This window comes from Brevundimonas sp. NPDC055311 (genome assembly GCF_053645695.1).
Genome location: NZ_JBSHMV010000001.1, coordinates 225,623 through 446,432, shown reverse-complemented (window position 1 = coordinate 446,432; position 220,810 = coordinate 225,623). Strand labels below are relative to the sequence as shown.

The following is a 220,810-nucleotide window of genomic DNA, read 5'->3' as shown; positions in this document are numbered from 1 at the left end:
GGGCCGCGACGTGGTCCAGCACGGCCTGATCCTGAGGTTCGATCCGCATGGCCGCGACCCTAGACGGGGCGAGGAAAAAGGTGAAGGCGGGGCGGTTTCTCTCTCACGCCCTTGGGATTTCGGCGTCCGGCGGGATAGTTTCGCCGCCTCAGTCAGGGAGTCGCGCATGAACCGTCGGATCGCACCGCCTCAACCCTTCGCTCCGGTCGATTCGGCCGAAACGGCGATGGCGCTGGCGCGGGGCAGCGCCTGGGCGTTCTGGATCTGGGCGGCCGTGGGCCTGCTGCAGGCGGGACTGGTCTGGTTTCAGGGCGATGCGGCGCATCAGGATGTGCGCGGCGCCACCACGGGCTTCATGATCTTCTTCGCAGGCTTCGCCGCCGTGTTGGGATGGATGCAGCACCGCAAGCCCAACCGCGTCCTGCCGGTGTTCGGCCTGGCCTGGGCTCTTTATGAGTTGAGCGCCCTGTCCGTCGGCCTGCTGGTCGGCGCGCCGCTGGCGGCGCCGGGGCTGCCGGGATGGAGCATCGCCCTGGGGGCGGCGGTCATGGTGCTGTGCCTGCTGCTGCACATCGGCGGCCTGCGCGGAGCGGCCGCCATGGGGCGGCTCGCCTCGGCCCCATCCGGCGACCAGGCCTGAACGATATCCGGGGGAAATAGATGAAACATGAACTCAAGCTGTGGTTGCGCGCGGCCAATCCCTTTGCGCCGCCGCGCGGCATGGCGGAGGCGCAGCGGTCCGCTCGTGCGGGAGCTGTCGCCCTGGCCGTGTCCGCCGTTCAGAGTGCGGCGAGCCTGCCGATGATGTCGGACAAGCTGGCGCAGTCCATGACCGAGGTCACGCAAGCCCAGGGCGGGTCGGCGGCGGATCAGGCGATGATGGAGGGCGTTATGACCGTCCTGGCGCCGACGATGATCGCGATGATGGCCGCCTTTTCCATTCTGTATCTGGTTCTGGCCGTGGTGCAGTGGCGCAAGGCGACGTGGGTGATCCCCGCCATCATGCTGGCCCTGCTAGGCTATAGCCTTTTGAGTCTGGTGGGCGGGTTCCTGACGATGGGATCGGTGATGAGCGAACTGCAATCACCCTTCTCCGTCGTCCTGTGGCTCGTCCAGCTGGCCATGGGCGTCGTCTATGTGGCGGCGTTTCGCGGCGGCCGTATGCTGGATCAGTTGAAACGGAGCGTCTGACCATGACCGTCACCCTTTATCACAACCCGAAATGCTCGACCTCGCGCAAGGCGCTGGAGCTGCTGCGCGAGCGGGGACTCGAGCCGACGGTGGTCGAGTATCTGAAGACCGGCTGGGACGCCGAGACGCTGAACCGTCTGGCGCGCGCGACGGGCGGCGGGCTGAAGGGCCTGCTGCGCAAGAAGGAGGCTAAGGCCGCCGAACTTCTGGCTGCTGACGCCGACGATGCGACGATCCTGGCCGCCATGATCGAGAGTCCGGTCATCGTCGAGCGCCCTATCGTGGAGACAGCAAAGGGCGCGGCGATCGGGCGGCCGGTCGAGGCGGTGCTGGGGGTTCTTTAGGGACGCGCTGTCGCGGTGGAGGCTTTGATGTTCGCTAAGGGTGGAAAGCGGATGTTGGCCTGCGCAATCGCCTGCGTCGCGTCTGCGCCAGGAGCGGTCATTGCCTGGCCTACCGAAAGCTGATGCCAGACCGGTCGGCGACTTTAGGGCCGCTTTCGCGCCCCTTAGCGGACGCCTAACAAAGTCAAATATCAGGTGCGAGAGGGGCTTCGCCGAAGGACTTTATGACCTCCATTGGGATTTCGGTTTTTACGTTCTGGACCCCGCGAATCTTGGACAGCTTCCCGCCTTGGAATTGTCTGTACGCCAGCAGGTCGGGAGCAACGACTTTGAGCAAGAAGTCGCAATCTCCGGCCATGATGTAGCACTCGACGACCTGCTTGAGCTTTTTCACCTCAGAGATGAAGTGATCCACCTGATCCTTGTCCTGCCCGGTAAGCGTGACCCTGGAGTAGGCCGTAAACCCCATGCCAATCTGAGCTGTATCCAGCTTTGCCGTATAGCCCATGATCACGCCGCGCTCTTCAAGGAGCCGTACTCGCCGTAAGCATGGCGACGGCGAGAGCCCGACCTCAGCGGCCAACTCATTGTTGGGAATACGCCCCTGCGCCTGGAGCACCCGCAAGATGCGGGTATCGATAGCGTCAAGCTTCATGGCAATCCTGTGCCTGTCGTGGCGTCATAATCGAATATGGATGCCAACATTTCCGCGATTTATAGCGCAGTACGCAACCAAAAACATCAGGCCTAGCGCTAGCTAATTGGGTCTAGCATCCAAGCGAGGCCAACAGTGTCGACCAATCAGGCGGGCGAGCGCCCCCTAAGCAATTCCAAAATTGCACAAATCGAAAGCAGCTTTGCACGACAGGGGCTGCTGCAAAATTTCAAAGCCCGCATTCAGGCGTTAGCGTCCGGGCGCTGCACGATCGCGCTTCCCTATTCTCAGGGAGTCACCCAACAGCAGGGCTTTTTTCATGGCGGCGTCATCGGCGCCTTGGGCGATTCAGCCGGTGGGTATGCGGCTATGACCTTGACGCCTGACGGCGCTGAAGTCCTGACCATGGAATACAAGATCAACTTCCTGCGCCCAGCCGTTGGCGACCGACTGGTGGCGGAGGGCGAGGTGTTGCGTGCAGGCCGATCCGTTTCCGTGACGCGAGTAGACGTTTATGCAGAGCGGGACGGGAAGCGAGTTCTCTGCGCCGCCCTTCAGCAGAGCATCGCACCCGTTCAGGCGGAGACGTCTCCGTCATGATGTTCAGCAGCATCCTGGCCTATTGGGCGTTCTCATTCCTGTTCGTCCTTACGCCGGGCGTGGATTGGGCGTACGTCATCAGCGTGAGTGATCGCCGTCGAGCAATTGCGCCCGCTGTGACGGGCTTGCTCTTAGGCCACCTGACCGCAGTCGTCCTGGTCGCAGCGGGGGTCGGCGCTATCGTCACCAAGGCGCCCTTGGCGCTAACCGTACTCACGGTCTTAGGGGCAGCCTACCTTGTGTGGTTGGGAATAAGCCTGATCCGCAATCCTCCAGTTCCACATTCGGCTGGTCAGTTAAGCGGAGTTTCTTGGCGCCAATACCTAATCAAAGGCTACGGTCTGAGCGGCTTAAACCCAAAGGTTCCGTTGCTCTATCTCGCTCTCATGCCCCAATTCACTGACGCTACCAGTACGTGGCCTTTGTCCGCCCAGATAATCGCTCTCGGGATCACTACGATCATCAGTTGCGCCATCATCTACACGTTGGTTGGACTGGCATCGCACTCGATTCTCCGTGCAAATCCTGGCGTCTCAAAGACTGTGGGACGGATTTCAGGCGGGGTCATGATCATCGTGGCGATCGTTCTGCTCGTCGAGCAGTTCTGGCGCTGACGAAACGCGGACTGAGAGGAGATTGCACTCTCAGTCCGCTAAGAGCCCGCGTCGGACCATCAGGCCGAGCCGCCGAAATGTCCGCTAAGGGTCGAAAGCCGACCTGTTCACGCGCTCCAAATTGACCCCTCCGCGCTTCGATGCCAGACCCCGGCTGTTCGTCACGCTTGGAGTTCGCCCATGACCCGCACCCTGTATGGCATCAAGGCCTGCGACACGATGAAGAAGGCGCGCGTCTGGCTGGATCAGAACGGCGTGGCCTATGACTTTCATGACTACAAGGCCGCAGGCGCGAACCGCGCCGAGGTGGAGCGCTGGGTCGCCGAACATGGCTGGGAGAAGGTGCTGAACCGGGCGGGCACCACCTTCCGCAAGCTGTCGGACGCCGACAAGGCCGACATCGACGCCGCCAAGGCGGTGGACCTGATGCTGGACCAGCCGTCGATGATCAAGCGGCCGGTGCTGGATCTGGGCGACGGGCGGACGCTGCTGGGCTTCAAGCCGGAGGTCTACGCCGAGGCCCTGAAGGGCTGAGGCTCAGTCCTCGACGGCGGTGGTGGGGCGGTCGTGGCCGTCGGCGCGTTCTGTGACCCACTGGCCCGAAGCGTCTTCATACTCGATCCAGGAGGTGCGGTCCGGCACGCGTTGTTCGCGCGCCGCCGCCGAGGCCGCCGCCAGCGCCGCTGCGTGGCTGGGGAAGGTCTCGGAATAGCTGTCGCCCAGCTGGTAGGCCCAGCCGCCGTCGTGCTGGACGATGCGATAGGTGATGTTCATACGCGCCTCCGAGGGATCGGCGGCCACCGTCGAACGGCGACAGAAGCCTGTCGAGTCACGCTGTGGTGACGCATTACGAAGAGTTCATGCGCCGAACTGCATCCATCGGCCATCATCGCCGCCTCTTGTGATCAGAAGGCCGCCGCATCAGGCTGAGCCGGAACACGTTTCACACTAGGGGCGACAACCCATGAACGGCTTTGAAATCCTCATCCCCCTGGCGCCCTTCCTCATGGTGGTCGCCATCGTCGCCATCCCCGCCTGGCTGAAGAGCCGGGACAGGCGCGAGATGCAGGCCACCCTGCGGGCGGCCATCGAAAAGGGCCAGCCCCTGCCGCCTGAAGTGATCGAGAGCATCAGCAAGGAAAACGCCAAGCCGCCGGCGACGGCCGCGCGCGACCTGCGCACCGGGGTCATCCTGCTGGCGGTGGCCGTCGGCATCGGCATCTTCGGCTATGCGGTCAGCTTCGCCGAGATGGACGCCTACTATCCCATCGTCGGGATCGCCGCGATCCCCGGCATGATCGGCCTGGCCTTCATCATCCTGAGCTTCTTCAACAAGAACAAAGGGTAAGCGGCCGAACAGGGAAGACCGTCATGGCCCAACCCTTACGCGATATGCACGACGTCGAACTGGCCGGGCTTGCGGCCGGCGGCGGCCGCCGGGAGTTCGGCGAGCTGGTCCGTCGGCACGGCTCGGCGGTGCGGGGCCTGTTGCGCCGCATGGGCGCCCAGCCCGCCCTGGCCGACGACGTGGCGCAGGACGCCTTTCTTCTGGCGTTCGAGAAGTGCGCCGAGTTCCGGGGCGAGGGCACCTTCGCCGCCTGGATCAAGCGCATCGCCGCGCGTCTTTATCTGAAGCGCATCTCCAAGGAGGCGCGCTATGTGGCGGAAACCGAAACGGAAGACGCCGCGCCCGCCGTCGACAGCATCGGCCGCGTCGATCTGGACGAGGCCCTGCGGGGCCTCAGCGAGGCCGAACGCCTGTGCGTCTCCCTGTGTCATGGCGCGGGGCTGTCGCACCCGGAAATCGCCGCGGCCATGAATTTGCCGCTTGGAACGGTGAAATCTCATGTCAAGCGTGGTCTGGATAAACTTCGGGCCCGGCTCCAGCCGGGGCCGGTTGCAATCGGGAGCGCATCCCATGTCGGCTGACGAATTCGATCCGGCGATCGAGCGCCTGTTCGCCCAGACGCCGCACTTCGCTGATTCGGCCTTCTTTGAAGCGGACGTGGCCGCGCGCCTGAACAAGGCCTCGCGCGTGCGGTCCATCGCCCTGTCGGCGGCGGGGCTGGCCGGGGGGCTGATCGCCGTGCGCGAACTGCTGGGCGTCAACTTCCAGCTGGGGCCGGACGGCTTCACGGCCCACGCGGGCGGCGGCATCGATTCGGCCGGAGCCCAGGCCGGGATCCAGGGCGGAATGGCGGTTCAGTCCCTGCTGGAGCGGTCCGGATTGGGCGATGCGGCCCTCAGCGCCATGGGCTCCATGGGCGGGATGCAGATGTTCTGGGCCACGGCCGGGGTGCTGGTGGCCCTGCTGGCGACGGGCGTGGTGAAGCTGTCGCAACAGATCTGAGCGCCGTTTTCCCGCCCCAGTCGCGGCTTAGGGCTGGAAAAAGCCGTTTCGCGCCCAACGCCTGCGTTGCGGGCGTGACGCCGAACCTCTAGGGTCGCGGCGTTTTTATGATCGGCCTTGGCTGCATTTTTGGGGCGACGTTTCGTGGTTGATGTCTTCGAACAGGTCGAGGAGGAGCTTCGCTCCGAACGCTATAAGCGTCTGGCTCGCACCTGGCTGCCGGTTCTGGGCGGCCTGCTGGCCGTGGCTCTGGTCGCCGCCCTCGCCTGGTGGGGTTGGCAGTCCTATGTGAGTTCGCAGGCCGACAAGGCCTCGGCCGCCTATCAGCAGGGCATCGACGCCTTGCAGGAAGGCAAGACCGCCGAAGCCCGGACCGCCTTCGCCGAGTCGGCCAAGGCCGGCGGCGGCTACAAGGCCCTGGCCCTGATGCAGGAAGCCGGTCTGGCCCAGGCCGAGAACAAGACGGCCGACGCCGTCGCCCTGCTGGATGAAGCGGCCAAGGCGACGCGGGACCCCATCCTGTCGGACATCGCGGCGCTGAAGGCGGTCTTCCTGGTGATGGACACGGCCTCGCTGGAGGACGTCCAGAAGCGCCTGGAGCCGCTGACCGGCGAGAAACGCCCGATGTCGGCCTTCGCCCAGGAGGCCCTCGCCATGGCCCAGCTGCAGCACGGCAAGACCGCCGAGGCGCGCCAGACGTTCGTGCAGCTGCAACTCGGCCAGGACGTGCCGGACCCGGTGCGCCAGCGCGCCCAGGCCGCCGTTCAGGCGGTCGACACGGGCACGGCCGCCAATCTGGCCGCCATCGTCAAGGCCGCTGCGGCCTTGCCGACGCCGACGCCCGGCCAGGCCGCCGCCGCCGCTCCGGCCGAGGCTGCGGCCCCGGCTCAAGCGCCGGCCGCGACGCCTGCTCCCTGATTTGACTCCCTCGGGACGCCAACCATGACCAAAACCCTTAAAGTCGCCCTGTTGAGCGGTCTGGCCCTGACCGTCGCCTCGTGCGGGACGGTGCGCAACGCCCTGCCGTTCGGCTGGGGCGGAAGCAAGGAGCCGGTTGCGACGGCGACCGAAGGGCAGCGCATCTCCATTCTGGAGTTCGAGCAGCAGCTGGCGCCGTCGGCGGCCCTGTCCGGCCGTGACTTCTTCCTGCCGGGTCCGCAGGCGGCGACGGCCTGGAGCCAGCCCGGCGGCAACGCCGAGAACGCCGTCGAGCACGTCATCGCCGCGCCGGACTTCGCCGTCGCCTGGCGTCGCGACATCGGCGCCGGATCGGCGAAGGACCGTCAGGTCATGTCCCCGGTGGTGGCCGAGGACGGCAAGATCTTCGTCATGGACGGCGAGGCGGGCGTGACCGCCGTGGACGCCGGCACGGGCGCCGTGCTGTGGAAGGCCAGCGTCAAGGTCGACGAGGCCGATCGCGGCCGCCGCTTCCTGGGCATCGGCCTGGGCGGCGGTTCGGGCGGCGGCGGCTTCGGCGGCGGCATCGCCGTCAGCGGCGGCAAGGTCTTCGTCTCGTCCGGCTATCGCGTCATGACGGCGTTCGACGCCAATACGGGCGCCGAGCTGTGGCGCACGCCGGTCGATCTGCCGATTCACGGCGCGCCGACGGTGTCGGGCCAGCGGGTCTATGTCGTCGACGTCGACAACCAGTTGATGGCCTTCAACGTGGCCAACGGCCAGCAGGACTGGTCCTATCGCGGCATCACCGAGCCGGCCCGCATCATGCGCGCCTCCAGCCCGGCGGTCAGCGGCGGCACGGTGGTGGCGCCCTTCTCCTCGGGTCAGATCGTGGCCCTGCAGGCGACCAACGGCCAGCCGGTGTGGGAGCAGGTGCTGTCGCGCACCAGCCGCACCAGCGCCCTGTCGGAACTGCGCGACATCGCCGGTCGTCCGGTCGTCAGCCGCGGCCAGGTCTACGCCATCAGCCAGTCGGGCGTGCTGCAGGTCATGGACCTGCGCAGCGGCCAGCCGAAGTGGTCCCTGCCCATCGTCGGGGTGAACCAGCCCCTGCCGGTCGGCGACGTCGTCTATGTCGTGTCCCAGGCAGGCGAGCTGACCGTGGTCAACCGCGAGACGGGCCAGGTCTACTGGACCCGCGACCTGAACGAGGGCCGCGTCCGCAAGGAAGGCGGCTTCCTGGGCTTCGGCAAGCGCACCGTGCGTCCGGTCTGGTCCGGCCCGATCCTGGCGTCGAACCGTCTGGTGCTGGTCAACTCGGACGGCGAGGCCGTGGCCTTTGATCCGAAGACGGGCGCGCAGACCGGCAGTCTGAAGCTGGGTTCGGCCGCCTATATCGCCCCGGCCGCCTATAACGGCGCCCTCTATGTCCTGACCGACAAGGGCCAGCTGGTCAGCATCCGCTGACCTTTTCACCGATTTAAGCTAGAAGGCCGACATGGCTCTGAAGGTCGCCATCGTCGGCCGCCCCAATGTGGGCAAGTCGACACTGTTCAATCGTCTCGTCGGCAAGCGCCTTGCGCTGGTCGATGATCGCCCCGGCGTGACCCGCGACCGCCGCTACGCCGACGGCGTGATCGGCGATATGGACCTGACCCTGATCGACACCGCAGGGTATGAGGACGTCACCGACGAAAGCCTGGAAGCCCGGATGCGCGAGCAGACCGAGGCGGCGATCGAGGACGCGGACCTGATCCTGTTCATGATGGACGCGCGCGAAGGCGTGACCTCGCTGGACCGTATCTTCGCTGACCGCCTGCGCAAGGTGCACAAGCCCGTCGTCCTGCTGGCCAACAAGTCGGAAAGCCGCGAGAGCGGCGGCGGCGTGGGCGAAGCTCATGGTCTGGGCTTCGGCGAACCGGTGCCGATCTCGGCCGAGCACGGCGAGGGCATGGCCGACCTGTATCAGGCGATCCTGGCCGCGTCGGAAGACATCTTCGTCGAGGAAGTCGACGAGCCGGAAAAACCGATCCGCATTGCGGTCATCGGCCGCCCGAACGCGGGCAAGTCGACCCTGATCAACCGCCTGATCGGCGATGATCGCCTGCTGACCGGACCCGAAGCCGGGATCACGCGCGACTCCATCTCGGTGGACTGGGTCTGGGAAGGCCGCAACATCCGCCTGATCGACACCGCCGGGATGCGCCGCAAGGCTCGCGTCCAGGAGAAGCTGGAAAAGCTGTCGGTCGCCGACACCATCCGCGCCATCACCTTCGCCGAGGTGGTGATCATGGTGATGGACAAGGACGACGCCTTCGACACCCAGGACCTGCAACTGGCCGACCTGGTCGAGCGGGAAGGGCGGGCGCTGGTCTATGTCGCCGCCAAATGGGACCTGGAGGAAGAGCCTCAGTCCCGTCTGGCCGAGCTGAAGCGCCTGGCTGACGACAAGCTGCCGCAGCTGCGCGGTTCGCCCTTCGTGGCCCTGTCCTCGTTCAACGGACGGGGCGTCGAGCGTCTGATGCCCGCCGTGCTTCAGGCCTATGACACCTGGTCGGTGAAGGTGAAGACCCGCGACCTGAACGACTGGCTGTCGCTGGCGACCCAGAGGCACCCGCCGCCCGCCGTGGACGGCAAGCGCATCAAGCCGAAATATGTGGCGCAGACCAAGGCGCGTCCTCCGACGTTCGTGCTGTTCGCCAGCCGCGCCTCGGCCATGCCGGACCACTACAAGCGTTATCTGATCAACTCGATCCGCGAGAGCTTCGACCTGCCAGGCACGCCGATCCGCCTGACGGTCAAGTCGGGCTCGGCCAACCCCTATGCCGACGGCGGGGCCAAGTCGGGGCCGGAGCGCTTCAAGGGCGACGCCAAGACCGCGCCGCGCCGCGTGCTGAAGGCCGAGAAGGAAGAGAAGCTGTCCAACCTGCCCGGCAAGGCGCTGGAGCAGAAGGCCAAGGCCGGCATCAAGCCCAAGGTGAAGCCTCTGGGCGGGCTGAAGGCCAGCGCGTCGAAGAAGTCGGGGACCAACGCCTTCGTCGGCAAGGGCGCGCGCGGCGGCGCCCGCCAGGTGTCGCGCTCGGGCCGCGTCCGCACGGGACAGAAGGGCGGCGCCAAGCGCTGATTACCTGACGGGAACCTTTGCCCGGCTTTTGACGTCAGTTGAGGCGCAGGAGGCGGATGAAGGGTCATGAAGCACGCGCGCATCGACTATGTCGCCCTGACGACGCCCGACCTGGTCGGACGGGCGCAGGGCGGCGACCCCGAGGCCTTCCGCGCCATCATGCAGCGGGCCAACCAGCGGCTGTTCCGCGTCGCCCGGGCGGTCCTGCACGATGAGAGCGAGGCCGAGGACGCGCTGCAGGACGCCTATGTGCGCGCCTTCCTGGGCATCGGCCGATTTCGCGGCGAAGCGGACATCGTCACCTGGCTGACCCGGATCGTGCTGAACGAGGCGCGCGGCCGCCTGCGCCGACGCCGTCCCTTCGCGGCGCTGGAGGCGGTGGAGACGGCGCAGACGACGACGGGCGAGATCATCCTGTTTCCCGGCGCGGCGTTCGACGCTGGGCCGGAGAGCGATGCGGCCCGAAGCCAGATCCGCAGCCTGATCGAACAGGCGGTGGACGACCTGCCGCCCGCCTTTCGCGCTGTCTTCATCATGCGGGACATCGAGGGGTGCTCGATCGAGGAGACGGCGGCGGGCCTGGGACTCAAGCCCGAGACGGTGAAGACCCGACTGCATCGCGCGCGTCGCCTGTTGCGTCAGGCGCTGGATGAGCGGGTGTCGGCATGTTTGATCGGCGCCTTCCCGTTTCTGGGCGCCCGTTGCCGCCGAATGGCGGATCGGGTGCTGGCCCGGCTGGCGCGCGTGCAGCCGGCGAAACCGGAAACGGGAACTTTATCCGGGGGCTGATGCTCCAATGTCCCGACGGCGGCGCATGGCCGCCGCGACAGAGGAGACCGAGCCATGTTCAAGTGTCTTTTCGTGGTTGGAGCCCTGGCGTTGGCGCCGTTATCGGCGGCTCAGGCCCAAAGCCACCCGCAGGCGTCGGCGCCCGCCGCCCAACCCAGCGATCCCCAGATCGCGCACATCGCCTATACGGCGGGGCAGTTGGACATAGAGGCGGCGGATCAGGCGCTGGCCAAATCGACCAATGCCGAGGTCCGGGCCTTCGCGGAGACCATGAAGCGCGACCACGCGGCGGTGAACGAGCAGGCCGTGGCCCTGGTGAAGAAGCTGAACGTGACGCCCGAGGCCAATGCGACCTCGACCGCCCTGACCGAAGCGGCGGCGCGCGAACGGGAAAGGCTGTCGGGGCTGTCAGGCATGGCCTTCGACAGGGCCTATATCGACAATGAGGTCTCTTTTCACCGCACGGTCAACGAGGCGCTGCGCGGGACGCTGATCCCCGGCGCGCGCAACGCTGAACTGAAGGCCTTGCTGGAACGCGGTCTGGCGCTGTTCCAGGAGCATCAGGCCCACGCCGAGCAGTTGGCCCGTCATGTCCGTTGATCAGGGGAAGGGCGAGCGTTCCCGGCGCGACGTCCTGGCGTCGGCCGCAATCCTGACCCTCGCCGCAGCCTGGCCGGCCCGCGCCGCCGGGCGGCGGCATGTCGTCGTGATCGACAAGATGGCCTTCGGAGCGCCGCCGTCGGGCGTGAAGGTCGGCGATACGATCACCTGGACCAACCGGGACATCGTTCGACATACGGCGACGGCGCGGAATGGGGCTTTCGATCTGGATCTTCCGCCAGGGGCTTCGGCGTCGGCGGTGATGAGCCGGGCCGGCGTCGTTCCCTACTACTGCCGCTATCACCCGGCGATGCGCGGCGAGATCAGCGTGGGAGTCTAGCCTGTTCCGGCTCGTCGCCCAGCACCAGTTTCAGCGCCAGGGCGACCACGATGACCCAGCGCAGTTCGTGCCAGTTCATGGCGATGCTTTCGCTGAGCATGGTGAAGGTGAAGGACACCATCATCGGCAGGGCCAGCCAGCCGCCGGGACTGGCGTAGGCGGCCCACAGGGACTGCGCCCAGATCTGCACCAGCCACAGGGCGAACAGGATCACGCCGCCCAGGCCCAGGGCGATGTAGATCTCGAGCCAGCCGCTGTGGGCGTTGGCCGGCAGGAAGTGGGCCTGATGCCCGATCCAGGCCTTGGGGCCGGTGAAGCTGGGGTCGTCCCATACGGCGCCGTAGCCGAAGCCGCGCCAGGGGTGGTCGGACATCTGCTCCATGATGCCGGACCAGATTTCGGTGCGCCCGGTCAGGGTGGCGTCCTTGCCCAGAAGCTCCAGCACCACGTCCGTCTCGGTCGCGATCAGCAGGCCTGCGCCGATGACGACCACGACCGCCAGCCAGGTGGCGATGATGGCGCGTAACGGGCCGGACTTCACCACGGCCACGAAGCCCATGGCGCTGAGCGACAGCAGCAGCACCAGCAAGGCCGTCTTCGAGGTCGACAGAATGACCAGGGCCATCGATACGACCGCCAGGCCGAACCAGAGCTTGCGCCGTTCGGGAACCATGATTCCGGCGGCCAGCAGGAAGATGGTGGTCTGGACCATGACATGGCCGAGGCCGTTCTTCTCGAGCCAGAGGCCGCGCCAGGCGCCGGGGAAGATCTCCTGCATCCGGCCGAAGTCGGGCAGCAGCGCGCCGAGCAGGAAGGAAATGACGGCCAGGGCGCCGAGCGTTCCGGCCACGATTTCCGTCAAGGTCCGCCAACTCCACCGGGAGGCCAGGGCGACGCCGCCCAGGGTGGTGAACAGCAGGGCTGGAATCCGCCGCGCCGTCAGATCTGGCATGATCGACCAGAAATAGGTCGCCGCCGTCAGCAGCAGAAGGGCGATCAGCAGGGGAGAGCGCGCCATGCCCCGGACCGCGCGGTCGGGCCTCATGCAGACCAGCACGAGGGCCATCAGATAGGCGGGGTAGTAGAAGTTCCTGAGGAAGTCGGCCGACCGCGCGCCGTAGTTGGTCAGCGGGGCGCCCCAGAAACTGACATAGGTCAAGATCAGGCCGACCGAGGTCGCGAACGCCACGATGTCGGCCAGCGGCGCCGCGCGGATCAGGGGGGCGGCCCGAGAGGCGGCCGGAGAAACGGGCAGGGGCGCCCGGCTCCGCATCGCTGACGCCTGATCCCCCCCCTGCATGGCGGGTTAGACGAGGGCGTCCGCCGACAGGCCGTGCTTCCATTCCTTGAAGCTGACTGTCAGAGGCGGTGTGAAATCAGGGCGGGCCAGTTCGACGATCAGGGGACCGATCTCGGAAGGATGTGGCAGAACGCCGGGATCTTCACCCGGAAAGGCCTGGGCGCGCAACTGCGTCCGCATCCGGCCCGGATCGACGATGGAGACGCGCACCGGCGTGCTCTCGATCTCATCGGCCCAGCATTTGACCAGGGCCTCGGCGCCGGCCTTGGTCGCGGCGTACATGCCCCAGAAGGCGCGCGGCTGGCTGGCCACGCTGGTGGTCAGGTGGATGGCGCGGCCGGCGTCAGAGGCGCGCAGCAGCGGCTCCAGCGAGCGGATCAGGCGGTAGACGCCGGTGAAGTTGATCTTCTCGACCTTGGCGAACTCGCGCGGCTCGGCGTGGGCGACCGGGGTCAGGCCCGACGGGCCCATGGTCGCGGCCGCCTGAACCCAGATGTCCAGCTTGCCGTAGCGCTGGAACAGGGCGCCGCCCAGACGATCGATGGCGCCGCCGTCCACCAGATCGAACGGGACCAGGCTGGCGTGCTGGCCGGTGGCGGCGAAGATTTCGTCGTCCAACTCTTCCAGGGCGCCTTGGGTGCGCGCGGCGGCGATGACGTGGGCGCCGGCCTTGGCCAGGGCCAGGGCGGCCTCGCGGCCGATGCCGCGCGAGGCGCCGACGACCAGGGCGACGCGGTTGGCGAGGGGGAGGGAAGCGTGTTCGGACATGGCCCGCTGATAGCGCGGCATGGCGTGGGGTGGAAGGGCGCGACAGCTTCCCTCTCCCAATGGGAGAGGGCTTGAGCCTCCAAGAGCCGAAGGCGATTGGTTAAGGCGAAAGGGTGAGGGTTCGCGGGTGAAGTCGGCCGAAGGCCGTAGCGCGACGGCTTGCGCCGACGGACAGGACAAGCCCCTCACCCTTTCGCGCCAGAACGACGGCTGCGCCGCCGTGCGCTCAAGCCCTCTCCCGCCGGGAGAGGGAAGCCTGATCTTCAGTAGCCCGGCGCGGCCTGCCACAGGCTGAAGCTGACGCCCTGGTCGTCGCTGACGACGGCGGACAGGCCCGACGGGCTTTCCGCCGGGACGGCGCAGCGACCGCCGAGCTCATTCACACGGGCGCAGGCGGTGTGGATGTCGTCCACGCGGAAGTAGAGGTTGGGAAAGGCCTTTTGCTCGCCCTTGGTGATGCCGAAGGCGGGATCGGAGGCGACCACATGGGCGTAGGTCGGGCTGGACGAGGCATCGTCGAAGCGCCAGCCGAACAGGCCCGCGTAGAAGGCGCGGGCCTTGTCGACGTCAGGGGTGTCGAGCGTGAAGTAGCCGAGCTGGATCATCCAGCCTTAAGCGGTCACCAGCAGAGAAAGTTGCTTCCCGCGCGGATCGCGGCCGCCTTCCTCGATCTCACGGTCCAGCAGGCGGGTCGGATAGTCGCCGGTGAAGTAGTGGTCGGTATACTGCGGATTGGCGGCGTTGCGCGGTCCGGCGCCTAGGGCGTCGTACAGGCCGTCGATGGACAGGAAGCCGAGGGAATCGACCTCCAGCACGGCGCGCATCTCTTCCATGCTGTGGGTGGCGGCCATCAGCTGCGACCGTTCGGGCATGTCGATGCCGTAGAAGTCGGGAAAGAGGATCTGCGGGCTGGCCGAGCGCAGGTGAACCTCCTTGGCGCCCGCCGCGCGCACGGCGCGGACCAGCTTCAGCGAGGTGGTGCCGCGCACGATGGAATCGTCGATCAGCACGACGCGCTTGCCTTCCAGGGCGGCGCGGTTGGGGCTGTGCTTCATCCGCACGCCCTTCTGACGGGCGCCCTGGCTGGGCTGGATGAAGGTGCGGCCCAGATAGTGGCTGCGGATGATGCCCATTTCATAAGGCAGGCCGCTTTCCTGGGCGTAGCCGAGGGCGGCGGGGACGCCCGAGTCGGGCACCGGCACCACGACGTCGGCCTCGACCACGTGCTCGCGCGCCAGGCGGCGGCCCATCTCCTTGCGGACGTCGTAGACCGACAGGCCGTTCACGACCGAGTCGGGGCGGGCGAAGTAGACGTATTCGAACAGGCAGGGACGGGCGGCCCGCGCGGCGAAGGGCTTGATCGAGGTCAGGCCTTCGTCGTCGATGACCACGACCTCGCCATGCTCGACGTCGCGCACGAAGGTGGCGCCGATCAGGTCAAGCGCGCAGGTCTCGGACGCGAGCACCCAGGCCTCGCCGACCTTGCCCAGCACCAGGGGGCGGATGCCCAGCGGGTCGCGCGCGCCGATCATCTTGAAACGGGTCTGCGCCACCAGGGCGTAGCCGCCCTCGATGCGGCTCAGGGCGTCGATGAAGCGGTCGACGATCTTGGCCTTACGGCTGCGGGCGATCAGGTGAAGGATGGCCTCGGAGTCCGAAGTGGACTGGAAGATCGCGCCTTCCGAGACAAGTTGCGCGTGCAGGTATTTGAAATTGGTCAGGTTGCCGTTGTGGGCGATGGCGATGCCGCCCTGGTCCAGATCGGCGAACATCGGCTGGATGTTGCGCAGGAAGCTGCCGCCGGCGGTGGAGTAGCGGGTGTGGCCGATGGCGGCCCGGCCCGGCAGCCGCTCGTTCAGCGCCGCGTTGCCGAAGGCCTCGCCGACCAGGCCCTGGTGCCGTTCCGTGTAGAAACGCTCGTCGTGGACGCTGGCGATGCCGCAGGCTTCTTGGCCGCGATGCTGCAGGGCGTGCAGGCCAAGCGCGACGATGGAGGAGGCTTCGTTCTCGGGCGCGCCCCAGACGCCGCAGACGCCGCACTCCAGGCGCAGCTGATCGTCCTCCGGCTCACGCCAGTGCTCACGGTGAACGACGGGTTCGGCGATATGGTGGCGCATCGTCAGGCTCCGATGACCGGGAAAGGATAACTCAAAGGACGGCGCCGCGCACGTAGTCCGCGAATGCGTCGGGGGCAAGGCTCATTGGTCGGAAAACCCTTCGCGGACGGAAGAACCGACCACGGGAGTCAGGGCGTCGGCGCCCTTCCCAAGGGTCGGCAGTACGATCTGGATGGCCCGAGCGGCGCCTTCGCTGACCGGCGCGGTGGCGGCCTCGGACAGCCAGCGCGGCGGGTTGTCCTGCATGGCGCCCATGATGACCAGATGCACCGCCCCGATCAGGGCCAGGGCGCGGATCAGGCCGACCGCCAGGCCCAGGGTCTGATCCAGCACGCCCAGCGCATGGCCGCGCGCGCCCTGCGAAATGGCCGAGCCGATAAAGCGCAGGCCGAAGTAGAGGATGACGAAGACCAGCCCTACGGCCAGCACTGACCCGGCCCAGTCGGGATCGACCAGAGAACGCCCGATCGGCGCCGTCCACGGCAGGGTGATCAGGGCCAGCAGCGCCGCCAGCAGGAAGCTGAACAGGGCCGTGATCTCGCGCATGCCGCCCCGGAACCATCCGGCGGCGCCCGAGGCCAGCAGGGCCAGGATCACGAAGACGTCGTAGCCGGTCACGCGCGCTGCGGCCTCAATGCGTTGGGGAACGCGCCTTAGTAGCGGTTCTGGGAGATTCGCTCGACCGCGTCGGTCAGGCGGGTGACGACGGTCAGGGCGACATCGCCCTTCTTCACCTTGCCATTGGCTTGTGGCGGCGCGAGGGCGCGCTCGAAGCCCAGCTTCTTGGCCTCGCGCAGACGGGCCTCGGCGCGGCCGACGGCGCGGACCTCGCCCGACAGGCCGATCTCGCCGAAGACGACGCAGCCCTGGGGCAGGGGCATGTCCAGGGCCGAGGAGATCAGGGCGGCGGCGGCGGCCAGATCGGCGGCGGGTTCATTGATCCGCATCCCGCCCGCGACGTTCAGATAGACATCCTTGTCGCCGAACCCCAGACCGCAGCGCGCCTCCAGCACCGCCAGCAGCATGGCCAGGCGGCCGGAGTCCCAGCCGACGACGGCGCGTCTTGGCGTGCCGTATGCAGAAGGCGCGACAAGAGCCTGTATTTCCACCAGAACGGGGCGCGATCCCTCGATCCCGGCGAAGACGGCGGCGCCGGGCGCCCGGTCCTTGCCTTCGCCCAGGAACAGGGCCGAGGGGTTGGGCACTTCGCGCAGGCCGGAATCGCCCATCTCGAACACGCCGATCTCGTCGGTGGCGCCGAAACGGTTCTTGCCCGCGCGCAGGATGCGGAAGGGATAGCCGCGCTCGCCCTCGAAGCTGAGGACGGCGTCGACCATATGCTCGACCACGCGCGGCCCGGCGATCTGGCCGTCCTTGGTGACGTGCCCGACCAGGACGATGGCGGGGCCGCCGTTCTTGGCCAGCCGCACCAGTTCGGCGGCGCAGGCGCGCACCTGAGTGATGGAGCCGGGGCCGGCGTCGTGCGCGTCGCTCCACAGCGTCTGGATGGAGTCGATGATGACGATGTCGAACGGGTCGCGCTTCAGCGTCGTCAGGATGTCGCGCAGGGCGGTGGCGGAGGCCAGCGACACGTCGGCGTCGGCCACGCCCATGCGTTTGGCGCGGGCGCGGATCTGCTCGATCGCCTCTTCGCCCGAGATATAGGCGACCTTGGCGCCGTTGCGGGCCGCCTTGGCCGTGACCTCCAGCAGCAGGGTCGACTTGCCGACGCCGGGGTCGCCGCCCAGCAGGATGGCCGAGCCGGGCACCACGCCGCCGCCGCAGACGCGGTCGAACTCGGTCACGCCGGTGACGATCCGCGGCGGTTCAGGCGTGTCGGACTGCAGCGTCTCGAACTGGACCCCGCGCCCGCGCGCGGTCGAGGCGGGCTTCATGGCGCCCGGCGGGGCGGCCTTGGATTCCTCGACCAGGGCGTTCCACTCGCCGCAGGCCGAACACTGCCCGGCCCATTTGGAATGAACCGCTCCGCAGGATTTGCAGACGAAGAGAAGAGAGTCGCGCGCCATGGTCCAGACCTAGCAGATCAGACGGGCGAGGGCAGGCGGGATGAAATGAGGTGCGTCCGAAATTGTCATAGGGAGACTGCGGGGTTGCGTCAGCATCCACACAGCCGTCATTCTGACATGATAAGGCCGTGATCCGACTCAATCGCCCAGAAGGCTAACGAATGACCCTGGAAAATCCCCCCGCCGTCGACCCCTCGCTCGTCTCGCGGGTCAAATACATCCTGACCCGGCCGAAGTTTGAATGGCCGGTGATCGACGCCGAAAGCGCCAGCATCAAGGGGCTGTTCACCAGCTATGCCGTCGTTCTAGCGGCCATTCCGGCGGTGGCGACCATTGTGGGCCAGATCGCCTTCGGTCATCGCGGCCTGATCGGGCCGCTGCTGGGCGGGGCGCTCAGCTATGTGCTGAGCCTGGTCAGCGTCTATGTGCTGGGCCTGATCATCGACGCACTGGCGCCGACCTTCGGCGGGACCAAGAACCCGGTGAAGGCGATGCAGGTCGCCGTCTATTCCATGACCCCGATGTGGGTCGCGGGCGTGCTGAACATTATTCCGACGCTGGGTTGGCTGGCCGGGCTGATCGGCCTCTATGGCTTCTATCTGATGTATCTGGGCCTGCCGACGCTGATGAAGACCGCCGCCGACAAGGCGCTGGGCTACACCATCGTCGTGGTGGTCGCGGCCATCATCCTGAACGCCATCGTCTTCGCCATCGTCGGCGCGGTGATCGCCAGCTTCGTTATCGTCGGCGCAGGCGCGGCGGCGTTCGCCCTGAGCTAAGCCTCAAAGAGAAGGGCTGAGGCCGAGCGCTTCAGCCCTTTGTCTTTCAGCCCTTGTAGACGCGCGGCACGCGCGGCGTGATCGAGGTCAGCAACTCATAGCTGATGGTGCCCGCCGCCGCCGCCGCGTCGTCGATCAGGCGGTTGGCGCCGAAGATCTCCACCGGATCGCCCGCCTTGACGTCCAGGCCGGTCACATCGACCGCAAGCACGTCCATCGACACCCGGCCGATGATCGGCCGCATCTCGCCCGCGATGAAGACCTGTCCCTTGGGGCTGTAGGAGCGCAGCACGCCGTCGGCGTAGCCCGCGCCGACGGTCGCCACGCGCATCGGTCGCTCCGCCTTGTAGCCCTGCGAATAGCCGACGGTTTCGCCTGCGGGCACGTCGCGCACCTGCACCGCCTGGGCGATCAGGCTGGCGACAGGCGCGATCTTCTCGTGCGGACGGCCTTCCGGCCCGCCGCCGTACAGGCAGATGCCCGGCCGCACCACGTCGAAGGCGAAGTCCGGCCCCAGGAAGCAGCCGCCCGAGTTGGCGAAGGAGCGCGCCACGCCCGGATAGCGTTGGACCGCCGCCGCATAGGCGTCGCGCTGGGCGCGGTTCAACGGGTTGGACGGTTCGTCGGCGCAGGCCAGGTGGGTCATCACCAGTTCGAGGCCCTCGAACGGTTCGGGCGCATCCTCGACGCGGAAACCCAACCGGTTCATGCCGGTGTCGATCTGCAGTCCGCAGGCGCCGCCGCCCGCCGCCTGCCAGGTCTGAAGCTGGGTCGGGTGGTTGATGACGGGCCGCAGGTTCGAGGCCTTGAGCATGGCGGCCCCGTCGCCGTGGCAGCCGTCCAGTATATAGATGACCGGCTCGGGCCCGATCGCCTCGCGCAGGCGCACGCCCTCGGCCGCGCGGGCGACGAAGAAGGTCCGCGCGCCCTCGGCCATCAGACGCTTGGTCACGGCGGCGGCGCCGAGGCCGTAGCCGTCGGCCTTCACGACCGGATTGACCGGACGGCCGGTCAGGGTCTCGAGCGTATGATAATTTCGGGCGAGAGCGCCCAAGTCGACGGCAAGGGTGGCGGGCGGGGAGGACATGCTCCGTTCTATGCCGCAAGTTTGTTCGTCCCGACAGTCCTCAGCCGTCAATGCGGGCCGGGATTCTCCTGGCTCAGCCAATCGCTGGCGTCTTGAACTGCAAAGGCTCCGCTCTCCGAAGCAAAGCGATTCAGGAGGAAGGCGTGGCCGCTGCCATAGATCACCAGCACCCGTTCGTCCGGGCTGGCGGCCAGGCGGGTGACGTTGGCGAAGATTTTCAGGTTGCGGCCGTGCCAGGCGCCGACCCAGTTGGCGCCCTCCAGCCCCAGCAGGGCGTAGTCGTGATAGACGCGGTGCTGGCGCAAGAGATAGTCGGGCGCATTGATGGCGGCCAGCCAGTCGCCGATCGCCATGCCATCAACCATCTGCTGGGCGTCGCGCGCGCGGTCAGGCGAACGCAGGGCCCGAAAGCGGGCGAGATTGTCGCCCTCGTAGGCTTGGCTGTTCCAGTCATAGTCGGTGATCTCGCCGGGCGGCATGTCGTTCCAATCCACGGCGTACAGGCGATCGTGGCCGAGGCGCGCGGCGAGGCGCAGGCCGAATTGGTCGATTTCATTGGCGGTCAGCTCGAGACGGCCGGCGCGATAGTCTGCGTAGCGTTGATCCAGCTCGGCCTGATCGCCGCTCTTGACCTCTACGGCGATCCGAGTGGGACGCCACGCGGCAAGAGCGGCCACGACCTCTTCGATCTGCGCCTGACGATCCGGCCCCAGAATGTCACGGTGCTGGATGTTGACGACGTCACGGTTGTTGTTGGCCAGGTGACCAGAGCCCATGACCATCAGGGCTGGGCGGACCTCGGCCGGCCGCTGGCTCAGCAGGACGGCGTCGCCCTCGAAAATCTGAGCGACCGCCGGCGCGGCGCACAAGCAGGCGATGATGATCGATGCCGATGAAAGGACAGTGGTGCGAGACATGGCCATTCCTCCATTGAAGGTTGGCGGCTACCTTGCCCGGCCTCTTTCGTCGCGTTGCTTAATTATTTGAAACTCAGATTAAATATAAGCAATGAAAGGCGTTGTCTAAGGCGAGATCATTGCGGGCGACCACGCCAGATCGACGTCGAGGCGCTGGCGATCAAGGTGAAAGAGTGGAGCCGGGGTCAGCAATCTACTCGGGAATATCCGCATAGGCGCCGCCGTAGCGGCCGTCGTGGGCCAGGTTGCCGAAGCGGGTGGTGTTGGAATCGAACGCCAGCTTGACGATGCCGATGGGGCCGTGACGCTGCTTGCCGATGACCACTTCGGCCTGGTGCTGCAGGCGGTCCATGTCTTCCTGCCACTTCAGGTGTTCTTCGGTGCCTTCGCGCGGCTCGGCGCGGCCGAGGTAGTAGCTTTCGCGATAGACGAACATGACGCAGTCGGCGTCCTGCTCGATCGAGCCGGATTCCCGCAGGTCGGATAGTTGCGGCCGCTTGTCGTCGCGCTGCTCGACCTGACGCGACAGCTGCGACAGAGCGATGATGGGGACGTTCAGTTCCTTGGCCAGGGCCTTCAGGCCGCCGGTGATCTCGGAGACCTCCTGCACCCGGTTCTTCTGGCTGTTCTCGCCGGTCGTCACCAGCTGCAGGTAGTCGACCACGATCAGGTCGAGGCCGTGTTCCATCCGCTTCAGCCTTCGTGCGCGCGCCGCCAGCTTCGAGATGGACAGGCCGCCGGTGGCGTCGATGTAGAGGGGGCTTTCGCCGATCTCGATAGCGGCGTCGCGGATCTTGCCGAAGTCCGAGGCGTCGATTTCGCCTTTGCGCAGCTTGTCCGAGGACACGCCCGACGCATCGGCCAGGATACGCATGGCCAGCTGTTCGGCGCTCATTTCCAGCGAGTAGAAGGCGACGACGCCGCCGTCGACGGTCTTGCGCCCGCCGTCCGGCGTCGGCTCCCAGCGGTAGTTGCGCGCGACGTTGAAGGCGATGTTGGTGGCCAGCGCCGTCTTGCCCATCGACGGACGGCCCGCGAGGATCAGAAGGTCGGAGGGGTGCAGGCCGCCCAGCTTCTGGTCCAGATCGTCCAGACGGGTGGCCAGACCGGCCAGCTTACCCTCGCGCTGATAGGCCTCGCCCGCCATCTCGACCGCGCCGGACAGGGCGTGGGAGAAGCTGACGAAGCCCGACGACGGCTTGCCCGTCTCGGCCAGGGAATAGAGCGTCTGCTCGGCCTGTTCGATCTGTTCGTCGGCGGGCGTCTCGGGGTTGGGCGCCTCCTTGATGATCTCGCCGCCGATGCGGATCAGGTCGCGGCGCAGCGCGAGGTCATAGACGACGCGAGCGTAGTCGGGGGCGTTGGCGGCGGGCGGCGCCCGGTCCACCAGATCGGCGAGGTAACGCAGGCCGCCGAACTCCTGAAACGCCGGATCCTGCTTGAACCGCTCCATCAGGATGGTGGGCTCGGCCAGCAGGCCCTGGCGGATGTGGTCCTCGACCGCATCGAACAGGCGCTGGTGGAAGGGTTCGTAGAAATGGCTGCCGCGCAGTCGGTCCGACAGGCGCTCGAACACGGCGTTGTCGAACATCAGCGAGCCCAGAAGGGCCTGCTCCGCCTCCAGATTGTGGGGCATGGACGACACCTGCACGGCGTCGTTGGCGTCAAAGGGCATCGGAGCGAAGGCGGCGTTCATCGTGGCCATGGTGAAACATCCGCGCGCGCTGCGTCAGGGGCGGACGCTCATAGGGGTGGACAAGTGGCCGTTGGGCCTGTGGATGCTCTGGGGAGGCCCGCCTCAGCCGCGGCAGGGATAGCGCTCGACCATCCAGTCGCGCACAGCCTGGGTCACGGTGATGCGGCGTCGCGCCTCGGGCATGGTCTCGAAGCGCGCCACCAGGGTCTCGGGCGTGATGCCGGTGCCGGAGGCGGGAATGCAGTGCGCCGGGGTGCGGCCGGCGGAGACGGCCGAGGCCTGCTCGGCCTTGACCGTGCTGACGGCGCCCGTGACTTCGCGGATCAGACGGCGCGTGTCAGGGCGCATCATGGCCACGGCGCGGTTGCGCGGGATGTTCTGGCCGATCGTCAGGAACTGCTGGACGGTCATCTCGGCCGACTGGGCCTGGGCCAGCGGCGCCGAGGCGAGCAGCGTCAGGGCGCCCAGCGGCGCGGCGAAAAGAGCATGAACGGAACGCGACATGGGGGACTAGATGCTCTCGTGAAGCCGGCTTCGCAAGGTCTGGCGGTTCAGGTTCATGCGGGACACGGATGCGCCTCGGCCATCCATTCGCGCACCGCCTGGGTCACGGAGATGCCGCGCCGCTGGGGCGGGATGCTGCTGAAGCGGCCCAGAATCTCGCCGGTGTTCACGCTGACCTTGTCCGGCACGCAGGTGGCCGGGCGACGACCGGCGGCGCGGGCGGCCGCTTGCTCGTCTCGGATTGTCTTGAACGCCGCCTTCATCTCGTTCATCAGCCGGCGCGTGTCCGAGCGCAAAAGGGCGGTCGGATTGCGAGGTATGCCGTCGGCCGTGGTCAGGAACTCCTGAACCGTCATGGCGCTCGCGCTTGACGCCAGCAGGCTGGCGGCGAGCGCGAGGATGAGCGTGGGCTTGTTCATGCGAACTCTCCGAACGACAGAGCCAGCTTGGCCGCATCGTGGATGAATGCTCGCTGAACGCCGTCAGGTCGTCAGCGTGGCGGCCGCGGCGGTCGCCGCCGCAGCCGTCACGCCGCCCCGAGCAGCAGACCCCGACGCGAGGAGGAGGGGGAGGAGCTCCTCTCACGCCGGGTCTGACGCCGCTGTCACCACCTCACGTTCAGTCGGGCGTAGCCGTAGCGGCCGTTGAACCCGAACGGCGAGTAGTAGGGGAAGCCCAGCACGCCGTTGTTGTTCAGGTTGGCGGGCACGAAGTCGGGATATTCGTCGAAGACGTTGTCGACGCCGATCGCCAGGCCGACCCGGTCGGTGATCTGGAAGCGGCCTTCCAGGTCGATGGTGGTCTTGTCGCCGGTCGAATAGTCGTTGGCGGGGACCGAACCGGGTTGCAGCACGCTGGCGTAATAGGTCGCCCGCGCCGTCGCACCCCAGCGGCCCAGGCTCCAGTCGGCGGAGGCGGAGACCTTGGTGTCAGGCGTGCCCTCCTCGATGGTCAGGATGCGCTGGCGGGAGAACAGGGTCGGCGCCGGGTTCAGCACCGAGGTCGAGGTCGGGAATTTCGTCACGCTGACGTCATTGACGTTGGCGGCGACGGTGAAGTCCCAGTCGCCGGCCGTCTCGGTCCGCAGGCGATAGCGGCCGACGATGTCGACGCCTTCGGTCTCGGTCGTCACGCCGTTGAGGAAGAAGCGCGCGGCCTGGACGCCCAGCGGGTCCAGCAGGCCGGCGACCTGGGGCGAGAAGCTGCGGTTGATCAGCTCCGACAGGACGATCTGGTTCTCGATCTCAATGCGATAGGCGTCGATCGTCAGGTCGAAATTCCCCAGGCGGACCACGGCGCCCAGCGTGTAGTTGGTCGAGGTTTCGGCCTTCAGCGGGCGGGCGCCCAGGACCGAGGCGACCTCGCTCGTGGCGGGGAAGGTGCCGGTTTCGACGAAGCCGCCGTCCTGGACGACCGAGGAGGTCGAGGTGAAGAAGCTCTGCTGCAGCGACGGGGCGCGGAAGCCGGTCGACACCGAACCGCGCAGGGCGAAGTTCGGGCTGAAGTCGTAGCGGGCGGCGAACTTGCCCGTCTGGGCGTCGCCGAAGTCGGAATAGTCCTCGACGCGCAGCGCGCCCTCGACCGTCAGCTTCTCGGTCAGCGGGATTTCGATGTCGGCGTACAGGGCGACGGCGTCGCGGTCTTCATCCACCTCATTCGAGGGCTGGAAGCCGGGGAATCCCTGGGCGCCGCCGGCCAGGGCGGTGTTCGTCCCCAGCGGGCCGCGGTTCCACGATTCCGGCTGACCGGCGTCGATCTTGTAGGTCTCCTTGCGGGCCTCCAGGCCCCAGGCGAAGTTCAGCGGACCGCCGTCCAGGCCGACCTCGAACTGGCGCGTGAAGTCGGCGCCGAAGACGAGTTGGTCATAGGTCAGTCCGCCGGAATCGAAACTGGTCAGGGAATCGGCGCCGTAGGTGGCGTTCAGCGAATCCTCGGTGCGGAAGTCCAGGGCGTTGCGGCCGTAGACCAGGCTGAAGTCGGCGTCCCATCCGGCCAGCGTCCCGCGCACACCGCCAGCGGCCGACAGGTCCTGGGAGTTGATGGCGATCTTGGGCAGGAAGCCGTTCGGATAGATGGACGGCACATTGTTGGGGTTATCAGAGAGGCGCGGGAAGGCGGCGGAGGAACTGTCGCGCTCCTGATAGCCGGCCCAGCCATAGGCCTGCCAGTCGGCGTTCAGCGGCTTGCCCGCATTGGCGAAGACGCTCCACTGTTCGACCTTGGGGTCGCCGAAGCGGCCGGTGATCGCGCCGTTGGCGGCGGGGCGCGGATCATAGTCCGAACGGCTGGTGGGATCGCGGTCGGAATATTCCGCCGACAGGGTCAGGAACCCGTCCGAGCCCAGGCCGAAGCCCTGCCAGGCCGAGACGGTGACGGCGCGGCCGTCCTCCTCGTCCCGCTTGCCGCGCGCGGTCTCCACATTGGTGAAGTATTGGCCGTAGGTGACGCTGGCGCCGCCGCCTTCGCGGGCTTCCTTGAGGCGCAGGTTGACGACGCCGGCGATGGCGTCTGAGCCGTATTGCGCCGAGGCGCCGTCGCGCAGCACCTCGACCCGGTCCAGGGCGCCGCTGGGGATGGCGTTCAGGTCGACGGCGGCCGAGCCGCGCCCGACCGTGCCGTTGACGTTGACCAGGGCAGAGGCGTGACGGCGCGTGCCGTTGACCAGCACCAGGGTCTGGTCCGGCGACAGGCCGCGCAGGGTGGCGGGGCGGATCGAGTCCGTCCCGTCGTTGGCCGAGGGGCGCTGGAAGGTCAGCGACGGCACGGTCTGGGCCAGGGCGGCGGCGAACTCGGTCGTGCCGCGGTTCTGCAGGGTTTCGGCCGTCACCACGTCGACGGGGGCCAGGGTGTCCAGGCGCGAGCGGGCCGGGGCGCGGGTGCCCGTCACCACGATGTCGTCGACCGAGGTGGCGTCGTCAGGGATCGTCTGGGCGCCGGCGGCGCCCGCGATCAGCAGGGCGGCGCCGGATACGGCGGCCAGAAGGGCGGGGCGGCGGGGGAAGCGGGAGGTCATCTCGAGAGGTCGTCTTTTCTGATTGGACGCGCGTCAGAGATCGCCGCCGCGTGAGGGCGGGCGCGTCGGGAAGCGGAATTCTTAAAGCGAACGCAAACCGCAGACCGGCGGCGGACCGGTCAGGGAGGGCGGTCTCAGGGTCACGGGCACGGACATCGCGCCGGTCGGACTGCCGGGCGATGCAGTCGGGCGTAAAGGCCGGGGGGCATCGTCATCTCCTGCCCGTCAACGACGACGGGCGATGGCGATATTGCGGTGCGAAAGCGGCGACGGCTATCGAGATTATGTGTGGGGAGCGTGAGAAAAACTAAACGACGGGCGTGAAGGCAAAGAAAAAGGGGCGCTTCCTTGCGGAAGCGCCCCTCGATCATCTCGCCGAAGCGACAGGATCAGGCTTCGTCGCCGAAGCCTTCCTGTTGGCCGGCGCCGCCTTCCAGCAGCTCCTGAGCGGCCTGATCAGCAGCTTGACGCTCGTCGTCGAACTGGCTGCGGATCACGTCCTCGCCCTTCGCCTGACGCTCGGCTTCGTCGGCCGAACGGGCGATGTTGATCTTGACCGTGGCCGAGACCTCGGGGTGCAGGCGGACCAGCACCTCGTGGACGCCCAGCGTCTTGATCGCCGTGTTCAGGACGACCTGCGAGCGCTCGACCTTGCCGCCTTCGGCGCGGACGGCCTCAGCGACGTCGCGACCGGCGACCGAACCGTACAGTTGGCCGGTTTCGCCGGCCTGACGGATCATGACGTAGCTCTGACCGTCGATCTTGTCGGCGATCTTCTGCGACTCGGCCTTGTTCTTCTCGTTGCGCTGCTCGATGGCGGCGCGTTCGATTTCGAAGGCCTTCAGGTTGGCTTCCGTGGCGCGACGAGCCTTGTCGCGCGGCAGAAGGAAGTTACGGGCGAAACCGTCCTTGACAGTGACGACGTCGCCGATGGCGCCGAGGTTCTCGACGCGTTCCAGCAGAACGACCTTCATCTTACTTCACCACGTACGGCAGCAGGGCCAGGTAGCGGGCGCGCTTGATGGCCTTGGCCAGTTCGCGTTGCTTCTTGGCGGAAACGGCGGTGATGCGCGAGGGCACGATCTTGCCGCGTTCGGAGACGTAACGCTGCAGCAGCTTCACGTCCTTGTAGTCGATCTTCGGCGCGTTGGCGCCCGAGAACGGGCAAACCTTGCGGCGACGATAGAAGGGGCGACGGGCCGGGCCGGAGCCGGCCGGAGCGCCCGGGATGGGGGCAGTCGTATCGGTCATGATCCGGTTCCTTATTCCGAAGCCGCGGCGTCGTCGCCGCGCGGGCCGCTGCGGTCACGCTCGCGTTCGCGGCGGGCCAGCAGGGGCGACAGCTCCAGGTCGAGTTCCTCGACGCGGATGGTCAGCCAGCGCAGCACGTCTTCGTTGATCGACAGCTGACGCTCGACTTCGGCCATGGCGGCCGGCGGGCAATCAACGGCCATCAGCGAATAGTGAGCCTTGCGGTTCTTCTTGACCCGGTAGGTCAGGTTGCGCAGACCCCAGTACTCGATCTTGGCGACGGAGCCGCCGTTTTCTTCGATCAGAGCCTTGATGGTGTCGTTCAGCGCTTCGGCCTGTTGCGCCGAGATATCCTGGCGCGTCATGACCGTGTGCTCGTAAAGAGCCATGCGGCATTCTCCCTTGGCGGACATCGGCGCGGGCGAACCGGGTAGTTCGTCCACGATGGCTCCTGACGCGGCGGACGGGAGTTTCCCGGCCCTTTGACGTTCCGCAGCAGGACCGAAGCCCTGGAAAGGGCGCGCCTATACGGGAAAAACCTCGGCAGGGCAAGGCACGGCGGCCTTTGCGCCCGCGATTGGCAGGTGCGGCGAAGCACGGCACGGTGCGCATCAAGCAGCCGGAGCGCTCAGGATGACGCAAACGCCGACGCCGAGGAACCGCTGGTCGCTGATCGGGCCGGGCATCGTGGTGGCCGCGACCGGCGTGGGCGCCGGCGATCTGGTCGCCACCCTGATCGCCGGATCGCGCTTCGGCTACGCCCTGCTGTGGGCCGCCGTGATCGGGACCGTGCTGAAGATCGCCCTGGCCGAGGCCGTGGGCCGGTGGACCCTGTCCAGCGAGCGGACGATGTTCGAGGGCTGGTCGAGTCTGGGGCGTTCTCGTTTGGGCGGCGGCTGGCTGGACGGTCGGCTGAACTGGGCCGGGCTCTATTTCGGCGTCTATGTGGTGGTCTGGGGCTTCGTCTATGGCGCGGCGGCCATGACCTCGACGGCCCTGCCGCTGGCGGCGCTGTTCCCCGTGCTGGACCTGAAGGCCTGGGGAATGCTGAGCGGCGTCGCCGGGCTGATCTTCGTCTGGTTCGGCGGCTACGGCCTGTTCGAGAAGGTGATGACGGCCTGCGTCGGGGTGATGTTCGTCACCGTCGTCGGCCTGGCTGTGATCGTCACCCCGAACCTGCCGGAGTTGCTGACCGGCCTGTGGCCGAGCCTGCCGGAGGGGGCGGCCTTCTACACCCTGGGCCTGATCGGCGGGGTGGGAGGCACCATCACCATGGCGGCCTATGGCTACTGGCTGAACGCCAAGGGCTGGAAGGGTCCGGGCTGGATGGCGGTGATGCGGCTGGACAATCGGGTGGCCTATATCGTCACCGGCGTCTTCGTCGTCGCCATGCTGATCGTCGGGGCCGAGTTGCTCTATAGCGTCGGCATCGCTCTGCAGGGCGGGGATCGCGGGCTGCTGGATCTGGACCAGGTGCTGCGCGAGCGGTTCGGGCGGCCGATCTCCATCCTGTTCCTGGTCGGCTTCTGGGCCACCAGCTTCTCAAGCCTGCTGGGCGTGTGGCAGGGCGTCAGCCTGATGTTCGCCGACTTCACCGCCCATGTGCGCGGGCGCTCCGACGATCCGAAGGCGCGCGGCGACAAGAGCCGGGCGTTCCGCGCCTACGCCCTGTGGCTGACCTTCCCGCCGATGCTGCTGCTGTTCATGGATCGGCCGTTCGGGCTGATTGTCGCATATGGGGTGTTGGGCAGCCTGTTCATGCCCTTCCTGGCGGGGACGCTTCTGTGGCTTCTGAACAGCGCCCGGACGCCGCAGAAATGGCGCAGCGGCTGGGTTTCCAACCTGATGCTGGGGGCGGCGGCCCTGCTGTTCGCCGTGCTGGCGGGCAAGGAGCTGCTGGGCCTGATCCCGTCGTAGGCGGCCTATTCCTCGCAGGAGTTTCACAAAAGCCCCGGCGAACCGTCGCATTGGGCCGTTAGGCCTCGCCCTCGACCATATCGGTTCGGGGAAACATCGTCATGAAGCTGTCCGTCGCTTGTCTGGCCGCATCCGTCCTGCTGGCCGCCGCGCCCTCCATGGCCCAGGTCGTCGCGCCGCCGGACCCCGATCCGCTGCCGCCACCGCTGCACGCGCCCAACGGCCGCTGGGCCGCCAAGGGCTGGGCCGACCGCATCGTGTTGAGCCCGGCCGCCGACGCTGCGCGCGGCGCCGCCGTGGCCTGGCGCACCGACACGCGCCAGACCGCCGCCGAGGCCCAGATCGCCGAGGAGATCGACGGCCCCCTGCTGGGCTTCGCCGCCCGGACCGTGGCCGGGACCACGGCGCCGATCGAGAACGAGAACGGCCGCGCCCTCTATCATCAGGCGCGCTTTGACGGGCTGAAGCCGGACACGCGCTATGTCTATCGCGTGCGCGCCGCCGATGGCTGGAGCGAGTGGCTGCCGTTCCGCACGGCCAAGGCGGAGTTCGCGCCGTTCCGCTTCATCTATCTGGGGGACACCCAGAACGACATTCTCGAGGTCGCCTCGCGTGTGATCCGCTCGGCTTTCAAGGAGGCGGGACCGGCGGCTCTGGTCGTCCATGCGGGCGATCTGGTGGCCCAGCGCGAGGTCAAGGTTCACGACGACGAATGGGGCGAATGGACCGAGGCCGGCGGCCGCGCCTTCGCCATGACGCCGCAGTTGCCCGCCAGCGGCAACCACGAATACGTCGATCACATCCTGCCGAACGGCGAGGAATCGCGCCTTCTGGGGCCGCACTGGCCGCTGCAGTTCGCCCTGCCGGACAACGGGGCAGAGGGGGCCAAGGCGACCAGCTATTACGTGGACTATCAGGGTGTGCGCTTCATCGTGCTGGACGGCACGGCGGCCATCGACCTGGGGGCCGGGGAGAGCCAGACGCGCTGGCTGGACAAGGTGCTGGCCGAAAGCCCGGCGCGCTGGAACGTCGCCCTGTTCCATCAGCCGATCTACACCTGCGCCCGGCCCGAGGACACCGAGGAGCTGAAGGCCGCCTGGAAGCCGATCTTCGACGCCCGCAACATCGATCTGGTGCTGCAGGGACACGACCATTGCTACGGCCGCGTCTCCAACCCCGCGGGGGCCGAGGCCTCGCGCGCCGACAGCGCGGCGGGCCGTCCGCAGGGGCCGGTCTATGTCGTCTCCGTCACCGGCTCCAAGATGTACGGACTGAACGACCGGGCGGACACGCAGCCGGTGCGCGTGGCCGAGAACACCGAGCTGTATCAGTTGATCGACGTCGAGGCGGATCGTCTGTCGTTCCGCGCCTTCACGGCGACGGGCGGGCTGTATGACGCCTTCACGCTGGAGCGGCAGGCCGATGGCACGAAGCGGCTGATCGAGACCGAGGACACCCTGCTGGCCCTGCGTCGTTGCGACGGTGCGGCGGGGCCGGACGACCGTCCCTGCACGGCGGAAATCAAGGACTGAGGGGAGGGCTGGCCCTTCCCAATTCCGCTCATCCCGGCGGACGCCGGGACCCAGTGAGAGCGCCGATCTGAGGTTTGTCTTCTCGGCCGCACCGACATGAAGCCAAAGCACTGGGTCCCGGCGTCCGCCGGGATGAGCGGGGTGTGAAAGCGCTGGGTTCTTGCCGTAGGGGAGGGATTCGCCTACCCCTCGCGGCTTGATTCAACGGATGACGGACGATCCCGGATGAGCCTCGCGCTTCTCTTTCCCGGTCAGGGCAGCCAGTCGGTGGGCATGGGCGTCGCCCTGTCGGACGCCTTCGCCAGCGCGCGCGAGGTCTTCGCCGAGGTGGACGACGCCCTGAACCAGAAGCTGTTCGAGCTGATGCGCGAGGGGCCGGACGATCAACTGACCCTGACCGAGAACGCCCAGCCCGCCCTGATGGCCGTGTCGGTTGCCACGGCGCGAGTGCTGAAGGTCGAGTTCGGCGTCGATGTAACGCGCGCGGCCTTCGTCGCCGGTCACTCGCTGGGCGAATATTCGGCCCTGGCGGCGGCGGGCGCGATCAGCCTGTCGGACACCGCCCGCCTGTTGAAGCTGCGCGGTCAGGCCATGCAGCGCGCCGTGCCGGTGGGCAAGGGCGCGATGGCCTCGCTGATCGGGCCCAAGACCGACCTGGCGCTGGCTGAGGAAGCGGCCAAGGCAGGTTCGGCGGCGGGCGTCTGCGTCGTCGCCAACGACAACAACAAGGGCAACGTCGTCATCTCGGGCGACAAGGCGGCTGTGGACCTGGCCATCGAAAAGGCCAAGGAACTGGGCGCGCGCGCCATTCCGCTGAACGTCTCGGCGCCGTTCCACTGTCCGCTTATGCAGCCTGCTGCGGACGAGATGGCCGCCGCTCTGGCTGACGCGAAGATCATCGCGCCCGTCGTGCCGGTGGTCGCCAACGTCACCGCCCGCCCGGAAACCGACGCCGAGGTCATCCGCCGCCTGCTGGTCGAGCAGGTCACGGGCCGCGTGCGCTGGCGCGAGAGCATGGAGTGGATGGCCTCTGAAGGCGGCGTGACCCGTTTCGTCGAGGTCGGCTCGGGCAAGGTGCTGACCGGCATGGCCAAGCGCATCGCCCCTGACGCCGAGGCATTGGCGCTGAACACGGCTGAAGAGCTGGAAGCGTTCGCGAAAACCCTTTGATCCTTCTCCCCTTGCGGGAGAAGGTGGCTGGCGCAGCCAGACGGATGAGGGGTCTCACGGACGAGTCCGACAGAGCCTCTCAAAGTTGAAAACACGGCAGGGGTCGGCAAGACCCCTCATCCGGCCCTGACGGGCCACCTTCTCCCGCAAGGGGAGAAGGAAGAGGAGATTTCAATGTTCAATCTTTCGGGAAAGACCGCCCTCGTGACCGGCGCCACCGGCGGCATTGGCGGAGCCATCGCCCGCGCCCTGCACGCGCAAGGCGCGACTGTCGTCCTGTCCGGCACGCGCGAAGCCGTGCTGGCCGATCTGGCCAAGGAGCTGGGCGCCAATGGCGAGGGACGCGCCCACTTCGCCACGGCGAACCTTTCGGACCCGGAATCGGTCGATAACCTGGTGAACGCGGCCGAGACGGCGGCGGGCGCGCCGCTGGACATCCTGGTCGCCAACGCCGGAATCACCAAGGACGGCCTGCTGATGCGGATGAAGGACGAGGACTTCCAGTCCGTCGTCCAGATCAACCTGGAAAGCTATTTCCGCCTGACCCGCGCGGCGGTGAAGGGGATGATGAAGCGCCGTTCGGGCCGCATCATCGGCATCACCTCGGTCGTCGGCGTCACGGGCAACCCCGGCCAGACCAACTATTCCGCCTCCAAGGCCGGGATGATCGGCTTCTCCAAGTCGCTGGCGCAGGAAGTCGGTTCGCGCGGGATCACGGTCAACTGCATCGCGCCGGGCTTCATCGCCTCGCCGATGACCGACGTGCTGAACGACCAGCAGCGCGAGGCCATCCTGTCGAAGATTCCGGCCGGACGTCTGGGCGCGGGCGAGGAAATCGCCTCGGCCGCCGTCTATCTGTCGTCGGATGAAGCGGCCTATGTCACCGGCCAGACGCTGCACGTTAACGGCGGCATGGCGATGATTTGATCAAAGCGTGAAGTGTCATCACGACGCGCAACAGACTATTTCCACTTCCGCACCCTGTGCTAAAGGGCACGGACGTCTTCCGGGGGTGAGTCTCATTGAGGCTTGATCCCGGCAGGCAGCCGTGACACGGCGAAGCAACCCAAGACCCGCCATCACGGCGATTTCAAACAGGCAAGAGAGACACTCATGTCCGACACCCTCGAACGCGTCCGCAAGATCGTGATCGACCACCTGGACGCCGATCCGGACAAGGTCACCGAGAAGGCCTCCTTCATCGACGACCTGGGCGCCGACTCGCTCGACAACGTCGAACTGGTCATGGCCTTCGAAGAAGAATTCGACGTCGAAATCCCGGATGACGCCGCCGAGCACATCCAGACCGTCGGCGACGCGGTGAAGTTCATCGACGAGAAGCTGGCCGCCTGATCCGGCTGCGATCCGTCGCACTTAACCAAGCTGATGGCCGCCGTGACGGGACCCTAGCGGGACCGTCCGGCGGCCATTAGTGTTTCTGGCTACGATTCTGACCAAGAAGGAGCGCGAACCATGCGCCGCGTCGTCATCACGGGCCTGGGCCTGGTCACTCCGCTGGGCACGGGCGTCGAGCACGTCTGGAAAGGCATTCTGGACGGCCGGTCGGGCATCCGTCCGATCACCGCCTTCGACACCGAAGGCTATGGCTGCACCATCGCGGGCGAGGTGCCCAGCGTCGACGGACGCGGCGGCGGCGAGGCCGGTCAGCCGGGCGTCTTCGATCCCGATCAGGTCATGTCGGCCAAGGACCGCAAGCGCGTCGACGACTTCATCCTGTACGCCATCGCTGCCGCCGACGAGGCGCTGGCCGATGCGGACTGGAAGCCTGAATCCGAAGACGACAAGGAAGCGACCGGCGTCATGGTCGGTTCGGGCATCGGCGGCCTCGGCCCCATCGCCGACACGGCCATCGTGCTCAAGGAACAGGGCCCGCGCCGGGTCAGCCCCTTCTTCATCCCCTCGGCCCTGATCAACCTGGCCTCGGGCCAGATTTCGATCCGCCACGGCCTGAAGGGGCCGAACCACTCGGTCGTCACCGCCTGCGCCACCGGCGCCCACGCCATCGGCGACGCGGCCCGGATGATCGCCCTGGGCGACGCCGACGTCATGGTGGCGGGCGGCGCCGAAAGCTCGGTCGTGCCGATCGGCATCGCGGGCTTCCTGGCCTGCAAGGCCCTGTGCACCGCCTATAACGACACGCCGGAGAAGGCCTCGCGTCCCTATGACCGCGGCCATGCGGGCTTCGTCATGGGCGAGGGCGCGGGCGTCATGGTCCTGGAAGAATACGAGCACGCCAAGGCGCGCGGGGCCAAGATCTACGCCGAGGTCGTCGGCTACGGCATGAGCGGCGACGCCTATCACATCACCGCCCCGTCGGAAGACGGCGACGGCGGTCTGCGGGCCATGAAGGCGGCGCTGAAGCGCGCCGGGATGCAGCCGTCGGACCTCGACTACGTCAACACCCACGGCACCTCGACCATGGCCGACTGGATCGAACTGAAGGCGGTCGAGCGTCTGGTCGGCGATCACGCCGAGAATCTGGCCGTGTCGTCCACCAAGTCGATGACGGGACACCTGCTGGGCGCCGCCGGGGCGATCGAGAGCATCTTCTCGGTCCTGGCCATCCGTGACCAGATGGCGCCGCCGACCATCAACCTGGACGACCCGGAGATGGAGACGCCGATCGACCTGATCCCGCACAAGGGCAAGGCCAAGAAAATCGACGTGGCGATGTCCAACAGCTTCGGCTTCGGCGGCACCAATGCGGCCGTGATCTTCAAGAAGGTCGACTGACTTGGCCAAGGCTCCGTCCCGCCGCACCCCCAAGGTTCGCATTCCCAAGTCGCGCGTTCCGAAAAAGGGCGGCGGGGGCGGGGCGGGGCGTTCCGGCATCGGCGTCGGCGTCGGCCTGATCACCGCCGCCGGGACGCTGGGACTGTTCCTCGTCGCGGCGCTGGTGGCGCTGTGGGCCATCTACTGGGGACCGGGGCCGAAGGCGGCGGAAGGGGAGGCGACCATCGTCACCCTGCCGTCCGGGGCGGGGGTTCCGGCCATTGCGGCCAATCTGAAATCGGCGGGGGTGATCCGCTCCACCGACCTGTTCCGCGCGGCGATCAGCCTGACCGGCGCCGACCGCAAGATCCGCGCGGGCGAATATGAGGTGCCGTCGGGCGCCTCTCTGGCGACGGTGGTGGGCCTGCTGGTCGACGGCAAGGCGGTGCGCCATTACGTGACCCTGCCCGAGGGCTGGTCCAGCGCCCAGGCGGTCGACATCCTGATGAAGCAGCCGGTCCTGACCGGCGAGGTCGAGGTTCCGCCCGAGGGTAGCCTGTGGCCGGAAACATATGAGGTCACGCGCGGCGAGACCCGCGCCGCCGTCGTCGCCCGGATGCAGCGCGCGGCCAAGACCAAGCTGGAAACGCTGTGGGCCGCCCGCTCGCCCGCCACGGTGGTCACGACGCCGGAAGAGGCGGTCGTCCTGGCCTCCATCGTCGAGAAGGAGACGGGCATCGCCTCCGAACGGCCCGAGGTGGCGGCCGTCTTCACCAACCGCCTGCGTCTGGGGATGCGGCTGGAGAGCGACCCGACCATCGTCTACGGCGTGACCAAGGGGCGGCCGCTCGGGCGCGGCATCCTGTTGTCGGAGCTGCGCAATCCGACGCCGTGGAACACCTATCTGATCGACGGCCTGCCGCCGACGCCCATCGCCAATCCGGGCGAGGAGGCGCTGAAGGCCGTGCTGAACCCGCCGCGCTCGGAATACGTCTTCTTCGTCGCCGACGGCACGGGCGGCCACGTCTTCGCCCGCACCTATCAGGAGCATCTGCTGAACGTGGCGCGCTGGCGCGAGATCGAGCGCCGCAAGGCCGGTCTGGCGGCGGGGGAGAGCGCGCCGGAGACCTCGCCTGCGCCCATGACGGACGAGGCCGCGCCGCCCCTCGCCATCCCGCCGGGCGCCAAGGTCATTCGCGTGCCGACGGAGGCCGGACGATGAGCAACTTGATTTCAGGCATGACCGGCTTCGGCCGCGCCGACGGGACGCTGGACGGCTGGACCTGGACGGTCGAGGCGCGCTCGGTCAACGGGCGCTCGCTGGAGACGCGCTTTCGCGGCCCGCACGGCTTCGACAATCTGGAGCGGCTGGCCAAGGCGGCGGCTCAGGCGCGGCTGAACCGGGGGCAGGTGACGCTGGGCCTGCAAGCCAAGCGCGCCGAGGGAGCCGAGCCCGCGCCGCGCGTCAACGAGACGGTGCTGGCGACCTATCTGCGGCTGGCCAACCAGTTGGCGGAGGAGGGGGCGATCCCGCCCTCGGCCGACGGCCTGCTGGCCTTGCGCGGCGTGATCGAGGTCGCCGAGGAAGATGAGGACGCCGAGGCTCGCGCTGCGCTTGAGGCCGCCATGGCCGCCACGGTCGAACAGGCGCTGGATGCGCTGAAGGCGTCGCGCCAGCGCGAGGGCGAACAACTGACGCCGGTGATCCATGACTTCGTCGGGACCATCGAGGCCCTGGTCGCGCGCGCCGAACTGGAAGCGTCGGCGCAGGTCGAGGCCATTCGCGAGCGTTTCACCCGCCGCATCAGCGAACTGGCGCCCGACGCGCCGGGTCTGGACGAGCGCGTCTTCCTCGAGGCCGCCGCACTGGCGACCAAGGCCGACGTGCGCGAGGAGCTGGACAGGCTGACGGCCCACGTCGCCTCAGCCCGCGCACTGTTGCAGCAACCCCCCGCCGGTCGAAAACTCGACTTCCTGATGCAGGAATTCATGCGCGAGGCGAACACCCTCTGTTCGAAATCCGCTACGACCGCGCTCACCGGAATCGGCCTGGAGTTGAAGGCCGTCATCGAGCAGCTTCGAGAACAAGTTCAGAATGTCGAATAACCGCACCCCCCGCCGTGGCGTCCTGCTGATCGTGGCCAGTCCGTCGGGGGCCGGAAAGACCTCGCTGTGCCGCCGCCTGATGGCCGACCACAAGGGGCTGGAGCTGTCGGTCTCCATGACCACCCGCGACATCCGTCCGGGCGAGGTGGACGGGCGCGACTACAACTTCGTCAGCCAGGAAGAATTCCAGCGCCTGATCGACGCCGACGCCTTTCTGGAATGGGCCGATGTGCACGGCAATCGCTACGGCAGCCCGGCCGCCCCGGTCGAGCGGGCGCTGGCGGAAGGGCGCGACGTCCTGTTCGACATCGACTGGCAGGGCGCCCGCGACGTGGCCGCCAAATGCCCCGGCGACGCCGTACGGGTCTTCATCCTGCCGCCCAGCCTTGAGGAGCTTCGTCGCCGTCTGGTGACGCGCTCTCAGGACGCCGAGGACGTGATCGAGCGCCGCGTCGCCAACGCCAAGGGCGAGATCGAGCACTGCGACGACTTCGACTATGTGCTGGTCAATGAGGACTTCGACCGGTCCTACGCCGAACTGGCGCACATCTATCACGCCGAGCGCAGCTGCCGTCGTCGCAATCTGTGGGTCGAAGGTTACAAGCAGGCCCTGCTGAAGGAAGTGGTCTGACGCCGATGAACGAGGACGAACACCGCCGCTGGCTGGCCCAGGCCGTCGATCTGGCGCTGGAGAACGTCAAGGCGGGCGGTCGGCCGTTCGGCGCGGTTCTGGTCAAGGATGGGGCGCTGGTCGCCAGCGGCGTCAACCGGATGCTGGCGACGAACGATCCCAGCTCCCACGCCGAGATGGAGGCCCTGCGTCAGGCTGGGCCGGCGCTGGGCGGTGTCGACCTGTCGGGCGCGGTCCTCTACGCCAGCGGTCACCCGTGCCCCATGTGCCTGGCGGCGGCGGTGATGACGCGGGTCAGCGCCGTCTACTACGCCTTCAGCAATGCGGACGCCGAGCCGTACGGCTTCTCCAGCGCGGCGACCTATCAGGCCCTGGGCGTGACGCTGGACCCGCCGCCGCTGCCGCTGACGCAACTGGGCGTGCCGGAGCGGACGGCGGCGGAGCTTTACGCCGCCTAGCGGAAGGTCACGCGCACGCCGGGCTTGACCTTGGAGGCCAGTTGCTCGGCGTCCCAGTTGGTCAGGCGCACGCAGCCGCTGGAGAAGGTCTTGCCGACCCTGGACGGGTCCGGCGTGCCGTGGATGCCGTAGGTGTCCCGCGACAGGTCGATCCATACCGAGCCGACCGGATTGTTCGGCCCCGGCGGCACGATGACCTTGCGGTCGCCCCGGTCATAGCTGACCCGATCCGGGTCGTAGGTGTAGTTGGGCTCGGGCGCGACGCCGACGACGCTCAACTCGCCCGAGGGCGCCGGGCGCGCCGAACTGCCGATGGTGGCCGGATAGAAGGCCAGCAGCCTGTCCGCCGCATCATAGACCCGCACCGAACGCTCGGCCTTGTCCACGATGATATGGGCCACGTCGCCCGCCAGATCGGTCTGGGCCACGGCGGCCACCACGAGGGTCTGGCCCGCCTTGCCGAAGTCGGCGCCGGGGTTGAGCGCCTGCAGCAGGCCCTCGGTCATGTGGAACTTCTCGGCCAGCATCTCCAGCGGCGTGGCGTAGCCGACGGTCTGGAGCCTGGCCATGTCGGTCAGATTGGCCGGAAGCTGGCCGATGAAGGGACCCGCCAGATCGGCGGCGGTGATCGTGTAGTCGGTCAGGACTCGGCCGTCGTCGCCGGCGGTCAGGCGGCGGAAGACCTCGGCGTCCAGCACCCCGTCCTGGGGCAGTCCGGCGGCCTTTTCGAAGGCGGCGATCGCCTGGCGCGTGTTGTCGCCGCCCAGGCCATCGATCACGCCCGGCGAGAAGTTGGCGCGGTCCAGCAGGATCTGGGCGCGCGCCGTCGCCGCGTCGGGCCGTGCGGGCTGACCCTCGACGGGGGCAGGGGCGGATTCGAACACGGCAGCCTCGACCGCCTCGCGAGTCAGGGGCGAGGCGGTGGTTTCGGCGACCGGAGGCTGTTCGGGCCTCGGCGTCTCGGTTGGTGATCCGCAGGCCGTGAGGGCGGCCAGGACGAAGGGCAGGGTGGAGACGGCGAGGCGCGGTTTCGACATGAAAGCTCCGAAGGTTTCGGGGCTTGTCGAACGCTTCTAGGCGTTCCGCTGTTCCTGCGCGGCCTCGGTGCGGGCGGCGAAGAAGGGCTTCAGGCGGGCCAGGGCGTCCTCGATCTCGGGCGTCGAGACGGCGAAGCTGAAGCGGATGAAGCGATTGCCGTTGACCGGGTCGAAGTCCACGCCCGGCGCCGTCGCCACGCCCGTCTCGCGCACCAGGGTCTCGCAGAAGGCCATGCTGTCGTTGGTCAGGTGGCCGATGTCGGCATAGATGTAGAAGGCGCCGTCCGGCGGCGCGATCGAGCGCAGGCCCATGGCGGGCAGGGCCTTCAGCATCAGCTCGCGGTTGGCGCGATAGACGTCGATGTTGGCTTCCAGCTCTTCCTCGCAGTCCATGGCGGCCAGCCCGGCGAACTGGCTGAGCGTCGGCGGCGTCAGGAACATGTTGCCCATGCGCGCGCGGGCCTGCTGGACCTCTTCTTCCGGCAGGATCAGCCAGCCCAGGCGCCAGCCCGCCATGCTCCAGTATTTGGAGAAGCTGTTCACGATCATGGCCTTGTCGTCGAACTGCAGCATGCAGGGCGTGTCGTGGCCGTAGGTGATGCCGTGATAGATCTCGTCCGAGATGATGCTGATGTTGCGCTCGCGGCAGACCTCGATGATGGCCTTCAGCTCGTCCTCGGCGATGACGGTGCCGGTCGGGTTGGCCGGGCTGGCGACGATGACGCCTTGCGGCGCCGGGTCGAGGTCACGCAGGGCCTGGGCCGTCAGCTGGAAGCGCACGTCGGCGCCGCAGTCGATCTCCTGCGGGACGATGTGCAGGGCCTTCATCGTGTTGCGATAGGCGACATAGCCGGGCCGGGCGATGGCCACCCGGTCGCCGGGGGCGAAGCGCATGTTCAGCGCCACCACCAGGGCGGGCGAGGCGCCGGCGGTCATGATGACGCGCTCGGGGTCGATGACGACGCCGTAGCGGTCCTTGTACAGCTTGGCCACGCGGGCGCGCAGCAGGGGGCTTTCCCAGTAGCCGCCGGCCTCGGCGTCGATCACGCGGTGCGCCTCGGCCAGGGCGCGGCTGGGCGCGCCGGTCGAGGGCTGGCCGAACTCCATATGGATGACCGACTGGCCCTTGGCCTTCATCTCATGGGCGATGCGGCTGATGGCGATGGCGCGGAAGGGTTCGATTTCTACTGTCATGTCAAAGCGTCGGCCAATCTGAGGAAGCCCGCCACGTCGATGGTCTCGGCGCGGGCGTCGGGTTCGATTCCAGCGGCTTCGCACAGGGCGGCGCCGCCAAGTTGTTTCAGGCTGGAGCGCAGCATCTTGCGACGCTGGCCGAATGCGGCCGCCGTGACCCGTTCCAGCCGCTTCAGGCGGTCGGGGGCGGGGCGCTCGCTCAACGGTATCAGATGAACCACGGCCGACGCCACCTTCGGCGGCGGGGTGAAGGCGGCGGCGGGCAGGTGCATGACGATGCGCGCCTCGGCCACGGCCTGGCTGATGACGGCCAGACGGCCATAGGCGTCCTCGCCCGGCTGGGCCACCACGCGCTCGGCGACTTCCTTCTGGAACATCAGGGTCAGGGCGCACGGCGTCCACGGCCCCGTCAGCCACTTGATCAACAGCGGCGTGCCGACGTTGTAGGGCAGGTTGGAGACCAGATGCGCGGGTCCCTCGACCAGTTCGGCCTCCTTCACCTTCAGGGCGTCGGCCTCGACGATGGTCAGGCGGCCCGAGCCGTCGTCCAGTTCGGACAGCAGGGGGATGAAGCGCGGATCCTTCTCGACCAGCACCACCTTGCCTGCATCGCTTTCCAGCAGGGCGCGGGTCAGGCCGCCAGGGCCGGGACCGACCTCGATGACGGCGCGGTCATCGAACGGCCCGGCATAGCGGACGATCTTCCGCGTGACGTTGAGGTCCAGCAGGAAGTGCTGGCCGAAGCTCTTCTTGGCCGACAGGCCGTGGGCGTCGAGCGTTTCACGCAGGGAGGGCAGATGATCGGTCACGAGGCCTGTTAGCGCGCCGCGCGGGCGGACGCCATCTCGGAAGCCAGGCGGACGGCGGCGATGAAGCTGTCGGCGCGGGCGACGCCCTTGCCGGCGATGTCGAAGCCGGTGCCGTGGTCGGGCGAGGTGCGGACGATGGGCAGGCCCAGGGTGGCGTTCACCCCGCCCCAGAAGTCCAGCGTCTTCACCGGGATCAGCGCCTGGTCGTGATAGAGGCAGACCACGGCGTCGTAGCGCGCCCGTGCTTCCTCGTGGAACAGGGTGTCGGCGGGCAGGGGATCGGTGATGTTCAGTCCCTCGGCGCGCAGGGCCTCGGCGGCGGGGCGCAGCACCGTCACCTCCTGCAGGCCGATGGCGCCGCCTTCGCCCGCGTGGGGGTTGAGGGCGGCCATGGCCAGGCGCGGCGCGGCGATGCCGAAGTCGCGCTTCATCGATTCGTGGACGACGCGAGCGACGCGGGCGACGCGCTCGCCCGTCACCAGTTCGGGCAACTGATCGATCGGCACATGGATGGTGACGAGGCAGGCGCGCAGGTCTTTCGCCGTCAGCATCATCACCGGGCCGCGCGTGCCGCTGAAGGGGACGTCGGCGGTCAGTTCGGCGATGAACTCGGTATGGCCCGGAAAGCGGAAGCCGGAGGCGTACATCGGCGCCTTGGCGATCGGCGCCGTCACCAAGCCGCAGCCTTCGCCCGACAGCACCAGATCGACGCCGCGCTCAATCCAGTCGGCCACGGCGACGGCGTTGGCGGGTTCAGGCTGGCCCGCCGTCACCGGCGCGGGCGCCGGATGGTGCAGGACGGGGACGGCGCGGCCGAAGACGCCGGCGGCGTCGGCAGGGCTGAGGACGGCTTCCACCGGCTGGCCCTGCGCCTTCAGCACCTCAGCGTCGCCGACGACGACGAAGGGCACGACCGGCGCCAGCGGGCCGGGCGCGGAGCCCAGCACCGACCAGGCGCGCCCGATGATTTCCGGCCCTACCCCGGCAGGGTCGCCCATCGTGACGATGAGCGGCCGGTTCATCGTCATTGCTTGATTTCGATGAGGGCGTCGGCCCGCAGGTCGCGCAGATAGCGGCGGCCCAGCATGGCGTAGTTCTGGTTCTGCAGACGGGCCTCGACCTGTTGCGCCGAGGGGGCGTCAGGGCCGCCCAGGCGACGGTCGCAGACGGCCAGCAGGTGGACGCCCAGCGGGGTGCGGACCGCCGTGCTGATCGAACCGACTTCGGCCGAGCGGGCGACCTGCTGGAACTGCGGCAACAAATCCGCGACGTCGCTCTCGCCCAGGTCGGCGCCCAGCAGGCCCGGCTCGGACCGCGCGCGGGTCAGGATGTTGTCGCACGTCAGCTGGCCGCGCAGGGCTTCGAGGCGCTGGGTTGCGGCGGCGACCTGAGCCTCGTCGGCGTTTTCCGGCAGTTCGACCATGACCTGCTTCATCTTGACCATGCTGGTCGAGGCGCCCGAGCGCTTGTCGCGCATGTAGAGGATGTAGACGCCGCCATCGACCGGGATCGGGTTCGACAACTGGCCCGGCTCCAGCGTTTCCATGACCGACTGCAGGGCGGGCTGGACCGTGCCCTGGACCACCCAGCCGGCGTCGCCGCCGCGGGCGGCCGAGGGGGCGGCCGAGAACTGACGCGCCACGGCCATGAAGGGGGCGCCCTGGATCATCTGCTGGACCAGTTGCTGGGCGCCGCTCATGGCTTCCTGCATCCCGCCGACGCGAGCGGCCTCCAGGTAGATTTCACCGATCAGATACTGAGGCTTGGTCGCCGACTCGGTCATCTGGCGCATAGTCTGATCGACCTGGCTCTTGCCGACGCGGGCGCGGTCGCGGAAGCGGCCGCCGACCAGTTCGCGCCAGCCGATCTCGGTGCGCATCTGCTCGCGGAAGGCGGGAATGCTGATGCCGCCCTGTTCCAGGAAGTTGACGTAGTTGGCCGGCGTCGTGCCCGCCTGACGCGCCATGTCGGCGATTTCCTGATCGACTTCGTCGTCGCCGATCTTCAACTGCTCGAACTTGGCGAGTTCGGCGGCCTGCAGGTGCTGGTCGATCAGATCGTTCAGCGCCTGCTGCTGGATGGCGCCGATGTTCTCTTCGGTCGGCTGGACCTGGGTCATGGCCATCAGCACCAGCATCCGCTGGCGCAGGTCGAAGCCGGTGATGATGCGGTCGTTGACCGTGGCGATGATGCCGTCGGACAGGCGGAACTGCGGCGCGGGGGCCGTGCGCTGAGGGGCTTCCTCGGCAGCGGGGTTCAGGGCGCCGGCGGCCGGCGTCTGGGGCGCGGCCTGCGCAGGAGCGGGAGACGCCGGAGTCTGAGCCGAGGAAGGCTCCACGGCCGCCACGACCATAAGGGCGGCCAGGGCGGCTCCCGTAGAGTAACGCATCAAACCCATCGTCAGTCCTGATTCCCTAAAGCGGTCCCGAGCCTGTCGGCGGCGCTGGCCGCGCCACAGCGCCAGGGCGCATGTTCCCCTACGCCGCAATGCGCGTCATGCCTACCGCATATCATTGCGATCATAGCCTGAAGCCCCAAAAGTGGCGAGGTTAAGACGGATGTAAACACCTTCGGCCGGGCCCGTCGGCCGCACGCGGGTATTGTCGCGGCGCCAACCCAGCTCGATGCGGAAGCAGTCGTCGTCGAACAGCAGGCCGACCTCCGACCGGGTGATGATGTCCCGCTCCAGGTCGGCGATCCCGGTCACCGCCACGCCCCAGTTGCCGTAGACGAACTGATGGCCCGACAGCTGGACGAACTCGTAGTTGCGGTTCTCAGGTCCGCCCAGCGGGTTGGAGCGGTCGACGATGTAGCTGACGCTGGCCAGGTTGCGACGCCCCCAGCGGCCGTCGACCGTGGCCTCGGCGCGGCGGATCTCGCCGTTGCCGTCGACCGTGGCGTGGAACCAGCCGCGCATCCGGTCCGAGGGGTTGAACGTGCCTTGCACCACCCAGTCCGATGTCCGGCTGGCCAGGCCCGAGGGGTCGTAGAGGCGGGTCGGATCATCCGGGATCGGCGTCAGATACTCGTCCTGATCGTCGGCGCGCATGCTGCGGCCGATGAAGAGGCTGGCCGAGCGCACATCGTCCCAGCGCAGGGTGGCGCGGGCGCCCGCCGTGAAGCGCAGGCCGCCTTCCAGCAGGTCGTAGCCGGGGAAGCGGTCCATGCGGAATAGCGACAGATGGTCCAGTTCGGTGATCTGGCTGTCCTCGTTCGGAATAAGCGGGTCGAGGTCGGCCTTGTTGGAGATCGACAGCTGGGCCATCGGCTCCAGGATCAGGTCGGACGAGGCGCTGAGGCGGCGATACAAGGGATAGCTGACGTCGACCCCGGCGCTGGTCCGCGCGCGGGCGTGGGTTTGGTCCTCGACGCCCAGGGAGGGCGGCAGGTCGTCCACCGAATAGAAGTCGGCGCGCAGGTCCACGAACGGCTCCCAGCGCAGGCCGATCGGCGAGATCATCACCCGGCGCCATTCCGCCTGGCCGGTGATGCGGCGGCTGTCGACGCCGGGCAGGCCGTCGGTCGGGCCGCCCGGAATCAGCTCCGGCGCCAGGGTCGGGAAGCCGACATAGGCGTCACGGGTCAGCGCCACGGCCGAGCCGCGCAGACGCAGGCGGCCGCCGAAGACGGGGCCTTCCGGCTCCCAGCGCGCCTCGATTAGGGGCGCCACCAGCGGCAGGGTGTTGTCGTCCTCGAACACCAGGTAGCCGCTGGAATCGCGGAAGTCGGTGTCCGAATAGGACGGATCGAGCCGCAGGCTCTGCATGGCGAAGGCCGCGACCGACAGATAGGAGCGCTCGGTCTGGCGCTCGGCGTAGATCTGGCTGATCAGGCGGCGGCTGTCGCCGTAGTAGAGGCCGTTGTCCTGATAGGCGTCGCGCACGTCATAGCGGTCGAACAGGGTCTTGTCCGAGACGCGCTCGGCCGTGAAGCCCCAGCGCCACGGGCCGTCCGGATCGAACGCGCCGTGAGCCAGCAGATAGCTGCGCGTGGTCTTGTCGCCGAAGCGGACGTTGCTTTCCGCGCGGCCGTCGCCGTCCAGGTCGAAGTCCCCGAAGCTGCGGCCGTAGGTGGCTCCGCCGCGGGCCACGATGACGCCGTCGGTGAAACGCTTGCGCCATTGCAGGTTCAGCATGGGGGCGACCCGGGTGTTGAACTGCGGGCTGACCAGCACGTCTTCGGACGGCGAGATGACGTGCAGATAGGGAATCTCGAGCGAGACCCCCCGGCCGGACTGATAGTCGCCCCACGGCACCAGGAAGCCCGACGCCCGGTCCACCGTCGGGTCAGGATGCGAGAAGGCGGGCAGGTAGAAGATCGGCACTCCGCCCAGGCGGAACACCACGTCGCGATAGAGGATCGCGCGCAGCTCCTCGTTCTGCACCGCCTTGGAGGCCTGGATGGAGACGCTGGGCGTCTTGGCCGCGCCGTCCACGGTGCAGATGGGGCAGGGGGTGAAGATGACGTTGTTCAGCTCGCTGACCGTCTCGGAGCGGCGCACGGCGGTGGCGGCCATCAGGCTGGAGCCGTTCGACAGGCGCGTGGCCAGGTCGACGGCCACGCCCGCCTTGAGGTCGGAATCGAGCTCGATCCGCTCGGCGTGGACGACCGAGCCGTCCGGCGCGGTCAGCTCCGCGTCGCCTGAGGCCGTGGCGATGCGGCTCTGCAGGTCATAGGTGACGTCCTGGGCGCGCAGGCTGTGGTCCTGGAAGCGGGCCATGACCCGATCCTCGGGCGAGCCCTGGGCCGAGACGACGTCGCCCTGGCGCTGGGTGGAATCCGCATCGACGAAGACGGCGTCGGGCGTCAGGCCGTCTGCGCCCGGCGTCTGCGGCGCCGCGGCCGCCGGCTGCGCCGAAGCGGAAACGGGAGCTTCCTGGGCGAACGCCGGCTGAGACAGGGGCGCGCCTATGACCAACGCCGCGCCGGTCAAAAGCCGAAGACGCAAGGCTCCCATACGGGGGAGACGGCGATTGGTCATGCGTTGTCCACTCATTGCCGGCCGGGCGGAAACGGCCCGATTAGCCGTCTTCGGTATAGATCAGCAAGGTAAAGGCGGCGAGAGCCGTCAATATCGGGGGCAACCAGGCGGCGATCACGGGCGGAACGACCTCGGCCGAACCCATGGCGGACGAGAACTGGTTCAGGAAGAAGAAGGCGAAGCCCAGCACCACGGCGGCCACGGTCATCCGCGCCAGATCGCCCAATCGCATCAGCCGCAGCGAGAAGGCCGCCGCGAGGATGGACATGGCGCCGAAGATCAGGGGCGTGGCCAGAAGCTGTTGCAGCCGCAGCTGATAGGCGGTCGAGGCGAAGCCCGCGTCCTCGATACGGCGAATCTGGTTGGGCAGGGACCAGAAGGGCGTCGACTGCGGTCGGGCGAAGCGCTGGAAGGCTTCCTCGTCGGCCAGGTTGGACGGCAGGTCCAGGGTGGCGTAGCGCACCGCTCGCTGGCCCGTCTGAGCGCCCGCCGCATCGGTCAGCCGCCAGCGCCCGGCGTTGAGCGAAGCCGTCGCCGCGTCGATGCGCTCGGTGAAGACGCGCCGCCCCGAGGAGGTGGTGGTGTAGATGAAGAAGGTCGCGTCCAGCAGCCGCCCGCTGGCCTGTTCCTGCCGGGCGCCGCGAATGATCATCTGGCGGTTGGCGTCGCCCTCGCGCAGCCAGACCGCCTCGTTGGACGCGCCGCCGGGGACGGAGCCGGAGATGCGGGCGCGTTCGCGCTGCCACACCGCGTCGCCCGCCGCCGCCATCGGCCCCAGGACCGTGACCGTCAGCACGCCCAGGGCCACCGCCGCGCCCGCCGCCGGCAGGACGAAGCGCCAGGCCGAGACGCCCGCCGCCCGCATGGCGATCAGCTCGCTGCGCCGGTTCAGGCTGACGAAAGCCCCCAGGGTGCCGAACAGGAAGACGAAGGGCAGAAGCTGCACGATGACCGATGGCGACTTGACCATCACCAGGCCCAGGATGCGCCCGCCCGACAGTTCGCCCGACGAGTTCAGCCCGCGCGAGACCTCGACGAAGTCGATCAGCATGACCAGGGCGGCGATGACGGCCAGGGCCACGCCCAGCGACTTCATCTGCTGGATCAGCACATAGCGTTCGATGCGGCCGAGACGGAGCTTCATGCGAACCTCGCCTTCAGGCGTTCCAGCGGCGCCCAGGCGCGGCGACGGCGCGGCTTGAGCGCGCGGAACAGGATGCGCAGGGCCAGGGCGGTCGCCGCCAGCGGCACGACGTATTGCAGGATGTTCAGCGCGCCGTTCCAGGCGCTGCCCGCCACCAGGCCGTAGCCGATGACGCGCAGGATCAGAAAGGCCCCGGCGGCCCTGGCGATGCGTCCGGCGTAGCCGCTGCGGCTGAAGGCCCCGCCCAGGATGGCCGCCAGCGCAAAGGCCATGGCCGCGAGAGCATAGAGGGGCGAGGCCAGTCGCGAATGGCCCTCGGCCGCCAGTTCGCCGCGTGTTCCGGCGCTCTCCAGCAGGGCGGGGGTCGGATCAAACAGGTCGGTCAGCCACAGGTCCGACGGCTTGAAGCGGATGCGCTCAGTGGTCTTGGCGTAGGGCGACAGGTCGAACACCTGCTGGTCGAACGACAGTTGGTTCAGCACCTCGCGCGAGGAATAGCGCTGCATCGACCCGTTCTGCATGGTCAGCACCGGCAGGCCGTCGACGCGGCCGAAACGAGCGGTGTCGGCGTCCCAGGTCGTGACCGTCTTGCCATTGTCCAGGTAGACGAAGAGGTTCTTCATCAGACCGTTCTGCTCGATCTGCTGGACATAGACGGTCAGGCCGTCCGGGCCCTGGACGAAGCGGCCTTCCTCGACCAGCAGGGCGGCCAGGTCGGTGCGGATGGCGAAGGCCTGACGGCGGCCTTCGCGCTGGGCCCAAGGCTGGACGAAGACATTCATCAGCAGGGCGACGACCGTGACGATCAGGGCGATCTGCAGGGCGGGCCGGATCAGGGCCCAGCGGCTGACCCCGGCGGCGTAGGCGGCGGTCAGCTCCTGTTCCCGCTGCAGCCGCGTCAGGGCGATCAGGGCGCCGACGAACAGGCCGATGGGCAGGATGACGGCGATCAGCTGCGGCAGGGCCAGCAGGGTCAGCTTGACCATGACCCAGACGCTCTGGCCGCGCTCGACGATGACCTCCAGCTGATCCAGGCTCTGGCTCAGTAGGCCGATGCCGGCCAGCGCCGAGACCGCCGCCACGATGGGCAGACCGATCTGGCGGAAAAGATACCTCTGAATCAGGGTCATGCGGCGGGTAAGGTCGTATAATCGGCTGCGAGCGTGTTGCAGCCCAGGGCGATGCGAGCCATGTAATACACATCCGGCCGCCCCGACGAAACCGTCGCCGCGACCATGGCAAATTCAAGCGTGGCCGGGGCAAGATTTCCGGCCTGGAGTCAGTTTAATGAAAATCGAATTCGTCGCTTCGCCCGGCGCCGCCGAGATTCTTGCCGTGCTGGCGCATGAAGGACGAGCCCTCGCCGGCGCCGGTTCGGCGCTGGATCAGGCCGCTTCGGGCGCCCTGGCCAAGGCGATGAAGAACAGCCGCTTCACCGGCGCCGCCAACAGCAGCCTGAACGTCGCGGCCCCGGCCGGGATCGACGCGAACGCCGTCCTGCTGGTCGGCGCGGGCGCGGCGGACAAGCTGGACGATCTGGCGGTCGAAACCGCCGCCGCCGCCGCCTATCAGGCGACCAAGCTGTCGGGCGCCGAAGTCCTGACGATCGATGTCTCGCACCTGTCGCCGGAACTGGCCGCCCGCGCCGGTTTCGCCGTGCGCCTGGCCGCCTATCGCTTCGCCAAATACCTGACCAAGCAGAAGGCCGAGAAGATCCCGTCGGTAACGACGGTGCGGGTCGTGACCTCGGACGTGAAGGCCGCCGAGGCCGCCTTCGGCCCGTTGTCGGCCGTGGCCGATGCGGTGCTGTTCTCGCGCGATCTGGTGTCTGAGCCCGCCAACATCCTGTACCCGGCCGAGTTCGCGCGCCGCGTGAAGGAGCTGGAGGCCCTGGGCGCCAAGGTCGAGATCCTGGGCGAGGCCGAGATGGAGAAGCTGGGCATGGGCTCGCTGCTCGGCGTCGGCATGGGGTCGGTGCGTGAAAGCCAGCTGGCCGTCATCCAGTGGAACGGCGGCAAGGCGGGCGAGGCCCCCATCGCCTTCGTCGGCAAGGGCGTCTGCTTCGACACCGGCGGCATCAGCCTGAAGCCCGCCGACGGCATGGAAGAGATGAAGTGGGACATGGGCGGCGCCGCCGCCGTGGCCGGTCTCATGCATGCCCTGGCCGGCCGCAAGGCCAAGGTGAACGTGGTCGGCGTCCTGGGCCTGGTCGAGAACATGCCGGACGGCGCCGCCCAGCGCCCGGGCGACGTGGTCACCTCCATGTCGGGCCAGACCATCGAGGTGCTGAACACCGACGCCGAGGGCCGCCTCGTTCTGGCGGACGCGCTCTGGTACACGCAGGACCGCTTCAAGCCGAAGTTCATGATCGACCTGGCCACCCTGACGGGCGCCATCATCATCTCGCTGGGCCTGGAATATGCGGGCGTCTTCTCCAACAGCGACGAACTGGCTGCCAACATCGCCGACGCCGGTCCCAAGGTGGGCGAGAAGTCGTGGCGGATGCCGATCCCGGCCGAATACGACCGCCACATCGACAGCCCAATCGCCGATGTGAAGAACATGGGCAACGGCCGCGCCGGCGGCTCGATCACCGCCGCCCTGTTCCTGCAACGCTTCACCAACGGCGTGCCGTGGGCGCACATCGACATCGCCTCGACGGCCTGGGTCAAGGATTCCAAGAACCCGACCGTGCCGGACGGCGCCGTGGGTTATGGCGTGCGTCTGCTCGACCGCATGGTCGCCGACCACTACGAAGGCTGATCTCAGTTCAGGAAGGTAGGGCCGGGTGTCTGACGCCAAGCCGGAAATCTGGTTCTACCACTTGGAGCGGTCCACGCTGGAACAGGTGCTGCCGACCTTGCTGGAGCGCACGCTTCAGCGGGGCTGGCGCGCCCTGATCCGGGGTGCGACCTCGCACCGGCTCGACGATATCGACGAGCTGTTGTGGACCTATCGCGACGACAGTTTCCTGCCTCACGGACGAGCCGACGGCGACCACGCCGCGCGCCAGCCTGTGCTCCTGTCCGAATCGGGCGAGAATCTGAATGGCGCTCAGGCGCTGTTCATCGTCGATGATTCAGAGCTTGGGGCCATGCAGGAGTTCGCACGTTGCTTCATCATCTTCGACGGTCGGGACGAGCAGGCGCTGAACCATGCGCGCGGGCGCTGGCGGACGCTGAAGGCGGACGGCGCCGACCTGGCCTACTGGAAACAATCGGACGAGGGGCGCTGGGAAAAGGCGGCCTGATCCTGACGCTCGGCGCTCTGGCCGTGGCGGCCTGCGCCTCGCCCCCGCCGCGCTATCCCACGCAGCCGACCGCGCCCGCTGCGACGCCGCCGCCTGTGTCCTCGACCGAGCGGCCCTATCTCTCTGAACCGGGCGTGGCGACTTCAGCCCGCTCCGGTTCGGACCGTTCCGCTGCGGCTGGGGCGAAGATGTGCAACGCCGATGAGTTTCAGTGGCTGGTTGGGAAACCCCGCAGCGAAATCCCCGTTCCGGTGGATGTGGTGAACCGGCGCGTTGCCTGCACGACCTGCCCCATCACTGAAGATTATTCGCCTTACCGTTTGAATATTTTCTATAATAGGCAGACGGGCCTGATCGAACAGGTCCGCTGCGGCTGATCGAAAGGACGCCGCCATGAAATCCATTCTGACCCTGAGCGCCGCTGCGGGCTTCCTCGCCCTGGCCGCCTGCGCCCCGACGCAGGGCGGCGGTACGACGCCGGCGCCGGGCGGCGAGGCCACGCCCGTCGCCTGCAAGGCCCGCGACTATCAGGACTATGTCGGTCGCAACCGCTCGACCATTCCGACCGCGCCGGAAGGCCGCATCTTCCGCGTCCTGTGCAGCAGCTGCGCGGCGACCATGGATTATCGGGACAACCGCGTGACCTTCACCTACGACGACAAGACGGAAGTCGTGACGCGCGTCAGCTGCGGGTAAGGTCCCTGGAATATCCGCTCATCCCGGCGGAACTTATCGCTCCAGGCCGTAGAGGGCGTCGGCGACGTCCTCTACCTTCTGGCGCACCACGGTTTCGGCGTCGCGCAGGCCGCGGTTGTAGAACAGGCGGCCGATGTCCCGGCCGATGAACTCGACTAGCATCTCGGCGGGCAGGCGGCCGACCTCGACCTCCATCTCGTCGCGCAGATAGGCCTGCAGGCGGGCGGCCGCCTCCTGCATCTCGTCCTTGGTCAGCAGGGGCGGCGGCGCCTTGGCCATCACGCCACTTCCGCCAGGGCTTCTTCGGCGGCGATCCAGTCGGCTTCGGCCTGATCCAGATCGGTCTGGGCCTTGGCGCGGGCCCGGGTCAGGCCTTCCAGCTTCTTGGGATCATTGACGGCCGCATTGGCCAGGTCGTCGTCCAGGCGCGCCAGATCGGCGGTCAGCTGAGCCATTCGGTCCTCGGCCTTCTTCACCGCATGGCGAAGGGTCGAGGGCGAGGGGCCTTTCTTCTTCTCGGCCTTGGGCGCGGCGACGGGCGCGGGGACCTCGGCGGCGACCTCTTCATGCTTGACCTGGCTGGGCTTCATGCCCGCCTGTTTGGCGCGGTCGAGGACGAACTTCTGATAGTCGTCCATGTCGCCCTCGAACGGCTTCACCGAGCCGTCAGCGGCCAGCCACAGGCGGTCGGCCACCAGCTCCATCAGCGAGCGGTCGTGGGTGATCAGGATGACCGCGCCCGTATATTCATTCAGCGCGTCCAGCAGGGCGCGGCGGCTGTCGATGTCCAGGTGGTTGGTCGGTTCGTCCAGGATCAGGATGTGCGGCGCGTCCATCGCCACCAGGTTCAGCAGCAGGCGCGCCCGCTCGCCGCCTGACAGGGCGCCGACGGTGGTTTCCTGCTTCTCGAACGGCAGGCCGAACTGGGCCAGGCGGCTGCGGCGGCTGGATTCCGAGGCGTCCGGCATGGCGCGGCGGATGATCTCCAGCGGCGTGTCGGTCGGGTCCATCGCCTCGATCTGGTGCTGGTGAAACCAGCCCACGCGCATCTTGCCGTCGCGATGGAACTCGCCCGTCTCGATGGTCAGGGCCTTGGCGATCAGCTTGGCGAAGGTCGACTTGCCCGCCCCGTTGACGCCCAGCAGGCCGATGCGGTCGTCCAGGTCCATCCGCAGATTCAGGTTCTTCAGGATCGGCTTGCCCGGTTCATAGCCGACGTTGGCCTTCTCCAGCCGGATCAGCGGCGGGGGCAGGGGGCGTTCGGGCGAGGGCAGGGTGAAGGGGGCGACGCGCTCTTCCGGCGGCAGTTCGATGCGCTGCATCTTCTCCAGCCGCTTGACGCGCGACTGGGCCTGCGTGGCCTTCGACGCCTTGGCCTTGAAGCGGTCGATGAACTTCTGCAGGTGGGCGCGCTCGGCGTCCTGCTTGGCCTGGGTCGACGCCATCAGGCGCAGTTTTTCGGCCCGCGTCTTTTCGAAGGTGTCGTAGTTGCCGGTGTAGAGGTCCAGCTTGCGGTTCGACAGCTGCAGGATGTGGGTGCAGACGCCGTTCAGCAGTTCGCGGTCGTGGCTGATGATCAGAGCCGTGTGCGGATAGCGCTTCAGCCGCTGCTCCAGCCACAGGGCGCCTTCCAGGTCGAGGTAGTTGGTCGGTTCGTCCAGCAGCAGCATGTCCGGCTCGGCGAACAGGGCGGCGGCCAGGGCGACGCGCATCCGCCAGCCGCCCGAGAACTCGGCCATCGGGCGCAGGATGTCGTCATGACTGAAGCCTAGACCCGCCAGGATTTCAGACGCGCGGGCGGGGGCGCTGTCGGCGTCGATCTCGATCAGACGACCCCAGATCTCGCCCATCTCTTCCGGTTCGGCGGTTTCCAGCCGGGTCAGCAGGTCGTGGCGCTCGACGTCGGCTTCGAGAATGGTGTCCAGAACGCTGACCGGCGTGGCGGGGTGTTCCTGATCGACCGAGCCGATGCGGGCGGTCTTGGGCAGGGAGATTTCGTCGCCATTGGCGGCTAGTTCGCCCAGGATCAGCTTGAACAGGGTCGACTTGCCGATGCCGTTGCGGCCGACCAGGCCGACCTTGGACCCCGGCGGCAGGCTGACGGAGGCGTCGTCCAGGAACTCGCGGCCCCAGGCGTTGTAGGTCAGGTTTTTGATCTGCAGCATGGGAACCGGAAAGAAAAAGGCTTACGCGCGGGGATATTGGAAAGATGTGCGGCGCTCGCTATAAGCCGCCGACCCTCAAACTCCCAAACAAGAAGTCACTCCCATGACCGAACGCACGTTCTCGATCATCAAGCCGGACGCCACCCGCCGCAACCTGACGGGCGCCATCAACGCCGTCATCGAAGGCGCCGGCCTGCGCATCGTCGGCCAACGCCGCGTCAAGCTGACCGAAGCCCAGGCCAAGAAGTTCTACGAAGTGCACGCCGAGCGTCCCTTCTACGGCGAACTGGTCTCGCAGATGATCGCCGAGCCGGTGGTCGTGCAGGTGCTGGAAGGCGACAACGCCGTCGCCAAGTACCGCGAAGTCATGGGCGCCACCAACCCGAACGACGCCGCCGAAGGCACCATCCGCAAGCTGTTCGCCCTGTCGATCGGCGAGAACTCGGTCCACGGTTCGGACTCGCTGGACAACGCCAAGATCGAGATCGAGCAGTTCTTCACCGACGCCGACATCGTCGGCTGATCTTGAAGGGCCGCGCTCGTCGGCCCTTCGGGAAGCTTTTTGTAAGCCGCGGTCAAAAGGCTCCGCCTTTTCGACCCGACGCGGCTTGTGACAATTCGGCCTGCTCCCGGAACCGGGGGCGGGCCGTTTCGTTTTTACGGTCACGCCGTCCCTCTCGAAGAAGAACAAGGATGACCGCCATGAAGACGATGCTGAAGCTTGCCCCGGTGCTCGGTCTGACGGCCCTGCTGGCCGCCTGCGGCACCACGACGGAACAACGCGCCGCCACGGGCGCCCTGGGCGGCGCGGTCGCCGGTCAGGCGATCGGCGGCAACACCGGCGCGACCGTCGCCGGCGCGGCCATCGGCGCCGTCGCGGGCGCGGCCACTACGCCGAAGAAGCCGCACGAGTAAGGCTTTCGCCGCACGGTATAAAAAAGGGCGTCGGCCGCGAAGCCGACGCCCTTTCCTTTTGTCCGTCGTAGGACGCGCCGCTTACCAGATGCGGGCGCGCTTCTCGGGGGCGATGAACTCCGCCTGATCCGGGGTGACGCCGAAGGCGGCGTACCAGGCGTCGATGTTGCGCGGCGGGGTGGCGGCGCGCGCCATGCCGGGCGAGTGTGGGTCGGTGGTCAGCTGCTCTTTCAGAGCTTCGTCACGCGACTTCTCGCGCCACACCTGGGCCCAGCCCAGGAACACGCGCTGTTCGCCGGTCAGGCCGTCGATCACCGGGGCCGGCTGGCCGTTCAGGCTCCGCTTATAGGCGTCCAGCGCCATCAGCAGACCGCCCAGATCGGCGATGTTCTCGCCCATCGTCAGGTCGCCGTTGATGTGCATCCCCGGCACGGGCTCTTCGGCGGAGTAGATGGCGCCCAGGGTCTTGGCGCGCTCCTCGAAGCGGGCGGCGTCCTCGGGCGTCCACCAGTCGCGCAGCACGCCGTTGGCGTCGGTCTTGCGGCCCTGGTCGTCGAAGCCGTGGGTGATCTCGTGACCGATCACGGCGCCGATGCCGCCGTAGTTGACCGCCGGATCGGCGTTCGGGTCGAAGAAGGGCGCCTGCAGGATGGCGGCCGGGAAGACGATCTCGTTGCGCGGCGGGTTGTAGTAGGCGTTCACCGTCTGAGGCGTCATCCCCCACTCCAGCGGATCGACCGGCTGGCCGATCTTGCCGCGGTTCCAGGCCCAGTCGAAGGCGGCGGCGCGCTCGACGTTGCCGTAGAGGTCGTCGGCCTTCAGCTCCAGCCCGTCATAGTCGCGCCACTTCTCGGGATAGCCGATCTTCACCCCGAACTTGGACATCTTCTCGAGGGCCTGCTCGCGCGTGGCCTCGCTCATCCAGTCCAGAGCCTTCAGGCGCTCGGTCATGGCGGCGCTGAGGTTGGCGACCAACTGCTCCATCTGCGTCTTGGACGAGGCGGGGAAGTGCAGGCGGACGTACTCCTGACCCAGCACCTCGCCCAGTTGGCCGTCGACCAGGACCACGCCGCGGTTCCAGCGCGGACGGTTCTCGGGCTGGCCGCGCAGGGTCTTGCCGCGGAACTCGAAGCGCGAGTCGACGAAGGCGTCGGACAGATAGGGGCTGGCCTGATCGACGGTCTGGAAGGCCTGCCAGGCTTTCAGGGTGTCGATCGGGGTGTCGGCGAACACCTGGGCGATGCCGGGGATGGCGGTGTTCTCCATCAGCACCAGGGTCGGCACGCTCTCGACCTTGGAGGCTTGCAGGAAGGCGGCCCAGTCGAAGCCCGGCGCAAAGGTCGACAGCTGCGCCGCCGGGGTCGGGTTGTAGATCTTGTCGATCTGGCGACGCTCGACCGTGGTCCAGTGCTTCTCGGCCACCTTGGTCTCGAAGGCCAGGATGTCGGCGGCGGCCTGGGCCGGGTTGCTCCACCCGGCGGCGGTCAGGGCGCGCGCGACATAGGCGACATAGGCTTCGCGCTGCGTGGCGAAGTCGGGCTTCAGATAATAGTCGCGGTCCGGCAGGCCCAGACCGCCCTGACCCAGATAGGCCGAGTTGACGTTGGGATCCTGCAGGTCCTCGAACACCGCCAGGCCGAACAGGGAGCCGCCGAAGCCTTCGTGGCTGGCGCCCATCAGGCGGGCCATGTCGCTGTGGTTCGCCACAGCGCGGATGGCGGCCAGGTCGGCGGCCAGGGGCTGGGCGCCCAACTGGTTGACGCGGGCCTCGTCCATGAAGCTGGCGTACAGGGCGCCGACCTTCTGGGCGTTGGCGTTGGTCGGGTTGGCGGCGCTGGCCTCGATGATGGCGCGCAGTTGGGCCTGCGAATTCTCATACAGGACGTCGAACGGGCCGAAGCGGGCCTTGTCGGCCGGAATCTCGGTGTTCTTCAGATAGACGCCGTTGGCGTAGGCGTTGAAGTCGTCGCCCGGATTCACCGTCAGGTCGCGGCCGTCCAGATCGAAGCCCCAGGGCTTGATCTCAGGCGTGGTCGAGGCGGCCGCCGAAGTGTGGGCGTGTTGAGCCAAATTCGATTGAGCAAGGGTCGGTTGGGCCGAGAAGGCGAGGGCGACGGCCATGGCGGCGGCGCCCATCAGGCGAGTTTTCATCATCGGGTCTTTCCCAGTGGTGCAGACGTGCGCGATTGCGCCAGTGAGACGGCGCATTCGTGCTTGCCGGCAAACTGCGCCCGCCTGCGACGGCCTGTCGCATTAAAAATCGTTAAGGATTACGAGCGGCGGACGAAATCGGCGAGCGCCTGGGGATAAAGGCCGTGCTCCGCCGTCTTGACCCGTTCGGCCAGGATGTCCGGCGTGTCGCCGGGCTGGATCGGCACGCGCGCCTGGCCCAGGACAGGGCCTTCGTCGACGCCCTCGGTGACGATGTGGACGGTGCAGCCCGCCTCAAGGTCGCCGGCCTCGATGGCGCGGGCGTGGGTGTTCAGCCCCGGATAGAGCGGCAGCAGCGACGGGTGGATGTTCAGCATCTGGCCGGCCCATTTCCCAACCAGCCACGGGGTCAGCAGACGCATGTATCCGGCCAGGGCCACGACCTGGACGCCGCGTTCGGCCAGCAGGGCGTCGATGGCGCGCTCGTGCGCCTCGCGGTCCTTGCCGAAGGGCTTGTGTTCGACGGTCAGCGCCTCGACGCCCGCCGCCGCGGCCTTCGCCAGACCGCCCGCGCCTGCGATATTGGAGATGACGGCCACGACCTCATATGGCGCGTCCGCGGTCTGGCCGGCCGCGATCAGGCTGGCCATGTTCGATCCGGTTCCCGAGATCAGGACGGCGACGCGGGTTTTGGCGACGGACATGGGCGGCTCACGCGTGAAAGAAGGCGCGACTGCCATGCGGCCCCGAAAGCGACTTAGCAAGAGGGAGGGCGTGGCGAAGGGGAGGGGCGCGTCGCCGCCGAACGATTGTCGCTGAACTGTCGCAAACTCCGTTGCTTCTTCGGAAACGGCGGCGTTAGCGTCGATGCGCCGGAGAGTCCGGCATCCAAGGGGGAGTACCTGAATGCGTCGTCTGTTGACCGCCGCCTGCGCCGCGGCTCTGTTGGCCGCGCCGGCCGTTTCCATGGCTCAGGAGGCCGCGTCCAGCGGTTCGGGGCCGGTCCGCTCGGCCGCCGATCGCCTGCGTAACGCCAACGCCGAGCAGATCGAGAAGAACTGGGCCCGCGCTGTCGCCGATGAATCGGAAGTCACCACCAGCCACTCGATCAACGCCCACGGCCGCACCCTGCGCTACAAGGCGACGGCGGGCACCCTGACGGTCCGCAACGACGCGGGCATGCCGACGGCCAGCCTCTTCTATGTGGCCTATACGCTGGACGGCCAGCCCGTGGGGCGCCGCCCGATCACCTATATGTTCAACGGCGGGCCGGGTTCGCCGACGGTGTGGCTGCACATGGGCGCCTTCGGCCCGATGCGGGTCCAGACCGACGCCCCGGTGGTCGAGCGTCCGGGGCCGTTCAACCTGGCGCCCAACGACATGACCCTGCTGGACAAGACCGATCTGGTCTTCATCGACATGGTCGGCGCCGGCTATTCGCGCCCGCTGGGCGAGACGCCGGGCTCGGCCTTCTGGGGCGTGGACCAGGATGCGGACACCTTCGCCCGCGCCATCATGCGCTACACGACCAAGTTCGACCGCTGGTCCAGCCCGAAATACATCCTAGGCGAAAGCTACGGCACCCTGCGCGCCGGCGCCTTGGTGCATCAACTGGAAGATCGCGGCATGTCGCTGAACGGCGTGGTCCTGCTGTCCTCGATCATGAACTACGGCGTGCGCCAGCCGGGCTATCCGCAGAACTTCGTCACCCTGCTGCCGACCTATGCAGCGACGGCCTGGTATCACAACAAGATCCCGAACAAGCCCAGCCTGGAAGAGCATGTCCAGCGCGCCCGTGAATTCGCCATCGGCCCCTATGCGGCGGCCCTGTCGAAGGGGCACCTGATCTCGGACGCCGAGCGCGCCCAGATCGCCCAGCAGATGAGCGCCCTGATCGGCATCTCGCCTGAGGTCCTGGACCAGGCCAATCTGCGCCTTGAACTCAGCCCGTTCCGGAAGGAGCTGCTGCGCGACCGTCGTCAGACGATCGGCCGTCTGGACATGCGCTATCTGGGCATTGACGCCAATGCGGTGGGCGGTTCGCCCGAGGAAGATCCCTCGAGCAGCGCCATCACCGGCGCCTATTTCAGCATCTTCCGCGACTACATCGCCACGACGCTGAACTATCGGACGGAGATGGACTATCGCCAGTCGGCGCGGGGCCTGCCGGGCTTCAACTGGGACTGGAACCACCGCCCGCCGGTCGGCGGCCCGCAGACGACGCCGAACACGGCGGTCGACCTGGCCACCGCCATTCGTCGCAATCCGCACCTGAAGGTGCTGGCGCTGAACGGCTATTACGACGCCGCCACGCCCTTCTTCGGCACGGAATACGACCTGGCCCAGATGATGCTGGAGCCGCACCTGCGCGGGAATCTGGAGTTCACCTACTATGAAGGCGGACACATGATGTACACGGCCCGCCCGGCGCTGGAGCAACTGCACGTCGATCTGTCGAAGTTCTACAATGAGACGGAGAACGGCGGCCTGCGCTGATCCCGGCGACCGTCTGAAATGAAGAAGGCCCCGGTCACGCGACCGGGGCCTTTTTTGCGCTCCCGCTTTCTCCCGCTCACCCCGGCGGACGCCGGGGCCCAGTGAGAACGGCAATCGCTGCATCCTGAGCCAAAGCACTGGATCCCGGCGTCCGCCGGGATGAGCGGGAATGAAGGGTATCATTCGACAAAAAAAGCCCCCGGTCGCGTTGACCGGGGGCTTTTGTCTTGTCGGAAGGCGATGGCCTTACGCCGTCTGCAGTTGTCCGCAGACAAACGCCGTCTCGCCCGCGTTCAGCAGGGCGGCCAGCACCGGCTCTACGTTTTCGGGCGCGACGATCAGGATGAAGCCGACGCCGCAGTTGAAGGTGCGGCGCATCTCGTGATCCGACACGCCGCCCGTCTCGGCCAGCCACTGGAAGACGGCGGGCATGGGCCAGGCGTCCCAGTCGAAGCTGGCCTCAAGGCCCTCGGCGATGCAGCGCGGCGGGTTCTCGATCAGGCCGCCGCCCGTGATGTGGGCCGCGCCCTTGATCAGGTCGGCCTTCATCAGCGGCAAGACCGGCTTCACATAGATGCGGGTCGGCTCCATCAGAGCCTGGGCCAGGGTCTGGTCCTTGGCGAAGGGGGCGTCGTCGCCCCAGGCCAGGCCGGACTTCTCGACCACCTTGCGGATCAGGGAATAGCCGTTCGAGTGCGGACCCGAGGAGGCCAGGCCGATGATGACGTCGCCCGGCTTCTGCTGGTCCAGATAGGGCAGGACCTTGCCGCGCTCGACCGCGCCGACCGAGAAGCCGGCCAGATCATAGTCGCCGCCCGAATACATGCCCGGCATCTCGGCCGTCTCGCCGCCGACCAGGGCGCTGCCCGACTGACGGCAGCCCTCGGCGATGCCCGCCACGACGCGGCGCGCGGCGTCCACGTCCAGCTTGCCCGTGGCGTAATAGTCCAGGAACATCAGCGGCTCGGCGCCCTGGGCCAGCAGGTCGTTGACGCACATGGCGACCAGATCGACGCCCACGTCGTCGTGACGGCCGGTCTCGATGGCGATCTTCAGCTTGGTGCCGACGCCGTCGGTGGTGGTGACGATCAGCGGGTCTTCAAAACCGGCCGCCTTCAGGTCGAACAGGGCGCCGAAACCGCCCAGCGAAGCCTCGGCGCCGGGGCGGCGCGTGGACTTGGCCAGGGGCTTGATCGCGTCGACCAGCTGTTCTCCGGCGTCGATATCTACGCCTGCGTCGGCGTAGGTCAGGCCATTCTTCAGTCCGTCTTTTTGGGCCTCAGGGGTGTCGCTCATCGGTCACGGCTCGAAATCGGGGGCGAAAATTTGTCGCGGCGCTCTTGCCACGACGGCGTCGCGCGGGGCTATAGCATCGGAATGACGCCAATCACCACCAATGACGCGCTGATCGCCTTCTGCGAGCGTTTGGCCAAGGCCCCGTTCATCACCGTCGATACGGAATTCATGCGGGAAACCACCTACTGGCCCAGGCTGTGCCTGATTCAGGCGGCGGCTTCGCCTACGGACGCCGCCATCATCGACCCGATGGCCGAGGATCTGGATCTGGAGCCGTTCCTCGACATCCTGCGGGACGAATCGATTCTGAAGGTCTTCCACGCCGCCCGACAGGACGTGGAGATCTTCAACAAGCTGGGCGCCATGCCGCGCCCGCTGTTCGACACCCAGGTCGCCGCCATGGCCGCCGGTTTCGGCGATCAGGTCAGCTATGAGGCGCTGGTGCGCCAGATGCTGCGTCAGGAGCTGGACAAGGGCAGCCGCTTCACCGACTGGGCGCGTCGCCCGCTGTCGGACGCGCAGCTGACCTATGCGCTGGGCGACGTGACGCATCTGTCGGCCCTGTATCCCAAGCTGCGCGACCGGCTGCAGAAGGAAGGCCGTCTGGACTGGGTCATGTCGGAAATGGGCGCGGTCACGGACCCGGCGCTGTACGACACCTCGCCCGAGAACGCCTGGAAGCGGCTGAAACCGAAGAAGTTCAACGCCAAGTATCTGGCCGCCTTCGTCGCCACCGCCGTCTGGCGCGAGCGCGCGGCCCAGGAACGCGACCAGCCGCGCGGCCGCATCCTGAAGGACGAGGCCATCGACGAGATCGCCGTCCAGGCGCCGACCGACCCGGACGCCTTCAACCGCCTGCGTTCGGTGCCGAAGGGCTTTGGCGGCTCGCGTCTGGGGCTGGAGCTGGCGGCCGAGCTGAAGCGCGTCCTGGCCGACCCGGAAGCCCATGCGCCCAAGCTGGAGCGGCCGTCGCACAATCAGCCGGCGCCGCCCTCGGTGGTCGAGCTGTTGAAGGTGCTGCTGAAGGCCAAGAGCGACAACGCGGGCGTGGCGGCCAAGCTGATCGCCACTGTCTCCGACCTGGAGAAGATCGCCCTGAACGACAACGCCGACGTCGAGGCCATGAAGGGCTGGCGCCGCCAGCTGTTCGGCGAGGACGCGCTGAAACTCAAGAAGGGCGAGATCGCCCTGGTCCTGAACGGCGCCCGCGTCGAAGTGGTCGAGATCGAGGGGTGACGCTTTCTCCCTCTCTTTCATGGGAGGGGGAGGCGCCGCTTATATCTTCAGCGCCAGGTCCATCGCTTCGGCCAGGGCCTTGGCGCGGCGTTTGGTCTGTTCGCCGAGCAGCATGTCGGCGTAGCCGTTGGCGGCCGTGACGCGCAGCGCGCCCTTCTCGACCGTGGCCGTGGCGTTGGCCAGCAACTGCGGCGAGCGGCCGGACAGGTCACAGGCCAGCCGCATGGCCAGGCCCAGGGCGCGGGCGCGCTTCTGGCCCTTGTCCGAAAGCAGGCGGTTGACCGTATCCGGCGCGGGCGTGCGCGCCTCGCCGCCGTAGCGGGCGTTCATCGCCACGGCCATGAAGGCGCGCTCGGCGTGGGTCTGGCCCGGAATGGGCGACCACAGCACCTGATCGAACACCAGGTTGATGCGGTGGTCCGGATGCAGCCGCGCCCCCAGGTCCGCCAGCCGGCAGACCGAGGACGTCAGCAGGGCGTCGCGTTCCTCGCCGAACACTTCCGGCAGGGCCGAGGCGACCGACTGCAGCCAGCCGTCCAGGGCGCGGGGCAGGGCCGGGTCCACCCCTTGTCGGCCGCCCCAGGCCGAACAGCCGGCCAGCAGGGGATCGACCGCCCGCATGGCGGGCTCCATGCCATGATACAGCAGCCCCTCGCGCACGCCCCAGGCCGAGAAGACGACGGAGCTCAGCTCCAGGCGATCGATCAGCCCCTCCAGCACCAGGGCGGCGTAGGGCAGCGTCTCGGCCCGGCGCTTGGATACGCCCGGCAGCTTCTCCAGGGAGACGCGTGACTGGCGCGCGATCAGACGGGCCATGTCGCGGGCGTCGGCGGCGCTCATGGCGTACTGATGGACGATGCGGATCGGATGATCGGCCATCGCCATGTGCATCTGGGCCAGGCTGCGCCAGGCGCCGCCGACGGCGTAGAGCGTCGACGTCGCATAGGCGTCCTCGACCGGCCCCAGCCGCTTGGCGATGCGGGCGCGCAGGCGATCCGCGTCGAAGCCCTTGGCGTCCAGCAGGGCGAAGGGGCCGAGCGCCAGGGTCACCCCCTTGCCGCGGGGCCCGTCGCCGATCCGGGTCAGCTCCAGGCTGGCGCCGCCCATGTCGGCGGCCACGCCGCGCGCGCCGGGATCGCCCGCCAGCACGCCCAGCGCCGAATATTTCGCCTCCTCCTCGCCGCTGAGCACGCGGATGCGCAGGCCCGTCTCGGCGGCCACGCGCTCGCAGAACAGGGGGCCGTCCTCGGCCTCGCGCACGGCGGCTGTGGCGGCGACCAGCACCTGATCCGGCTGGACGCCCTCGATCACGGCGGCGAAGCGGCGCAGCGCCGTCATGGCCATGACGACGCCCGGTTCGGACAGGCGCCGGGTGGCGGCCAGGTCACGCCCCAGACCCGCCAGCACCTTTTCGTTGAACATGGTCCAGACCGCACGGCCTTCGAGTCGATACAGCACCAGGCGCACCGAGTTGGAGCCGATGTCGATGACGGCGATCTGTTTCGACTCGTATTCGCGCTCGGGGCTCATCAGCGGCGCTTCCGCGGCTTGAGGCCAGGGTAGGACAGGGCGCCGGGCAGGGTCTTCACCTTGCGGCCGCGCCCCGACAGGCTGGGGTTGGTCATAAAATACTTGTGCGCCGAGAAGGGCCGTTCGGAGCCGCTGGGCATCACCCGGCGGTAGGAGCCGTCGGAGGCCAGGACCCAGCTCTGGGCGTCGTCCTTCAGATTGGCGACCATGATCTGATCCAGCACCTGATCGTGGACGGTGGCGTTCAGGATCGGCGTCATCACCTCGACCCGGCGGTCCAGGTTGCGCGGCATCCAGTCGGCCGAGGAGATGTAGACCCGCGCCCGGTTGCTGGGCAGGTCGTGGCCATTGGCGAAGGCGACGATGCGGCTGTGCTCCAGGAAGCGGCCGACGATCGATTTGACCCGGATGTTCTCCGACAGGCCCGGCACGCCGGGGCGTAGGCAGCAGATGCCCCGGATGACCAGTTCGATGCGCACGCCCCATTGGCTGGCGCGATAGAGGGCGTCGATGATCTCCGGATCGACCAGGGCGTTCATCTTGGCCCAGATGGCGGCGGGCTTGCCCTTGGCGGCGGCCGACATCTCCTTGCCGATCATCTCGATCAGGCTGGTCTTCATGTTCAGCGGCGAGACGACCAGGGCTTCCAGTTCGTCCGGCGCGGCATAGCCGGTGATGTAGTTGAACACCCGCGTCGCATCCCGGCCCAAGGCTGGATCGCAGGTGAACAGGCTCAGGTCCGTGTAGATCTTGGCCGTGACCGGGTGATAGTTGCCTGTGCCGAAGTGGCAGTAGGTGCGCAAGGATTCGCCCTCGCGCCGCACGACGACGCTCATCTTGGCGTGGGTCTTGTATTCCACGAAGCCGAAGACGACGTGGACGCCCGCCCGCTCCATCTGGCGCGCCCAGCGCAGGTTGGCCTCTTCGTCAAAGCGGGCCTTCAGTTCGACCAGGGCGGTGACGTTCTTGCCGTTCTCGGCCGCTTCGATCAGGGCGGCGACGATGGGGCTGTCTTTTGATGTGCGATAAAGCGTCTGCTTGATGGCGATGACGTGCGGGTCGCGCGCCGCCTGACGCAGAAACTGCACCACGACGTCGAAGCTCTCGAACGGGTGGTGGATCAGCATGTCCTTTTCGCGCACGGCCGCGAAGATGTCGCCGCCGTTGTCGCGCACTCGCTCGGGGTAGCGCGGCTCATAGCCCTTGAACTTCAGGTCGGGGTGGCCGCCGGGGATCAGTTCGGACAGCTGGGCCAGCCCCAGCATCCCGTCGACCAGCACCACGTCCTGCGGCTGGGCGTGAAGCTGGGCGATGATGAAGTCGCGCAGGTCGTCGGGCATGTCCGCCTGGATCTTGATGCGCACGACCGAGCCCATGCGGCGCTGCTTCAGCGCCTCCTCGAACTCCATGACCAGATCCTCGGCCTCTTCCTCGATCTCGATGTCGGAATCGCGGATCAGGCGGAACAGGCCCTTTTCCAGAATCTCGCAGCCCGGAAACATGTGGTCGATGAACAGCAGCAGCAGGTTTTCCAGCGAGACATAGCGCGTGCGCCCCGGCGTCGAACGTCCGTCCGTCGCCAGCGCCCAGAAGCGCCGCACCTGCGTCGGCACCGGCACCAGGGCGTAGAGGACGCGGTTGTCGCTGTTGCGCCGCAGCTTCAGCGCCAGCGAGAAACCGAGGTTGGGCAGGAAGGGGAAGGGATGCGCCGGGTCGATGGCCATCGGCGTCAAGACGGCGAACAACTGGTTCAGGAACTCAGGCTCCAGCCGTTCGCGCTCGGTCTTGGTGATGCGGACGCGTTCGACGATCTCGATGCCGGCGGCGGCCATCTCCTTGCGCAGGACGCGCCACTGACGCTGCTGTTCGGCCATCAGGCCGCCCGCCGCCGCATTGACCTGCTCCAGTTGCTCGGCCGGGGTCAGGCCGTCGGGCGAGACGACGCGGACGCGCTCGCGCACCTGGCCCTTCAGGCCGGCCACGCGGGTCATGAAGAACTCGTCCAGGTTGTTGGCCGAGATGGACAGGAAACGCACCCGCTCCAGCAGGGGGTGGCTCTCGTTCGCCGCCTCTTCCAGCACGCGACCGTTGAAGGCCAGCCACGACAGCTCGCGGTTAATGAACCGCTCGGGCGAGGCCATCAGCGCCTCCGACAGCTCCAACTGCGGGGCGCGAGAGGAGGGGACTTCCTCGCCGGTGGTGTCGACGGCGATGGGGGCGATATCGGTCATGATTCCGTTGTCGCGCGCGCCTGTGACGGCTGCAACCGCGATTGTGTCGCGGCAGGCGGGACTTAAACTATTCCGCTCATCCCCGCGGAGGCGGGGACCCAGCGAGAGCCACGAGCGCTCGGCTCAAAGGTCTTCATGGTCCCAAGCGTGAGCTTGAAGACAAAGTACTGGGCCCCCGCCTCCGCGGGGATGAGCGGGGTCAGGGTTCCCCGTCCAGCACTTGCCGCGCCAGCACACGCGTCACGGGGCGGTGCAGGGCGTCCAGGCGGTCGACCACGGCCTCGGCGGCTTCGGCCGAGCGGTCGATGCGGCGGACCAGATAGTCGATCAGTTCGTCGGCCGGGGTGATGTTCCGGCTGGCGAAGGCGCGGCGCAGCATGGCGGCGAAGACCACGTCGTCGGGCGCCTCTATCCCCACGGTGCGGATGGCGTTCAGCCGCGAACGCAGGTCCGGCAGATCGGCGGCCCACGAGGCGGGCGGATCGCGGGACACCAGCAGCAGGGCGCCGCCGCCCGACTGGGTCAGGTTGATCAGGTGGAACAGGCTCTCGTCATCGGCGTCCTGGGCCCGGTCCAGCAGGACGGGACGGCCCTCCAACTCCAGCGGGTCGATCAAGGCCGCCTCGGCGCCGTGCAGGGCGATGGCGCCGGTGCGCTCGACCCAGGCGGCGGCCAGATGGCTCTTGCCGCAACCGGCCGGGCCGAACAGGGCCAGGACGGCGCCGGGTGTTTCCGGCCAGGCGGCCAGGGCGGCCACGCCCGCGGCGTTCGCCTCAGAGATCGCCAGGTCGGAGGCGCGCTGCGGCGTCTCCTGCTGCAGCGGCAGGCGCAGTTGGCGGATTTCGGCGGCCGAGGCGTTCATGATGACCGGACCCTAGCCGGGCGGGGACGCGGGCGTCTCTGTTGATAGGGCGGGATCACGGGGACAACCTGCGCGCCGCTGTGGATGGCGTATCGCGGGCGTTTCATCCGCGCGATCAGGCCTCAGCCTTGACTTTCGGGGGCGATGATGGGCCTTTCCCCGCTCCTAATTCACGCTGTTCGACAGCCGTTTTCAGACGAAATCCGATCATGCACGCCTATCGCACCCACACCTGCGGCGCCCTCCGTTCGACGGATGCCGGCGCGAATGTTCGTCTGTCGGGCTGGATTCACCGCAAGCGCGACCACGGCGGCCTGCTGTTCGTCGACCTGCGCGATCACTACGGCCTGACCCAGCTGGTCCTGCACCCCGAAACGCCGGGCTTCGACGTGGTTGAGCGTCTGCGCGCCGAGAGCGTCATCAAGATCGACGGCGAGGTGGTCCTGCGCGAAGGCTCGACCGTCAACGCCAACCTGCCGACCGGCGAGGTGGAGGTGCGCGTCCTGTCGGTGGAAGTCCTGTCGGAAGCCGCCGAACTGCCGATGCCCGTCTTCGGCGAGCAGGAATATCCGGAAGAGATTCGCCTGAGCAACCGCTTCCTCGACCTGCGTCGTGAGCGTCTGCACAAGAATATCGTCCTGCGTTCGCGCGTGATCCAGTCGATCCGCACCCGCATGGTCGCCCAGGGCTTCCTTGAGTATCAGACGCCGATCCTGACGGCCTCGTCGCCGGAAGGCGCGCGCGACTTCCTGGTGCCCAGCCGGATGCACCCGGGCAAGTTCTACGCCCTGCCGCAGGCGCCGCAGCAGTTCAAGCAGTTGCTGATGGTCTCGGGCTTCGACCGCTATTTCCAGATCGCGCCTTGCTTCCGCGATGAAGACCTGCGCGCCGACCGTTCACTGGAGTTCTACCAGCTCGACGTGGAAATGAGCTTCGTCACGCAGGAAGACGTCTTCCAGGCGATCGAGCCGCTGATGCACGGCCTGTTCACCGAGTTCGGCGAGGGCAAGCCGGTGTCGCCGATCGACGGGACGCACGTCTTCACCAACGACTTCGGTCAGACGATGGAGCACAAGGGCTTCGAGCGTCTGACGTTCGAACAATCGATGAAGTGGTACGGTTCGGACAAGCCGGACCTGCGCAACCCGATCAAGATGCAGGACGTGTCTGACCACTTCCGCGAGGGCGGTTTCGGCCTGTTCGCCAAGATTCTGGGCGCCGACGAGAAGAACGCCGTCTGGGCCATCCCGGCGCCGACGGGCGGCTCGCGCGCCTTCTGCGACCGCATGAACTCCTGGGCGCAGGGCGAGGGCCAGCCGGGCCTGGGCTATATCTTCTGGTCGGACGATCAGCAGTCGTGGGGCGGCCCGATCGCCAAGAACCTGGGTCAGGAGCCGACCGAGGCCCTGATGTCTTCGCTGGGTCTGGGCAAGGGTGACGCGGCCTTCTTCGTCGCCGGTCAGCCGGGCGTCTTCGCCAAGTTCGCCGGTCTGGCCCGCACCCGCGTCGGCACGGAGCTGAAGCTGGTCGATGAGGACCAGTTCAAGTTCTGCTGGATCGTCGACTTCCCCATGTTCGAATGGTCGGAAGAAGAGAAGAAGGTCGACTTCAGCCACAACCCCTTCTCGATGCCGCAGGGCGGCATGGAGGCGCTGGAGACGCAGGACCCGCTGACCATCCGCGCCTATCAGTACGACATCGTCTGCAACGGCTATGAACTGTGCTCGGGCGCGATCCGGAACCACAGGGCTGAGATCATGCTGAAGGCTTTCGAGATCGCCGGCTATGACGCCTCGGTGGTCGAAGAGCAGTTCGGCGGCATGCTGAACGCCTTCCGTTACGGCGCGCCGCCGCACGGCGGTCTGGCGCCGGGCATCGACCGCATCGTCATGCTGCTGGCGGGCGAACAGGCCATCCGCGAGGTCATCGCCTTCCCGCTGAACCAGCAGGGTCAGGACCTGATGATGAGCGCCCCGGCCGAGGTCGAGGACAAACAACTCAAGGAACTGTCGATCCGCACCCAGTTGCCGATCAAGGTCTGATCACGGCCACTGCGCTGAATTGAGAAAGGGAGGGGACGACCCCTCCCTTTCTTGTTTCTGAGCTTCAGTTGCGCGGGCGCGGCGGAACCGGGGGCGCAGGCGGCGCTGGAGGCGTGCGGATGACGCGGACGCCGCTGCGACAGTTGCGGGCCGTCAGGCCGCCGGGCAGGCGGGTTGCGGCGTCGCCGCAGGCCTCCTCGACCTGATCGGCGGTCAGGCCGCGCGCCCGCGACAGATCCAGACCGCGAATGTCGGTGCGGCGCATGGAGGCGTCGCGAAAATCCGCCCGGTTGAAGCTGCCGCCGGACAGGCGCGCGCCGTCCAGATCGGCGTCGCGGAAGGTGGCCCCGTCGAAATTCCCGCCGGAGAGATTGGACGCCTTGATGTCGGCGCTGGTGAAGTCGGCGCCGCGGGCGTCGACGTTGGCCAGGGTGGCGCCGAAGATCTCGGCGTCGTTCAGCCGCGCGCGGGTCAGGATGGCGCTGTTCATGTTCACGCCCTGAAGCTCGGCCCCGCTCAGATTGGCGCCGCTCAGGTCGACGCGGATCAGGACGGCGCCGGTCGCCTCGGCGCCCATCAGCTGGGCGCCGGTCATCTTGGCGTTGGTGAACATCGAGCCGACCATCTCGATGCCGCGCATGTCGGCGCGGCTGAAGTCCGCCCCCGTGAAGTTCGAGCCGACCAGTTCGGCGCCGCGCAGATTGGCGCCGACCAGGGTGGCGTAGGTGAAGTTGGCGCCGGTCAGGGTCGCGCCGGACAGGTCACGGCCGGACAATTCGCAGCGGGTGCAGCTGCCGCCCAGCGACACCATGCGCGCGACGTCTCGATCCTGGGTCCAGGTCATGTCCGCCACGCCGGCCAGAGCAGGGGCGGCCGTCGTCAGTCCCGCAAGGGCTGAGGCGGCGAGGGCCAGACGGCGCAGGGGTGAAATCGAACGTTTCATCACCCCCTTTGAATGCGCCTTAGTCCGTAAAAACCCTACTTAAATCGCGGTAACGAAGGCGACGCTCAACAGGCGGGAATGCGCAGGCCTGAAGGTAGAACCGTGTTCTCGTCGCCGCAGGCCTGGTTGAGCTGGGATTGGGTCAGTCCGGTGGCGCGCGACAGCTGCGCGCCCGACAGGTTCGTCCCGTTCAGCTTGGCTCCGGCGAAGGCGGCGCCTTCCAGATAGGTCCCGACGAAGCTGGCGTTGGTCATGTCCGCCCCGCTGAAGTTGGAGCTGGACAGGACGGCGCCGTAGGCCTCGACGTCGCGCAGGTCGGCGCGGCGGAAATTGGTGCGGTTCATCACCGACAGACTGATGTCCGCCTGGCGGATGCGGGCGCCCGACAGGTTCAGCCCGCCGCGCTCCAGGCCCGAGAAGTCGCCCTGGAACAGATTGCAGCCGGGGCAGGATGCGCCGCGACGCACCTGACTGATCTGCGAGGCGTTCTGCGCCGAGGCGGGCAGGGCCGTCAGCGTCAGGCCGACGGCGGCGAGAAGGGCGATGGCGGGACGGATCATGCGAATGGCTCCAGGCTTTGCGCCTGTCGCAGCAAGAAACGGGCCGCCGTTTCGGGACAGGCTGTCCCGATTCAGCCCTGAACCTTGGGCGCCGCGCCGCAGGCGCCGCAGACGGGCGTCCCGTTCCGGTCCGTCAGCATCAGGTCGCCGCACTCGGGGCAGGGGCCGGCCTGCGCCTGGACCTGGGGCGTGGTGCGCGGCGACGGCTCCTTCCGGCCGAAGGGGGCGACGATCAGATTGTCGGGCGCCGCGCCTCGAGCGAAGCCCTTGGAGATGAAACGGGCGGCGGGCACGGGCTGGGGCGCGTCGGCGGGAGCCCCGTCCATGCCGTCCAGATTGGCGGCCTCGGGCGTGACCTGGGCCAGCTCGCGTCGGTCCAGATAGGAGACGCCCAGTTCGCGGAACACATAGTCGAGGATGGAGGTCGCCGAGCGAATGGAGTCATTGCCCGTGACCCGTCCCGACGGCTCGAACCGGGTGAAGACGAAGGCGTCGACGAACTCGTCCAGCGGCACGCCGTATTGCAGGCCTATGGAGATGGCGATGGCGAAGTTGTTCATCATCGAGCGGAAGGCGGCGCCTTCCTTGTGCATGTCGATGAAGATCTCGCCCAGTTCGCCGTCTTCGTATTCGCCGGTGTGGATATAGACCTTGTGGCCGCCGACCGAGGCCTTCTGGATATAGCCCTTGCGGCGGTCGGGCAGGCGGCGGCGGGTACGGTCGCGCTCGATCACCTTCTCCACCACGCGCTCGACGGTGCGGGGCGCGGCCTCAAGGGCGGACGCAGCCTCGGCGCGGCGCGGGGCCTCGACCTCGGGCAGGCGCAGGCGGAAATCGGCAGGGGCCTCGGCCCGGCGCAGCACGGCGGCGCGGCGGCTGTCGAGGGCTGCGTCAGCCAGGGCGCGGGCCAGATCCAGCCGATCGGCGCGCCAGTCCAACGTGACGGGGGCCAGGTCGGGGGCGTCGCTGAAGGGTTCGACAGCGCGGCGCAGGTCAGCCTCCAGCGCCTCGCCGGATCGGGACAGCAGCGACCGAAGCGCCTCGGGCGCCGCGTCCCAGTCGGACAGGTCGGGACGGCCGAAAACATGGTCCGCCGCCGCCCGGATCGCGGCCTCGTCAAAGCCCAGACGCGGCAGCAGGGCTTCGCCCGGCGCCAAGGTCAGGCCCAGTACGTCGCCGATGAAGCCCTCGTCCAGCACGGGCGGCGCGAAGGCGTCGACGAAATCCTCGACCGTGGCCAGGGCGCGCTCGATCCCCTCCAGTTCCAGATCGGTGAAGCCCAGTTCGCGCAGGCGAGCGTGGCTGACGCCCGGCGCCTCGGCCAGGGTGCGGCGCCCGAACAGATGGCGCTCGGCGGCTTCAACGTCGGCGCCCGCGCGGGTCAGGGCGACGGCCAACGCCGGGCGCAGGCGGCGCTCGACCTCGCCGTCCGCCGTCTGCCAGACGTCCGTCGCCGCGAAGGGCGAGACGCCGAGGCGCAGGGCCAGTTCGGCGTCGTCGGCGAACAGGCTGATCATCGCGTGACGACGACCGTGGGCGCGCAGAGCCTCGACCGGCTCGCCGCGTTCGGTCAGGGCGGCCAGGGTTTCGTCCTTCACCGTCTCCCACTCGGCGCAGGGGCCGAGGCGCGCGGCCAGATCGGTGGAGGCGGCGTTGGCCCAGCGTGCGAGCTTGGCGGCCAGAACCGAGGCTGGAGCGGCGGGCGCGGCGGCGTCCTGCGCCACGGCCCAGTCGGCCAGACCGCCTGGACCCAGTGCGATGGGGCGTGCGGCGGCGCGCCGATCATCGCTCGAGATATCCAGCGTCAGGTCCAGCGCCGTCACAAGCAATGCGGTCAGGGCGGCCAGCGCCTCCTCGAAGTCGTCTCCGAAGGCGGCGGCCAGAGCGGGGAGGCTGAGCGTCGCGCGGGCGGCCAGCGTGGCATCGGCGGCGGCGTCCGCATCGGCGGGCGCGAAGACGGCGACGACGGGGCCTTCCAGCGCCGCCTCGGCGACGGCGAGGGCCAGCGGTCCGCCGGCGGCGGCCGTATCGGGCTGGGCCAGCACGATCAGCGGCGCCTGTGCGGCATCGACCGGCGGCGCAGCGCCTGCCGAAAGGCCCTCGCCCTTGATGGCGCGCAGGATGTCCGCATCGGCGGCGCCGCACTGTCGCGCGACATGGGCGGCGCGGGTCAGGGCGGGGTTGGAGGCGGGATCGGCGCAGGCGGCCGCATCGCCCTCGCACCGCGCCACGGCGTCGGCCACGTTCGCCAGCGCCTGGGCCAGGGCCTCGGCGGCCTGAGCGGACAGCCGGTCGCGGCGCCAGACGGCGGCCTGCTGCGCCAGTCGGCGCTCGGCCTCGGGCTCGGACAGGTCCAGACGCAGGGCGTCGGAGACGCGGGCGGCCGCATCGCTGAGGGCGGTCAGGCCCAGCAGGACCGCGCCGGTCAGCTCCGCCTCGAATCGGCGACCTTCGGCGGCGTTGGCGAAGACGCCGCCTTCGCGTCCGACATGGGCGAGACGCTCGGCCCAGTCATGGACGGCGCCGTTCAGCGGAAGGTCGGGACGGGAAGCGGAGGGTGCGTCAGTCCAGTCCAGCCAGGCTTCGACCTGGACATCGGACCAGGCGGAAGGGGCCAGGACGATCTCGACGGCGTCGGCGCGCTCGATCTCGCGCGGCTCGACGGCGACGTCGGCGGCCAGGGGAGCAAACAGGGGCTTGAAGCGCATCGGGCGTCTCCCACGCTGGGTCTGGAGCGTGTCCTGCGGACAGCCTAACGGGGTCGAGCGACGCCCTTCAATAGATGTTGCGGCCGCAAGGGGTGTTGCCCACAAGATGTTGAGGCGTTTCCGGCACGCTCCCTGCTGGACGCGGGGCGTCGCGGTTTCTATGATCGGCCTGCGCCGCCGGACCTCCCCGGGGCGGTGGATTCGAGTGAGTTCGACGACGTGCTGAGCAAGATCTTCACCTGGTGGAACGGCGCCACGATCGGCACCCTGTTCACCGTTGGCAAACGCGGCCAGCTGGTCGGCACGGACGAGTTCGGCAATCGCTATTACGAATCCCGCGACGCCGTCAGTTATGACGGCCGCAAGCGCCGCTGGGTCATCTATGACGGCTACGCCGAGGCGACCAAGGTGCCGCCGGAATGGCAGGGCTGGCTGCGCTACACCTATGACGAGAGCCCGGCCGAGCGCCCGCTGCCCCGTCAGGCGTGGGAGAAGGATCATCTGCCGAACCTGACCGGCACGCCGATGGCGCGTCGTCCGCAGGGTTCGCTGGCCGCCCTGGGCCAACGCCCCGCCGCCACCGGCGACTATCAGGCCTGGAGCCCGGAATGACCTTTCGCCATGTCCTGCTGGCCGGGGTGGTCGTCGCGGGACTGGCGATCTCGGGCGCGGGCGTGGCCAGCGTCCTGATGGACCTGCCGCAGGACGCGACGCCTGCGCCGGCCGATCCCATCGGCGACCTGCTGCGCGACACCAGTCGTACGCCGCTGCAACCGACCCAGCCGTCTCAGCCGCAGACGCCGCCCGCGAACGGCGGTCAGGCTCCGGCCGCCAATCCGACGGCGCCGGGCGCACCCGCGCAGCCGGGCGTCCCGACCGTGGCGATCCAGGGACAGGAAGTCGCCGTTCAGGAAGAAGTGCCAGAAGAACTGGTGGTCGAGGAGGAAGAGGTCGCGCCTGCGCCCGCGGCTCCCGCCACGCCGCCTGGCGTGCGCCAGCGTCGCCGCATCGCCGTCATCCAGGCGGTAGACAAGACCACGGCCGAGACCATGCGGTTTGAGGTCGAGGTGGGCGGCCGCCCGGTGCGTTTCGGCAAGACCCTGATCTTCAAGGCGCGGGCCTGCGAGGTCTCGGCTTCCGACGAAATGACCGAGGACGCCATCGCCTATATGGAGGTCGGGGTTCAGCCGCGCGGTCTGGCGGCGCCGACCGAGGCGCGGCAGGTTTTCAGGGGTTGGATGTTCGCTTCATCGCCGAGCGTCAGCGGGATGCAGCACCCCGTCTATGACGCCTGGGTGGTCGGCTGTAAGGCGTAAGCCACGGCCTCGGCCCCGCTCATTGGGGCTGTGAAGGCGTCCATGTCCGGCTCGGCCTGCAGAGCCCAGGGCAGCATCCGCAGATAGGCCTCCTGGGGCGTTTCGACCGCGCCGAACTGGCTGAGGTGGTCGGTCAGGAACTGGGCGTCCAGCAGTCGCCATCCTCCCGTCTTCAGTCGCGCGACCAGGTGGACCAGCGCGACCTTGGACGCATCCGTCGCCCGGCTGAACATGCTCTCGCCGAAGAAGGCGCCGCCCAAGGTGACGCCATAGAGGCCGCCGACCAGCGCCTCGTCCCGCCAGCACTCGACGCTGTGGGCGAAGCCGCGTTGATGCAGTTCGATGTAGAGGCGGCGAATCGGGGCGTTGATCCAGGTGTCTTCGCGGCCCGGCGCGGAGGCGGCGCAGGCGTCCAGCACAGCCGCGAAGGCCGTGTTCACTCGCACTTGAAACGGATCGCTCCGAACGGTGCGGCGCAGGCGTGCCGGAATGTGGAAGCGATCCAGCGGTATGACGCCCCTCTGGTCCGGCTCGACCAGGAAGACGCGCGGATCGTCGCGCGCCTCGGCCATGGGAAAGACGCCCCGAGCGTAGCAGGCGAGCAGCGCCTCCGGTCCGAAGACGTCGGAAGGGCCGCTCGCGCTGAAGCCGGGCTCGTCGGGAGCCTTGGGCAAGGCGGGCCTTTAGGCCTTGGCTTTCTGCGCCGCCGCCCACTTCTCCAGCCAGTGGATGTCGTAGTCGCCCGACAGGATGTCCGGCTCCTGCAACAGCTTCTGGAACAGGGGGATGGTGGTGTCGACGCCGCTGATGACCGTCTCGCCCAGACTGCGCTTGAGACGCGCCAGCGCTTCCTCGCGGTCGCGGCCGTGGACGATCAGCTTGCCGATCAGGCTGTCGTAATAGGGGGGGATCGAATAGCCGGCGAAGATGGCGCTATCCAGACGCACGCCAAGACCGCCCGGCGCGTGGAACTCGGTGATCGTGCCCGGCGAGGGGGTGAAGGTGTCCGGGTTCTCGGCGTTGATCCGCACCTCGATGGCGTGGCCCTCGAAGGTGATCTCTTCCTGCGTGAACGACAGCGGCAGGCCCGCGGCGATGCGGATCTGTTCGCGCACCAGATCGACGCCGGTGATCATTTCGGTGACCGGGTGTTCGACCTGCAGGCGGGTGTTCATCTCGATGAAGAAGAACTCGCCGTCCTCCCACAGGAACTCGATGGTGCCGGCGCCCAGGTAGCCGATGGCGGCGATGGCCTTGTTGACCGTCTCGCCGATCTTCTTGCGGCCCTCGGCCGACAGGGCGGGAGAGGGGGCCTCTTCCAGCACCTTCTGGTGACGGCGTTGCAGCGAGCAGTCCCGTTCGCCCAGGTGGACGACGTTGCCGTGGCTGTCGGCGATGACCTGGATCTCGATGTGGCGCGGCTTCTGGAGATAGCGCTCCATATACACGGCGCCGTTGCCGAAGGCGGCCAGGGCCTCGGCCTGGGCCGTCTGCACGGCCTCGACCAGATCATCGGCCGTCTGGGCCACCTTCATGCCGCGACCGCCGCCGCCGGCGGCCGCCTTGACGATCAGGGGGAAGCCGATGGCCTTGGACGCCTCGATGGCCTGTTCGACCGTCTCGACCTCGCCGTCAGAGCCGGGGACGACGGGGATGCCCGCGTCCTTCACGGCCTGCTTGGCGGTGATCTTGTCGCCCATGATGCGGATGTGGTCCGGCTTGGGACCGATGAAGGTCATGCCGTGGGCTTCGATGATCTCGGCGAAGCGGGCGTTCTCGGCCAGGAAGCCGTAGCCGGGGTGGATCGCCTGGGCGCCGGTGATTTCCGCCGCCGCGATGATCGAGGGGATGTTCAGATAGGACTTGGCCGCCGGCGCCGGGCCGATGCAGACGCTCTCGTCGGCCAGACGCACCCACATGGCGCCGCGGTCGGCCTCGGAGTGAACGGCGACGGTGGAGATTCCCATCTCCTTGCACGCCCGGTGGATGCGCAGCGCGATCTCGCCCCGGTTGGCGATCAGGACCTTGGTGAACATGGGGCTCAGGCTTCCAGCACGACCAGGGCTTCGCCGAACTCGACCGGCTGGGCGTCGCCCACCAGGATTTCAGCCACGACGCCGTCGCGCGGCGCCTGGATCGGGTTCATCGTCTTCATGGCCTCGACGATCAGCAGGGTCTGGCCCTTCTTGACCTTGTCGCCGGTCTTGATGAAGGGGTCCGAACCCGGCGCGGGCTGCAGATAGGCGGTGCCGACCATCGGCGACTTCACCTCTTCGCCCGAGCGGGCGACGATGGTCGCCGGGTCCGACGGCATGGAGACCGGGGCGGCCGCCGGAGCCGCGTGGGCGACCGGGGCCGGGGCGGCGGCGTACTGGATCGGAGCAGCGGCGACGGTGACTTCGCGCTTCACCTTGATCTTCAGATCGCCGCGCTCGACCTCGATCTCGGTCAGGTCGGTGTCGTTCAGGATGTCGGCCAGGCTGCGGACCAGATCGGCGTCGATGTTCTTGTTCTTGTCGTCGGACATGAGGGTCTCTTCTACTTGATCTTCAGACGGCGCGCGGCGGTCAGCCCTTGGCCCCGGCGCGGCGCGCCAGGTCCAGAGCGGCCCGGACGGCCAATTCATAGCTGCGGGGGCCGAAGCCGGCGATCACGCCGGTTGCGGCCAGGGACACATAGGAGTGATGCCGAAACGCCTCGCGTGCGGCGGGGTTCGAAAGGTGGCACTCGACCACGGGGATGCTCAGCGTCTTCAGCGCGTCCAGCAGGGCCACCGAGGTGTGGGTGAAGGCGGCCGGATTGATGACCAGGGCGTCGGCCTCGGCCCTAGCCTCCTGAATCCAGTCGACCAGCTGGCCTTCATGGTTCGACTGACGGAAGACGACACGCGCGCCTTGGGCCGCCGCCTCGCACATGACCTGAATGTCGGCCAGGGTCTCGTGGCCATAGATATCCGGCTCCCGAACCCCCAGCAGGTTCAGGTTCGGCCCGTTCAGGACATACAGGGTGAGAGTTTCGGGCATTCGCTCGCAAAACAGGCGCGCCGCCGCGCGGAATCGAGCGCGCGTTGTAGCCTAGGTGGCGCGCGGCGCAAAGCGGGCGGGGAAAAAGGGTGACGTAGGGGGAGGATTGAGACTGGGAGCGGACCTTGGGGAAGTCCGCCAAGGGGAGAAAGCGGACTCAGCTAGTGTAGCAAAAAGCGGGACCGAGCGATTCAATTGAGATCGGCTTTTGTACAGTGATCTCTGAGCGCCACAGCCCCAGATGACCCGACCCAAACAGGTAGCGTGTCCTGTATCCGATGAAGGTGACCAAAAATGGCTGGACTGGATAGCAGTTTAGGCTTTCATCGGCCGGTTCTCCTACGCGGATTTCTTGTTCCGCCGGGTGGTCCAGCCAATCCGTCGCTTTATACGGTGGACGTTGTGTTGGCACCGTGGTTGCGCCTTCCACAAATGTAGACCCTTCGAACTCGTACAGCCAGACGCCAGAGAACTCACGTGAGCGGCCCTCTATCCTGAAGTCCGAGCACGCAGAAAGTGCTAGTCCAAGCGCAGCCGCCGTGATCAGCCTAGGTGCCATCAACTTAAAGAACCATGTTTCTTGATGTCTGCGAAGGGTCGAAAGCGGCTGAGGCCGTGCATTTGATGTCTCGCGCCTAAATCCCCATATCTGACGCCCACCCTGCATCCTCTGGAGCGAACAGTTTGCGTATCGAAGTCAACGGCGAGGCGCGGGACACCGCCGCCACGACCATTCTGGGTTTGGTTCAGGAGTTGTCGCTGGACCCCAAGAAGGTGGCGGTCGAGCGCAATCTGGAGATCGTGCCGCGTTCGCTGCACGGCGAGACGGCGCTGGCAGAGGGCGACAGGATCGAACTGGTGCAGTTCGTGGGCGGGGGCTGAGGCCCTACCTCCGCCGTCATCCTCGGCCTTGTGCCGAGGATCGAGACACGCGCCGGTCGTAAAGTTTGGCTCCGCGCTTTGAGCGTCCTGCCTCGAGTCTATGGATCCTCGGCACAAGGCCGAAGATGACGGGTGTGGGGGCGCAGAATAAGCGGGAAGGGCGTGATAGCTCATCAAATCCCGCAACGCCGCTTCCCCCCGGCGGCGGGCGGCGCTAGGTCACTAAACCATGACTGACACCGCTCCCCGCACCGACAACTGGACCGTCGCCGGCCGCACCTTCAACTCGCGCCTGATCGTGGGCACCGGCAAGTATCGCGACTACGCCCAGAACGCGGCGGCGGCCGAGGCTTCGGGCGCCGAGATGGTCACCGTGGCCGTGCGCCGGGTGAACCTGACCGATCCGAACCAGCCGGTGCTGACGGACTTCATCGATCCGAAGAAATACACCTATCTGCCGAACACGGCGGGCTGCTTCACCGGTGAGGATGCGGTGCGGACCCTGCGTCTGGCGCGTGAGGCGGGCGGCTGGACCCTGGTCAAGCTGGAGGTTCTGGCGGACCCCAAAACCCTGTTCCCCGACATGGAGGAGACCCTGCGGTCGCTGAAGCTGCTGACCGCCGAGGGCTTCGAGGTGATGGTCTATTGCACCGACGATCCGGTCTATGCGCGCAAGCTGGAGGACGCGGGCGCCGTGGCCATCATGCCGCTGGGCGCGCCGATCGGCTCGGGCCTGGGGGTGCAGAACCCGATCAACATCCGCCTGATCGTCGAGCAGTCCAAGGTGCCGGTGCTGGTCGATGCAGGCGTCGGCACGGCGTCGGACGCGGCCATCGCCATGGAACTGGGCTGCGACGGCGTGCTGATGAACACCGCCATCGCCGAGGCGCGCGATCCCCTGCTGATGGCCAGCGCCATGAAGCACGCGGTCATCGCCGGGCGTGAATCCTATCTGGCGGGGCGGATGAAGAAGCGGTTCTACGCCGATCCGTCCTCGCCGCTGGCGGGGCTGATCTGAGAAGGCTTGGGGGCTGACCGGAAGGTCAGCCCTTTTTCTTGGCCGCTTCGATCAGGGCGCCGACCTCGCGCGGGTCGATGCCGGGGCTGGCGACGCCGTTGATGAAGAAGGTCGGCGTGCCTTGCAGGCCCAGAGCCGCCGCCGAGGCGTGGATGTCGGTGACGTGACGCGTCATCTCGGGGGCCGAGATGGCGGCGTTGGCCTTGGCCATGTCGACGCCGTTGTCGGCCAGGATGCGGTCGATGGCGGCGCGATCCAGCGCCCGTTCGGCCATCAGGGCGTCATAGACGGCCAGATACTTGCCCTGCTGATGCGCGGCCAGGGCGGCGCGGGCGGCGTACTGCGAGGTCACGTCGTCGCCGCGATCCAGAATCGGCCAGTCCTTGAAGACGAAACGCACCTCGGGGTGGGCGGCCATCAGGGCGCGATAATCATGAGCCACCGCCTTGCAGCCGGGGCAGCGGAAGTCGAAGAATTCGATCACCGTCACCTTGGCGTTCGCGGGACCAAAGGCCGGATCGCGCGGATCGGCGGCCAGCAGGGCCGGATTGGCGGCGGCGGCGGCGTTGATGGTCTGGACGCGCGACTGGGATTCCATCGTCTCGCGCGCGGCCAGGACTTCGTCCAGCACCTGAGGGTTGCTGATCAGATAGTCGCGCACCTTGCCGCCGAAACCCCCGCTCAGATAGGGGGCGGCCGACAGGGCCAGGGCCAGCGCCGACATGGCCACGGCGGCGCCGCCCAGCACCGTTCCTGACAGAGCGAACCGGCTTTTGGCGGCGGCAGGCGGCGTCACGGTAGGCTGATCGGTCGTCTGGCCGGGCTCCTGGCCAGATCGGGGGGGGGCGTCGGTCATCAAGGTCTCGTCAGGCGAAAAAAGAAGGCGGGTTCGGCGTCAGGCGCCGGGCGGGATGACGCCGGAGCGGCTGCGCTGCTCGTTGCGGCGTTCGGCGTCGATGATGTCCTTTTCGGTGGCGCCCGACGCCAGGACGATGTCGGTGGCGCGACGCCATTCGATGGAGCTGCGGTCCAGCATGTCGCGGGCGCGCATGGCGAATTGGGCGGCCTGATCGGGGCGGCGCAGGGCGAACCAGTATTCGGCCGAGGCCAGACGCGCCTCGCCCTCCTTGTTCTGGCTGGCGTAGGCCTGGGACAGCAGACGCCAGCCCATGGTGTTGTCCGGCTCCAGCGCCAGGGCGCGCTTCAGCTGGTTCTCGGCCTCGGCCAACTGGGTCGGGTCGCTGGTCTCGATCAGGGCGTGGGCCAGGTTGATGCGCAGCAGGGGGGCGTCCGGCTTCAGCTCGACCGACTTCTCATGCGCGCCCAGGGCTTCGGCCGGGCGGCCTTCCTCGAACAGGATCTGGCCCTTCAGCTCCCAGAAATAGGGATTTTCGGGCTGTTCGGCCAACAGGACGTCGACCGCGTCCAGCGCCTTCTGCGTCTGGCCGTCGCGATACCAGGCGATGGCGCGGGCGTAGCGGGCGGGCAGGGTGACGTCGCTGAACGGATAGTCGCGCAAAGTGGCGTTGGGCGCGTCCATGAAGGCGCGGATCTTGGCCACGACCAGGGCGTGCTGGGCCATCCGCTCGTCGCTGTCGCGCTTGTCGTAGTGGGAGGCGGCCTCGACGGGGCGGCGCAGGGCCTCGATCCGCTGGGAGGACAGAGGGTGGCTGCGGAAGTAGGGATAGCGGCGCTGATCCGAGAAGATTTCCTGCGCGCGGAAATTCTCGAAGAACTCGACCATGCCGCGCCCGGATTCCCCCGCGCGCTCCAACGCGCGGGCGCCGGTGATGTCGGCCTCGCCTTCCTGGCTCTGCATGTAGCGCAGGGCGCCGAGCGTGCCGAAATACTGGCTGGAGGCCAATAGAGCCGCGCCCGCGTCCGGCGCGCCCGCGATCGCGGCCAGGGCGCCCAGCGCCATGGTCATGATCATCGGCTGCATCCCGGCGTTCTGGGCGCCGTCACGCAGGGTGTGGCGGTTCTTGATATGGCCGGCCTCGTGGGCGATCACGCCCAGAAGCTGGTTGGGACTCTTGGTCCGCAGGATCAGGCCGGTGTTCAACCCCATGATCCGCCCGCGCGTGGCGAAGGCGTTCAGGTCGTTGTCGTTGACCAGCAGGATTTCGACCTCGTTCGGGTCCAGGCCCATGGCGTCGAGCACGGGCTCGGACCACTCATGGATGATGCCTTCGATCTCGGTGTCCCGGATCAGGCTCTGCGCCTGGGCTGACGCGGCCGAGGCCAGCACCGCAAGGGTGCCGAGCCCGGCGGCCAGATGGCGCCGGATGCGGGTTGCGGCGGGGGGCGTCCTGGTCATGACGAACTCCAGAGCGATAGTCTCCCCCGCAGCTTCCAGCTTAATCGTGTCCGATCAACGGCGCCACCAGCCCCGCTTGGGCTTGGCGGGCGGGGCGACGATCTGGTTCGGATCGTCGGCGATGATCGCGGCGATGTCGACCTCGGGCGTCGGCGCCGCAGCCGGCTCGGCCAGGACGACGGCCTCTTCGACGACAGCGTCGACGACGACCGGGGCTTCGGCCGGAGCCGCTTCGCCCAAGGCCTCTTCGAGGGCTTCCTCGATGGCCTGTTCGACGCGGGCGGCCACGGCGGGCGGCACATCCAGTTCAGCAACGACCGGCAGTTCAGTCACCACTGGCTGTTCGGCGGCGATCGGCTCGGCTTCGACCTCGGCCGGGGCGGTTTCAGGCGTCTCTTTCACGGCGGCGGCGTTGACCTTGCGGCGCACGCGGCGGCGCTTGGGCGCTTCGGCCTGTTCGACGGTCGGAGCGGCTTCGGCGGCAGGCGCCTCGGTCGTTTCGCCTTCGATCACCACGGCGATCGGCGTATCGGGCGAGCCGACGGGCGGCAGCCCCTCGTTGACCGCGCGGTCCTCGACCTTGGTCTCGTGGGCCAGTTCGCCCTGACCGCGACCCCGGCCGCGACCGCGACGACGGCGCGAGCGGCCGTTGCGGCCTTCTTCGGAAACGGCGACTTGATCCAGGCTGATGTCCTGAGCCGTCTCCTCGCCGGCGGCCTCGGACCGGCGCTCGTCCTTGCGTTCGGGGCGGGCCGCGGCCGGGTTGATGGGATCGAACCAGACGTAAGGGTCCTGCAGCGACGGCGTGCGGCCGCGCACCCAGGCGTAGACGTCGCGTTCGCCTTCCTCGCGCATCCGGCGACCGCCGCGACGGCCCCGGCGGCGGCGGCCGCCCCGGCTGTCGTCGTCATCGTCGGAAGCGGCGGCTTCGGCCTCCTCGTCACGACGTCCGCCGCGACGGCGACGGCGACGTCCGCCGCGGCTGTCGTCATCCTGTTCGGAGCGGGCGCGAGCCTCGTCGTCGTCCTCGTCCTCGCGGTCGAGATCGGCCTCGTCCTCGTCGTCGCCGAAGTCGTCTTCGTCCTCGGCGTCTTCGTCCTCGTCGTCATAGGCGCTGTCGTCGAAGCCGTCGTCGAGGTCGGCCAGGTCAATGTGGCTTTCGGGCGCGACGAAGTCTTCGTTCGTTTCAGTGCGCTCGATCGAGTGTTCGCCCTGGGCCAGGCTGTCGTCGATCTGGATGATGACGTTCAGGCCGCGCTGCTCCAGCAGGAACTGCAGATATTCGCGCTTGTGGTTCAGGATATACAGCGCCACGGCGGTCGAGACGCGCAGGTTCACCGACCCCGCGCCGTTCTTGCCGGCCTCGATGTCGACGGCGCGCAGGGTGGTCAGGGCCGCCGATTCGGCCGAGCGGACGCGCCCGGCGCCCTGGCAGCATTCGCAGACCTCGGTCGCGCCCTCGATCACGCCTAGGCGGCGGCGCTGACGGCTGATCTCCATCAGGCCGAAGCCGGAGATGCGGCCCATCTGGATGCGCGCACGGTCCTTCGCCAGGGCGTCCTTGAGGGCCTTCTCGACCGCGCGGTTGTTCTTGCCCTCGTCCATGTCGATGAAGTCGATGACGATCAGACCGGCCAGGTCGCGCAGGCGCAGCTGGCGGGCGGCCTCGACCGCGGCTTCCATGTTGGTCTTGGTCGCCGTGGCCTCGACGTTGCGCTCCTTGGTGGCGCGACCCGAGTTCACGTCGATGGCCACCAGGGCCTCGGTCTGGTTGATGACCAGATAGCCGCCCGACTTCAGCGGCACGACCGGCTGGTGAATCTGGGTCAGCACCTCTTCGATGCCGTTCGAGGCGAACAGCGGGCGCGAGCCCTGATAGAGGTGGATCTTCTTGGCCTGGGACGGCATCAGCACGCGCATGAAGTCGCGGGCCTGCTTGAAGCCCTCGACGCCCTCGACCTGAATGCCGTCGAAGTCCTTGTCGTACATGTCGCGCACGGCGCGGCGGACCAGGTTCTCTTCCTCGTGGATCATCGCCGGCGCGTTGGAGCGCAGGGTCAGTTCGCGGATCGTCTCCCACAGGCGCAGCAGGTATTCATAGTCGCGCTTGATCTCGGCGCGGGTGCGCTTGGCGCCCGCCGTGCGGATGATCAGGCCCATGCCCTGCGGCACCTTCAGCGCGGCGGCGGCGGATTTCAGCCGGCGACGGTCCGAGGTGTTGGTGATCTTGCGGCTGATGCCGCCGCCCTTGCCGGTGTTCGGCATCAGCACGCAGTAGCGGCCGGCCAGCGACAGCCAGGTGGTCAGGGCCGCGCCCTTGGCGCCGCGCTCGTCCTTGACGACCTGCACCAGCAGGATCTGGCGGCGCTTGATGACGTCCTGGATCTTGTAGCGGCGCATCAGGCGACGCTTCAGGCGTTCCTCGTCGGCCAGCTTGCCGTCGGAATCGGCGTCGTCGGATTCACGGCCCAGATCGTCTTCGTCCGCGTCGTCGTGCGCTTCGGCCATGATGGCTTCGCGGTCGGCGACCGGGATCTGATAATAGTCCGGGTGGATTTCGTTGAAGGCCAGGAAGCCGTGGCGGTTGCCGCCGTATTCGACGAAGGCGGCCTGCAGGCTGGGCTCTACGCGGGTGACCTTGGCGAGATAGATGTTGCCGCGAAGCTGGCGCCGCGCGCGGGATTCGAAATCGAATTCCTCAACCTGGCGGCCGTCCACGATCGCGACGCGGGTTTCTTCCGCGTGCGCCGCGTCTATCAACATGGTTTTTGACATTGAAGGTCTCTCTCAGGCGCGCCAGGCCGTGCGCCGCGAACGCAGTCGCGGGAATAGGGGCGGCTCGCCGAATGGAAATGGGAGCCAGGGCGCGCGTCATCCCCTCGCTGAAAGCGAGAGCGGCATGATCTTGCCGTTCGGGAGCGCAGGCGGGTCGGCCCATTGGGTTGTCGGTCCTGGGTCCGAACGCGCCGATCAAGGCCGCATCCCGAACCCGTATCTCCGGATCGACGGCCAGGCCGCGCGATCCTCGGAATTGGTGAAAGTTTCAGCGCCGCGAGGAGGGCGCGCCTGATCCCGAACAGATGACGGGCGGCGCGATCGTTCGCATGCGGAACCGATAATAGGCATATGCTGCGGAAAATAAAAGAACCGAGGCGGTAAGAGGTCTTAACGAAATCCTTAAACCCTGGGGTCATGCTGGCCTCTAAACTGCAGGGCGATTTCCCTCTGATGTTGGGTCGGTGGCGTGACAATCTGAGCCGTTGGGGCGTGCGCGAATGGTCGATGACCGGCCTGGCGTTCGTCGTCATCTGCCTTGTCGTGTTCACGGCGACGCGGGGCCTGGCCTTCGGTCCGGACGGCGAGATCGTGCGTCTTCGCTTCGGCGGCGACGCCCAGCGGACTCGCGTGGTGCTGGATCTGGGACGCTCGACGCGCGGTCAGGTGATCGAGGACGGTTCGGCTGGACGGGTCATCCTGTCCCTGGCGGGCGTCAGTCCGGCGCGGGGGCTGGAGGGCAGCGGCGCGGGCCTGGTGCGCGGATATGAGGTCAGCGCGGCCTCAGGCGCGTCGCGCGTGCGGCTGGACCTGGCGCGCGGCGCCGAGATCGAGCGTCGCTTCCTGCTGCCGCCCGGCGACGGGGTGGACCACTATCGCTATGTCATCGACCTGAAGGCCACGGGCGCCGCTGCGGCGGTTCCGGTCGCCGCGCCGCGTCGCGAACAGGCCCGCGCCGAGAAGCCTCTGATCGTCATCGACGCCGGCCACGGCGGCCGCGATCCCGGCGCCCAGGGCCAGCATGTTCAGGAAAAGGCCGTCACCCTGGCCGCCGCTCGGGATCTCAAGGCGGCGCTGGAGCGCACAGGCCGCTATCGCGTGCGCCTGACCCGCGACGGCGACGTCTATGTGATCCACGGCCGTCGGGTGCAGATCGCCCGCGACGCCGGAGCGGATTTGTTCATCTCGCTGCACGCCGACGCGGGGGCGGACCCGGCGCTGCGCGGCGCCAGCGTCTACACCCTGTCCGAACAGGGCGCCGGTCGCGCCGTGCGCGAGTTCACCAAGGGCGACGACTGGCAACGCGACCTGCGCCTGCCGGGGCGCGACGCCTCGGTCGACCGCATCCTGCTGGACATGACCCAGCGCGCCACCCAGAACCGCTCGGCCCAGTTCGCGCGGGTGCTGCTGACCCATATCGAGGGGGACAACCACCCCCTGCTGCGCCGCAGCCACCGCGATGCGGGCCTGGCCGTGCTGCTGGCGCCTGACGTTCCGGCCGTCCTGTTGGAGATGGGCTTCATCACCAACCCGGAAGACGAGCGCGTCCTGAGCGACGAACGCGCCCGCCGTCGCCTGATGCGCTCGGTCGCCGAGGGCATCGACCGCTACTTCCGCGAACCGGCCGCGCCGGTGATGGTCGCCGGAGACATCGCCGGGGGCTGAAGCCTCAGGCCTCCAGCGCGACCTTTGCGCGTCTGAAGACATCCTCGAACATCTCGGCCGTCAGTCGGCCGGTGTTCGTGTTGAGTCGCGAGCAGTGATAGCTGTTGATCAGGGTGTAGGGACCGACCTTGCCCTCGACCCCGTGCCCGGCGGGAATGGCCGAGCCGGGATAGCCCAGGGTGCGCAGGATGCTGCGCCGGGACACGTCGCCCAGGGTCACGATCACCTTCAGCCGGGGCAGGGCGGACAGCCGATCCACCAGGAAGGGGCGGCACGTATTCTCCTCCGTCGCCGTCGGCTTGTTCTGAGGCGGGGCGCAGCGGACGGCGTTGGTGATCATGCAGTCGACCAGCGTCAGGTCGTCGTCGCCGTTCGGGTCATAGCGGCCCTGGGCGAAACCGGTCTTCTTCAGCGTGTCGTACAGCAGCCAGCCGGCGTGGTCCCCGGTGAAGGGGCGTCCGGTCCGGTTAGCGCCGGTGCGGCCCGGCGCCAATCCCGCGATCAGCAGCCGTGCGTTCGGATCGCCGAAGGAGGGCGCAGGGCCGTTCCACCAGTCCGGGTTCTGGCGCGCGTTCTCGGCCCGGTAGGCGACCAGACGCGGGCACAGGGGACAGTCGCGGGGCGGCTCGGGATTCAACTCGGCGCTCAGTCGGGGGCTCACGCGCGGTCGCTCCGGTCCAGGGTGCGGGCCACGCCTTGATTCATCGGAGCCTTGGGCTTGCCGACCTGGTTCATGATGTCGGCCAGATCGATGAAGGCGTCAGCCTGGCGGCGCAGGTCGTCGGAGATCTGGGGCGGCTGGCTCTTGACCGTCGAGACGACGGTGACGCGCACGCCCTTGGCCTGCATCGCCTGGACCAGACGACGGAAGTCGCCGTCGCCCGAGAACAGCACCGCCTGATCCAGACGCGGCGCCAACTCGAGCATGTCGACCGCGATCTCGATGTCCATATTGCCCTTGGTGCGGCTATGGCCCTGGGCGTCGGTGAAGCGCTTCACCGGTTTGGTCACGACGGTGAAGCCGTTGTAGTCGAGCCAGTCGACGAGGGGACGGACAGGCGAGAATTCTTCGCCCTCGACCACGGCCGTGTAATAATAGGCGCGCACCAGCCGGCCTTCGCCGACGAACCAGGTGGAGAGCTTCTTGAAGTCGAGGTCGCAGTTCAGGGCGCGCGCCGCCGAATAGAGGTTGGCGCCGTCGATGAACAGGGCGATGCGGTCGTCGGGGTGGTCGGTCATGAACGAAAATGAGTCCGTCGATATGGTCGAGAAAATGAAGGTCCCGACCGACGCCGTCGGGGAATCCCGGCCCGACATCGATCTGGACGCGGCAGTCATCGTCGCACTGGGCTGCAATGACAAGGGCGATTGGTCGTCCTGCGTCGAGGCGCTGGAGGCGGCGCTGGCCCGATTCCGCGCCGAGGGCGTGGATGTTCTGGCTCGTTCGTCCTGGTGGTCGTCGCAAGCCTGGCCCGATCCGACTGATCCGCCGTTCCTGAACGGCGTGGCCGTGGTAAGCACCGCTCATGACGCTCCGACCCTGATGCGGACCCTGGGGCGGATCGAGGATCTGTTCGGCCGGGTGCGGACGGCGCGCAATGCGCCGCGGACGCTGGATCTGGACCTGATCGCCTATGGGCGTCTCAGCGGGGATCTGAACGGGCTGATCCTGCCGCACCCGCGCGCGGCGGACCGGCTGTTCGTCATGGGGCCGCTGGCGGAGGTCGCGCCGGAGTGGGTGCATCCCGTCTGCGGCGGCTCGGCGAAGGACCTGGCGGAGCGCGCCGGCGTGGGGCGCGATGCGCGGCCTTTGCCGCATTGATGTCGACGCGTCGCCGGGGCAGGGTGGGGCGATGACACCGGGAGACATGACATGAGCCTCGCCCTGTTGATGACGATGGCCGCCCTTCTGGCAGCCCAGGACGGGGCGACGCCCGCTTCGCCGCCTGCGGGCGTCGGACGGGTCGTGCGGGAGGCGGATGTCCGCGTGATGCAGCCGCCGCCGCATAACGGGACGGGCATGAGCACGGCCTATCGCATCAGCGACGGCGTGCCGAACCGGGCGATGGAGTTCCGCAAGCGGGTCCTGCACGCGGGGGCCTCGATCGGCCTGCATCCCATCGCTCATGACGAGGTCTATTATGTCGTCAGCGGCGCCGGCGTGGTCAGCAGCGACGGGAAGGATGCCGTTGTCGGACCCGGCGACGCGGCCTATCTTTACGACGGCAATGTCGTCGGCATTCGCCAGACGGGGGACGAGGATCTGGTTCTGATCATCTCCTATCCGCTGTCGAAGCGGCGGGATTGACCGGAAAACCGCCTCAATGCCGCCTTCGCGGCGTTGCACAATTAGCTTTCACCCTATATTTTGTGCGGTTCTCCCTGCCGCCAGAGGAAATTCATGGCCCGCGTCACTGTCGAAGACTGCATCGAAAAGGTGCCGAACCGCTTTGGTCTGGTTCTGCTGGCCGGTCACCGCGCCCGCAACATCGCCAACGGCGCCCCGCTGACGCTGGACCGCGACAACGACAAGAACCCGGTCGTCGCCCTGCGCGAACTGGCCGAGGACACCGTCACCCCGGACGAACTGCGCGAGAACATCATCACCACCCTGCAACGGGTCGATGAACGCACCGAGGCCGAGGACGAAGCCGAGGTCGTGGCCCTGCTGGCCGAGCCGCAGCACATGAACATGGCTGAGGCCGAACTGATCCGCGCGCTGCAAAGCGACCGCGACGGGGGCCAGGAGGAGCGCTACTGACGGCCGACCCGGTCACCAAGGTAGCAAGACGGGCGGCGCGACCTCAGACGGACACGCCGATGGACCCCGCCGCGAATCTGCAGGACAAGACATCGGCGTCGTCTCTTTCCGAGGCGGCGCCGAAGTCGTCTGAAGGCCCTGCATTGTCTGATACCAAGCGCGCACCGATCATGCGCCAGTTCGAACTGATCGAGGCGGTCAAGGCCTATGACCCGACCGCCGACGAGGCGCTGCTGAACCGCGCCTATGTCTATGCGATGAAGATGCACGGCTCGCAGCTGCGGGCCTCGGGCGATCCCTATTTCGCCCACCCGATCCAGGTCGCGGGCATTCTGACGGATTACCGCCTGGACACGGCGACCATCGTCACCGCCCTGCTGCACGACGTGGTCGAGGACACGTCCGCCACCCGCGACGACATCGCCGAGATGTTCGGCGAGGAGATCGCCGTCCTGGTCGAAGGCGTCACCAAGCTGTCGCGGCTGGAGTTGCAGGCCGAGCACACGCGTCAGGCCGAGAACCTGCGCAAATTCATCCTGGCCATCAGCCGGGACGTGCGGGTGCTGCTGGTCAAGCTGGCCGACCGTCTGCACAACATGCGCACCCTCCACTTCGTGAAGCCGGAGAAGCGCGAGCGCATCAGCCGCGAAACGCTGGAAGTCTATGCGCCGCTGGGTCGGTCGATCGGCATCCACTCCATCGCCGCTGAGCTGGAAGAACTGGCGTTCGAGCATCTGAACGCCACGGCGCGCGTCGCCATCCAGCGTCGTCTGGAAGCCCTGAAGCTCGAGAACGGCAGCGCCATCGAGGCCGTTTCGCCCGAGATCGAGCGCGTCCTGTCCGAGGCCGGCGTCCAGGCGCGGGTCAAGGGGCGGGAGAAGACGCCCTATTCCATCTGGCGCAAGCTGCAGCGCAAGACTGTGGGCTTCTCGTCCCTGTCGGACATCTACGGCTTCCGCGTCATCGTCGAGAGCGAGGACGACTGCTATCGCGCCCTGGGCGTCATTCACCGCGCGTGGCCGATGGTGCCGGAGCGGTTCAAGGACTTCATCTCGACGCCGAAGTCGAACAACTACCGGTCCCTGCACACGACGGTGGTCGGGCCGGGCGGCCTGCGCATCGAGATGCAGATCCGCACCGAGGCCATGGATCGCGTGGCCGAGGACGGGGTGGCGGCGCACTGGCGCTACAAGAACCAGTCCTACGGCTTCGACCGTGAGGCGATGGAGGCTGACGGCGGCCGCGACCCCCTTCTGAACCTGCGCCATCTGGTTCAGGTGATCGAGCACGGAGAGGGGGGAGAGGACTGGGTCGAGCACGCCAAGCTCGAAATGTATCTGGACCAGGTCTTCGTCTTCACGCCCAAGGGGACGCTGATCACCCTGCCGCGCGGCGGGATGCCGCTGGATTTCGCCTACGCTGTCCACACCGAGGTTGGCGACACGGCCGTGGGGGTCAAGATCAACGGCGAGCTGAAGCCCATGCGCACGGCGCTTCAGAACGGCGACGTGGTCGAGATCATCCGCGGGACCAAGCGCGAGGCGCCCACCGACTGGCGCAGCCTGACCGTCACGGGCCGGGCGCGCTCGGCCATCCGTCGATTCATCCGCTCGTCGGAGCGCGAAGAGTTCGTGCGCCTGGGCAAGACGACGCTGGAGCAGACGCTGGAGCGGGCGGGCAAGTCGCTGGCCGACGTCAAGCTGACGGAGGTGCTGAAGACCTTCGCCATGCCGTCTGAAGAAGACATGTTCGACGCGATCGGTCGCGGCCGCCTGACCGCGACGCGCGTGGCCGAGACCCTGTTCCCGGCGCTGAAGGGGCAACTGAAGGCCGGGCCGGAGCGCAAGCGCATCGGCGAGGAATCGCCGCGTCTGTTCGTGCGCGGCGGCGGTCTGACGCCCGGCGTCAGCATCCATTTCGGCCAGTGTTGTTCGCCCGTGCCGGGCGACCGCATCGTCGGCATTCTTGAGCCGGACAAGGGGCTGACGGTCCACACCATCGACTGCCAGACCCTGGCCGATTTCGCCGACGACGATTCCGTCTGGCAGGATCTGCAGTGGACGCCGCAGGCCGAGCGCAGCGCCGTCGGCTCGGTCAAGCTGCACGCCACCCTCACCAATGCGCGCGGCGTGCTGGGGCAGGTGGCCTCCATCATCGGCGAGGCCGGCGGCAATATCCTGAACCTGTCGATGGCCCACCGTCAGCACGACTTCTATGACGTCAACATCGACGTGGAGGTCGAGGACGCCCGCCACGCCACCATGATCATTGCGGCGCTGAGGGCCAATCCCTACGTCGATACGGTCGATCGCGCGCGCGGCTGAGCCGACGCTGACGCCATCAGTTTTTTCAAAGGTCGTAATGTCTCCCGAACAACAAAAGCTCGCCAATGAGGCCCAGATGGCCTCGCCCTCCTATCGTCTGGCCGCCCTGGATCAGGACTTCCTGCTGGGCGAGTCGATGCGCGGCGTGCGCTTCCTGATGGAGTATGAGAAGGCCGAGCAGGCGCTGAAGGCCTGGGGCGTGCGTTCGACCATCGTGGTCTTCGGCAGCGCCCGTGTCGGCGTGAACGGCGACGGCCGCCACGCCTATTGGTACGAGCAGGCGCGCGAGTTCGGCCGCATCGCCTCCGAACGCGGCGGCGCCTTCCGGGGCGAACCGGGCGAGGTGCGCGACAACGTCATCGCCACGGGCGGCGGACCGGGCATCATGCAGGCCGCCAACCAGGGCGCGCACGAGGCCGGGGCGCCGTCCATCGGCTTCAACGTCACCCTGCCGCACGAGCAGTTCCCGAACCCGTGGTCGACGCCCGAACTGACGTTCCAATTCCACTACTTCGCCATGCGCAAGATGCACCTGGCCATGCGGGCCAATGCGCTGGTGGTCTTCCCCGGCGGTTTCGGCACCTTGGACGAACTGTTCGAGATCCTGACTCTGCGCCAGACCGACAAGGCGCCGCCCATCCCCATCGTGCTGTTCGACGAGGCCTACTGGCGCTCGGTGATCAATTTCGACGCCCTGATCGAGCACGGCATGGTGAAGGCGTCGGACATGGAGCTGTTCGCCTTCGCCGACGACGCCGAGACGGTGTGGACCCGGTTGCTGGAAGGCGGGTTGAAGCCCAACTGCGACATCAAATAGGGCGCGGGTTGAGGGCTGCCGTCACAGGGTCTAAGGACGGCTTTCATGAACACTGAAGACGTCCTCAACGAATTCCGCGACGCCGGCGCCCTGCGCGAAGGCCATTTCGTCCTCTCGTCCGGCCTGCACAGCCCGGTCTTCCTGCAGAAGAACCTGGTCTTCATGGACGGCGCCCGCTGCGAGCGTCTGTGCAAGGCGCTGGCGGAAAAGATCGTCGCCACGGTCGGCCCGGTCGATGCGGCGATCTCGCCCGCCGTCGGCGGCATCATCCCCGGCTATGAGACGGCCAAGCATCTGAACGTCCGCTCCATGTACGTCGAGCGCGAGGGCGGCGAGTTCAAGCTGCGTCGCGGCTTCTCGGTCGAGCCGGGCGAGAAGATCGTCATGGTCGAGGACATCGTCACCACGGGCCTGTCGTCGCGCGAATGCATCGCTGCGATCCAGAAGGCGGGTGGCGAAGTCGTCGCCGCCGCCTGCATCGTCGACCGTTCGGGCGGCAAGGTCGATGTGGGCGTGCCCCTGATCGCCCTGGCCTCGATGGAAGTGCCGGCCTATCCGGCCGATGCCCTGCCGCCGGAACTGGCCGCCCTGCCGGTCGAGGATCCGGGCAGCCGCCGGTTGTCGAAGTAGAGAAGAGAGACCGGGATGAAGCGTCAGCGGGTTCGTCTGGGCGTCAATATCGACCACGTCGCCACGGTCCGCAACGCGCGCGGCGGCGCTCATCCCGATCCGGCCCGCGCGGCCGAGGCGGCGCTGGCGGCCGGCGCCGACGGCATCACCGCTCACCTGCGCGAGGACCGCCGTCACATCACCGACGCCGACATCGACGTGCTGACGGCCCTGTGCCGCCGCGCGGACAAGCCGCTGAACTTCGAGATGGCGGTGACGGAGGAGATGCTGGCCATCGCCCTGCGCCACCGCCCGCACGCCGCCTGCCTAGTGCCAGAACGGCGCGAGGAAGTGACGACCGAGGGCGGTCTAGCCGTCGCCGGTCACGAAGCGCGCATCGCCCCGGTGGTGAAGGCCCTGTCCGACGCCGGCATCCGCGTCAGCCTGTTCATCGAACCGTCCGAGGATCAGGTCGAGGCCGCCGCCGCCGTCGGCGCCCAGGTGGTCGAGTTCCACACCGGCCGCTATTGCCACCTGACCGACCCGGCCGAGCGCGCGGTCGAGTTCGACCGTCTGGCCGCCGCCGCCGCCCAGGCCGACATTCTGGGGCTGGAGGTCCATGCGGGGCACGGCCTCGACTTCGCGACGGCGAGCGAGGTTCTGGCAGTCCGCGAGATCGTCGAACTGAATATCGGCCACTTCCTGATCGGCGAAGCGGTCTTCGTCGGCCTGGACGCCGCCATCCGTCGGATGCGCGCGGCCATGGACGAGGCCGTGTCATGATCATCGGCGTCGGCGCCGACCTGTCGGACATCCGGCGCATCCAGGCGTCGCTGGACCGCTTCGGCGACCGTTTCAAGCAGCGCGTCTTCACCGAACTGGAGCGCACCCGCTCGGACCGCAAGGCCGATCCGGCGTGGAGCTACGCCAAGCGGTTCGCCGCCAAGGAGGCCTGCGCCAAGGCCCTGGGCACCGGGATGCGGTCCGACGTCTACTGGCGCGACATGGGGGTGGTGAACCTGCCGTCCGGCCAGCCGACCCTGGCCCTGACCGGCCACGCGGCCGAGCATCTGGCCCGCCTGACCCCGCCGGGGCATGAGGCGCGCATCCATCTGACCCTGAGCGACGAACATCCCTATGCGCTCGCTTTCGTGGTGATCGAGGCCCTGCCCAAGGTCTGACGCCGCCGCGAAGGTTGCGGTTCCTTCATCATCCAGAGTCTTGCTCGCAGCGGTTTCAGCGACTACGCCTCGACCTTCAAACCCCGCGTTCGGCGGGGGATTCGAGCAGACGATGAGCGACGACCCCAAGGCGAACGGCGGAGCGGCCAATCCAGCCCTCGATCCGGCTGACCAACGGCCGATCTGGAGCGACGACGGCGACGCGCCCTTCGACATGGGGGACGACCCCGAAGCCCTCGACAGCGAGACCCCGATCTATGCGCCCCGGCGCTCCAGGAAGGCCAAGCGAGTGAAGAAAGAAAAGTCCGCGAGCAACGAAACGGTCGAGATCATCAAGACCGTCGTTTTCGCCCTGCTGATCGCGCTGGTGCTGCGTGTGCTGCTGTTCCAGCCCTTCACCATCCCGTCGGCCTCGATGGAGCCGAACCTGTACGAAGGCGACTACATCGTCGTGTCGAAGTGGTCGTACGGCTATTCCAAACACTCGATCCCATTCAGCCCGCCGGTGTTCAACGGCCGCATCCTGGGCAAGGCGCCCGCGCGCGGCGACATCGCCGTGTTCAAGCTGCCGCGCGACAACAAGACCGACTACATCAAGCGCGTGATCGGCCTGCCGGGCGACAAGGTGCAGATGATCGCCAACAAGCTCTACATCAACGGCGCGCCGGTGCAGGACGTGGTGGTCAGCCGCGCCCAGATGGCCGACATGTTCGGCCCGCGCTCGGTGACGCAGGTGCGCGAGACCCTGCCGGGCGGCAAGAGCTTCATGACGCAGGACTTCGGCCCCGGCGGCGATCTGGACGACACGCCGCTGTATGAGGTTCCGGCGGGCCACTATTTCATGATGGGCGACAACCGCGACAACTCGATCGACAGCCGCGTCGAGATGTCGGCGGGCGTGGGCATGGTCCCGGCCGAGAACCTTGTCGGCAAGGCCGAGATCATCATGTTCTCGTGGACGCCGGGCGCCTCGCTGTTCAACCCGGTCAGCTGGTTCGCCAATGTGCGCTTCAGCCGGTTCTTCAAGATCCTCGACTGATGGCCGGCGGACGCACGAACGTGCGCGCCGAGGCCGTGGGGGCCCTGCGTCGTCGTCTGGGGCATGATTTCGCCGAGCCCGAGCTGCTGGAACGCGCCCTGACCCATTCCAGCGTGGGCGAAGGCGCAGGCCCGCAGGTTCCCGCCGACAACGAGCGGCTGGAGTTCCTGGGCGACCGGGTGCTGGGCCTGCTGGTGGCCGACCGCCTGGTGCGCGACTTTCCTGCGGCGGATGAGGGGCGGCTGTCGGCCCGCCTGCACGCCCTGGTGGACAAGAGCGCCTGCGCTCGCGTGGGCGAGCGGCTGGGCGTCGGCGACGCCCTGCGCCTGTCTCCGGGCGAGACCAAGACCGGCGGCCGCAGAAAGGCCGGAGTCATCGCCGATGCTGTTGAGGCGATCCTGGCGGCCGTCTATCGCGACGGAGGCCTGATCGCGGCTCAGGCCGTGTTCGAGCGCGCCTGGGCCGAGGAACTGGCGGCGCCTCCCGCGCCGGCCATCACCAATCCCAAGTCCGCCCTGCAAGAATGGGCGCAGGGCCAGGGCCGTCCGCTGCCGACCTATGCGGTGGTCCAGCGCACCGGTTCGGACCACGCGCCGACCTTTACGGTCGAGGCGACGGTGACCGGCTATGAACCCGCCCGAGCCCAAGGGCGTTCGCGACAGGAGGCGGAAAAGGCCGCCGCCGTCGCTCTTTTGAAACGTGAAGGCGTGATTTGACCGAAACTCCCGAAACCACCGAGATCAGCAACCAGCACGCGGGCTTCGCCGCCATCATCGGCGCGCCCAATGCGGGCAAGTCGACGCTGGTGAACCGGTTGACGGGCTCCAAGGTCTCCATCGTCACCCAGAAGGTGCAGACGACGCGCTTTCCCGTGCGGGGCATCGCCATCGAGGGCGACGCCCAGATCGTGCTGGTGGATACGCCCGGCGTCTTCACCCCGCGCCGCCGTCTGGACCGCGCCATGGTCGCCTCGGCCTGGGCCGGGGCGCAGGACGCCGACGTGGTCGTCCACCTGGTCGACGCCCAGTCGCACATCGACGCGGAAGGCCGCGAAGGCACGCCCGCCGACCGCCGCTCGGCCGAGGACACCGAGACCATCATCGCCAATCTGAAGGCGACCGACACCAAGGTCATCCTGGCGCTGAACAAGATCGACGGGATGCGCCGGGACACCCTGCTGGCCCTGTCGCAGCGCCTGTTCGAAACGGGCGTCTATTCCGAGGTCTTCATGATCTCGGCGCTCAGCGGCGACGGCGTGGACGATCTGAAGGCCCGTCTGGCCAAGGCTATGCCCGAGGGGCCGTGGCTCTATCCCGAAGACCAGTCGGCGGACGTGCCGCTGCGCGTTCTGGCCGCCGAGATCACGCGAGAGAAGGTGTATCTGCGCGTCCACGAGGAACTGCCCTATTCGGCGGCGGTCGAGACGACCAGCTTCGAGGACCGCGCCGACGGCTCGGCGCGCATCGAACAGACCATCTATGTCGAGCGTGAAAGCCAGCGCCCGATCGTGCTGGGCAAGGGCGGCCAGACCCTGAAATGGATCGGCCAAAAGGCGCGAGAGGAGCTGATCGAGATACTGGATCGCCCCGTTCACCTGTTTTTGACCGTCAAAGTCGATCCGAAGTGGCAAGACTCGAAGGCATTGTACGCCCAGTTCGGCCTGGAGTTTGACGTCTAGTACCGTGTTCATCGTTCCCAAGACTGCGGGCGGCAGGCCCTGGTTCCTCGGCTCTCTCGTCGCCGCCGGCCTGATTTCGGCCGGGGCGGGGGCCTGGTTCCTGAACGCCGTCGCGCCGGAGACCCAGGCGGCTGTCGTCTATCAGTCGGACCTGCCCAAGCGACCGCCCGTCGAGGTGGTTGAGGCTCTGCCGCAGTTGAAGGAACGGTTGGATCATCTGGCCGCGACCAAGCAGTTCACCGGCGCGGTCCTGGTGTCGAAGGGCGGTCAGGTCCTGTTCCGTCAGGTCTACGGCAAGGCGAACTATGAGCAGGACACCCCCTTCGCCCTGGACACCCGTTTCCGCCTGGCGTCGGTGTCCAAGCAGTTCACCGCCGTCGCTGTCCTGAAGCTTCAGGACGAGGGCAAGCTGTCGGTCGACGATCCCGTCTGCAAATGGATCGAGCCGTGCCCGGACGCCTGGCGGCCGCTGCGCATCCATCACCTGCTGTCGCACACTTCGGGTATCCCGGACCTGATGGCCCAGGCCGAGTGGGGCCGTATTCGGGTCACCCATCGTACGCCGCAGGAGCTGACCGAGACCTCGGCCCGCTATGGCCTGCAGTTCGAACCGGGAACAAAGGTTCGCTACAACAACGCCGCCTTCAATCTGGCGGCCGAGATCGTGTCGAAGGCCAGCGGCCAGCCGTTCGAGACCTATCTGGAGCAGGCCATTCTCAAGCCCCAGGGCCTGAAGGACACCGGCTCCGACGTAAACGACGACGCCCAGGGCCTGGCCATGGGCTACGGCCTGTTCCCGGCGGGTCTGACGCCGCAGCCCATCGCCAACGTCAGCGTGGTGGCCGGCGCCGGGGCCCTGTATTCGACGCTGGACGACATGCTGGCCTGGAACCGCGCCCTGCATCAGGGCCATATCCTGAGCGACAAGGCCTATGCCGATCTGATCGCCGACCACGCCCCGGACGACATGCCGGAGCGGCGCGGCCCGCACCGGGCCTATGGCTACGGCCTCTATGTCAGCGCCTTGGGCGAGCGGACTTCTTCGCCGTTCAGCGACCGCCAGATTTACCACACCGGCAGCTGGGCGGGCTTCCGTAACCTGGTGTCCTATCAGCCGGATCAGGAGGTGACGGTGGTGGTGCTGTCCAACAACTACCACCTGCGCGACCTGGTGCTGTTGATCAATCAGCAGGCCATGGCCGAGGCCCTCGGCCGCCCGTTCCCCGCTGCGCTCAGCCGCTGAGGCCTAGGCGCAGGAAGCTCATCAGGCGCGGGTCGTCGCAGTGGGTCACATTGACCCGCATGAAGCGGCTGGCCGTCTGTGAGGGGCTGAATACGTCGCCGGGCGCCAGGACGATGTCCTCCTTCAGCGCGGCGCGCGCCAAGTCGGCGGAATCGATTTCGCCGGGCAGTCGGCACCAAAGATTGAAGCCGCCGCGCGGCTCGATCCAGGGTTCGACGCCGATGGATCTCAGGCGGGCGATCACCTCGCGGCGCTTTCGCGCCAGGCGTCGATGAACCTCGTCCAGATGCTTGCGATAGCCGCCCCCGGCCAGGACGTGGGCGATGGCCTCGGCCGCCACCGGACTGGCGCCGACAAAGCCCGTCGCCACCTGAAGATCGGCCAGGTCCGAAATCCGGTCGACGCGCGCCGCGATGTAGCCGCAGCGCAGGGAGGCCGACAGCGTCTTGGAGAAGCTGCCGATGCGGATGACCCGGTTCAGCCCGTCCAGCGCCGCCAGTCGGGTGGTGGGCTCGGGCTCCAGATCGGCGAAAAGATCGTCCTCGATGATGGTGAGGTCATGCGCGGCGGCCAGATTCAGCAGGCGGTGCGCCGTCTGGGGCGCGATGCCGGCGCCGGTCGGGTTCTGAAGCCCGGCGTTGGTCAGATAGAGCCGGGGCGATGCCTGCTTCAGTACGGTCTCGAACCGTTCGACGTCAGGGCCTGTGGGCGTGTAGGGGACGCCGACGACCTGGACCTGATGCGCGCGCAGCAGGGCGCGGAAGTTGAAGTAGCAGGGATCGTCCACCACCACCGTATCGCCGGGCCGCAGCAGATAACGGCACGTCAGATCGACGGCATGGGTGCCGGAGCCGGTCAGCAGCACCTGATCCTGGCCGAGTTGCAGCCCCTCGGTCGCCAGACGACCCAGAAGGATGCGGCGCAGCGCCCTCGAGCCGAGCACGCCGCCATAGTCGGTCAGAAGGGCGTCGTCCGCCCGCGCGACGGCGCGCAGGGCCTTGCGCAGCGCCTCGGTCGGCATCCAGTCGGCGGGCAGCCAGCCGCAGCCGGGCTTGAGGGCCTCCGGCGGCGCCTCCAGCGACTGGCGCGACACCCAGAAGGGATCGACGGCGCGATCGTGCAGGCCGGGATCGACCGCAAAACTGAGCGGAGGCAGGGCGGCGCCCGAAACGTAGAAGCCTGATCCCGGCCGGGCGCGGATCAGCCCCTCGGCCGCCAGCCGGTCATAGGCCTCGACGACGGTTGAAGGCGAAACCGCCATGGTCTCGGCGAAACGCCGGATCGACGGCAGGCGGTCGCCGGGGGCCAGGCTGCGCCCGGCGATACGGGTGCGAATGGCTTCCATGACCTCGGTGGTGCGTGTGCTGCGGGACAACCGTGCCGGCTCCATAACCCATACAGTTCGGCAGAAGCGTATCGATCTGTGGCTGCCTTCGCCAGCGCCGGGAGTCCAATCAGGCGGCGAAGAGGAAGACGGAATGGACACGGCGAAACAGAAACGCATCGACGGCCTGATCTGCGGGCTTCTGGGGGTGCTGATCTTCAGCGGTTCGCTGCCCGCGACGCGGGTGGCGGTGGCGGACCTGTCGCCGCTGTTCCTGACGGGCGCGCGGGCGGTCATCGCGGCGGCGCTGGCGGGGCTGGTGCTGTTAGCCACGCGGCAGGCGCGGCCGGACCGGCGCGATCTGATGTCGCTGGCGGTGATCGCGGTCGGGGTGGTGGTCGGTTTCCCCCTGCTGTCGGCCCTGGCGCTGCAGCATATGACCTCGGCCCGGTCGATCGTCTTCATCGGCCTGCTGCCGCTGTCCACGGCCATCTTCGGCGTCATGAGAGGCGGGGAGAGGCCGCGCCCGCTGTTCTGGCTGTTCTCCGGTCTGGGCAGCGCCACGGTGATCGGTTTCGCCTTCAGCAGCCACGGCGACGGATCATGGACCAGCGACCTGCTGATGCTGGCCTCCATCGTCATCTGCGGTCTGGGCTATGCCGAGGGCGGCATACTGGCGCGGCGTCTGGGCGGCTGGCAGGTCATCTGCTGGGCGCTGGTGCTGTCGGCGCCGATCATGCTGGTAGTGGCGGCGCTGGACCTGCCCGCCGACTGGAGCGCCATAGGGACGCCTGCGTGGGTGGGGCTGGCCTATGTCTCGGTCTTCTCGATGCTGATCGGCTTCATCTTCTGGTATCGCGGCCTGGCGATGGGCGGCATCGCCAGCGTCGGGCAGCTTCAACTGCTCCAGCCCTTCTTCGCCCTGGCGCTGGCGGGGCTGGTGCTGCGCGAGGCCGTGCCGTGGACCATGGTCGCGGCGGCCGCCCTGACGGTGGCCAGCGTCGCTGTGGCCCGCCGCTATGCCTGAGACGGGCGGGTCAGGCCTTCATCGACCCCGTTTCGATGTAGCGCTGGTGCCACGACAGCGCCTCGGTCAGCAGGTGCGGCGACTGCAGGCCGTATGACCCTTCCAGCGCGCGGTCGTAATAGTCCTTCAGCGCGTCGCGATAGTCGGGGTGGGCGCAGTTGGCGATGATGACCCGCGCGCGCTGCTTGGGCGACAGGCCGCGCAGGTCGGCCAGACCCTGTTCCGTGACGATGACCTGCACGTCCTGGGTGATGTGGTCGACGTGGCTGGCCATGGGGACGATGGCCGAGATCTTGCCGCCCTTGGCTGTCGACGGCGTGACGAAGCAGGAAATATAGGCGTTGCGCGCAAAGTCGCCCGAGCCGCCGATGCCGTTCTGGATGCGCGAGCCCATGACGTGGGTCGAGTTGACGTTGCCGTAGATGTCCGCCTCGATCAGGCCGTTCATGGCGATACAGCCCAGACGGCGGATGATCTCCGGGTGGTTCGAGATTTCCTGCGGGCGCAGGATGATCTTGCCGCGGAACTGCTCCATCCGGCTGTTCAGATCGGCGGCGGCCTCGGGGCTGAGCGAGAAGGCGGTGGCCGAGGCGACGGTCAGCTTGCCCGAGTCCAGCAGGTCCAGCATCCCATCCTGCAGCACCTCCGTATAGGCGGTCAGGTTCTCGAAAGGACTGTCCTGAAGGCCGGCCAGCACGGCGTTGGCGACATTGCCCACGCCCGATTGCAGCGGCAGCAGATGGGCGGGCAGGCGGCCCAGCTTCACCTCGTGCTGCAGGAACTCGATCAGGTGGCCGGCGATGGCCGTGGCGCTGGCGTCGGGCGCGGCGAAGGGCAGGTTGCGGTCGGGGCTGTCGGTCTCGACGATGGCGGCGATCTTTGACGGGTCGACGCGGAACACTGTCTCGCCGATCAGGTCGGTCGGTTTGGTCAGGGGGATCGGCACGCGTGCGGGCGGCAGGGCCGTGCCGTAATAGATGTCGTGCATCCCCTCCAGCGCCGCATTCTGCCAGCTGTTGACCTCCAGGATGATGCGGTCGGCGCGGTCCAGCCAGGTCTTGTTGTTGCCGATGGAGGAGGAGGGGATCAGCGCCCCGTCCTCGCGGATGCCCGACACCTCGACCACCGCCGTCTCCAGCGGGCCGAGGAAGCCTTGCCAGGCGACCGGCGCCACCTGCGACAGGTGCATGTCCAGGTATTCCGTCTCGCCCTTGTTGATCTTCTCGCGGGCGATGGGGTCGGAGTTGTAGGGCAGGCGGAACTCGATGCCGTCGGCCTTGGCCAGGGCGCCGTCCAGTTCAGGCCCGGTCGAGGCGCCGGTCCAGACCTTCAGCCGGAACGGGTTGCCGGCTGCGTGCTCGGCCTCGATCCGCTCGGCCAGGGCCATGGGCACGACCTTGGGATAGCCCGAGCCGGTGAAACCGCTCATGCCCACGGTCGAGTTGGCCGGAATCAGGGCGGCGGCGTCCTGGGCGGACATGATCTTCGACTTGAGGGCGGCGTTACGGACGCGGGACATCGCAAACCTGACGACTGGAGCCGGGGAGGGCTCAAGGAACGACGCGGACATAGGCGCCGCATCACCCTGATTCCAATACGGCTTTGGTCGTAACACGCCGTGATCACAAAGGCGTTAGCCGTAGGATCTGTCCTCAGCGGACAGCGCCGTGATCGCCTGATCTTCGCCTTGCAGTCCATTGCGCGAGGCTTGGTTACTCGCCGAGCACGAAAAAACGCCGGAACTTTCGCCCCGGCGTTTCTGCATTTCGCGTTGTGCGACGGCTTAGCCGCGCTGGGCCAGCGGCACGTAGTCGCGCTCGGTCGGGCCCGTGTACAGCTGGCGCGGACGGCCGATCTTCTGCGACGGATCGGCCATCATTTCCTGCCATTGGGCGATCCAGCCCACGGTGCGGGCCAGGGCGAACAGCACGGTGAACATGGTGGTCGGGAAGCCCATGGCCGACAGGGTGATGCCTGAATAGAAGTCGACGTTCGGGAACAGCTTGCGCGAGGTGAAATACTCGTCCTGCAGGGCGACGGCCTCAAGTTCCTTGGCGACCTGGAACAGCGGGTCGTTCTCGCGGCCCGTGGCGGCCAGAACCTCATAGGCCGACTGCTGCATGACCTTGGCGCGCGGGTCGTAGTTCTTGTACACGCGGTGGCCGAAGCCCATCAGCTTGTACTTGCGGGCCTTCACGCCCTCGATAAACTCGGGGATGCGGTCCGGGGTGCCGATTTCCTTCAGCATGTTCAGCGCCTCTTCGTTGGCGCCGCCGTGCGACGGGCCCCACAGGCAGGCGATGCCGGCGGCGATACAGGCGAACGGATTGGCGCCCGACGAACCGGCCAGGCGGACGGTCGAGGTCGAGGCGTTCTGTTCGTGATCGGCGTGCAGGATGAAGATGCGGTCCATGGCGCGCACCAGGGCCGGGTCGACCTGATAGTCCTCGGCCGGGACGGCGAAGCACATGCGCAGGAAGTTCTCGGCGTACGACAGGTCGTTGCGCGGCGAGATGAAGGGCTGGCCGATGTGATATTTATAGGCGCGGGCCGCGATCGTCGGCATCTTGGCGATCAGACGGATGGCCGAGATGTTGCGCTGGACCGGGTCATGGATGTCCAGGCTGTCGTGATAGAAGGCCGACAGGGCGCCGACGGTGCCGACCATGATCGCCATCGGATGAGCGTCGCGACGGAAGCCTTCGAAGAAGCGGTCGAACTGGGCGTGCAGCATGGTGTGGCGCGTGACGCACTGCTCGAACTCTTCGAATTCGGCGGCGTTCGGCAGTTCGCCGTGCAGCAGCAGGTGGCAGACTTCCAGGAAGTTGGACTTGGAGGCCAGTTGGTCGATGGGGTAGCCGCGGTGCAGCAGCACGCCTTCATCGCCGTCGATGTAGGTCAGACCCGATTCGCAGGCCGCCGTGGAGGTGAAGCCGGGATCGAAGGTGAAGGCGCCGGTTCCGCCGTACAGCTTGCGAATGTCGATGACGTCCGGGCCGGTCGAGCCGGAAAGGACGGGGAGCTCAACAGTCTTGTCCTGGTAGGACAGGGTCGCCGAGCCGGCAGGTTTCGCTTGTTCAGTCATCTAGGCCCCTTGTTCTTCCTTGGACCGGCGCGCGGGGAGGCGGGCGGCCTGAGTTGGTTATGGGTGATCACTTAGTCTGTTGCAGCGCATCATCCAAGCGCCCGAGGCTTTCGTCGCGTCCGAGCGCGCAAAGCGTGCGGGCGATATCGGGCGACGCCGAGCCAGCCGTCAAGGCAGCGCGCATGGAAGGGCCGATTTTTCCGAAGCCTACGCCTTCCTCCTGGGCGAAAACCTTAAGTTCCGCCTCCAAGGCGAAGGCGTCCCAGCTCTGGAAAAGACCCAGTCGTTCACGCAGTCGTGAGATTCGCAGCCCGCTTTCACCCTGCAGCAAAGCCGCTGATTTCTCGCTCAACGGGAGTGGACGCACCTGCAACACGAATGCCGTTTGGTCGGCGAGTTCCGGTATGGTCTTGGCGCGATCCTTGATGAAGGGCATGGCCCGCAGCAGCCGTTCCTCGTCATCCGGCTGCAGCGCGCGGCCGCGCGCCAGATGGGCGTCCAGCGTCAGCTTGGCCAGACGGTCGTCGTCGGCCAGGCGCAGCCAGTGGGCGTTGACGTGGGCCAGTTTGTCGAAGTCCAGGCGGGCGGGCGCCTTGTTGACTCCGGACAGGTCGAACCAGGCCAGGGCCTGCGCGTCGCTGAACAGCTCGTCGTCGCCGTGGGCCCAGCCCAGTCGGGCCAGATAGTTGCGCATGGCCTCGGGCAGATAGCCCATGTCGGCGTACTCATGCACCGCCTGGGCGCCGTGGCGCTTCGACAGCTTGGCGCCGTCCGGCCCGTGGATCAGGGGGATGTGGGCGAAGGTGGGCCGCGTCCAGCCCAGGGCGTCGTAGATCAGGCTCTGGCGGGCGGCGTTGTTCAGATGATCGTCGCCGCGGATGACATGGGTCACGCCCATGTCGTGGTCGTCCACCACCACGGCCAGATTGTAGGTCGGCGCTCCGTCCGAGCGGAGGATGACCAGATCGTCCAGCGATGCGGACTCCCAACGCACGGTTCCCTGCACCGCATCGTCGACCACGACAGCCTGATCCAGCGGTCGGCGGAAGCGCACCGTGTGCGGCTTCGCCAGATCGTCGACGCCGGGCTCGCGGTCGCGCCAGGGCGAGATGAAGTCGCGACCCTCGGCCTTGGCCTGGTCCCGCAGGGCTGTGGTCTCATCGGCCGTCAGGAAGTCACGATAGGCGTGGCCGGTCGCCAGCAGTTCATTGATCACCTCGCGGTGACGGTCGGCGCGCGCGAACTGGAAGACGGGCTCCTCGTCGCCGAACAGCTCCAGCCAGGACAGGCCGTCGAAGATCGCCTTCACCGCCTCGTCCGTCGAACGCTCGCGATCGGTGTCCTCGATGCGGATCAGGAATTTGCCGCCGCGTCCCTTGGCGTACAGCCAATTGAATAACGCGGTTCTCGCTCCGCCGATATGCAGGTAGCCTGTGGGCGAGGGGGCGAAGCGGGTGACGACGGTCGAGGAAGGGGAGGTCATAGAGGCAGGGTCCATAGGGCAGGGTCTTATACGCCCGCCCGTGGGGAAGCGAACCCTTATGGCCCGGTTAATTGACAGCCTGGGCGACGATGCGCGGTCCCAGGCGGATCGCTGGCCGCTGTGGTCATCCGTCTGCTTCGGGGCGGGATGCGGTTGCTACTTCATCCTGAAAGAGGAACCAGCGGCGTGGCCGCTGGCTGCGGCGGGCCTGGCGCTGTTGGGCCTCTGGCTTGTCGGTCGGGCGCGGGGGCTGCCGCGTGCTGCGACGCTGGTTTTGCTGATGCTGGCCTGTTTCAGCGGCGGCCTGGCGGTGGCCAAGCTGAGGGCCGAGGCGGTGGCGGCGCCCATCGCACCAGCGGACCTGGCGCCGACCCAGATCGAAGTGTGGGTGATGGACGTGGATTCGCCGGGCCAGAACGGCGCTCGCATCGTCGTGGCGCCGGTGCGGGTGCGCGGTCTGACGCCCGAGGCGACGCCCGAGCGGTTGCGCGTGACGGTGAAGGGCGCGCCGCCGCCGCCCGGCGCGGCTATCCGCGTCTTCGGCATCCTGAACCCGCCGCCGCCGCCCGCCAGTCCCGGCGCCTATGACTTTGGCCGCAACGCCTATTTCCAGGGCATGGGCGGGACGCTGTTCGCCCTGGGACCGACGCGCGCCGCCGATCTGGCACCGCCGCCCTGGCGGGTGCGGATGGAGATGAAGGTCAACGCCGTGCGCTTCGCCCTGGCCGAGCGGATCGTCGCGCGTCTGGGCGAGCGGACGGGCGGGGTGGCGGCGGCCATGACCACGGGGCACGAGACCTGGATCCAGAGCCCCGACCTGGACGCCATGCGGGATTCGGGACTGGCGCACATCCTGTCGATCTCGGGCCTGCATATGGCGGTCGTCGGGGGCTTCGTCTTCTTCACGGTGCGCCTGCTGGTGGCGACCTGGCCGTGGCTGGCGCTGCGCGTGTCGGGCAAGAAGGTCGCGGCGATCGCCGGTCTGGTTGCGGTCGGGACCTATCTGATCATCTCCGGCGCGCCGCCGCCGGCCGAGCGGGCGGCGGTCACGGCCTCCATCGCCTTCCTGGCCGTGTTGGCGGACCGGCAGGCCGTGACGATGCGGGCGCTGGCGGCGGCGGCCTTCGTGGTCCTGTTGCTGCGGCCGGAAGCCGTGGTGACGCCGGGGTTCCAGATGTCGTTCGCGGCGACGGCGGCTCTGGTCGCCCTGGTCGAGGTCTGGCCGCGTCGTATCCGCGAGTTCGCCGCGCCCTGGCCTATCGTCATGGTGCAGAGGTTCGGCAGCTGGCTGCTGGCCGCCTGCGCCGCCAGTCTGGTGGCGGGCATGGCGACCGGGCCGTTCGCCATGCAGCATTTCAATCGGACGGCCGTCTATGGGCTGATCGCCAACCTGGCGACGGCGCCGCTGGCGGACTTCATCATGATGCCCGCCTTGGCGCTGGGGGCGGCGCTGGAGCCTTTGGGACTTGGCGCGCCCTTCCTGTGGCTGGCAGGGAAGTCTGTGGACGCCATGCTGGCCATCGGCCACTGGGCGGCGAGTCTGCCCGGCGCGGTTCAGGCGATCCCCAGCGCTCCGGCGGCGGCCCTGCCGGTCGCCTTCCTGGGCATACTGTTCATGTGCCTGTGGCGCGGACGATGGCGATGGGTGGGCCTGCCGTTCGCGGCGGCGGTGCTGATCTGGCCGCGCCCGGCGCCGCCGGACGTGTGGATCGGCGACGGCGGGGCGAACGCGGCGTATCGGCAGGGGGAGCAGGCGGTCGTGATGCGGCCTGCTGTGCGTCAGTTCGCCAGCGACCTGTGGTCGCGACGGCGGGGGCTGGAAGCGGTGGGACGATCGAGCGAAGGCTGGACCTGCAAACGGTCCTTCTGCGCGCCGGAAGGCCGGGAGGGCGCGCTGGCCCTGTGGTGGGGCAAGGCGGCGCCGGGCGCGGAGCAGATGGATCAGATGTGCCGCAGCGCCGGGGTGGTCAGCGTGCGGGCCGCGGTAGGGATCCTGCCACCATCATGCGAGGGACGGCTGGTGCTGGACGGCGCCGATCATGCGCGCGGCGGCTCGGTGGAGCTGTGGCGGGACGAGGCGGGCGCCTGGCGCGCCCTATGGGCGGCGGAGGTGCGGGGACGGCGGCCGTGGAGCGGAGGCGGGACGAGGCGTTGACCCTCAACCCCGCTCATCCCGGCGTCCGCCGGGATGAGCGGAAGTGGGGATCAGTGATACCGGCGCAGAAGGCCGACCAGCTTGCCCTGGACCTCGACCTGGTCGGGGCCGAAGATGCGCGTCTCATAGGCGCTGTTGGCGGGTTCAAGCGCGATGGACTGGCCCTTCTTGCGCAGGCGCTTCAGCGTGGCTTCCTCGCCCTCGACCAGGGCCACGACGATCTCGCCCGAGGAGGCGTTCTCGACCCGCTTGATGATGACCGTGTCGCCGTCGAGGATGCCGGCCTCGATCATGGAGTCGCCCTCGATCTCAAGCAGGTAGTGCTCGCCCGCGCCCAGCATCGCCTCGGGGACGGGCAGGCGCTCGCGTTCGTGCTGGATGGCGGCGATGGGGGTGCCGGCGGCGATCTTGCCCAGCAGGGGCAGGTCGCGCACGTCGTTGGCGGCCTCGGCGACGGCCGGGCGAGGGTTCAGGCCGCCGCCCTGGATCACGTCGGGCTTGAAGGGCGCGCGGCCCTTGGCCGGGGCGGCGGTCGTCGCCTGTTCCGGCAGCTTCACCACCTCCAGCGCGCGGGCGCGGTGGGCCAGACGACGGATGAAGCCGCGTTCCTCCAGCGCCGTGATCAGGCGGTGGATGCCGGACTTGGACGCCAGGTCCAGCGCCTCCTTCATCTCGTCGAAGGACGGTGAAACGCCCGTCTCCCGGATGCGCTCATGAATGAACATCAGGAGTTCGTGCTGTTTCTTTGTGAGCATGGCGGCGAATCCAGAACAAGGCGTGAACCGTTCGTGATGTTCTGTAAGTGTTCTGGTTAAAAGTCAACTAACGCCACGCTGGCCCCCGCGCCCGTCGCCGGACGGACGCGGGGACAGGCTCTTACTGCGCCGTCGTGGTCGGGGCGCCGTCCTTGTACCGCTCGAACCACTCGATGATGGCGTTCATGCGGGCCGCGTTCTGGGACGGGCGGACGGCCAGGCTGTGGCCGACGCCGGGGATCTTCACCAGGGCCGTGGGCACGCCGCGCAGCTGCAGGGCGGTGTAGTACTGCTCCGACTCGCTGACCGGGGTGCGATAGTCCTCGTCGCCGACGACGACCATGGTCGGGGTCTTGACGTTGCCGACCAGCGACAGCGGCGACCGGCGCCAATAGGCCTCCGGGTTCTCCCACGGAAACTCGCCGAACCAGTAGCGGGCGAAGAAGGCGGGGTTGTCGCCCGTAAGCACGAAGCTGGCCCAGTCGATGACGGGCTTCTGGACCACGGCGGCCTTGAAGCGGTCGGTCTTGCCGACGATCCAGCTGGTCAGCACGCCGCCGCCCGAGCCGCCGGTGACGAATAGGCGGTTCGGATCGGCGACGCCCTGCGCGATGACGGCGTCGACGCTGCTGATCAGGTCGTCATAGTCGTTCGACGGATAGTTGTGGTGGATCAGGTTGGCGAACTCGTCTCCATAGGAGGTCGAGCCGCGGGGATTGACCGACAGGACGGCATAGCCCGCTGCGGCGAACAGCTGGTTGTCGGTGGCGAAGTGAGGGCCATAGGCGGCGAACGGGCCGCCGTGGATTTCCAGCACCAGGGGATAGCGCTGGCCCTCGACATAGTCGGCCGGCAGCGTCAGCCAGCTTTCGACCGTGCGTTGATCATGGGAGGAGGCGACCTGGACGCGACGCACCTCGCCCAGGCGGCGAGCGCCCAGGAAATCGGCGTTCAGCCGGGTCAGCTGGGTGCTGCGGCCGCTCTTCAGGACGTGGACGTCGGCCGGGCGGCTGGAATCGCCGCGCGTATAGGCGATGGCGCCGTCGTCGGCCACGGTGAAGCCGCCGCCGGTGTAGGGACGGCCGAAGTCGTCGCCGGTCAGATCTTCGATCAGGGTGGTGATCGCGCCGTCCAGCGACACGCGGGCGACCTTGGTGCGGCCCTGGTCGTCATAGGCGACATAGACCGAGCGGCCGTCGCGGCTCCACACCGGCGACTGGACCGAACGGTCGAGATCCCCGGTCAGGACGCGGCGGTTAGAGCCGTCGGCGTCCATCACATGAAGGCGAGTGTTGTGATAGCCCATCCGCTTGTCGTCATAGCCGAGGTAGGCGATGCGACGACCGTCGGGCGATGCGACGGGCGAATTGTCCGGCCCCGCGCGGTCGGTAAGGGCCGTCAGACCTCCCGTCTGCACGTCCAGGGCGTAGACTTCACTGTCGGCGGACTCGCGTTGCCAGTCGGCACGGCGGTTGGCGCTGAGGTAGATGGTGCGGGAATCGGCCGACCAGGACAGGCCGCCGCCGTGATTGAAGTCGCCATGGGTCAGCTGGCGCCCGCCGCCGCCCTGGGAGCCGACGACGAAAACGTGGCGGAAGCCGGGCTTCAGATAGCCCTGGCCGTCGGCGCGATAGGTGACGGTGTCGATGATCTCCAGCGGCGGAGCCCACTGGGCGCCTTCCGGCTTGACCAGCGCCGAGCCGATCTTGGGCTTTTCGCCGGGAACCAGGACGGAATAGGCCAATTGCTCGCCGTTGGGCGACCAGCTGACGCTGGACGGGGTGTTCGGCAGGTTGGTGACGCGGACCGATTCTCCCGACGCCATCCAGCGCACGAACAACTGCGGCGCGCCGCCTTCGGCGCTGGAGATGTAGGACAGGCGCGTGCCGTCCGGCGACCAGCGCGGCTGACGGTGCGAGCCGGCCGAGGCGATCAGCGGCGCGTGGCGGCCGGTCTTCACGTCGATCAGCCAGATGGTCGGGCGCATCCGGTCGGTCATGATGTCAGCCGTCTGGCGAACATAGGCGATCTGCGCGCCGTCCGGACTGATCTGGGCGTCGGAGGCGACCTCCATGCCGAACAGGTCCTGGGCGGAGAAGAGACCGCGGTCGACGGCGGGCAGGGCGGGCGCGGCGACCGATGGCTCGGCGGTCTGGGCCATCGCCGGCGCATGGGCGCTCAGGATCAGGGCGCAGGCCGCCCAGGCGAACTTGTTCATATGAAACCCCCTCTGGTTCGGGAGGGATCATAGAAAGGCGAGAGGCCTCGGCAAGATAGGGAAAGGGCCGCCGGAACGAATCCGGCGGCCCTTTTGTGTTCGTGTTCCGAAGAAAAATCAGAACTTGAAGCTGGCCCGCAGCAGCAGGGTGTAGCGGACGTAGTCTTCCAGCAGTTCGGCGTCGCCGGTGATCGACAGCAGCCCCAGGTCGTTGCCGACGTTCAGGCGGAAGCCCAGGATCGGACCGCCGCCCTCGATGCTGGCGGGGTCCAGGGTGAAGGCGTCGCCGCCCGAAGCCAGGCGGGCGATGGTGGTGCCGGCGTCGACCGAGAAGTTCTGACGCCAGCCCAGGCGAACCTCGGGGCGAATCCAGCCGTCCTTGCCGAAGCCGTAGCCGATGTTCACGGCCGCCACGCCCGAGAAGATGTGGCCGTCGCGCTCATCGATATCGAGGTCGAAGCCGTCGCCGCCGCCCTGTTCGGTGCGGGCGTCCTCGCTCAGCGAGAAATATTCGACATAGGCCTCGGGGCGGATGTTCAGGCGCCCGAAGTGGCGTTCGTACGAAGCGCCGCCGGCGGCGGCCAGGGTGAAGCCGTGCCAGCTGGATTCGTTCTTCAGGTTGACGCCCTCGGCGACCAGCTTGCGCGTGGCGTTGAAGGAGGCGTAGCCGCCTGCGGCGCGCGCCCAGGTCGTCCAGTATTGGCCTTGGGCCCGCCAGTAGAGGCCCAGCTCCAGCAGGCTGGCCGACAGCACTTCCTCGGCCGCCGATTCCGGGTCTTCCAGATCCGACGAGGTGAAGGCGGCCGTCAGGCCGAAGGCGCCCATGTTGGTGCCGCGCTCGACGCCGCCGGCCAGGCCGAAGCCCTCGGAACGGAAGCCGTAGGTGTCGGTCTTGTCCTTGTCGGCGTAGAAGTTGATCTCCTGCACCCAGGCGCTGGTTTCGCCCGGCGCCGCGGCGGCGTTGCGGCCGGTCAGGGCGCGGGTCACGGCGTCGACGCCGCTGGCCAGCGACAGCAGCGGGCCGCCCGAGTGGTCGGGCAACAGCTGCTGATAGATGTGGAAGAAGCCGTCGCGGTCCGTCTGGTTCAGCATGGCCGCGCGGATCAGCTCATTGTCGGCCAGGCCGGCGTAGAGCACGTCATAGGCGGCGGCCTCGGCCTTGATCATGCCGGCCTCTTCCGCCGTGCGGCGACGGGCGTCGACCGTCAGCTTGCCGGCGGCTTCGTCGACGTTGGTGCTGACCACGAAGGCGTAGGGCGAGTTGGACTGCAGCACGTCCTGGTCGATGGCGCCGACGTTCAGGTCTCCCGCCTCGATGATGGTGAAGGACGTCGGGTCCTGAATCAGGGAGTTGAAGCGCACGCCCAGGCCCGCCCCGTCGGCCAGGTCGGCGCTGCCGCTGACCTTGAAGCCGCCGTTGGCGTCGTTGGCGGGGTCCAGGGTCACGATCAGGTTGCCGTCGGCGCCGACGTTCAGGTCGCTGACCTGAAGCTGGCCCGTATGGCGCGCATCCAGCGTGCCCTTGGAGATGTCGATGTCCAACTGGCCGTCGCCATTGGACAGCTTGCCGGTCACCACGGCGCCGCCGCTGATGGCCAGGCGGTCGGCGCCGGTTCCGAAGGAGATGTCGCCGTTCACCGTGCCGTTGCGGATGTCCAGCACATCGGCGCCCGAGCCCAGGCGGATCGCGCCCACGATGGCAGGCTCATTGGCGTCAGGCACCCCGTCGCCGTCGGCGTCCGGCAGCTTGTGATCGGGAATGACGACGCCGTCCTGGACCAGTGTGACGCCTGTGCTGTTGGCGCTGACGTCCACGGCGATGGCCGAGCCGGTCTGGGCCACATCCTTTTCGGGGCTGATGGCGGCCACGATCTTGCCGGTGTTGTTGATCGTGGTCAGCGTGCCGGATTCATCGCGCAGGGCGACCGCGTCGCCCTTGGAGCCGTTGACCCCCGCCGTCACCGAGCCGGAGTTGACGAAGGAGGCGACGTTGGCGCCCTGGTTGATCAGCACGCCGGCGGCGACATTGGCTTCCGAGCCGGCGGAGACGCTTTGAATCGCCCCCGAGTTGACGATGCTCGGCGCCGTGGCGCCCGCGCCGATCAGGACCCCCGTGCTGTCGCCCGTGTTCGCCGAAGAGGTGATCGTGCCCTGGTTGCGCAGCCCGCCGGCCAGGGTGACCGACTGGCCCGTGCCGCCGATCTGGACAGCGGTGGCGTCGACCTCCTTGTAGACGCCGGCCGCCTCGATAGTGCCCCGGTTGATCAGGCCATAGGCGTCGTCTCCGGTTCCCACCGGGCCCAGGCTGATGGCCTTGTCGGCTGAGCCGACCAGCACCGCCGGCGCGCCGCCGAACGAACGGATGGCGGCGGTCGTCTCCTGGGCGTCGGGAATACCGTCCTTGTCGCGGTCGGTGTCCTTCTTCTCTTCCTCGGTCGCGTCGTCAGGCAGGGGCGGGGGAGGGCCGTCGAAGACCACGCCGCCGGTGACGTCGCCCGCGATCCGGACGGCCGGGCCGCCCTGCAGCAGATCGTCGTCGTCGAGATTTTCGAGATAGGTCGCGCCCTCGCGCGGCTCGCCCGTCGTCGGCTTGCTGGGCGGCGCGGTGGTGTAGCGATAGCCGGTCGTATTGACCGCGCCCTGAATCTTGACCGCGCCGTCGACCGCGCCGTCGATAGCGACCCCGGTCGCGTTCTCGCCGACGGCGCTGACGCTGCCCAGGACAGTGACGTCGCCGGTGATGTCGCCGGTCGTGTGGATGCCGTAGGTGTCGTTGCCGACGACGCTGACCTGACCCTGGCTGAAGAGGTCGCCGGTCAACGGGGCCTCGACCGTCAGGCCCGAGGAATTATTGCCCTCGACCTTGATCGAACCGGACGATTCGATGCGGATGTCGCCGACCAGCGGAGCTGAGCCCGTGACGCGGACGCCGTGACGGTTCGTCCCGTCGGCGAACGGACCGTCCAGGTCACCGTCCTTGTCCTCGTCCTTATATTCCTCGATCGAGTCGGTGATGTTGATCGCGCCGCCGATGGTGACGTCGCCGGTGTTGCCGCCGTTGACCAGGATGCCCGTGGCGCCGTCGGCGGCCTTGAGCATGTCGATCTTGGACCCGGAATCCAGTTTCACGTCATTGCTGGAATCCAGCGTCACGGCGGCGCCTGACGTCACGGCGATCGAACCGCCGCTGGCCAGCCGCACATCGTCGCGCGCGCCGTTGTTGGCGGTCGAGGTGCTGACGGGCGTCGTCCGCGCGTTCGAAATGACCTGTTCGGCCTGAGCGCCGGACGCGACCAGCAGGGGGGCGATCGCAACGGCGCTCGCGAGCAGAATACGCATTCGTAAGAAACCCCTCGTGGTCGCACGCGCAAGGATTGAAGGCGCCCCTCCTAACAGGGTCCACGCCCGCACGCCCCAAGTTTCTCGAATTTGAGGCGAATGCAAGGCCCGGCCTATGCAGATGAAGCTGAACGGCGGATGAAAAGCGGCGGCGTGCGACCGGATTGCGACGCCCTCTTGAGCGTAGCGGTTCCAGGCGCTAGGGGCCGAAAGTGGCGGTGAAGATCAGCCGTGTCCGTCGCATCCAAAGCCGGAGCTTTAGCGTTAGCGTGAAGAACGACAGGCACAGGATCCATCGCATGAGCGCGAACCATATCGACGTCCAGGAAAGCGAACTGAGGCTGTTTCCCGGCCTGGACGAAGAGGTGGCCGACACCTTGCGAGCCACGAAGACCGCCGCCGCTGATTCCCGGCCGCGCCTGGTCGACACCACCATGTTGTTCGCGCCGCGCTCCGGCGGGGTGAAACGCTATCTCCTGTCGAAGAAGGCCTGGCTGGAGGGGTATCGGCCCGAGGTGGCGCACAACCTGGTCGTGCCGGGGGCGGGATACAGGATGGAGCCTGACGGCGTGGTCCGTCTTCATGCGCCCAAGCTGCCGTTCGGCGACGGCTATCGCTGGCCCAGTTCGGTGCGGCGCTGGGGCGCCTGGGTGTCGTCGCTCAATCCCTCGCTGATCGAGGCGGGCGATCCCTATACGCCCGGCCAGGGCGCGCTGGAGGCCGGCCAGAGGGTCGGCTGCCCGGTCGTCGGCTTCTGCCACTCGGACCCGGCGGCCCTGGCGGCCCTGCATTTCGGGGAATGGGCCAAGAAGCCGGTCGAAAAGCGGTGGGCCAGGCTGTTCTCCCAATTCGACCGCGTGGTCTCGCCCAGCCGTTTTATCGCGCAGCGCCTGGAAGAGGCGGGCGTGGGCGGCATTGTGATTCGTCCGCTGGGCGTCGAGGTGGACACCTTCCATCCCGACCGCCGCGATCGCGACTGGCTGTTGAAGAAGCTGGGCCTGGGCGCCGACGCCCGTTTGCTGTGTTTCGCCGGGCGGCCGGCCAAGGAGAAGAACGTCGGCGTCCTGATCGACGCGGTGCAGCGTCTGGGCGCGCCTTATCATCTGGTGCTGGTCGGCGCGGGGGCGGGGATGCCGCCTGAGGACCGGGTCATCTCCCTGCCTTACGAGAAGGATCCGCGCGCGGTGGCCCGCATCATCGCCAGCTGCGACGCCTTCGTGCACGCCAACGACAAGGAGCCGTTCGGCCTGATCGTGCTGGAGGCCATGGCCTGCGGCCGGGCCGTGGTGGGCGTCAACTCGGGCGGCGTGGCCGAGACGGTGGACGAGAGCGTCGGTCAGTTGGCCGTTTCCGCCGACCCGGTCGACTACGCGGCGGCCATTGAGGCCCTGTTCGCGCGCGACGTGGAGATCCTGGGGGCGGCGGCGCGGGTCAAGGCGGTCGAGCAGTTCGCCTGGAACCGCGTGTTCGAGGATCTGACCATGCTTTATGGCGAACTGACCGGGAAGGCTGAGTTCGTCACGCCGCGAGAGATGTTGCCGATCAACTAGGCGCCCGCCGCTGTCGCCCTCGGGCTCGTCCCGAGGGCTTAAGGCCGGACGTGGCGGAACAGACACGCGAAAGCTGCGTCTGGGTCGATCTCGATTGTCAGAAGAAAAGGGAAGGGCGGTGCGCCACTCCCTCAGATCCCTGAGAGGAGTGGCGCGAGTGACGGGGCTCGAACCCGCGACCTCCGGCGTGACAGGCCGGCACTCTAACCAACTGAGCTACACCCGCGTTCCCATCCGAAGCGACTGTGCGCCCCGGCGAGGGGCGTCGTTTAGGCGGGGCCGCGTCGCACGTCAAGCGACGCGGCTGTGGATAAATCAAATCATCTGGCCGAGGGCGCTGCGGCGGCCTGTGGCGGGGCTGCGGGACCGGCGATTCCGCCGTCCGCAGGCAGTTGCGACGCCGTGGCGGGCGGCGGCGGTTCGTAGTGGACGCCCACGCCCGGTCCCAGCGGCAGGTCCAGCGCCACCCAGGACGCCACCATGATCAGCCCCGCGATCAGGAAGGCCCCGGCGTAGGGCAGCATGGTCGCCATCAGCGAGCCCAGGCCGAACTTCGGATCCCAGCGCTGGGCGAAGGTCAGGATCAGCGGGAAGTAGCTCATCAGCGGCGTGGCGATGTTGGTGACGGAATCGCCCATGCGATAGGCGGCGGTCGTCATCTCGGGGCTGATGCCCAGCAGCATGAACATGGGCACGACGATGGGGGCGAGCGCCGACCACTTGGCCGAGGCCGAGCCGATGAACAGGTCGAAGACGCAGGACACCAGCACCACCATGATCAGCAGCAGCGGCGTCGGCAGGGCCAGTTCGCGTAGGGAGGCGGCGGCGTTGACCGCCAGGATCGGCCCCAGGCCCGACCAGTTGAACATGGCGACGAAGTGGGCGGCGAAGAAGGCCAGGACGATGTAGGGGGCCAGTTGGCTGATCCCCTCGCGCATCATCCGCACCAGGTCGTGGTGGGTTTTGATCGAGCCGGACCCCGCGCCGAAGGCCGCGCCCGCCATGAAGAAGGCCAGAGCGAAGAAGGCCACCAGAGAGCGATACAGGGGATTGAAGCGCTGTTCCGGCTCAGCGTCGGCGTCGACGAAGGGCGAGCCAGGCAGGAATGTCACGATTGTCCAGACGGCGATCATGGCCAGGATGGTCAGGCCCGCCCAGGCCAGGCCGCGCTTTTCGGCCGCGGTGAGGGGCGTCTTCTCTTCGGCGGCGACCGGTGCGGCGTCGTGCGGCGCCCAGGCGCCGAGACGCGGCTCGATCACCCGGTCGGTCAGGAACCAGACGATGGGCGTGAAGACGATCACCACCCCGACGATGAAGAACCAGTTGCCGGCGATGCTGACGGCGTAGGACGGGTCGATCAGATGGGCGGCGGGCTCGGTGATGCCCAGGATCAGGGCGTCGCTGGCGCCGGGGAACAGATTGCCGGCATAGCCGCCCGACACGGCGGCGAATCCGGCGGCCAGGCCGGCCAGCGGATGACGGCCCGCTGCGGCGAAGATGACGGCCGCCAGCGGAATCACCACGACATAGGAGGCGTCGGAGGCGTGGTGAGACACCATGCCGGTGATCACCACGATCGGCGTCAGGATGAATCGTGGCGCATTCAGCAGAGCGCCGCGAATGGCGGTGGAGAACAGGCCCGTCCGTTCGGCCACCGAGGCGCCGTAGATGATGGTGATGACGATCCCCAGCGGCGGGAAATCGGCCAGGGTGCGCGGCATGCCGATGAACAGCCGCTCCAGATTGGCGGGCGACAGAAGGCTTTGCGCCTGCAGCACCTCGCCGGTCACTGGATTGATCGCGGACCAGCCCATACCTGCGCCGACCAGGCTCAGAACAACCAGGCCCAGGATCAGCCAAAGGAATAGGAAGACAGGATCTGGCAGCCGATTGCCGATGCGTTCGATGGAGTTCAGCAGGCGGGCGGCCAGGTTCATGCGCAAGCTCTCGGCTGTGTCGAAGGCGACGGCGCATTTCGCGGATCAGCGGCATAGGAGGCAATCGCGCGGCCTGCGGCAAATCGCGCAAAAAACTGCGAACCATTCGCAACAAAAAACCTTTGCCGACATGGGTTTGAACCCTGGCGAGGTTGGGTCTAAGAAGCCCCGAATCCGCCCCCTACCTCCCGGCGGGCGAGGCAGCTCGAATGAACGAATTTCTTCTAGAATATCTTCCGATCGTCGTTTTCCTGGGCATCGCCATCGTGCTCGGCGCCGGCTTCATGCTGGCGGCCTGGGTGCTGGCCCCAAAGAACCCCGACACCGAGAAGCTCTCGGCTTATGAGTGCGGCTTCAACGCCTTTGACGACGCGCGCATGAAGTTCGACGTGCGCTTCTATCTGGTGTCGATCCTCTTCATCATCTTCGACTTGGAAATCGCCTTCCTGTTCCCGTGGGCGGTGTCGATGTTCGACCTGTCGCACGGCGGCATGGTCTTCGCCTTCTGGTCGATGATGGTTTTCCTGGGCGTCCTGACGGTCGGCTTCATCTACGAATGGAAGAAGGGAGCCCTGGAATGGCAGTGATCGCCCCCTCTAGCCCCCTGGTCCCCGCCGGTTCCGCCGCGCGCTCGACCGTCGAGGGTTATGACCCCAAGATCCACGACAAGTTCTTCGAGTCCGTCAATACGGAGCTGGGCGAGCGCGGCTTCCTGACGACCTCGCTGGACGACGTCATCACCTGGGCCCGCACCGGTTCGCTGATGTGGATGTCGTTCGGCCTGGCCTGCTGCGCCGTCGAGATGATCCACCTGTCGATGCCGCGCTTCGACCTGGAGCGCTTCGGCACCGCGCCGCGCGGTTCGCCGCGCCAGTCGGATCTGATGATCGTCGCCGGCACCCTGACCAACAAGATGGCTCCGGCTCTGCGCAAGGTCTACGACCAGATGCCGGACCCGCGCTACGTCATCTCGATGGGGTCGTGCGCCAACGGCGGCGGCTATTACCACTACAGCTACAGCGTCGTGCGCGGCTGTGATCGCGTGGTGCCGGTGGACGTTTATGTTCCGGGCTGCCCGCCGACCGCCGAGGCCCTGCTGTACGGCATCCTGCAACTGCAGAAGAAGATCCGCCGCACGGGGACCATCGAGCGATGAGCGAACTGGTGCGCGTTGCGGAGCGCGAATCCGCCCTGACGCCCCTGGGCACGGAAATGGTCGCGGCGCTCGGCGTCGAGGCGGTGGTGGCCTATGGCGAACTGACCCTGATCGCCCCGCGCGAGAAGATCGTCGAGGTCATGACGGCCCTGCGCGATCAGTTCGGCTTCCAGCAGTGCATGGACGTCTGCGGCGCCGATTATCCCGACCGCGCCGAGCGGTTCGAGGTCGTCTACCACCTGCTGTCGCTGACCCGCGCCGCGCGCGTTCGCGTCAAGGTCTTGACCGACGAAGTGAAGCCGGTCCCCAGCGTGTCGTCGGTCTATCCGTCGGCCGGCTGGTTCGAGCGTGAAGCCTTCGACATGTACGGCATGATCTTCTCGGATCACCCGGACATGCGCCGCATCCTGACCGACTACGGCTTCCAGGGGCATCCGCTGCGCAAGGACTTCCCGATGACGGGCTATGTCGAGGTCCGCTACGACGAAGAGCAGAAGCGCGTGGTCTATGAGCCGGTGAAACTGACTCAGGAATTCCGCAACTTCGACTTCCTGTCTCCGTGGGAAGGCGCCGATTATCCGACCGTCCTGCCGGGCGACGAGAAGGCGGGAGCGCAGTAATGGCCGACGGTAACAACACTCCGGCTCCGACCGGTTCGGCGATCGACCCGTTCGAGGACTATGAAGACGGCCTGACCCCGCACGCGCGGGCGATGGACGACCGCAAGTTCACCATCAACTTCGGCCCGCAGCACCCGGCCGCGCACGGCGTGCTGCGTCTGGTGCTGGAGCTGGACGGCGAACTGGTCACGCGCGTGGATCCGCACATCGGCCTGCTGCACCGCGGCACCGAGAAGCTGATGGAGGCGCGCACCTACCTCCAGAACATCCCCTACCTGGACCGGTTGGACTACGTCTCGCCGATGAACCAGGAGCACGCCTTCTGCCTGGCGATCGAGCGCCTGCTGGAGATCGACGTACCGTATCGCGGCCAACTGATCCGGGTGCTCTATTCGGAAATCGGCCGCATCCTGAACCACCTTCTGAACACGACCATGCAGGCCATGGACGTGGGCGCCCTGACCCCGCCGCTGTGGGGCCATGAAGAGCGCGAGAAGCTGATGGTCTTCTACGAGCGGGCCTGCGGCGCGCGTCTGCACGCCAACTACTTCCGTCCGGGCGGCGTCCACCAGGACCTGACGCCCGAGCTGATCGACGACATCGGCCGCTGGTGCGCCGAGTTCCCGGCCAAGCTGGACGACATCGAAAGCCTGGTCACCGAGAACCGCATCTTCAAGCAGCGCAACGTCGACATCGGCGTGGTGTCCAAGGAGAACGCGCTCGCGTGGGGCTTCTCGGGCGTCATGCTGCGCGGCTCGGACATCGCCTGGGACCTGCGCAAGGCTCAGCCGTACGACTGCTACGCGGACCTCGAGTTCGACATCGCCGTCGGCAAGAACGGCGACTGCTGGGATCGCTATCTGTGCCGCGTCGAGGAGATGCGCCAGTCGATCCGCATCATGGAGCAGTGCATCCACAAGCTGCGCAACTGCCCCGGCGAGCCGGTCCTGACCGAAGACAACAAGATCGCCCCGCCGCGTCGCGGTGAGATGAAGCGCTCGATGGAGGCGCTGATCCACCACTTCAAGCTCTACACCGAAGGCTTCCGCACCCCGGAAGGCGAGGTCTATGCGGCCGTCGAGGCGCCGAAGGGCGAGTTCGGCGTCTACCTGGTGTCGGACGGCACCAACAAACCCTACCGCGTCAAGCTGTCGGCGCCCGGCTTCCGTCACCTGCAGGCGATGGACTGGATGAACCGCGGCCACATGCTGGCGGACGTGTCCGCCATCCTCGGCTCGCTCGACATGGTGTTCGGAGAAGTGGACCGATGAGCGTTCGTCGTCTGGCCAAGGAGCAACCGGCCTCTTTCGAATTTTCGAAGGAGACGATGGAAAAGGCTCAGTGGTGGATCAAGAAATACCCGGAATCGCGTCGCCAATCGGCGGTGATCCCGGTCCTGTGGCTGGTCCAGAAGCAGGAAGGCTGGGTGTCCGAGCCGTCGCTGCGCGCCATCGGCGACCTGCTGGGCATGGCCTATATCCGGGTGCTGGAGGTCGCGACCTTCTACACCATGTTCCAGCTGACGCCGGTCGGTACAGCTGCGTTGATCCAGGTGTGCGGCACCACGCAGTGCATGCTGCGCGGCTCCAACGAACTGATGCGCGTGTGCCGCGAGAAGATCGGTCCCAAGGACGAGCTGTCGGCCGACGGCCGCTTCACCTGGCAGGAAGTCGAATGCATCGGCGCCTGCTCGAACGCGCCGGTGGCCCAGATCAACGATCTTTACTACGAAGACCTGACGCCCGAGAACATGGCCCAGATCATCGACGATTTCGCGGCGGGCAAGACGCCGAAGGCGGGCAGCTACGTCGGTCGTCACACCTCAGAGCCCCAGGGCGGCGCGCGCGTTCTGACGGACCCGGCGCTGTATGACGGCTCGGCCGCCAAGAAGATCAAGAAGCTGCCGAACTCGGAGCCTGTCGCTGAAAAGGCGCCGGCCTGATGGGGCGGCCGGACCTCGAAACGGAAGCGGGCAGGGCGGCCTATCGGGCCGAGCTGCGTCGCGTCGGCTGGCGCCCGCGTTGGGCGGGCCTGGCCTGTATCGTGGTCGCGGCCGCCCTGGTTTTGTTCGCGCGCGAGGGCCGTTTCGGCCTGACTGAAAACGCCGCGGTGGCGGCCTATGGCCTGTTGGCCATCGGATGGGTGCTGGTGATCTACGCCGTCTTCCAGCGCACCCGCCACCACAAGCGCCGCATGGCGGAAGGACTTTAAGGGATCATGGTCGGCATCCTCCAAGACAAGGATCGGATCTTCACCAACCTCTACGGCTTCCACGATTGGGGCCTTGAGGGTGCGAAGACGCGCGGCGCGTGGAACGCCACCAAGGACATGCTGGACCTTGGCGGCGACTGGATCATCACCAACGTCAAGAACTCGGGCCTGCGCGGACGCGGCGGCGCCGGTTTCTCGACCGGCCTGAAGTGGTCCTTCATGCCCAAGGAAGTGAAGGATCGTCCTCACTACCTGGTCATCAACGCCGATGAATCCGAGCCCGCCACCTGCAAGGACCGCGAGATCATGCGTCATGATCCGCACCTGCTGATCGAAGGCGCGTTGATCGCCTCCTTCGCGATGAAGGCACACGCCTGCTACATCTACCTGCGCGGCGAATACATCCTCGAGCGCGAGCGCATGGAAGCCGCCGTCAAGCAGGCCTATGAGGCCAGGCTGATCGGTGACGACAACGTCCACGGCTGGGACTTCCATGTCTATATCCACCACGGCGCCGGGGCCTACATCTGCGGCGAAGAGACGGCTCTGCTGGAGTCGCTGGAAGGCAAGAAGGGCCAGCCGCGCCTGAAGCCGCCGTTCCCGGCGGGCGCCGGCCTCTATGGCTGCCCCACGACTGTGAACAACGTGGAATCGATCGCCGTCGTCGGCACCATCCTGCGTCGCGGCGCGGACTGGTTCGCCAGCTTCGGTCGTCCGAACAACACCGGCACCAAGCTGATGTCGCTGTCGGGCCACGTGAACACGCCCTGCGTGGTCGAAGAGGCCATGTCGATCCCGCTGCGCCAGTTGATCGAGGATCACGGCGGCGGTGTGCGCGGCGGCTGGGAAAACCTGAAGGCCATCATTCCGGGCGGCGCGTCCTGCCCGGTCATCACGCGCGAACAGGCCGAAGTCGCCCTGATGGACTTCGACTCCATGCGCGAGCATCGCTCGTCGCTGGGCACCGCCGGCGTGACGGTCATGGACCAGTCCACCGACATCGTGAAGGCGATCGCCCGCATCAGCTACTTCTTCAAGCACGAGAGCTGCGGCCAGTGCACGCCGTGCCGCGAAGGCACCGGCTGGATGTGGCGCGTGCTGGAACGCATGGCGATCGGCGACGCCGACCCGTCCGAGATCGACCTTCTGCTCGACGTGGCCAGCCAGGTCGAAGGCCACACCATCTGCGCCCTCGGCGACGCCGCCGCCTGGCCCGTTCAGGGCCTGATCCGGCACTTCCGTCACGAGATCGAAGAGCGCATCCACACCTACCGCAGCCGCCGCGCGAACTTCGCCGGCCACGCGATCGCGGCGGAGTAATCGTAATGCCTATCGCCAAGGTCAACGGCGTTGAAGTCGAGTTCGAACCGGGCATGACCGTGCTGCAGGTCGCGGAGCGCGCCGGGCAGGAAATCCCGCGGTTCTGCTACCACGAGCGCCTGTCCATCGCCGGCAACTGCCGCATGTGCCTGGTCGAGGTGAAGCCCGGACCACCGAAGCCTCAGGCTTCGTGCGCGCTTCCGGCCGCCGACGGTCAGGAGATCTTTACTGACACGCCGATGGTGAAGAAGGCCCGCGAAGGGGTGATGGAGTTCCTGCTCATCAACCATCCGTTGGATTGCCCGATCTGCGATCAGGGCGGCGAGTGCGACCTGCAGGATCAGGCCGTGGGCTACGGCCGCGATGGGTCTCGCTACGGCGAGAACAAGCGCGCGGTCGAAGAAAAGAACATGGGCCCGACGGTCAAGACGTTCATGACGCGCTGCATCCAGTGCACGCGTTGCGTTCGCTTCATCACCGAAGTGGCGGGCGTGCCGGACATCGGCATGATCTCGCGCGGCGAAAGCGCCGAGATCACGACCTATCTGGAAAAGAACATCGACAGCGAACTGTCGGGCAACGTCAACGACCTGTGCCCGGTGGGCGCCCTGACGCACCGTCCGTGGCAGTATCACTACCGCCCATGGGAGCTGAAGAAGACCGAGACCATCGACGTGATGGATGCGCTCGGTTCGAACATCCGCGCCGACTCGCGCGGCGCCGAGGTCATGCGCGTGCTGCCGCGCGTGAACGAGGGCATCAACGAGGAGTGGCTGTCGGACAAGAGCCGTTACGCCGTCGACGGCCTGCAGGCGCGTCGTCTGGACCGCCCGTGGGTGCGTGAGAACGGCAAGCTGCGTCCGGCTTCGTGGGACGAGGCTCTGTCGGTCGTGGCCGACAAGATCAAGGCCGCCTCGGCTGAGCGCATCGGCGCCATCGCAGGCGACCTTCAGGATGCCGAGTCGATGAAAGCGACGCTGGACCTGTTCCGCGCGCTGGGTTCGGCCAACACCGACTGCCGTCAGGACGGTGCCGCGCTGGGCGGCGAAGCGCGTGAGGGCTGGCTGTTCAACTCCGGCCTGCAAGGCATTGAAAACGCTGACGCCATTCTGATCGTCGGCGCCAATCCGCGCACGGAAGCGCCGCTGCTGAACGCGCGCATCCGCAAGACCTGGCTGAAGGGCGGCGTCGAAGTCGGCGTCATCGGCCCGCAGGCTGATCTGACCTATGACTACAACTATCTCGGCGCTGGTTCGAAGACCGTCGGCAAGCTGCCCAAGGCCGCTGTCGACTTCCTGACCAAGGCCGAACGCCCCGCCATCATCGTCGGCGCGGGCGCCCTGACCGGCGAGACCGGCCCGGCGGTGCTGAACGCCTTGGGCGCGCTGGCCAAGAAGGTCGGCGTGGTCAAGGACGGCTGGAACGGCTTCAACGTCCTGCACACCGCCGCCGCGCGTGTCGGCGGCCTGGACATGGGCTTCCTGCCGGGCGAGGGCGGTCTGGACGTGGCCGCCATGCTGAAGCCGGGCGCGCTGGACGTTCTGTTCCTGCTGGGCGCCGATGAGGTGAACGCTGACGCATCGGGCGCTTTCCGCGTCTATCTGGGCTCGCATGGCGACCGCGGCGCTCATGGCGCCGACGTGATCCTGCCGGGCGCGGCCTACACCGAGAAGTCGGGCCTCTACGTCAACACCGAGGGCCGGGTGCAGCTGGCCGAACGCGTGGTCTTCCCGAAGGGCGAGGCCAAGGACGACTGGGCCATCATCCGCGCCCTGTCGGAACGCGTCGGCTGCAAGCTGCCGTTCGATACCCTCGACCAGCTGCGTACGAAGCTGATGGGCGACCATCCGACCTTCGGCCGCATCGACTATCTGGCCCCCGCCGCGATGTTCGATGTCGCCAAGCTGGGCGCCAAGGGGGACCTGGGCGACGTCGCCTTCGTCTCCGTCATCGCCGATCCCTACCTGACCAACCCGATCGCGCGCGCCAGTGAAACCATGGCCCAACTGTCCGCTGAGCGGACGGCGCCGGTCGCCCTGGCGGCGGAGTAAATCATGGACGCTGCGACTTCCTTCTGGGCCACTCCCGTCGGCTGGACCCTCGCCACTCTGGGCGGGATCCTGCTGGTCGTGGTCGGCATCCTGATCTCCCTGGCCTTCCTGCTGCTGGCCGACCGCAAGATCTGGGCGGGCGTTCAGCTGCGCAAGGGTCCGAACGTGGTCGGTCCCTTCGGCCTGCTGCAGTCCTTCGCCGACTTCTTCAAGTTCGTGCTGAAGGAGATCGTCATCCCGGCCGGGTCGGACAAGGTGGTCTTCATCCTGGCCCCGCTGATCAGCTTCGTGCTGGCCTTCATCGCCTGGGCGGTGATCCCCTTCGCGCCGGGCTGGGTGGTGTCGGACCTGAACGTCGGCATCCTGTACATCCTCGCGATCAGCTCGCTGGGCGTGTACGGTATCATCATGGGCGGCTGGGCTTCGAACTCGAAGTATCCGTTCCTGGGCTCGCTGCGTTCGGCGGCGCAGATGGTGTCCTATGAGGTCTCGATGGGCCTCATCATCATCAACGTCATTCTGCTGGCGGGGACGATGAACCTGACCGAGATCGTGACCCAGCAACAGGGTTGGATCTGGAACTGGAACGCCTTCGGCGGCGGGCTCGAGACCCTGCCGACCATTATCGTCATGCTGCCGATGACGATCGTCTTCTTCATCTCGGCCCTGGCCGAGACGAACCGCCCGCCGTTCGACCTGCCCGAAGCGGAGTCGGAGCTGGTGGCCGGTTATCAGGTCGAATATTCCTCAACCCCCTACCTGCTGTTCATGATCGGCGAGTACGCCAACATCGTCTTCATGTGCGCCATGATCACCCTGCTGTTCTGCGGCGGGTGGAATCCGGGCTTCCCGACCGACTTCCTGAACAGCGTCCCGGCCTTCGTGGCCAACCTGTTCTACTTGGCGGTCTTCGTCGTGAAGGTGGTCTTCTGGTTCTTCATGATCGCCCTGGTGAAGGCCTTCGTGCCTCGCTACCGCTATGACCAGCTGATGCGCCTGGGCTGGAAGATCTTCCTGCCGGCTTCGCTGATCGCCGTGGTCTTCGTGTCGGCGTGGCGCGTGTTTGCGGTGGGGGCGTGATGGGCGTCCGCGCCACAGTCCTGATCGCGCTGGCGCTCGCCGCCGGCCTGTCGGCCTGCACCTTCAAGCCGATGGATCCGGCTGCGCCCGAGACCGCGTCCGCGCGTCTCGAACGCCTGGACCGGGAGCGGGGAGAGGAGGCGGACAAGCGCGCCTATTGCCAACGTCTATCGCGGGACGACCCGCGTTTCGACAGGGACGGCTGCGAACGCCGGATCGGCGGATGAAGATGAAAGCCGCAGCCCTGATGATCGCCCTGGCCGCGCCCATGCTGGCGTCGGCCTGCGCGCCCTATGAGGCCGAGCCCGTCTCGGTCTATCAGTGGGAGCGCAAGGTGCAGGAAGTTGAACGGCGCGAGGCGGAACGCCAGCGCCTTTGCCAGACCCTCGACAAGGAAAGCGCCCGCTATGAACGCGAGTGCGCCGGAGTGAAATCGTAATGCTGACCCGTATCGTTCAGGCGGCCAAGGGCGCGATGCTGACCGACGTGTTCGGCGCCGTCGGCCTGTCGATGAAGTACATGATGAAGCCGAAGGCGACGGTGAACTATCCGTTCGAGCGCAACCCGCAGTCGCCGCGCTTCCGTGGCGAACACGCGCTGCGCCGCTATCCGAACGGTGAAGAACGCTGCATCGCCTGCAAGCTGTGCGAGGCCATCTGCCCCGCCCAGGCCATCACCATCGAGGCCGAACCGCGCGCCGACGGCAGCCGCCGCACGACGCGCTACGACATCGACATGGTCAAATGCATCTACTGCGGCCTGTGCCAGGAGGCCTGCCCGGTGGACGCCATCGTCGAGGGACCGAACAGCGAGTTCGCCACCGAGACCCGCGAAGAACTGCTCTATGACAAGGCGCGCCTGCTGGACAACGGCGACCGCTGGGAGCGTCTGATCGCGAAGAATCTGGAACTCGACGCTCCGTATCGCTAAACGGAGCGGCGATTCCGCCGCGCTGACCCTGACCTTCGGGCCGGGGCTGATTTCTGGAAGGGTCCGGGATTTCCGTCCGGGCCATTGGTTTTGAAGAGGGGCGTCGTCCCGCACATGTTGCAAGGCCTGGCCTTCTATCTTCTGGCGACGGTCGCCGTGGTTTCCGCCCTTCTGGTCGTGACCGCGCGCAATCCCGTGCACTCCGTTCTCTGGCTGATCCTGACCTTCTTCTCGGCGGCCGGTCTGTTCGTTCTGCTGAGCGCCGAGTTCCTGGCGATGCTGCTGGTCGTCGTCTACGTCGGCGCCGTGGCGGTGCTGTTCCTGTTCGTGGTCATGATGCTGGACGTCGACTTCGTGAAGCTGCGCGAGGGTTACGCGCGCTACCTGCCGCTGGCGGGCGTCGTGGCGGGCGTGCTGCTGGCCGAGATGATCATGGTGTCGATCAGCGTGGTGCAGGGCGGAGCCGCCCGCGACGCCGCCTCGCCGGTGCCGGCCGGGCCTGACGTCACCAACATCGAGACGATCGGCCGCGTGCTCTACACGGACTACGTCTACTTCTTCCAGGCGGCGGGCGTGGTTCTGCTGATCGCCATGATCGGCGCCATCGTCCTGACCCTGCGTCACCGTCCGGGCGTGCATCGCCAGGATCTGGCGGCGCAAGCCAACCGCGAACGCGCCAAGGCTGTCGAGATCAAGTCCGTGACCACGGGCCAGGGCGTCACCCCCGAGGAGCTTCTGTGATGGATATCTCGCTCCACCACTATCTGGCGGTCGCCGCCATGCTGTTCACCATCGGCGTCTTCGGCATCTTCGTGAACCGCAAGAACGTCATCATCATCCTGATGTCGGTCGAGATGATCCTGCTCGCGGTGAACATCAACTTCGTGGCCTTCTCCACGCACCTGAACGACGTGTCGGGTCAGCTGATGGCCATGTTTGTCCTGACGGTCGCCGCGGCCGAGGCCGCTGTCGGCCTGGCCATTCTCGTGACCTTCTTCCGTAACCGCGGCGACATCGCGGTCGACGACGCCTCCGTGATGAAGGGCTGATCGGAACCGTGACTATCCAGACTCTCGTCACTCTCGGCGTCTTCGCCCCCCTGCTGGGGGCCATGATCGCCGGCTTCTTCGGTCGCCGGATCGGCGACATTCCGTCCCAGGCCGTCACAACCGGCCTGTTGTTCTTCTCGTGCGCGGTCTCGTGGATCGTGTTCAGCCAGTGGACCTGGGGCGGGCTGGAAGCCTTCACCGTCCACATCGCGCCGTTCATCCATGTGGGCGACTTCCAGTCGAACTGGTCGATCCGCGTCGACGCCATGTCGGCGGTCATGCTGATCGTGGTGACCAGCGTCTCGTCGCTGGTCCACCTCTATTCCTGGGGCTACATGAAGGAGGACGACAGCCGTCCCCGCTTCTTCGCCTATCTGTCGCTGTTCACCTTCATGATGCTGGCGCTGGTGACGGCCGCCGACTTCGTGCAGATGTTCTTCGGCTGGGAAGGCGTGGGCTTGGCGTCCTATCTGCTGATCGGCTTCTGGTACAAGAAGGCCTCGGCCTCTTCGGCGGCGATCAAGGCCTTTGTGGTCAACCGCGTCGGCGACTTCGGCTTCCTGCTCGGTATGATGACCGTCTTCTGGATGTTCGGCACGATCGAGTTCGCCAAGCTGTTCCCGATGATCGCCGGCAAGGTCGGCGCGGGCTGGGAATTCCTGGGCTACACCTGGTCGGCGCTGGACCTGGCCGGTCTGCTGCTGTTCGTCGGCGCCATGGGCAAGTCGGCGCAGTTCTTCCTGCACACCTGGCTGCCGGACGCGATGGAAGGCCCGACCCCGGTGTCGGCCCTGATCCACGCGGCCACCATGGTCACGGCCGGCGTCTTCATGGTCTGCCTGCTGTCGCCGCTGTATGAGCACGCGCCCGTCGCGTCCCAGTTCATCGCCATCATCGGCGGGATCACGGCCATCTTCGCCGCGACCGTCGGCATGATGCAGAACGACATCAAGCGGGTGATCGCCTATTCGACCTGTTCGCAGCTGGGCTACATGTTCTTCGCGGCGGGCGTCGGCGCCTATCAGCCCGCCATGTTCCACCTGTTCACGCACGCCTTCTTCAAGGCCCTGCTGTTCCTGGGCGCCGGTTCGGTGATCCACGGCATGCATCACGAGCAGGACATGCGGAAGATGGGCGGCCTGTGGAAGCTGCTGCCCGTCACCTATGCGACCATGATGATCGGCACCATCGCCATCACCGGCCTGGGGATGCCCGGCGTCGGCGGCTTCGCCGGCTTCTACTCCAAGGACTCTATCCTCGAGAGCGCCTATGCGGCGGCGACGACCGGCCATTCGGCTGCAGGCATGTTCGCCTTCTTCATCGGCATCTCTGCGGCTCTGCTGACGGCCTATTATTCCTGGCGTCTGGTGTTCATGACCTTCCACAACAAGCCGGTTTGGAAGGAAGAGGAGGGCGCGCACGCCCATCACGCGGACGATCACGCTTCGCACGCGCAGATCGAAACCCATTCAGAGCCGCTGGACGGCGACGATCACGCTCACGACGACCACCACCACGGTCCGCTGAAGCCGCATGAAAGCCCGTGGGTCATGGTGCTGCCGCTGCTGCTGCTGTCGGTCGGCGCGGTGGCCGCGGGCATGATCTTCGCCCCGCACTTCATCGGCCATCATGAGGCCGAGTTCTGGCGCGGCGCCATCTTCGTCGGGGCTGAGAACCACGTCCTGCACGAGAGCCACAACGTCCCGACCTGGGTGAAGTGGGCGCCGCTGATCGTGACGCTGTTGGGCACGTTCATCGCCTGGTGGCTGTATGTCGTGAAGGAAGGCGCGGCCAAGGAGATGGCCGACCGCAAGGGCCCGCTGTGGACCTTCCTCTACAACAAGTGGTTCTTCGATGAGCTGTATGACGCCGTCTTCGTGAAGGGCGCCAAGGCGATCGGCGACTTCTTCTGGAAGATCGGCGACGTGAAGATCATCGACGGCCTTGGCCCGAACGGCGCGGCCTGGGCTTCGCTGAAGTCGGGCGGCTGGCTGTCCCGGTTCCAGTCCGGTTTCGTCTACTTCTATGCATTCGTGATGCTGATCGGCGTGGCTGCGTTCCTTGCCTTCGCCATCTTCACGTGGGGAGCCTGAGCCTCGTGCCTCACATTCTGAGCATCGTCACCTTCCTGCCGCTTCTCGGCGCGGCCGCGATCCTGGTCGCGCGCCTGCTGAACAAGGGCGGTCAGGACGCCGCGGCCCCGGCCGCCCGCTGGATCGCCCTGGTCACCACCCTGGTGGTGCTGGCGGTGTCCGTCCTGCTGGTCGCGCAGTTCGATCCGTCGAACCCGGCCTATCAGTTCGTCGAGAACTACGCCTGGTTTGCGGGGGCCAGCTATCATCTGGGCGTGGACGGGATCTCCATCCTGTTCGTCCTGCTGACGGCCTTCCTGCTGCCGATCTGCGTGGTGGCCAGCTGGAAGGCGATCGAGACGCGCGTCGTCGAATACATGATCGCCTTCCTGATCCTGGAGACGCTGGTCATCGGGGTGTTCACCTCGCTGGACCTGTTCCTCTTCTACATCTTCTTCGAAGGCACCCTGGTTCCGATGTATCTGATCATCGGCATCTGGGGCGGCGCCAACCGCATCTACGCGGCCTACAAGTTCTTCCTCTACACCCTGCTGGGCTCCGTCCTGATGCTGCTGGCCATGCTGTGGATGGCGCACACGACGGGCACCACCAGCATTCCGGAGCTGAAGCAGTACGCCTTCGACGCCTCGGTGCAGCCGATCCTGTGGCTGGCCTTCTTCGCCTCCTTCGCGGTGAAGATGCCGATGTGGCCGGTGCACACCTGGCTGCCCGACGCCCACGTTCAGGCGCCGACGGCGGGTTCGGTCATTCTGGCCGGCATCCTGCTGAAGCTCGGCGGCTACGGCTTCATCCTGTTCAACATTCCGATGTTCCCGCTGGCGTCGCAGATGTTCACGCCGCTGGTGTTCGCCCTGTCGGTGATCGCCGTGGTCTACACCTCGCTGGTCGCCTTCCGTCAGACGGACATGAAGAAGCTGATCGCCTATTCGTCGGTCGCTCACATGGGCTTCGTGACCATGGGCATCTTCGCCGGCAACGACACCGGGGTTCAGGGCGCCGTCTTCCAGATGCTGAGCCACGGCCTGATCTCGGGCGCGCTCTTCCTGTGCGTCGGCGTGGTCTACGACCGGATGCACACCCGTGAGATCGCCCTCTATGGCGGCCTGACGGCGCGGATGCCCTGGTATGCGGCCATCTTCCTGATGTTCACCATGGCCAACGTCGGCCTGCCCGGCACCTCGGGCTTCATCGGCGAAGTGCTGACGATGACGGGCGCCTATCAGGTCTCGACCTGGACGGCCCTGATCGCCGCCTCGGGCGTGATCTTCTCGGCGGTCTATGCGCTGACGCTGTTCCGCAACGTCATGTACGGCCCGATCACCAATCCGGCGCTGGAAAGCATCACCGACATCGACAAGCGCGAGCTGCTGATCTTCGTGCCCCTGATCGTCGGCACCATCTGGCTGGGCCTCTATCCCAACGCCGTTCTGGATTACACCGGGCCAAGCGTTGAGGCCCTGACGACCGCCTATCGCGCAGCCATCGGCGGGTGAGAGCATAATGACTGATCTGTCTTCCGCCCTTCATCTCTCGGCCCCGGAACTGACCCTTGCGGTCGGCGGCCTGGTGCTGCTCATGCTCGGCGCCTTCGCCGGGGAGAAGTCGACGCGCCTGGTTTCGGGCCTGTCGGTGCTGCTGCTGCTGGCGGCGACGGCTCTGGCCGCCGTCGGCCCGCTGGGCGCGGCCTTCAACGGGGCCTATGTGGCCGATCCGCTGGCCGTTTACGGCAAGGCGGTGATCTTCCTGTCCGCCGCTGTGGCCGTGGTGCTGGGCGACGGTTGGATGCATCGCAACAACGTCGCCAAGTTCGAATATCCGATCCTGATCGTGCTGGCCTCGGTCGGCATGGGCATGATGGCGTCGTCGGGCGACCTGATTTCGCTCTACATCGGCATCGAGATGCACTCACTGGCCCTCTACGTCCTGGCCGCCTATCGCCGCGACGATCTGAAGGCCTCGGAAGCCGGTCTGAAGTATTTCGTTCTGGGCGCCCTGTCGTCGGGTCTGCTGCTGTACGGCGCCAGCCTGATCTATGGTTTCGCCGGTTCGATGCGGTTCGAGGACATCGCCGCCTTCGCCACCGCCAACCCCGGTCCGGGCCTGATCTTCGGCCTGGTCTTCCTGATCTGCGGACTGGCGTTCAAGGTTTCGGCCGCGCCGTTCCACATGTGGACGCCCGACGTTTATGAAGGCGCGCCGACGCCGGTCGTGGCCCTGTTCTCGACCGCGCCCAAGGTGGCGGCCATGGTCCTGATCATCCGCGTGCTGGTCGAAGGCTTCGGCCTGGCCCATGACCAGTGGGCGCAGGTGCTGATCCTGATCTCGTTGATCAGCTTCGCCGTCGGCGCCTTCGGCGGTCTGATGCAGAAGGACATCCAGCGCCTGCTGGCCTATTCGTCCATCATCAACATCGGCTATGCCCTGCTGGGCGTGGCGGCGGGCACGCAGGTCGGCGTTCAGGCGACCCTGATGTTCATGACCCTGTATGTCGTGGACCAGATCGGCTTCTTCGCCATCCTGCTGTCGCTGAGCCGCAATGGTCGTCCGATCCGCAAGATCGCCGATCTGGCCGGTCTGAAGAAGGACCGCCCGGTGACGGCCGTCGCCCTGACGATCCTGTCGCTGTCGGCCATCGGCATTCCGCCGATGTCGGGCTTCTGGGGCAAGGTCTATGTCTTCGGCGCGGCCGCCGACGCCGGATACTGGATGGCGGGCGCGGCGGGGCTGGTGGCCTCGGTCGTGGCGGGCTTCTACTACCTGCGCATCATCAAGGTGATGTGGTTCGACACGCCGGAATTTGACGTGACGACCGACAAGGCGCCGGCCGGCGCCCAGTGGATCGGCTGGGCGGCTGCGGCCTTCAGCTTCCCCGTGGTGCTTCTGGCTCTCGTCTGGCTGGAGCCGCTGACGCGCGCGGCGGCGGCAGGCGTCGGGATCGGATAAGGGGCCTTGGCGGCTCCGGTCCTGATCCTCGAAGAGACCGACTCCACCAACGCCGAGGCGCGCCGTCGCGCCGAGGCGGGCGAGGCCGGGCCGCTGTGGATCGCGGCTCGGCGTCAGACCGCCGGGCGGGGCCGTCGCGGTCGCGCCTGGGACAGCCGGGACGGCAATCTGGCCACGACCCTGCTGGTGACGCTGAACCGCGCTCCGGCCGAGGCGGCGCAACTGACCTTCGCCGCCGCCCTGGCCGTGGCCGATCTGTTGGATCGCTATGTTCCGCCCGCGCTGGTCAGCATCAAATGGCCCAATGACGTCCTGCTGGACGGGCGCAAGTCGTGCGGCATTCTGATCGAATCAGGTCCTGCGCCGTCCGGCGGTCTGTGGCTGGCGGTCGGCGTCGGCGTGAACCTGTCCCACGCGCCCGAAGGGACAGAGCGTCCCACCACCTGCATCGCCGAGCATCTGCGTCACGACGTGCCCGCCGCTCCGTCGATGGAGGAGGGGGCGAAGGCGCTGGCGGAAACCTTTGACGCCTGGCTGGAACGCTGGACGCGTCTGGGCTTTCAGCCGGTGCTGGACGCCTGGGTCGCGCGGACGCCGGGACTGTTCGGCCCATGCACAGCGCGGCTGAGCCATGAAACCCTGAGCGGGATCGCCGACGGCGTCGAGGCCGACGGCGCCCTGCGTCTGAAACTGCCGGACGGAGGCCTGCGGGTCATCTCCGCCGGCGACGTCTTCTTCGGAGAGACCGCCTGATGCTGCTGGCGATCGAGCAAGGCAATACGAACACGCTTTTCGCCGTCCACGACGGCCAGGAGTGGATCTTCCAGTGGCGCACCGCCACCGATCCCATGCGCACGGCCGATGAATACGCCGTCTGGCTGCACCAGCTGTTCGAGATGCGCGGTCATGGCCTGACCATGGCCGACATGGACGGCTGCATCATCTCCAGCGTGGTGCCGCAGTCGATCTTCAACCTGCGCAACCTGGCGCGGCGCTATCTGACCGTCGAACCCCTGGTTATCGGCGAGAATGTCGAGCTGGGCATTGAGGTGCGCATCCACAAACCCAGCGAGGCCGGGGCCGACCGTCTGGTCAACGCCATCGGGGCGCTTCAGGCCTATGAAGGCGACCTGCTACTGATCGACAGCGGTACGGCGACCACTTTTGACGTCGTCTCGGGCGCCAACGGCAAGGGCGAGGGCGCTTTTGAAGGCGGACTGATCGCGCCGGGCATCAATCTGTCGCTGCAGGCCCTGCACGAGGCTGCGGCCAAGCTGCCGCGCATCGCCATTCAGCGGCCCGAGACCGTCATCGGGCGCGACACCGTCACCTCCATGCAATCGGGCGTCTTTTGGGGCTATATCGCCCTGATCGAAGGGCTGGTGGACCGTATCAAGGCCGAGTGGGGCAAGCCCATGACGGTCATCGGCACCGGCGGCGTCGCCTCGCTTTTCGAGGGCGCTACCGACTCTATCGACCGGTTTGATCCGGACCTGACCATCCGCGGCCTACTCGAAATCTGGCGGCGGAACTCCCATCTGTAAGGCCGTATGACTAAGAAAAATCAAAACGACGAACTCGTCTTCCTGCCGCTGGGCGGCTCGAACGAGGTCGGTATGAACCTGAATGCCTATGGCTTCGGCCCGGCGCATGATCGCAAATGGATCATCGTCGACGTGGGCGTGACCTTTGGCGACCAGTCCACGCCGGGCGTGGACGTCATCGTGCCTGATCCGACCTTCCTGGAAGGCGAGAACATCCTGGGCATCGTGCTGACGCACGCGCACGAGGACCACATCGGCGCCCTGGGCTGGCTGTGGCCGCGCATTCAGGCGCCGCTGTACGCCACGCCTTTCACCGCCTTCCTGATCCGCGAGAAGCTGCGTGACGCCGGCATCTATGAAGATGTCGAACTGATCGAGGCGCCGCTGGGTTCGACGGTGGATCTTGGGCCGTTCGAGGTGACCTACGTCACCATCACCCACTCCATCGCCGAGCCGAACGGCCTGGCCATCAAGACCCCGCTCGGCACGGTGCTGCACACCGGCGACTGGAAGATCGACAACGATCCGGTCGTGGGCGAACGCACCGACGTCGAGTTCATCCAGAAGCTGGGCGACGAGGGCGTCCTGGCGATGGTGTGCGACTCCACCAACGTCTTCGTCGACGGCGTCGCCGGGTCCGAAGGCGAGGTGAAGGTCAAGCTGGCCGAGCTGATCCAGGCCCTCAAGGGCCGGGTCGCCGTCGGCTGCTTCGCCTCCAACGTCGCGCGCATGGACAGCGTGATCCGCGCCGCCGAGGCCGCCGGTCGCCGCGTAGCGCTGGCCGGTCGCTCGATGCACCGCATCACCGCCGCCGCCAAGTCGGTCGGCATGTTGAACGACATCAAGCCCTTCCTGTCCGAACAGGAGGCCAAGATCTGGCCGGCGGACGAGATCCTGTATCTGTGCACCGGCAGTCAGGGCGAGGCCCGCGCCGCTCTGTCGCGCGTGGCCGAAGGCACGCATCCCTTCGTCAAGCTGGGGCAGGGGGACCACTGCATCTTCTCGTCGCGCGTCATCCCGGGCAACGAACTGTCCATCGGCCGCCTGCAGGACAAGATGGCTGAGCGCGGAATCCGTATCTACACTGAGAAGGATCACCCCGGCATCCACGTCTCGGGCCACCCGTGCCGTGACGAACTGCGTCAGATGTATCAGTGGGCCCGGCCGCAGATCGCCGTGCCGACCCATGGCATGCGCCGTCACCTGATCGAGCACGGCAATCTGGCCAAGGACATGCAGGTGCCGGAGACGGTGACGCCGCGCAACGGCGACATGGTGCGCCTGGCCCCTGGACCCGCCGCCATCATCGACGAAGTGCCCTCGGGCCGTCTGTTCGTCGACGGCGGCATGTTGGTCGAGGAAGGCGGGGAGGCTCTGCGTGAGCGCAAGCACGCCGCCAGCAACGGCATCCTGATCGTCAGCTTCGCCCTGGACAAGCGCGGGCGGATCGCCAGCGACATCGACGTGCGGGGCATCGGCCTGCCCGGCGATGTGGACCGTCCGCTGGGCGATGTGCTGGACGACATGGCCGAGCGCGTCGAGAACACGGTGCGCGGCCTGAAGGGCGAGGCGCTGGAAGACGAGATGGTCATCGAACAGGCCGTCAGCCGGACCCTGAAGAAGGCCAGCCAGCAGATCTGGGACCGTCGTCCGATCGTCGAAACCGTGGTGCTGAGGCTCTGATGGCGGATCGTCTGTATCTATTGAACCCAGACTGGTTCGACGATCAGGGCGGGCCGTGGTTCTGTCCGCCGGGCGCGCGGATCGAAGGCGTGCTGGGCCTGTATCCGCGCCTGCGCGAGCACCTGACCGTGACCTATCTGGATCACCCGCGTCCGCGCCCGGCCGTGATCGCCGAGGTGGGGGAGGCGAACCAGAGCTGCCCCCTTCTGGTCCTGGACGGCGAGTTCGACTGGCCCGACGCCCAGGTCAGCGAGGAAACGGGCGCGCGCTTCCTGCAGGATGACGACATTCTGCCCTACTGGGCCGCGCGCTACGGCATCGGGCGGCCGCATCCGTAAGCAATGAATCCTTCTCCCGATGGGAGAAGGTGGTCCGAAGGACCGGATGAGGGTTCCCGGCCGATGTCGGCGAAAGCCGTCGCCTGAACGTCTGATTGCGGAACCCTCACCCTTTCGCCTGTTCCAATCGCTCCGCTCTTGGAGGCTCAAGCCCTCTCCCATCGGGAGAGGGTGTTAGAGCGTCACCTTGCGATAGTTGTCGCGGTCCAGGTTTCCGATCTCGACCGAGATCTGGCGTGGACCTTCATAAGGCGCGACCCCGGCCAGCAACGCGGCCTGGACGGCTTCGCCCAAGGCGGTCTTCTGTTCCTGGGTGCGGCCGCTGAGGATGCGCAGATCGCAGTGGACCATGGCCTGGACCGGATCGCCGTCGGCGATGATCAGGTTTTCGCAGCGCACGATGCGCGTCTTGCAGGCCTGGGTCGTCGCGCCGACCGTGTCGACACAGAGGCGATGAATCTCCAGCGCCAGGGCGCGCCAGTCGGTCGCGTCGAAATGGGTGGAGTGTTCCAGCGTAATCTGTGGCATTCAGGGCGTCCTTGTTGCGGAGCCTCTCTTATCGCGCCGTGACGATGATTGCGATGAACGGACTTTAGAGACGATGCCCCTTGGCCCCTTCACCCTGGTCGCCACCTTTCTGACGGTGTGGTGGATCGTGTTGTTCGCGATTCTGCCGCTGGGGATGTCTGATCAGATCAAGGATCCGCCGACGGACGGGACCCAGTGGGGCGCGCCGAAGAATCCGAACCTCAAGAAGAAATTCATCACCACGACCTGGGTGTCGATCATCGTCTGGCTCGTCATCGTCGCCGTCGTCTGGATCGGCTGGACCCCCGTGCCCGACATCACCCACGCCAACGCGCTCTAGCTTTCGCCCCCTTCGCCCGGTTAAACCTCGGGCCTGACTGAATTTGCCGAGAATCCTCCCATGCGCCTGTCGCGCTACTTCCTGCCGATCCTGAAAGAAGCCCCCTCCGACGCCCAGATCGTGTCGCATCAGTTGATGCTGCGCGCGGGCATGATCAAACAGGAGGCCGCCGGCATCTACGCCTGGCTGCCGCTGGGCCTGCGGGTGCTGCGCAAGATCGAGAACATCGTCCGCGAGGAGCAGACGAAGGCCGGCGCCGTCGAGCTGCTGATGCCGACGTTGCAGCTGGCGGACCTGTGGCGGGAGTCCGGGCGCTACGATGCCTATGGCCCGGAGATGCTGCGCATCACCGACCGCCACGAACGCGAACTGCTTTACGGACCGACCAATGAGGAGATGATCACCGACATCTTCCGCGGCTTCGTGAAGTCGTACAAATCCCTGCCGCTGAACCTCTTCCATATCCAGTGGAAGTTCCGCGACGAGCGCCGTCCGCGCTTCGGCGTCATGCGCGGCCGCGAGTTCCTGATGAAGGACGCCTATTCCTTCGATCTGGACGAGGCCTCGGCCCGCATCGCCTACAAGCGGATGTTCGCCGCCTATCTGAACACCTTCGCCCGGCTGGGCCTGAAGGCGGTGCCGATGCGCGCCGACACCGGCCCCATCGGCGGCGACCTGAGCCACGAGTTCATCGTCCTGGCCGAGACCGGCGAGAGCGAGGTCTTCTGCGACCGCAAGCTGGTCGAGATGGCCGCGCCGGGCCACAACCTCAGCGTCGAGCAACTGGAGGGCGTGTTCAACGAACGCACGGCCCTCTACGCCGCGACCGAGGAAATGCACGATGCGGCCCAGTTCGAGGCCCAGACGGCCGAAGGCGACCGTCTGTCGGCGCGCGGCATCGAGGTCGGCCACATCTTCTACTTCGGCACCAAATACTCGGTTCCGATGAAGGCCAAGGTCGCCGGGCCGGACGGCCAGGACACCGAGGTCCACATGGGCAGCTACGGCGTCGGCGTGTCGCGCCTGCTGGGCGCCATCATCGAGGCCAGCCACGACGACGGCGGCATCATCTGGCCGGACTCGGTCGCCCCGTTCGACGTGGTGGTGATCAATCTGCGCGCCAGCGACGAGGCCGTCTCGGCCGCCTGTGAAGACGCCGTGGCCCGGCTGGAATCCCTGGGCAAGGACGTCCTCTACGACGACACCGAGGAACGTCCGGGCGGCAAGTTCGCCACCGCCGACCTGATCGGCGTGCCGTGGCAACTGACTATCGGACCCAAGGGCCTGGCCGACGGCGTGGTCGAACTGAAGCGCCGCGCCACCGGCGAGAAGCAGAGCCTGTCGCTGGACGCCGCCCTGGAGCTGCTCACGAAATGACCGACGCCGCGACGGCTTCCGCTCCGCCGCCTGCCTCGAAGGCCTCCGGCCCGTTCTCCAGCTGGGAGATCGGGCTGGCGCTCCGCTATCTGCGCGCCAAGCGCAAGCAGGGCGGGGTGGCGCTGATCGCGATGATCAGCTTCATCGGCATCATGCTGGCCGTCGCCGTGCTGATCAGCGTGATGAGCATCATGGCGGGGTTTCGCGGCACGCTGATGGACCGGATCCTGTCGTTCAACGGCCATATGTATGTTCAGGGACCGGTGCTCTATGCGCCTGATCGCGACGCAGCGCTGAAGCGGATCGCCGACGTGCCGGGCGTGGTGGCGGTGACGCCCCTGATCGAAAGCCCGGCCATGTTCCGCGCGGGCGGGGCTGCCACCGGCGGCATGGTTCGCGGCGTGCGACCGCAGGATCTGACCTCGACGAAGTTCGTCTATGACAGCCTGACGCCTGAGGCGCGCGAGCGGTTCGGCAAAGGCCAGTACGGCGGCGATCAGGTGCTGATCGGCAAGAGCCTGGCCGAGCAGATGGGCCTGCGTGAAGGCGACCCGATCTCCCTCTATACGCCGACCGGCGCCGACAGCGCCTTCGGCAATCTGGGCGGGCTGGAAAAGACCTATATCGTCGGCGGAATCTATACGTCGGGGGCGGCCGACTATGATCGAGTCTTCATCTTCATGCCCCTGGAGCAGGCGCAACTGTTCTTCGGCAAGGACGGCGTCTGGGACGTCATCGAGATGAAGGTGGCGGAGCCCGATCTGGTCGAGAACCTGCTGACGCCGGTTCAGCGCGCGGCCGGGCCGGGCAGCGTGGTCACCGACTGGCGCAACCGTCAGGCCGCCATCTGGGGCGCGCTCAAGGTCGAGCGCGTGGCCATGAGCATCATCCTCGGCATGGTGGTCGCCATCGCCGCCATGAACATCATCAGCGGCATCGTCATGCTGGTGAAGAACAAGACGCGCGACATCGCCATCCTGCGCACCGTGGGCGCCAGCCAGTCGTCCATCCTGCGCATCTTCTTCATGTCGGGCGCGGCCATCGGCATCGGCGGCACGATCGCGGGCCTGGTGCTGGGCCTGTTGTTCTGCTGGAACATCGGCGCGATCCAGCATTTCCTCGAAGGCCTGCTGGGCGTCCAGCTGTTCAACGCCGACGTCTATATGCTGGATTCCGTCCCGGCCAAGGTCGATCCGTGGGACGTGACCTGGGTCGCCGTCTTCTCCTTCTTCATGAGTTGCCTGGCCAGCCTGCCGCCGTCGTGGAACGCGTCGCGCATCGATCCGGTGGAGGCCCTGCGTTTTGAATAGGCTGCTGAAGAAGAAGCCCGCCGTCGCCGCCGAGACGAACGGCGCCATCCTGTCGCTGCGCGGGGTGACGCGGACCTATCCGACGGCCCAGGGCGGGCTGACGGTGTTGAAGGGCGTCGATCTGGACGTCATGCCCGGCGAGGTCGTCGGCCTGATCGGACCGTCCGGCTCGGGCAAGTCCAGTCTGCTGCACGCGGCGGGCCTGTTGGAGCGCCCGACCAGCGGCCAGGTGCTGATCGACGGCGAGGATGTCGGCGGGCTCGATGAGCGGGCGCGGACGCGTCTGCGTCTGCATCGCATCGGCTTCGTCTATCAATTCCATCACTTGCTGCCGGAGTTTGATGCTCTGGATAATGTGGCTCTGCCGATGCGGATCGCAGGCGTGCGGGAAGGGGAGGCGCGTCGTCGCGCCACCGCGCAACTGACGGCGCTCGGCCTGGGGCAGCGCGTCACGCACCAGCCCGCGCAATTGTCGGGCGGCGAGCAGCAGCGCGTCGCCATCGCCCGCGCCCTGGCCAACAGCCCCCGCCTGCTGCTGGCCGATGAGCCGACCGGCAATCTGGACCCCGCCACCAGTCAGGCGGTGTTCGAGGCCTTGCGCGAACTGGCCAAGACCACGGGCGTCGCCGCCCTGATCGCCACGCACAACATGGAGCTGGCGGGCCACATGGACCGCGTCTTCGCCCTGAAGGACGGCCACCTGGAGCAGCGCGCGGCCGAAAGCCACGCCTACTAGGAAGCGATGAGCCGCGTCGTCGCCTGCAGCGGCGTGCGATAGGCCAGCATCGACCAGCGCAGAGCGGCGGCCGCCAGCAAGGCCGGTATCTCGCCATAGGTCGGATTGTCGGCGTCAAGCGCCCGACGCAGGGCTGCGGCTTCCTCGCACGTCAGGGGCGGGTGCGAGAGCGCCAGGACGCGATGGAAGCGAAAGCGGACCTCCTGGCGCCACGCCTGGATCGGCTCCGTCTCGCACGGGCTGACGCCCAGCAGTTGCAGGAAGCCGTCCACGGAGTCGGCCGAGCCCTCCACGGCGTAGATGATCACGTCATCGACAGCGGCCGCAGCACCCGCCAGACTCAGCGAACGCGCCTGGTCGCGTCTCATGTCGATCAACGCCGGCCATCGCGTGCTGCCAATGAATCCTGATGGGGCGCGAGTCAGGAAAACGGCGCTTTGCAGCATGGCGGGCCTTGCTGGTTGATATCGGCGTATCGGGGGTATGGATCGCCCATGAGTCTTGGGCGATCAATTGCGTGGGACTACGAGGTTTTGCTGCGGCTGAGCCTTGCGTACTTTCGACGGCATGATGCGTGATGGCGTGGACGGCGGTCGAAATGAACAGACTTCAGAAAGGGTTGGGGGCGCTATTTCTGACATCGCCATCATTGACGACGATCGCGCTCTATTGGAGGTGACCCTGCTCGCCGTGCGCGAGGCGGGCTTCTCCGCGGTCGGCTTCCATGAACCGCTTGACGCCCTCATGTGGGCTTCAGACGCCGATCCGACCTGCATCGTCGCCGATCTGAAGATGCCGGGCGTCGAAGGGTTGGATCTGGTCGCCGCCTTCTGTGCGCTGAACCGTCATGCGGTGATCATCGTCAGCGCCTTCATGGATGTGCGGACGACGGTCGACGCCATGCGTCTGGGCGTGGACGATGTCCTGCCCAAGCCGGCGACGGTCGATGACCTGGTCCGCGCCCTGCGTCGCGGGGCCGAGGCCTTGAAGACTGCGCCGGCGCGCGAGGAACTGACCTTCACCCGCCGCGAGCGTCAGGTCGCCGAAATGCTGGTCGAAGGCCTGACCACAAAGCAGATCGCCCAGAACCTGGCGCTGAGCCCGCGCACGGTGGAGTTCTTCCGGGCCAGCCTGCTGCGCAAGACCCAGTCCCCCAACTCGGCCGCCCTGGCCTCGGCCCTGACGCGCCTCGGCTTCCTCGCGAATTGAGGTTGACGAGAACAAAGAGGCAACATAGAACAAATGAGCAACATTTGATCTGGGGATAAAATCAATGACGCGTTGGGTGAGGGATCTGCTGTCGCTTGCGTCCTGCGGCGGCTTCGTCTGGATGGTCTGGCAGGCGGCGTTCCTGGTGACGTGACCGCGCCCCAGCGGGCGACTCCCTGCATGATGATCACGCGCCCGTATGATCTGGCGCTGCGATGCGGAGTTTTCGATTGGCGGATGCGGTGAACAGTCAGGGCTTTGTCCATCTGCGGGTCCGCAGCGCCTATTCGCTTCTGGAAGGGGCGATCAAGGCCGGCAAGATCGGCAAGATGGCCGCCGATGCTGGGATGCCGGCGGTGGGCGTGGCCGACCGCGCCAACCTGTTCGGAGCTCTGGAGTTCAGCCAGGCGACCAAGGATGCGGGCGTCCAACCCATTGTCGCCTGCGCCCTTCCGGTGCTCGACATCGGCGGCCAGGTCGCCCAGCGCTGGGCCAAGACGCCGACGGTCGTGCTGATCGCCCAGAATGAACAGGGCTGGCTGAATCTGTGCGCCCTGTCGTCGTCGGCCTACCTCGACGCGGGCGAGATGGCCGAACCGGGCGTGCCCTGGGGGCAGGTTGTGGATAAGTCCGAGGGACTGATCCTGCTGTCCGGCGGACCGGACGGTCCTATCGATCCCCTGTTCGTACAGAAGAAGCCGGCCGAAGCCGCCATCGCCCTGGCGGAAATGAAGCGGGTCTTCGGCGACCGTTTCTATGTCGAACTGCAACGCCATGGCCTGTCTGGCGAGACCGTGGCCGAGGGCGGGCTGGTCGAATGGGCCTACGCCAACGACGCGCCTCTGGTTGCGACCAACGACGTCTATTACGCCAAGGCCGCCCAGGCGAAGTCGCATGACGCCTTGCTGTGCATCTCCGACGGCGCCTTCACCGGCCAGGAGGACCGCCGCCGCGTCACCGGCGAGCACTGGTTCAAGTCGGCCGAGGCGATGCGCGAACTGTTCGCCGACCTGCCGGAGGCCTGCGACAATACCATTCAGATCGCCCGCCGCTGCGCCTTCCTGGTCAAGACGCACAAGCCGATCCTGCCGCGTTTCGATACCGGCGCGGGCCGTTCCGAGGCTGATGAACTGGCGCATCAGGCGCGCGAGGGGCTGAAGGCGCGTCTTGAGAAGAACAAGGCCTATGCGCCCGAGGAGGACTACTGGAACCGCCTCGAGTGGGAGGTCGGGATCATCCAGCAGATGGGGTTCCCCGGCTACTTCCTGATCGTGTCGGACTTCATCAAATGGGCCAAGCTGCATGACATCCCGGTGGGACCGGGACGGGGCTCGGGCGCGGGCTCCCTGGTCGCCTGGTCGCTGACCATCACCGATCTGGACCCCTTGCGGTTCGGCCTGCTGTTCGAGCGCTTCCTGAACCCGGAACGCGTATCGATGCCCGACTTCGATATCGACTTCTGTCAGGAGCGGCGCGAAGAGGTCATCGACTACGTTCAGGACCACTACGGCAAGGACCGGGTGGCCCAGATCATCACCTTCGGCACCTTGCAGGCGCGCGCCGTGCTGCGCGACGTCGGTCGGGTGCTGCAGATGCCGTTGGGCCAGGTGGATCGTCTGGCCAAGATGGTGCCCGCCAACCCCGCCAACCCGGTGACCCTGGCCCAGGCCATCGACCTGGAGCCGCGCCTGCGCGAGGCGCGCGACGCCGAGGCCTCCGTCAAGGCGCTGCTGGAGACGGCGTTGGAGCTTGAGGGCCTCTACCGCAACGCCTCGACCCACGCGGCGGGCATCGTCATCGGCGATCGGCCGCTGACGGAGCTGGTGCCCCTGTATCAGGACCCGCGCTCCACCATCCCGGCCAGCCAGTTCAACATGAAGTGGGTCGAGCCGGCGGGCCTGGTGAAGTTCGACTTCCTGGGCCTGAAGACGCTGACGGTGCTGGACCGGGCCAAGGGCTATCTGGAACGGCGCGGAGCGGCCCCGGAATGGAACCTGTTGCCGCTGGACGATCCCAAGACCTATGAACTGATGGCCTCGGGGCAGACGGTCGGGGTGTTCCAGCTGGAATCGCAGGGGATGCGCGACACACTGCGCAAGATGCGCTGCGGCTCGATCGAGGAGATCACCGCCCTGATCTCCCTCTACCGGCCGGGGCCGATGGAGATGATCGACACCTACATCGACCGGAAGTTCGGCCGGGCCGAGGTCGATTACCTGCACCCCAGCCTGAAGGAGGTGCTGACGGAGACCTACGGCGTCATCATCTACCAGGAACAGGTGATGAAGATCGCCCAGATCCTGGCGGGCTACAGCCTGGGCGAGGCCGACCTGCTGCGTCGCGCCATGGGCAAGAAGAAGAAGGAGGAGATGGACTTCCAGCGGGCTCGCTTCGTCAAGGGCGCATCCGAGAAGTCCGTGCCGGAGAGCCAGTCCGGCTCCATCTTCGACCTGGTGGCCAAGTTCGCGGGCTACGGCTTCAACAAGTCGCACGCGGCGGCCTATGCGTTGATCTCCTTCCAGACGGGTTGGCTGAAGGCCAATCATCCGGTCGAGTTCTTCGCCGCCTCGATGAGCCTCGATCTGTCGAATACGGACAAGCTGGCGGTCTTCTATCAGGACTGCCGCCGATTCGAGGTTCCGGTGCTGGCGCCGGACATCAACCGTTCGTCTGCTGACTTCGACGTGTCGTGGAGGGACGGGCAGGGCAGCGTGCTCTATGCGCTGGGCGCCATCCGCAACGTGGGCCTTGAGGCGATGAAACACGTCATCGAGGTGCGCGAGACGGGCGGGCCGTTCGCGGACATCTTCGACTTCCTGGAACGGGTCGACCCCAAGGCGGTGAACAAGCGGGCGCTGGAAGGTCTGGCGCGGGCCGGAGCCTTCGACAGCATCCACCCGAACCGCCGTCAGCTGTTCGAACAGGCCGATGTGCTGATGGCCTATTGCCAGAGCGTGGCGGCCGAGCGCGCTTCGTCCCAGGTCAGCCTGTTCGGCGCCGATCAGGCCGCCGCCGCGCGGCCGCGTCTGAAGAGCATGGAGCCGTGGGCCGGGCCGGACAAGCTGGATCAGGAGCTTTACGCCGTCGGCTTCTATCTATCGGGCCATCCGCTGGAGGAACTGACGCCTGCATTGAAGCGCAAGCGCGTGACCTTCGTGGCCGAGGCGCAAGGCCTGGCTGAGGCGGGGCACGAAGCCTTCCAGATGGCCGGGGTGGTGCGCCGCCGTCAGGAGCGGGCCAGCGCCCGCACCGGCGAGAAATTCGCCTTCGTCACCTTCTCGGACCCGACGGGCGAGTTCGAATGCCTGTTCCCGCCGGAACAGTTGCGGCGGTGCCGCGAGGTTCTGGAGGTCGGAACCTCTGTCCTGGTCAAGGTGCGGGCCAAGGCGGCTGACGGCGAGGTGCGCTTCTTCGGCGACGACGCCAGCCGCATGGACGTGCTGCTGGACGACGCCCAGATCGGATTGCGAGTGGTCCTGTCGGCCCAGTCGGCGGACGCCGAGGCGCTGAAGGCGCGGCTGGATCGGGCGCGGGCGCAGGGCAAGGGCGGCGAGGTGTGGCTGCAGGCGACGCTGGGCGGCCGCACCGAGGTCGAGATCAAGCTGCCTGGACGATACCGGCTGGACGCGGCGCTGCGCGGCGCGTTGAAGTCGGCGCCGGGGGTGGTGATGCTGGAGGATGCATGATGAGCGAGACGAGCGTGAAGACCCATGCCGGGTCGTGCCACTGCGGCGCGGTGGCCTATGAGGTCGATGTCGGGCTGGATGGACTGGTCGAGTGCAACTGCTCCCATTGCTACCGGAAGGGGTTCGTTCTGGCGTTCGCGCCGCGTTCGGCCTTTCGCCTGACGAAGGGGGAGGGCGAGACGACGTCCTACTTCTTTAATCAGCACAAGATCGATCACCGCTTCTGCAAGACCTGCGGCGTGCAGCCCTTCGGCTACGGCGTGGCGCCGGATGGCGGCGAGGTGGCGGCGATCAACATCCGCACCCTGACCGACGTCGAGCCGTGGGATTGGGCCGCCCAGCGCGTGGATGGCCGCAGCTTCTGATCCGGCCGGAACGTCAGCTCGCGGGATGACATCGGGCTCGCGGCGTCTGATGCGGCCATGTTGTTCGGCCGCTTGTGTTTTTCAGGCCTTTCGCCTATATGCGCGGCGCACTTCGCACGTGGGCGTGGCGCGGTCCGGGGAGACATCCCGGCCTGCACCGTTCCGAGGGATCAGCCGATCCTTTTAACCGCCCGCGCTAGGTTTGATCGGAAAAAGGAAAACACGATCATGGCTCTGCCTGAATTCTCGATGCGTACGCTGCTGGAAGCCGGCGCTCATTTCGGCCACCAGACGCACCGCTGGAACCCGAAGATGGACCGCTACATCTTCGGCTCGCGCTCGAACATCCACATCATCGACCTGTCGCAGACGATGCCGCTGCTGCACCAGGCCCTGGTCGCCGTGCGCGACGTGGCCGCCAAGGGCGGCCGCGTGCTGTTCGTCGGCACCAAGCGTCAGGCCGCCGATCCGGTCGCGCAAGCCGCCACGCGCTGCGCCCAGTACTACATGAACAACCGCTGGCTGGGCGGCACCCTGACCAACTGGCGCACCGTCTCCAATTCGATCCAGCGCCTGCGCGAACTGGAAGGCATCGTTGAAGGCGGCGGCGAAGGCCGCAACAAGAAAGAGCTGCTGACCCTGCAGCGCGAGAAGGACCGTCTGGAACTGTCGCTGGGCGGCATCAAGGACATGGGTTCGGTGCCGGACATCATGTTCGTGATCGACACCAACAAGGAAGCGATCGCGATCCAGGAAGCTCGCAAGCTGAACATCCCGATCATCGCCATCCTGGACACCAACTCGGATCCGGACGGCATCACCTATCCGGTGCCGGGCAACGATGACGCCGCCCGCGCCATCCAGACCTACTGCGACCTGATCGCCGACGCCGTCCTGGACGGCCTGGCCGCCGGCGCCGCCGCTCAGGGCATCGACCTGGGCGCTTCGGAAGCTCCGGTCGAGCCGGCCCTGCGCGAAGCCGTCGTGGTTGAAGCCGAGGCTGAAGCCGCTCCGGCCGGCGCCGAAGGCGCGGCTGAAGAGCTGGTCGCCGCCGAGGCCGAGAAGGTCGAAGGCTAAGGACGAAGCGTTCCGGCGCCGCCGCGCGCCGGACCGACGTCAACTTGACATGCGGCCGGGCTAAACAGTCCGGCCGCCCATTTTGAATTTCAGGAGAAAGACATGGCCGAGATCACTGCCGCCCTCGTGAAGGAGCTTCGCGAGCGTTCGGGCGTCGGCATGATGGACTGCAAGAAGGCGCTGGTTGAGAACAACGGCGACATCGAAGCGGCCATCGACTGGCTGCGCGCCAAGGGCCTGTCCAAGGCCGCCAAGAAGGCCGACCGCGTCGCCGCCGAGGGCCTGGTGGCCGTCGCCGTGCGCGAAGACGGCAAGGGCGAAGTTGCCTCGGCCATCGAGTTCAACGCCGAAACCGACTTCGTCGCCCGCAACGACCTGTTCCAGTCGGCGGCGAAGGAATTCGCTCAACTGGGCCTGCACCACGAGGGCGTCGACGCCATTCACGGCGCGACCCTGGAAAACGGCAAGACGGTTCAGGACGAAGTCACCAACCTGATCGCCACCATCGGCGAGAACATGCAGCTGCGTCGCGCGGCTCGCCTGTCGGTCGGTGAAGGCGTGGTTTCGACCTACGTCCACAATGCCGTGTCGCCGGGCGTCGGCCGCATCGGCGTGCTGGTCGCCCTGGAAGGCGCGGGCGACAAGGAGGCTCTGCGCGAAGTGGGCCGCAAGATCGCCATGCACGTGGCGGCCACGGCTCCGCTGGCGCTGGACACCTCGGATCTGGATCCGGCCGCGATCGAGAAGGAACGCGCTGTCCTGATCGAGAAGGCCAAGGAAGAAGGCCGCCCGGAAAACATGATCGAGAAGATCGTCTCGGGCCAGATCGCCAAGTTCCAGAAGGACGTGGTGCTGACCAAGCAGCCGTTCGTCATGGACCCGGACGTGACCATCGAACAGCTGGTCGCCAACACCGGCAAGGAGCTGGGCTCTGAGCTGAAGCTGGCGGGCTTCGTCCGCATGGCGCTGGGTGAAGGCGTCGAGAAGGTCGAATCCCCCGACTTCGCGTCGGAAGTCGCCTCGATGACGGGCGGCAACTAACTCGAAACCTCTTCCCGAAAGGGAAGAAATTTCAAAAGGGCGCGTTCGGCTTTGAAGGCTGACGCGCCCTTCGTCTATGATGAGCCGCCGATTCACCTCGCGCGGATGCCAACTCCCTGTATCCACGGACCCCTGACCATGCCCGACGCCCCCTCCGAGTTTCGTTACAAGCGCGTCCTGCTGAAGGTCTCGGGCGAGGTGCTGATGGGCGATCAGCCCTACGGCATCGACATGAAGACCGTGGACGTGGTCGCCGCCGCGGTCGCCGCCGTGGCGCGCCAGGGCGTCGAGATCTGCCTGGTCATCGGCGGGGGCAACATCTTCCGGGGCCTGTCCAAGGCCGCCGAGGGCATGGACCGCGCCAACGCCGACTACATGGGCATGCTGGCCACCATTATGAACGCGCTGGCCATGCAGGGCGCGCTGGAGAAGATCGGCGTCGACACGCGGGTCCAGAGCGCCATTCCGATGGCCGCGATCGCCGAACCCTACATCCGCCGCCGCGCCCTGCGTCACCTGGAAAAGGGCCGTGTGGTGATCTTCGCTGCGGGCGTGGGCGCCCCCTTCTTCACCACGGACTCCGGCGCCGCTCTGCGCGCCGCTGAAATGGGCTGCGACGCCCTGCTGAAGGGCACGAGCGTCGACGGCGTCTATACCGCCGATCCGAAGAAGGACCCGACGGCCACCCGCTATGACACGCTGACCTATCAGGATGTTCTGGCCAAGGACCTGCGCGTCATGGACGCCTCGGCCATCGCCCTGATGCGAGACAGCGGCATTCCGATCGTGGTCTTCTCGATTCGTGAGGAAGGCTCGCTGCACAAGACCTTGACGGGGCAGGGCACTTTCACCGTCATCACCAACAAGCCCGCCTGAGCGGCTTCGCCATTCAACGACAGGACCAAGGATATTCGCCATGGCCAAACCCGATCTCAAGACGTTCCGCGACCGAATGGACAAGTCGGTCGCCGCGCTGAAGGATGACTACGCCGGCCTGCGCACGGGGCGCGCCAACGCCGGACTGCTGGAGCCGGTCGTGGTCGAAGCCTATGGCGCGACCTCGCCTCTGACGGCCGTGGCGGCCATCAGCGTGCCCGAGCCGCGCATGATCTCGGTCAGCGTCTGGGACAAGGGAATGGTGGTCTCGGTCGAGAAGGCGATCCGCGCCGCCGGCCTGGGCTTGAATCCCGTCGTGGACGGCCAGACCCTGCGCATTCCGATCCCGCCGCTGACCGAGGAGCGCCGCAAGGATCTGGTCAAGCTGGCCGGCAAATACGCCGAGGACAAGAAGATCGCCGTGCGCAACGTGCGCCGCGACGCCAACGACGAGCTGAAGAAGGCTGAAAAGGCCGGCGAGATCAGCCAGGATGAACAGAAGAAGATGGAAGCCGAGGTCCAGAAGGACACCGACGCCGCCATCAAGCGCATCGACGAGACCTTGAAGACCAAGGAAGTCGAGATCATGCAGGTCTGACGACGTCGTCAGACCTGTCCAAGGAAGGTCCCATATGTCGGCCGAGCCCGTCGCCACGGCGCCTGCAAAGGGGCCTCGTCACGTCGCCCTGATCATGGACGGCAACGGCCGCTGGGCGCAGCGGCGGGGCCTTCCGCGCGCCGTGGGCCACCGCGAGGGGGTCCAGGCCCTGCGCCGCACGATCAAGGCGGCACCGGAGCTGGGCGTGCGATGCCTGACGGTGTTCGGCTTCTCGACCGAGAACTGGAGCCGCCCGGCCGACGAGGTGTCCGACCTGATGGGCCTGGTCCGCGCCTTTGTCGGCAGCGACCTGAACCGGCTGGACGCCGCAGGCGTGCGGGTGAAGGTGCTGGGCCGTCGCAAGGGCCTGCCGGACGATATCGCCGCCATCGTCGCGCGAGCCGAGGCCCAGACGGCGCACAATGAGAAATTCCTGCTGCAGGTGGCCTTCAACTACGGCGGGCGGGCGGATCTGGTCGACGCCGCTCAGCGGCTGGTCGATCGCGCCCGTGCGGGCGAGGAGGTGGTCGTGGACGAAGAGGCGCTGGGCGCCGGCCTGTCGACCGCTGGCGCGCCGCCGGTCGATCTGATCGTGCGGACGTCGGGCGAGCAGCGTCTGTCCAACTTCCTGCTGTGGGAAGCCGCCTACGCCGAGATGGTGTTCCAGGAGATCCTGTGGCCCGACTATGGAGCCGAAGCCCTGGCCGAGGCCGTCGCCCAGTTCGGCTGCCGCGAGCGTCGCTACGGCGGACGCGAGGTCATGGACGCGGCCTATGGCGAGGCGGCGGGCTGATATGGCGTTGAAGCCTCGGGATATTGCTCTGCGCGCCGCCTCGGCGGTCGTGCTGGCGCCGGCGGCGGTCCTGGCGACCTGGGCGGGCGGCGACTGGTTCTGCGCCCTGGTGGTCGCGGGGGCGGTGCTGCTGGCCTTCGAGTGGGCGCGGATGTGCGCGCCGGACCTCTGGCGCCCGATCGGGGTCAGCGTAGCCCTGGCCCTGGTCGTGGCGGTGATCGCGGCCCATGTCGGGCAGATTTCCCTGGCCCTGGTGCTGATGGTGTTCGGCGCCCTAGCGGCCGGCCTGTTCGCCCGCACGCGCGGCGAGTCCCTGCTGGATACGGCCTATGGGGTGCTCTACCTCGGCTGGCCCTGCATCCTGCTGATCTGGCTGCGCGACCTGCACGAGGTGCAGGGGCTGTACTGGACGGTGCTGGTCTTCGCCGTGGCCTGGTCGGCCGACATCCTGGCCTATCTGGTCGGCAGCTTCGTCGGCGGGCCCAAGCTGTGGCCGCGCTTTTCGCCGAACAAAACCTGGTCGGGCTTCATCGGCGGGCTGACCGCCGGGATGATCGCCGGCGCCGCCATGGCGGGCTGGCTGGACATGGGCCTGCTCAACGCCTTCTGGGGCGGGGTGCTGGGTCTGGCGGCGGCCCTGGCCACCATGGGCGGCGACCTGTGGGAATCGGCGCTCAAGCGGCGTTTCGGGGTCAAGGACGCGGGCAATCTGATTCCGGGCCACGGCGGTCTGCTGGACCGCGTTGATGGCCTGATGTTCGCCGTGGTCGTGGTGGCGGCGGGGCGTCTGATCGTCCTGATGCTGGAGCGGGCGGCATGATCGCGCGGCGCGTCACTGTTCTGGGGTCTACCGGATCGGTCGGCTCGTCGACCCTGGACCTGATGGAGCAGGCGCAAGGCGCGGGCTCGGCCGCGTTCGAGGTCGAGGCCCTGACCGGCGGCGCCAACATCGCCCGTCTGGCCGAACAGGCGGGCCGGTGGCGGCCGCGCATCGCCGTGACGGCCGATCCGGCGCGCTTGAACGAACTGCGCGACGCCCTGGCGGGAACCGGGGTCGAGGCGGCGGCTGGGCCGGACGCCATCGTCGAGGCGGCCGTGCGGCCTGCCGACTGGATCATGGCCTCCATCGTCGGCGCGGCGGGCCTGCGCTCGGCCTGGGCGGCGGCGGGGACGGGCGCGACCCTGGCTCTGGCGAACAAGGAAAGCCTGGTCTGCTGCGGTCCGGCGCTGATCGAGCGGGTCAGGCGCAGCGGCGGGCGGCTGATTCCAGTGGATTCCGAGCATTCGGCCATTTTCCAGGTGTTTCCGGCCGAGGCGCCGGAGCGGGTGTCCAAGCTGGTTCTGACCGCTTCTGGGGGGCCGTTCCGCACCCTGCCGCGCGCGGCCATGACGCGGATCACGCCGGAACAGGCTGTGGCCCATCCGAACTGGAGCATGGGCGCCAAGATCTCGGTCGACAGCGCCACCATGGCCAACAAGGGGTTGGAGCTGATCGAGGCCGCCTATCTGTTCGACATGCCGGAAGACCGGGTCGATGTGGTCGTCCACCCGGAATCGATCATCCACAGCCTTGTGGAATATGTGGATGGTTCGACCCTGGCCCAGATGGGCGCGCCGGACATGCGGACGCCGATCGCCTGCGCCCTGTCCTGGCCGGACCGTCTGGCCTGGCCGGCGCCCAGGCTGGACCTGGCGGCCCTGGGGCGGCTGACCTTCGAGGCCCCGGACGAGACGCGGTTTCCGGCCCTGCGCCTGGCGCGCGAGGCCCTGGCGGCGGGCGGTTCGGCCCCCATCGTGTTCAACGCGGCCAATGAGGTGGCGGCTTTGGCTTTCCTTGACCGGCGGCTGGGCTTTCTCAATATTGCCGCAGTCGTCGCCGACACCCTTGAGAAGGCGACGGGCGCGGGCGTGTCTTGCGGTTCCGACGATGCCTGCGACGCGGCCCTGGCGGTCGATGCGGAGGCGCGACGGATCGCGGGCGACGTCATCGCATCGCTGAACATCGCGGCCTGAGGAGATACGAACGGCATGATAGGCGTGATCAGCCAGGTTCTGACCTATGTCGTGCCGTTCCTGCTCGTGCTGACGCTTGTCGTGACGGTGCATGAGCTGGGCCACTTCCTGACGGCGCGCGCCTTCGGGGTGAAGATGGACCGCTTCTCCATCGGTTTCGGGCGCGCGATCTTCCGCCGGACCGACAAACATGGCGTCGAGTGGCGGCTCGGCTGGCTGCCGCTGGGCGGCTATGTGAAGTTTTCCGGCGATCTGGATGCGACCGGCGTTCCGGATCGCGCGGGACTGGAAGCGTTGCGAAAGGCCGTGACGGCCGAGCATGGATCGGGCGCGGAGCGTGACTACCTCTATTTCAAGCCTTTGTGGCAGCGCGCCCTGGTCGTGGCGGGCGGGCCGTTCGCCAACTTCGTCCTGGCCATCTTCATCTTCACCCTGCTGTTCAGCCTGGTGGGCGTCGAACTCAGGCCTGCGCGGGTGATGGAGGTCCAGCCTCAGTCGCCGGCGGCGCAGGCGGGCTTCCTGCCGGGCGATCTGATCACCCATGTGAACGGCAAGCTGATCTCCGACGGCGGCGAGGTGACGCGCGTCGTGGCCCTGAGCAGCGGCGATCCGGTGCGCTTCACCGTGGAGCGCGGGGACCGGGCTGTGCAACTGACGGCCACGCCGGAACGCCGGGTCGAGACGGATCGCATCGCCGGTCGGGTCAGCGTCGGCCGCATCGGTCTGGCCCTGGGCTCGAACCGCGATGAAATCCGCCACGTCCGCTACGGTCCCGTCGCAGCCGTGGGGCAGGGGGTGCGCGAGACAGGCGCCATCCTGAACACGACCCTGACCTATATCGGCCGCATCTTCACGGGGCGTGAGTCGGGCGACCAGTTCAGCGGCCCGCTGGGCATCGCCAAGGCTTCGGGCGCTCTGACCAACGCCGCCGTGGCGGCCAATCCCGAGCCCTGGGCCATTGTTCGCAATCTGTTGCTGACGCTGACCAGCTTCGCGGCCATACTTTCGGTCGGAATCGGCTTTTTAAATCTGATGCCTATTCCCGTTCTGGATGGGGGGCACCTGCTGTTCTACGCTTATGAAGCCGTGGCGCGCCGCCCGATGGCTGCCCGTGTTCAGGAAGCGGGATATCGGGTCGGTCTTGCTTTGCTGGCGGGTTTGATGTTGTTCGCGACCTGGAACGATCTGCAGAAGCTCAATCTCTTCAAATTCCTCGGCGGGCTCGTCTCGTGAGCCGACGCCAGCCCCCGATGGTATCCCGCATGAATCAAAACGACAGTCGCCTCATGACCCAGACTCCTGGCCGCATTCTCGGGGTCAGCGCCCTGGCCCTGACCTTCGCCGCCGGACTGGCGCAACCGGCCCTGGCCCAGGCCGAGACGGCTCCTGCGCCGACGGCCGCCGCCGCCCAGACGCCGCAGGTGCAGATGGCGCAGCCGGAAGCCGAGCGCGCCTTGGTCAACCGCATTCTGGTGCGGGGCAATCAGCGCATCGATCAGACGACGGTGCTGTCCTATCTGCCGATCCAGCCTGGCGACACCATCGACGCCGTGACCATCGATGTGGCGGTTCGCACCCTGTCGCGCACGGGCCTGTTCGCGGATGTGCAGATCGGCCTTCAGGCCAATGGCGACCTGATCGTTGAGATCGCCGAGAACCCGATCATCAATCAGGTGACCTTCGAGGGTAACAAGGCCCTGGCCGAGAAGAAGCTGCGCGATGAAGTGACCATCCGCCCGCGCGGCATCTACACTCGCGCGCGAGTTCAGGAAGACGTCGGCAAGATCGTCGAGCTTTATCGTCTGTCCGGCCGCATCTCGGCGACGGTGACGCCCAAGCTGGTCCAGCTGGAGCAGAACCGCGTCGACGTGGTGTTCGAGATCGATGAAGGGCCTGAAACCGGCATCGCCGCCGTCACCTTCCTGGGCAACACCGCGTTTTCGGACAGCGACCTGCGTCAGGTCATGGTCACCAAGCAGTCGGCCTGGTGGCGTCTGTTCAGCTCGAACGACAACTACGATCCGAACCGAATCGACTACGATCGCGAGCAGCTGCGGAAATTCTACACCAACCGCGGTTATTACGACTTCCGCATCCTGTCTTCCGTGGCCGAGCTGAAGCCGGACAACAGCGCCTTCGGCCTGACCGTCACGGTGGATGAGGGCGATCGCTACAACTTCGGCGAGATCAAGGTCGTCACCGAGAACGATCGTCTGAACGCCGACTTCCTGCAGATGCTGCTGCCGATCCGCTCGGGCGACCTCTACGAGAGCGACCGTATCCAGGCGGCGGTCGACACCCTGACCTTCGCCGCCGGTTCGGCCGGCTACGCCTTCGTCGAGATCAACCCGACCTATCGCGCCGATCCCGAGACCGACACCGTCAACGTCACCTTCAACGTTCGCGAAGGTCAGCGCGTCTACATCGACCGCATCAATGTGGTCGGCAACACCCGCACCCTGGACACGGTCATCCGCCGCGAGCTGATGGTGGGCGAGGGCGACGCCTTCAACCGCTCCCTGGTCGAGCGTTCGCGCAACAACCTGCGCGCTCTGGGTTTCTTCAAGGACGTCAAGATCGAGGAGACGCGCGGCAGCGCGCCGGACCGTTCGGTCGTCAACGTCACCGTGGAAGAACAGCCCACCGGCGAACTGTCGGTCGGGGCGGGCTTCAGCTCGGTCGACTCCTTCGTGCTGAACCTGGGCATCACCGAGCGCAACTTCCGCGGTCGCGGCCAGAACGTCGTGGCGCGCGCCGAGTGGGGCTCGCTGCGTCAGCAGATCGACTTCCGCTTCACCGAGCCGAAGTTCCTGGGACGCGATGTGCGGGCGGGCTTCGACCTGTTCCACATGCGCTACGACCTGAGCAAATACTCGTCGTATGACTATCGTTCGACCGGGGGCGGGGTGCGCATCACCTATCCGCTGAACGGCTACGCCTCCTTCAGCACCCGCTACTTCCTGAAGAGCGACGAAGTCGTCATTCCGTTCGGCTATTGCGGCGGCGTGGGCGCCGGCTCGTCGGCGCTGTGCGACCAGGCGGGCTCCTACATCAACTCCTCGGCGGGCTACACCCTGCTGGTGAACCGCCTGAACGACCCGGTGCGGCCGACGCGCGGCTGGACCGCGTCGCTGCGTCAGGACTTCGCCGGCATCGGCGGCGACGTGAACTACATCAAGACCGAGGCCGACGCCTCCTGGTACTATGGCATCCGCCCTAACTGGGTGGTCAGCGTTCAGGGCCAGACCGGCTATGTCAGCGGCTGGAACGGCGACCCGATCCGCATCAACGACCGCTTCTTCAAGGGCGGCAACACCTTCCGCGGCTTTGAGACGGCGGGCATGGGCGCGCGCGACCTGACCACGACCGACGCCCTGGGCGGCAACTTCTACGCCATCGGCACGGTTGAACTGACGGTGCCGAACTATCTGCCCGACGAGTACGGCATCAAGACCTCGCTGTTCGCGGACTTCGGCACCATCGGCAAGCTGGACGATCGCTATCTGGTCGACCCGGCGACGGGGCTGCGTAACCCCAACATCGTCGATGATCTGGCGTTGCGGGCTGCGGCGGGCGTGAGCATCCACTGGCGTTCGCCGATGGGGCCGATCCGTTTCGACCTGTCCAAGGTTCTGAATCGCGAAGACTACGACAAGACCGAGACCTTCCGCTTCTCGACTTCCACCCAATTCTAACCGCGGTCTGACCGCCGCCACCAAGGCCTAGATTATGAAACTCATCGCTATCGGCGTCTTCGCCCTCGCTTCGCTGACCGCTTCGGCCGCCCTGGCCCAATCGCAAGGCCCGGCCAACCCCGGCCCGGCCATCCCCGGCGTCTGCGTCTATTTCAACCAGCGCGTTCTGGCTCAATCGACCGCCGGTCAGGCCGTCCAGACCCGCATGGAGCAACTGGCGCAGGAAGTTCAGGGCGAACTCCAGCCCTACGCCACCGCCATCCAGACCGAGGCCCAAGCCCTGCAGCAGGGCCAGGCCACAATCCCGGCCGACCAGATGAACCAGCGCCGTCAGGCCCTGCAGACCCGCATCCAGGAAGCCCAGCAACTGGAAGGCACGCGCGACAACGAGTTGCGCTACACCCTGGCGGAACAGCGCCGCAAGATCTCGGAGGCCATCGAGCCCCTGCTGGTCGCCATCTATCAGGAGAAGGGCTGCGGCATCATGATCGACCGCGAGAGCGTCTTCATCATGAACCCCGCCATGGATGTGACCGACACCGTCATCCAGCGCCTGAACGCCCAACTGCCGACCCTGAGCTTCAACCGCATGCCGGTTCCGGCCCAGCCGCAATCCTAAGGCGGGCCATGCCCGATCCGAGGTTCTTCCAGACCCTGTCGTCCCTGACGGTCGCCGCCCTCGCCGAGCACATCGGCGGGGAGGCGGTTCGGGGCGGCGAGGTCGTCATCTCGGCCGTCGCGCCCCTGTCCAGTGCGGACCGGGGCGCGATTGCGTTTCTGGGCGACCGCAAGTTCGCCGCCGCCCTGGCGCAGACGAAAGCGGGATGCGTGATCGTGCCGCCGTCGGCGCTCGATGCGGCGCCGGCTGACGCCGCCGTCATCGTATCAAACGAGGCTCAGGCCGCCTGGGCGCGGGCGTCGGCCCTGCTGCACCGGCCGATCCGTCTTGATCGCGCCATCACCGCCGCCGAGGCCGCTGAGGACGACACCGTGGTGGTCGAGCCTGGCGTCATCCTGGGCGAGGGCGTCCGCATCGGACGCGGCAGCCGCATCGGCGCCAACACCGTCATCGGGCCCGGCGTCCAGATCGGCCGCGACTGCCTGATCAGCTCCGGCGTCACCGTGGGCTTCGCCCTGCTGGGCGACCGGGTGAAGCTGTTGGCTGGCGCGCGGATCGGCGAGGCGGGGTTCGGCGCCGCCGGATCGAAGGCCGGACCGGTGGACATCCCCCAGCTCGGCCGCGTCATCCTGCAGGACGGGGTGACGGTCGGGGCCAACTCCTGCATCGACCGAGGCGCCTATGACGACACCGTCATCGGCGAGAACACCAAGATCGATAATCTGGTCATGATCGGCCACAACTGCGTTATCGGCCGCAACAACCTGATGGCGGCGCACACCGGCATCTCGGGTTCGGTGACCAGCGGCGACAACTGCATCTTCGGCGGCCGGGCGGGCGTGGGCGACCACATCACCATCGGCGAGGGCGCGCGCGTCGCGGCCGGAGGCGGCGTTCTGGCCGACATTCCGCCGGGCGAGACCTGGTCCGGCTATCCCGCCAAGCCCATCCGCCAGTTCTTGCGCGAGACGGTCTGGCTGTCCAAACAGGCGTCCCAGAAGAAGGGCGCGAAGGAATCGAAAGAATGAGCGAAGACAACAACATCGACTACGCCGAGGTGATGCGTCGCCTGCCGCACCGCTATCCCTTCCTGCTGGTCGATAAGGCGCAGGACTTCGTGGCGGCGACCTCGATCGTCGGCATCAAGAACGTCACCCACAACGAGCCCTTCTTCCCCGGCCACTTCCCGATCGACCCGGTCATGCCAGGCGTGCTGATCGTCGAGGCCATGGCCCAGACGGGCGCCCTGCTGATGTCCAAGTCGCTGGACGTCGCTGTGGCCGACAAGGTCATCATGTTCATGTCGATCGACGGCGTGCGCTTCCGCAAGCCCGCGCGCCCGGGCGACCAACTGCGCATGGAGGTCAAGGTCATCAAGGCGCGCGGCGACGCCTACAAGTTCCGCGGCGAGACCTTCATCGACGGCAAGCTGGCGGCCGAGGCCGAATTCATGGCCATGGTCGTGACCGTGGCGGAGCCCGCCCAGTGACCATCCACCCGACCGCCGTCGTCGACGCCTCGGCGACCGTGGCGGACGGGGTCGAGATCGGCCCGTTCTGCACCGTGGGGCCGGGCGTTGCGCTGGCCTCCGGCGTGCGTCTGGTCAGCCATGTGGTGATCCAACAGGATGTGAGCGTCGGCGCGAACACCACGATCCATCCCTTCGCCGTCATCGGCGGCGATCCGCAACACGGCGGCTACAGGGGCGAGCTGGTGCGGCTGGAGATCGGCGAGAACAACCTGATCCGCGAGCACTGCACCTTCAACCGGGGCACGCCGCAGGGATCGGGCGTCACCCGCGTCGGCTCGAACAACCTGTTCATGACCGGCGCCCACGTCGGCCACGACTGCGTGGTCGGCGACAGCGTCACCATGGCCAACAACGCCACGCTGGGCGGACATGTCCATGTCGGCGACAGGGTGTTTCTGGGCGGCCTGTGCGCCGTGCACCAGAACGGCCGGGTGGGGCAGGGCGCCATCGTCGGCGGGCTGGCCGCCGTGACGCGCGACGTGATTCCCTACGGCTCGGTCTGGGGCAATCACGCCAGCCTGCACGGCCTCAATCTGATCGGCTTGAAGCGCAAGGGCTACGGCAAGGATGCGGTTCGCCGCCTGCTGGCCGCCTATCGCGACCTGTTCGAGGGCGACGGCGTCTTCGCCGAGCGTCTGGACCGGGTCGAACAGGCCTATGCCGACCTGCCGGAGATCATGGAGATCACCGGCTTCATCCATGAAGGCGGCAAGCGCCCGCTGTGCCTGCCGGGCGCTGAATGACGACCGCGCCCAAGCTGGCCCTGATTGCGGGGTCGGGCGATCTGCCCATCCGCGTCGCCCAGCGCTGCGAGGCCGAGGGGCGCGAGGTATTCATCATCCGTCTGAAGGGCTTCGCCGACGCCCACCTGCATCGCTGGCCGGGACAGGACTTCGGCATGGCCGAGATCGGTAAGATCGTGAAGGCCATGCGCGCCGAGGGCTGCCGCGCGGTCTGTCTGGCGGGCTACGTCAATCGGCCGGACTTCAAGACGCTGAAGCCCGATCTGAAGGGCGCATCCCTGCTGCCCGGCATCATCGCGGCGGCGTCGAAGGGCGACGACGCCCTGTTGCGCAAGATCCTTTCGGTGTTCGAGGACGAAGGCTTCGCCGTCGAAGGTGCGGACGACATTCTGGGCGGCGAGATGCTGACTGCGGGCGCGCTGGGCCGCGTGGCGCCGACGGCGGAGCAACTGGCGGACCTTAAGAAGGCGCTGCACGTCGCTGAAAAATCAGGTGAACTGGACATTGGTCAGGGCGCGGTCGTCTGCGACGGACTGGTGCTGGCGGTCGAGGCGCAGGAAGGCACGGACGAGATGCTGCGGCGCGTGGCTGGCCTGCCTGCCGACCTGCGCGGCTCGCCCGGCTTTGCGCGCGGCGCTCTGGGCAAGGCCCCCAAGCCGATTCAGGATCTGCGCGTCGACATGCCCGTTATCGGACCGACAACGGTCGAACTGGCCGCCGCTGCGGGCCTGGCCGGGATCGGCGGGTTCGAGGGACGGCTGATCGTCATCGACCACGAAGGTCTGGTCGAGGCGGCCGACCGTCTGGGCCTGTTCGTCTGGGGAGTCGAGAGATGAGCCGTCCGTTGAAGGTCATGCTGGTGGCGGCCGAGGCGTCGGGCGATGCGCTGGGCGCCGGGCTGGCCCGGTCGCTTAAGGCGCGGCTGGGCAAGGACGTGGTCTTCGTGGGCGTCGGCGGCCCCAAGATGGCGGCCGAGGGAGTCGCCAGCCCTTTCGACATCGCCGAACTGTCGATCCTGGGCTGGATCGAGGGGCTGAAGGCCTATGGCCGGGTCAAGAAGCGGGTGGCCGAGACGGCGGCCCTGGCGGCGGCGGAGAAGCCGGACGCCGTGGTGTTGATCGACAGCTGGGGCTTCACCATCCGCGTGGCCCAGGCGATCCGCGCGGCCTCGCCGAAGACGCCGCTGATCAAATACGTCGGACCGCAGGTCTGGGCCTCGCGGCCGGGCCGCGCCAAGACGCTGGCGGGGGCGGTGGATCATCTGCTGGCCCTCTATGCGCTGGATGCGCCGTGGTTCGAGAAGGCGGGCCTGCCGACGACGGTTGTGGGTTCGCAGGCGCTGCACGTCGATATGGCGGGGGCCGACGGCGCCCGCTTCCGCGCGGCGCGAGGCATTGCGGCGGATGCGCCGCTGCTGCTGGTCCTGCCGGGCAGCCGCCCTAGCGAGATCACGCGCATGACGCCTGTCTATGAGCAGGCGGTGAAGCAGTTGAAGGCGCAGATTCCGGGGCTGGAGGTCGCGGTCGTCGCGGCAGGCACTGTCGCCGCCGATGTGGCGGGCCGGGTCGCCGCCTGGCCGTTCCGCGCCCATGTGGTGCAGGAGGCCGACAAGTACGACGCGATGAAGGCCGCAAACGCCGCCCTGGCCACCAGCGGCACGGTTTCGACCGAACTGGCGCTGGCGGGGGCGCCGATGGTCATCGCCTATAAGATCGACGGGCTGAGCTACGTCCTGATGAAGCGACTGGTGACGGCCAAGCACATCACCCTGTTCAACATCGCCGCCGACGAGGCCATCGCGCCGGAGTTCATCCAGCACGAAGCGACGCCGCAGGCCCTGGCCAAGGCGGTGGGGCGGCTGCTGACCGATCCCGAGGCGGCGGCCGATCAGGCGCGTCGTCAGACCGGGGCGCTGGACCTGATGGGACGCGGCGGGCCGGACCCGTCGGAACTGGCGGCGGACGCCGTGCTGCGGGTGATTGCGGCGAAGGCGGGGTAGGCACCCCTACTTCCGTTCATCCCGGCGGAGGCCGGGACCCAGTGCTTTGGCTAAGTGCGCAACAGTGGCCGTCCCAAGCTCGGTTCACTAAAAACTGCGCGCGTGGTTCTTACTGGATCCCGGCGTCCGCCGGGATGAGCGGGTTAGAAGGACTTAGGCCAGCAAGGCCCGCGTCGCGGCTTCCACGTCCGCCTGGCGCATCAGGCTTTCGCCGACCAGCAGGGCGCGGGCGCCGGCGTCGGATACGCGCGCTACGTCCTGGGGTGTGAACAGGCCGCTTTCGGCGACCAGCAGCGCGCCGTCGGGGCTCAGCGCCGCCAGTTGCTCCGTCGTCGCCAGATCGACCTCGAAGGTCCGCAGCGAGCGGTTGTTGACGCCGATCAGGGCGTCGTCGCGGCCTTGAACCAGCTTGGCGGCGCGGGCCATCTCGTCCGCGTCGTGCGTCTCGATCAGGGCGTCCATGCCCCAGCGGGTCGCCTCGGCCAGCAGGTCTGCGGCCAGGGCGTCGTCCACCATGTCCATGATGATCAGAATGCAGTCAGCGCCCAGCGCCCGGCTCTCGGCCACCTGCCACGCATCGACCAGGAAGTCCTTGCGCAGGCAGGGCAGGGCGACGGACGCACGCGCGGCGCTCAGGTAGGCGTCATCGCCCTGAAAGCTGGGGCCGTCGGTCAGCACCGACAGGCAGGACGCGCCGCCGCGCTCATAGGCCTGGGCCAGAACAGGCGGGTCGAAGTCGGCGCGGATCAGGCCCTTGGACGGGCTGGCCTTCTTGATCTCGGCGATCAGGGCCGGGCGGCCGGTTTCGACGAAACGGCTGGCCAGGGCGGCGCGGAAGCCGCGCGGGGCCGTGGCCTCCTTCGCGCGCGCCTCGATCGCGTCCTGCGAGACAGCGACCTTGCGGGCGGCGACATCCTCGCGCTTGTAGGCGGCGATGCGGTCCAGAACGTCGCTCATCAGGCGTCCTCGTCTTCGATCGGCGCGTGGGAGACGCGCACCAGTTCAGCCAAGGCGGCGGCGGCGCGACCGTCGTCGATGACGGCGGCGGCGATCTCGGCGCCCGATTTCAGGTCTTCGGCCCGCCCGGCCACCACCAGGGCGGCGGCGGCGTTCAGCAGAACGATGTCGCGGTAAGGGCCGCGCTCGCCCGCCAGCAGGGCGGTCAGGGCCGCCGCATTATGCTCGGCGTCGCCGCCGCGCAGATCGTCCAGCGTCGCCAGCGGCAGTCCGGCGTCGGCGGGCGTGACGGTGAAGCGGCGCACGGCGCCGTCCTTCCATTCGGCTACATCGGTCGGACCTGTGGTGGTCAGTTCGTCCAGACCCTGACCGTTGACGGTCCAGGCGCGCCGGGCGCCCAGTCGGCCCAGAACCTCGGCCAGCGGCTCCAGCAGGGCAGGGTCATAGACGCCCATGACCTGATGCGTCGCGCCCGCCGGATTGCACAGCGGTCCCAAGAGGTTGAACACGGTGCGGAAGCCGATTTCGCCGCGCACCGGCCCGACGTGGCGCATGGCGCCGTGATAGGTCGGCGCGAACAGGAAGGCGATGCCCGCCTGGTCCAGCGCGCGCGCCTGCTGGGCAGGCGTGGCGTCCAGATTGACGCCCAGCGCAGCCAGAACGTCGGACGAGCCGGACTTGGAGCTGATGGCGCGATTGCCGTGCTTGGCGACCTTCAGCCCCGCGCCCGCCAGGACGAAGGCGGCGGCCGTCGAGACGTTGTAGGTGTGCTGGCCGTCGCCGCCGGTGCCGCAGGTGTCGATCACCTGATCGAACGGGTGGTTCAGCGACAGGGCGGCCTCGCGCATGGCGCTGGCGAAGGCGACGATCTCGTCCACCGTCTCGCCCCGGATGCGCAGGGCGGTGACGGCGGCGGCGACCTGTGACGGGGTCGGCTCGCCGCGCAGGCAGGCGGCGAAGAAGCTCTTGGCCTCATCCAGGTTCAGCACCTGTCCGTCGACCAGCTTGGCCAGCAGGGGCTTGATGCTGTCCATCAGACGTTCGCCAATCTCTTGACGCCCGCCAGATCGAGGAAGTTGGCGATCATCTCGTGGCCGTGCTGGGTGGCGATGGATTCCGGGTGGAACTGGACGCCGTGGATCGGGCGCGTGCGGTGCGACAGGCCCATGATCTCGCCGTCCTCGGTCCAGGCGGTGACCTCCAGCGCGTCGGGCAGGGTCTCGCGACGCACGGCCAGCGAATGATAGCGCGTCGCCGTGAAGGGCGAGGGCAGGCCGCCGAACACGCCGCGCCCTTCATGCAGGATGGGCGAGGTCTTGCCGTGCATCAGGGTCTTGGCGCGCACCACCTCGCCGCCGAAGGCCTGGCCGATCGACTGGTGGCCGAGGCAGACGCCGAGGATAGGCATGGTCTCGGCGGCGGTCTCGATCAGCGACAGGCAGATGCCCGCCTGATCAGGGGCGCAGGGGCCGGGGGACAGCAGAACGGCCTCGGGCTGCAAGGCCCAGGCTTCCTCGACCGTCAGGTCGTCGTTGCGGACGACGTGCGTCTGCGCGCCCAGCTCTGCGAGGTAGTGGACGAGGTTGTAGGTGAAGCTGTCGTAGTTATCGACGACGAGGATCATGGCGAGGGCTTCTTGAAGACGGGGAGGCAGGGCGGCCCAAGCATGGAAGGCAAGCGGGCCGATTGAAAGCGGACGTTAAGCTGTCCGGGCGATAGAGGGGCATCGCCATCGGAAGAAATCCGTCTTGACCCCTGTAGAATGCATCCGTGACGCCCGCGCCCTGTTGAACGAGGCGCCGAGCGAACAACCCAAGCCGCTGCGCCTGCTGGCGGCGGCCGCCTTCGCCGCGACGACGGCGGTTCTTTTGGCCGGGACCATGGTCGTGGGCCCAGGCATATCATTTGACCAGGCTGCCATGTTTTCCAATCCCTAGCCGTCGGAACCCTGGCCGCGCGTGGTCGCGGTGAATCGCCAGGCTTCGCCGGCCGCCTTCATCGGCGCGCGGGCCTTGGCCAGGGTTTCAGCGTATTCGGCCGCAGGGTCGCTGTCGGCGACGACGCCGGCGCCCGCCTGAACGAAGATCTGGCCTTTCGCGAACATGGCGGTGCGCAGGACGATGCAGATGTCCGCCTCGCCATTGGCCGAGATGTAGCCGACGCCGCCGCCGTAGCCGACGCCTCGCTTTTCGGTCTCAAGCTCGTCGATGACCTCCATCGCACGCACCTTGGGCGCGCCCGACAGGGTGCCGGCGGGCAGGGCGGCCAGAAGCGTGTCCACCGCGTCCAGCTTGGGATCGGCCGAGCCGTTGACGTTGGAGACGATGTGCATGACCTGGCTGTAGCGCTCGACCACAAAGCTTTCCGTGACCTCGACCGATCCGGGCGTCGAGACGCGGCCCACGTCGTTGCGGCCCAGGTCCAGCAGCATCAGATGCTCGGCCCGTTCCTTGGGGTCGGCCAGAAGTTCGACCTCCAGCGCCTTGTCCTGGTCGGGCGTGGCGCCGCGCGGACGGGTGCCCGCCAGAGGGCGGATGGTGACGCGCCCGTCCTTCAGCCGGACCAGGATTTCCGGGCTGGAGCCCGCCAGTTGGAAATCCACATAGTCGAGGAAGAACAGATAGGGCGACGGATTGCCGCGACGCAGCGACCGATAGAAGGCGAACGGATCCTGGCCCCACGGCGCCGAGAAGCGGTGCGCCAGCACGACCTGGAAGATGTCGCCCGCGGCGATGTAGTCCTTGGCCCGCGCCACCATGCGGCCGAAGGCGGCCTCATCGACGGGGGAGTGGAAGTCGGGCGCGGGAACCGGCTCGACCTCGCGCTGGATCGGCAGGGGGCCGCGCAGGCGGTCCTCGAAGTCCTCCAGTCGGGCCTCGGCGGCGGCATGGGCTTGGCTCGGATCGGCCGCCGTGTCGGGATAGGCGGCGGAGATCAGGACGATCTCGTGCTTCACCGAATCGAAGATGGCGACCAGGGCCGGACGCGCCATGACGGCGTCGGACAGGTCCAGAGGGTCGGGGTTGGCCGGACCCAGCGGCTCCAGCAGACGCACCATGTCATAGCCGAAGACGCCGAACAGACCGGCGGCCATCGGGGGCAGGTCGGCGGGCAACTCGAACTTCGTCGCCGCGATCAGGGCGCGCAGGGACTCCAGCGCGGGCCGGTCTTCCGGGGTGAAGACGTCGGCCAGGACGTCGGCGCCGCGCGCAATCTCGGCCTTGCCGTCGCGACAGCGCCAGACCACGTCCGGCGACAGGGTGACGAAGGAATAGCGGCCGTTGACGGCCCCGCCTTCGACCGACTCGAACAGGCTGGCGTAGCGCCGCCCGTGCCCGACCTTCAGGAAGGCCGAGACGGGGGTCTCCAGATCATCGACCAGGCGGCGGACCAGAACCTGAGGGCGGCCCGCCGACAGACCGGCGATGAAGGCGTCGCGTTCTTGAAGCATCACTTCTTGGCGGGAGCAGGCGCCGTAGCCGGAGCCGCCGCGACCGGAGCCTCGACGCCCAGAGCTTGCAGGGCGGCGGCCGGGTCGTTGCGCGACTTGGTGCGTGCAGCGGCGGCGGCGATGGTGCGGTCGGCCAGGGTGTTGGCCAGCTCTTCGGTCAGACGCGGGCGAGCTTGCTCGGCCAGCGGCGCGGCCAGGGCCGGATCGGCGGCGTGGATGGCGTCGACGCGGCCGACCACGAAGGCGGTCTGCGACTGGGCGTCGGAGAAGACCTGACCCTTGCTCTGGCCGAACAGGCCGCGCAGCACGCCGTCGCCGACCTGGGCTTGCGACTCGCGGCTCTGCTGCACGCCGGTGCGGACGGTCAGTTGGGCGCCGGCCTCGGCGGCCACCTTGGCGATGTCCTCGCCGGCGCGGACGCGGCCGGCCAGTTGTTCGGCCTTGGCCGACAGCAGGCGGGCGTTTTCACGCAGGGTCCACTGCTGACCCAGCGGGCCGCGCACTTCTTCCAGCGTGGGCAGAGCCGAGGGGCGGATGTCGTCGAGGCGGACGGCGAAATACTGACCGTCTCCGGCGTCGATGACGTCGCTCTCGCCGCCCTTGGACAGGGCGTAGGCGCTTTCCAGAACCTGACGCGGGGCGTTCATCGGCTGGCCGTCGGGCAGTTGGCCCTGCTGGGTGAAGGGCGGCAGCTGGATGACGCGGGCCTTGGCGGCCGCGGCGGCGTCGGCCAGGTTCTTGCCTTCCTGACGCGCCTTTTCGAATTGCTCGACCTTGGCGTAGGTCGCAGCCTTGACGGCTTCGGCTTGCAGCTCCTGGGTCAGGGCGGGGCGGGCGCTTTCCAGCGTCACGGCCTGACCGGCCTGGATGGCGGCCAGCTTGGCGACGGTGAAGCCCAGGCGGCCCTGGATCGGTGCCGAGACCTGGTCGACAGCCAGGCCGAACACGGCGGCGCCGACCGCGGGGTCGCCAACGGCGGCCTGCGGCGTGGCCTTGTAGTCGCCCAGCTGGATGTTGTTGGCCTTGGCGACCTCGGCCGGGTTCTTGCCGGCGCGCAGGTCGGCGGCGATCTTGTCGGCGGCTTCCTTGGTCGGAACCGTCAGGGTGACGAAGGTGCGCTTTTCCGGGTCGGCCAGGGCGGCCTTGCGGAACTCATAACGCTCGTTGATCTGCTCTTCGGTGACGGTCGGGCGCGGATCGTTCGGGCCAGGCGTGAACAGGACCAGGGAGATCATGCGGAACTCGGGGCTGCGCAGGCGCGCCTCATTCTCCTTCATGAAGGCGGTCAGCTGGGCGTCGGTCGGCGCACCCGCGCGGCCGGCCATGTCCTGTGTCACCGAGAACCAGCGGCCGTCGCGGGTTTCCAGCGCCTGACCCGCCAGCAGGGCGGCGTAGACGCGCGGGGCCTGCAGGCCGGCGAAGACGGCCGAGCCGACGTGCGAGGTGATATACTGGTCGCGCAGATCCTGCTCGAGCATTTCCGAGGTCAGGTTCTGCTGGGCCAGGGCCTGAACGTAGAGGTCCTGGTCGAATTGGCCCGTGATCTGGTTGAAGAAGGCCGGAATCTTGCGGATCTCGGCCAGCACCAGCTCCTTGCCTGGACGGATGCCCGCCTTATAGGCCCAGTCCAGGAAGCCAAGACGCTGGGTCTGGCTGTCGAGATACTGCTGATGCAGGTTCTCCTTGACCATGTCGTCATAGCTGACGGGGCGGCCGGCCTGCTCCTGCAGATTTGCGCGCACGCGCTCGAAGTCGGCGCGGAACTGGTTGGAATCGACGCTGCGGTCGCCTGCGCTGATGATATGGCGCGGCCCCAGGTTGGCGAAGATGTCGGATTGCGCGCCAACGATCAGGAAGCTGAGGATGATCAGGGCGAACAGGCCGGCGGCCCATTTCGACTTGGCGAAGTTGCGGAAGAGCGTGATCATCTAAGAAGAACCTGACGAGGGCCGGCGTCGAAAGGGCGCCAAGGGTCGCGTATAGGGGGTGCGGGGCCGCCGCCGCAAGTGAGGCTTGACGACATCTTGGCTTCCGCGACCGTCGCCACTAGACAGGCCGCATGAAACAATCTGTGAAGCTGGTCGCCGGCAACTGGAAAATGAACGGCCTGGGCGCGAGCCTGGCCGAGGCTGAAACCCTCGAAAAGGCGCTGAAGGAACAGGCTGCGGCCTGCCGCGTGGCCCTGTGCCCGCCCGCCACCCTGATCGATCGGATGGCCCAGACGCTGAAGGGCGGCGTCGTCGAAATCGGCGGGCAGGACTGCCACGCCGAGGCGTCGGGCGCCTATACCGGGTCGGTCTCGGCCGGGATGGTCCGCGATGCGGGCGCCGGCCTGGTGATTCTCGGCCACTCCGAGCGTCGCGCCGGATTCGGGGAGACCGACGCCGACGTCGCCGCCAAGGTCGAGGCCGCCCTGGCTGCCGGGCTGGAGCCGATCATCTGCATCGGCGAGACGCTTCAGGAACGCGAAGCCGGACAGGCGGTCGAGGTCGTCAGCCGTCAGGTCGCCGGTTCGCTGCCGGCCTCGCTGGCGGGCAAGGCTTTCGCCGTGGCCTATGAACCCGTCTGGGCCATCGGCACCGGCCTGACGCCGACGCTGGAGCAGATCGAAGAGGTCCACGCCGCCGTGCGCGCGGCCATGATCGCCAGGCTGGGGGAGGGCGGCCGCGCCGCGCCGATCCTGTACGGCGGCTCGGTCAAGCCGTCGAACGCGGCCGAGATCCTGGCCGTGGCCGAGGTCGGCGGCGCCCTGGTCGGCGGCGCCTCGCTGAAGGCCGAAGACTTCCTGGGCATCATCCGCGCGGTTTGACCGCCTGACAGTTTGCTCGAAACCCGCAACGGTGTTAGAGGCCGCCGCTTGATCGGCGCGTTTCTGCGCCCACATGAATGACGCCATGCTCCAGACCATTCTGCTCGTCGCGATGATCATCATCTCGGTCGCCTTGTCGGCCGTGATCCTGCTGCAACGTTCCGAGGGCGGCGCCCTGGGCATGGGCGGCGGTCCTTCGGGATTCATGACGGCGCGCGGCGCGGGCAATCTGCTGACCCGCACCACGTCATTCCTGGCGGTGGCCTTCTTCGTCTGCGCCATCGGTCTGACGATCGCGGGTAACTATGCGCGCGGGTCGCGGTCGGTGATCGACGCCGACGCCGTCGGCTCGATCGCGCTGGACCAGCCGCAAGAAACGGCTCCGGCCGCTCCGGAAGCCGCACCGGCGACCCCGGCCGCTCCGGCCGCGCCGTCGCTGGACGATCTGGAAGCCAGCCTGCCGGCCGGTCAGGGCGCGCCCGCCCAGTAAGGGCGTCGTCGCCATCGAGTTTGGGGAAGCGCGCCGCGAGGCGCGCTTTCTTCTTTTGATCAACAGTTGGATTCGTTCAGGGCCTCTCCGCTCCGGACGAATCATGGAGTAAGGTGTCCGCCCATGGCTCGCTATGTGTTCATCACCGGCGGCGTGGTTTCCTCTCTTGGAAAAGGCCTCGCTTCCGCCGCTCTCGGCGCTCTTCTGCAGGCGCGCGGCTACAAGGTCCGCCTGCGCAAGCTGGACCCTTATCTCAACGTCGATCCGGGCACGATGAGCCCCTATCAGCACGGCGAGGTCTTCGTGACCGACGACGGCGCCGAGACGGACCTTGACCTGGGCCACTACGAGCGTTTCACCGGCGTCTCGGCGGCCAAGTCGGACAACATCACGACCGGCCGCATCTATCAGACGATCATCGAGAAGGAGCGCCGCGGCGACTATCTGGGCGCGACCGTCCAGGTGATCCCGCACGTCACCGACCAGATCAAGCAATTCTGCCTCAACCCGGCCAAGACCGATGCGGGCGAGGACGTGGACTTCGTCCTGGTCGAAATCGGCGGCACCGTCGGCGACATCGAGGGCCTGCCCTTCTTCGAGGCGATCCGCCAGCTGGAGCAGGACCTGCCGCGGGGGCAGTCGTGCTTCGTTCATCTGACCCTGCTGCCCTTCATCAAGACCGCCGGCGAGATGAAGACCAAGCCGACGCAGCACTCGGTCAAGGAGCTGCGCTCCATCGGCATCCAGCCCGATATCCTGCTGTGCCGGTGCGAGGCGCCGATCCCGGCCGACGAGAAGCGCAAGATCGCCCAGTTCTGCAACGTCCGCCCCGACAGCGTCATTCAGGCGATGGACTCGGCCGACATCTACGCCGTGCCGCTGGATTATCACCGCGAGGGTCTGGACACCCAGGTGCTGGCCCACTTCGGCCTGGATGATGCGCCGGCGCCGGAGCTGTCCGGCTGGAACGAGATCGTGCGCCGCCGCCTGCATCCGGACGGCGAGGTCACCATCGCCGTGGTCGGCAAATACACGGTTCTGAAGGACGCCTATAAGTCGTTGATCGAGGCGCTGCAGCACGGCGGCGTCGCCAACAACGCCAAGGTCAACATCGACTGGGTCGAGGCCGACACCTTCGAAGGCGACCCGCAGGCCTGCGCCGAACGTCTGGAAGGCGCCCACGCCATCCTCGTGCCCGGCGGCTTCGGCGAGCGTGGGGCCGAGGGCAAGATCGAGGCGGCGCGCTACGCCCGCGAGCGCAAGATTCCCTATTTCGGCATCTGCTTCGGCATGCAGATGGCGGTGATCGAGGCGGCGCGAAACCTGGCGGGCTTCCCCAAGGCGACCTCGACCGAGTTCGGCCCGGCAGATGAACCCGTTGTCGGCCTGATGACCGAATGGGTCCAGGGCAATGAGCGCGTCAAGCGCGAGCATGGCGGCGACCTGGGCGGCACCATGCGTCTGGGCGCCTACGCCTCGACCCTGGCTCCGGGCTCCAGGATCGCCGAGATCTACGGTCAGACCGACATCAACGAACGCCACCGACACCGCTATGAGGTGAACATCAACTACCGCGAGGCGGTGGAGCAGAAGGGCGGGCTGTTCTTCGCCGGCATGTCGCCGGACGGCGTCCTGCCGGAAACGGTCGAGCGCCGGGACCACCCCTGGTTCATCGGCGTCCAGTACCACCCGGAATACCGCAGCCGCCCCTTCGCCCCGCATCCGCTGTTCGCCAGCTTCATCGCGGCGGCCCTGGTGCAGAGCCGGCTGGTCTGATCACGAATCCTTGTTGGGGCGTTCGCCTAACCGTGTGTCATCATGTTGTTAACCTTTGGGCAACGCAGATGGCAGGCGAGATTCTCTACTTTCTGCACCGGCATTTCCGCTTGGTGTTTCTGGTCGGCGCGACGGTCGGCGTGATGACGCTTGGCCTGATCTTTCGCAGCCTTCTGCGCCTGCTGTTCAGCGCTTAGACCTTCAGGGGAGCGGCAGGACGAACTGACTGGGCGTCAAGCCGGAGCGAGAGAAGGCGGCCGCCCGCACCGCGCCGTTGAAGTAGTTGACCCGATTGAACCGACATCCGATCGAGGACGCTCCGGGGCCCTGTGGCTTGAAGGCCAGCGGCGCCTCGCCTTCCAGTCGGCCGTTGACGTAGCTGCGGTAGGTCGCGCCGTCGAAGGTTTGGGCGACGTGAGCCCAGGCGCCGACGGGGTGCAATTTGTCCGGGAAGATCAAGGTGTGATTGTAGCCGGGCCCCTTAGTGAAGGCGTCCAGGCACCATTGCTCGCCGAAGACCCTGATTTCAAACAGAAAGCGGGTGCCGGGCCATTCGGGGCCGGCGTCAGGAGGCGGGGTTTCCTGAAGGTGGAACCAGCGCTGTTCATGCGCCCCGCCGTCGGGGCGAAACAGGGCTTCGAAGGTGAAGCGCGACGCTCCGGCCAGGGGATGGTTCTCGATGAAAAGAGCGTCGTCGACGCCGTCGAAGGACGCCGCCTGACCCCAGGGCGAATCTGTCAGGCGGGGGCCGCCCTCCGCCTTGACGGCGTGTCCGCCGATCTCGTCCAGCCGGTCGAAGGTCCAAAGATCAGCAGGCGAGCGGAGCGTCGCGCGACCCGGAGAGGAGGCGCACGCCCCCGTGGTCAGGGCCAGACCGCCCATCAGCGTCAGACGACGGGTCGGCAAGAGGGGCGCGCGCATTTCGGAACTCCTATGACACCGGTGGCCATTCTGTTCGCTCTACCGGACCGGAAGAGCGTGGATGCGATCCTGGCGGCCGCATCGGCGCGGTCAAGATCGATTCGGCTGTGATGGGCGACACAGAGGTCGTCTGCAGGAGCGCTCGCGCGGAAACGGGTTTACTGAAACCGCTCAGGCGGCGGCGGAAGCGACCGCCTCAGCGTTGGTGACCCGGTTGCGACCCGTCCGCTTGGAGGCGTAGAGGGCCTCGTCGGCGCGCTCCAGGAACTGGGACGCCGCCTCGCCGGAGCGGCGCAGCGCGAAGCCGACGGAAATGGTCACGGCGCCCAGGTCGTCGTTGGTCGAACGGCGGCGTAGGCTGCGTGAAGCGATTTCTTCGCGGGCGGCGTTCAGCGCGGCCTCGACCGCACCCGCCGTCTCGCGCGGGAAGATGACGGCGAATTCTTCACCGCCATAGCGGGCGGCGATGCGCGGCGCCCGCGCGATGCGGCCCAGGACGCTGGCCACATAGCGCAGCACCTGATCGCCGGTCTGATGGCCCCAGGTGTCGTTGAACCGTTTGAAGTGGTCGATGTCGATCAGGGCCAGTCCGATCGGGGTCGCGTCGCTCTCGGCCTCGTCGCACATGCGCTGCAGTTGTTCGTCGAACGCCTTGCGGTTGGCCAGGTTGGTCAGAGCGTCGGTCATGGCGTCGCGACGGACCTGCTCCAGGTGGTCGCGCAGCTTGACGACCTCGCGATTGGAAGATTCCAGACGACGTTCCAGCGCCGAAGTATGACGACGGATTCGCCGCGTGGCGTCGCTGAGCGAGGAGACGATGACGCCCAGGCTGTCGGTGTCGGGCGCCGAGGCCATGCGGTCGGCCGCCTGGGCCAGGGTGTCGCCATAGTCGGCCTGGCTCTCGCGCGCCTTGTCGATGGCTGCGGCCACCGCCGCCAGTTCGCGGTTCAGGACGACGCCGGCGTCACGAATCTCTTCCGAGAGGCGGCTACGCGGCAGGAACTCGGCCGCCAGCATCTCGGCCGTGGTGTCGGTGAACGGCGCGCCGCTGGACAGCAGGCGCGCCATTTCCTGGCTCAGCGGGCTGTCAGGCGCGCTGAGGTAGTGCAGCCAGAGTTCGAAATTCAACGGCGTCGGCCAGACCGCAGCCGCCTGCATGGCGTCCACCGCCCGGCGCGCCAGGGCATAGGCTTCCGGACTGCGGACCGTGGTGTCGACCTGAGTGGCCATGCCTTGAGCGCCCCTGGGAAGTTCAGGCCGGAACGTTAGCCCGGCCTTCCGTAACGCAGGGTTAAACTAGGAACTGGCCGTCAGTCAGCAAAAACGACCGGTCGTCGCAGGAAGGCCGGCACGTCGTCACCAAAGGCGCTGCCGCGAACAGTCTCGGCGGGTTTGGAGACAGTCTGGGCGGCGGGCGCGCGATCTTCGGATTTCTTGCGGCTGCGCGAACGGCGCGGCGCTTCGTCGGCTTGCGGCGTCGACGTCTCGGGCGCAGCGGGGATCTCGCTGACCTCGACGGTCTCGACCGGCGCGGCCTCGAGCGATTTGCGCGAGCGGCTGCGTTCGCTGCGCTCGCCGCGCCCACGGCCGCGGCTGGAGCGGCTGTCGTCGCGCGGGCGGTCCTTGATCGAGGCGAAGTCGATGTCGTCCAGCGGCAGTTCGACCGGCTCCTTCTTGATCAGCTTCAGCACCTTGTCCAACGACTTGTCGTCAGCGGGCGTCACGATCATGAAGGCCTCGCCCAGGCGTCCGGCGCGCCCGGTGCGGCCGATGCGGTGGACATAGTCGTCGGCGTGGTGCGGAACGTCATAGTTGAAGACGTGGCTGACGGCCGGGATGTCCAGGCCGCGCGCGGCGACGTCGGACGCGACCAGCAGCTTCAGCTCGCCGCTGCGGAAGTCGGACAGGGTCTTCATCCGCAACGACTGGTCCAGGTCGCCGTGGATCGGCGCGGCGTTGAAGCCGTGGACCTGCAGCGACTTGGCGACGATGTCGACTTCCGACTTGCGGTTGCAGAAGACGATGCCGTTCTGGACCTCGCCGCGCTCGACCAGGGCGCGCAGGGCGGTGCGCTTGGCCTTGGGGTCCGAGGTCGGCAGGCGGGTGATATGCTGGGTGATGGTGTCGGCGGTCGTGGCCGGGCGCGCCACCTCGATCCGGGTCGGATCCTTGAGGAACTGCTGCGTCAGGCGCGTGATCTCCGGCGGCATGGTGGCCGAGAAGAACAGGGTCTGGCGGCGCGGCGGCGTCAGCTTGAAGATGCGCTCGATGTCCGGGATGAAGCCCATGTCCAGCATCCGGTCGGCTTCGTCGACCACCATCATCTCGACGCCGGTCAGCAGCATCTTGCCGCGATCGAACAGGTCCAGCAGACGGCCCGGCGTGGCGATCAGAACGTCCACGCCCTTGTTCAGGGCGGCGACCTGATCGCCCATGGAGACGCCGCCGATCAGCAGCACCCAGTTCAGGCGGGTGCCCTTGGCGTACTTGGCGAAGCTTTCCGCCACCTGGTCGGCCAGTTCGCGGGTCGGCGCCAGCACCACGGCGCGCGGCATCCGGGCGCGGGCGCGGCCCGAGGCCAGGCGATCGACCATGGGCAGGGTGAAGGCGGCCGTCTTGCCGGTGCCGGTCTGGGCGATGCCGAGGACGTCGCGTCCGGCCAGGGCCACCGGAATGGCTTGTTCCTGGATCGGCGTGGCGGTCGTGTAGCCGGTATCGGCGACCGCCTGAAGGGTCGTGGGCGAAAGGCCCAGCTTGGAGAATTCAGTCATGCAGTCCTGAAGGGACGGAGGATAGCGTTCGCAAACGCCTTCAGCTGACGGAACCGCCCCTCGTGGGCGAGCGGGCGGCGCGCATCGCCAGTCCTGTTCCGAGCCTGCGGCCGTATATGGAAGGCCCTACGCCTCAGTCAAGTATTTCTGTTCGGAACAGCCCGCTTGGCGCCAGCGTTTCGGCCTGTATGGTCCCGCGTCGGGACTGGGAGAGGGACGCCGAATGCGCGTAGCCGTATGGATCGCGGTGATGCTGGCTGCGCCGACAAGCGCCTGGGCGTCCGGCGGGCGCGAGGCGGACGCCATGAGCGCGGCGTTCGGCAATACCGTCGTTTCCTACTATGCCGACGGGAACTGGGTGAAACACTGGTTCGACCGCGACGGCGCCTATAGCGCCCTGTTTTCAGATGGGCGCCGCCTGACCGCCCGCTGGGCGCGCGAGGGCGACAAGGTGTGTCTGAACGGGATTCGTCCGCGCATGATTCTGTCACGCTTCTGCACGCCCCTGGTCGACGCTTCGGTGGGCGAGAGCTGGCCCGGACGCGACCCTCTGGGACGCCGCGTCCGCAACGAGCTGATTGCAGGGCGGTAAGAAAAAACGCCCCCGTTCGTGAGAACGAGGGCGCTTCGTCTTATTCGGCTTCCGCAGCCTTCTTGGCGGGAGCCTTCTTTGCAGCTGGTTTCTTGGCCGCAGGCTCCTTCTTCGCCGCGGGCTTTTTCGCAGCGGCCTTCTTGGCGGGCGCCTTCTTCTTCGGCGCGGCGCCGGCCTTGGCGGCCAGCAAGGGCAGGGCGGCCTCCATCGTCATGTCTTCGGGCGCCGTGCCCTTCGGCAGGGTGGCGTTGATCTTGCCCGACTTGACGTAGGGGCCGTAGCGCCCGGCCATGACCTGAACGGCCTCGCCCGTTTCCGGGTGGGCGCCCAGCTCCTTCAGCGGCGCGGCGGCCGAGGCGCGGCCTGCACGACCCGCACGCTTTTCGGCCAGCAGGGCGACCGCGCGGTTCAGGCCGACGTCGAACACCTCCTCGATGTCCGCGACGTTGGCATAGGTGCCCGCGTGCGCCACGAACGGACCGTAGCGGCCCAGGCTGGCGGTGATCATCTTGCCGTCTTCGGGGTGCGGACCCACGTCGCGCGGCAGGCTGAGCAGGCGCAGCGCCTTCTCCAGGTCGATCGAGGCCGGGGACCAGCCCTTGGGCAGGGACGAGCGCTTGGGCTTGTCCGCATCCGGCGGCGTGGTTTCGACATAGGGGCCGAAGCGGCCGATCTTCAGGTGCACGGGCTGGCCGGTCGCCGGATCGACGCCCAGTTCGCGATCGCCGCTCTCCGCGCCGCCGTCGGCCGCGTCAGGCGAGGCCACCGGGCGGGTGTATTTGCACTCCGGATAGCGCGAGCAGCCGATGAAGGCGCCGAAGCGGCTGGTCTTCAGGCTCAACTGCCCCTGATGGCACAGGGGGCATTCGCGCGGGTCGGAGCCATCGCCCTTGTCGGGGAAGATGTGCGGGCCCAGCGCCTCGTTCAGGTGGTCCAGGATGGCCGTGGTGCGCAGTTCGCCTGCGGCCTGGGTCGCGGCGTGGAAGTCCTGCCAGAAGCGGCGCAGCAGGGTCTTCCAGTCCAGATCGCCCGCCGACACCTCGTCCAACTGGGTCTCCAGCGCGGCGGTGAAGTCGTACTCGACCCATTTGGCGAAGAACTGCTCGAGGAAGGCCGTGACCAGCCGTCCCTTGTCCTCGGGGAAGAAGCGGTTCTTGTCCATGCGGACGTATTCGCGGTCGCGCAGGGTCGTCAGGATGGAGGCGTAGGTCGACGGGCGGCCGATGCCCAGTTCTTCCAGCTTCTTGACCAGGGTGGCTTCAGAGAAGCGCGGCGGCGGCTCGGTGAAGTGCTGATCGGTGCGGATGGCCTCGACCTTGGCCTTGGCGCCTTCCTTCAGCGAAGGCAGGCGGCCGCCCTCGTCGTCCTCGTCCTCGGCGCCCTTTTGCTTGTCGTCGCGGCCTTCTTCATAGGCGGCGATGAAGCCGTCGAAGACCACGACCTGGCCGGTGGCGCGAAGGCCCGTCTGGCCGTCGGGCGTCTCGATCTCGACCGTGGTGCGGTCCAGACGCGCCGATTCCATCTGCGAGGCGATCATCCGCTTCCAGATCAGTTCGTACAGACGCTGCAGATCGCTATCGAGCCGCAGGGTGTCGGGGCTGCGCAGGATGTTGGTCGGACGAATGGCCTCGTGCGCTTCCTGCGCGTTCTTGGCCTTGGTCTTGTAGTAGCGCGGCTCGGCCGGGACATAGGCGGGGCCGAAACGCTGGCCGATGGCCTCGCGCGCCTGAGCGATGCCCTCGGGCGTCACATAGACGCCGTCGGTACGCATGTAGGTGATCAGGCCGCCGGTATCGTCGACGCCCTCATACAGCTTCTGCGCCGCCTGCATGGTGCGCTGGGCGGTGAAACCTAGTTTGCGCGCGGCTTCCTGTTGCAGGGTCGAGGTGGTGAAGGGCGGGGCGGGGGACCGCTTGGCCGGCTTCTTCTCGACCGATTTGATGGTGAAGTCGCCGCTGTGGACGGCTTCGCGCGCCGCCATGGCCATGGCTTCGGACACGATGTCCAGACGCTGGACGCGCTTGCCTTCGTGCTTGACCAGGCGGGCGGTGAAGGGCGGGCTGTCGGCGATCAGATCGGCCTCGATCGACCAGTATTCCTGAGCCTTGAACCGCTCGATCTCCATCTCGCGATCGACGACAATGCGCAGGGCGACCGACTGGACACGCCCGGCCGAGCGTGCGCCCGGCAGCTTGCGCCACAGCACCGGCGACAGGTTGAAGCCCACCAGATAGTCCAGCGCCCGGCGCGCCAGATAGGCGTCCACCAGCTCCATATCCAGCTGGCGCGGGTTGGCCATGGCCTCCAGCACCGCCGATTTGGTGATGGCGTTGAAGGTGACGCGCTGGACGTCTTTGTCCTTCAGCGCCTTCTTCTTGTTCAGGATTTCCAGAACGTGCCAGCTGATCGCCTCGCCCTCACGGTCGGGGTCGGTGGCCAGGATGACGCGGTCGGAGGCCTTGGCGGCCTCGGCGATCTCGGACAGGCGCTTGGAGGCCTTGGCGTCGACCTCCCAGTGCATCGCGAAGTCATCGTCAGGCAGGACGGAACCGTCCTTGGACGGCAAGTCGCGGACGTGGCCGTAGGAAGCCAGAACCTTATAGTCCGAGCCCAGGTACTTATTGATGGTCTTGGCCTTGGCGGGGCTCTCGACGATGACGAGATTCATGGCGCTCTATCGGGGAAAACGGGGCGCGAACGTGGTTGCGGCGGGCGCGGAAGTCAATCGGCGCGTTGAAGATGGGCAACCATTCCGGGTAACGTGAGTTTACAAGATACCTTAAGTTGTGTTCCTCTCAGACGTTCTCGGGAGGGTTGACGATGAACAAGACAGCGCAGCGACGCCGCAAGGCGGCGAGCCCTGATCTGACGGACTATCCGGTTCGCGAATACGTGGCCGCCATGGCTACGGAACTGGCCGGAATGGCCCGCTGGGACGGGGACGAGCGATTGGCCGGACTTCTTGAAAGCGCGGCGGATCTGGCCCGCCGGACGGCCCCCGCCTAGGTCGAGGCCAGACCGCCGGGCAACAGGGTCGCCCGCCCTGCGAGGTGAAGCTCCAGCAGGGCGGCGGCCGTTTCTGCAATTGATAGCCTGGCGGCGCGCGCCAGTTCGTCGCGGCCGATGGGCGTTGGCGACAGCAGGGCCTCGACGCGGTCCAGCACCGCATCGTCGACCTGATCCGGCGATCCCGCGCCGAACGGCGAATCAGCGAGCGGTTCGCGCAGGGTCCGCAAGGACGCGAAGGCCCGCTCGATGTCCTCGATCCCTTCGCACAGGATGGCGCCTTGCCGCAGCAGTTCGTTGGGGCCTTTGGAGCGAGGGTCCAGCGGCGATCCGGGCACGGCGAAGACATCGCGGCCCTGCTCGCCCGCCAGCCGGGCGGTGATCAGGGAGCCGGAACGGATTTCGGCCTCGACCACCACCACGCCGCGCGACAGGCCCGAGATGATGCGGTTGCGGCGCGGGAAGTCGCGCGCCTGCGCTCGCGCGCCGACGGGGCTTTCCGAAACGATGCAGCCGCGCTCGACGATCTGGCGATACAGGTCGGCGTTGTCGGACGGATAGATGTCGTCCACCCCGCCGCCCAGCACCGCGACCGTGCCGGTTTCCAGCGCGCCCAGATGCGCCGCCGCATCGACCCCGCGCGCCAGGCCGGAGACGACGATGTGGCCGCTTTCGCCCAGTTGCTGGGCCAGGCCGCGCGCGATTCTCTGGCCGCCCGCCGAGGCGATGCGCGCGCCGACGATGGCCATGCAGGGCCGCTGCATCAGCGACGGATCTCCCAAGGTCCAAAGCAGGGGCGGTGGCGGATCGACTGCAGCCAGGGCTTCGGGATAGGCGGCCTCGCCCCACAGGATCAGCCGCGCGCCGATGCGGGCGCCGGCCTCCAGTTCGGCCTCGACGGTTTCGGGCGTCGGGATGGAATAGCCGCTGCGCCCCCGGCTGCGGATCAGGTCGGGCAGGGCGTCCAGCGCGCGCTCGGCCGAACCGAACCGCTGCAACAGCTGGGAAAAGGCCACGGGGCCGACGCGGTCGGTCCGGGCGAGCCGGAGGCGGGCGAAACGCTCGGCCTCCGACAGCGCCGTCACGCCTTCTTCGCCCCGATCTTGGGCTCGGCGCCTTTCAGCAGGCGGCCGATGTTTTCATGGTGGCGGATGAAGATCAGCACGGCGGTGAAGACCGCCATGATGAAGATGGGCTGCGGCGCCGGCAGGCCCAGCGCAGGCAGGGGCAGCAGGGCGTAGAACGGCGTCAGCGCCGCCGCCACCAGGGCCGACAGGGAGGAATAGCGCAGGGCGAAGGCCATGATCAGCCAGGTCGCCGCCGCCAGCAGGCCCAGCGGCCAGCACGCGGCCAAGATCAGGCCGAAGAAGGTCGCCACCCCCTTGCCGCCCTTGAAGCCCAGCCAGACGGGGAACAGGTGGCCCAGGAAGGCCGCGCCGCCGGCGATGGCGCCCGCGACGTCGGTTCCCAGCAGATGCCGCGCGATCAGCAGGGCGACCGCGCCCTTGCCCGCGTCTAGGATCAGGGTGGCGATGGCCAGATCCTTGCGCCCGGTGCGCAGGACGTTGGTCGCGCCGATATTGCCCGAGCCGATGTTGCGCACGTCGCCCGCACCCGCCGCGCGGGTCAGGACCACGCCGAACGGAATGGAGCCCAGCAGGTATCCGCCGACAGCCACAAGCCCGAGCGTAAGGAGCGCCGGCCCCGTCAGATCGTGCAAGTGATTCGCTCCCCTTAACGTGCGTCGTGGACGATGCGGCCCGAAACGACGGTGAGCAAGACCTTCCCTTGCAGTCGCCGCCCGTCAAAGGGCGAATTCTTCGACTTGGAGCGCAGCGCGGCGGCGTCGATCACCACCGGCGCCCCGGCGTCGAACAGCACCAGATCGGCGGGCGCGCCTTGCGACAGTTCGCCCGCCTCCAGCCCCAGCAGGGCGGCCGGGCCCTGTGTCATCGGCCGCAGCACGTCCAGCAGGTCGACGCCGTATTCGTGGTGCAGCGTCAGGGCGGCGGGCAGCAGGGTCTCCAGACCCACGGCGCCCGGCTCGGCCTCGGCGAAGGGGCGGCGCTTGTTCTCGGCCGGTTCGGGACAGTGGGCCGAGGTGATGACGTCGATCAGGCCGTCGCGCACCGCCTCGACCAGGGCCTGCCGGTCGCTCTCGGCGCGCAGGGGCGGGTCCAGCCGGTAGAAGGTGCGGTAGTCGCCGATGTCGATTTCGTTGAAGCACAGGTGGTTGATCGAGGCCGAGGCCGCGACCTCCAGCCCCCGCGCACGAGCGCGCGCCAGCGTCTCCAGCGCCCCTTCGGTCGAGATCTGGTCGATCAGGAAGCGCGCCCCGGTCTGTTCGACCAGGGCCAGATCGCGCTCCAGCTGGATGCGCTCGGCGATGGCGGGGGCGCCCGACAGGCCCAGTCGCGTCGCCAGTTCGCCTGAGGTCGCGACCGCGCCCTCCGACAGCCACGGCTCGGTCGGACGGCAGGCGATCAGGGCGTTGAACGAGGCGGCGTAGCTCATCACCCGTTGCAGGGTGCGGGTGTTGCGGATCACCCGGTCGCCGTCGGTGAAGTACAGGGCGCCTGCCTCGTGCATCAGGCCGATCTCGGCCATGCGCTCGCCGTCGCGGGCTTGGGTCGCCGCGCCGGCCGCGCGGACGTGAACCAGATCGAGCGCCGCGCCGCGCCGCTGGATGTGGTCGATGAGGGCCGGGTCGTCGATGGCCGGGTCGGTGTCGGGCTGGACGACGATGGTGGTGACGCCGCCCGCCGCTGCTGACAGGCTGGCCGACTTCAGCGTTTCCTTGGGTTCATTGCCCGGCTCGCCGGTCTTGACCCGAATGTCGATCAGGCCGGGCGCCAAACAGCGGCCCTCGGCGTCGATGATCTGCACGCCCTCCGGGCGTTGCGTCGCCTGTCCGTGGATGACCTCGACGATGCGGCCGTCCTCGATCAGGACCGCGCCGGGGCCGTCATAGTCGCTGGCCGGGTCCAGCAGGCGGGCGTTGATGATAGCGATGGGCTGTTGAGAGGCGGTCATGCGGCGCCTCCCGCGCGGCGGTGGGCGAGGGCGGCCAGAACGGCCATGCGGGCGGCGACGCCCATCTCGACCTGATCCTGGATCAGGGAGACGCTCAGATCGTCGGCCACGTCGGAATCGATCTCCACGCCCCGGTTCATCGGGCCGGGGTGCATGACTTTGGCGTTGGGCGCGGCCCAGGCCAGCTTTTCGCGGTCCAGACCCCAGAAGCGGAAATACTCGCGCGTCGAGGGGATCAGGGCGCCCGCCATCCGCTCAAGCTGAAGGCGCAGCATCATCACCACGTCGCAACCGGCCAGACCCTCCTTCATGTCGTGGAAGACCTCGCAGCCCCAGCGGTCGGCGTCGCCGGGCACCAGCGTCGGCGGTCCGATCAGCCGCACCCGTGCGCCCATCATCTGCAGCAGGGCGACGTTCGAGCGCGCCACGCGGCTGTGGGCGATGTCGCCGCAGATGGCCACGGTCAGTCCGCCCACGTCGCCGAAGGCGCGGCGCAGAGACAGCAGGTCCAGCAAAGCCTGCGTCGGGTGTTCATGCCGCCCGTCGCCGGCGTTGACGACGGCGCAGCCCACCTTCTGCGACAGCAGGTCCACCGCGCCGGAAGAAGCGTGGCGCACCACCAGAATCTCCGGCTTCATGGCGTTCAGCGTCACGGCGGTGTCGATCAGCGTCTCGCCCTTCTTCACCGAGGAAGAGGCGACCGGCATGGTCACCACGTCGGCGCCCAGACGCTTGGCCGCGATCTCGAAGGAGGAGCTGGTCCGCGTCGAGTTCTCGAAGAACAGGTTCACGACCGTCTGGCCGCGCATCAGGTCCACGCCCTTGGCTGACTGCCGGTTGAAGTCGACGAAGGCGTCGGCCAGGTCCAGCAAGGCCAAGGCGGCCGGCGGATGGAGGTCTCCGGCGGCGAGGAAGTGGTCGCGAGGAAACGGCGTCAGCCGTTCCTTGATGAGATCGGTGACAGGCGCAGCGTGGGTCATTGAGACGCCGTAATAGGCGGGACTCAGGCCAGATGGAATAGCAGCAGCGCCGCAGGGATGCCGACGACCGAGAATACCGTCGTCGCCGCGATGATCCCGGCCATCAGCGGCGCGTCGCCGCCCATCTGACGCGCCAGCACATAGGCCGAAGCGGCGCCGGGCGCGGCCCCGCACAGCAGGGCGATTCCCTGCGCCAGTTCATCGCCGCCGTACAGGCGCGCCAGCTGCCACATGGCCAGCGGCGTCACGATCATCTTGACCGCGACCACGACGCTCACCGTGACGCGGGTGCGCGCCAGTTCGCGGAAGCTGAGACCTGCGCCCGCCACGATCAGACCCAGCGGCAGTGCGGCCGATCCCAGCAGTTGCAGCGTCTCGGCCACGCCCGGCGGCCTGGGCGCGCCCGAAAAGTTCAACGCCAGACCCGCCAGACAGGCCAGCAGGATGGGATTGGACATCATCGCCCGGAACAGGGCCTTGGGCGAGGCGCCGCGCTGGTCCGCGCCCCACTTGGCCAGGACGATGACGCTGAGGATGTTGCTGACCGGGATCATGGCGGCGATCACCACGGCGGCCAGGCCCACGCCCTCCGCTCCGAACACCGCCTGCACGACCGGCAGGAAGACGAAGCTGTTCCAGCGGATCATGCCCTGGAAGACGCTGGTGTAGGCCGGGCCGCTGAGGGGCAACAGAGGCTTGGACAGGAGGGTCAGGGTCGAGATGATGATCGACGGTGACGGCGGCGGCGCCCGCCGCGCCCGCGGCCGATCCCGACAGGTCGGCGTTCCAGATCGCCGGGATCAGGAAGCCGGGATAAAGGATATTGATGGCCAGCTTCTCGATCGGCCGCCAGGCGGCGTCAGGCAGATAGTCCGATTTCTTCAGCCCATAGCCGAGCGCCAGAAGCAGGAAGACCGGCAGGACGCCCGAGAGGAGGGCTGTCATCTCAGTCGCGCAGCCGATCCAGCGCGCCTTGCAGGATCCAGGCGGCGGCGGTGCGGTCCACCACATCGGCGCGGCGCTTGCGGGTCAGGTCCAGCTCGTCGATCAGGAACCGCTCGACGGCGGTGGTCGACAGCCGCTCGTCCTGAAAGGCGACGTTGACGGGCCGGAACCGCTCCAGATTGCGGGCGAAGGCGCGGCACGACTGGGCGCGCGGCCCCTCGGTCCCGTCCATGTTCAGCGGCAGGCCGATGATCAGGGCCGAGACGTTGCGGCCGTCCATGATCTTGAACAGGCGTTCGGCGTCCTGGGTGAATTTGGTCTTGCGGATCAGCTCCAGCGGGCTGGCGATGATGCGCCCGGCGTCGGAGGCGGCGACGCCGATGGTGTTCTCGCCCAGATCCAGACCCAGCCACGGGGTGTTGGGCGGGCAGGCGGCGGACAGTTCGGAGAGATCGAATACAGGCACGGGCGGGCGTTAGGCCCTGTGGGCGTGCGTGTCAAAGTGCGGGACCTTTCCACCGCTCATCCCGGCGGACGCCGGGATCCAGTAAGAGCCTCGCGCGCGGCGGGTCTGCGGCTATCGCTCAATGCGCTATTCGTTTGTAGCCAAAGCACTGGATCCCGGCGTCCGCCGGGATGAGCGGGAGCGGGGGAGTGACTCACACGTCGTCGTCCCCGACCGGCCCGCCTTCGTTCTCCATGCTGCGGATCGAGCGCACTTCCTTGCGCGTGAACTTCAGCCGCACGCCCAGACCGCCGTCGGTCTCGTGCAAGAAGACGGCGCCGCCTTCCTCCAGCGCGGCTTGAAGGCGGCTGCGGGCCTCGTCGCCGGGATCGACGTTCTCGCGCTCGAAGTCTGCGAGGACATCGACCGTCAGGCCGGACAGGCGGGCCACATGATCGCGCGGCCATTGCACCAGGGCGCGGGCGGCGCGGACTTGAGGGCCGGTGATCTTCATGGTCGCATCTCCTGTGATCTGCGCTCCATACTTAGGCACCGCCACGGCCTTCGATAGGGGGCGTTTGGCCGCAACGGCCAGGCTCATTTCGCGCCTGCACCCAAATCCTTGTCGAAGCGGCGTCGAGAGGCTAATCCCGACCCCTTAGACTCTCATGCTTTGGAGGGCCGCATGGCCATCGACGCCGCGACGGTGCGCAAGGTTGCGCATCTCGCCCGCATCAAGACCCCCGATGACCGCCTGGAGCCGCTGGCCCAGGAGCTGAACGGCATCCTGAAGTGGATCGAACAGCTGGACGAGGTGGACGTGCAGGGCGTTGAACCGATGACCTCCAACGTGTCCCAGCCGCTGCGCCTGCGCGATGACGTGGTCACGGACGGCGACAAGGTCGCCGACGTCCTGTCCAACGCGCCCAAGTCCGCCGACGGCTTCTTCGTCGTGCCCAAGGTCGTGGAGTAAGTCATGACCGATCTGACCAAGCTGACGCTGGCCGACGCCGTCGACGGCCTGAAGGCCAAGACCTTCTCGTCCGAAGAACTGACCAAGGCCTTCCTGACCAGCATCGAGGCCTCCAACCCGACGCTGAACGCCTATGTCGAGGTGACGGCGGACAAGGCGCTGGAGCAGGCGCGCGCGTCCGACGCCCGTCTGGCCAAGGGCGAGGGCGGGGCGCTGGAAGGCGCGCCGCTGGGCGTCAAGGATCTGTTCTGCACCGAGGGCGTGCAGACGACAGCCGGCTCCAACATGCTGCGCGGCTTCGTCCCGCCGCATGAATCGACCGTCACCGCCAATCTGTGGCGCGACGGGGCGGTCATGCTGGGCAAGCTGAACATGGACGAGTTCGCCATGGGCTCGTCCAACGAGACCTCGGCCTTCGGTCCGGTGAAGAACCCGTGGAAGTCCAAGGGTTCGAACGCCGACTTGACGCCGGGCGGCTCTTCCGGCGGTTCGGCCTCGGCCGTGGCGGCGGACCTGTGCCTGGCCGCCACCGCGTCCGACACCGGCGGCTCGATCCGCCAGCCCGCCGCCTTCACCGGCACCGTGGGCATCAAGCCGACCTATGGTCGCGCCAGCCGCTACGGCATGGTCGCCTTCGCCAGCTCGCTGGACCAGGCCGGGCCGATCGCCAAGACGGTCAAGGATTCGGCCCTGTTGCTGAACTCCATGTGCTCGTTCGACGCCAAGGATTCGACCAGCCTCGATATCCCGACCCCCGACTGGACCCAGTCGGTCGGCCAGTCGGTCAAGGGTCTGCGCATCGGCGTGCCCAAGGAATACGTCCTTGACGGCATGCCCGCCGAGATCCAGAAGCTGTGGGAGCAGGGCGTCGCGTGGCTGAAGGCCGCCGGTTGCGAGATCGTCGAGATCAGCCTGCCGCACACCAAATACGCCCTGCCGACCTACTACATCGTGGCCCCGGCCGAGGCGTCGTCGAACCTGGCGCGCTATGACGGCATGCGCTTCGGCCACCGCGCCGAGCAGTTCACCTCGCTGGACGACCTCTATGCGACCTCGCGCGCCGAGGGCTTCGGCAAGGAGGTTCAGCGTCGCCTGACCATCGGCGCCTATGTGCTGTCAGCGGGCTTCTACGACGCCTACTACGTCAAGGCGCTGAAGGTGCGTCGCCGCATCGCCCAGGACTTCGACAATGTCTGGGGTCAGGTGGACGCCATCCTGACGCCGTCCACCCCGTCGGCCGCCTTCGCCATCGGCGACAAGCAGATCGACCCCCTGACCATGTATCTGAACGACGTCTTCACGGTGACGACCAACCTGGCCGGTCTGCCGGGCATCTCGGTCCCCGCCGGCCTCAGCGCCGAAGGCCTGCCGCTGGGCCTGCAGGTCATCGGCAAGGCCCTGGATGAAGCGACCGTCTTCCAGGTCGCGGGCGCCCTCGAAGACGCGGCGGGCTTCGTCGCCAAGCCGGACCGTTGGTGGTGAGCATGACTGAGAACTCCAAACTGATCCAGGGCCGCACCGGCGCTTGGGAAATCGTCATGGGTCTGGAGATCCACGCCCAGGTCGCCTCGAACGCCAAGCTGTTCTCGGGCGCGGCGGTCGGCTTCGGCGCCGGGCCGAACGAGCAGGTGTCGCTGGTCGACGCAGGCTTCCCCGGTATGCTGCCGACCCTGAACAAATACTGCGTCGAGCAGGCGGTGAAGTCGGGCCTGGGCCTGCGCGCCCAGATCAATCTGAAGAGCCAGTTCGACCGCAAGAACTACTTCTATCCCGACCTGCCGACCGGCTATCAGATCAGCCAGCTGTATCACCCCATCGTGGGCGAGGGCGTGGTCGAGGTGGAGGCCGAGGACGGCAGCTTCTTCAACGTCGGCATCGAGCGCCTGCACCTGGAACAGGACGCGGGCAAGCTGATCCACGACCTGTCGCCGACCGAGAGCTACGTCGATCTGAACCGGGCGGGCACGGCGCTGATGGAGATCGTCTCGCGTCCCGACATCCGCACGCCGGAAGAGGCGGTCGCCTACGTCAAGAAGATCCGGACCATCCTGATCTACCTCGGCACCTGCGACGGCGACATGGAGAAGGGCAACCTGCGCGCCGACGTGAACGTGTCGGTCTGCCGCGCCGGGAACTACGACAAGTTCAAGGAAACGGGCGACTTCAGCTTCCTGGGGACGCGCTGCGAGATCAAGAACGTCAACAGCTTCCGCTTCATTTCTCAGGCGATTCAGTATGAGGCGCGCCGCCAGATCGAGATCCTCGAGGACGGCGGTTCGATCACGCAGGAGACCCGTCTGTTCGACGCGGTGAAGGGCGAGACCCGTTCCATGCGCTCCAAGGAAGAGGCGCAGGACTATCGCTACTTCCCCGACCCCGACCTGCTGCCGCTGGTGCTGGAACAGGCCTGGATCGACGAGATCAAGGCCGGCCTGCCGGAACTGCCGGACGACAAGCGTCGCCGCTTCATGAGCGAGTACGGCCTGTCGCAATACGACGCGGGCGTGCTGATCTCGGAACAGGCCAAGGCCGACTATTTCGAGGCCGCCGCGAAAGGTCGCGACGCCAAGCTGGTGTCCAACTGGGTGACGAACGAGGTCTCCGCCCGGCTGGCTGCGGACAGCAAGGACTTCAGCGACAACCCGCTGCCCGCCGCCCATGTGGCCCAGCTGGTCGAACTGATCGAGACGAACGTCATCTCGTCCAAGATCGCCAAGGAAGTCTTCGACTACGTCTGGAACGGCGAAGGCTCGCCCGCCGAGGTGGTCGAGAAGCACGGCCTGAAGCAGGTCACGGACACCGGCGCCATCGAGAAGGCGGTGGACGAGATCATCGCCGCCAATCCCGACAAGGCCGCCGCCGTCGCCGAGAAGCCCCAGGCCATTGGCTGGTTCGTCGGCCAGGTCATGAAGGCCACAGGCGGCAAGGCCAACCCGGCTGCGGTGAACGACATCCTTAAATCAAAGCTGGGGCTTTAATGCTTGGGGGCTGCGGCCCCCAAACCCCCGGCTGGTCGCTAACGCTCGCGACGCGGTCGCTCGCTGCTTGAGCGACAGGGGACTGCGTCGGGTCGGGTAGGCGAAGTCTTTCTGATCGCAGTCCGTTAAAAAAAGCCCCGGAGATCGCTCTCCGGGGCTTTCTTGTTGCGTCACCAGCGCCAGGCGTCGCGGACGACTTCGATGATGTAGCCGTCGTAGTCGTCGATCAGATAGATCGCATTGTCGACATAGACCCATCGCGTGCCCGGAGGCGGATAGCCCAGGCCGTAGGTGCGCCAGTCGTTCACCTGATAGCGCCAGAAGACGTCCGGCAGGTACTGGCCGACGTAATACTGCCGGTTCCAATAGCTGCGCGGCACGCTGTAGTAGCCGTAGCCGGGGGCGAAATAGAAGCCGATGCGCACGCCGCTCCAGCCCCGGAAGCGTTGGTCATGGCGCCACCAGTCGCTGCGATGGCGGCGATCCCAGTCCCGGCGCCACTGGTCGCGGTTCCAGCGGTTGTGGAATTCGCGATAGTCGCGATCCCGATTTCCGTTCCAGCCGGGGCGGTTCGGCCGATTCGGCCGATTGGCGTCGGGACGGCCGGGGCGGTTCCAATCCGGCCGGTTCGGTCGATTGGCGTCTGGTCGGTTCGGACGGTTCCAGTCGGGGCGGTCCGGTCGGTTGGCGCCGGGACGATCAGGACGATCCGGTCTCGACTGGTCGGGACGGTTGGGCCGGTTCGGGCGGTCGGGTCGTCCCGGCCGATCCGGCTGGTTGGGTCGATTCCAGTCGGGGCGGTTGGGACGTTGCGCTTCCGGACGAGACGGACGATCCGGCCTTGATGAGTCGGGACGCTGACCCGTCGGGCGTTGAGGCCGTTGTCCGTCCGGCCGTGCTTGAGGCCGCGTTTGATCGGGGCGTGATTGCGGGCGAGGCGAATTCTGGCGGGGCGCTTCCTGGCGTTCGCGCGGGCGCACGGCCATGTCGCCGCGTTCACGTTGCGGCGCGGCGCGACGTTCGGCGCGGCGCGGGCTGTCTCCGCGCGTTTGAGCACGGTGCTCGGGCCGGTCCTGGGCCAGGACGGACAGAGGTGCTGCGGCGGGCACGAGGAAGGCGGAGACCGCCGCGAACATGAGAAGGGAACGTTTCATGGTCAAAGTCCTCGCACGCCCAGATTGGGCGGCTTGGGAGGAAAATGCACGAGAGCCCATGAACTGCGGCTGAACGTCGATCACAGAGCATTGTCATGAAAAAAAGCCCCGCAAGATAGGATCTTGCGGGGCGAAAAAGATAGCAGTCGCTGCCTTAATAGACGTTGTTCATCACACTGGCGATCAGGCCGGTCGCGACCGCGATCATCAGGATGTCGTTGCCGGCGTGGACATAGCGATAACCGCGCGGCGCCGGGCGCAGGCCATAGAAGTAGGGGTCGCTGACGTAGTAGTTGCGATAGGCCGACGGCAGGTAGCCGCCCGTGCGCCAGCGATAGCCGTAGTAGCGCGGCTCGACCCGATAATAGCCATGGCCGGGGGCGTACCAGTAGCCGTTCCGGGCGCCGCGATAGTCGCGGAATTCCGGCCGCCCGCGCCACCAGTCGCGATTGTCGCGACTCCAGCGGTCATGGCGGCGTTGGTCCTGGCGCCAGTCGCGACGGTCGTGGCGGCGGTCCTGACGCCATTCGCGTCGGTCCTGACGCAATTCACGCCGGTCATCCCGACGGTCCTGGCGCCATTCGCGGCGATCGTCACGGCGATCCTGACGCCACTCACGGCGATCGTGTCGATCCTGGGCCTGCGCCATCATGGGAGCGGCCGTGGTCGCCAGCGCCAGGGCGATGACGGCGGCCTTGGTGAGGCGGTTCATATTCAACTCCATTCGAAGCGGCGAAACCCTGTCTGAAGCCCAACTTCGGCGTCCGCGAATGAATGGCGCCTGAACCGCGCTTTCAGCTTGCGCATCGCGCCGCGCGCGGGAGGAAGGCGCGTTAACGCTAATTTCAAACCGCCGGTATTTGAATGCGTTTCCGAGGGCGGCGCAGAAGGTGCTGCTCAGGAGGGACCAAGCGATGAACGCCCACGAAACGGCGCACGAACCGACGGACCGCACGGCCTTGCCGTTGCCGACGCCGGACATGGACGGCGATGCCCTGTTCCGGTTGGGCCTGGCCTATTCGGCCGGCCTGGACGGATGCCCCATCGACCGGGTGTCGGCTCACATGATCTTCAACCTGGCGGCCATGAAGGGGTCGCTCGAGGCGAGGGGATACCGCCGCGACCTCAGTCAGGAGATGGAGCACGACGAGATCGCGGAAGCCCAGCGCGCCGCGCGGCGCTGGATCGACGCGGGCTCATCGTCTCTGGCGGCCTGACCTTTGGCGGCCTGAGAAGCCTTTCGGCGTCTGGACCGGGCGGCGGCGGCGGGGTATGCACCCGGCGAGTTCCCTGTCCGAAGGATTCCGTCCATGCTCGCTCGCATCTACCGCCCGGCCAAGACCGCGATGCAGTCCGGCAAGGCCAAGACGCGCGACTGGCGTCTGGAGTTCGAGCCGGCTTCGGCCCGCACGATCGATCCGCTGATGGGCTGGACCAGCTCGACCGACATGAACGGCCAGGTCCGCCTGTCCTTCGACACCAGGGAAGAGGCGATCGAGTACGCCGAACGCCACGGCATCCCCTTCCGCCTGCATGAGCCGAACGAGGCGCCGGTCATCATCAAGGCCTACGCCGACAATTTCGCCACCAACCGCAAGCAGTCCTGGACCCACTGAGTCCGACTGCGGCCCCCCGGCGCCCTTAGCTCAACCGGATAGAGCACCCGCCTTCTAAGCGGACGGTTGCAGGTTCGAGTCCTGCAGGGCGCGCCACGCCTCCAGACCCTTCTCGAGATCGGCGACCAGGTCGGCGGGGTCTTCCAACCCGATATGCAGGCGCAGCAACTGGCCGGGCAGGTCGGGCGCGTGTTCGCGATAGACCAGTTGCGGGGTCTCAAAGGTGATCAGGCTTTCGAAGCCACCCCAGGAATAGCCCATGCCGAACAGGCTGAGCGCGCGCATGAAGGCGTGGGCCGCCGCCGTGTCGCCGCCCTTCATGATCATGCCCATCAAGGAGGCGGCGCCGTCGAAATCGCGCCGCCACAGGTCATGGCCGATCGAGCCGGCCAGGGGCGGATAAAGGACGTCGGCGACCTCTGGCCGCGCCTTCAGCCATCGGGCGATCTCCAGAGCCGAGCGGGCCTGGGCTTCATAGCGCAAGGGCAGGGTGCGGACGCCCCGCAGCGCCAGCCAGGCGTCATCCGGCGACACGTGCCAGCCCATGTCTTCGATGGCGTGGGCGATGGCGCGAACGATCTCGGGCGCGCGTGCGGCGACGCCGCCCATCAGCAGGTCGGAATGGCCGCCGACGTATTTGGTCAGGGCCTGGACGCTGACGTCGACGCCGTGCGCCAGAGGGCGGAAGGCCAGCCCGGCCGCCCAGGTGTTGTCCATGACGGTCAGGACGCCGCGCTCGCGACAGGCGGCGGCCAGCGCGGGAATGTCCGTCATCTCGAAGGTCAGGGAGGCGGGCGCCTCGATCAACACAAGCCGCGTACGGGGCGTCAGGGCCGCCAGGACGGTCTCGATCGAGGCGTCGGCGGGATGGAAGCGCGCGCTGATGCCGCGCGCGGCGAGATGGCGCGTCAGGAACCGGCGCGTCGGGCCGTAGACGGCGTCGGTGGTCAGCACCTCGTCGCCAGGCCGGAGCAGGGCGACCAGGGGCACGGTCACGGCGGCCAGGCCCGAAGGGACCAGGAAGGCGTCGGCGCCGCCCTCCATCTGGGCCAGCAGGATGCGCAGTTCGCGCGCGGCGCTCGTGCCGTCGAGACCATAGACGGGGCCGTCCGAACCATCCTGCATCCGGGCCGGGTCGTCGCTCAGCATGGTCGAGGCGCGTTCGAGCGGTGGATTGACCGGGCGGCGGCCCTGGCCGCGCCGGGTGGCGCTGGCGATCAGCCGAGTTCGGTCGGAAATGGGCGGCATGGCGGCTCCGGCGGGTTGCGGTTCGGCGCCTAGAGGGCTCTAAACTGTTCAGGGGTGCAAGACGGAGCGGCGGAACGGATGCGGAAATGGCGAGGCGGAGCGGCGGCGGCGGGCGTGGCGGCGCTCCTGGCGACAGGAGCCTGTCAGAGGACGGCTGAACCACAGGCGCCCGAGCCGCGCGAACCGTCCCGCCAGGCGCCGGTCGCCGCCGGCGAGGCGGAGCCCAGCCCCACTCTCGCGGCCGTGCGTCAGCGCGGGCGTTTGAACTGCGGCGTGCACGAGGGACTGGTCGGCTTCGCCTATACGGACAACAGAGGCGCCTGGCGGGGTTTCGACGTCGACTTCTGCCGAGCGACGGCGGCGGCTATCTTCGGCGATGCGGACGCCGTGCGCTTCGTGCCGCTGACGACCGAGCAGCGCTTCGACGCCCTGCGGGACGGGCGGGTGGACGTGCTGTGGCGCAACACCTCCTGGACCATGAGCCGGGATACGGGGGCGCAACTCAGCTTCGCCGGGATCAACTATTATGACGGCCAGGGCTTCATGGTGCGGCGCTCGCTCAATCTGAGCAGCGCGGCCGAATTGAACGGCGCGCGCATCTGCGTGCAGTCGGGCTCGACCACCGAACTGAACGTCGAGGACTATTTCCGTCGCCGGGGCATCGAATATCGACCCGTCGTGGTGGCGACCGAGGGCGAGGCGCGGCAGGCCTATGCGCGAGAGGAATGCGACGCCTTCACCGCCGACATCTCGGCCCTGGCGGCGGCCCGCACGACCCTGCCGAACCCGCAGCAGCACGTCATCCTGCCCGACGTCATCTCCAAGGAGCCTCTGGGCCCTGTGGTGCGCAGCGGCGACGATCGCTGGACAGCGGTGATCCGCTGGACGCTCAACGCTCTGATTCTGGCTGAGGAATTGGGCGTGACGCGCGCAAATGTCGCAGACCTGGGCAAGACTTCCGCTGACCCCAGAGTGCGTCGCCTTCTGGGCGACGAAGGTGACTTCGGACCCAGCCTTGATCTATCGAGAACATGGGCGAAAGACGCGGTTTCCGCAGGTGGAAACTACGGTGAGATATTCAGTCGGAATCTGGGCTCTCAGTCGTCGCTTGATCTGGAGCGCGGGCTGAATGCTCAATGGTCATCACGACCTGGCGGGTTGATCTATGGCCTTCCTGTCCGTTAGTCCAAGGGGATGAGGGAATAGGGAAGGGACCGGATGGAGACCACGGCCAAGCGCGGACTGCCGCTTCATGTGTTGATGCTGATCGGATTTCTGGTCGGTCTCACAGGCGGCCTCATCGTCAATCTGACCGTCGGGGGCGACGTCGGTTGGGTGCAGTGGCTAACCTCCAACATCACGGGTCCGGCGGGACAGATCTTTCTGCGCCTGCTGTTCATGCTGGTCCTGCCCCTGCTGTTCTCGGCCCTCGTCATCGGGGTGGCCGAGATGGGCGACCTGAAGGCCCTCGGTCGTGCGGGGTCCAAGAGCCTGGGCTTCACCGTCTTCATTTCGGCCGTGGCCGTGCTGATCGGCATGGTGATGGTCAATGTCTTCCGTCCGGGCGACGGCGTTGATCCGGCCCTGGCGCAACAGCTGCTGGATCAGGGGCGTGCGGGCGCCGCATCCATCGTCGGCAGCGCGCCGACCTCGGTGCAGGCGGGCGACTTCTTCTTGGACCTGATTCCGTCGAACGTCTTCACGGCGGCGGCCGAGAACCAGATCCTGCCGGTAATGGTCTTCGCCCTGTTCTTCGGCGTCGGCCTGGTCATGACCAAGAGCCCGGCCACTGACCGACTGCAACAGACCATCGAGGGTCTGTTCGAGGTGATGATGAAGCTCATCAACCTCGTCATCCGCATCGCGCCCATCGCCATCGCCTGCCTGATGTTCAACCTGGCGGCCCTGTTCGGCTGGGAGCTGCTGATCCGTCTGGGCGCCTTCGTGGCCGTGGCCGTGGGCGCCATGGCGATCCATATGTTCGTGGTCTATCCGCTGGTGATCTGGCTGTTCGGCGGCATGTCGCCGCTGAAGTTCTTCCGCGACATCCGCGAGGCCATGGTGGTGTCCTTCTCCACCGCCTCCTCGAACGCCAGCCTGCCGGTGTCGCTGCGCGTGGCCGAACAGGAACTGGGTCTGCCGCGCAAGATCGCTCGTTTCGTCCTGACCGTCGGCGCCACCGCCAACCAGAACGGCACGGCCCTGTTCGAGGGGGTGACGGTGCTGTTCCTGGCCCAGTTCTTCGGCGTCGACCTGACCCTGGGCCAGCAGGTGATCGTCATGCTGGTGTGCATTCTGGGCGGAGTGGGCACGGCGGGCGTGCCCGCAGGCTCCCTGCCGGTCATCGCCATGATCCTGGCCATGGTGGGGGTGCCGCCGGAGGGGATCGGCCTGATCCTGGGCGTGGATCGCTTCCTGGACATGTGCCGGACGTCGCTGAACGTCACCGGCGACCTGGTCGTCGCGGCGGTGGTGTCGCGCGGGGAAGAGGATGCCGACGAGCCGCCTGCAGCGCCGGCCGCCGCCTAGGAAAAAGGCCGACGCAGGATCGCCTGCGTCGGCCTTGTCCCTGGCGCCCGGTCCCCGGTCAGGACATGGGCGGCGCGGGCGGCGTCGGATCGGGAGGCAGGGGGATGAATTCTTGATCATCCATGTCGGGCAGCTTGATGCGGCCCGCGCGCCAGTCGGCCTTGGCCTGCTCGATGCGCTCCCTGGAGGACGAGACGAAGTTCCACTCGATGAAGCGCTCGCCCACCGGCTCGCCGCCCAGCACCATGACGGTGGTCGGCTGCAGGGCGTGGATCACGGACGGCGCGCCCGAGGAGAGGACCGCCATCTGGCCGTGACCTAGGGGCTTGCCGTCGTCGATCTCGACCAGGCCCTGGACGACATAGACGGCGCTTTCCGAATGATCGGTCGGAGTCTGGAAGCGGGCGCCGGGCTCAAGCTCCAGGTGCAGGTAGTGCAGGGGCGAGAAGGTGCTGACACCGGCCTTCATGCCCATGGTTTCGCCCGCGACCAGGCGTCCCTTCACCCCGCCCTCGACCCAGGTCGGCAGATCGCCGGGGACGACATGCTGGAAGGACGGGTCGATCTCTTCCTGACCATTGGGCAGGGCGACCCACGCCTGGATGCCTTCCAGACGCGCGCCTTCGCGGCGAGCGCGTTCGAAACGCTCCGAGTGGGTCACGCCGCTGCCCGCGGTCATCCAGTTGACCTCGGCCGGCCGGATGTCCTGCTGCACGCCCAGGCTGTCGCGGTGCGTGATCTCGCCCTCGAACAGATAGGTCAGGGTCGAGATGCCGATGTGCGGGTGGGGACGCACGTCGACTGTCTTGGGCAGGCCCGCCGGCATGTCCACGGGCCCCATGTGGTCGAAGAAGGCGAAGGGGCCGACCATGCGGCGCTTGGCGAAAGGCAGGACGCGGCCGACCTCAAAGCCGCCGAGATCCTTGCGGCGCTGGTCGATGACGAGTTCGATCATATTGATTTTCCTGGAGTAAGAAACGCTGCAACGACGCACGGGGGCGATCCGCGCACTATGGCCCGGATCGCCCCAAAGGTCAGTCCTCCTTGTCGTAGGAGAATTGGATTCCGGCCGTGCCGCCGGTTTCGATGAACAGGTTCATGAAGGCGGGGACAGTTTCCGATCGTTTCCAGTCACGCTGCAGCTCGCAGAAGAGCTGAGGCACGGAAATCATCTTTCCGCCGGCCTGTTCGATGCGGCGCAGACCCATTTCGTGGGCGGCGACCGAGGTGCCGCCGACGGCGTCGGCCACGACATAGACCTCATATCCCTCACGCAGGGCGTCCAAAGCGGGGAAGGTCAGGCAGGCCTCGGTCCACAGGGCCGTCATGATCAGCTTCTTGCGGCCGGTCGCCTCGACCGCCTTGCGGAATTCCACGTCTTCCCAGGAGTTGATCGTGGTGCGGTCATAGGTCGGGTAGTCTTTCAGGACCTTACGCAGTTGACCGATCGGCGGCTTGTTCAACCCTGTCTCGACGTTGACGGTCGAGTGGACGATCGGCAGGCCGTAGGCGACGGCGGCCTTGGCTGTGCCGACGATGTTGTTCACCAGCAGTTGGCGGTCCATCGAGGCGATGGAGTTCACCTGGACCGGCTGATAGTCGATGATGACGAAGGCCGAGTTTTCGGGGGTCAGAAGGTGATCCGACTTCGGATCGCGGATCGGTTCGCTGGCCATTGGGTGGTTCCTTTCCGGGGGATGCGCCTGGGGCGAGGCGCGCGCATGACGTCGGCTCCGCCCCGTCGGAGGGGGCGAGGCGAAGCCGACGCGCATGGGTCAGTCGCGTTGCGAGTCGAGCATCTCGTGATCGGTGGCGACCTGCTGAGCCTTGCCGTAGCTTTCGATCAGCAGCTGATAGGGTGGGAAGATCTGGGTATAGACCTCGGCCCATTGGGCGGCGTCTTCACGGCGCCAGGTCTTCTGCAGTTCCGAGGCGACGGCCGCCATGTCCATCGGCACGACGCCGGCCTGGACCACGCGGGCCAGGGTGATTTCCTGGGCCATCTTGGAATAGGTGCCCGAGGCGTCGAGCACCACGAAGACCTTGTAGCCTTCATAGGCGGCGCTGATGGCGGGGAAGGCCATGCAGACGCTGGTGATGGTGCCGGCGATGATCAGGGTCTTGCGGCCCGTGGCCTTCACGGCGGCGACGAAGTCGGGGTTGTCCCAGGCGTTGATCTCGCCCTTGCGCGCCACATACTGGGCGTGGGGGGCGTTGGCGTGGATTTCCGGGATCAGCGGACCGTTCGGGCCCTGCGGCACCGAAGCGGTGGTGATGACCGGCAGCTTGGCCAGGGTGGCCATCGAGGCCAGGGCGGCGGCGTGACGGCGCAGGGTGGTCATCGGCATGTCGGCCACGGTCTGGAACAGGCCGCTCTGATGGTCGATCAGCAGCATGACGGCGTCGTTCGGGTCGATGACCGGGCGTTGACCGTTGAAATTGGCGGGCAGGGCGAAAGCGGACATGAGTCTTTCCTTTCAGGCAGGGGGCCGCGCTCGGACAAATGTCCGTTCGGGGCGGGGGTTGCGGCCCGGTCCGAAGACCGGGCCTTACGTTTCTGTGAGAGGGATCAGGCGGCCGGAATGTCGCCGAAGCGGCCGCTGTTGAAGTCCGTGATGGCGGTGCGAATCTCGTCCTCGCTGTTCATCACGAACGGGCCGTAGCCGACGATGGGCTCGTCGATGGGCTCTCCGGTCAGGATCAGCAGGGTCGTGTCCGCATCGGCGTTCAGGGTCACGCTGTCGCCCTGACGGTCCAGCAGCAGGGCTTCGGCGGCGCCGGCCGGCTGGTCGCCGTTGACGGTGACATGGCCTGACAGAACCACCACCATGGCCGTATGGCCTTCGGGCAGGTCCAGCGTCGTCTCGGCGTCCCGGTTCAACCGCACGTCCCACACATTGATGGGCGTGAAGGTGCTGGCCGGGCCTTTCGAGCCGTCCATCGCGCCGGCGATGATCCGGGCCGTGCCTGCGTCATCCGGCAGGGAAACGGTCGGAATGTCGGCGTTCAGGATCGACTGGTAGCCGGGACGGGTCATCTTATCCTTGGCGGGCAGGTTGACCCACAGCTGAACCATGCGGAACGGGCCGCCGGTGCGTGAGAAGGCCGGGGAGTGGAACTCCTCGTGCAGGATGCCGCCGCCCGCCGTCATCCACTGGACGTCGCCGGGGCCGATGACGCCGCCCTGGCCGGTCGAGTCGCGATGCTCGACCTCGCCGTCATAGACGATGGTCACGGTCTCGAAGCCGCGGTGCGGATGCTGGCCCACGCCGCGCCGCTCGGTCGTCGGCTCGAAGTTGTACGGACCGGCGTAGTCGAGCAGCAGGAAGGGGCTGACCTGCTTGCCCACGGCGTTGTAGGAAAACAGCGAACGGACGGGGAAGCCGTCGCCGACCCAGTGGCCGCGGTCGTTGCCGTAACGGCCCAGAACCTTCTTCATGGTCTAGTCTCCATTCGTTGGATCGGCCGCTGGAAGCAGGGCCGATCGCGTTGAAGACTTTATGGCCCTGGAACGCCGGCCTGTGCAGATTGCGAAATCGCCTCGCTGCGTCCTATCAGTAGGACGATGAGAGACCTCAACGACCTCTATTACTTCGTCCAGGTGGTGGATCACGGCGGCTTCGCGCCCGCCGCGCGAGCGCTGGGCATGCAAAAGTCCAAGCTCAGTCGACGTATCGCCTTTCTGGAGGACCAACTGGGCACGCGCCTGATCCAGCGATCGTCCCGCAAATTCTCGGTTACGGAGGTCGGTCAGGAATATTACCGCCACTGTCTGGCCATGCTGGTCGAGGCCGAGGCGGCCCAGGCCGTGATCGACAATGTCGCGGCCCAGCCGCGCGGCGTCATTCGCGTCGCCTGCGTGCCGGGGCTGCTGACCTATCAGATGGGCGGGCTGATCGCGCGCTTCATGGCCGTCTATCCCGAGGTCGAGGTGCATCTGCACAGCACCAGCCGCCGGGTGGACGTCATCGGCGAGGGTTTCGACCTGGCCATCCGCGTGCGCGAGCCGCCGCTGGAGATGACGGACCTGGTTATGCGCAAGCTGGACGAGAGCGTGCACCGCCTTGTGGCTGCGCCCGATCTGATCACGCGGTTTGCGCCGCCTTCCGGCCCGGCCGACCTGGCGGGCTGGCCCAGCCTGGATTTCGGTCCGGCGCACCGCGACCACGTCTGGTCCCTGCACCATAAGGACGGCATGACCGCCTCGGTTCGCCATTCTCCGCGTCTGGTGACCGACGATCTGCACATGCTGCATGAGGCTGCGGTGCAGGGGCTGGGCGTCGCCCTGTTGCCGACCGTGGCGGTGGTGCGCGATCTGGCTGACGGGCGTCTGGTCGACCTGCTGCCGGATTGGCGGCCGAAGAAGTGGATCGTCCACGCCGTCTTCCCCTCACGACGAGGCCCCCTGCCGTCGGTGCGGATGCTGCTCGATTTCCTGGCCGAGGGCTGTGCGGAACAGCAAGCGCATGGCGAAGCGGCGAGGCGCGCGGCTCAGACCGACGGCTGACGACGTCTTCAGGGAGCCGAAGTCCAGCCCTGGCGTTGCCTAGACGCTAGACCGGGCAAGGCCGCGATGATGTTGATGAAGACGACCGAGGCGCCGTGTTCCGAGGGACTGACCTGGTCCAGCGACGACCAACCGGGTCTGACGCGGCGACGGAGCGGTCGCGGTTTCTGTTATCGTGATCCGCACGGCCGCCTGATCCGCACGAGAGAGGTTCTGGAGCGCATCCGCGCCCTGGCCATCCCGCCCGCCTGGGAAGAAGTCTGGATCTGCGCCGACGCCAGAGGCCATATTCAGGCGACCGGCCGCGATGCGCGAGGCCGCAAGCAATACCGATATCACCCCGATTGGACGGCCCATGCCGCCTCGCACAAGTTCGCGCGCCTTCCGGCTTTCGCGAGTCGCTTGCCGCGCCTGCATGATCGGGTTGAACAGGATCTGTCGCTGCGGGGGCCGCGCAAGGACAAGGTGCTGGCTACCGCAGTGCGTCTGCTGGAGCTCACCCTGATCCGGATAGGCAACGCCGCCTATGCCCGCCAGAACCGCAGTTTCGGTCTGACGACCCTGTGCAAGCGGCACCTGGAGGTCGACGGCTCGGTCCTGACGTTCGAGTTTCGCGGCAAGAGCGGCAAGGAACATCGGGTGAAGGTCAGCGATCGGCGCCTGGCGCGGGTGTTGCGCAGCCTGGAGGGCCTTCCGGGCCAGCATCTGTTCAAATACCGCGACGCCGAGGGGACGCTGTGTGCGATCAGTTCGGACGACGTGAACGCCTATATCCACGAAGCCATGGGCGAGCAGTTCTCCGCCAAGGATTTTCGCACCTGGGCCGCCACTGTCTCGGCTGCGCGAGCCTTTTGCGAGATGGCGCCGCCTGCCTCCCAGGCTGAGGGCCGACGCAACGTCTCGACCTGCATGAAGGCGGTGGCGGGTCTGCTGGGCAATACGCCTACGGTCTGCCGGGCCTCCTATGTCCATCCGCGCGTGATCGAACTGTATGAAGCCGGGACCATTGCGAACCTGCTGCCGGGGCCGGACGCCTGGCGGTTCGACGCCCGATTGGCGAAACTGCTGGATGAGGCCGCCTAGGCCCAGGCCTCCAGAACCTCGTCGCACTCCGCCGTTTCGATCTGCTGGCCGAAACGGTCGTGGTAGAGGTCGAGCAGGGCGTCGTGCGACTGATCCGAGGAGCTGCACAGGGCGTCGGAGACCACCACCACCCTGAACCCAAGGTCCACGGCTCCCAAGACGGTCGCCAGCACGCACATGTCGGTCTCCGCTCCCGTCACCACCAGAGTGTCGACCTGGCCCGTCATGAGGGCCGTCGCCAAGCCGGTGTCGAGCCAGGGCGAATAATGCGCCTTGTCCAGCACCCTGGCGGGCGGGGTGAAGGCCTGAAGCTCGGGCAGCAGCTCGACGCGCTCCTTGCCGAGGTTCTCAAGCGTGATCGACGCCCATCGCTCCCAATAGCGCCGCCAGGTCCCCCGTCCGTCGCCGGGCGAGCGCGCGGGGATGAAGCGGGTGAAACAGGTGCGCTCGGCCTTGTGCTCGCACAGGCGCACGACCACCGGCAGGACGCGGGGCATCCACGGCGTGCGCCACGCCGTGTCCTCGGCGAACAGCCTTTGCATGTCCACGCACAGATGGACCGCGTTGGCCGGGATGCGGCCGAAATAGATGCCGGAAGCCATGCCTGCGCCAAAGCCCAGGGCTGCGACTGGTTCCCGTCGATCAGGCCGCGTCGCGCGCCGCCGCCTGAGGATCGTAGTTGAGGATGGGCGCCAGCCAGCGCTCGGCCATCTGCACGTCCCAGCCCTTGCGGGTCGCGTAATCCTCGACCTGATCGCGGTCGATCTTGCCGACGCCGAAATAGTGGCTGCCCGGATGGCCGAAATAGAGGCCGCTGACCGAGGCCGGGGGCGACATGGCGAAGCTTTCGGTCAGTTCCATCCCCGCATTAGCGCCGGCGTCCAGAAGGCGGAACAGCGCAGCCTTTTCCGTATGGTCGGGCTGGGCCGGATAGCCGGGGGCAGGGCGGATGCCCTGATACTTCTCCTCGATCAGATCCTGCACCGAGGTCTGCTCGTCGGGGACGTAGCCCCACAGCTGGGTGCGGACTTCCTTGTGCAGACGCTCGGCGAAGGCTTCGGCCAGACGGTCGGCGAGGGCGGTGGCCATGATGGCGGAGTAGTCGTCGCCCGCCGCCTTGAACTCGGCCGCCTTTTCCAACTCGCCATGACCAGCAGTGACGGCGAAGGCGCCCAGGTAGTCGGCCCCGTCCTCGGCCACGAAATCGGACAGGCACAGGTTCGGCTTGCCGTTGGACTTCTTGATCTGCTGACGCAGACCGTGGAAGCGGGCGGCTTCCTCGATGCGGTTCTCGTCGGTCCAGACGACGACGTCGTCGCCACGCGCATTGGCGGGCCAGAAGCCGACGACGCCCTTGGCCGTGAACCACTTCTCTTCGACGATGCGCTTCAGCATGGCTTGCGCGTCGCGGAACAGATCCTGCGCCGCCTCGCCGACAATCTCATCCTCAAGGATCAGGGGATAGCGGCCGATCAGCTCCCAGCTGGCGAAGAAGGGTGTCCAGTCGATGTGGTCGGCCAGGTCCTGCAGGTCCCAGGCGTCATAGGCGCGCACGCCGAGGAAGGACGGCGCCGGGGCGGGTCTTTGCGCTTCATCGGGGCGCCAGCGGTTGTCGCGCGCCTGTTGCAGCGAAGCGCGGGCCTTCACTTCCTGCCCCCGGGCGTATTGCTCGCGGATGCGGACGTATTCGTCGCGGGTGGCCGCCTCGTTCTTCGTCTTGTCGGTCGGGGACAGCAGGCCGGACACCACGCCGACGGCGCGGCTGGCGTCGATGACATAGGTGGTCGAACCCCGCCGATAGGCCGGTTCGATCTTCACCGCCGTATGGGTGCGGCTGGTCGTGGCGCCCCCGATCAGCAGCGGAATGTCGAAGCCGCGCCGCTCCATCTCGGCGGCGACGAAGGTCATTTCGTCCAGCGAAGGCGTGATCAGCCCCGACAGGCCGACGATGTCGACCTTGTGCTCTATGGCGGCGTCCAGGATGCGGTCGGCCGGGACCATGACGCCCAGATCGACCACCTCATAGTTATTGCACTGCAGCACGACGCCGACGATGTTCTTGCCGATGTCGTGGACGTCGCCCTTGACCGTGGCCATCAGGATCTTGCCCGCCGCCTGCCGCGCCTGGCCTGCCTTTTCGGCCTCCATGAAGGGTTCCAGGTGCGCCACGGCCTGCTTCATCACGCGCGCCGACTTCACCACCTGAGGCAGGAACATCCGCCCCGAGCCGAACAGGTCGCCGACCACGTTCATCCCGTCCATCAGGGGGCCTTCGATGACGTGCAGCGGGCGTTCGGACGCCTGACGGGCCTCTTCGGTGTCCTCGACGATGTAGTCAGTGATGCCGTGGACTAGGGCGTGTTCAATGCGCTTGGCGACCGGGGCGTCGCGCCATCTCAGATCGACTTCCTTGACCGCGCCCTTTTCACCCTTGTAGCGGGGCGCCATGTCGACCAGCCGTTCGGTGTTGGACACGTTGGTCCGCTGGGGCCGGTTCAGGATCACGTCCTCGACCGCTTCGCGCAGTTCGGCGTCGATGTCGTCATAGACGGGCAGGTCGCCGGCGTTGACGATGCCCATGTCCAGACCGGCGTTGATGGCGTGGTACAGGAAGACGCTGTGGATCGCCCGACGCACCGGCTCATTGCCGCGGAAGCTGAACGAGACGTTCGACACCCCGCCCGAGACGCGGGCGTGGGGCAGGGTGGCCTTGATGACCTTGACCGCCTCGATGAAGTCGACGGCGTAGTTGTCGTGTTCCTCGATCCCCGTCGCGATGGCGAAGATATTGGGGTCGAAGATGATGTCCTCGGGCGGGAAGCCGACCTCGTTGACCAGGATGTCATAGGCGCGGGTGCAGATCTCGATCTTGCGTGCGGCGGTGTCGGCCTGGCCCACCTCGTCGAAGGCCATGACCACCACGGCGGCGCCGTAACGTAGGCACTGGACGGCATGGTGGCGGAAGGCGTCTTCGCCCTCCTTCATGCTGATCGAGTTGACGATCGGCTTGCCCTGAACGCACTTCAGGCCCGCCTCGATCACCTCCCATTTGGAGGAGTCGATCATGATCGGCACGCGGGCGATGTCGGGCTCGGCCGCGATCAGGTTCAGGAAGGTCCGCATGGCGACGGGGCCGTCCAGCAGCCCTTCGTCCATGTTGACGTCGATGATCTGGGCGCCCGCCTCGACCTGCTGGCGCGCGACCGACAGGGCGGCAGGATAGTCGCCCGCGATGATCAGTTTCTTGAACTTGGCCGAGCCGGTGACGTTGGTCCGCTCGCCGACGTTGATGAAGACAGGACGCATCACGACACCAACTCAAACGGTTCCAGGCCCGACAGGCGCAGGGCTGTGGGGCGCTCCGGCACGGCGCGTGGCGTCACGCCCGCGACCTCTTCGGCGACGTGGCGGATGTGGTCGGGGGTGGTGCCGCAGCAGCCGCCGACGATGTTGACCAGGCCTGATTGCGCCCATTCCTCGAGGAAGTGGGCCGTTTCGTGCGGCTGCTCGTCATACTGGCCCATGGCGTTGGGCAGGCCCGCGTTGGGATAGGCGCTGACCAGGGTGTCGGCGACGCGGCTCAGTTCAGCGATGTGCGGCCGCATCAGCTCGGCGCCCAGGGCGCAGTTGAAGCCGACGGCGAACGGCCTGGCGTGGCGGATCGAGTTCCAGAAGGCTTCCGCCGTCTGGCCGCTCAGCGTGCGGCCCGAACGGTCGGTGATGGTGCCCGAGATCCACAGGGGCAGGGGCTCCAGCCCCTCGTCCTCCAGATCCTTGATCGCCTTGATCGCGGCCTTGCAGTTCAGGGTGTCGAACACCGTCTCGATCAGGAAGATGTCGACGCCGCCGTGGTGCAGGGCGCGGGCCTGCTGCTTATAGGCCTCATAGACCTCGTCATAGGTGACGGCGCGATAGCCTGGGTCGTTGACGTCGGGGCTCAGCGACAGGGTGCGGTTGGTCGGACCGATGGCGCCGGCGACGAAGCGGGGCTTGTGCGGCTCCTTTTCCGTCCAGCGGTCGGCGACCTCGCGCGCGATGCGGGCGCCTTCATAGTTCAGGTCGTAAACCGCATCCTCCAGACCGTAATCGGCCTGGGCGATTGTGGTCGAGGAGAAGGTGTTCGTCTCCGAAATGTCGGCCCCGGCGGCGTAATAGACATCGTGCAGGTCGGCGATGATGTCGGGCCGAGTGAGGATCAACAGGTCGTTGTTGCCCTTTTGCGGGTGGTTGTGCTGGCGGAAACGCTCGCCGCGAAAATCTTCTTCCGTCAGCTCGCGGCGCTGGATCATCACGCCCCAGCTGCCGTCCAGCACCAGGATGCGCTCTTTCGCCGCCGCGTGCAGGGCGGCGATGCGTTGGGCGCGGCTCAGGGGGGAAGTCATCTACGCAACAGTCTTGGTTTCACGTACGCCCAGAACCCGACAGATCGCATAGACCAGCTCGGCGCGGTTCAGGGTGTAGAAGTGGAAGTCCGAAAAGCCCTCTTCCTGAAGGCGGGCGCAGGTCTCGGCGGCGATGGAGGCGGCCAGCAGCTTGCGCGTCTCGGGGTCGTCGTCCAGCCCGTCGAAGTGGCTAGCCAGCCAGTCGGGCAGGGCCGCGCCGCATGCCGCCGTCATCCGCTTCAGACCCGCAAAGTTGGATACCGGCATGACGCCGGGGATCAGGGGAATGGTCACGCCCGCCGCCCGCACCCGGTCGCGGAAGCGCAGGAAGGCCTCGATGTCGAAGAAGAACTGCGTCACGGCGCGCGTGGCGCCTGCGTCCACCTTGGCCTTCAGCACCTCGATGTCGTGGTCGATGGACGGGCTTTCCGGGTGCTTTTCCGGATAGGCGCCGACCGTGACCTCGAACCCGCCGATGCTGCCGATAGCGGCGGTCAGTTCGGTGGCGTTGGCGTAGCCGTCGGCGCGCGGCGTATAGGCGCCGCCGATGCCTGCGGAGCCCGGCGGGTCGCCGCGCAGGGCGACGATGTGGTCGACGCCGATGGCCTTATAGCCCTCAATGACTTCATCGACCTCGTCGCGGCTGGCCTCAACGCAGGTCAGGTGGGCGGCGGGACGCAGGGTGGTCTCGCTGATGATGCGCTGGACGGTGCGGTGGGTCCGCTCGCGCGTCGAGCCGCCCGCGCCGTAGGTGACGGAGACGAAAGCCGGGTTCAGCGGCTCCAGCCGCCGGATCGCCGACCACAGATTGGCCTCGGCGGCGTCTGTCTTGGGCGGGAAGAACTCGAAGGAGACGTTGACGGCGTTGCGGTTGGAACCGGCGCGAGCGACCGGACCCAGCGGCGACAGCAGCAGGGCGCGAGCTTCGGCCAAATTCAGCGAGGATGCGGAGGAGGGGGCCATCAGGCGGTCTTTCGGGCGGTCTGGGCGGCGCGCTCGCCGGTCCAGATGTGAACGGTCAGGCCCTCGGTGTCGGGGGGCAGGGCGATGGGCGCCGAGGGCGTCAGGCCCGCCTCGGTCAGCCATTCGCGGATTTCAGCGTCGGGGAAGCCCAGACGGCGGTGCTGGTGCGCCTCGCGCAGGTGCTCGAAATTATGAGGCGCGAAGTCGACGATCAGCAGCTTGCCGCCGGGCATGACCAGACGCGCGGCCTCGGCCACGGCGGCGGCGGGATCGGCCAGGTAGTGCAGAACCTGATGCACGATCACCAGGTCGGCGCTTTCGTGCGGCAGGCGGGTCGAGAAGATGTCGCCGTGGCGCAGTTCGACCTTGTCCAGCCCCGCCTTGGAGACATTGGCGCGGGCGATGTTCAGCATGTTCTGCGACAGGTCGAGGCCGACCGACATCTTCGCCTTCCTGCCGAACAGGGTCAGCATCCGGCCCGAGCCGGTGCCCAGATCGACCACGCGCTCGAACGGACCGGAGCCGGCGGCGCGCTCAACCGCCGCCTCGACGGCGCTTTCGCAGACATAGAGGCTGCGCATCTGGTCCCACTGAGGCGCGATCTGTTCGAAGTAGCGGGCGGCGTCGATGGCGCGCTCCTTGCGCACCTCGTCCAGACGGCGATGGTCGGCCTCGCCCTCGCCGTCGTCCAGCAAGTCCAGCACGGTGTCGATCAGACGCCGCGACAGGGCGTCGTGCGACAGGCGGTAGAAGACGCGCGCGCCGTCGGGGAATCGCTCGATCAGCCCGGCGTCGGCCATCAGCTTCAGATGGCGCGAGACTCGTGGCTGGCTCTGGTCCAGAACCCGCGACAGCTCCATCACCGACAGCTCTTCGGCGGCCAGCAGCGACAGCACCCGCAGGCGGGTCGGCTCGCCGGCGGCGCGCAGGGCTTCAACAGTCTGGTCGGCGGTCAGCGTCATGGGTCGTATAAAGATATCCTTATACGCTTATGCAAGCAAAATCTGGTCGGAGTTGGCGACCTTGTGCCCAACGACGGCACGGATTGTTCTTCAAACACGAAAAACAACGCGCCCTCTCCCGATGGGAGAGGGCTTGAGCCTCCAAGAGCTGAAGGCGATTGGAACAGGCGAAAGGGTGAGGGTTCCCGGCGGAAATCGGCCGAAGGCCGGGGGCTGCCCTGTATGCTGCGGCTCACGCCGACTGAAACCTCAGCCCCTCACCCTTTCGCGCAAGAACGATCGCTAGCGCTCTCGTGCGCTCAAGCCCTCTCCCGCCGGGAGAGGGAAGAGCCTATGCCTCAACAGGCGTCTTCAGCGGCTCGTTCGCGAAGTGGGCGGAGAGATTCTGCAGAAGCAGTATCAGCATTCCCTGCACCGCCTCGGTCGTGGCGCCGCCGGTGTGGGGCGTCAGGACGGTGTTGGGCACCCCCGACCAGCGTGCGGCCTCGGTCGGTTCCTGGGCGAAGACATCCAAGGCCGCGCCGCCCAGACGGCCGTCCTTCAGGGCCGCGATGACGGCGTCCTCGTCCACCAGTTGTCCGCGCGCGACGTTGACCAACAGGCCGGACGGCCCGAGCGCCTCGATCACTTCGGCCGAGATCAGTCCCCGGTTGCTCTCGTCCGCCCGGCAGGCCACGACGAGGACGTCGGAGCCGCGCGCCAGATCGATTAGGCTGTCGGCGCGAGACCAGGCCGTCTCCTTCTCTCGCGGCGCCCACCAGCGGATATCCATGCGCATGACCTCGGCGCGACGCGCCACGGCTTCGCCGATGTGGCCCAGGCCGACGATCCCCAGTCGCTGACCGCCCAGCGAGGTGGTGATGCTGCGCGTCGACAGCTTCCATTCGCCCGCGCGGATGGTGCGGTCGCCCTCGGCGATCTGGCGGCGCGCGGCCAGGATCAGGCCGATGGCGTGGTCGGCCACGTCTTCGTGGTTCACGCCGGGCGCATGGGTGACGGGCAGGCCGCGCGCGCGGCACCACTCGACGTCGATGCCGTCGTATCCCGCCGTGAAGCAGGCGATCAGCGACAGATGGGGCAGGCGCTCGATCAGCGCCTTGTCCAGTTCGAACTCGCCCGCGACGATCAGGGCGCGGATGTCTCCAGCCGCCTCGACCGGCGGGCCTTCCCAGAAGCGATAGACATCGTAGGCGCTTTCCAGGAAAGCGCTCAGCGGGGCCAGATGCCGCTGCATGATCAGGACGGCGGGACGCTGGGTCATGAACGCAGACTATCCCGCTTTCGCCGGAGCGCCAGCCTTCTCATTCACCGCTCATCCCGGGGACGCCGGGATCCAGTGTTTTGACGACAGGAGCGACGTTCGACCCTCTGGTGTCTTGGGCTCTTACTGGATCCCGGCGTCCGCCGGGATGAGCGGGAGAGGGGGCATAGAAAAACGGCCCCCCGATTGCTCGGAGGGCCGCTTGTCAATCTGTCAGCTGGATCAGCGACCGAACTTCTGGTGCTGGATGCGCTTGGGAATGATGCTGTCCGCGCCCAGGCGGCGCATCTTGTCCTGTTCGTAGGCTTCGAAGTTGCCCTCGAACCATTCCACATGGCCGTCGCCTTCGAAGGCCAGGATGTGGGTGGCCAGACGGTCCAGGAACCAGCGGTCGTGGCTGATGACCACGGCGCAGCCGGCGAACTCTTCCAGAGCCTCTTCGAGGTTCTGCAGGGTTTCGATGTCCAGGTCGTTGGTCGGTTCGTCGAGCAGGATCAGGTTGCCGCCGGTGGCCAGGGTCTTGGCCAGGTGGACGCGGTTGCGCTCACCGCCCGACAGTTGGCCGACCTTCTTCTGCTGGTCGCCGCCCTTGAAGTTGAACGAGCCGACGTAAGCACGCGTGTTGATCTCGCGCTTGCCGACCATCATGATGTCGGTGCCGCCCGAGATGGCCTGCCAGATGGTGTCGTCCGGCTTCAGATCGTCGCGCGACTGGTCGACATAGGCCAGCTTGACCGTCTCGCCGACCTTGATCGTGCCGCCATCGGGCTGTTCCTGGCCGGTGATCAGCTTGAACATGGTCGACTTGCCGGCGCCGTTGGGGCCGATGACGCCGACGATGCCGTTGGGCGGCAGCTTGAAGTTCAGGTCGTCGAACAGAACCTTGTCGCCATAGGACTTCTTCAGGCCGCTCACTTCCAGCACGACATTGCCCAGGCGGGGGCCGGGCGGGATCTGGATGGCGGCGAAGGTCTGGGCCTTGGCGGAGTTCTCCTGCTCGGCGACCATCTTCTCATAGGCGGCCAGACGGGCCTTGGACTTGGCCTGACGGGCCTTGGCGCCCGAGCGGACCCATTCCAGTTCGCGGGTAAGGGCGCGCTGGCGGGCTTCGGATTCCGACTGTTCCTGCACGACGCGCTTGGTCTTGGCTTCCAGCCACGAGGAGTAATTGCCCTCGTGCGGGTGGCCCTTGCCGCGGTCCAGCTCCAGCGTCCACTTGGTCACCTGATCCAGGAAGTAGCGGTCGTGGGTCACCAGGATGACGCAGCCGGGGAAGTTCTCGAGGTGGTGCTGCAGCCAGGCCACCGACTCGGCGTCCAGGTGGTTGGTCGGTTCGTCCATCAGCAGCATGTCGGGTTTCGACAGCAGCAGGCGGGCCAGCGCCACGCGGCGCTTTTCACCGCCCGACAGATTGGTGACTTCCCAGTCGTCAGGCGGGCAGCGCAGGGCGCCCATGGCCTGATCGATGCGGCTGTCGATGTCCCAGACGTCGCCGGCGTCGATCTTCTCCTGGAGGGCGGTCATCTCCTCCATCAGCTCGTCGGTGTAGTTTTCACCCAGCTCATTGGCGACTTCGTTGAAGCGGTTGACCCACTGCTTCTCTTCGCACCAGGCCTCGACGTTCTGGCGAACGTTCAGGTTCGGATCGAGCTGCGGCTCCTGCTCCAGATAGCCGCGCTTGACGCCGTCGGCGGCGCGGGCCTCGCCCTGAAACTCGTGGTCCAGGCCGGCCATGATCTTCAGCAGGGTCGACTTACCCGAGCCGTTGACCCCGACGACGCCGATCTTGGCGTCGTTGTAGAAGCTGAGCCAGATGTTCTCGAAGACCTTCTTGCCGCCGGGATAGGCCTTGGTCAGGCCCTGCATCTGGAAGATATATTGCTGCGCCATGCGTCGCGTCGCGCCCTTGATTCAGTGCGGATGGGGAAGTTGCCGGGGGATGTAGCGATCCCGAGGGCTTTGGGCAAATCTTCGGACGCCGACGCGGCTTTTCGATGGCGGTCTTCAGCGAGCGGGAAGAACGGCTTCCAGGGCGCGGGTGAAGCCGACCGGGGCGACGGTCAGGTGGTCCTCGTCCTCAAGGACGACGAAACTGATCGTCAGGCCGGGATAGCCGCGCGATTCCAGATTCCGCTGCAACGTCTGCATGTCGCCGACCATGTCGGCTTCGCTGTTGCGGCGGGTGGGGCCGGGCTTCTCGTGACCGCCCACATACATGAAGACCTGGGCCTGAAGATCGCGATGGTTGCGGGCGTAGTCGGCCTCGACCCCCATCATGTAGCCCTTGTCGTACCAGAGCGACGGACTGCCCAGGACGTAGGACTGGAACATCGCCGGGTCGCTGAACAGGATCTGCGCGCCCAGCAACCCGCCGTAGGAATGGCCCAGCAGCACGCGGCGCGACGGATCGGCGCGGAACGTCTTCTCGATGAAAGGCAGGGCCTGGGTCTTCAGATAGGTCTGATAGGCCGCGCCGCCGCCATGCACGGCGGCGCCTGAACTGCGCGGGCCGTTGGGAGTCGGGGTGTAGTCGCGGCGGCGGCTGTCGGCGCCCTTGTCGCTCTCGGCGTAGGACAGGCCGACCAGGATGAACTCCTGCACGACCGGTCCATCCAGATTCACACGACGGGCGATCTGGCGGATGATGGGGAAGGCGTAGTCCGCGTCGGTGACGTAGAGGGTCGGGTAGCGGCGGCCGGGGTTGGCTTCATAACCGGCGGGCAGGCTGACGAAGACCTGATAGTTCCGGCCGGACACGGGGTCGGGCACGCTCCAGACCTGGGTTCCGGTCAGCACATAGGGGGCGCCTTCGGCGGCGCCTGGCTCGGAGAGCGATGTTCCGGCGTCGGCCTTCTCGCTGCAGGCGCCGAGAAGAAGGGCGCCTGTCGTGAACATGGCGATCGCCGCCGCCGCGCTGAAAACCCGCATCCATTCCCTCCAAGCTGTGCCGTTGGCGCAGGTTTCGGGGCAAATGCGGCGAGGGAAGGGCGAGGACGTCAGGCGTAGTTGAAACTGATGGAGATGCGCTGTTCCTCGGCGCGATTGGCGGGCACCTCGTGGCGCAGCCAGCTTTCCCACATCAGCACCGTGCCGGGCGCGGGTTTCAGATAGACGAAGGGCTGTTCGGCCTCGCCGGCGTCGGCGGTGAGGCCGGGACGGGCCATCATCATGGCGAGGCGCGGGTCTTCGATCTTCAGGGAAGAGGCGCCGTCGGGCACGTGAATATAGATCGTGCCGGACAGGACCGCGTGCGGGTGGATGTGGCCGGTGTGGCCGCCGCCGGGCATCAGGACGTTGACCCACAGATTGTCGAGCTGAAGCTTCTTGACTAGGTCGAAATTCAGGGCCTTGGCGAAGGCCGCCGCCTGCTTGTCCAGCAGGCGCTTCAGCGCCGCGAACTCCGGAAACCGCTGCGGCAGGTCGTTGATCGACCCGTAGGACGTATAGCCCGGATAGTGATTGGCCCGGCACCATTCGATCCCGGCCTCGTCCTCCTCGGCCATGACCAGGCAGAGGTCGAGCAATTCCTCATGCAGTTCCGCCCAGCCGCGCGAAGAGGCGAGGGAGGCGTCATAGACCTGGGTGGCGAAAAGGGATCGCAAGGACATGGCGGGTGCAATAGCCCTTCTCCCACAAGGGGAGAAGGGTGAGAAAGCCGGTTCTAGAAGCCGAGATCAGCCTCGCCGCGCAGGATCGCCTCCGCCTGCTGACTATGCTTGGCCCCGGCGCGGTCATGCAGGATCAGGGGCGGCAGCAGGCGCAGCGGCGCCTTGCCGGTCTTGATCGCCTGGACCAGCACGCGCTTGGCCGGCTGATCGGCGTAGGGCTGGATCGGGCGGATGGCGAACGATCCCGCCTTGGGCGACAGCAGGCTCAATATGTCGGCCAGGCGGTCGGCGCGGTGGATGATGACGATGCGGCCTCCCTCGCGAACAGCCTTCAGCAGGAAGCCGGCCCAGGCGGTCAGGCCGTCGTCGGCCATCCAGGCGCCGAGTTTGCCTTCGGCGGGCGCGCGCAGGGCGGCGGGATCGTCGAAAAAGGGCGGGTTGCTGATCGCCCAGTCGAACGGCGGCAGGCCCAGGGCGCGAAAGCCGCGCGCCACGTCGCCGTTCACGATTGTCGTGCGCGCCTCGGCGCCGTTCAGCCCGGCGTTCTCCTGCGCCAGCGCAGCCGCGGCCGCGTCGCGCTCCAGCCCGGTCAGTTGGACATCGGGACGCCGGGCGGCGACCTGCATCAGCACGGCGCCCGCGCCGCAGCCGGCCTCGATCATCCGTTCGCCGGGCCGGGCTTCGATCGCTGCGGCCAGCAAGGCGGCGTCCATGCCCGCGCGATATCCCTTGGCGGGTTGGCGCAAGCGGACGCGGCCGCCCAGAAGAGCGGATTCGGTCACCTCTGCGGCGACAGTAAGGGATGACTCGGCTTGACCCGTCATGGCGCCGCCACCATTGTGCGCCGCATCGCGTCCGGGCAAGCGGATGCGTGTGAATTTCGGGCGAATCTCCCCCTTCGCCCCTGTGCTGAAAGAGATTTTCGTGGACGCAGCTCTCGCCGTCGCCTCCCGTCCCAAGGGCGATGTGGACGCCCTGGTTCGTCTGGCCAAGGACGACATGGCGGCGGTCGACGCCCTGATCATCGCGCGGATGCAGTCCGACGTGCCGGTGATCCCCTTGCTGGCGGAGCATCTGGTGTCGGCGGGCGGCAAGCGTCTGCGCCCCTTGATGACCGTCGCCGCCGCGCGCGCGGTGGGCCAGACGGGCGCCATCGAAGGCCCCAAGAAGCTGGCCGCCTCGGTCGAGTTCATCCACACCGCCACCCTGCTGCACGACGACATCGTCGACGGCTCGGAAATGCGCCGGGGCAAGGTCGCGGCGCACCTGATCTGGGGCGCGGCCTCGTCGGTGCTGGTTGGCGACTTCCTGTTCGCGCGCGCCTTCGAACTGATGGTCGAGACGGATTCCCTGCGCGCGCTGGGCATTCTGGCCACAGCGTCGGCCGTGATCGCCGAGGGCGAGGTGCTGCAGCTGACGCGCGCCCACGACCTGAACCTGGACCTGGACACCTATCTGCAGATCATCCGCGCCAAGACGGCCGAGCTGTTCGCCGCGGCCGCCGAATCGGGCGCGGTCGGCGCGGGTGCGACGGACGAACAGGTTGCGGCCCTGCGGGACTACGGCATGGCCCTGGGCATCGCCTTCCAGCTGGCGGACGACGCGCTGGACTATGGCGGCGCGACCGAGACCCTGGGCAAGAACGCCGGAGACGACTTCAACGAGGGCAAGGCCACCCTGCCGCTGCTGCTGGCAGTTCAGCGCACCAAGGGGACAGAAGATCTGTTCTGGGATCGCGTCATCACCAAGGGCGACCGCAAGCCTGAGGATTTCGACCGCGCCCGCGAACTGATCATCGGCAGCGGCGCTGTCGCCGCCACGCTGGACACGGCCGGCGACTACGCCGACCGAGCCAAGGCGGCCTTGCAGGTCCTGCCCGCCGGGCCGTGGCGCGCGGCGCTCGAGGCCCTGGCCGACTTCGCCGTCAGCCGGGCGACCTGATGCTGGCGGGCGTCCTGCTGGCCGGAGCGATCCTCGCCATGCAGGATGCGCCGCGTTTCACCATGCCCGCCTCGCCCGGCGACGCCCTGACCGCCGAGGTGTTTCGCCTGAACCCGGACGCAGTCGAGGCGCAGGTGAAGGCCTTGTTGGGTTCCGCCGCGGATGGGGAGGCGGATGAAGCCGACCCGGACCAGCCGCGTCCACCCCTCGACGAGATCATGATCCAGTCTTCCGGTTTGCTGAACATGGCCTATCGCCAGGGTTCGTTGCCGGTTGGGCCGGTGGTCCTCTATGCGGGCCCCGATGCGGATCACGCTCCCGACGCCGCCTGCCGCCTGACCCGCCGCCTGGACGCCGAGATAGACAACTCCGCCGAGGCGACGGAATGGTGCCTCGGGTTCGTTCTGAAGCTGGCGCCGACCCTGGTGTTGCCGCCGGCGCCGATTCATTAGGGGCCAGGGCCCATAACCCTCCCCATCGAGGGGGAGGGCTTTCAGGACCTCTTACTTCAGGCTGGCGCAGAAGCGCTGGATGCGGGTGCAGGCCTCTTCCAGCACCGCGTCCGAGGTCGCGTAGCTGATGCGGAAATAGGGGCTCAGGCCGAAGGCCGCGCCCTGGACCACGGCCACGCCCTCGGCGTTCAGCAATTCGGCGGTGAAGATCTCATCGTCTGCGATGACCACGCCCGACGGCGCCGTCTTGCCGATCAGGCCCTCGATCGACGGATAGACGTAGAAGGCGCCTTCCGGCTTCGGACAACGGATGCCCGCCGCCTGATTCAGCATGGAGACGACCAGGTCGCGGCGCTTTTCAAAGGCCGCGGCGCGGACGGGCAGGAAGTCCTGCGGGCCGTTCAGGGCCTCGACCGCCGCCCACTGACTGATGGACGAGGGGTTGGAGGTCGTCTGGCTGGCCACCTTGCGCATCAGATCGATCAGGGGCTTGGGGCCGCCCGCATAACCGATGCGCCAGCCGGTCATGGCATAGGCCTTGGACACGCCGTTGACTGTCAGGGTGCGGTCGTAGAGGTCGGGCGCGACCTGGGCGATGGTGACGTAGTCGAAGCCGCCATAGACGAGGTGCTCGTACATGTCGTCGGTCAGGATCCAGACCTGCGGATGCTTGCGCAGCACCTCGGCCAGGGCTTCGAGTTCGGCGCGGGTATAGGCGGCGCCGGTCGGGTTCGACGGCGAGTTGAGGATGATCCACTTGGTCCTGGGCGTGATGGCGGCGTCCAGAACCTCGGGACGCAGCTTGAAGCCGTCGGCTTCCTGACCGATCACGGTAACGGGCTCGCCGCCGGCCAACAGCACCATGTCCGGGTAGGAGACCCAGTAGGGCGCGGGGACGATCACCTCGTCGCCGGGGTTCAGCGTCGCCACCAGGGCGTTGTAGATCACCGGCTTGCCGCCCGAGGCGACGTGGATCTGGTTCGTTTCGTAGGTCAGATCGTTTTCACGGGCGAACTTGGCGACGATGGCGGCCTTCAGCTCGGGCATGCCGTCCGCGTCGGTGTACTTCGTCTCGCCGCGGTTGATGGCCTCGATAGCCGCCGCCTTGACGTTGTCCGGGGTGTCGAAGTCCGGCTCGCCGGCGCCCAGGCCGATGACGTCGCGGCCCTGACGTTTCAGCTCGCGCGCCTGGGCGGTCACGGCCAGGGTGGCCGAAGGCTTGACGCGGGCGAGGGAGGCGGACTGAAGGCTGGACATGGCTATCCTGTCTGGAGGATGTGGAGAGTGCCGGGGAGGCGAAGGCTTGATACGCAACCCCGCGGGGCCGCACAACGTTTGTGCGCGTCGCGGACGATCAAAAGGCGATTTGGGCGAAATTTATGCGGCGCGTCGTCGATTTCCTGCTGAACATGGAGGCCAGACGGTGGCGAACCCTGGCCGTCACCCTGCTGTTGCTGGGGGGAATCATCGCTCTGTTCGCCCTGGGCAAGACCCAGTTGGCGCTGGGCGCAGAGGATCGGCTGGAAGACTGGCTGGCGGGCTATCGCATCGGCCCGTGGGGCCTGGTCGCGGCGGTCGTGGTCTTCACCCTGTCCGCTTTCATCGGCGTGCCGCAGTTCCTGCTGATCGCCGCCTGCGTGGTGGCTTTCGGCCCGTGGTTCGGCTTCCTCTATAGCTGGATCGCCACTATCGCCTCGGCGGCCGTGACCTATTGGCTTGGTCGCGGACCGACCGCGCGCACGCTTGAACGCTACGGTGGCGGGACGGTGGAGCGCATCCGCCGGTTTGTCGGCCGCAACGCCTTTTCGGCCAGCTTCATCATCCGCAACGTGCCCTCGGCGCCCTTCATCGTCGTGAACATGGCGTTTGGGGCGGTGCGCGCTTCATTCCCGGCCTATCTGGCGGGATGCGCCCTGGGGGTGCTGCCCAAGACGGCGCTGGTGGCCTTCTTCGGAGGCTCATTCATGGCGGCGGTCAGCGGCGACGGGGTGTGGACCTCGGTGATCCTGGCGGCCGTCGCAGGCGTTTGGCTTGTATTGATGCTGGCGGTGCGCGAGTGGGTGAAGCGCCGCGAGGCCGCACGCAATCTGTCAGTCGATTGATCGGAGAACGACCATGCTGAAGCTCTACTATTCCCCCGGCGCCTGTGCTGTCGCCTCGCATATCGGCCTGGAAGAGGCGGGCGCGGACTATGCGATCGAGAAGATCGACCTGCGCGCCGGCCAGCAGCGGACGCCGGAGTATCTGGGGATCAACCCGGCGGGCGTGACCCCGGCGCTCCAGACCTCCGAGGGCGTGATCACCCAGAACGCCGCCATCCTGGCCTATGTCGCCCAGACGCATCCGCACGCTCAACTGGCCGACCTGGATAATCCGTTCGAATTCGCGCGACTGCAGGCTTTCAACGGCTGGCTGGCGTCCTCGCTGCACCCGGCCATCGGCAGGGCGCTGTTCTCCAAGCCGCCGCTGGAAGGCGAGGCCAGGGACGAGGCCGTCAAGGTCGCGCTGGAGAAGTACGACCTGGCCGAGAATCATCTGCTGGCCGGTCCCTGGGTCATGGGCGAAGATCATTCGATGGCGGACGGTTATCTGATGGTTTTCACCCGCTGGGCGCGCCAGGCGGGCCTGTTGGACAAGACCCGTTTCCCGAAGCTCAACGCTCATCTGGACCTTGTTCAGTCGCGCCCGGCCGTGCAGCGCGTGCTCCATGCCGAGGGTATTCCGGCTGTCTGATCGGAACGCCCCGCAAGCGGGGCTGGAAAGCTTGACCGGCAAGGCTTTCAAGCCTTGCCGTGACAAGCCTGTGATCGAGAAGCCATAGGCGCTTGCAATCCCTGCGGCATGAGGGCAAACGGGCCTGTAGTCGGCTCGGCGAAGACGGTCAGGACAGCTTTGCGGTCAGCGTGAAGCGGGGGTAGGGCGTCGCCACAGCGGACGAATGAAATTCACGCCCTTGCAGGCCCGAACTAAAGCGGTAACCGACGCCCATGCTTTCACCCCTCTTCGGCATGATTTCCAATGACATCGCAATGGATCTGGGGACGGCCAACACCCTGATCTACATGCGCGGCAAGGGGATCGTCCTGAACGAGCCGTCGGTCGTCGCCCTGCGCAACGTCGGCGGCCGCAAGATCGTCCACGCCGTCGGCCTGGAAGCCAAGCAGATGCTGGGCCGCACCCCCGGCCACATGGAAGCCATCCGCCCGATGCGCGACGGGGTCATCGCCGACTTCGAAGTCGCCGAAGAGATGATCAAGCACTTCATCCGCAAGGTTCATAACCGCAAGGGCTTCGTGAACCCGAAGATGATCGTCTGCGTTCCGTCGGGCGCCACGGCCGTCGAACGCCGCGCCATCAACGATTCCTGCCTGAACGCCTCGGCCCGCCGCGTCGGCCTGATCGACGAGCCGATGGCCGCCGCGATCGGCGCCGGCCTGCCGATCCACGAGCCGACCGGTTCGATGGTCGTCGACATCGGCGGCGGCACGACCGAAGTCGCCGTGCTGTCGCTGTCCGGCATCGTCTATTCGCGTTCGGTCCGCGTCGGCGGCGACATGATGGACGACGCCCTGATCGCTTATATGCGCCGCAACCATAACCTGCTGATCGGCGAGACGACCGCCGAGCGCATCAAGAAGGACATCGGCACCGCCCGCGTCCCGGCCGACGGCGAAGGCCTGTCGATCGAGGTCAAGGGCCGCGACCTGATGCAGGGCGTGCCGCGCGAAGTGAAGATGAGCGAACGTCAGGCGGCGGAAGCCCTGGCCGAGCCGGTCTCGCAGATCGTGGAGGCCGTGAAGGTCGCCCTGGAGGCCACGCCGCCGGAACTGGCCGCCGACATCGCCGACAAGGGCATCATGCTGACGGGCGGCGGCGCCCTGCTGCGCGGCCTGGACGCCGAGATCCGCGACCACACGGGCCTGCCGGTGCAGGTGGCGGACGACCCGCTGTCTTGCGTCGCCATCGGCTGCGGCAAGGTGCTGGAGCACCCGTCGTGGATGAAGGGCGTGCTCGAGTCGTCGCTCTGAGGCTGATCGGCCTGTCGTCGGCGCCGCAATCCTGAAGAGGGGGCGGTTTCAGCGACAGGCCCGCACCGTCGGCGGGCCTCGGTCCGCCGATTTCTAAGCTCTAGCAGGAAGGCTGGCCGTGGCGTTTCGCGACGGACCGTTCGAGAATCTGAAGGTGCCGCTGGCCTGGACGGCCGCGGTCATGGTCGTCGGCGGCATCGTCGCTGCGATCATGCTTCTGCTCGCCGATCGACCACAGCCGGGCGCGGATGACCTTCAGCCGGCGCAGGCCGCGTTCGACACCGCCGCAGGAACCACGGGCGGCGTCCTCGCCGCTCCGGTGCGCTGGACCGGCGACGCCGTCGATTACGTCAAAGGCTATTTCTTCGCCGTGTCGGAGAACCGTCGCCTGCGTCGCGAACTGGCGGAGATGAGCGCCTGGCGGGACGACGCCATGGCGCTGAAGAATCTCAACGCACGCTACGAACAACTTCTAGGCCTTCAGACCGAGCCGCCCATCGCCATGACGGCCGGCCGCGCCATCACCGACGTGCGCGGTCCGTTCGCCCGGTCGCGCCTGCTGAACGTCGGCGCCGGCAAAGGCGTGCGTGTAGGCAATCCGGTGCTGAGCGAGCACGGCGTCGTCGGCCGCATCTCGGGCGTTTCCGGCGTGCACAGCCGCATGGTGTTGCTGACCGACGTGGCCTCGCGCATTCCGGTCATGGTCGAACGCACGGACGCCCGCGCCATGCTGACCGGCGACGGCAGCCGCAGCCCGCGCCTGGACTATGTGCGGGGCCAGGGGGCGGTGCAGGACGGCGATCGCATCCTGACTTCAGGCGACGGCGGCGGCTTCCCGCGCGGCCTGCCGGTCGGCGTGGTGGCGAAGGGGGTCGACGGCTCCTGGCGGGTTAAGCTCTACAGCGACCGCACGGCCATCGACTATGTGCGGGTGCTGCTGTTCCAGGACTTTGGCCAACTGGCCGACCAGAACGCCCTCAACGCCGCGCCCCTGGCCAGCCTGAACACGGCGCCGCCGCCGAATGCAGCGCAGGCGGCTGCGATCCAGGACGTGGCTGTTCGCCGCGCCGCCGCCGCCCGCGCCGCGGCTGAACGCGTCCGCGCCGCCAACGCCGCTCCGCCGCCTGCGCCGGTCGCGTCGCCGCCCCAACCCACGACGCCGGCGCCGACCGCGCCCGACGGAGGCCGCGAGTGAGACGGACGATCACGGTGCGGATGGTCGGTCCGATGCAGTGGATCGGCTACCCGGCGCTGATCGCCGTCGCCGCCACCATCCTGTTCGCTATTCCGCTGCGCCTGTTCGGTCTGACCCTGCCCGAGCCGGTCTGGCCTATGGTTCTGGCTTTCGCCTGGCCGTTGATCCGTCCGTCCATGCTGGCGCCGGCGGTGTTGTTCGGCCTGGGCGTCTTCCTGGATTTCTTCTGGGGCGGTCAGGTCGGGATGTGGGCGCTCAGCCTGCTGCTGATCTACGGCGCGATGCTGCTGGCGTCCAAATATCTGGCCGGTCAGGCGACCATCGTCCTGTTCGCCCTCTATGTCGCGTCGACGGGCCTGGCGTTCGCGGTCGCCTATTTCGTGACGCGCGGCAGCCTTGGGAATGCTCCCAATCTACTGGCTGTTATGGGGCAGATGATCCCGACGCTGCTGCTCTTCCCCCTGGCTGACTGGCTGATCGAGCGTTTTGACGACGCGGACGTGCGATTCCGATGAGCAGCGAACCGCATATCTTCTTTTCCGATGTGAACGAGCGGCAGGGCTCCTTCCTGCGGCGCACCATGCTGCTGGGCGGGGCGACGGTCGTGGGCGGGCTGGCCCTGGTCGGACGCCTGGCGCACCTGCAGCTCTTCAAGTCGGAAGAGTTCGCCACCCTGGCGACCCGCAACCAGTTCAACTTTCGCCAGGTCCCGCCGCCGCGCGGTCTGATCAAGGACCGCAACGGCGTCGTCATCGCCGGCAACCGCCCCAGCTTCCGCGTTCTGGTCGTGCGCGACGAAACCAAGGATCTGGACCAGACGCTGGACCTTCTGGGTCAGCTTCTGCCCGACACGCTGGACCGTCGCCGCACCATCATTCGCGAGGTGAACGCCGCGCCGCGTTTCTCGCCTGTTCCGGTCAAGAGCGACCTGACGTGGGAAGAGTTCTCCAAGGTCAACCTGCACGCGGCGGAGCTGCCGGGCGTCATGGCCGACATGAACGAGGCCCGCTACTATCCGCACGGCGGCGCCTACGCCCATGTGGTCGGCTATGTGGCCAAGGTGTCGGACCGCGACGTGCAGGCCATCCGCGACAAGGGCGAGCAACCGCCCGCCATCCTGTTTAACCCGGGCTTCCGCATCGGCCGTCAGGGCATTGAAAGATCTCTAGATCTTGATCTGCGCGGCGTGGAGGGCGGCAAGCGGGTCGAGGTCAATGCGCGCGGTCGCGTCGTGGCCGAGGACATCGCCGGATCGCGCCCGGCGGTGCAGGGCTCTGAGGTCGTCCTGACGCTGGACAACGACGTCCAGCAACGCGCGCTGGAGGTCTTCGGCGAAGAGGCGGGCAGCATCGTCGTCATGGACGTCCGCAACGGCGACATCCTGGCCATGGTGTCGTCGCCGTCGTTCGACCCCAACCTGTTCGTCTCGGGCGTGCCGTCCAAGATCTATCGCGCCCTGGCCGATTATGAGCGTCGCCCTCTGTTGGACAAGGCTCTGAGCGGCACCTTCGCGCCGGGCTCGACCTTCAAGCCGATCGTCGGCCTGGCGGCGATGAAGCGGGGGCTGGACCCCAGCCGCCGCATCGTCTGCAACGGCAGCTTCTATCTGGGTCGACGGTTCGCCTGCCTAGGACGGCATGGGGCGCTGGATCTGCGCGGCGCCATCAAGGCGTCCTGCAACGTCTACTTCATGACCCTGGCGAGCGAGATGGGGCCGGACGCCATCGCCGAGACCGCGCGCGACATGGGCTTCGGCCAGACCTTCGATATCGGCATTCCCGGACAGAAAGCGGGGTTGGTCCCCGACCGGGAATGGCGCCGGAAGAATCCGGTGCGCGGCGACGGCAAATGGTATCCGGGCGAAAACCCCAGCTATGGCATCGGACAGGGAGCCCTGACCGTGAACGCCTTGCAGTTGGCGGTCTACACGGCGCGGATCGCCAACGGCGCCAAGGCGGTGTCGCCGCGTCTCATCAAGTCTGTCGGCGGAGTAGAGCAGGGCGGCAGCGCCTTCGCCGACCTGCCTTACGATCCCCAGATGCTGCAGGTCCTGCGCGACGGGATGGAGGCGGTGACCGCCGCCGGGGGGACGGGCTTCCGAAACAGCCAGTTGGGGCTGGGCACGGTCAAGATGGCGGGCAAGACCGGCACCGCTCAAGCGCGGAACTACGGCTCCGGGTCGCGCAAGGGGGCCGGGCGCCCCTGGGACCAGAAGGACCACAACCTGTTCGTCGCCTATGCGCCGACCGACAATCCGCGCTACGCGGTCTCGGTCATCGTCCAGCACGGCGGCCTGGGCGGCGGTACGGCCGGGGCGCCGCGCGCGCGCGAGGTGATGAAGGTCGCTCTGCTGAAGGACCCCGAAATCCGCGCCCGCATTGAATCGGCTGGCTTCGAGGCCCAGGAGGACGCCGGCGTCCGTGAGGCCGAGGCCCGGGGCGAGCCGATCGACAGCGCGGATGTCGGCGCCGCCGTCCCGCCGCCCCTGACGGAGCCCGGACAATGACCGCATCCGCCCTGACCCGTCCCGGCGAGCGCGACCGCCTGTCCAGCAAGTTCGCCGAGCTGGATTGGCGCATCATCGGCCTGTTGTGCATCCTGGCCGGGATCGGCACGGCCATGCTGTATTCCATCGCGGGCGGTCACTGGCAGCCGTGGGCGGTCAAGCATCTGATCCGCTTCGGCGTCCTGCTGGCGGCCATGATCGGCATGGCCATGATCCATCCGAAGTGGTGGTTCCATGCGGCCTATCCGTTGTACGGCGTGCTGCTGTTCATGGTCATGCTGGTTGAGTTCACGCCGTTGGGCTACACGGCCGGCGGGGCAAAGAACTGGCTGCACCTCGGCTTCATCCGCATTCAGCCCGCCGAGTTCGTGAAGATCGGCCTCGTGCTGGCCCTGGCGCGTTGGTATCACAGCCATTCGGCCCAGGACGCCCGCTGGTCGTGGAAGCTGCTGATCCCAGCAGGGCTTGTCGGCGTCCCCTTCATCCTTGTCGCCAAGCAGCCGGATCTGGGCTCGGCCATGATCATCGGTCTGACCGGAGCGGTGATGATGTTCATGGCGGGGTTGAGCTGGCGCGTCATCGCCGCGGGCGTGGCGGCCGCCGTGGCGGTCATCCCGCCCTTCGTCATGTTCGGGATGCACGACTATCAGCGCAATCGCGTGCTGACCTTCCTGAACCCGGAAGCCGACCCGTCGGGCACGGGCTACAATATCATTCAGTCCAAGATCGCCCTGGGCTCAGGCGGCCTGATGGGCAAGGGTTACGGCCTGGGCAGTCAGAGCCAGCTGGAATTCCTGCCCGAGCGCCACACCGACTTCATCTTCTCGACCGTGTCGGAGGAGTTCGGCTTTCTCGGCTCCTTCACCGTTCTGGCCTGCTATGTCGCGCTGATCCTGATCTCGCTGCGGATCGCGGCGCTGTCGCACAGCCACTTCGGCCGTCTGAGCGCGGCGGGAATGACGGCCTTCGTCGCCCTGTTCGTCCTGATCAACGGCGCCATGGTGATGGGGCTGGCGCCGGTCGTCGGCGTGCCCATGCCGATGCTGTCCTACGGCGGCTCGTCGATGATGACGGTGATGGTCGGCTTCGGCCTGGTCCTGTCGACGCGGGTGCATCGCTATGTCGAACTGCCGAAGGGGCAGGGGCTGTTCTAATCACCCGCGCGGGCGTTAGGCTGTCGCCATGACCGTTCAGACGCCCGCCGCCGAAGCCGCCGACATCCCCACGGCCGATCCGTCCATGTTCTCGGACTGCGGGGACACGCCCTGTCCTCAGCCCGTCATGGCCGACCCCAGGAATGAGGCGGCGGTGCAGGCCGAGGGCGTGCGGATGCGCGACAACCCGGCGGAATGGGCCTTCGTCCGCCTGTCCAAGCTGATCGAGGAGTTCGAAGCCAACCTCGACAAGGATGAGGAGATCGGCGCGCGCGTGGTCGGCCTGCCGGGCGACGGCACGATGCAGATCATGGACGTCGGCTTCTGGGGGCCGGACCTGATCATGTTCTTCGGCCGCAACGCCGACGGCAAGCCTGTCCGACTGATCCAGCACTACAGCCAGATCAATGTGGTGCTCAGCGCTGTAAAGAAGCCGGAGGAACGCGAGGCGCGCCGCATCGGCTTCCAACTCAGCGAGATGGTTCAGAAGACCAATCCGAAATAGCCGCCACGACTTAAAGCGTCGCAGCCCAGTCGGTGGCGCGGACCAGGCTGTCGATGATGCCGGGCTCGGAAGAGGCGTGGCCGGCGTCGCCGATGATCTCAAGCTTGGCTTCGGGCCAGGCGCGGTGCAGGGACCAGGCGCCCGAGATCGGCGTCACCACGTCAAAGCGGCCTTGGGCGATCCAGCAGGGGATGTCGCGGATGGTCTCGATGTTCTCGAGAATCCAGTGTTCGCTGTCGAAGAAGCCGCCGTTGGTGAAGTACCAGTTCTCGATCCGGGCGAAGGCGACGGCGAACTCGGGATCGGCGAACTTGTCCGGCTTGCCTGACGGGCCCTGGATGCTGACGGTCTCGCCTTCCCAGGTCGCCCAGGCCACGGCGCAGCGGTTGCGTTCCTCCACGTCGTCGCCGGTCAGGCGCTTGTAGTAGGCGGCCATCAGGTCGCCGCGCTCGGCTTCGGGGATCGGGGCCAGGAAGCGTTCCCAGGCGTCGGGGAAGATCATCGAGGCGCCGTCCTGATAGAACCAGTGCAACTCCTTCTTCGTCAGCAGGAAGATGCCGCGCAGGACCAGGGCCAGACAGCGATCGGGGTGCTTGATTGCGTAGGCCATCGACAGGGTCGAACCCCAGGAACCGCCGAAGACCACCCATTTGTCGATGCCCAGCAACTTGCGCAGGCGCTCTATATCGGCGACGAGGTCCCAGGTCGTGTTGTCTTCCAGCGAGGCGTTGGGTCGCGACAGGCCGCAGCCGCGCTGG

215 protein-coding genes and 2 tRNA genes (2 of these 217 cut by a window edge) are annotated in these 220,810 nt (G+C 67.4%); 125 read left to right on the top strand and 92 right to left on the bottom strand.

Annotation, left to right across the window (positions count from 1 at the left end; genetic code table 11):
• On the bottom strand, positions 1-49 hold the start of the coding sequence (locus ACWIDZ_RS02140; RefSeq protein ID WP_453988438.1) for a hydrolase. The gene continues 1,211 nt to the left of window position 1, outside the view; the window shows 49 of its 1,260 coding nt (coding positions 1-49); it begins with the start codon at positions 47-49; its stop codon lies beyond the left edge, outside the window.
• A gap of 117 nt (positions 50-166) precedes the next feature.
• Between ACWIDZ_RS02140 and ACWIDZ_RS02135 the strand changes: the two genes are divergently transcribed.
• The 3 genes from ACWIDZ_RS02135 to ACWIDZ_RS02125 are packed head-to-tail and all read left to right on the top strand — an operon-like array spanning position 167 to position 1,535.
• The gene (locus tag ACWIDZ_RS02135; RefSeq protein ID WP_346521824.1) at positions 167-640 is read left to right on the top strand and encodes a hypothetical protein; all 474 of its coding nucleotides are present in this window, start codon (positions 167-169) and stop codon (positions 638-640) included.
• Between the two features lie 20 nt (positions 641-660).
• On the top strand, positions 661-1,191 hold the full coding sequence (locus tag ACWIDZ_RS02130) for a hypothetical protein (RefSeq protein ID WP_453988439.1): 531 nt from the start codon (positions 661-663) through the stop codon (positions 1,189-1,191).
• 2 nt (positions 1,192-1,193) lie between these two features.
• On the top strand, positions 1,194-1,535 hold the full coding sequence (locus ACWIDZ_RS02125; protein ID WP_453988440.1) for an ArsC/Spx/MgsR family protein: 342 nt from the start codon (positions 1,194-1,196) through the stop codon (positions 1,533-1,535).
• Between the two features lie 184 nt (positions 1,536-1,719).
• Here the strand turns inward: ACWIDZ_RS02125 and ACWIDZ_RS02120 are convergent, their stop codons facing one another.
• On the bottom strand, positions 1,720-2,190 hold the full coding sequence (locus ACWIDZ_RS02120; RefSeq protein ID WP_453988441.1) for an Lrp/AsnC family transcriptional regulator: 471 nt from the start codon (positions 2,188-2,190) through the stop codon (positions 1,720-1,722).
• Positions 2,191-2,325: 135 nt separating this feature from the next.
• Here ACWIDZ_RS02120 and ACWIDZ_RS02115 point away from each other — a divergent pair, with 135 nt between their 5' ends.
• The 3 genes from ACWIDZ_RS02115 to ACWIDZ_RS02105 all read left to right on the top strand — a co-directional run bounded on the left by ACWIDZ_RS02115 (position 2,326) and on the right by ACWIDZ_RS02105 (position 3,938).
• On the top strand, positions 2,326-2,790 hold the full coding sequence (locus ACWIDZ_RS02115) for a PaaI family thioesterase (RefSeq protein ID WP_453988442.1): 465 nt from the start codon (positions 2,326-2,328) through the stop codon (positions 2,788-2,790).
• Positions 2,787-3,404: a LysE family translocator gene (locus tag ACWIDZ_RS02110; RefSeq protein ID WP_453988443.1), complete on the top strand. Its 618-nt coding sequence runs from the start codon at positions 2,787-2,789 to the stop codon at positions 3,402-3,404. The genes ACWIDZ_RS02115 and ACWIDZ_RS02110 overlap by 4 nt, the downstream gene beginning before the upstream one ends.
• A gap of 180 nt (positions 3,405-3,584) precedes the next feature.
• Positions 3,585-3,938, top strand: coding sequence for an ArsC family reductase (locus tag ACWIDZ_RS02105; protein ID WP_453988444.1), 354 nt, complete (start codon positions 3,585-3,587; stop codon positions 3,936-3,938).
• A gap of 3 nt (positions 3,939-3,941) precedes the next feature.
• Here the strand turns inward: ACWIDZ_RS02105 and ACWIDZ_RS02100 are convergent, their stop codons facing one another.
• Positions 3,942-4,178, bottom strand: a complete 237-nt coding sequence (locus ACWIDZ_RS02100) for a DUF2188 domain-containing protein (RefSeq protein WP_289647651.1) — start codon at positions 4,176-4,178, stop codon at positions 3,942-3,944.
• Between the two features lie 190 nt (positions 4,179-4,368).
• On the opposite strand from ACWIDZ_RS02100, the gene ACWIDZ_RS02095 reads away from it, so the two are divergent.
• The 9 genes from ACWIDZ_RS02095 (at position 4,369) to ACWIDZ_RS02055 (ending at position 11,504) form a co-directional block, all read left to right on the top strand.
• The gene (locus ACWIDZ_RS02095) at positions 4,369-4,752 is read left to right on the top strand and encodes a DUF6249 domain-containing protein (RefSeq protein WP_291774177.1); all 384 of its coding nucleotides are present in this window, start codon (positions 4,369-4,371) and stop codon (positions 4,750-4,752) included.
• Between the two features lie 23 nt (positions 4,753-4,775).
• The gene (locus ACWIDZ_RS02090; protein ID WP_291774179.1) at positions 4,776-5,333 is read left to right on the top strand and encodes an RNA polymerase sigma factor; all 558 of its coding nucleotides are present in this window, start codon (positions 4,776-4,778) and stop codon (positions 5,331-5,333) included.
• A complete protein-coding gene (locus tag ACWIDZ_RS02085; RefSeq protein WP_453988445.1) occupies positions 5,323-5,754 on the top strand; it encodes a hypothetical protein in 432 nt (143 codons plus the stop codon). The genes ACWIDZ_RS02090 and ACWIDZ_RS02085 overlap by 11 nt, the downstream gene beginning before the upstream one ends.
• A 144-nt stretch (positions 5,755-5,898) precedes the next feature.
• Entirely contained in the window at positions 5,899-6,672 is a 774-nt protein-coding gene (locus tag ACWIDZ_RS02080; protein ID WP_291774183.1) for a tetratricopeptide repeat protein, read from the top strand.
• Between the two features lie 24 nt (positions 6,673-6,696).
• Positions 6,697-8,118: a PQQ-like beta-propeller repeat protein gene (locus ACWIDZ_RS02075; RefSeq protein WP_346486513.1), complete on the top strand. Its 1,422-nt coding sequence runs from the start codon at positions 6,697-6,699 to the stop codon at positions 8,116-8,118.
• Positions 8,119-8,149: 31 nt separating this feature from the next.
• Positions 8,150-9,775, top strand: coding sequence for a ribosome biogenesis GTPase Der (gene der / locus ACWIDZ_RS02070; RefSeq protein ID WP_346486514.1), 1,626 nt, complete (start codon positions 8,150-8,152; stop codon positions 9,773-9,775).
• Positions 9,776-9,841: 66 nt separating this feature from the next.
• Positions 9,842-10,564, top strand: coding sequence for an RNA polymerase sigma factor (locus ACWIDZ_RS02065; RefSeq protein ID WP_291774188.1), 723 nt, complete (start codon positions 9,842-9,844; stop codon positions 10,562-10,564).
• A gap of 54 nt (positions 10,565-10,618) precedes the next feature.
• The gene (locus ACWIDZ_RS02060) at positions 10,619-11,164 is read left to right on the top strand and encodes a DUF4142 domain-containing protein (protein WP_453988446.1); all 546 of its coding nucleotides are present in this window, start codon (positions 10,619-10,621) and stop codon (positions 11,162-11,164) included.
• Entirely contained in the window at positions 11,154-11,504 is a 351-nt protein-coding gene (locus ACWIDZ_RS02055) for a cupredoxin domain-containing protein (RefSeq protein ID WP_453988448.1), read from the top strand. The genes ACWIDZ_RS02060 and ACWIDZ_RS02055 overlap by 11 nt, the downstream gene beginning before the upstream one ends.
• Here the strand turns inward: ACWIDZ_RS02055 and ACWIDZ_RS02050 are convergent.
• The 6 genes from ACWIDZ_RS02050 to radA form a co-directional block, all read right to left on the bottom strand.
• Positions 11,488-12,777, bottom strand: a complete 1,290-nt coding sequence (locus ACWIDZ_RS02050) for an O-antigen ligase family protein (protein WP_453988449.1) — start codon at positions 12,775-12,777, stop codon at positions 11,488-11,490. The two genes, ACWIDZ_RS02055 and ACWIDZ_RS02050, sit on opposite strands and share 17 nt — an antisense overlap.
• Before the next feature lie 33 nt (positions 12,778-12,810).
• Positions 12,811-13,572 carry an SDR family NAD(P)-dependent oxidoreductase gene (locus ACWIDZ_RS02045; RefSeq protein WP_291774195.1) on the bottom strand — a complete coding sequence of 254 codons (762 nt, stop codon included), beginning with the start codon at positions 13,570-13,572 and terminating at the stop codon, positions 12,811-12,813.
• Between the two features lie 263 nt (positions 13,573-13,835).
• Positions 13,836-14,177: a VOC family protein gene (locus tag ACWIDZ_RS02040; protein WP_453988450.1), complete on the bottom strand. Its 342-nt coding sequence runs from the start codon at positions 14,175-14,177 to the stop codon at positions 13,836-13,838.
• A gap of 6 nt (positions 14,178-14,183) precedes the next feature.
• The gene (purF, locus tag ACWIDZ_RS02035) at positions 14,184-15,689 is read right to left on the bottom strand and encodes an amidophosphoribosyltransferase (RefSeq protein WP_453988451.1); all 1,506 of its coding nucleotides are present in this window, start codon (positions 15,687-15,689) and stop codon (positions 14,184-14,186) included.
• Positions 15,690-15,770: 81 nt separating this feature from the next.
• Positions 15,771-16,307 (bottom strand): CvpA family protein, encoded by a 537-nt coding sequence (locus ACWIDZ_RS02030; RefSeq protein ID WP_453988452.1) that lies wholly within the window; start codon positions 16,305-16,307, stop codon positions 15,771-15,773.
• Between the two features lie 35 nt (positions 16,308-16,342).
• On the bottom strand, positions 16,343-17,716 hold the full coding sequence (radA, locus tag ACWIDZ_RS02025) for a DNA repair protein RadA (protein ID WP_313574284.1): 1,374 nt from the start codon (positions 17,714-17,716) through the stop codon (positions 16,343-16,345).
• 161 nt (positions 17,717-17,877) lie between these two features.
• Between radA and ACWIDZ_RS02020 the strand changes: the two genes are divergently transcribed.
• On the top strand, positions 17,878-18,495 hold the full coding sequence (locus tag ACWIDZ_RS02020) for a Yip1 family protein (RefSeq protein ID WP_453988453.1): 618 nt from the start codon (positions 17,878-17,880) through the stop codon (positions 18,493-18,495).
• Positions 18,496-18,541: 46 nt separating this feature from the next.
• On the opposite strand, the gene alr is transcribed toward ACWIDZ_RS02020, so the two are convergent.
• The 9 genes from alr to rpsF all read right to left on the bottom strand — a co-directional run bounded on the left by alr (position 18,542) and on the right by rpsF (position 27,352).
• Positions 18,542-19,582: an alanine racemase gene (gene alr / locus ACWIDZ_RS02015; protein ID WP_453988454.1), complete on the bottom strand. Its 1,041-nt coding sequence runs from the start codon at positions 19,580-19,582 to the stop codon at positions 18,542-18,544.
• Between the two features lie 47 nt (positions 19,583-19,629).
• Positions 19,630-20,499 (bottom strand): DUF5694 domain-containing protein, encoded by an 870-nt coding sequence (locus ACWIDZ_RS02010; protein WP_453988456.1) that lies wholly within the window; start codon positions 20,497-20,499, stop codon positions 19,630-19,632.
• A 193-nt stretch (positions 20,500-20,692) separates the two neighbouring features.
• Entirely contained in the window at positions 20,693-22,204 is a 1,512-nt protein-coding gene (locus ACWIDZ_RS02005; RefSeq protein ID WP_422388325.1) for a replicative DNA helicase, read from the bottom strand.
• A gap of 93 nt (positions 22,205-22,297) precedes the next feature.
• Complete coding sequence (locus tag ACWIDZ_RS02000) at positions 22,298-22,699, bottom strand: hypothetical protein (protein ID WP_312219654.1); 402 nt, start codon at positions 22,697-22,699, stop codon at positions 22,298-22,300.
• Positions 22,700-22,752: 53 nt separating this feature from the next.
• Positions 22,753-23,118, bottom strand: coding sequence for a hypothetical protein (locus ACWIDZ_RS01995; protein ID WP_312219655.1), 366 nt, complete (start codon positions 23,116-23,118; stop codon positions 22,753-22,755).
• Between the two features lie 185 nt (positions 23,119-23,303).
• Positions 23,304-25,712, bottom strand: coding sequence for a TonB-dependent receptor plug domain-containing protein (locus ACWIDZ_RS01990; protein ID WP_453988457.1), 2,409 nt, complete (start codon positions 25,710-25,712; stop codon positions 23,304-23,306).
• Between the two features lie 389 nt (positions 25,713-26,101).
• Positions 26,102-26,686: a 50S ribosomal protein L9 gene (rplI, locus tag ACWIDZ_RS01985; protein WP_312219657.1), complete on the bottom strand. Its 585-nt coding sequence runs from the start codon at positions 26,684-26,686 to the stop codon at positions 26,102-26,104.
• 1 nt (position 26,687) lies between these two features.
• Entirely contained in the window at positions 26,688-26,963 is a 276-nt protein-coding gene (gene rpsR, locus ACWIDZ_RS01980) for a 30S ribosomal protein S18 (protein ID WP_003167100.1), read from the bottom strand.
• Positions 26,964-26,974: 11 nt separating this feature from the next.
• Positions 26,975-27,352, bottom strand: a complete 378-nt coding sequence (gene rpsF / locus ACWIDZ_RS01975) for a 30S ribosomal protein S6 (RefSeq protein WP_291776060.1) — start codon at positions 27,350-27,352, stop codon at positions 26,975-26,977.
• 244 nt (positions 27,353-27,596) lie between these two features.
• Here rpsF and ACWIDZ_RS01970 point away from each other — a divergent pair, with 244 nt between their 5' ends.
• The 10 genes from ACWIDZ_RS01970 (at position 27,597) to ACWIDZ_RS01925 (ending at position 37,510) form a co-directional block, all read left to right on the top strand.
• Positions 27,597-28,880 carry an Nramp family divalent metal transporter gene (locus ACWIDZ_RS01970; protein WP_453988458.1) on the top strand — a complete coding sequence of 428 codons (1,284 nt, stop codon included), beginning with the start codon at positions 27,597-27,599 and terminating at the stop codon, positions 28,878-28,880.
• A gap of 101 nt (positions 28,881-28,981) precedes the next feature.
• A complete protein-coding gene (locus tag ACWIDZ_RS01965; protein ID WP_453988459.1) occupies positions 28,982-30,412 on the top strand; it encodes a fibronectin type III domain-containing protein in 1,431 nt (476 codons plus the stop codon).
• A gap of 225 nt (positions 30,413-30,637) precedes the next feature.
• Positions 30,638-31,582 carry an ACP S-malonyltransferase gene (gene fabD, locus ACWIDZ_RS01960; RefSeq protein WP_453988460.1) on the top strand — a complete coding sequence of 315 codons (945 nt, stop codon included), beginning with the start codon at positions 30,638-30,640 and terminating at the stop codon, positions 31,580-31,582.
• Between the two features lie 174 nt (positions 31,583-31,756).
• Positions 31,757-32,509: a 3-oxoacyl-[acyl-carrier-protein] reductase gene (fabG, locus tag ACWIDZ_RS01955; protein ID WP_453988461.1), complete on the top strand. Its 753-nt coding sequence runs from the start codon at positions 31,757-31,759 to the stop codon at positions 32,507-32,509.
• Positions 32,510-32,695: 186 nt separating this feature from the next.
• Positions 32,696-32,935: an acyl carrier protein gene (locus tag ACWIDZ_RS01950; protein WP_003165440.1), complete on the top strand. Its 240-nt coding sequence runs from the start codon at positions 32,696-32,698 to the stop codon at positions 32,933-32,935.
• A gap of 120 nt (positions 32,936-33,055) precedes the next feature.
• Entirely contained in the window at positions 33,056-34,336 is a 1,281-nt protein-coding gene (gene fabF, locus ACWIDZ_RS01945; RefSeq protein ID WP_453988462.1) for a beta-ketoacyl-ACP synthase II, read from the top strand.
• A gap of 1 nt (position 34,337) precedes the next feature.
• A complete protein-coding gene (mltG, locus tag ACWIDZ_RS01940) occupies positions 34,338-35,537 on the top strand; it encodes an endolytic transglycosylase MltG (RefSeq protein ID WP_453988463.1) in 1,200 nt (399 codons plus the stop codon).
• Entirely contained in the window at positions 35,534-36,421 is an 888-nt protein-coding gene (locus ACWIDZ_RS01935) for a YicC/YloC family endoribonuclease (protein WP_453988464.1), read from the top strand. Before mltG ends, ACWIDZ_RS01935 begins: the two co-directional genes overlap by 4 nt.
• On the top strand, positions 36,411-37,052 hold the full coding sequence (gene gmk, locus ACWIDZ_RS01930; RefSeq protein WP_291774272.1) for a guanylate kinase: 642 nt from the start codon (positions 36,411-36,413) through the stop codon (positions 37,050-37,052). Before ACWIDZ_RS01935 ends, gmk begins: the two co-directional genes overlap by 11 nt.
• Before the next feature lie 5 nt (positions 37,053-37,057).
• Positions 37,058-37,510: a nucleoside deaminase gene (locus ACWIDZ_RS01925; protein ID WP_453988465.1), complete on the top strand. Its 453-nt coding sequence runs from the start codon at positions 37,058-37,060 to the stop codon at positions 37,508-37,510.
• On the opposite strand, the gene ACWIDZ_RS01920 is transcribed toward ACWIDZ_RS01925, so the two are convergent.
• From ACWIDZ_RS01920 to ACWIDZ_RS01885, 8 genes are all read right to left on the bottom strand, one after another.
• Positions 37,507-38,547: a L,D-transpeptidase family protein gene (locus tag ACWIDZ_RS01920; RefSeq protein WP_453988466.1), complete on the bottom strand. Its 1,041-nt coding sequence runs from the start codon at positions 38,545-38,547 to the stop codon at positions 37,507-37,509. The two genes, ACWIDZ_RS01925 and ACWIDZ_RS01920, sit on opposite strands and share 4 nt — an antisense overlap.
• 36 nt (positions 38,548-38,583) lie before the next feature.
• Positions 38,584-39,741 (bottom strand): pyridoxal phosphate-dependent aminotransferase, encoded by a 1,158-nt coding sequence (locus ACWIDZ_RS01915; RefSeq protein WP_453988467.1) that lies wholly within the window; start codon positions 39,739-39,741, stop codon positions 38,584-38,586.
• Complete coding sequence (gene rsmA / locus ACWIDZ_RS01910) at positions 39,738-40,550, bottom strand: 16S rRNA (adenine(1518)-N(6)/adenine(1519)-N(6))-dimethyltransferase RsmA (RefSeq protein ID WP_453988468.1); 813 nt, start codon at positions 40,548-40,550, stop codon at positions 39,738-39,740. The genes ACWIDZ_RS01915 and rsmA overlap by 4 nt, the downstream gene beginning before the upstream one ends.
• 8 nt (positions 40,551-40,558) lie before the next feature.
• Positions 40,559-41,578 (bottom strand): 4-hydroxythreonine-4-phosphate dehydrogenase PdxA, encoded by a 1,020-nt coding sequence (gene pdxA / locus ACWIDZ_RS01905; protein WP_453988469.1) that lies wholly within the window; start codon positions 41,576-41,578, stop codon positions 40,559-40,561.
• Positions 41,575-42,939, bottom strand: a complete 1,365-nt coding sequence (locus ACWIDZ_RS01900; RefSeq protein ID WP_291774290.1) for a peptidylprolyl isomerase — start codon at positions 42,937-42,939, stop codon at positions 41,575-41,577. The genes pdxA and ACWIDZ_RS01900 overlap by 4 nt, the downstream gene beginning before the upstream one ends.
• Positions 42,940-43,050: 111 nt before the next feature.
• Positions 43,051-45,507: an LPS-assembly protein LptD gene (locus ACWIDZ_RS01895; protein ID WP_453988720.1), complete on the bottom strand. Its 2,457-nt coding sequence runs from the start codon at positions 45,505-45,507 to the stop codon at positions 43,051-43,053.
• Between the two features lie 64 nt (positions 45,508-45,571).
• Positions 45,572-46,675: an LPS export ABC transporter permease LptG gene (gene lptG, locus ACWIDZ_RS01890; protein WP_291774292.1), complete on the bottom strand. Its 1,104-nt coding sequence runs from the start codon at positions 46,673-46,675 to the stop codon at positions 45,572-45,574.
• A complete protein-coding gene (locus ACWIDZ_RS01885; RefSeq protein ID WP_453988471.1) occupies positions 46,672-47,805 on the bottom strand; it encodes an LptF/LptG family permease in 1,134 nt (377 codons plus the stop codon). Before ACWIDZ_RS01885 ends, lptG begins: the two co-directional genes overlap by 4 nt.
• 157 nt (positions 47,806-47,962) lie before the next feature.
• Here ACWIDZ_RS01885 and ACWIDZ_RS01880 point away from each other — a divergent pair, with 157 nt between their 5' ends.
• Genes ACWIDZ_RS01880 through ACWIDZ_RS01865 form a run of 4 tightly spaced genes read left to right on the top strand, consistent with a single transcriptional unit; the run spans position 47,963 to position 50,621 of the window.
• The gene (locus tag ACWIDZ_RS01880) at positions 47,963-49,438 is read left to right on the top strand and encodes a leucyl aminopeptidase (RefSeq protein WP_452111715.1); all 1,476 of its coding nucleotides are present in this window, start codon (positions 47,963-47,965) and stop codon (positions 49,436-49,438) included.
• Between the two features lie 25 nt (positions 49,439-49,463).
• The gene (locus tag ACWIDZ_RS01875) at positions 49,464-49,925 is read left to right on the top strand and encodes a DNA polymerase III subunit chi (protein WP_291774301.1); all 462 of its coding nucleotides are present in this window, start codon (positions 49,464-49,466) and stop codon (positions 49,923-49,925) included.
• 23 nt (positions 49,926-49,948) lie between these two features.
• Positions 49,949-50,302: a hypothetical protein gene (locus ACWIDZ_RS01870; RefSeq protein WP_453988472.1), complete on the top strand. Its 354-nt coding sequence runs from the start codon at positions 49,949-49,951 to the stop codon at positions 50,300-50,302.
• Between the two features lie 16 nt (positions 50,303-50,318).
• A complete protein-coding gene (locus tag ACWIDZ_RS01865; protein ID WP_453988473.1) occupies positions 50,319-50,621 on the top strand; it encodes a hemolysin in 303 nt (100 codons plus the stop codon).
• Between the two features lie 33 nt (positions 50,622-50,654).
• On the opposite strand, the gene ACWIDZ_RS01860 is transcribed toward ACWIDZ_RS01865, so the two are convergent.
• Both ACWIDZ_RS01860 and ACWIDZ_RS01855 read right to left on the bottom strand, forming a co-directional pair.
• On the bottom strand, positions 50,655-50,900 hold the full coding sequence (locus ACWIDZ_RS01860) for a DUF2164 family protein (protein ID WP_453988474.1): 246 nt from the start codon (positions 50,898-50,900) through the stop codon (positions 50,655-50,657).
• Positions 50,900-52,786: an ABC-F family ATP-binding cassette domain-containing protein gene (locus tag ACWIDZ_RS01855; protein ID WP_453988475.1), complete on the bottom strand. Its 1,887-nt coding sequence runs from the start codon at positions 52,784-52,786 to the stop codon at positions 50,900-50,902. Before ACWIDZ_RS01855 ends, ACWIDZ_RS01860 begins: the two co-directional genes overlap by 1 nt.
• 103 nt (positions 52,787-52,889) lie before the next feature.
• Between ACWIDZ_RS01855 and ndk the strand changes: the two genes are divergently transcribed.
• Both ndk and ACWIDZ_RS01845 read left to right on the top strand, forming a co-directional pair.
• A complete protein-coding gene (gene ndk, locus ACWIDZ_RS01850) occupies positions 52,890-53,309 on the top strand; it encodes a nucleoside-diphosphate kinase (RefSeq protein ID WP_024353012.1) in 420 nt (139 codons plus the stop codon).
• 179 nt (positions 53,310-53,488) lie between these two features.
• Complete coding sequence (locus ACWIDZ_RS01845) at positions 53,489-53,701, top strand: hypothetical protein (protein ID WP_312218420.1); 213 nt, start codon at positions 53,489-53,491, stop codon at positions 53,699-53,701.
• A gap of 81 nt (positions 53,702-53,782) precedes the next feature.
• Here ACWIDZ_RS01845 and ACWIDZ_RS01840 read toward each other — a convergent pair whose 3' ends face one another.
• A complete protein-coding gene (locus tag ACWIDZ_RS01840) occupies positions 53,783-55,855 on the bottom strand; it encodes a M13 family metallopeptidase (RefSeq protein ID WP_453988478.1) in 2,073 nt (690 codons plus the stop codon).
• A gap of 116 nt (positions 55,856-55,971) precedes the next feature.
• Positions 55,972-56,556, bottom strand: coding sequence for a phosphoribosylglycinamide formyltransferase (purN, locus tag ACWIDZ_RS01835; protein WP_453988479.1), 585 nt, complete (start codon positions 56,554-56,556; stop codon positions 55,972-55,974).
• A 202-nt stretch (positions 56,557-56,758) separates the two neighbouring features.
• Here purN and ACWIDZ_RS01830 point away from each other — a divergent pair, with 202 nt between their 5' ends.
• A complete protein-coding gene (locus tag ACWIDZ_RS01830) occupies positions 56,759-58,348 on the top strand; it encodes a S10 family peptidase (protein WP_291774320.1) in 1,590 nt (529 codons plus the stop codon).
• Positions 58,349-58,594: 246 nt separating this feature from the next.
• Here the strand turns inward: ACWIDZ_RS01830 and purM are convergent, their stop codons facing one another.
• Positions 58,595-59,644: a phosphoribosylformylglycinamidine cyclo-ligase gene (gene purM / locus ACWIDZ_RS01825; RefSeq protein ID WP_453988480.1), complete on the bottom strand. Its 1,050-nt coding sequence runs from the start codon at positions 59,642-59,644 to the stop codon at positions 58,595-58,597.
• An 81-nt stretch (positions 59,645-59,725) separates the two neighbouring features.
• On the opposite strand from purM, the gene rnd reads away from it, so the two are divergent.
• Positions 59,726-60,880 (top strand): ribonuclease D, encoded by a 1,155-nt coding sequence (rnd, locus tag ACWIDZ_RS01820; protein WP_453988481.1) that lies wholly within the window; start codon positions 59,726-59,728, stop codon positions 60,878-60,880.
• A 39-nt stretch (positions 60,881-60,919) separates the two neighbouring features.
• On the opposite strand, the gene ACWIDZ_RS01815 is transcribed toward rnd, so the two are convergent.
• From ACWIDZ_RS01815 to ACWIDZ_RS01805, 3 genes are all read right to left on the bottom strand, one after another.
• Positions 60,920-62,410 (bottom strand): Ppx/GppA phosphatase family protein, encoded by a 1,491-nt coding sequence (locus ACWIDZ_RS01815; RefSeq protein WP_291774328.1) that lies wholly within the window; start codon positions 62,408-62,410, stop codon positions 60,920-60,922.
• Positions 62,410-64,641 carry an RNA degradosome polyphosphate kinase gene (locus tag ACWIDZ_RS01810; RefSeq protein ID WP_453988482.1) on the bottom strand — a complete coding sequence of 744 codons (2,232 nt, stop codon included), beginning with the start codon at positions 64,639-64,641 and terminating at the stop codon, positions 62,410-62,412. Before ACWIDZ_RS01810 ends, ACWIDZ_RS01815 begins: the two co-directional genes overlap by 1 nt.
• A gap of 199 nt (positions 64,642-64,840) precedes the next feature.
• The gene (locus ACWIDZ_RS01805) at positions 64,841-65,503 is read right to left on the bottom strand and encodes a chromosomal replication initiator DnaA (protein ID WP_453988483.1); all 663 of its coding nucleotides are present in this window, start codon (positions 65,501-65,503) and stop codon (positions 64,841-64,843) included.
• A gap of 209 nt (positions 65,504-65,712) precedes the next feature.
• Between ACWIDZ_RS01805 and aspS the strand changes: the two genes are divergently transcribed.
• On the top strand, positions 65,713-67,545 hold the full coding sequence (gene aspS / locus ACWIDZ_RS01800; RefSeq protein WP_453988485.1) for an aspartate--tRNA ligase: 1,833 nt from the start codon (positions 65,713-65,715) through the stop codon (positions 67,543-67,545).
• A 64-nt stretch (positions 67,546-67,609) separates the two neighbouring features.
• On the opposite strand, the gene ACWIDZ_RS01795 is transcribed toward aspS, so the two are convergent.
• The 3 genes from ACWIDZ_RS01795 to ACWIDZ_RS01785 all read right to left on the bottom strand — a co-directional run bounded on the left by ACWIDZ_RS01795 (position 67,610) and on the right by ACWIDZ_RS01785 (position 71,756).
• The gene (locus tag ACWIDZ_RS01795) at positions 67,610-68,488 is read right to left on the bottom strand and encodes a pentapeptide repeat-containing protein (RefSeq protein ID WP_291774340.1); all 879 of its coding nucleotides are present in this window, start codon (positions 68,486-68,488) and stop codon (positions 67,610-67,612) included.
• A 65-nt stretch (positions 68,489-68,553) separates the two neighbouring features.
• A complete protein-coding gene (locus ACWIDZ_RS01790; RefSeq protein ID WP_291774343.1) occupies positions 68,554-69,048 on the bottom strand; it encodes a pentapeptide repeat-containing protein in 495 nt (164 codons plus the stop codon).
• Between the two features lie 71 nt (positions 69,049-69,119).
• Positions 69,120-71,756 carry a TSCPD domain-containing protein gene (locus tag ACWIDZ_RS01785; protein ID WP_453988486.1) on the bottom strand — a complete coding sequence of 879 codons (2,637 nt, stop codon included), beginning with the start codon at positions 71,754-71,756 and terminating at the stop codon, positions 69,120-69,122.
• Positions 71,757-71,975: 219 nt separating this feature from the next.
• Between ACWIDZ_RS01785 and ACWIDZ_RS01780 the strand changes: the two genes are divergently transcribed.
• A complete protein-coding gene (locus tag ACWIDZ_RS01780) occupies positions 71,976-72,368 on the top strand; it encodes an NADH:ubiquinone oxidoreductase subunit NDUFA12 (RefSeq protein ID WP_291776067.1) in 393 nt (130 codons plus the stop codon).
• Complete coding sequence (locus ACWIDZ_RS01775) at positions 72,365-73,072, top strand: DUF2155 domain-containing protein (protein ID WP_291774348.1); 708 nt, start codon at positions 72,365-72,367, stop codon at positions 73,070-73,072. The genes ACWIDZ_RS01780 and ACWIDZ_RS01775 overlap by 4 nt, the downstream gene beginning before the upstream one ends.
• On the opposite strand, the gene aat is transcribed toward ACWIDZ_RS01775, so the two are convergent.
• Genes aat through aroQ form a run of 4 tightly spaced genes read right to left on the bottom strand, consistent with a single transcriptional unit; the run spans position 73,039 to position 76,095 of the window.
• A complete protein-coding gene (gene aat / locus ACWIDZ_RS01770; RefSeq protein ID WP_422388327.1) occupies positions 73,039-73,746 on the bottom strand; it encodes a leucyl/phenylalanyl-tRNA--protein transferase in 708 nt (235 codons plus the stop codon). The two genes, ACWIDZ_RS01775 and aat, sit on opposite strands and share 34 nt — an antisense overlap.
• A 9-nt stretch (positions 73,747-73,755) precedes the next feature.
• A complete protein-coding gene (accC, locus tag ACWIDZ_RS01765; RefSeq protein ID WP_291774351.1) occupies positions 73,756-75,108 on the bottom strand; it encodes an acetyl-CoA carboxylase biotin carboxylase subunit in 1,353 nt (450 codons plus the stop codon).
• 5 nt (positions 75,109-75,113) lie between these two features.
• On the bottom strand, positions 75,114-75,599 hold the full coding sequence (accB, locus tag ACWIDZ_RS01760) for an acetyl-CoA carboxylase biotin carboxyl carrier protein (protein WP_343829543.1): 486 nt from the start codon (positions 75,597-75,599) through the stop codon (positions 75,114-75,116).
• Between the two features lie 40 nt (positions 75,600-75,639).
• Positions 75,640-76,095, bottom strand: a complete 456-nt coding sequence (gene aroQ, locus ACWIDZ_RS01755) for a type II 3-dehydroquinate dehydratase (RefSeq protein ID WP_453988487.1) — start codon at positions 76,093-76,095, stop codon at positions 75,640-75,642.
• A 684-nt stretch (positions 76,096-76,779) separates the two neighbouring features.
• Between aroQ and thiS the strand changes: the two genes are divergently transcribed.
• Together thiS and ACWIDZ_RS01745 are read left to right on the top strand one after the other, a co-directional pair.
• Positions 76,780-76,977 carry a sulfur carrier protein ThiS gene (gene thiS, locus ACWIDZ_RS01750; RefSeq protein WP_003168098.1) on the top strand — a complete coding sequence of 66 codons (198 nt, stop codon included), beginning with the start codon at positions 76,780-76,782 and terminating at the stop codon, positions 76,975-76,977.
• A gap of 229 nt (positions 76,978-77,206) precedes the next feature.
• The gene (locus ACWIDZ_RS01745; protein WP_415289534.1) at positions 77,207-77,995 is read left to right on the top strand and encodes a thiazole synthase; all 789 of its coding nucleotides are present in this window, start codon (positions 77,207-77,209) and stop codon (positions 77,993-77,995) included.
• 25 nt (positions 77,996-78,020) lie between these two features.
• Here the strand turns inward: ACWIDZ_RS01745 and ACWIDZ_RS01740 are convergent, their stop codons facing one another.
• From ACWIDZ_RS01740 to ACWIDZ_RS01730, 3 genes are read right to left on the bottom strand one after another with little or no spacing between them, the layout of a single operon-like run.
• Entirely contained in the window at positions 78,021-78,851 is an 831-nt protein-coding gene (locus tag ACWIDZ_RS01740) for a thioredoxin domain-containing protein (protein ID WP_453988488.1), read from the bottom strand.
• A gap of 39 nt (positions 78,852-78,890) precedes the next feature.
• On the bottom strand, positions 78,891-80,312 hold the full coding sequence (locus tag ACWIDZ_RS01735) for a M48 family metalloprotease (RefSeq protein WP_453988489.1): 1,422 nt from the start codon (positions 80,310-80,312) through the stop codon (positions 78,891-78,893).
• A gap of 54 nt (positions 80,313-80,366) precedes the next feature.
• Entirely contained in the window at positions 80,367-83,087 is a 2,721-nt protein-coding gene (locus ACWIDZ_RS01730; protein WP_453988490.1) for an Rne/Rng family ribonuclease, read from the bottom strand.
• Between the two features lie 453 nt (positions 83,088-83,540).
• Here ACWIDZ_RS01730 and ACWIDZ_RS01725 point away from each other — a divergent pair, with 453 nt between their 5' ends.
• Positions 83,541-84,752, top strand: a complete 1,212-nt coding sequence (locus ACWIDZ_RS01725; RefSeq protein WP_453988721.1) for an N-acetylmuramoyl-L-alanine amidase family protein — start codon at positions 83,541-83,543, stop codon at positions 84,750-84,752.
• A 4-nt stretch (positions 84,753-84,756) separates the two neighbouring features.
• Here ACWIDZ_RS01725 and ACWIDZ_RS01720 read toward each other — a convergent pair whose 3' ends face one another.
• Together ACWIDZ_RS01720 and ACWIDZ_RS01715 are read right to left on the bottom strand one after the other, a co-directional pair.
• A complete protein-coding gene (locus ACWIDZ_RS01720) occupies positions 84,757-85,413 on the bottom strand; it encodes a uracil-DNA glycosylase (protein WP_453988491.1) in 657 nt (218 codons plus the stop codon).
• Positions 85,410-85,991 (bottom strand): LabA-like NYN domain-containing protein, encoded by a 582-nt coding sequence (locus ACWIDZ_RS01715; RefSeq protein WP_291774399.1) that lies wholly within the window; start codon positions 85,989-85,991, stop codon positions 85,410-85,412. Before ACWIDZ_RS01715 ends, ACWIDZ_RS01720 begins: the two co-directional genes overlap by 4 nt.
• Before the next feature lie 22 nt (positions 85,992-86,013).
• On the opposite strand from ACWIDZ_RS01715, the gene folK reads away from it, so the two are divergent.
• From folK to ACWIDZ_RS01655, 12 genes are all read left to right on the top strand, one after another.
• Positions 86,014-86,574 (top strand): 2-amino-4-hydroxy-6-hydroxymethyldihydropteridine diphosphokinase, encoded by a 561-nt coding sequence (folK, locus tag ACWIDZ_RS01710; RefSeq protein ID WP_453988492.1) that lies wholly within the window; start codon positions 86,014-86,016, stop codon positions 86,572-86,574.
• A 51-nt stretch (positions 86,575-86,625) separates the two neighbouring features.
• Positions 86,626-87,060, top strand: coding sequence for a cupin domain-containing protein (locus tag ACWIDZ_RS01705; protein WP_453988493.1), 435 nt, complete (start codon positions 86,626-86,628; stop codon positions 87,058-87,060).
• 93 nt (positions 87,061-87,153) lie between these two features.
• A complete protein-coding gene (gene rpoZ / locus ACWIDZ_RS01700) occupies positions 87,154-87,513 on the top strand; it encodes a DNA-directed RNA polymerase subunit omega (RefSeq protein ID WP_003165386.1) in 360 nt (119 codons plus the stop codon).
• Positions 87,514-87,572: 59 nt separating this feature from the next.
• The gene (locus tag ACWIDZ_RS01695; protein WP_291774410.1) at positions 87,573-89,837 is read left to right on the top strand and encodes a RelA/SpoT family protein; all 2,265 of its coding nucleotides are present in this window, start codon (positions 87,573-87,575) and stop codon (positions 89,835-89,837) included.
• Between the two features lie 37 nt (positions 89,838-89,874).
• A complete protein-coding gene (locus ACWIDZ_RS01690; RefSeq protein WP_134580523.1) occupies positions 89,875-90,654 on the top strand; it encodes an LOG family protein in 780 nt (259 codons plus the stop codon).
• A 45-nt stretch (positions 90,655-90,699) separates the two neighbouring features.
• On the top strand, positions 90,700-91,284 hold the full coding sequence (pyrE, locus tag ACWIDZ_RS01685; RefSeq protein WP_046654221.1) for an orotate phosphoribosyltransferase: 585 nt from the start codon (positions 90,700-90,702) through the stop codon (positions 91,282-91,284).
• Positions 91,285-91,299: 15 nt separating this feature from the next.
• Entirely contained in the window at positions 91,300-92,046 is a 747-nt protein-coding gene (locus tag ACWIDZ_RS01680) for a pyridoxine 5'-phosphate synthase (RefSeq protein WP_453988494.1), read from the top strand.
• The gene (gene acpS, locus ACWIDZ_RS01675; protein ID WP_134580531.1) at positions 92,043-92,444 is read left to right on the top strand and encodes a holo-ACP synthase; all 402 of its coding nucleotides are present in this window, start codon (positions 92,043-92,045) and stop codon (positions 92,442-92,444) included. Before ACWIDZ_RS01680 ends, acpS begins: the two co-directional genes overlap by 4 nt.
• A 112-nt stretch (positions 92,445-92,556) precedes the next feature.
• Complete coding sequence (gene lepB, locus ACWIDZ_RS01670; RefSeq protein ID WP_291774434.1) at positions 92,557-93,483, top strand: signal peptidase I; 927 nt, start codon at positions 92,557-92,559, stop codon at positions 93,481-93,483.
• On the top strand, positions 93,483-94,199 hold the full coding sequence (rnc, locus tag ACWIDZ_RS01665) for a ribonuclease III (protein ID WP_453988495.1): 717 nt from the start codon (positions 93,483-93,485) through the stop codon (positions 94,197-94,199). The genes lepB and rnc overlap by 1 nt, the downstream gene beginning before the upstream one ends.
• Positions 94,196-95,161 carry a GTPase Era gene (era, locus tag ACWIDZ_RS01660; protein ID WP_338578492.1) on the top strand — a complete coding sequence of 322 codons (966 nt, stop codon included), beginning with the start codon at positions 94,196-94,198 and terminating at the stop codon, positions 95,159-95,161. Before rnc ends, era begins: the two co-directional genes overlap by 4 nt.
• 4 nt (positions 95,162-95,165) lie before the next feature.
• A complete protein-coding gene (locus tag ACWIDZ_RS01655; protein WP_343829560.1) occupies positions 95,166-96,404 on the top strand; it encodes a serine hydrolase domain-containing protein in 1,239 nt (412 codons plus the stop codon).
• On the opposite strand, the gene ACWIDZ_RS01650 is transcribed toward ACWIDZ_RS01655, so the two are convergent.
• A complete protein-coding gene (locus ACWIDZ_RS01650) occupies positions 96,394-97,779 on the bottom strand; it encodes an aminotransferase-like domain-containing protein (protein WP_453988497.1) in 1,386 nt (461 codons plus the stop codon). The genes ACWIDZ_RS01655 and ACWIDZ_RS01650 overlap by 11 nt on opposite strands.
• 103 nt (positions 97,780-97,882) lie before the next feature.
• On the opposite strand from ACWIDZ_RS01650, the gene ACWIDZ_RS01645 reads away from it, so the two are divergent.
• Positions 97,883-98,755 (top strand): DMT family transporter, encoded by an 873-nt coding sequence (locus ACWIDZ_RS01645; RefSeq protein ID WP_453988498.1) that lies wholly within the window; start codon positions 97,883-97,885, stop codon positions 98,753-98,755.
• Between the two features lie 10 nt (positions 98,756-98,765).
• Here the strand turns inward: ACWIDZ_RS01645 and ACWIDZ_RS01640 are convergent, their stop codons facing one another.
• From ACWIDZ_RS01640 to gltX, 3 genes are all read right to left on the bottom strand, one after another.
• Entirely contained in the window at positions 98,766-100,274 is a 1,509-nt protein-coding gene (locus tag ACWIDZ_RS01640) for an acetyl-CoA hydrolase/transferase family protein (protein ID WP_453988499.1), read from the bottom strand.
• Positions 100,275-100,538: 264 nt separating this feature from the next.
• Positions 100,539-101,840, bottom strand: coding sequence for a citrate synthase (gene gltA, locus ACWIDZ_RS01635; protein ID WP_291774456.1), 1,302 nt, complete (start codon positions 101,838-101,840; stop codon positions 100,539-100,541).
• Positions 101,841-101,907: 67 nt separating this feature from the next.
• On the bottom strand, positions 101,908-103,323 hold the full coding sequence (gltX, locus tag ACWIDZ_RS01630; RefSeq protein ID WP_453988500.1) for a glutamate--tRNA ligase: 1,416 nt from the start codon (positions 103,321-103,323) through the stop codon (positions 101,908-101,910).
• 58 nt (positions 103,324-103,381) lie between these two features.
• Here gltX and ACWIDZ_RS01625 point away from each other — a divergent pair, with 58 nt between their 5' ends.
• A complete protein-coding gene (locus tag ACWIDZ_RS01625) occupies positions 103,382-105,478 on the top strand; it encodes a ComEC/Rec2 family competence protein (protein ID WP_453988501.1) in 2,097 nt (698 codons plus the stop codon).
• 50 nt (positions 105,479-105,528) lie between these two features.
• Here the strand turns inward: ACWIDZ_RS01625 and lexA are convergent, their stop codons facing one another.
• The 3 genes from lexA to ACWIDZ_RS01610 form a co-directional block, all read right to left on the bottom strand.
• A complete protein-coding gene (lexA, locus tag ACWIDZ_RS01620) occupies positions 105,529-106,233 on the bottom strand; it encodes a transcriptional repressor LexA (protein WP_003164579.1) in 705 nt (234 codons plus the stop codon).
• Between the two features lie 121 nt (positions 106,234-106,354).
• Positions 106,355-108,451 (bottom strand): S9 family peptidase, encoded by a 2,097-nt coding sequence (locus tag ACWIDZ_RS01615; RefSeq protein ID WP_453988502.1) that lies wholly within the window; start codon positions 108,449-108,451, stop codon positions 106,355-106,357.
• A 117-nt stretch (positions 108,452-108,568) separates the two neighbouring features.
• A complete protein-coding gene (locus tag ACWIDZ_RS01610) occupies positions 108,569-111,790 on the bottom strand; it encodes an autotransporter outer membrane beta-barrel domain-containing protein (RefSeq protein WP_453988503.1) in 3,222 nt (1,073 codons plus the stop codon).
• Positions 111,791-112,089: 299 nt separating this feature from the next.
• On the opposite strand from ACWIDZ_RS01610, the gene ACWIDZ_RS01605 reads away from it, so the two are divergent.
• Positions 112,090-113,340 (top strand): glycosyltransferase, encoded by a 1,251-nt coding sequence (locus ACWIDZ_RS01605; RefSeq protein ID WP_453988504.1) that lies wholly within the window; start codon positions 112,090-112,092, stop codon positions 113,338-113,340.
• Positions 113,341-113,489: 149 nt separating this feature from the next.
• On the opposite strand, the gene ACWIDZ_RS01600 is transcribed toward ACWIDZ_RS01605, so the two are convergent.
• Together ACWIDZ_RS01600 and ACWIDZ_RS01595 are read right to left on the bottom strand one after the other, a co-directional pair.
• Positions 113,490-113,566 (bottom strand) — tRNA-Asp (locus ACWIDZ_RS01600).
• Between the two features lie 94 nt (positions 113,567-113,660).
• Positions 113,661-115,277, bottom strand: a complete 1,617-nt coding sequence (locus ACWIDZ_RS01595) for an AbgT family transporter (protein ID WP_453988505.1) — start codon at positions 115,275-115,277, stop codon at positions 113,661-113,663.
• 209 nt (positions 115,278-115,486) lie between these two features.
• Between ACWIDZ_RS01595 and ACWIDZ_RS01590 the strand changes: the two genes are divergently transcribed.
• The 21 genes from ACWIDZ_RS01590 (at position 115,487) to ACWIDZ_RS01490 (ending at position 134,295) form a co-directional block, all read left to right on the top strand.
• The gene (locus tag ACWIDZ_RS01590) at positions 115,487-115,864 is read left to right on the top strand and encodes an NADH-quinone oxidoreductase subunit A (RefSeq protein WP_003164585.1); all 378 of its coding nucleotides are present in this window, start codon (positions 115,487-115,489) and stop codon (positions 115,862-115,864) included.
• Positions 115,834-116,433: a NuoB/complex I 20 kDa subunit family protein gene (locus ACWIDZ_RS01585; protein WP_087141646.1), complete on the top strand. Its 600-nt coding sequence runs from the start codon at positions 115,834-115,836 to the stop codon at positions 116,431-116,433. Before ACWIDZ_RS01590 ends, ACWIDZ_RS01585 begins: the two co-directional genes overlap by 31 nt.
• Positions 116,430-117,053 (top strand): NADH-quinone oxidoreductase subunit C, encoded by a 624-nt coding sequence (locus tag ACWIDZ_RS01580; protein ID WP_453988506.1) that lies wholly within the window; start codon positions 116,430-116,432, stop codon positions 117,051-117,053. The genes ACWIDZ_RS01585 and ACWIDZ_RS01580 overlap by 4 nt, the downstream gene beginning before the upstream one ends.
• Positions 117,054-117,145: 92 nt before the next feature.
• The gene (locus ACWIDZ_RS01575; protein WP_291776096.1) at positions 117,146-118,324 is read left to right on the top strand and encodes an NADH-quinone oxidoreductase subunit D; all 1,179 of its coding nucleotides are present in this window, start codon (positions 117,146-117,148) and stop codon (positions 118,322-118,324) included.
• Positions 118,321-118,995 (top strand): NADH-quinone oxidoreductase subunit NuoE, encoded by a 675-nt coding sequence (gene nuoE, locus ACWIDZ_RS01570; RefSeq protein ID WP_291774503.1) that lies wholly within the window; start codon positions 118,321-118,323, stop codon positions 118,993-118,995. The genes ACWIDZ_RS01575 and nuoE overlap by 4 nt, the downstream gene beginning before the upstream one ends.
• A complete protein-coding gene (locus ACWIDZ_RS01565; RefSeq protein WP_291774505.1) occupies positions 118,995-119,264 on the top strand; it encodes a DUF3611 family protein in 270 nt (89 codons plus the stop codon). The genes nuoE and ACWIDZ_RS01565 overlap by 1 nt, the downstream gene beginning before the upstream one ends.
• A gap of 6 nt (positions 119,265-119,270) precedes the next feature.
• Positions 119,271-120,584 carry an NADH-quinone oxidoreductase subunit NuoF gene (gene nuoF / locus ACWIDZ_RS01560; protein ID WP_453988507.1) on the top strand — a complete coding sequence of 438 codons (1,314 nt, stop codon included), beginning with the start codon at positions 119,271-119,273 and terminating at the stop codon, positions 120,582-120,584.
• Positions 120,585-120,589: 5 nt separating this feature from the next.
• Positions 120,590-122,635 (top strand): NADH-quinone oxidoreductase subunit NuoG, encoded by a 2,046-nt coding sequence (nuoG, locus tag ACWIDZ_RS01555; RefSeq protein ID WP_453988508.1) that lies wholly within the window; start codon positions 120,590-120,592, stop codon positions 122,633-122,635.
• Between the two features lie 3 nt (positions 122,636-122,638).
• A complete protein-coding gene (gene nuoH / locus ACWIDZ_RS01550) occupies positions 122,639-123,715 on the top strand; it encodes an NADH-quinone oxidoreductase subunit NuoH (RefSeq protein WP_453988509.1) in 1,077 nt (358 codons plus the stop codon).
• The gene (locus ACWIDZ_RS01545; protein ID WP_312218491.1) at positions 123,715-123,942 is read left to right on the top strand and encodes a hypothetical protein; all 228 of its coding nucleotides are present in this window, start codon (positions 123,715-123,717) and stop codon (positions 123,940-123,942) included. Before nuoH ends, ACWIDZ_RS01545 begins: the two co-directional genes overlap by 1 nt.
• Entirely contained in the window at positions 123,939-124,154 is a 216-nt protein-coding gene (locus ACWIDZ_RS01540; RefSeq protein WP_346486616.1) for a hypothetical protein, read from the top strand. The genes ACWIDZ_RS01545 and ACWIDZ_RS01540 overlap by 4 nt, the downstream gene beginning before the upstream one ends.
• Complete coding sequence (gene nuoI / locus ACWIDZ_RS01535; RefSeq protein WP_040345161.1) at positions 124,154-124,645, top strand: NADH-quinone oxidoreductase subunit NuoI; 492 nt, start codon at positions 124,154-124,156, stop codon at positions 124,643-124,645. Before ACWIDZ_RS01540 ends, nuoI begins: the two co-directional genes overlap by 1 nt.
• A gap of 114 nt (positions 124,646-124,759) precedes the next feature.
• On the top strand, positions 124,760-125,386 hold the full coding sequence (locus tag ACWIDZ_RS01530) for an NADH-quinone oxidoreductase subunit J (RefSeq protein WP_291774529.1): 627 nt from the start codon (positions 124,760-124,762) through the stop codon (positions 125,384-125,386).
• Entirely contained in the window at positions 125,386-125,694 is a 309-nt protein-coding gene (gene nuoK / locus ACWIDZ_RS01525; RefSeq protein WP_291774531.1) for an NADH-quinone oxidoreductase subunit NuoK, read from the top strand. Before ACWIDZ_RS01530 ends, nuoK begins: the two co-directional genes overlap by 1 nt.
• Before the next feature lie 14 nt (positions 125,695-125,708).
• On the top strand, positions 125,709-127,787 hold the full coding sequence (gene nuoL / locus ACWIDZ_RS01520; RefSeq protein ID WP_453988722.1) for an NADH-quinone oxidoreductase subunit L: 2,079 nt from the start codon (positions 125,709-125,711) through the stop codon (positions 127,785-127,787).
• 5 nt (positions 127,788-127,792) lie between these two features.
• Positions 127,793-129,280, top strand: coding sequence for an NADH-quinone oxidoreductase subunit M (locus tag ACWIDZ_RS01515; RefSeq protein WP_291774534.1), 1,488 nt, complete (start codon positions 127,793-127,795; stop codon positions 129,278-129,280).
• A 7-nt stretch (positions 129,281-129,287) separates the two neighbouring features.
• Complete coding sequence (nuoN, locus tag ACWIDZ_RS01510; protein ID WP_453988510.1) at positions 129,288-130,730, top strand: NADH-quinone oxidoreductase subunit NuoN; 1,443 nt, start codon at positions 129,288-129,290, stop codon at positions 130,728-130,730.
• A gap of 6 nt (positions 130,731-130,736) precedes the next feature.
• Positions 130,737-131,483: a biotin--[acetyl-CoA-carboxylase] ligase gene (locus ACWIDZ_RS01505; protein ID WP_453988511.1), complete on the top strand. Its 747-nt coding sequence runs from the start codon at positions 130,737-130,739 to the stop codon at positions 131,481-131,483.
• A complete protein-coding gene (locus tag ACWIDZ_RS01500; protein ID WP_312218667.1) occupies positions 131,480-132,274 on the top strand; it encodes a type III pantothenate kinase in 795 nt (264 codons plus the stop codon). Before ACWIDZ_RS01505 ends, ACWIDZ_RS01500 begins: the two co-directional genes overlap by 4 nt.
• Before the next feature lie 6 nt (positions 132,275-132,280).
• The gene (locus tag ACWIDZ_RS01495; RefSeq protein WP_453988512.1) at positions 132,281-133,957 is read left to right on the top strand and encodes a ribonuclease J; all 1,677 of its coding nucleotides are present in this window, start codon (positions 132,281-132,283) and stop codon (positions 133,955-133,957) included.
• Positions 133,957-134,295 (top strand): DUF3088 family protein, encoded by a 339-nt coding sequence (locus ACWIDZ_RS01490; RefSeq protein ID WP_025977378.1) that lies wholly within the window; start codon positions 133,957-133,959, stop codon positions 134,293-134,295. Before ACWIDZ_RS01495 ends, ACWIDZ_RS01490 begins: the two co-directional genes overlap by 1 nt.
• A 174-nt stretch (positions 134,296-134,469) precedes the next feature.
• Here ACWIDZ_RS01490 and ACWIDZ_RS01485 read toward each other — a convergent pair whose 3' ends face one another.
• Positions 134,470-134,823 (bottom strand): 5-carboxymethyl-2-hydroxymuconate Delta-isomerase, encoded by a 354-nt coding sequence (locus ACWIDZ_RS01485; protein ID WP_291774550.1) that lies wholly within the window; start codon positions 134,821-134,823, stop codon positions 134,470-134,472.
• A 73-nt stretch (positions 134,824-134,896) separates the two neighbouring features.
• Here ACWIDZ_RS01485 and ACWIDZ_RS01480 point away from each other — a divergent pair, with 73 nt between their 5' ends.
• Genes ACWIDZ_RS01480 through ACWIDZ_RS01465 form a run of 4 tightly spaced genes read left to right on the top strand, consistent with a single transcriptional unit; the run spans position 134,897 to position 138,586 of the window.
• Positions 134,897-135,163 (top strand): DUF1467 family protein, encoded by a 267-nt coding sequence (locus ACWIDZ_RS01480; protein ID WP_291774553.1) that lies wholly within the window; start codon positions 134,897-134,899, stop codon positions 135,161-135,163.
• Positions 135,164-135,223: 60 nt separating this feature from the next.
• On the top strand, positions 135,224-136,540 hold the full coding sequence (gene proS, locus ACWIDZ_RS01475; protein ID WP_453988513.1) for a proline--tRNA ligase: 1,317 nt from the start codon (positions 135,224-135,226) through the stop codon (positions 136,538-136,540).
• Positions 136,537-137,850, top strand: coding sequence for a lipoprotein-releasing ABC transporter permease subunit (locus tag ACWIDZ_RS01470; protein WP_453988514.1), 1,314 nt, complete (start codon positions 136,537-136,539; stop codon positions 137,848-137,850). The genes proS and ACWIDZ_RS01470 overlap by 4 nt, the downstream gene beginning before the upstream one ends.
• The gene (locus tag ACWIDZ_RS01465) at positions 137,843-138,586 is read left to right on the top strand and encodes an ABC transporter ATP-binding protein (RefSeq protein ID WP_343829582.1); all 744 of its coding nucleotides are present in this window, start codon (positions 137,843-137,845) and stop codon (positions 138,584-138,586) included. The genes ACWIDZ_RS01470 and ACWIDZ_RS01465 overlap by 8 nt, the downstream gene beginning before the upstream one ends.
• Here the strand turns inward: ACWIDZ_RS01465 and ACWIDZ_RS01460 are convergent.
• On the bottom strand, positions 138,583-138,954 hold the full coding sequence (locus tag ACWIDZ_RS01460; protein ID WP_453988515.1) for a hypothetical protein: 372 nt from the start codon (positions 138,952-138,954) through the stop codon (positions 138,583-138,585). The two genes, ACWIDZ_RS01465 and ACWIDZ_RS01460, sit on opposite strands and share 4 nt — an antisense overlap.
• A 199-nt stretch (positions 138,955-139,153) precedes the next feature.
• On the opposite strand from ACWIDZ_RS01460, the gene ACWIDZ_RS01455 reads away from it, so the two are divergent.
• The 18 genes from ACWIDZ_RS01455 (at position 139,154) to lpxB (ending at position 158,831) form a co-directional block, all read left to right on the top strand.
• Entirely contained in the window at positions 139,154-139,795 is a 642-nt protein-coding gene (locus tag ACWIDZ_RS01455) for a response regulator transcription factor (RefSeq protein WP_454071099.1), read from the top strand.
• Between the two features lie 230 nt (positions 139,796-140,025).
• On the top strand, positions 140,026-143,481 hold the full coding sequence (gene dnaE, locus ACWIDZ_RS01450) for a DNA polymerase III subunit alpha (RefSeq protein WP_453988516.1): 3,456 nt from the start codon (positions 140,026-140,028) through the stop codon (positions 143,479-143,481).
• Complete coding sequence (locus tag ACWIDZ_RS01445) at positions 143,481-143,846, top strand: GFA family protein (RefSeq protein WP_346486633.1); 366 nt, start codon at positions 143,481-143,483, stop codon at positions 143,844-143,846. The genes dnaE and ACWIDZ_RS01445 overlap by 1 nt, the downstream gene beginning before the upstream one ends.
• 228 nt (positions 143,847-144,074) lie before the next feature.
• Complete coding sequence (gene rpsB / locus ACWIDZ_RS01440) at positions 144,075-144,923, top strand: 30S ribosomal protein S2 (protein ID WP_291774577.1); 849 nt, start codon at positions 144,075-144,077, stop codon at positions 144,921-144,923.
• Positions 144,924-145,025: 102 nt separating this feature from the next.
• Positions 145,026-145,964: a translation elongation factor Ts gene (gene tsf / locus ACWIDZ_RS01435; RefSeq protein ID WP_291774580.1), complete on the top strand. Its 939-nt coding sequence runs from the start codon at positions 145,026-145,028 to the stop codon at positions 145,962-145,964.
• A gap of 138 nt (positions 145,965-146,102) precedes the next feature.
• Positions 146,103-146,840: a UMP kinase gene (gene pyrH, locus ACWIDZ_RS01430; protein ID WP_312218653.1), complete on the top strand. Its 738-nt coding sequence runs from the start codon at positions 146,103-146,105 to the stop codon at positions 146,838-146,840.
• A gap of 31 nt (positions 146,841-146,871) precedes the next feature.
• Entirely contained in the window at positions 146,872-147,438 is a 567-nt protein-coding gene (frr, locus tag ACWIDZ_RS01425; protein ID WP_409450024.1) for a ribosome recycling factor, read from the top strand.
• Positions 147,439-147,472: 34 nt separating this feature from the next.
• Positions 147,473-148,231 (top strand): polyprenyl diphosphate synthase, encoded by a 759-nt coding sequence (gene uppS / locus ACWIDZ_RS01420; protein ID WP_453988518.1) that lies wholly within the window; start codon positions 147,473-147,475, stop codon positions 148,229-148,231.
• Position 148,232: 1 nt separating this feature from the next.
• Positions 148,233-149,051 (top strand): phosphatidate cytidylyltransferase, encoded by an 819-nt coding sequence (locus tag ACWIDZ_RS01415; RefSeq protein WP_453988519.1) that lies wholly within the window; start codon positions 148,233-148,235, stop codon positions 149,049-149,051.
• Positions 149,048-150,244, top strand: a complete 1,197-nt coding sequence (dxr, locus tag ACWIDZ_RS01410) for a 1-deoxy-D-xylulose-5-phosphate reductoisomerase (protein ID WP_453988520.1) — start codon at positions 149,048-149,050, stop codon at positions 150,242-150,244. The genes ACWIDZ_RS01415 and dxr overlap by 4 nt, the downstream gene beginning before the upstream one ends.
• Before the next feature lie 15 nt (positions 150,245-150,259).
• Positions 150,260-151,477 carry a M50 family metallopeptidase gene (locus tag ACWIDZ_RS01405; RefSeq protein WP_453988521.1) on the top strand — a complete coding sequence of 406 codons (1,218 nt, stop codon included), beginning with the start codon at positions 150,260-150,262 and terminating at the stop codon, positions 151,475-151,477.
• A 53-nt stretch (positions 151,478-151,530) separates the two neighbouring features.
• On the top strand, positions 151,531-153,939 hold the full coding sequence (bamA, locus tag ACWIDZ_RS01400) for an outer membrane protein assembly factor BamA (RefSeq protein WP_453988522.1): 2,409 nt from the start codon (positions 151,531-151,533) through the stop codon (positions 153,937-153,939).
• Positions 153,940-153,973: 34 nt separating this feature from the next.
• The gene (locus ACWIDZ_RS01395; RefSeq protein ID WP_453988523.1) at positions 153,974-154,558 is read left to right on the top strand and encodes an OmpH family outer membrane protein; all 585 of its coding nucleotides are present in this window, start codon (positions 153,974-153,976) and stop codon (positions 154,556-154,558) included.
• Positions 154,559-154,566: 8 nt separating this feature from the next.
• Positions 154,567-155,586 carry a UDP-3-O-(3-hydroxymyristoyl)glucosamine N-acyltransferase gene (gene lpxD / locus ACWIDZ_RS01390; RefSeq protein WP_453988524.1) on the top strand — a complete coding sequence of 340 codons (1,020 nt, stop codon included), beginning with the start codon at positions 154,567-154,569 and terminating at the stop codon, positions 155,584-155,586.
• Entirely contained in the window at positions 155,583-156,047 is a 465-nt protein-coding gene (gene fabZ, locus ACWIDZ_RS01385) for a 3-hydroxyacyl-ACP dehydratase FabZ (protein ID WP_046653574.1), read from the top strand. The genes lpxD and fabZ overlap by 4 nt, the downstream gene beginning before the upstream one ends.
• Entirely contained in the window at positions 156,044-156,832 is a 789-nt protein-coding gene (gene lpxA / locus ACWIDZ_RS01380) for an acyl-ACP--UDP-N-acetylglucosamine O-acyltransferase (protein WP_453988525.1), read from the top strand. Before fabZ ends, lpxA begins: the two co-directional genes overlap by 4 nt.
• Positions 156,829-157,668 carry a UDP-2,3-diacylglucosamine diphosphatase gene (gene lpxI / locus ACWIDZ_RS01375; RefSeq protein WP_453988526.1) on the top strand — a complete coding sequence of 280 codons (840 nt, stop codon included), beginning with the start codon at positions 156,829-156,831 and terminating at the stop codon, positions 157,666-157,668. The genes lpxA and lpxI overlap by 4 nt, the downstream gene beginning before the upstream one ends.
• Positions 157,665-158,831, top strand: a complete 1,167-nt coding sequence (gene lpxB, locus ACWIDZ_RS01370; protein ID WP_453988527.1) for a lipid-A-disaccharide synthase — start codon at positions 157,665-157,667, stop codon at positions 158,829-158,831. The genes lpxI and lpxB overlap by 4 nt, the downstream gene beginning before the upstream one ends.
• A gap of 153 nt (positions 158,832-158,984) precedes the next feature.
• On the opposite strand, the gene trpC is transcribed toward lpxB, so the two are convergent.
• From trpC to ACWIDZ_RS01355, 3 genes are read right to left on the bottom strand one after another with little or no spacing between them, the layout of a single operon-like run.
• The gene (gene trpC, locus ACWIDZ_RS01365) at positions 158,985-159,788 is read right to left on the bottom strand and encodes an indole-3-glycerol phosphate synthase TrpC (protein WP_453988529.1); all 804 of its coding nucleotides are present in this window, start codon (positions 159,786-159,788) and stop codon (positions 158,985-158,987) included.
• A complete protein-coding gene (gene trpD, locus ACWIDZ_RS01360) occupies positions 159,788-160,825 on the bottom strand; it encodes an anthranilate phosphoribosyltransferase (RefSeq protein ID WP_453988724.1) in 1,038 nt (345 codons plus the stop codon). The genes trpC and trpD overlap by 1 nt, the downstream gene beginning before the upstream one ends.
• Complete coding sequence (locus tag ACWIDZ_RS01355; protein ID WP_343829598.1) at positions 160,822-161,412, bottom strand: anthranilate synthase component II; 591 nt, start codon at positions 161,410-161,412, stop codon at positions 160,822-160,824. The genes trpD and ACWIDZ_RS01355 overlap by 4 nt, the downstream gene beginning before the upstream one ends.
• Before the next feature lie 124 nt (positions 161,413-161,536).
• On the opposite strand from ACWIDZ_RS01355, the gene ACWIDZ_RS01350 reads away from it, so the two are divergent.
• Positions 161,537-161,725 (top strand): hypothetical protein, encoded by a 189-nt coding sequence (locus ACWIDZ_RS01350; protein WP_453988530.1) that lies wholly within the window; start codon positions 161,537-161,539, stop codon positions 161,723-161,725.
• Here the strand turns inward: ACWIDZ_RS01350 and trpE are convergent.
• Both trpE and ACWIDZ_RS01340 read right to left on the bottom strand, forming a co-directional pair.
• Positions 161,722-163,239 (bottom strand): anthranilate synthase component I, encoded by a 1,518-nt coding sequence (trpE, locus tag ACWIDZ_RS01345; RefSeq protein ID WP_343829600.1) that lies wholly within the window; start codon positions 163,237-163,239, stop codon positions 161,722-161,724. The genes ACWIDZ_RS01350 and trpE overlap by 4 nt on opposite strands.
• Positions 163,239-165,167 carry a peptidylprolyl isomerase gene (locus ACWIDZ_RS01340; RefSeq protein ID WP_453988531.1) on the bottom strand — a complete coding sequence of 643 codons (1,929 nt, stop codon included), beginning with the start codon at positions 165,165-165,167 and terminating at the stop codon, positions 163,239-163,241. The genes trpE and ACWIDZ_RS01340 overlap by 1 nt, the downstream gene beginning before the upstream one ends.
• Positions 165,168-165,298: 131 nt before the next feature.
• Between ACWIDZ_RS01340 and tpiA the strand changes: the two genes are divergently transcribed.
• From tpiA to ACWIDZ_RS01320, 4 genes are all read left to right on the top strand, one after another.
• The gene (gene tpiA, locus ACWIDZ_RS01335; RefSeq protein ID WP_453988532.1) at positions 165,299-166,048 is read left to right on the top strand and encodes a triose-phosphate isomerase; all 750 of its coding nucleotides are present in this window, start codon (positions 165,299-165,301) and stop codon (positions 166,046-166,048) included.
• Positions 166,049-166,133: 85 nt separating this feature from the next.
• Entirely contained in the window at positions 166,134-166,538 is a 405-nt protein-coding gene (gene secG, locus ACWIDZ_RS01330; RefSeq protein WP_312218110.1) for a preprotein translocase subunit SecG, read from the top strand.
• Positions 166,539-166,661: 123 nt separating this feature from the next.
• Positions 166,662-168,314, top strand: a complete 1,653-nt coding sequence (locus ACWIDZ_RS01325; protein ID WP_312218109.1) for a CTP synthase — start codon at positions 166,662-166,664, stop codon at positions 168,312-168,314.
• Between the two features lie 68 nt (positions 168,315-168,382).
• Positions 168,383-168,511 (top strand): hypothetical protein, encoded by a 129-nt coding sequence (locus ACWIDZ_RS01320; protein ID WP_291774648.1) that lies wholly within the window; start codon positions 168,383-168,385, stop codon positions 168,509-168,511.
• Between the two features lie 4 nt (positions 168,512-168,515).
• Here ACWIDZ_RS01320 and ACWIDZ_RS01315 read toward each other — a convergent pair whose 3' ends face one another.
• From ACWIDZ_RS01315 to ACWIDZ_RS01305, 3 genes are all read right to left on the bottom strand, one after another.
• Positions 168,516-169,235, bottom strand: coding sequence for a LamG-like jellyroll fold domain-containing protein (locus tag ACWIDZ_RS01315; RefSeq protein ID WP_453988533.1), 720 nt, complete (start codon positions 169,233-169,235; stop codon positions 168,516-168,518).
• A 171-nt stretch (positions 169,236-169,406) separates the two neighbouring features.
• On the bottom strand, positions 169,407-170,465 hold the full coding sequence (locus ACWIDZ_RS01310; protein ID WP_453988534.1) for a diguanylate cyclase domain-containing protein: 1,059 nt from the start codon (positions 170,463-170,465) through the stop codon (positions 169,407-169,409).
• An 80-nt stretch (positions 170,466-170,545) separates the two neighbouring features.
• Positions 170,546-172,006, bottom strand: coding sequence for a DEAD/DEAH box helicase (locus ACWIDZ_RS01305; RefSeq protein WP_453988535.1), 1,461 nt, complete (start codon positions 172,004-172,006; stop codon positions 170,546-170,548).
• Between the two features lie 223 nt (positions 172,007-172,229).
• Here ACWIDZ_RS01305 and ACWIDZ_RS01300 point away from each other — a divergent pair, with 223 nt between their 5' ends.
• The gene (locus ACWIDZ_RS01300; RefSeq protein ID WP_291774660.1) at positions 172,230-172,598 is read left to right on the top strand and encodes a hypothetical protein; all 369 of its coding nucleotides are present in this window, start codon (positions 172,230-172,232) and stop codon (positions 172,596-172,598) included.
• Positions 172,599-172,638: 40 nt separating this feature from the next.
• On the opposite strand, the gene topA is transcribed toward ACWIDZ_RS01300, so the two are convergent.
• Positions 172,639-175,266: a type I DNA topoisomerase gene (topA, locus tag ACWIDZ_RS01295; RefSeq protein WP_453988536.1), complete on the bottom strand. Its 2,628-nt coding sequence runs from the start codon at positions 175,264-175,266 to the stop codon at positions 172,639-172,641.
• A 152-nt stretch (positions 175,267-175,418) separates the two neighbouring features.
• Between topA and ACWIDZ_RS01290 the strand changes: the two genes are divergently transcribed.
• The gene (locus ACWIDZ_RS01290) at positions 175,419-175,604 is read left to right on the top strand and encodes a hypothetical protein (RefSeq protein ID WP_291774666.1); all 186 of its coding nucleotides are present in this window, start codon (positions 175,419-175,421) and stop codon (positions 175,602-175,604) included.
• Here ACWIDZ_RS01290 and dprA read toward each other — a convergent pair.
• From dprA to ACWIDZ_RS01255, 7 genes are all read right to left on the bottom strand, one after another.
• Positions 175,601-176,689, bottom strand: coding sequence for a DNA-processing protein DprA (gene dprA / locus ACWIDZ_RS01285; protein ID WP_453988537.1), 1,089 nt, complete (start codon positions 176,687-176,689; stop codon positions 175,601-175,603). The two genes, ACWIDZ_RS01290 and dprA, sit on opposite strands and share 4 nt — an antisense overlap.
• Positions 176,686-177,324, bottom strand: coding sequence for a glycerol-3-phosphate 1-O-acyltransferase PlsY (gene plsY / locus ACWIDZ_RS01280; RefSeq protein WP_452111765.1), 639 nt, complete (start codon positions 177,322-177,324; stop codon positions 176,686-176,688). Before plsY ends, dprA begins: the two co-directional genes overlap by 4 nt.
• Before the next feature lie 14 nt (positions 177,325-177,338).
• Positions 177,339-178,637, bottom strand: coding sequence for a dihydroorotase (gene pyrC, locus ACWIDZ_RS01275; RefSeq protein WP_453988538.1), 1,299 nt, complete (start codon positions 178,635-178,637; stop codon positions 177,339-177,341).
• Positions 178,634-179,617: an aspartate carbamoyltransferase catalytic subunit gene (locus ACWIDZ_RS01270; RefSeq protein ID WP_338578533.1), complete on the bottom strand. Its 984-nt coding sequence runs from the start codon at positions 179,615-179,617 to the stop codon at positions 178,634-178,636. The genes pyrC and ACWIDZ_RS01270 overlap by 4 nt, the downstream gene beginning before the upstream one ends.
• Positions 179,618-179,640: 23 nt before the next feature.
• Positions 179,641-180,306 (bottom strand): AEC family transporter, encoded by a 666-nt coding sequence (locus ACWIDZ_RS01265; protein ID WP_453988539.1) that lies wholly within the window; start codon positions 180,304-180,306, stop codon positions 179,641-179,643.
• A gap of 257 nt (positions 180,307-180,563) precedes the next feature.
• Positions 180,564-181,028, bottom strand: coding sequence for a Holliday junction resolvase RuvX (ruvX, locus tag ACWIDZ_RS01260; RefSeq protein WP_346486674.1), 465 nt, complete (start codon positions 181,026-181,028; stop codon positions 180,564-180,566).
• Between the two features lie 193 nt (positions 181,029-181,221).
• Complete coding sequence (locus tag ACWIDZ_RS01255) at positions 181,222-181,521, bottom strand: helix-turn-helix domain-containing protein (protein ID WP_291774686.1); 300 nt, start codon at positions 181,519-181,521, stop codon at positions 181,222-181,224.
• A gap of 171 nt (positions 181,522-181,692) precedes the next feature.
• On the opposite strand from ACWIDZ_RS01255, the gene gatC reads away from it, so the two are divergent.
• The 3 genes from gatC to gatB are packed head-to-tail and all read left to right on the top strand — an operon-like array spanning position 181,693 to position 184,958.
• Positions 181,693-181,980, top strand: coding sequence for an Asp-tRNA(Asn)/Glu-tRNA(Gln) amidotransferase subunit GatC (gatC, locus tag ACWIDZ_RS01250; protein WP_453988540.1), 288 nt, complete (start codon positions 181,693-181,695; stop codon positions 181,978-181,980).
• A 3-nt stretch (positions 181,981-181,983) separates the two neighbouring features.
• Complete coding sequence (gatA, locus tag ACWIDZ_RS01245; RefSeq protein ID WP_453988541.1) at positions 181,984-183,462, top strand: Asp-tRNA(Asn)/Glu-tRNA(Gln) amidotransferase subunit GatA; 1,479 nt, start codon at positions 181,984-181,986, stop codon at positions 183,460-183,462.
• A 2-nt stretch (positions 183,463-183,464) separates the two neighbouring features.
• A complete protein-coding gene (gene gatB, locus ACWIDZ_RS01240; protein WP_453988542.1) occupies positions 183,465-184,958 on the top strand; it encodes an Asp-tRNA(Asn)/Glu-tRNA(Gln) amidotransferase subunit GatB in 1,494 nt (497 codons plus the stop codon).
• Positions 184,959-185,128: 170 nt separating this feature from the next.
• Here gatB and ACWIDZ_RS01235 read toward each other — a convergent pair whose 3' ends face one another.
• Positions 185,129-186,112, bottom strand: a complete 984-nt coding sequence (locus ACWIDZ_RS01235; protein WP_453988543.1) for an RcnB family protein — start codon at positions 186,110-186,112, stop codon at positions 185,129-185,131.
• A 154-nt stretch (positions 186,113-186,266) separates the two neighbouring features.
• Entirely contained in the window at positions 186,267-186,824 is a 558-nt protein-coding gene (locus tag ACWIDZ_RS01230; RefSeq protein ID WP_312218087.1) for an RcnB family protein, read from the bottom strand.
• Between the two features lie 202 nt (positions 186,825-187,026).
• On the opposite strand from ACWIDZ_RS01230, the gene ACWIDZ_RS01225 reads away from it, so the two are divergent.
• From ACWIDZ_RS01225 to ACWIDZ_RS01215, 3 genes are all read left to right on the top strand, one after another.
• Positions 187,027-187,329, top strand: a complete 303-nt coding sequence (locus ACWIDZ_RS01225) for a sel1 repeat family protein (RefSeq protein ID WP_312218086.1) — start codon at positions 187,027-187,029, stop codon at positions 187,327-187,329.
• A 93-nt stretch (positions 187,330-187,422) separates the two neighbouring features.
• A complete protein-coding gene (locus ACWIDZ_RS01220; protein WP_291774706.1) occupies positions 187,423-187,728 on the top strand; it encodes an ETC complex I subunit in 306 nt (101 codons plus the stop codon).
• A 19-nt stretch (positions 187,729-187,747) separates the two neighbouring features.
• Positions 187,748-187,824: transfer RNA gene (locus ACWIDZ_RS01215), tRNA-Arg, on the top strand.
• Here ACWIDZ_RS01215 and metC read toward each other — a convergent pair.
• Entirely contained in the window at positions 187,783-188,976 is a 1,194-nt protein-coding gene (gene metC, locus ACWIDZ_RS01210) for a cystathionine beta-lyase (RefSeq protein ID WP_453988725.1), read from the bottom strand. The genes ACWIDZ_RS01215 and metC overlap by 42 nt on opposite strands.
• 78 nt (positions 188,977-189,054) lie before the next feature.
• Here metC and ACWIDZ_RS01205 point away from each other — a divergent pair, with 78 nt between their 5' ends.
• A complete protein-coding gene (locus ACWIDZ_RS01205) occupies positions 189,055-190,161 on the top strand; it encodes an amino acid ABC transporter substrate-binding protein (protein ID WP_453988544.1) in 1,107 nt (368 codons plus the stop codon).
• 33 nt (positions 190,162-190,194) lie between these two features.
• Positions 190,195-191,505 (top strand): dicarboxylate/amino acid:cation symporter, encoded by a 1,311-nt coding sequence (locus ACWIDZ_RS01200; protein ID WP_453988545.1) that lies wholly within the window; start codon positions 190,195-190,197, stop codon positions 191,503-191,505.
• 58 nt (positions 191,506-191,563) lie between these two features.
• Here ACWIDZ_RS01200 and ACWIDZ_RS01195 read toward each other — a convergent pair whose 3' ends face one another.
• The 4 genes from ACWIDZ_RS01195 to ACWIDZ_RS01180 form a co-directional block, all read right to left on the bottom strand.
• On the bottom strand, positions 191,564-192,460 hold the full coding sequence (locus tag ACWIDZ_RS01195) for a pirin family protein (protein ID WP_291774714.1): 897 nt from the start codon (positions 192,458-192,460) through the stop codon (positions 191,564-191,566).
• A gap of 79 nt (positions 192,461-192,539) precedes the next feature.
• Positions 192,540-193,181: a hydrolase gene (locus tag ACWIDZ_RS01190; RefSeq protein WP_312218081.1), complete on the bottom strand. Its 642-nt coding sequence runs from the start codon at positions 193,179-193,181 to the stop codon at positions 192,540-192,542.
• A 99-nt stretch (positions 193,182-193,280) separates the two neighbouring features.
• Positions 193,281-193,970, bottom strand: coding sequence for an isochorismatase family protein (locus tag ACWIDZ_RS01185; RefSeq protein WP_453988547.1), 690 nt, complete (start codon positions 193,968-193,970; stop codon positions 193,281-193,283).
• A 104-nt stretch (positions 193,971-194,074) separates the two neighbouring features.
• Positions 194,075-194,944: a pirin family protein gene (locus ACWIDZ_RS01180; RefSeq protein WP_346486683.1), complete on the bottom strand. Its 870-nt coding sequence runs from the start codon at positions 194,942-194,944 to the stop codon at positions 194,075-194,077.
• 126 nt (positions 194,945-195,070) lie between these two features.
• Here ACWIDZ_RS01180 and ACWIDZ_RS01175 point away from each other — a divergent pair, with 126 nt between their 5' ends.
• The gene (locus ACWIDZ_RS01175; protein ID WP_453988548.1) at positions 195,071-196,012 is read left to right on the top strand and encodes a LysR substrate-binding domain-containing protein; all 942 of its coding nucleotides are present in this window, start codon (positions 195,071-195,073) and stop codon (positions 196,010-196,012) included.
• A 69-nt stretch (positions 196,013-196,081) separates the two neighbouring features.
• Positions 196,082-197,095 carry a DNA topoisomerase IB gene (locus ACWIDZ_RS01170; RefSeq protein WP_454071095.1) on the top strand — a complete coding sequence of 338 codons (1,014 nt, stop codon included), beginning with the start codon at positions 196,082-196,084 and terminating at the stop codon, positions 197,093-197,095.
• On the opposite strand, the gene ACWIDZ_RS01165 is transcribed toward ACWIDZ_RS01170, so the two are convergent.
• The 10 genes from ACWIDZ_RS01165 to ACWIDZ_RS01120 all read right to left on the bottom strand — a co-directional run bounded on the left by ACWIDZ_RS01165 (position 197,092) and on the right by ACWIDZ_RS01120 (position 209,095).
• Complete coding sequence (locus ACWIDZ_RS01165; RefSeq protein ID WP_453988550.1) at positions 197,092-197,697, bottom strand: cysteine hydrolase family protein; 606 nt, start codon at positions 197,695-197,697, stop codon at positions 197,092-197,094. The genes ACWIDZ_RS01170 and ACWIDZ_RS01165 overlap by 4 nt on opposite strands.
• 40 nt (positions 197,698-197,737) lie before the next feature.
• The gene (gene metH / locus ACWIDZ_RS01160) at positions 197,738-200,401 is read right to left on the bottom strand and encodes a methionine synthase (protein ID WP_453988726.1); all 2,664 of its coding nucleotides are present in this window, start codon (positions 200,399-200,401) and stop codon (positions 197,738-197,740) included.
• Entirely contained in the window at positions 200,401-201,477 is a 1,077-nt protein-coding gene (locus ACWIDZ_RS01155) for a homocysteine S-methyltransferase family protein (protein WP_346486690.1), read from the bottom strand. Before ACWIDZ_RS01155 ends, metH begins: the two co-directional genes overlap by 1 nt.
• The gene (metF, locus tag ACWIDZ_RS01150) at positions 201,478-202,440 is read right to left on the bottom strand and encodes a methylenetetrahydrofolate reductase [NAD(P)H] (RefSeq protein WP_453988551.1); all 963 of its coding nucleotides are present in this window, start codon (positions 202,438-202,440) and stop codon (positions 201,478-201,480) included.
• Positions 202,440-203,402, bottom strand: coding sequence for an ArsR/SmtB family transcription factor (locus ACWIDZ_RS01145; protein ID WP_346486693.1), 963 nt, complete (start codon positions 203,400-203,402; stop codon positions 202,440-202,442). Before ACWIDZ_RS01145 ends, metF begins: the two co-directional genes overlap by 1 nt.
• A 331-nt stretch (positions 203,403-203,733) precedes the next feature.
• Entirely contained in the window at positions 203,734-204,663 is a 930-nt protein-coding gene (locus ACWIDZ_RS01140; RefSeq protein ID WP_453988552.1) for a 2-hydroxyacid dehydrogenase, read from the bottom strand.
• A gap of 222 nt (positions 204,664-204,885) precedes the next feature.
• Entirely contained in the window at positions 204,886-206,553 is a 1,668-nt protein-coding gene (ettA, locus tag ACWIDZ_RS01135; protein ID WP_453988553.1) for an energy-dependent translational throttle protein EttA, read from the bottom strand.
• 114 nt (positions 206,554-206,667) lie between these two features.
• A complete protein-coding gene (locus tag ACWIDZ_RS01130; protein WP_453988554.1) occupies positions 206,668-207,591 on the bottom strand; it encodes an alpha/beta hydrolase in 924 nt (307 codons plus the stop codon).
• Positions 207,592-207,659: 68 nt separating this feature from the next.
• Positions 207,660-208,271 carry a TIGR02466 family protein gene (locus tag ACWIDZ_RS01125; protein WP_453988555.1) on the bottom strand — a complete coding sequence of 204 codons (612 nt, stop codon included), beginning with the start codon at positions 208,269-208,271 and terminating at the stop codon, positions 207,660-207,662.
• 53 nt (positions 208,272-208,324) lie between these two features.
• The gene (locus ACWIDZ_RS01120; protein ID WP_453988556.1) at positions 208,325-209,095 is read right to left on the bottom strand and encodes a tRNA1(Val) (adenine(37)-N6)-methyltransferase; all 771 of its coding nucleotides are present in this window, start codon (positions 209,093-209,095) and stop codon (positions 208,325-208,327) included.
• 142 nt (positions 209,096-209,237) lie between these two features.
• Here ACWIDZ_RS01120 and ACWIDZ_RS01115 point away from each other — a divergent pair, with 142 nt between their 5' ends.
• Together ACWIDZ_RS01115 and ACWIDZ_RS01110 are read left to right on the top strand one after the other, a co-directional pair.
• Positions 209,238-210,212 carry a polyprenyl synthetase family protein gene (locus ACWIDZ_RS01115; protein ID WP_453988727.1) on the top strand — a complete coding sequence of 325 codons (975 nt, stop codon included), beginning with the start codon at positions 209,238-209,240 and terminating at the stop codon, positions 210,210-210,212.
• Positions 210,212-210,664: a hypothetical protein gene (locus ACWIDZ_RS01110; RefSeq protein WP_453988557.1), complete on the top strand. Its 453-nt coding sequence runs from the start codon at positions 210,212-210,214 to the stop codon at positions 210,662-210,664. Before ACWIDZ_RS01115 ends, ACWIDZ_RS01110 begins: the two co-directional genes overlap by 1 nt.
• Positions 210,665-210,715: 51 nt before the next feature.
• On the opposite strand, the gene ACWIDZ_RS01105 is transcribed toward ACWIDZ_RS01110, so the two are convergent.
• Entirely contained in the window at positions 210,716-211,921 is a 1,206-nt protein-coding gene (locus tag ACWIDZ_RS01105; RefSeq protein ID WP_453988558.1) for a pyridoxal phosphate-dependent aminotransferase, read from the bottom strand.
• Positions 211,922-212,043: 122 nt separating this feature from the next.
• On the opposite strand from ACWIDZ_RS01105, the gene ACWIDZ_RS01100 reads away from it, so the two are divergent.
• The 8 genes from ACWIDZ_RS01100 (at position 212,044) to ACWIDZ_RS01065 (ending at position 220,052) form a co-directional block, all read left to right on the top strand.
• A complete protein-coding gene (locus ACWIDZ_RS01100; protein ID WP_291774764.1) occupies positions 212,044-212,766 on the top strand; it encodes a TVP38/TMEM64 family protein in 723 nt (240 codons plus the stop codon).
• Positions 212,767-212,779: 13 nt separating this feature from the next.
• Entirely contained in the window at positions 212,780-213,397 is a 618-nt protein-coding gene (locus tag ACWIDZ_RS01095; RefSeq protein WP_453988559.1) for a glutathione S-transferase family protein, read from the top strand.
• 254 nt (positions 213,398-213,651) lie between these two features.
• Entirely contained in the window at positions 213,652-214,692 is a 1,041-nt protein-coding gene (locus ACWIDZ_RS01090; RefSeq protein WP_291774770.1) for a rod shape-determining protein, read from the top strand.
• 118 nt (positions 214,693-214,810) lie between these two features.
• The gene (gene mreC, locus ACWIDZ_RS01085; protein WP_291774773.1) at positions 214,811-215,887 is read left to right on the top strand and encodes a rod shape-determining protein MreC; all 1,077 of its coding nucleotides are present in this window, start codon (positions 214,811-214,813) and stop codon (positions 215,885-215,887) included.
• A 20-nt stretch (positions 215,888-215,907) separates the two neighbouring features.
• Entirely contained in the window at positions 215,908-216,402 is a 495-nt protein-coding gene (locus ACWIDZ_RS01080; protein WP_409450071.1) for a hypothetical protein, read from the top strand.
• Complete coding sequence (mrdA, locus tag ACWIDZ_RS01075; protein ID WP_312220117.1) at positions 216,399-218,393, top strand: penicillin-binding protein 2; 1,995 nt, start codon at positions 216,399-216,401, stop codon at positions 218,391-218,393. Before ACWIDZ_RS01080 ends, mrdA begins: the two co-directional genes overlap by 4 nt.
• A complete protein-coding gene (gene rodA / locus ACWIDZ_RS01070; RefSeq protein ID WP_291774782.1) occupies positions 218,390-219,547 on the top strand; it encodes a rod shape-determining protein RodA in 1,158 nt (385 codons plus the stop codon). Before mrdA ends, rodA begins: the two co-directional genes overlap by 4 nt.
• 28 nt (positions 219,548-219,575) lie before the next feature.
• Positions 219,576-220,052 carry a DUF6173 family protein gene (locus ACWIDZ_RS01065; protein WP_453988561.1) on the top strand — a complete coding sequence of 159 codons (477 nt, stop codon included), beginning with the start codon at positions 219,576-219,578 and terminating at the stop codon, positions 220,050-220,052.
• Between the two features lie 10 nt (positions 220,053-220,062).
• Here the strand turns inward: ACWIDZ_RS01065 and pip are convergent, their stop codons facing one another.
• Positions 220,063-220,810: the 3' portion of a prolyl aminopeptidase gene (gene pip, locus ACWIDZ_RS01060; protein ID WP_453988562.1), read on the bottom strand. The gene runs 215 nt beyond the window's last position; 748 of the gene's 963 nt are visible here — the last part of the coding sequence; the start codon falls outside the window, past its right edge — the gene reads right to left on this strand; the stop codon is at positions 220,063-220,065.

Excerpts from the sequence above, each read along its gene's own strand:
- ACWIDZ_RS02135 (WP_346521824.1), top strand. The coding sequence starts at position 167 with ATGAACCGTCGGATCGCACCGCCTCAACCCTTCGCTCCGGTCGATTCG.
- ACWIDZ_RS02130 (WP_453988439.1), top strand. The coding sequence starts at position 661 with ATGAAACATGAACTCAAGCTGTGGTTGCGCGCGGCCAATCCCTTTGCG.
- ACWIDZ_RS02125 (WP_453988440.1), top strand. The coding sequence starts at position 1,194 with ATGACCGTCACCCTTTATCACAACCCGAAATGCTCGACCTCGCGCAAG.
- ACWIDZ_RS02120 (WP_453988441.1), bottom strand. The coding sequence starts at position 2,190 with ATGAAGCTTGACGCTATCGATACCCGCATCTTGCGGGTGCTCCAGGCG.
- ACWIDZ_RS02110 (WP_453988443.1), top strand. The coding sequence starts at position 2,787 with ATGATGTTCAGCAGCATCCTGGCCTATTGGGCGTTCTCATTCCTGTTC.
- ACWIDZ_RS02105 (WP_453988444.1), top strand. The coding sequence starts at position 3,585 with ATGACCCGCACCCTGTATGGCATCAAGGCCTGCGACACGATGAAGAAG.
- ACWIDZ_RS02100 (WP_289647651.1), bottom strand. The coding sequence starts at position 4,178 with ATGAACATCACCTATCGCATCGTCCAGCACGACGGCGGCTGGGCCTAC.
- ACWIDZ_RS02095 (WP_291774177.1), top strand. The coding sequence starts at position 4,369 with ATGAACGGCTTTGAAATCCTCATCCCCCTGGCGCCCTTCCTCATGGTG.
- ACWIDZ_RS02090 (WP_291774179.1), top strand. The coding sequence starts at position 4,776 with ATGGCCCAACCCTTACGCGATATGCACGACGTCGAACTGGCCGGGCTT.
- ACWIDZ_RS02085 (WP_453988445.1), top strand. The coding sequence starts at position 5,323 with ATGTCGGCTGACGAATTCGATCCGGCGATCGAGCGCCTGTTCGCCCAG.
- ACWIDZ_RS02075 (WP_346486513.1), top strand. The coding sequence starts at position 6,697 with ATGACCAAAACCCTTAAAGTCGCCCTGTTGAGCGGTCTGGCCCTGACC.
- der (WP_346486514.1), top strand. The coding sequence starts at position 8,150 with ATGGCTCTGAAGGTCGCCATCGTCGGCCGCCCCAATGTGGGCAAGTCG.
- ACWIDZ_RS02065 (WP_291774188.1), top strand. The coding sequence starts at position 9,842 with ATGAAGCACGCGCGCATCGACTATGTCGCCCTGACGACGCCCGACCTG.
- ACWIDZ_RS02060 (WP_453988446.1), top strand. The coding sequence starts at position 10,619 with ATGTTCAAGTGTCTTTTCGTGGTTGGAGCCCTGGCGTTGGCGCCGTTA.
- ACWIDZ_RS02055 (WP_453988448.1), top strand. The coding sequence starts at position 11,154 with ATGTCCGTTGATCAGGGGAAGGGCGAGCGTTCCCGGCGCGACGTCCTG.
- ACWIDZ_RS02050 (WP_453988449.1), bottom strand. The coding sequence starts at position 12,777 with ATGCGGAGCCGGGCGCCCCTGCCCGTTTCTCCGGCCGCCTCTCGGGCC.
- ACWIDZ_RS02045 (WP_291774195.1), bottom strand. The coding sequence starts at position 13,572 with ATGTCCGAACACGCTTCCCTCCCCCTCGCCAACCGCGTCGCCCTGGTC.
- ACWIDZ_RS02040 (WP_453988450.1), bottom strand. The coding sequence starts at position 14,177 with ATGATCCAGCTCGGCTACTTCACGCTCGACACCCCTGACGTCGACAAG.
- purF (WP_453988451.1), bottom strand. The coding sequence starts at position 15,689 with ATGCGCCACCATATCGCCGAACCCGTCGTTCACCGTGAGCACTGGCGT.
- radA (WP_313574284.1), bottom strand. The coding sequence starts at position 17,716 with ATGGCGCGCGACTCTCTTCTCTTCGTCTGCAAATCCTGCGGAGCGGTT.
- ACWIDZ_RS02020 (WP_453988453.1), top strand. The coding sequence starts at position 17,878 with ATGACCCTGGAAAATCCCCCCGCCGTCGACCCCTCGCTCGTCTCGCGG.
- alr (WP_453988454.1), bottom strand. The coding sequence starts at position 19,582 with ATGTCCTCCCCGCCCGCCACCCTTGCCGTCGACTTGGGCGCTCTCGCC.
- ACWIDZ_RS02010 (WP_453988456.1), bottom strand. The coding sequence starts at position 20,499 with ATGTCTCGCACCACTGTCCTTTCATCGGCATCGATCATCATCGCCTGC.
- ACWIDZ_RS02005 (WP_422388325.1), bottom strand. The coding sequence starts at position 22,204 with ATGGCCACGATGAACGCCGCCTTCGCTCCGATGCCCTTTGACGCCAAC.
- ACWIDZ_RS02000 (WP_312219654.1), bottom strand. The coding sequence starts at position 22,699 with ATGTCGCGTTCCGTTCATGCTCTTTTCGCCGCGCCGCTGGGCGCCCTG.
- ACWIDZ_RS01995 (WP_312219655.1), bottom strand. The coding sequence starts at position 23,118 with ATGAACAAGCCCACGCTCATCCTCGCGCTCGCCGCCAGCCTGCTGGCG.
- ACWIDZ_RS01990 (WP_453988457.1), bottom strand. The coding sequence starts at position 25,712 with ATGACCTCCCGCTTCCCCCGCCGCCCCGCCCTTCTGGCCGCCGTATCC.
- rplI (WP_312219657.1), bottom strand. The coding sequence starts at position 26,686 with ATGAAGGTCGTTCTGCTGGAACGCGTCGAGAACCTCGGCGCCATCGGC.
- rpsR (WP_003167100.1), bottom strand. The coding sequence starts at position 26,963 with ATGACCGATACGACTGCCCCCATCCCGGGCGCTCCGGCCGGCTCCGGC.
- rpsF (WP_291776060.1), bottom strand. The coding sequence starts at position 27,352 with ATGGCTCTTTACGAGCACACGGTCATGACGCGCCAGGATATCTCGGCG.
- ACWIDZ_RS01970 (WP_453988458.1), top strand. The coding sequence starts at position 27,597 with ATGACGCAAACGCCGACGCCGAGGAACCGCTGGTCGCTGATCGGGCCG.
- ACWIDZ_RS01965 (WP_453988459.1), top strand. The coding sequence starts at position 28,982 with ATGAAGCTGTCCGTCGCTTGTCTGGCCGCATCCGTCCTGCTGGCCGCC.
- fabD (WP_453988460.1), top strand. The coding sequence starts at position 30,638 with ATGAGCCTCGCGCTTCTCTTTCCCGGTCAGGGCAGCCAGTCGGTGGGC.
- fabG (WP_453988461.1), top strand. The coding sequence starts at position 31,757 with ATGTTCAATCTTTCGGGAAAGACCGCCCTCGTGACCGGCGCCACCGGC.
- ACWIDZ_RS01950 (WP_003165440.1), top strand. The coding sequence starts at position 32,696 with ATGTCCGACACCCTCGAACGCGTCCGCAAGATCGTGATCGACCACCTG.
- fabF (WP_453988462.1), top strand. The coding sequence starts at position 33,056 with ATGCGCCGCGTCGTCATCACGGGCCTGGGCCTGGTCACTCCGCTGGGC.
- ACWIDZ_RS01935 (WP_453988464.1), top strand. The coding sequence starts at position 35,534 with ATGAGCAACTTGATTTCAGGCATGACCGGCTTCGGCCGCGCCGACGGG.
- gmk (WP_291774272.1), top strand. The coding sequence starts at position 36,411 with ATGTCGAATAACCGCACCCCCCGCCGTGGCGTCCTGCTGATCGTGGCC.
- ACWIDZ_RS01925 (WP_453988465.1), top strand. The coding sequence starts at position 37,058 with ATGAACGAGGACGAACACCGCCGCTGGCTGGCCCAGGCCGTCGATCTG.
- ACWIDZ_RS01920 (WP_453988466.1), bottom strand. The coding sequence starts at position 38,547 with ATGTCGAAACCGCGCCTCGCCGTCTCCACCCTGCCCTTCGTCCTGGCC.
- ACWIDZ_RS01915 (WP_453988467.1), bottom strand. The coding sequence starts at position 39,741 with ATGACAGTAGAAATCGAACCCTTCCGCGCCATCGCCATCAGCCGCATC.
- pdxA (WP_453988469.1), bottom strand. The coding sequence starts at position 41,578 with ATGACGATGAACCGGCCGCTCATCGTCACGATGGGCGACCCTGCCGGG.
- ACWIDZ_RS01900 (WP_291774290.1), bottom strand. The coding sequence starts at position 42,939 with ATGCGTTACTCTACGGGAGCCGCCCTGGCCGCCCTTATGGTCGTGGCG.
- ACWIDZ_RS01895 (WP_453988720.1), bottom strand. The coding sequence starts at position 45,507 with ATGGGAGCCTTGCGTCTTCGGCTTTTGACCGGCGCGGCGTTGGTCATA.
- lptG (WP_291774292.1), bottom strand. The coding sequence starts at position 46,675 with ATGAAGCTCCGTCTCGGCCGCATCGAACGCTATGTGCTGATCCAGCAG.
- ACWIDZ_RS01885 (WP_453988471.1), bottom strand. The coding sequence starts at position 47,805 with ATGACCCTGATTCAGAGGTATCTTTTCCGCCAGATCGGTCTGCCCATC.
- ACWIDZ_RS01880 (WP_452111715.1), top strand. The coding sequence starts at position 47,963 with ATGAAAATCGAATTCGTCGCTTCGCCCGGCGCCGCCGAGATTCTTGCC.
- ACWIDZ_RS01865 (WP_453988473.1), top strand. The coding sequence starts at position 50,319 with ATGAAATCCATTCTGACCCTGAGCGCCGCTGCGGGCTTCCTCGCCCTG.
- ACWIDZ_RS01860 (WP_453988474.1), bottom strand. The coding sequence starts at position 50,900 with ATGGCCAAGGCGCCGCCGCCCCTGCTGACCAAGGACGAGATGCAGGAG.
- ACWIDZ_RS01855 (WP_453988475.1), bottom strand. The coding sequence starts at position 52,786 with ATGCTGCAGATCAAAAACCTGACCTACAACGCCTGGGGCCGCGAGTTC.
- ndk (WP_024353012.1), top strand. The coding sequence starts at position 52,890 with ATGACCGAACGCACGTTCTCGATCATCAAGCCGGACGCCACCCGCCGC.
- ACWIDZ_RS01845 (WP_312218420.1), top strand. The coding sequence starts at position 53,489 with ATGAAGACGATGCTGAAGCTTGCCCCGGTGCTCGGTCTGACGGCCCTG.
- ACWIDZ_RS01840 (WP_453988478.1), bottom strand. The coding sequence starts at position 55,855 with ATGATGAAAACTCGCCTGATGGGCGCCGCCGCCATGGCCGTCGCCCTC.
- purN (WP_453988479.1), bottom strand. The coding sequence starts at position 56,556 with ATGTCCGTCGCCAAAACCCGCGTCGCCGTCCTGATCTCGGGAACCGGA.
- ACWIDZ_RS01830 (WP_291774320.1), top strand. The coding sequence starts at position 56,759 with ATGCGTCGTCTGTTGACCGCCGCCTGCGCCGCGGCTCTGTTGGCCGCG.
- purM (WP_453988480.1), bottom strand. The coding sequence starts at position 59,644 with ATGAGCGACACCCCTGAGGCCCAAAAAGACGGACTGAAGAATGGCCTG.
- rnd (WP_453988481.1), top strand. The coding sequence starts at position 59,726 with ATGACGCCAATCACCACCAATGACGCGCTGATCGCCTTCTGCGAGCGT.
- ACWIDZ_RS01815 (WP_291774328.1), bottom strand. The coding sequence starts at position 62,410 with ATGAGCCCCGAGCGCGAATACGAGTCGAAACAGATCGCCGTCATCGAC.
- ACWIDZ_RS01810 (WP_453988482.1), bottom strand. The coding sequence starts at position 64,641 with ATGACCGATATCGCCCCCATCGCCGTCGACACCACCGGCGAGGAAGTC.
- ACWIDZ_RS01805 (WP_453988483.1), bottom strand. The coding sequence starts at position 65,503 with ATGAACGCCTCGGCCGCCGAAATCCGCCAACTGCGCCTGCCGCTGCAG.
- aspS (WP_453988485.1), top strand. The coding sequence starts at position 65,713 with ATGCACGCCTATCGCACCCACACCTGCGGCGCCCTCCGTTCGACGGAT.
- ACWIDZ_RS01795 (WP_291774340.1), bottom strand. The coding sequence starts at position 68,488 with ATGAAACGTTCGATTTCACCCCTGCGCCGTCTGGCCCTCGCCGCCTCA.
- ACWIDZ_RS01790 (WP_291774343.1), bottom strand. The coding sequence starts at position 69,048 with ATGATCCGTCCCGCCATCGCCCTTCTCGCCGCCGTCGGCCTGACGCTG.
- ACWIDZ_RS01785 (WP_453988486.1), bottom strand. The coding sequence starts at position 71,756 with ATGCGCTTCAAGCCCCTGTTTGCTCCCCTGGCCGCCGACGTCGCCGTC.
- ACWIDZ_RS01775 (WP_291774348.1), top strand. The coding sequence starts at position 72,365 with ATGACCTTTCGCCATGTCCTGCTGGCCGGGGTGGTCGTCGCGGGACTG.
- accC (WP_291774351.1), bottom strand. The coding sequence starts at position 75,108 with ATGTTCACCAAGGTCCTGATCGCCAACCGGGGCGAGATCGCGCTGCGC.
- accB (WP_343829543.1), bottom strand. The coding sequence starts at position 75,599 with ATGTCCGACGACAAGAACAAGAACATCGACGCCGATCTGGTCCGCAGC.
- aroQ (WP_453988487.1), bottom strand. The coding sequence starts at position 76,095 with ATGCCCGAAACTCTCACCCTGTATGTCCTGAACGGGCCGAACCTGAAC.
- ACWIDZ_RS01745 (WP_415289534.1), top strand. The coding sequence starts at position 77,207 with ATGACTGACACCGCTCCCCGCACCGACAACTGGACCGTCGCCGGCCGC.
- ACWIDZ_RS01740 (WP_453988488.1), bottom strand. The coding sequence starts at position 78,851 with ATGACCGACGCCCCCCCCCGATCTGGCCAGGAGCCCGGCCAGACGACC.
- ACWIDZ_RS01735 (WP_453988489.1), bottom strand. The coding sequence starts at position 80,312 with ATGACCAGGACGCCCCCCGCCGCAACCCGCATCCGGCGCCATCTGGCC.
- ACWIDZ_RS01730 (WP_453988490.1), bottom strand. The coding sequence starts at position 83,087 with ATGTCAAAAACCATGTTGATAGACGCGGCGCACGCGGAAGAAACCCGC.
- ACWIDZ_RS01725 (WP_453988721.1), top strand. The coding sequence starts at position 83,541 with ATGTTGGGTCGGTGGCGTGACAATCTGAGCCGTTGGGGCGTGCGCGAA.
- ACWIDZ_RS01715 (WP_291774399.1), bottom strand. The coding sequence starts at position 85,991 with ATGACCGACCACCCCGACGACCGCATCGCCCTGTTCATCGACGGCGCC.
- folK (WP_453988492.1), top strand. The coding sequence starts at position 86,014 with ATGGTCGAGAAAATGAAGGTCCCGACCGACGCCGTCGGGGAATCCCGG.
- ACWIDZ_RS01705 (WP_453988493.1), top strand. The coding sequence starts at position 86,626 with ATGAGCCTCGCCCTGTTGATGACGATGGCCGCCCTTCTGGCAGCCCAG.
- rpoZ (WP_003165386.1), top strand. The coding sequence starts at position 87,154 with ATGGCCCGCGTCACTGTCGAAGACTGCATCGAAAAGGTGCCGAACCGC.
- ACWIDZ_RS01695 (WP_291774410.1), top strand. The coding sequence starts at position 87,573 with ATGGACCCCGCCGCGAATCTGCAGGACAAGACATCGGCGTCGTCTCTT.
- ACWIDZ_RS01690 (WP_134580523.1), top strand. The coding sequence starts at position 89,875 with ATGTCTCCCGAACAACAAAAGCTCGCCAATGAGGCCCAGATGGCCTCG.
- pyrE (WP_046654221.1), top strand. The coding sequence starts at position 90,700 with ATGAACACTGAAGACGTCCTCAACGAATTCCGCGACGCCGGCGCCCTG.
- ACWIDZ_RS01680 (WP_453988494.1), top strand. The coding sequence starts at position 91,300 with ATGAAGCGTCAGCGGGTTCGTCTGGGCGTCAATATCGACCACGTCGCC.
- acpS (WP_134580531.1), top strand. The coding sequence starts at position 92,043 with ATGATCATCGGCGTCGGCGCCGACCTGTCGGACATCCGGCGCATCCAG.
- lepB (WP_291774434.1), top strand. The coding sequence starts at position 92,557 with ATGAGCGACGACCCCAAGGCGAACGGCGGAGCGGCCAATCCAGCCCTC.
- rnc (WP_453988495.1), top strand. The coding sequence starts at position 93,483 with ATGGCCGGCGGACGCACGAACGTGCGCGCCGAGGCCGTGGGGGCCCTG.
- ACWIDZ_RS01645 (WP_453988498.1), top strand. The coding sequence starts at position 97,883 with ATGGACACGGCGAAACAGAAACGCATCGACGGCCTGATCTGCGGGCTT.
- ACWIDZ_RS01640 (WP_453988499.1), bottom strand. The coding sequence starts at position 100,274 with ATGTCCCGCGTCCGTAACGCCGCCCTCAAGTCGAAGATCATGTCCGCC.
- gltA (WP_291774456.1), bottom strand. The coding sequence starts at position 101,840 with ATGACTGAACAAGCGAAACCTGCCGGCTCGGCGACCCTGTCCTACCAG.
- gltX (WP_453988500.1), bottom strand. The coding sequence starts at position 103,323 with ATGACCTCCCCTTCCTCGACCGTCGTCACCCGCTTCGCCCCCTCGCCC.
- ACWIDZ_RS01625 (WP_453988501.1), top strand. The coding sequence starts at position 103,382 with ATGGCCCGGTTAATTGACAGCCTGGGCGACGATGCGCGGTCCCAGGCG.
- lexA (WP_003164579.1), bottom strand. The coding sequence starts at position 106,233 with ATGCTCACAAAGAAACAGCACGAACTCCTGATGTTCATTCATGAGCGC.
- ACWIDZ_RS01615 (WP_453988502.1), bottom strand. The coding sequence starts at position 108,451 with ATGAACAAGTTCGCCTGGGCGGCCTGCGCCCTGATCCTGAGCGCCCAT.
- ACWIDZ_RS01610 (WP_453988503.1), bottom strand. The coding sequence starts at position 111,790 with ATGCGTATTCTGCTCGCGAGCGCCGTTGCGATCGCCCCCCTGCTGGTC.
- ACWIDZ_RS01605 (WP_453988504.1), top strand. The coding sequence starts at position 112,090 with ATGAGCGCGAACCATATCGACGTCCAGGAAAGCGAACTGAGGCTGTTT.
- ACWIDZ_RS01595 (WP_453988505.1), bottom strand. The coding sequence starts at position 115,277 with ATGAACCTGGCCGCCCGCCTGCTGAACTCCATCGAACGCATCGGCAAT.
- ACWIDZ_RS01590 (WP_003164585.1), top strand. The coding sequence starts at position 115,487 with ATGAACGAATTTCTTCTAGAATATCTTCCGATCGTCGTTTTCCTGGGC.
- ACWIDZ_RS01585 (WP_087141646.1), top strand. The coding sequence starts at position 115,834 with ATGGAAGAAGGGAGCCCTGGAATGGCAGTGATCGCCCCCTCTAGCCCC.
- ACWIDZ_RS01580 (WP_453988506.1), top strand. The coding sequence starts at position 116,430 with ATGAGCGAACTGGTGCGCGTTGCGGAGCGCGAATCCGCCCTGACGCCC.
- ACWIDZ_RS01575 (WP_291776096.1), top strand. The coding sequence starts at position 117,146 with ATGGACGACCGCAAGTTCACCATCAACTTCGGCCCGCAGCACCCGGCC.
- nuoE (WP_291774503.1), top strand. The coding sequence starts at position 118,321 with ATGAGCGTTCGTCGTCTGGCCAAGGAGCAACCGGCCTCTTTCGAATTT.
- ACWIDZ_RS01565 (WP_291774505.1), top strand. The coding sequence starts at position 118,995 with ATGGGGCGGCCGGACCTCGAAACGGAAGCGGGCAGGGCGGCCTATCGG.
- nuoF (WP_453988507.1), top strand. The coding sequence starts at position 119,271 with ATGGTCGGCATCCTCCAAGACAAGGATCGGATCTTCACCAACCTCTAC.
- nuoG (WP_453988508.1), top strand. The coding sequence starts at position 120,590 with ATGCCTATCGCCAAGGTCAACGGCGTTGAAGTCGAGTTCGAACCGGGC.
- nuoH (WP_453988509.1), top strand. The coding sequence starts at position 122,639 with ATGGACGCTGCGACTTCCTTCTGGGCCACTCCCGTCGGCTGGACCCTC.
- ACWIDZ_RS01545 (WP_312218491.1), top strand. The coding sequence starts at position 123,715 with ATGGGCGTCCGCGCCACAGTCCTGATCGCGCTGGCGCTCGCCGCCGGC.
- ACWIDZ_RS01540 (WP_346486616.1), top strand. The coding sequence starts at position 123,939 with ATGAAGATGAAAGCCGCAGCCCTGATGATCGCCCTGGCCGCGCCCATG.
- nuoI (WP_040345161.1), top strand. The coding sequence starts at position 124,154 with ATGCTGACCCGTATCGTTCAGGCGGCCAAGGGCGCGATGCTGACCGAC.
- ACWIDZ_RS01530 (WP_291774529.1), top strand. The coding sequence starts at position 124,760 with ATGTTGCAAGGCCTGGCCTTCTATCTTCTGGCGACGGTCGCCGTGGTT.
- nuoK (WP_291774531.1), top strand. The coding sequence starts at position 125,386 with ATGGATATCTCGCTCCACCACTATCTGGCGGTCGCCGCCATGCTGTTC.
- nuoN (WP_453988510.1), top strand. The coding sequence starts at position 129,288 with ATGACTGATCTGTCTTCCGCCCTTCATCTCTCGGCCCCGGAACTGACC.
- ACWIDZ_RS01495 (WP_453988512.1), top strand. The coding sequence starts at position 132,281 with ATGACTAAGAAAAATCAAAACGACGAACTCGTCTTCCTGCCGCTGGGC.
- ACWIDZ_RS01490 (WP_025977378.1), top strand. The coding sequence starts at position 133,957 with ATGGCGGATCGTCTGTATCTATTGAACCCAGACTGGTTCGACGATCAG.
- ACWIDZ_RS01485 (WP_291774550.1), bottom strand. The coding sequence starts at position 134,823 with ATGCCACAGATTACGCTGGAACACTCCACCCATTTCGACGCGACCGAC.
- ACWIDZ_RS01480 (WP_291774553.1), top strand. The coding sequence starts at position 134,897 with ATGCCCCTTGGCCCCTTCACCCTGGTCGCCACCTTTCTGACGGTGTGG.
- proS (WP_453988513.1), top strand. The coding sequence starts at position 135,224 with ATGCGCCTGTCGCGCTACTTCCTGCCGATCCTGAAAGAAGCCCCCTCC.
- ACWIDZ_RS01470 (WP_453988514.1), top strand. The coding sequence starts at position 136,537 with ATGACCGACGCCGCGACGGCTTCCGCTCCGCCGCCTGCCTCGAAGGCC.
- ACWIDZ_RS01460 (WP_453988515.1), bottom strand. The coding sequence starts at position 138,954 with ATGAGACGCGACCAGGCGCGTTCGCTGAGTCTGGCGGGTGCTGCGGCC.
- ACWIDZ_RS01455 (WP_454071099.1), top strand. The coding sequence starts at position 139,154 with ATGATGCGTGATGGCGTGGACGGCGGTCGAAATGAACAGACTTCAGAA.
- ACWIDZ_RS01445 (WP_346486633.1), top strand. The coding sequence starts at position 143,481 with ATGAGCGAGACGAGCGTGAAGACCCATGCCGGGTCGTGCCACTGCGGC.
- rpsB (WP_291774577.1), top strand. The coding sequence starts at position 144,075 with ATGGCTCTGCCTGAATTCTCGATGCGTACGCTGCTGGAAGCCGGCGCT.
- tsf (WP_291774580.1), top strand. The coding sequence starts at position 145,026 with ATGGCCGAGATCACTGCCGCCCTCGTGAAGGAGCTTCGCGAGCGTTCG.
- pyrH (WP_312218653.1), top strand. The coding sequence starts at position 146,103 with ATGCCCGACGCCCCCTCCGAGTTTCGTTACAAGCGCGTCCTGCTGAAG.
- uppS (WP_453988518.1), top strand. The coding sequence starts at position 147,473 with ATGTCGGCCGAGCCCGTCGCCACGGCGCCTGCAAAGGGGCCTCGTCAC.
- ACWIDZ_RS01415 (WP_453988519.1), top strand. The coding sequence starts at position 148,233 with ATGGCGTTGAAGCCTCGGGATATTGCTCTGCGCGCCGCCTCGGCGGTC.
- dxr (WP_453988520.1), top strand. The coding sequence starts at position 149,048 with ATGATCGCGCGGCGCGTCACTGTTCTGGGGTCTACCGGATCGGTCGGC.
- ACWIDZ_RS01405 (WP_453988521.1), top strand. The coding sequence starts at position 150,260 with ATGATAGGCGTGATCAGCCAGGTTCTGACCTATGTCGTGCCGTTCCTG.
- bamA (WP_453988522.1), top strand. The coding sequence starts at position 151,531 with ATGACCCAGACTCCTGGCCGCATTCTCGGGGTCAGCGCCCTGGCCCTG.
- ACWIDZ_RS01395 (WP_453988523.1), top strand. The coding sequence starts at position 153,974 with ATGAAACTCATCGCTATCGGCGTCTTCGCCCTCGCTTCGCTGACCGCT.
- lpxD (WP_453988524.1), top strand. The coding sequence starts at position 154,567 with ATGCCCGATCCGAGGTTCTTCCAGACCCTGTCGTCCCTGACGGTCGCC.
- fabZ (WP_046653574.1), top strand. The coding sequence starts at position 155,583 with ATGAGCGAAGACAACAACATCGACTACGCCGAGGTGATGCGTCGCCTG.
- lpxI (WP_453988526.1), top strand. The coding sequence starts at position 156,829 with ATGACGACCGCGCCCAAGCTGGCCCTGATTGCGGGGTCGGGCGATCTG.
- lpxB (WP_453988527.1), top strand. The coding sequence starts at position 157,665 with ATGAGCCGTCCGTTGAAGGTCATGCTGGTGGCGGCCGAGGCGTCGGGC.
- trpC (WP_453988529.1), bottom strand. The coding sequence starts at position 159,788 with ATGAGCGACGTTCTGGACCGCATCGCCGCCTACAAGCGCGAGGATGTC.
- ACWIDZ_RS01355 (WP_343829598.1), bottom strand. The coding sequence starts at position 161,412 with ATGATCCTCGTCGTCGATAACTACGACAGCTTCACCTACAACCTCGTC.
- trpE (WP_343829600.1), bottom strand. The coding sequence starts at position 163,239 with ATGCTTCAAGAACGCGACGCCTTCATCGCCGGTCTGTCGGCGGGCCGC.
- ACWIDZ_RS01340 (WP_453988531.1), bottom strand. The coding sequence starts at position 165,167 with ATGATCACGCTCTTCCGCAACTTCGCCAAGTCGAAATGGGCCGCCGGC.
- tpiA (WP_453988532.1), top strand. The coding sequence starts at position 165,299 with ATGAAACAATCTGTGAAGCTGGTCGCCGGCAACTGGAAAATGAACGGC.
- secG (WP_312218110.1), top strand. The coding sequence starts at position 166,134 with ATGCTCCAGACCATTCTGCTCGTCGCGATGATCATCATCTCGGTCGCC.
- ACWIDZ_RS01325 (WP_312218109.1), top strand. The coding sequence starts at position 166,662 with ATGGCTCGCTATGTGTTCATCACCGGCGGCGTGGTTTCCTCTCTTGGA.
- ACWIDZ_RS01320 (WP_291774648.1), top strand. The coding sequence starts at position 168,383 with ATGGCAGGCGAGATTCTCTACTTTCTGCACCGGCATTTCCGCTTGGTG.
- ACWIDZ_RS01315 (WP_453988533.1), bottom strand. The coding sequence starts at position 169,235 with ATGCGCGCGCCCCTCTTGCCGACCCGTCGTCTGACGCTGATGGGCGGT.
- ACWIDZ_RS01310 (WP_453988534.1), bottom strand. The coding sequence starts at position 170,465 with ATGGCCACTCAGGTCGACACCACGGTCCGCAGTCCGGAAGCCTATGCC.
- ACWIDZ_RS01305 (WP_453988535.1), bottom strand. The coding sequence starts at position 172,006 with ATGACTGAATTCTCCAAGCTGGGCCTTTCGCCCACGACCCTTCAGGCG.
- ACWIDZ_RS01300 (WP_291774660.1), top strand. The coding sequence starts at position 172,230 with ATGCGCGTAGCCGTATGGATCGCGGTGATGCTGGCTGCGCCGACAAGC.
- topA (WP_453988536.1), bottom strand. The coding sequence starts at position 175,266 with ATGAATCTCGTCATCGTCGAGAGCCCCGCCAAGGCCAAGACCATCAAT.
- ACWIDZ_RS01290 (WP_291774666.1), top strand. The coding sequence starts at position 175,419 with ATGAACAAGACAGCGCAGCGACGCCGCAAGGCGGCGAGCCCTGATCTG.
- pyrC (WP_453988538.1), bottom strand. The coding sequence starts at position 178,637 with ATGACCGCCTCTCAACAGCCCATCGCTATCATCAACGCCCGCCTGCTG.
- ACWIDZ_RS01270 (WP_338578533.1), bottom strand. The coding sequence starts at position 179,617 with ATGACCCACGCTGCGCCTGTCACCGATCTCATCAAGGAACGGCTGACG.
- ACWIDZ_RS01255 (WP_291774686.1), bottom strand. The coding sequence starts at position 181,521 with ATGAAGATCACCGGCCCTCAAGTCCGCGCCGCCCGCGCCCTGGTGCAA.
- gatC (WP_453988540.1), top strand. The coding sequence starts at position 181,693 with ATGGCCATCGACGCCGCGACGGTGCGCAAGGTTGCGCATCTCGCCCGC.
- gatA (WP_453988541.1), top strand. The coding sequence starts at position 181,984 with ATGACCGATCTGACCAAGCTGACGCTGGCCGACGCCGTCGACGGCCTG.
- gatB (WP_453988542.1), top strand. The coding sequence starts at position 183,465 with ATGACTGAGAACTCCAAACTGATCCAGGGCCGCACCGGCGCTTGGGAA.
- ACWIDZ_RS01235 (WP_453988543.1), bottom strand. The coding sequence starts at position 186,112 with ATGAAACGTTCCCTTCTCATGTTCGCGGCGGTCTCCGCCTTCCTCGTG.
- ACWIDZ_RS01230 (WP_312218087.1), bottom strand. The coding sequence starts at position 186,824 with ATGAACCGCCTCACCAAGGCCGCCGTCATCGCCCTGGCGCTGGCGACC.
- ACWIDZ_RS01225 (WP_312218086.1), top strand. The coding sequence starts at position 187,027 with ATGAACGCCCACGAAACGGCGCACGAACCGACGGACCGCACGGCCTTG.
- ACWIDZ_RS01220 (WP_291774706.1), top strand. The coding sequence starts at position 187,423 with ATGCTCGCTCGCATCTACCGCCCGGCCAAGACCGCGATGCAGTCCGGC.
- metC (WP_453988725.1), bottom strand. The coding sequence starts at position 188,976 with ATGCCGCCCATTTCCGACCGAACTCGGCTGATCGCCAGCGCCACCCGG.
- ACWIDZ_RS01205 (WP_453988544.1), top strand. The coding sequence starts at position 189,055 with ATGCGGAAATGGCGAGGCGGAGCGGCGGCGGCGGGCGTGGCGGCGCTC.
- ACWIDZ_RS01200 (WP_453988545.1), top strand. The coding sequence starts at position 190,195 with ATGGAGACCACGGCCAAGCGCGGACTGCCGCTTCATGTGTTGATGCTG.
- ACWIDZ_RS01195 (WP_291774714.1), bottom strand. The coding sequence starts at position 192,460 with ATGATCGAACTCGTCATCGACCAGCGCCGCAAGGATCTCGGCGGCTTT.
- ACWIDZ_RS01190 (WP_312218081.1), bottom strand. The coding sequence starts at position 193,181 with ATGGCCAGCGAACCGATCCGCGATCCGAAGTCGGATCACCTTCTGACC.
- ACWIDZ_RS01185 (WP_453988547.1), bottom strand. The coding sequence starts at position 193,970 with ATGTCCGCTTTCGCCCTGCCCGCCAATTTCAACGGTCAACGCCCGGTC.
- ACWIDZ_RS01180 (WP_346486683.1), bottom strand. The coding sequence starts at position 194,944 with ATGAAGAAGGTTCTGGGCCGTTACGGCAACGACCGCGGCCACTGGGTC.
- ACWIDZ_RS01175 (WP_453988548.1), top strand. The coding sequence starts at position 195,071 with ATGAGAGACCTCAACGACCTCTATTACTTCGTCCAGGTGGTGGATCAC.
- ACWIDZ_RS01170 (WP_454071095.1), top strand. The coding sequence starts at position 196,082 with ATGTTGATGAAGACGACCGAGGCGCCGTGTTCCGAGGGACTGACCTGG.
- ACWIDZ_RS01165 (WP_453988550.1), bottom strand. The coding sequence starts at position 197,697 with ATGGCTTCCGGCATCTATTTCGGCCGCATCCCGGCCAACGCGGTCCAT.
- metH (WP_453988726.1), bottom strand. The coding sequence starts at position 200,401 with ATGCGTCCTGTCTTCATCAACGTCGGCGAGCGGACCAACGTCACCGGC.
- ACWIDZ_RS01155 (WP_346486690.1), bottom strand. The coding sequence starts at position 201,477 with ATGACTTCCCCCCTGAGCCGCGCCCAACGCATCGCCGCCCTGCACGCG.
- metF (WP_453988551.1), bottom strand. The coding sequence starts at position 202,440 with ATGGCCCCCTCCTCCGCATCCTCGCTGAATTTGGCCGAAGCTCGCGCC.
- ACWIDZ_RS01145 (WP_346486693.1), bottom strand. The coding sequence starts at position 203,402 with ATGACGCTGACCGCCGACCAGACTGTTGAAGCCCTGCGCGCCGCCGGC.
- ACWIDZ_RS01140 (WP_453988552.1), bottom strand. The coding sequence starts at position 204,663 with ATGACCCAGCGTCCCGCCGTCCTGATCATGCAGCGGCATCTGGCCCCG.
- ettA (WP_453988553.1), bottom strand. The coding sequence starts at position 206,553 with ATGGCGCAGCAATATATCTTCCAGATGCAGGGCCTGACCAAGGCCTAT.
- ACWIDZ_RS01130 (WP_453988554.1), bottom strand. The coding sequence starts at position 207,591 with ATGCGGGTTTTCAGCGCGGCGGCGGCGATCGCCATGTTCACGACAGGC.
- ACWIDZ_RS01125 (WP_453988555.1), bottom strand. The coding sequence starts at position 208,271 with ATGTCCTTGCGATCCCTTTTCGCCACCCAGGTCTATGACGCCTCCCTC.
- ACWIDZ_RS01120 (WP_453988556.1), bottom strand. The coding sequence starts at position 209,095 with ATGACGGGTCAAGCCGAGTCATCCCTTACTGTCGCCGCAGAGGTGACC.
- ACWIDZ_RS01110 (WP_453988557.1), top strand. The coding sequence starts at position 210,212 with ATGCTGGCGGGCGTCCTGCTGGCCGGAGCGATCCTCGCCATGCAGGAT.
- ACWIDZ_RS01105 (WP_453988558.1), bottom strand. The coding sequence starts at position 211,921 with ATGTCCAGCCTTCAGTCCGCCTCCCTCGCCCGCGTCAAGCCTTCGGCC.
- ACWIDZ_RS01100 (WP_291774764.1), top strand. The coding sequence starts at position 212,044 with ATGCGGCGCGTCGTCGATTTCCTGCTGAACATGGAGGCCAGACGGTGG.
- ACWIDZ_RS01095 (WP_453988559.1), top strand. The coding sequence starts at position 212,780 with ATGCTGAAGCTCTACTATTCCCCCGGCGCCTGTGCTGTCGCCTCGCAT.
- ACWIDZ_RS01090 (WP_291774770.1), top strand. The coding sequence starts at position 213,652 with ATGCTTTCACCCCTCTTCGGCATGATTTCCAATGACATCGCAATGGAT.
- ACWIDZ_RS01080 (WP_409450071.1), top strand. The coding sequence starts at position 215,908 with ATGGTCGGTCCGATGCAGTGGATCGGCTACCCGGCGCTGATCGCCGTC.
- mrdA (WP_312220117.1), top strand. The coding sequence starts at position 216,399 with ATGAGCAGCGAACCGCATATCTTCTTTTCCGATGTGAACGAGCGGCAG.
- rodA (WP_291774782.1), top strand. The coding sequence starts at position 218,390 with ATGACCGCATCCGCCCTGACCCGTCCCGGCGAGCGCGACCGCCTGTCC.
- ACWIDZ_RS01065 (WP_453988561.1), top strand. The coding sequence starts at position 219,576 with ATGACCGTTCAGACGCCCGCCGCCGAAGCCGCCGACATCCCCACGGCC.